Here is a 229,212-nt window from a genome sequence, read left to right as displayed (position 1 = left end):
TCGAAGCCGCGCTTCGACAAAAAGCGCGAGCGGGATTTCGATCGCGACCGGGCGGGGCGGGTGTATACGTTCGAGGGCAAGAAATCCGCGGATGATGCGGACGATGGCAATCCGTTCGCCATTTTGAAGAACCTCAAGCAATAATTTGACATAATTAAAATATTTGGACTAATCTGCCCGCATGGTTGGCGCAGACTTCCTTTCAGCATCGCAACGCTTCATGCCGCCCGAAACAGGAGCGGTGCACACGCCGCGTTTGATCATCCGTCCCTATACGCAGGCGGACGCGCCGCAGATCGCGCAGATGATTTTGGAACGCCAATACCCCTATCGCCAGCCCGGCACAGACGACGCATGGGCGCAGGAGATGGCCGACGAAACGCTTGGGCATATCGCGGCAAGCACCGACAAGGTCGTCGCGGGGCTTTTTTTAAGGCAAGACGGGCAACTGGCGGGTGAGTTCACCGCCAACGCCAAATACGGCGGGCGTCCGCGTGAATGGTCTTTGAGCTATTATACGCGCATCAATCATCGAGGACGCGGATATATGAAGGAATGCGTGCTGGCTGTTTTGCCGCAGTTTCCGGCGTGTCTGGGCGCGCGCATCGTCAGCGCCATGGTCAGTTTCAACAATCTGGCATCGCGGCATATCCTGAAAGATGCAGGTTTTCGCGAGGCGACGATGTCCGGCCACGGTTTGAGTCTTGAGTTGACGGTATAGAGGTGGGGCAGCGAATGGCGGGCGGTTTGAAAGGCATATCCGGAAACAGTGGCGTCTTTGCCGCGCTCAGTCGGTCGCGGGACGATGCGGATGCGTGGTTTCCGGACGGGGGTGCGGGGTTTGATTCCTATCTGGTCGATTTTGTCCGACACCGGAACGACGATTTACCGCCTTTGCGCGTGGCCGTGTTCGGCAGTTTTTACCGCGGGCTGAACCTGCTTCAGGCGTTGGCGTCCCTGCCGCCGGGCAAGGTCGAGATCGTGGGCGTGGCGACGGACGACCCCGATTTGCCGCATGCGGGCGGCAAGGCGCGCATCTGGCGGTACGACGAAGCCTATGCGCAAAAATCGCTGGTGCCCGATTATACGGCAAGCATCGGCATCGCGCCGTATTTCGGCAAGGTCAAAAGCGCGGAGTTCTATGACCTGTATGAAAACGTCTGGAAGCCGGACATTGCGGTGATGGGGACGTTCGGGCAGTTGATCAACCGGCGGCTGATCGATACGCCGTCCTTCAATTTCTACAATTTCCACCCGATCGGGCATCCGGGCGCGTGGAAGGACGGCATCTATGCCGGGCCGCGGCCTTTCGAGATCATGCTGGAGCGCGGCGACCGGCAGGCCAAGATGATCATGCACGAAGTCAGCGAGGAATTCGACGCCGGGGTATGGGCGTATGAAAGCAGGGCCGCCATCATCCCGTCGGGCGCGACGCCGGTTTCGCTGCATGCGCTGACCTCGCCGTTGGTTAAGGATCTGGTGCGGCTTTTGATTTTAAGCGTGCGCGCCCATGGGTTGCTGGAGCGCGATTTCGCAGGTACGGCGCTGGCGCTTCCGTTTGAACATCGCCGCCACTGCCCACGGCTTGTGTTTTCGCACGGCTTTTAAGACGAAACGTCAATCCGCGTTGATGTCGGGTCTTTGCGCGTCACGCGGGCGCATGGATTCGATGATGTGACCCTCGACCGCGCGCTGCTGGTCGACCGTATGGCGGGCCAGATCTTCCGGGATGCCCAGACGCATCATCAATTCCTGCGCGACGTGGAGCGAGCCTTCGACCACGTCAGGAATGGTGACGGTGGCGCCCAGCCGGTAAAGCGCGGCGGCATGATCGTTATCGCGCGCGCGGGCGACGATGGGCAGGCCGGGCGCCATGCGCCGGACCAGCGAGACGACTTTTTTCGCATCCTCGGCCTTGTCCATGATCACCGCAACCGCGATCGCGCGGCGCAGGCCGGCGCGTTCCATCGTCGCGGCTTCGGTCGCATCGCCCAGCAAAACGGGCGTTTTTGAATCATGAGTGTAATCGTATTTGGTGTCGATCGCGACCACCGGAATGTATTGCCGCGCCAGTACATCGCGCAGCAGGCTGCCCATGCGGCCATACCCGGCCAGAATGACATGCCCGTCTATGGAATCGATTTGGTGCGCGGCGGGGCCATAGGGGGAAAGGTCCGCACCGTCCAGCGCCTGACGGATGCCATAAGCGAAATTGGCGACCAGCGGCGTGACCATCATGCTCAGCGAGGTCAGGATCAGCATGAATTGCGCGGCATCGGGCGCGATCATCCTGTTCGCGGTCGCCATGTTAATGACCACCAATGCGAATTCGCCCGCCTGCCCCAGCAGCAGGCCGAGTTCGATGGCCCGTCCGCGCGCCATACCAAAGAAACGGGCAAGGGGATAGATCACCGCCGCCTTGAGCGCGAACAGGCCAAGCAGGGCCGCTGGAATCAAAACCGGGTAGGTAAGCAGAACGGCCAGGTCGACATCCATGCCCACCGACATGAAGAACAGGCCAAGCAGCATGCCGCGAAATGGACGGATCACGGTTTCGATGTCGTGGCGGTATTCGGTTTCGGCCAGAAGCAAGCCCGCCAGAAACGCGCCCAATCCCATGGACAGGCCCGAAGCCTCGCTGCCCGCGGCGATGGCGAAAACGGCCAGTAGCGTCGCGGCGATGAACAGTTCGGAATTATGGTCGCGGCTTTTGCCCGCGAGTTTGAGCAGCGGGCGCAGGGCCACGCGTCCCATCAGCACGATCAGGACCACCGATCCGATCGCGTAGACCAGCGACTTTCCCATGGTGGCGGCGAGGGAGAAGCTGAGGTTATGGGGCAGATCCGGCCCGACCAGCCCGACGATGAACAGCAGCAGGACGACGGAAAGATCCTGAAAAAGCAGGATGGCGAAGCTGACGCGGCCGACGCTGGAGCCCATGCGCCGGTGTTCGGCCAGAAGCTGCATGACGATAGCGGTCGAGGACAGCGCAAAGCCAAGGCCGAGCACGATGGCGACGATCGGCCGGTTGCCGGCGAGAAACGCGACCAGCCCGATGGCCAGCGCGCTGAGCGCGACCTGCGACAGGCCAAGGCCGAAGACAAGGCGGCGCATCTGGTTCAGGCGTTCGAAGGAAAGCTCCAGCCCGATCATGAACAGCAGGAAGACGATGCCAAGTTCGCCCAGAACATGGACCCCCTCGGTCCCCGTGATCACGAAGGCGCCCGCCGGTTGCCAGATTTGCGCGATCTTGCCCAGGCCGTGGGGGCCGAGCAGCAGGCCCGCGATCAAAAAACCCAGCACCGGCGAAATGCGAAATTTCTGGAACAGCGGCACCAGAATACCCGCAGCGGTCAAAAAGATCAGAATTTCGCGCAAATGCGGGATCGTGGATTCCATGTTGCGGAGGCTAACACGAAATGCCCGCAGAAATTTTGATATTTTTTAGGCGTAGGAAAATAGCGCGGACGTTTCGTAGAGGAGTCAGTAACCCATTTTCCTGATTTTTTTGCGCATGGCATCGGCACGAGCCATGGTCCATGGCCGCGCCGAGTCCTCGTCCTTTACCAGATGGCGGTTGAAGGGCGGGACAATGGCCGCATCCCAGTTCGCCGTCAGTTGAACGCGGAAATGGTCGGCGATGGTGGCGCTGCGGATGATGACCAGCCGCGGCGACGGCCCCATCATCAGAAAACTGACCGTGTCGTGATAGATGCTGTAACTGAGCTTGCCCAGCACGGCTTCGGGCAGCCATCGGTAATGGCTGGGCGGCGCGATGAAATCGGTAAACCCGTCCCTGACCAGCAGATAGTCCTTGATACCGCAGGCATGACAATCGGCATAGAATTTATCCCACAAGCGCGGGCTGTGCCGTGTCAGCGCCGCTTCGTCGGGATAGTTGCCGAAATACGCGCCGCCGCGTCCGCGCAACTGATCGATGATGTCGTTCGCCAATATCTCGACGCAGGTTTCGCCTTCGTGTTTTTCAATCTCCAACCGTTCATCCAGAAGCCGGAGTGCCTGACCGGGGCCGAAAACAACGTTTTGCGCTTCGAAAGCGGATTGGATGGCGCGCATGGTATCGAGGCGGGGCACGGTCGTTCCGAGTTCGATGCTGTTGAGTGTGCGCAGCGACAGGCCCGCTGCCCGGGCCAGTTGCCGCTGTGTCCAGTTCAGAAGGCCGCGCGCCGCGCGCAACTGTTGCAGGGAAATCATCGTCCGCGCCTCTCCCTTTCAATGCGAGGGTGTTTGCACAAAATGTGCATATTATGCATATTTTTGCATAAATAATGAAATTTTTGTTTTCAATGGGCTGGCATCACGTCTTCCTGTTCCGAAGCCAAGGAGAGATCATGGACGATCTGGAAGAACGCAATGGATTCAGGGCGCGGCTGTGCACGGTTTTTAAGGTGGCCGACGATCAAATCAGGCCGGATGCCAGCGTCCCGGAAATGCGGCGGGCGCTTTATCAATCCGGCGTCAGAAGCGGCATGAGGGACATGCTTTTGCTGTATACGGGTGCTTTGGGTCTGATGAGTATATTCTATGCGGCCGCCGCCGTTCCAAAGCATCGGGACGTTGGGGAATGGTTTGAGTATGCCGTGATACTGGCCATGAGCGGCGGAGGCGCAATCGGCTCCGCTTACGCGGCGCGTATGGCGCACTGGGATTCACGCCGTTTCCCGCATGATCTGCTTCAACGCCGGTCACCGGAAAAAGTTTCTTCCGGGCTTGCTGTCTGATGGCAAGATAAAAGGACTAACCAGCCGAAGCCTCGGCGGCTTCGGCGGCCTTGGCCATGCGCTTGCGGGTGTTCGGATCGAGGTAGCGTTTGCGCAGGCGGATGGAGCGGGGCGTGATTTCGACCAGTTCGTCGTCGTTGATATAGGCGATGGCCTTTTCCAGCGTCATGCGGATGGGCGGGGAAAGCTTGACCGCGTCGTCCTTGCCGGCGGCGCGCACGTTGGTCAGCTTTTTGCCTTCCAGAATGTTGATGTCGAGATCGTTGTATTTGGAATGTTCGCCCACGATCATGCCTTCATAGACCGGCACGCCGGGGTCGATCATCATCGGGCCGCGGTCTTCCAGCTTCCACATCGCGTAGGCCACGGCTTCGCCGCGGCCGTTGGAGATCAGCACGCCGGTATGTCGCGTCGGGATCGCGCCCTTGTACGGGGCGTAGGAATGGAACAGCCGGTTCATGATGCCGGTGCCGCGCGTGTCGGACAGGAATTCGGACTGATAGCCGATCAAACCGCGCGAGGGGGCGAGGAAGGTCAAGCGCACCTTGCCCGCGCCGGAGGGGCGCATATCGGTCATCTCGCCCTTGCGTTCGGATATCTTGTTGACCACGGTGCCGGAAAATTCCTCGTCGACGTCGACCTGCACTTCCTCGATCGGTTCGAGGCGCTGGCCCGTGGTTTCATCCGTTTTGAAGAGCACGCGCGGGCGGGAAATGGAGAGTTCGTAGCCTTCGCGGCGCATGGTTTCGATCAGCACGCCGAGTTGCAGTTCGCCGCGTCCCGCGACCTCGCAGGCATCTTTTTCGTCGGTTTCGCGCACGCGGATGGCGACGTTGCCCTCGGCCTCGGCGAACAGGCGGTCGCGGATGGCGCGGCCCGTGACCTTGGTGCCCTCGGTCCCCGCCAGCGGCGAGTCGTTGACCGAAAACGTGATCGCGATGGTCGGCGGGTCGATCGGTGTCGCAGGCAGGGGCGCTTCAACCGCCAGATCGCACAGCGTGTCGGCGACCGTCGCCTTGGTCATGCCCGCGATGCATACGATGTCGCCCGCTTCGGCTTCCTCGACCGGGACGCGATCAAGCCCCCGGAAGGTCAAAATTTTGGTGATGCGGCCCTGTTCGATCAGCTTGCCCTCGCGGGTCAGCGCCTTGAAGGGCATGTTCATCCTGACCTTGCCGGTTTCAACCCGGCCGGTGAGGATGCGGCCCAGAAAATTATTCGATTCCAGAATGGTCGCGAGCATCGAAAACGGTGCGTCGGTATCGACTGTGGGCGCGGGGACGTGGTTCGTGATCAGTTCAAACAGCGGGGTCAGATCCTTGCGCTCGTCCTCCAGATCCTTCACGGCCCAGCCGTTGCGACCCGATGCAAAAAGCATCGGGAAGTCGAGCTGTTCGTCGTTGGCGTCCATAGCGGCGAAAAGATCGAAAATCTCGTCATGCACCAGATGCGGGCGGGCATCGGGACGGTCGACCTTGTTGACGACGACGATGGGGCGCAGGCCGCGCCCAAGCGCCTTGCCCAGCACGAATTTCGTCTGCGGCAAAACGGATTCGGCGGCATCGACCAGAAGCACCACGCCGTCGACCATGCTCAGGATGCGTTCAACCTCGCCGCCGAAATCGGCGTGGCCGGGTGTATCGACAATATTAATGCGGATATCCTTCCAAAGGATCGACGTGCATTTGGCCAGAATGGTGATGCCGCGTTCCTTTTCCAGATCGTTGGAATCCATCGCGCGCTCGGCAACGTGCTGGTTGGCGTGAAAGGAGCCAGCCTGTTTAAGAAGCTGGTCGACGAGGGTGGTTTTGCCATGGTCGACGTGGGCGATGATGGCGACGTTGCGCAGGGACATTGTCAAAATACCGGGGTCAGGCGTTCAAATCGCCGCTTTTATGCCTGTTCGGACGCTTATATGCCAGTGAAATCTTGCATGACGTTAATGGGGCCTGATCCTGTGCCGCGGGTTTACGGGCAAAGCGGATTTGTTTTACACTGTCGCTTCATATCGTTTTTCTTTGCCAGCGTCATGAACCAGCACGACATATACAAGGCCGGAAAGCGCGCTTTGTCGCTTTCGCTGTGGCGCAATCGCCTGATTTTCTGGATCGGGGCGGTGATCATCGGGTTGATCGCCGCCGGATTCACCTATGTCGCGGATTACGCGCAAAAGCTGTTCTCGGGCGCGGTTTCGCACGGCGACTGGCTGCCCTTCATCATCTGTCCCGCGATCTTCGCCCTCGTCGGATGGGTTACGATACGATTCTTTCCTAGCACCGCGGGAAGCGGTATTCCGCAAGCCATTGCGGCGCGTACGGCCGAAACGCCCGAGGCGCGACGATATCTTCTGGGTCCGCGAGTCATTTTCGGCAAAATAGCCCTGACCGCGCTGGGGCTTCTGGGCGGCGCGTCGATCGGCCGCGAGGGGCCGACCGTGCAGGTGGGCGCGGCGCTTTTGTATTTAAGCGCATCCTTTACCCGCATGAGCAACGAGATGACGCGCAGCGTCATTCTGGCGGGTTCCGCGGCGGGGGTGGCGGCCGCGTTCAACACGCCTTTGGCCGGGATCGTGTTCGGGATCGAGGAAATGGCCCGTGCCTTCGAGCACCGTTATAGCAGCATCGTGCTGACCGCGATCGTGTTCGCCGGGGTCGCGTCGCTTTCGGTTTTGGGGAATTACAGTTATTTCGGCTATGCCGATGGTGATTACAGCATGTTGCGCGACCTGCCGGCGATTCTCCTTGTCGGGGTGGCTGGCGGGCTTTTGGGCGGGCTGTTCACCTGGGCGCTTGTCGATGGCGGACGTTTGATGCGCAGGTTATGCGCGCGGCAGGGGCTGAACCATCCCGTGATATTCGCCGCGCTGTGCGGGTTTGTCATCGCGTGCATCGGAATCCTAACGCACGGGGCGACTTATGGCACCGGTTACGGGCAGGCAGAGCAGATGTTGCATGGCCATACCGACGGCGCGTGGCTGTTTACCATCGGCAAATTTATCGCAACCGCGATTTCGGGCGTCAGCGGTCTGCCGGGCGGGATATTCTCGCCCAGCCTGTCGGTCGGCGCGGGTCTGGGGGCGTCTTTGGCCCCGTGGTTCCCGCATACGACGCTTGCAGGTGTCGTCATCCTGGGGATGACCGCGTATTTCGCCGGGGTCACGCAGGCGCCGATCACGGCGTTCATCATCGTGCTGGAAATCACCGGGCAGCAATCCTTACCCGTGGCGTTGATCGCGACGGCGGCAATGGCGACAGGGATCAGCCGATTGATCGCGCCCAAATCGCTGTATCACGCGCTGGCCGAAATGTTCCTGCACCGTGCGACGGAGGCAACGCAAGCAGCGCAAGTCGCACCAGATGCAGAGGCGGAAGCAGGCGCAGATATGCGCACGGATACAAAGCCCGCCGCCTGATGTTCACCATCAGAAGCGGATTTTGACTCCGGCGCTCAGGCTGGTGTCGCGGCTGTTGGTGGAATAGGTGCCGTCATATCCGAGATAGGCCGTAAGTGCCGCATCCATATACACGTTGAAGTCCAGCCCCAGCACAGCGGCATCGCGGTCGCGCGCAGGGCCAAGGTCGGAGAAGCTGACGGTACCGGTCGAAAACCGCTGGGTCGTCTTGTCGGCCAGCGCGCCGTAATTGTGCATCCAGCCCAGTTTTGCACCAATTTTATATCGCGCGGCGCCCGCGCCGCCCAGATGACCAAGACGCAGGCCCAGCGTGTGCGAGGGCGTCGTGGCGTGTGTATCCTGAACCGTCAGGTTCGCGGTGCCGCCGCCGGTTTCGGCGAATCCGGCAATGCGGTTGTGAATGACGCTGACATCGGCGAACGGGGCGAAGGCGATGTCGCCGCCCACATCGTAATCACGGCTAAGTTCCGCGAATGCCATATAGGTTTGACCGTTGGTGTCGCCGGTGGCACGCGTGTTCCAGCCGGTGAATTCGATTACGCGGCGCGAGCTGATATCGTGCCACGCGGCGGAAAGGCCCCCCGCCAGATTGAGGCCGTGCGGCAGGCTATGGGTCGCGTAGGCGCCGAGATGATAGGAATCGATGTTTGAGCTGGAGTGCAGGGCATTGGTTTTCACCCCGCCGCTTTCCCAGCCTGCGTAGATGCCGTAATAACCGTCGTCTTCAAACGGCATGTCGATACCCGCGATCGCGCCCGCGCTGTGGCGGGCGCTGCTGGGCGTGGTGCCGCGATCAGTGGTGGCACCGAAAGAACCAATACCCTGAATCCATATGTTCCTGCCGGTGGTGTCATGGCCGTCTGACGGCTCCAGATAGGCAGCGACATAGGAGCCGGGATCGGCATCGTCAGCCGCTGGTGCGGCAGAGGCAACAGATCCCGATGAACCCATGAGCGTCAAATTCGCAAGGTGATAACCCAGCACGCCGCGCAATCGCGACATGCCGGCACCAAGCGCGCCGGAAACGGCGGCGGTCTGTCCGCCTGAAAGCGCGTCGAATGCGTGGCGCGCGTCCTGAACCGGCAAGACGACGACAGCGTCATACAGGTCGTTGCCAAGGTCCAACCCTTCGACGGCGGCGGCGATTCCTGCCTGTTGTCCGTTTGTTGCGGCGGATTCAAACGGATTGTTGTTGCGCGTCAGCACCAGTTGCACGCTGTCCGGGTTGTAAACCAGCGATGGGTCCAGAAAGGCCAGGTTGTCGGTGACGTTGTCGAAGGCGCCGGTGACCGACGCGCCTTGTAAAATGGTATAAGTCGTAACGGGCCTGTATATGCCAGAAGCCGCATTTGCATTAACCGTGCCGCCGTTGATGGTGATGGCACCAGTGGCCACGGTCTTGTCGGCATTGCCGTTTTCATCAGCCTCGACATCGTACGAGGCGTTGGAATTGAAGATCAGGTTGCCTGCGACGTTGAACGTGCCGATCGAATTGCCTGGCGCAAGTGTACCGTTGTTGTCGATCGTCAGGTCGCCGGTGGTGCCGGTGCCGCCGATACTGCCCCCGCCGCCGACCGTGGTCGCGCCGGTAATGGTGGTGTTAACGCTAAGCAGCCCGTTGGTGACGTCGGTGCCGCCGGCATAGGTTTTGGTGCCTGTCAGGATCAAGTGCCCGGCACCGGCCTTCACGAATTGGCCCGCGCCGTCGATCGTGCCCGATAGTGTAACGGTGGTGCCGGAATCGATGTTGATCGTATCCTGTGTGCCCGCGATCGTAATGTCGCGGTCGAAGGTCTGGCCGTTCATCGCACTCGTGAAATCGGCGGCGGCGTTTGTAAAGGTGATATGCGACGTGCCGGTAAGCGCGTTCGTACTGTTGAGAGCCAGAATCGTCGACCCGCCGACCGTGGTCGCGCCGGTGTAGTCCGTCGTGCCTGTCAATGTAAGGGTGCCGCCGCCGCCGATAGTCACGTCGAGCGACCCGGTGCCGGTGATGTTGCCTGCAAACGTGCCACCGCCCGATATGGTGAGCGCGGCGTTGTCGGTGATGTCGCCGGAGCCAAGCGCGCCAAGGCTGGATGCCGTAAGCGTACCTGCTGAAATGGTGGTGCCGCCGGAATAATTGTTGGTGCCGGACAGGATCAGGTTGCCGGTGCCGGTTTTAATCAGCGCGCCTGCGCCGCCGATGCTGCCGGAAAGGGTCGCGGTCTGGCCGGGATCGACCAGCAGCGTGCCGTTGCCCGCGCCTAGGGTAAAGTCGCGGTCGAGCGAGAGGGTGGCGGTTGTTTGTAGTGTACCGTCGTCAAGCGTGATGCCGGAGGTGTTGGTAAGGGCGCTTGCAATCTGCAGGGTGCTGGCGTTGTTGACGGTGGTGGCGCCGGAATAGTCGTTGGTGCCGGAAAGGGCGGCGGTCGTGCCGCCGTTGATCGTTACCGCGCCGGTGCCGGTGATGTTGCCTGCAAACGTGCCACCGCCCGATATGGTGAGCGCGGCGTTGTCGGTGATGTCGCCGGAGCCAAGCGCGCCAAGGCTGGATGCCGTAAGCGTGCCCGCTGAAATGGTGGTGCCGCCGGAATAATTGTTGGTGCCGGACAGGGCCAAGTTGCCGGTGCCGGTTTTAACCAGCGACCCGGTGCCGGTGATGTTGCCTGCAAACGTGCCGCCGCCCGATATGGTGAGCGCGGCGTTGTCGGTGATGTCGCCGGAGCCAAGCGCGCCAAGGCTGGATGCCGTAAGCGTGCCTGCTGAAATGGTGGTGCCGCCGGAATAATTGTTGGTGCCGGACAGGGTCAGGTTGCCGGTGCCGGTTTTAATCAGCGCGCCTGCGCCGCCGATACTGCCGGAAAGGGTTGCGGTCTGGCCGGGATCGACCAGCAGCGTGCCGTTGCCCGCGCCCAGGGTAAAGTCGCGGTCGAGCGAGAGGGTGGCGGTTGTTTGTAGCGTGCCGTCGTCAAGCGTGATGCCGGAGGTGTTGCTGACGCTGTTTGCGCTGTTGATTTGCAGGGTGCTGGCGTTGTTGACGGTGGTGGCGCCGGAATAGTCGTTGGTGCCGGAAATCAGGACGGTGTTGCCGTTGGTGACCGAGACGTTCCCGGTGCCTGTAATTGTCTGTGCCAGATTTGCGCCGCTGGTGATGTCGAGCGTGCCGGTGCCGGTGACCGTGGTCGTGCCCGCGCTGAACTCGGCCGTGCTGCCGCGCAGGGTGCCACCGGAAATGGTCCAGACATGGCCGGAGCCGGTATTCGTCAGCGTCCATGTGCCGGTGCCGGTTTTTGAAAAACTTTCAAACCCGGAATACTGGCCCGCTACGCCAATTTCGCTTGAATCCAACGAGCCGCTGCCGGTACCGGCCAGTATGAAAGAATCGCCACCCCCGCTTCCCGCGATGACATCGCCCGTGATGCTGGCGGTGTCGTACAAGGTGAACTGGAGTGTACCGGCGCCGATATCGAGTGCGGCGGTGCCGCCGGCAAGTGTGCCCGCCACGCTGATGCCGAGAGCTGCGCTGCCGGCGGTGTAGCGGATGCCGTAGGTCGTCGCCGCGATCGACGACCCTGCCGCCATATCGACGCTGCTGGAGGCTGTGGCGTTGATTATTATGCCGCTGGAACCGCCAGAGGTGATCGAAGATCCGGCGCCAAGGTTAATGTTGCCAGATCCGATGACGATGGCATTGGCTGCGGTCGAGATGGCGGCGTTGGGATTAAGGGTTACGGTAATGTTGGTGTTGCCTGAGCCGTTAATGCCGGCGTTGTCGGTACCGCCAGTGGCCGAGCAGGTTACTGTTTGGTTGCTGCTAGGCGCGTGGTTGTTGCAAGATGCAAAAGCGGATGTGCCGCTCATAGCTATGAAAACGAATCCCGTCAGTGCGGTGCCGGCAAGAAGGCGTTTTTTCACGTCGAAATTCCCCTCGGAAAACAAACTTTGTGCAATTGGATATAAAAAACCCCCTCCCGTAAAGCAGAAATGGCCGTTTTCTGGCATTTATGCAGTGTTGTTTTTGACACTCACGAAGGCTTTTGCATGACGTGAAATTAAGAAAATTCTGTCATTGCGAGGATGATTAAAATCCTGACGCTGGATCCTTCCATTTAACATCCTATGGATTGCTTCGCGCTTGCGCGCTCGCAATGACGAGCGGGGAATGGTCGGAGCAAGAGGATTCGAACCCTTGCGGGCCTTTGGCCCGCAAACGTGACGTGGAGGAGGTTCGTATCCTCATCGGATGAAGTGCGGTGGGGGAATGGTCGGAGCAAGAGGATTCGAACCCTTGCGGGCCTTGGGCCCGCAAACGTGACGTGGAGGAGGTTCGTATCCTCGTCGGATGAAGTGCGATGGGGGAATGGTCGGAGCAAGAGGATTCGAACCCTTGCGGGCCTTTGGCCCGCAAACGTGACGTGGAGGAGGTTCGTATCCTCGTCGGATGAAGTGGTGCGGTGGGGGAATGGTCGGAGCAAGAGGATTCGAACCTCCGGCCTCTACGTCCCGAACGTAGCGCTCTACCAGGCTGAGCTATGCTCCGACATGCCTGAAAATGTGGCGGTATTAATGGTCACGGGCGACGACAAAGTCAAGAACATCCTCAAGCACGCCGCGTAATTCGCATTGCGGGCAGGGGGCAAGCGCCGCGCGGGCGCGGGCCGCGTGGTCCCGCGCGATGTCCCGCCCGCGGGATACCGCGTCGTGCTGGGCGATCAGTGCGCGGGCGGTTTCAAGGTCCGCCGGGGTCTGGTCGTGGGCCTGCATGGTGCGGGTCCAGAAGGCGCGTTCTTCGTCATCGGCGCTGCCGATCGCCAGAATGACGGGCAGGGTCATCTTGCCCTCGCGGAAATCGTCGCCCGATTCCTTGCCCATTTTCGCGGTCCGGCCCGTGTAATCCATCAGGTCGTCGATCATCTGGAACGCCATGCCCAGATGATAGCCGTAATCGCGCATCGCGGCCGCGCCCGTGTCGTCGCAACCAGCAAGCAGCGCGCCGCTTTCCGCCGCGCCGGAAAATAGGGCGGCGGTCTTGGCGTCGATGATGTCGCGGTACTGGTCGATGGTGATGTCGATGTCGCCGGTCAGGGACATTTGCAGCACCTCGCCCTCCGACATCACGCGCGCGGCGCGGGAAAGGATCGCAAGAATGCGCAAATCGTCGGTTTCGACCATCATTTCAAAAGCGCGGCCGAACAAAAAATCGCCGACCAGCACGGCTGCCTTGTTGCCGAACACCAGGTTGGCGGCGGGCTTGCCGCGGCGCTGGGCGCTTTCGTCGATGACGTCGTCGTGGAACAGGGTCGCGGTGTGGATGAATTCAACCGCGGCGGCAAGTCCCGGCGCGCCGGGCGCGCCGCCGAACAGATTTGCGGCGGCAAGGGTCAGCAGGGGGCGGATGCGTTTGCCGCCCGCAGCGATCAGATATTCCGCGACTTGCGGAATCAAGGGGATGTGGGAACGGGCGCGGGCCAGAATGGCGGCGTTGGTTGCGTCCATTTCCCCCTCCAGCAACGCGGCCAGACGGTCGAGGGGGGACGCCGCCGGGTTTGACGCGGGGCAATCCTTGTGCTTCAAGGCGGTCATCGCCATTGTTGTAGACGAAAACCAATGTCAAAGGCAAACCCCCCGACGGACACACTTGCGGCGTACACGGAAACCACCCTTCTGGGGGGGCGTGTGCGATTATTGCAATATGCGCATGGCCTGCGTGCCGGGTTAGATGCGGTGATGGTCGCGGCGGGCTGTGCCGCGCGTGCGGGCGAACGCGTGCTGGATCTGGGGTGTGGCACGGGCGCGGCCGGTCTGTGCGTGCGTGCGCGGGCGGGCGTGCATCTGTCCGGCGTGGATATCCAGCCGGAACTGGTCGCTTTGGCGCGGGAAAGCGCGGCGCTGAACGGATGGGATGCGGATTTCGGCGTTGCTGACATTCGCGATCGGTCCACGATCGCGGCGGGCGCATATCATCACGTCGTGTGCAACCCCCCTTATCTACAGGCCGGGACGTGGTCGGTTACGCCGGACACGGTGCGGGCGCGGCAATTGGGCAAACAGGTTGGGGACGCGACGCTGGCCGAATGGGTAGAAGCGGCGCATCGCGCGCTAAAGCCGGGCGGCGGGTTGAGCCTGATCCACCGTGCGGACCATATCGACAAGGTCGTCGCCGCGCTGGCGGCGCGCGGGTTCGGGGCCATCGAAATCTGGCCGCTTTATGCGCATGAGGGGGAAGATGCGTTGCGCATCGTCATCCGTGCGCGCAAGGGGCGCAAGACGCCCGCCACGATCCATCCCGGCCTTGTCCTGCACGAAACGGGAACCGAGGCCGGGGGCGCATGGCGCCCACAGGCCGAGCGGATTTTGAGCGGGGCGGAAACGCTGGACGCGCTTTCGGGCGCGTAATTCAGCGTGCGATCTGCTCGACCTTCTCGCCCATGTTTTTCATATCCTGACCCGCGCCGTGCAGGGTGTTTGTACATGCGCCCAGCGCGAGTGCGGCGATACACAGGGTCAGGGTAAAAATGGTTGTGCGTTTCATCGGGGCTATCTCCGTTGTAACGCGATTATGGCTCATCAAGGCCGATGGCGAAAGTCTGCATCCGTTCGGCCAGCGCCTGGCTATCCTGCTGGATACCTTCGCGCATGTGCGGGCCGCAGGCTGCAAGCCACAGGGTTGAAAGGAGGAGGATAAGCGTGCCGGTCTTCTTCATACCCCGGCATCTAGCAAAACCCGTGCCAGCGCGCTATGGTGGCGGCCATGCGGGACTTTCTTTCCGACTTGCCCATCGTGGGCGATTTCATGGCGCAGCGGCCAAAGGTCGCGGTCATCCGCCTTTCCGGCGTCATCGCAGATGCGCAGATGCGGCGCGGGGCGGTGTGCGCCGCGCGTTATGCCGAACTGATCGAAAAGGCATTCGCGGTGCGCGATCTGCGCGAGGTCGCGATCGTCGTCAATTCGCCGGGCGGCGCGCCCGCGCAGGCGTCGCTGATCGCCGGGTTGATCCGTCACTGCGCCGCCGACAAGAAAATGCCGGTGACCGCGTTCGTCGAGGATGTCGCGGCTTCGGGCGGATACTGGCTGGCCTGTGCCGCCGATAAAATTTATGTTCAGCCCGCGAGCATCGTCGGGTCCATCGGCGTCATCGCCGCCGGGTTCGGGTTCGAGGATTTCATCCGCCGCCACGACATCAAGCGCCGGGTGCATACGGCGGGCACGTCAAAGGCGATGCTGGACCCGTTTTTGCCGGAGAAAAAAAACGACGTTCAGCGGCTTGAATCGCTGCAAAAGGAAATCCATGCGCAATTCATCGCATGGGTGCGCGAACGCCGGGGCAACCGCCTGAAAGGCACCGAGGCCGATTTGTTCGAGGGGCAGATATGGACCGGGGCGGGCGCGGTGGCCAACGGGCTTGCGGACGCCGTCGGCGATCTGCGCGGGGTGATGCACGACAAGTACGGCGACAAGGTGCGATTGATGCCGTTCGAGCCGGAGCGCGGGTTTGTTTCCTCTTTGCTGGGTACGCGCGCAGGGCGCGGTGGGATTGCCGCCGAAGCGATGGACGCCATTGAGGCGCGCGGCGCGTGGCAGCGTTTCGGGCTGTAGAATTTTCTTTTCTTTCCGTGTGGTTTGGTGCGACCCTTGGCGTAGGCGCAAAGGGGAGGCGTTAAAATTTGACAAGCTTTAATTTTTTTCATAATATCCGTTCGAAAATTCAGGAATGGAAGATCGACACCATGAATCAAGATGAAATCCAGAAGGCCTTGTGGGACGCCGCCAAAAAGGGCGACCGCGAGAAAATCCGCATGCTGGTGGTTGCCGGCGCGGATGTGACGGCCGAAGACGCGGACGGGCGTACGGCGCTGCATATCGCCAGCCAGAACGGGCAGGGGGACGCCTATAAAACCCTGCTGGCCGCGCGTGAGATGCAGGAGTTGATGAAAGCGGGCATTACCCCGGCGGCGGCGTTGGCCGCCAAGGCAGGTTCGCTCAAATCGGGCGGCGGGCGCGAAGCCGCGTAACCCGCGACAAGCCAATGTTATTGCGAACCGGCCCCAACGGGCCGGTTTTGTTTTTGCCGGTGTTCAAGGTGATTTGTATGCGTCTTTACGATTCCATGAAAATGGGCGTATGTGTGGGGATCGCAATCAGCCGGAGGGGCCATGACGCGCGCGCAGACGCAAGAATTCGACATCGTGGTGGTGGGTGGCGGTCCCGCCGGTCTTTCCTTCGCGTGCCTGATGGAAGGGCGAGGGTTGAAGATTGCGGTCATCGAGGGACAGGCGGAATCCACGCTGGGTGCGCCGCCCTATGACGGGCGGGATATCGCGCTGACGCATAAATCCATCGGCATTATGCGTGCGGCGGGGATACTAGACCGCATTCCGGAGGCGCTGGACGCGCCGATCAAGCATGCCCGCGTTTTGAACGGCAATTCGGATTACAGTCTGCATTTCTTTCCCGATGACCGGGCGGACGGGGTTCTGGGCTGGCTGGCCAGCAACCATCTGATCCGCCGCGCATGTTACGAACAATTCAAGACTTGTCGTGACAGCATGTTGATCGCGGGCCAGCTTGTGCGTGCCGTAAACACGGATGCAAGGGGTGCGCGGGTGACGCTGGCCGACGGGCGCGTTTTGAACGCGCGGCTGGTCGTGGCGGCGGACAGCCGGTTTTCGGAGACGCGCCGCAAGATGGGCATTCCCACCCAGATGCGCGATTTCGGCCGGGTGTGCATCGTCTGCCGCATGGGTCACGCGCAGGCGCATGACGAAACCGCGTATGAATGTTTCCGTATGGACATGACTTTGGCGGTGTTGCCGGTCAGTCCGCATGAATCCTCGGTCGTTTTGACGCTTGCGTCGGATCGGGCGCAGGAAGCGATGTCGATGGACGAAGCCGCGTTCAACGCCATGGTCACCGAGCGTTTCCATGCGCGGTTCGGGCCGATGGCGTTGGCGGGCACGCGGCACGCCTATCCACTTGTCGCCACTTATGCGCGGCGTTTCCATGCCCAGCGTTTTGCCCTGCTGGGCGACGCGGCGGTGGGGATGCATCCGGTCACCGCGCACGGGTTCAATTTCGGTTTAAGCGGGGCGCAGTTTCTGGCGGATGAAATCACGCGCGCGCAGGGGTTGGGGCTGGATATCGGGTCGGGGACGCTTTTGGAGAAATATACGCGCGCACACCGGCGGGCGACGCATCCGCTTTACCTTGCGACCAATATGCTGGTCGGGCTTTACACCGATACGCGCCGCCCGGCGCGGATGGCGCGCGATGCGTTGTTACGGCTGGGCAACGCGTTTGCACCTGTGCGCAAGCTGATCACGCGCGAACTGACCAGCATTCCCGCGCAAAAGCGGGCGTAAGCTTCATCGCCCTACTTGTGCGAAGCGAAAAACGGGCTAACATCCCGTGCACGCACACAACACATCACACCGCAAGGAGACAAGGCATATGGCACGCGCGAAAATCGGACTGGTCGGGGCAGGGCAGATCGGGGGGACGCTGGCGCTGCTGGCTGGCCTTAAAGAGCTTGGCGACATCGTTCTGGTCGACGTGGCCGAGGGCGTGCCGCAGGGCAAGGGTCTGGACATCGCCGAGGCCGCGCCGGTCGAAGGGTTCGACGCGTCGGTCACGGGTTCCAACGATTACAGCGCGCTGGCGGGTGCCGACGTCGTGATCGTCACCGCAGGCGTGCCGCGTAAGCCGGGGATGAGCCGCGACGACCTGATCGGCATCAATACCGGCATCGTCAACACGGTTGGCGCAGGCATCAAACAGAATGCGCCCAACGCCTTCGTCATCGTCATCACCAACCCGCTGGACGCGATGGTCGAGGTGATGCAGCGCGCGACGGGTTTTGCCGCCAACAAGGTGGTGGGTATGGCGGGTGTGCTGGATTCCGCGCGCTTCCGTCATTTTCTGGCCGAGGAGTTCAAGGTTTCGGTCGAAGATGTCAATGCCTTCGTCCTTGGCGGGCACGGCGACACGATGGTGCCGTTGGTGCGGTATTCCACCGTCGCGGGCATTCCGTTGCCTGACATGATCAAGATGGGGTGGACGACGCAGGAGCGCCTCGATGCCATGGTCCAGCGCACGCGCGACGGCGGGGCCGAGATCGTGGCGCTTTTGAAAACGGGTTCGGCGTTTTACGCGCCGGCGTCGAGCGCGATCGCGATGGCGGAATCGTATCTGCGCGACAAGCGCCGCGTTCTGCCCTGCGCCGCCAAGCTGAACGGCGAATACGGGGTCAAGGGCCTGTATATCGGCGTGCCGTGCGTGATCGGCAAAAACGGGGTCGAGAAAATCGTCGAGATCAAGCTGAACGCGGACGAACAGAAAATGTTCGACAAATCTGTCGATGCGGTCAAAGGGCTGGTCGAGGTGATCGATAAGATGGGCAAGGCGGCCTGAAGGTGCATCCCGCACGCCAGCCGTTGATCATCGGTCTGCCCGGTTCGGGCAAGGAGGCGGTGAACCGGGAGATCGCCCGGATGCTGGGCCGCGAGGTCATCGAAACGGATCAGGCGTTCCGCCGTCTGCGCGCCGTATCATCCAGAGATCCGCATCCGGAAGGCGCGGTGATGCGCCGGTTTCTGGCGCGGGCCGAACATGAGTTTTCGGATATGTTCAACGCGCTGGCAGCGGCGGCGGAGCCGGACCCCCGTTCCGGAGGAAAATGCCGGTTATGGAACGGGAAATATTTCCGCACCGAATTCGGCGAGGCTGCGTTTCGCACCTTTGAAAGCGAGGTCGTGCGCTGGCTGGATAAAACGGGCGCGCTGGCGGGCAAGGTCGTCGATATCTCATCCTCATTGATCCTGCGCGAGGAAAATCGCCGAATACTGGACACGGACCGGTATGCCTATGTGCTGCTGGATACCGCGCATGAGGGGATCGTCGATAACCTGCTCGAAGGTTTCCGAGATTATCAACAGGATCATGTCGTGCGGCGCGGCGCCTATGAATTGGCCGCGCAAGCCGCGATTGCGGACGAAGGGCGGGACACCGACACGGTGGTACGCATGGGGTTGGAGCGGTTGTCGTTGCGGCATCGGGGCGAGCGCATGGCGCTGTTCAATGCGCTGGCCGTGCATCGTGTGCCGGTCGCGCGGGGCGAGGCGCCGGCGGTGGCGGCGTGTGCGATCATCCGTCATTTTAATCCGTGATGGCGCGTAAACGGAAAACTTGCGTGATGCAGATTCTTGTCATATTTCTGAATAAATGACCTCCGACCATACCGTTGCCGTGACCTATGCCGGACCGCCCGAAACTGTTCGCGGGCGGCCTACCTTGCGGCAGCATTTCATGAGCACCGTGGCGTTTCCTTCCGCCGATCGGCTGATCGCGCTGGGGTTCAATCCGTATGACGCGCATATGATGGAAACGTGCCTGTCCAACGAACGGCTGGCAGCATTGATGGTCAACGATTTCGGCGACCCGCCGCCGGGCGTTGCGTGGGGCGGTCTGAGCGGGGCGATCAAGGAACTGCGTGAGGGCGCATTCAATCCGGGCGGCGAATTCGTGGCGCGGTTTTGCGGTGCCCTGAACATCACGCCCGACCAGTTGGTGCATCCGGGGCGGCACGGGCCGATCGCGCACGGGATTGCCGAGGCCGGGGTTTTGGTGCTCAGCGAACTGACATTCGACGATCCGGCCTTTCATCGAGTGCGCCGCATGCTGGCGGGCGAGGTTGAAAAAGCCTGGCGGCTGGGCGAGGTGATGCAGGGGCACATGACGCTTTCAAATCGCGAGATTCTTGAGCGTATCGACCGTGCCTGGCAGCGCCGGGGGCGAGAGGGTCCCTTGCGCGGGTTTCCCTCTCATGACGCTATTTTCATGCGTTGGGAGGGTGGCCAGCGCATGATCATGCGCGCGTTTGCATACAGACTTCGGCGCAAGGAAGGCGCCGGTCAACTGTTGCAGGCGGCACAGGCGTTCAGGGCGTGGTGCCGTTCGCCCGAAACACGGATTTTTTTGGCGGCGGAAGCGAACCGGCGCGAAATCATGGCGTTTCTGGACGAGCGCGCGTTGGGGTTGCGTGGCGATGATGTGTACAGGATTCCCGATTTTGCGGGATGGTGGCCGGCATGAACCAGGGTCGGGGTGTGGCGGATACGGGCCTTGTCGCACGGCTTTTTGCCGATGCCGTCGCGACGAAAGCTATCGCGCCTTTTGGGCCTCGCGCGCAGGTGCGCGAGGCCATCGCGCGGGGTGAAAGCGCGTTCAAAAAATGGCGCGAGTTTTTCGGGGCCGATGCCTTGGATGTGGCGCAGGCTTTGGACATTCATCCGGAAGATTACCGCAGGATCGAGATCAACGCCTTTGTCAGCACGCCGGGCGATGTGCGCGCGTTCTGCCGGTATTTCAAGCTCAGTCCGCTGGATCTCGTGGATGATTACGACGTGATGCCGACCGGCGTCGCCGTGGCGCTGGCCGAGCGCGCGGGGGATAGGTTTTTGAACGCGCGCAAGCGTATGCGCGCGCAAGATGCCATTTTGGCCGAGATCGAAAAGACCGTCGCTATTTTCGGGCAGGAGCGTTTGTATCTGAACGAGGTCCGCGCGGGGCGGGTGCGCCTTACGGATATGGCGCTGCCGCGTCGCGCATTTGGCGCTTTGACGCTGGACAATCCTTTGGCGCGGCTGGTCGGCGGTTATGGCGACACGTTGAGCCTGATCGAGGATTGCGCGCAGGATGACGAGGTCTTGCTGGGCGAAGCGGAAGACACCCTTGCCCGTGCGGGTGGGCGGGAATGGAAGTCCCTGCAGGAACGATGGATGCAGCGGATGCTGGCGTTTTTCGCACGCATGGAATGCGAGGATGAAGATGTGGCCGGTCCGTTGATCGAAGATAGCATCGAAACGGTAGGGTTGGCACATACGCGGGCCACGTTTATCGACGAGCCTGGCCGTTTTGGTATCGAGCGCTGGCATGTGCCGCATGTCATCAACGGGCAGGTCTATGGATGGGAATCCGGCTGTCACGCCTTTTTCGATGCGCTTGAGCACTGGCGCGGCAACCAGTCCTTGCACACGTTGATGCAGGAACAGCGCGCGGTGGCAAATTCACGTCTGCGCGAGCTGGATGCGTGGGCCGAGCGCGCGCAGACGCAGGACCTGATTCAAGGGTTCAGCAATATTTGTGTCTTTGCGCGGTTATGTGATGACGATGCGCGGGTCGTTCGCGCGCTTGAACCTTTTTATGCACGGCCAGCCGCGCGTGTGTTCGGGCCGCAAGGTATGCGTATAACTTGAAAATCACGCCGGTTTCGGCCTAGGCTTTTTATAAAGGCAAAGGCATGGATCGAATGTCGTTTCTCAAAATGGGTTTCCAATTTGTGGTCCGCTTTGGGTTGGGCGGCAGGCTGCCTGACAGTGCCGCGCCCGCGCCGGTTTTCGTGCATAGGGGCGACACGGCGCTTGCGGCACACCGGATCGTCGCCGGGTGCAATGCGTTCATGGCGTGGCGGGAAAACCGCGGATTGAGCGAGGACGAAGCCGCCAAAGTCATGGGTGTCCAGCGGCGCAGATACCGGCACTTCGAAATGGGCGAATATCGCGGCCTGATGGAAGAGCATATACAAAAATTCTGCGATGCGTGCGGCATCCATGCCAGCGTTCTGGCACAGCCGGGCGCGCCGTTAAGCGAACCCCTGCTGCGCGTTCTGATCGCTGATTCCACGCACAAAAACCGGGGTATACGCAGGCTTGCGGAAAACGCGTTGCGAATGGAAATTCAACGCGCCTTCCGCGCCGTTCAGATACAGCGGGACGCCTGCATAAACGTCTGGAGCGACCGGATGATCGCGCCGTTTCTGGATATACTGGAAGGCCGTATTCCTCATGCCCGTCCGGGCGTCGTCGATCCCGAGGAAACGGCGGCGATGTATATGGAGGATGTCGACGAGCAAATCCGCGTTGCGCACTCGCGCACGCATCGTCCGGATTTTGTCCACGACGATATCTGGCGCACGTATTGGGATGCGGTGCTGCGTCTGTACGGGCCAAATCTTAACCTTGGTCCGAACATCGAAAATCTGCGCGCGCCGTTTCGCAAATATAAATGGGAATGGGATATGGTTTGCGGAATGGTGATGGACAACCCGGAAGTGTTGCACCCGATGCTGTGGGGCGACGACATGGGGTCGCAGATGGTCGGCGGCGAGATCATGAGCCGCGACGATGCGGTGCGGGCGATGCTGGACAATTACAAAGCCAACGAGGACCGCAACACCGCGATCAATATCGCGCACGGAACGGTAAGCAAGCTGAAGGCCGGGCTTGCGGGGTTCCGGGACTGGCTTAAACGTCCATCGACGCAGGATCTGTTTCGTTATGTGCGCAACCGCGAGGCTGCGCAGGCCGCGCTTGGGGTCGAGGCGCGGGGTAACGTGCCGATCGCGGGGGTTTTGCCGCCGCCCGCCAAAATGACGGGAATGAAGCCCGCATAAGGGGTTCCGGGCCGGTTTTTCCATGGTTTGCATTTGGTGCGCTGCGTGATAAAAAGGCGCAACCGCATCGCAACAAGGACATTCCCATGAACATCCATGAATATCAGGCCAAGGAATTGCTGACCAAATTCGGCGTGGCGACGCCCAAGGGCATCCCCGCGATGAGCGTGGCGGAGGCCGTGGCGGCGGTGAAGGATCTGCCCGGGCCGCTTTATGTCGTCAAATCGCAGATTCATGCGGGTGGACGCGGGGCCGGGAAATTCAAGAACAATCCGGAAGGCAAAGGCGGCGTGCGGCTGTGCAAATCGGCGGACGACGTCAAGGCTGCCGCCGAGGCGATGATGAATCAGGTGCTGGTCACCAAGCAGACGGGGCCCGAGGGCAAAGAGGTCAAGCGTCTGTACGTGACCGACGGGGTGGATATCGCCAAGGAATATTATTGCTCGGTCGTTCTCGACCGGGGGACCAGCTGCGTCACCTTCATGGTGTCGACCGAAGGCGGCATGGATATCGAGGAAGTGGCCGAAAAACACCCGGAAAAAATCATCAAGGTCGCGATCGATCCGGCGGCCGGGTTCCAGCCGCACCACGCGCGCGACCTCGCCTTCGGGCTTGGCCTTGCGGGGGATGCGCAGAAATCGGCGATGAAGTTCTTCGCCGCGCTTTACAAGGCGTTCGTCGATCTGGATGCCTCGATCGTCGAGATCAATCCGATGATCGTGACCGACAAGAACGAGGTCATGGCGCTGGACGCCAAGATGAATTTCGACGACAACGCCCTGTTCCGCCACAAGGACATCGCCGACATGCGCGATGAAAACGAAGAGGACCCAAGCGAAACCGAGGCGCATAAATGGGAATTGAACTATGTGCGCCTGGACGGTGAAATCGGGTGCATGGTCAATGGCGCGGGCCTTGCCATGGCGACTATGGACATCATCAAGCTGTATGGCGGCACGCCGGCCAACTTCCTTGATGTCGGCGGCGGCGCCACGACCGAGCGCGTGACGGCCGCGTTCAAGATCATTCTGGCCGACCCGAACGTCAAAGGCGTGCTGGTCAACATCTTCGGCGGGATCATGAAATGCGACATCATCGCCAACGGCATCGTCACGGCGGCGAGGGAAGTCAAACTGTCGGTTCCGCTGGTGGTCCGGCTTGAAGGCACGAACGTGGATCTGGGCAAGAAAATCCTGGCCGAATCCGGTTTGCCGATCATCGCCGCCGACAATCTGGCCGACGCCGCGGAAAAGGTCGTCAAGGCGACCAAGGACGCCAAAAAAGCGGCATAGCCGAATTGTGGATTGCCACGGCACCCTTGCGGGTGCACTTGTCACGGCACCCTTGCGGGTGCACCGCAATGACTGGAGATGGCCTCAGTGCCGCAGGCGGGCGGATGCCGAGCTGTTCCGGCAGATAGACCAGTTCCGGCGCAGTTCCGAGGCGCAAACGCTTGGCGGTGTATCCGGCAGCCGCGCGGCCGCTTCGTGCCGGATTGGCGGGGATACGTGATCGACGAAGTTCATCGCCTTGGCCTCGGACGCGGTCATATAAAAATCCTCCCGCATCATTTCGGCCAGTTCTGCGCGGGTATATCCGGTATGGCGGCTGAGGATGGTTTCTATCGCCTTTTTATTACCGTTGACCAGCGATGTCCGCCCCACCATGTCCGTAACGCGCCCTTGCGCAGACCAACTGGGTTGATGGTACATGAGGGTGCAATTCGGCATGGTGCTGCGCATTCCTGGTGTGCCCAACGTTGTCAGAAGGAAGGCACCCATCGATTGTGCCTCGCCGATGCACAGGGTCGAAATCGGGTTCGAAATCTGGGTCGTGACGAAGTCGTAAATCGCAAGGCCTTCATCCACCTCGCCCCCGCCAGAATTGATGTGAATGGCGATCGGCGCGCTTGACGACAGGCTGTTAAGCTGGCGTAGGCGTTTAATGACATAGGCCGTCATCTCGCGGTCGATCTTGCCGTAAATCAGCACGATGCGCTCATCGTCCGTACCGTATTTGGCGGTGCCCGGTTTAGGCCATGCGCCGGCGACGTTTTCCTGTGCGCGCGATGCAAGGGGCGGAGGCAGGTTCGATTCCCCAGCGGTGGCGGCGGATGCCGTCAGAAATGCGGACAGCGCGGCGCCAAGCGTCCATGTGGTGCGATTTTTCATGCGGGCTCCCGTTCAACTCTTTTTCTTTTTTTAAAAGCACAGCACGAATCCAGCATCCCACGCAAGTTTCACCTTGGCGCGTTGCGGAAATCAGGGCGATACGGGTCAGAGTCCTGGCGCGTGCGTTGGTTTTGCTGCGTCAGCGGGGGTGGGTTGTGTCGCGGGTTTGGCCATGTTGAGCGCGGCGGTCCAGTAGGTGCCGAGTTCTCCGCGCGCTTTTTGTACGCCGTTCCACACGCCAAGGCCGCGCAGGCCGATCTCGAAGGTCGAGGCCGTTTCCGGCACCGCGTCGCGCAGGGCATCGCGGGTTTTGGAATCGGCCGCGCAGATTTCGGCGGCGGTGTCACCCCGGGCCAGTTGGCGTTCGACGCCGTTGAGGGTTTTTGCGGCCCATGTGCCGACAAATTTCTGGATCGCGTCCGCGAATTCGGCGGCGGTGACGTTTGCGCCGCGGCGGAACAGGCCGTTCACTTTGGCGACCTTGACGTAGTAATGGCCGACATTTTCCTGAAAGGCCGCATTGCGGTTGCCGAAGCCGCGATACAGGCGTTCAAGCGATCTGGCATCGTTCATTTTCACGGTGGGGTGATGTTTGACCAGATAGGTCAGGAACGTGCCGCCCGCCGCGCCCAGCAAATGGTTTTCGGCGTAATAGCGTCCGACCTCTTTCGCGATCTGCGGCATGGTCAGGCCATCAAGCCGTGCGTCGTTCAGATAGGGCGCTTCGGTCTTCAGCACCTGTCCGAACAACTGGCCGCCGAAAACGGTCTGATAGGCGTAGTTCATCGCCTCGAACGCATAGGCGGGCACGCGGCCGTTTTTGACGTCCGCGACAAGTTTGCCGCTATAGTTTTTGACGGTTTCGTCGATTGCGAGGGTCAGGGCCCGGTCCTCGGCTTTCTGGGCATAGTCGCCGCCAGCGGCAAGGCGTTCTTTGGCCGATTTGTAGGCCGAGGTTTTTTGGGCGTAGCGGTGGATCCATGCCAGGGTGGTGGTGTCGATCGACTGGCGCGGGCCGCGGGCCGATGAGTTGCCGGATACCAGATCGTTGCCGGCGCCGGTTTCCTTCATCATCACCAGATAGGCGGCAAGGGGGGATGCGTTGGCGTCCCCGGCCTCCAGCGCGGAAAGGAACAGCGCCATTTTTTTGGAATCGTGGTGGTCGATCGACGTGGCCAGCGCCGCGGTGAGGGTGGAGCCGTTCAGAATACGCGGGTCGTGGCAGGCCGATTTGAAGGCGCTCATCGCCATGCCCTTTGGGGTGAAAAGAGGGGCGTATTGTTTTGCATTGACCGGCACGGCGGCTGCGCCGACGGCGAGGGCGGCGGCCCCGCCAAGGACGGCGATGCGGCGGGCTTTGCCGATGCCGAAGGCGGACATGGCGGCGGCATAGGAATCGGCGGCGAATTTGACCGTGTAATGCGGCAACAAAGCCAGTTTGAGTGCGGTGCCGAGCATACGGCCCACATTCGAAGCGGCAAGGCGGGCATAACCCCAGCCGCCGGCACGGATGGCGGCGGTATTGTCCATTTTGTCCTGGATGTCGGCGGCGTAAACGCGTTTGAATTTCAGGCCGTCGGCATCCATGTCAGTGAAGGGCACGCCGGATTTGCGTACGAATTCGCGCGCAAGACGGGTCGCGGAAAACAGGGCGGTTTTTCTGATTTTTCCGTCGCGGCTGGACAGCGCGAGATTGAGTTCGTCGAGACGTTCGCTTAATAGCTGGCGGCGGCCGCGTTTTAAAAAGGCGTCGATCGCATCGACGTTGGCGCCCAGAAACGCCTCGACCCTCAGGGCGTCGGCGGTGCCCAGCGTCTTGTGCAGCGCGGCGCGGTTCAGTTCATCTGCCTTGGCGACGGCCTTTTTCGAAATGCCTTCGATAAGAATGTCATTGGTGCTCATACGTGGGCCCTTTTATCGGCTTTGTTTCGTGCCCCTATACTAATATGTAAAGTATTAAAAATCTATTTTTTTATCTTTAAATATACGAAATCAGGGGCGAAATTAGGGGCTTAACGGGCGGGAGCGAATGGTCTAAACCTGTGGCGCAACCACCGCGAACAGCAACAGGATCGGATATGGCCGTACTCGTCGACAAGAACACCAAAGTCATCTGTCAGGGTTTTACCGGGGCGCAGGGGACGTTCCACTCGGAACAGGCCATCGCCTATGGCACCAAAATGGTCGGCGGGGTTACGCCCGGCAAGGGCGGGACCACGCATCTGGGCTTGCCGGTGTTCAACACGGTGCGCGAGGCCGTGGCCGCGACGGGGGCCAATGCCTCGGTCATCTATGTGCCGCCGCCGTTCGCGGCAGACGCGATTCTTGAGGCGATCGACGCCAAAATCCCGCTGGTCGTATGCATCACGGAAGGCATTCCGGCGCTGGACATGGTCAAGGTCAAAAAGGCGCTGTGTGGGTCGAATACGCGCCTGATCGGGCCGAACTGCCCCGGCGTCATTACGCCGGACGAATGCAAGATCGGCATCATGCCCGGCCATATCCACAAACGCGGCAAGGTGGGCATCGTTTCGCGCTCGGGCACGCTGACCTACGAAGCGGTGGCGCAAACCACGGCCGCGGGTCTGGGCCAGACCACCTGCATCGGCATCGGCGGCGACCCGGTCAACGGGACGAATTTCATCGACGCGCTCAAACTGTTCATGGACGACCCGGAAACGGAAGCCGTGATCATGATCGGCGAAATCGGCGGGCAGGCGGAAATCGACGCGGCCAAATGGTACAAGGCCTTGCCGAAGAAAAAGCCGATCGCCGGGTTCATCGCCGGGGCGACCGCGCCCAAGGGCAAGCGCATGGGCCATGCCGGGGCTATCATTTCCGGCGGCGACGACACCGCCGAGGCCAAGATCAAGGCGATGCGCGATGCCGGGTTCGTGGTGTCGGATTCTCCCGCCGGCCTGGGCGAAGCCGTCAAGAAAGCCATGGCGGCGTAAGAAAATCGTCAGAAATGAAAAAGGGCCGCTTCATGCGGCCCTTTTTCATGGTTCTTATGCTTCAGATCAAAAATCGACACCCAGACGGATGCCGCCGGTCCACGCGTTTTTGAGGTTTGGATCGGTGCCGGGGTTGACCGTGTATTGCAGGTCCGGCTGGATGGAAAGCCACGGCAGAAGCTTGTCGGCGTAGGTGAGTTCCCACTGGGTTTCCGTGCGGTCCACCGGTGCGTTGGCGGCAACGAATTTATCGGAATTGCGGACCCTCGTCACTGCCAGTCCCAGTTGTCCGTCGGCGCGGTTCGGGATGAAGCCGCTCATGACGGCACCAAAGCTCCAGTTGCTTTTGAACGATTCAACATCGCCCGCGGTAAAGCCGATGCGGGCGAATGCGCTGATGTCTTTTCCGTCCTGATTGTAGAAGGAATGATCGCCCAGAAAGTAGTACCCCTTGCTGGTTGCCGGATTTCCGGTCTGTTGGTCGGCGCGTTTGCCGGTGTATTGCCATACGCCCACAGCCAATTTGCCCAGATTTTCATCGTCCAGCCCGCCTTCAATAACATCCAGCGCGCCGTCTTTCTTTTTGAACTGGATATGCGTCCCGCGTCCGTTGTTCACGTTGCCGGGGACGCCGTCAAAGATGGCGGCCTTGATATAGGTATTGTCTGTCGGTTTGACGTTGATGCGCACACCCAAAGACGTGGTTGGAAAGATCGACGGGCCGTTGTCGCCGGTTGCCGCCATTTCCGTGCCGATGCCGTAGGTGGGGTTTAAAAACAGGCCGCTGGTATCGGTGATGTAGAATTCGGAATTCAGGTCGTGCAGACCGGCCAGAACCGATACGCGGTCGCCCCAGAAATTCTGTTCAGCCCAAAGTTCGTACAGCTTGAACGCATTGTTGCCGGTTTCAATGTTATCGATGCCGCCGTTGCTGCCCACCAGCGCTGTGTTGGGCCGACCGCCATCGTTGTTAAGAAGATAGGCGAAAAGGGTCAGGCCCTGAATGCCCAAGGCTTTTTCACCGTCCAGCGTTGCCTGAAGGTCAAGATTGTCGAGACCGCGGTTTCCTTTGCCGATACCGCCCGAGAAATTGCGCCAGAGATCGAATTTGTAATAGGCGTCGAGCGAAAGCCCGGCATCATACAGGCGCGAACGCAAACCGCCCCAGTCGCCGGTCAGTTTTTCTTCCTGAAAATTCGGCTTTTCATCCTGCGCCAGCGCGCCCGGGCACGAACACGCGATAATGGAAAACGATAGCATTAAACTCAAAAAAGAGATTTTTTTCATATTGTGAGCCCGTGTCCTTTAAGCAGTTTTATGAATATACAATTGTTTGCATAGTAATAAAGCGCAGCATTATTTGACGCTTATTACGGCCTGCGTCATAATGACACAGGCTATAGCTGCGGCATAGAGGCGGCCCTTCCTTTTTTCATAATTTTATTTGCAGAGGCGCGACCCAATGAAACCTGACAAAAGCATATTGGGTTATGCGGTTATACTTGTACTTGGCGCGCTGATCGTCTTTTTCGTCCATGGCAAGGCGGGCAAGGATTATGATGCCGCCCTAAATCAATACCGCAAGACATCGGATATGGACGCGGTGGCCGAGGCGGAGCGGATCCAGTTGGCCTTTCGTCAGATCTATCAAAACATTCGCACCATCAGCCTGTTGCCAAGCGTGCGTAATATTTCGCGCCATGGAGAAAACCTGAACGAGGACGGGCGGCATTCCATTCAGCAGATCTACAACAACATCGCTTCAAACGTGGCGGTGTCGGAGGTCTATATCGTTCCGGCTGACATTGACCCGGACAAGGTCGATCCCGCAACCGGCAAGCCGGGAGAACCAATCCTGATGTTCGACCATGTGGACATGGGGACTGCGGGGGAGGCGGCGGCCGAAGATGATGCGCCGCCCGCGCATGAGGAAGTCGAAATTCACGAATATCGTCAGTTGCGCGACCAGATGGCGTGGCTGGGTACGAAATATGCGGATATGTCGTCGATCCATAGCATGGACGATGTTCCTGTCATCAGCGGGCGCGAAATCATCACCTGTGACAACACTGACTACGATAAAACGTTGAACGATGCGGACCGCATGGGGGTTTTATTCTCGGTTCCGTTTTTTGGCCCGGATGGAAAATTCAAAGGAGCGGTATCGGCCGTGATCCGTACGGATGCCTTGCGCGAGATGCTGCCGCAGTCGGATGCGGCGCTGTTGAATCAGGCGTACGGGTATGATGTGTCGCCGGCAACGCCGGGGCAGGAAGGCGCATCGGCTGAATTTGTCGCGGAAGGAAAGCCGGATCCGTCATTGATCTTTTCGACCGTCAAAGTCATTGAAACCAAGGATCCACAAAGCCAGTGGGATCTTTGGATCGGATATCCGAACAGCCGCTTTCTGGATGGTGCCGAGGCCACGGGGATCCGCGTCTTTGCATATGTTGGCTATGCTTTCGCCGCCCTGTTTGTCCTGATCAGCATGGGGATCACGGTCCTGATCAAGCGTACCATGCGTATGATCAACGCCAACAATGCCGCGCTGGAGCGCAAGGTCGAGGAGCGCACGTCGGAAGTGCGCGCCATGGCGGATGAACAAGAAAGGCAAAGAGCCGCATCGGAAGAAGAAAAACGTCGGGCCATGAAACAGATGGCAGAAAGTTTCGATCAGCGCGTGGGCGGCATCATCCGTGGACTGGCCAAGGCAACCGAGGTGATGACACAGACATCCATGAACATGAAGGAAGCCTCGCATCAGACCACGCAGATCAGCGCCAATGTCGCCGCCGGTGCGACGCAGGCCGATGCCAACGTGCAGACGGTGGCTTCCGCCGCGGAAGAGCTGGCGGCATCCAGCGCCGAGATCGCGCGTCAGGTGGAATCCGTCGCGAAAATGGCCATGGCGACCGAGCAGAACGCGCAAATCACGCGCCAGTCGGTGCAGGAGCTTAACACGCTGGCCGATTCCATCGGCGATGTGATCGGCACCATCAAGGACATCGCGGACCAGACCAACCTTTTGGCGCTGAATGCTACGATCGAGGCGGCGCGCGCGGGCGAAGCCGGGAAGGGCTTTTCGGTCGTGGCGGACGAGGTCAAAAAACTGGCGAACGAAACCGCGGTCAAGACCGAAGAAATCGACGATCGTGTCGGGCGTATCCAGCAAGCCATTCGTAAAAGTGTGGCCGCGATGGAACAGATCATGGAAAGCGTGGCCCAGATCAATACGTCCACGACATCCGTTTCCGGCGCCGTGGAACAGCAAAACGCGGCCACATCCGAAATCGGCCGCAATATTACCGAGGCGTCTAGCGGCACGCAGCAGGTATCGGCATCCATCATGCAGGTGCGCCATAATGCCGACGAAACCGGTTCTTCCGCGGAAATGGTCTATAACGAGTCCAGCAATCTTCTGGAGCAGACGAAGGTGCTGCAAAAAGAAGTTTCCGCCTTTTTGAACGAATTGCTGGCGGCGTAATTCAGCCCGGCCTAGCGGCGGTAGGCGAGGGCGGTGTGGCTGCTGTGGCCTTTGCGGGCAAGGAATTTTGCATGCGCGGCGTTTTCCACCTGTACCGGGGCCGCATGGCGTTTGAAGATGCCGGCGATTTTTGCGACATAGTTGCGCGTTTCGCTCGGCGCGTAGGCCAGGAAGTTGTTTCCGCCCTGCGCCCGGGCGCGCAGTACACCGGCGGCGCCCCAGTTATAGCGGGCCAGCGCCTCGGCCACGTTGCCGCGCGCGGCGGTCAGATTTTCGCCCATGATGCGGGCGGCGGTGCGCACCGAGTCCACGAAGGAGAACGGGTTTTCCAGGCCGTAACCTTGCGCGGTCTTGGGCATGATCTGCATCGGGCCCATCGCGCCCGCGTTTGAAACCGCGGCGGCAAAGCGACCGGATTCCGTGCGCAGGATGCCGGGGATCAGTTTGCGAACCGTATTGTGGAAGCGGGATGGGGTTTGGCCGCTGATATCGACGGTCTGCGGGTTCAGGCCGCGTTGGCGCTCGAAGCCATGTTCTTCCAGCGCGCGCACCCAGGCGGCGCGGTGGGCCTTGTCCTCGGGCACGCGGCTGATGTCGCGGTCGGCCAGCACGTTTTTCAGGATCAGCGGTTGGCCCTTGTGGTAACCGATGACGGAGTCGGCGGTCCAGTTCTCTGCCTTCATCGCGGCGGCGGAACGTTTCAGGGCCGATGCCAGATGTTTGTTCAAATAGCGGGTCGCATGGACGGCGCGGCGGCGGCTCCAGAATTTGAATACGCGAACCTTGGTGGTGCCGGTCGCGTGGGGGCTGATCAGCGGTTTGGCCGCGGGTTCGGCGGTCGGGCGCGCATCGGCGGCGGCTTGCGCGGCGGAAGGCAGTTGGTCAAAGTCGGGCAGGGCGGCCAATTGTATCGTCTTGGGCGCGCCGGGGCCGGTGATGCCAAAGCGTGCGGCGGCGCGTTCAACCGGACCTGACAATTTGGCCAGACCACCGAAAACGGTGGTGGCCGGGGCGGCTTCCTGTTTTACCGGCACCGTATCCGCGTCCAATGTTGCGCGGGCGATTGCGCGGCCTTGCTGAAGCCTATCACGCAGATGTGCGTATGCCTGAGGGTCGCGGAAATCGGGTACGGCCAGATTAAAGGCTCCGGAAGCCGTGCGATAGGCCGAGGGCCCCCTTGCGGTTTTAGCCGCATCGTCGTTCTGGGTCAGGCCGGAGATTTGCGGTGTCCACACGCCGGTTTTGGCGGCGCTGCCGATTGCTGCAGCGCCAAGCAGAACGCCCGCAAAAATTGCGAGTCGATTCAAATAGCGACCAAGTCCGCTTTTACCGGAAAGTTTCCGTTTCATAGGTACCGCCGTAAGGTTAGAACACACACACTTAATCGACGGTCTTTGCCGTCTTCGTTAATAGAAAGTTACCAGAAAGACCGGTGAAATACAAAGTTTTGTTTTAGAATATGTAAAATAATGGCTGCGCGCCAGTGGGGATCAAAAAAAGCACCAAAAACACGACTTAATTCTTTTTATTAGAAAGTATTCACAATACTCTGTTTTTAAATAAAAAAATTATTTTATTTTGTGTTATTTATTACCTCCTTTTTTGTCCTCGAGATAGGCTCGGTTTTTTATGGCAATTTTGAATAAAGGCGCATGGAATCCCGGCCCTGCGGCAATTTTGCACAGGGGGGAGCGTGGCGCGTGCGTGGTTGCCCAAACCAGACCTGACCATGGCGTAAGGACGTTCCGGGATCGCGGTGCGCAAGTCGTGCGCGGGCTATAGGCATCGTTGCCCGGTTTGGGTAAAACCCTAGATGTCGTGTCGAGGCACGACATCTAGCCATTTAAGGAGATCGGGACCATGAGCCAGCCATACCGCATGCGGGTCGTACCGTGGTGGACGGACGGGTGCGCACGGTTTGTGACGGGTGTCTTCAAATGGTGGCCGCGGGTTTTGGGGCGCGCCTTGAAGGTGCTGGAATACGGGGCGGGGAATTCGACCCTGTATCTGCTGGCCCGTGGGGCGCGGGTGGTGAGTATCGAACATGATGCCGGTTATCGCGGATTTGTGCGCGGGGCTGCCGAACAGGCCGGGTACAAGGTGGTGGAAACGCCGCCTGAGGGGTTCGCGCCCACGATGCTGGACGCATACGATCTGGTGCTGATCGCGGCCACGGGGTTTGCCGAAACCGAGCGTATTTTATGCGTGGGGTCGTGGGACGTCGTCATTAATGACGGGATCGGTCGGCGCGAGGTGCTGGAGATCATCCGCGAAAAAGCGATCGGTGCGCTGATCATCCTTGATAATGTCGAGTATTGTGCCAATTGGGGGCGGCTGGACCGGACCAGCGCCAAGCCGGATTTGATGCGCGTCTATCGCGCGATGCTGCGTGACGCGGCATGGCGGCATTATATTTTCGAGCAGCCGGAGGGGCGCGAAGGGCATGGACAGGCCGACGCGGCGGGGTGGGAGTCGCCGCATCGCTGGGCGTCCGCCGTTTTGTGGCCGCAGGGCCATGATTTCGCGCGGTTGATGGTGACGCAGATCGGTTGGCCGCTGGTCAATCCGCAGGGCGCGGACGACGCGGATCTGGAGGATATAGGCGTGCGTTGCCCGTTCGATTGGGAGTCGATGCGCTGGCTTAAAGACCCGTTCCCGCCGGAGCTGGATCTCAAGCTGGCGCGGGATTTCGATTAATGTTGTTTCGCGGTTAACTGGCCGCGGTTTCTAGCCGCTGGCTTTGAGCGCGCCGTGGCAGTGCTTGTATTTCTTGCCCGATCCGCAGGGGCAGGCAGCGTTGCGCGGCAGGTTGACCCATGTGGCCGGGTCGTTCTGGTCGAAGGCCGCGTTGGTCGCGGGCCGTATCGGCATGGAGGCAGGCGGTGTCGCGGCAGGTTGCGCCTGCGCCGCCGGAGCAGCCGGGTCCTGCCGGGTTTCCAGCGTTTGTGCCGGTTTTGCGGGCTGCATGTTCAGTGTGCCTGACGCCGGGTCGATTTCGACATGGGCCAGCGTCTGGGTCACGGTTTCGCGCAGCGAGCCAAGCATGCTCTGAAACAGGCCAAACGCCTCGGCCTTGTATTCGTTAAGCGGGTCGCGCTGGCCGAAGGCGCGCAGATTGATGCCCTGACGCAGATGGTCGAGGGTGAGCAGGTGTTCCTTCCATGCGTGGTCGAGGCGTTGGAGCACCACCGCCTTTTCGATGCGGCGGAACATGTCGGGGCCGTTGTGCGCGGCCTTTTCGGCCATCAGGGTATCGATGGAATCGAGGATACGTTTTTCAAATTCGGTTTCGTCGATCCCTTCCTCCTTCGCCCAGTCGGCCAGCGGCAGGTCGCGGTTGAGGATGCGGTGCGTGTCGGCACTCAATCCCTCGATATTCCATTGTTCGGGGTAGGAGTGTTCGGGAATGGCGCTGGCCACCATGTCGTAAACGACGTCGGCGCGCATGTCGCGGACCAGATCCTCGATTCCGGTGGCGGACATGATTTCGCGGCGCTGTTCGTAGATCACCTTGCGCTGGTCGTTCATTACGTTGTCGAATTTGAGCAGGTTCTTGCGGATTTCGTAGTTCTGCTGTTCGACCTTGTTTTGTGCCTTTTCCAGCGTCTTGGAAATCAGCGGGTGGGACAACGCCTCGCCGTCGCGCAGGCCGATCTTGCGGTGCGCGAGCAGGGGTTCAAGCCGTTCGGCCCCGAAGATGCGCATCAGGTCGTCCTCAAGCGAGAGGAAGAACACCGTGGCGCCGGGGTCGCCCTGACGGCCCGAACGGCCGCGCAGCTGGTTGTCGATGCGGCGGGATTCGTGACGTTCGGTGCCGATGACCATCAACCCGCCCGCGGTGCGGGCCTGTTCACGCGCATGGGCGATCTGGTTGCGGATTTCGGCTTCGGCTGCTGCGCGCTGTTCGGGGGGCATGTCCGCCGGGATTTCGGCGGCCGTGCGCATTTCAAAGTTGCCGCCAAGCTGGATGTCGGTGCCGCGCCCCGCCATGTTGGTGGCGATGGTCACCGCGCCGGGCACGCCGGCCTGGGCAATGATCTGCGCTTCCTGTTCGTGGTAGCGGGCGTTGAGCACCTGATGCGGAATTTTGAGCTTTTTCAGCTCGGCCGAAAGCATTTCCGACTTTTCGATCGAGGTGGTGCCAACCAGAACCGGCTGGCTGCGCGCGTGCGCCTCGCGGATCAGGTCGAGGATCGCCGAAAGTTTGTTGGCATAGGATTTATAGATGCGGTCGTTGTGGTCGATCCGCGCCACCGCGACGTTGGTCGGAATTTCAAGGACGTCGAGGTTATAGATGTCGGCGAATTCGGTTTCCTCGGTCTTGGCCGTGCCGGTCATGCCCGCCAGTTTCGGGTACATGCGGAAATAGTTCTGGAAGGTGATCGAGGCCAGAGTCTGGTTTTCGTTTTCGACGTGCACGCCTTCCTTGGCTTCCAGCGCCTGATGCAGGCCGTCTGAATAACGGCGGCCTTCCATCATGCGGCCGGTGAATTCGTCGATGATCACGACCTTGCCGGACTTGACGATGTAATCGACGTCGCGGGCGAAAAGCTTGTGCGCCTTGAGCGCCTGATTGAGATGGTGCACCACCGCGACGTTGTGCGCGTCGTACAGCCCGCCATTGGCAAGCAGGCCGCGTTCGCGCAGCAGGTTTTCGGCGTGTTCGACCCCGGCCTCGGACAGGGCGACGGTGCGGGATTTTTCGTCCTTTTCATAGTCGGAATCCGCGAGCAGCGGAATGATTTCGTTGACCGCGACATACAGGGCCGATGAATCCTCGGCCGGGCCGGAGATGATCAAGGGGGTGCGCGCCTCGTCGATCAGGATCGAGTCCACCTCGTCCACGATCGCGAAGTTGAAGGGCCTTTGGACCATGTCCTCCAGCCTGAATTTCATGTTGTCGCGCAGATAGTCGAAGCCGAATTCGTTGTTGGTGCCGTAGGTGATGTCGGCGGCATAGGCGGCCTTGCGCTGCGCGTCCGGGATGTTCGGCAGGATCATGCCGACCGACATGCCAAGGAAATTGTAAATACGTCCCATCCATTCGGCATCGCGGCGGGCAAGGTAGTCGTTGACGGTGACGACGTGCACGCCCTTGCCGCTTAGGGCGTTGAGGTAAACCGGCAGGGTGGCGACCAGGGTTTTTCCCTCGCCGGTGCGCATTTCGGCGATGCGGCCTTGGTGCAGCGCCATGCCGCCAATCAACTGGACGTCGTAGTGGCGCTGGCCTAGGACGCGGCGGGCCGCCTCGCGCACAGTGGCGAACGCCTCGGGCAGCAGGGTGTCAAGATGCGCACCGTTCGCCAGGCGTTCCCGGAATTCGACGGTCTTGGCCTTCAGCGCCTCGTCGCTCAGGGCCGTGAATTCGGGTTCCAGCGCGTTGATGCGGGCGACCGGCTTGGAAAGGCGGCGCAGGTTGCGGTCGTTGTTGGAGCCGAAGAGTCGGGCGGCGAGGGCGAGTACCATAATATGTGCTGTCCTGAGTTATCGTAAATATGTAATCCGCACATATAGTGCGGGCAGGGCGTTCGGCCAGAAGCTATAGGGCTTATGGGGGTTATACGTCAATGCAAACCCCTTGCAAACCATATTGGACAAACCCTGTTGAAATGCCTGTGACATTGTTGGGGCAGGGCTTGCCAAGGCGGGATGCGGTCTTCAATATACCCCCCGTCATCCACCAAACCATTTCAAGGATCAGGACAGAACAATGACGCATGAACATAAAGACGGCTGCTGCGGCGGCGCTGGCAAGGAACAGGGCGCGGGCTGCTGCAGCACGTCGTCCAACTGGGTCACCTGGGTCGCCGTGATCGTGGCGATCGGCGCGCTGGTCTATGCCGGGACCCATTCGGGCGGCAAGATGGGCAGCGCGGGCGCCAAGCCCAAGGTCGACGTTTCGACCCTGATCGAAGGTCAGGACGTGACCGTCGCGACCATCAACGGCAAGCCGGTCAAGAAAAGCGACGTAGCGTTGGCCATTCGCGACATGGGCGCGAACGTGCCGCCGAAAAATATCGATCAGATCATCCCGGCGTTTCTGGAACAGTACGTTAATTTGCAGCTGATCAACGATGCCGCCGAAAAAGCGGGCACGGAAAAAGAGGCTGACGTGCAGGCACAGATCGCCAACGCGCGCGACCAGATCGTGCGCGCCGCGTATCTGAAATCGCTGTTCGACGGCAAGATCGCCGATGATCAGTTGAAAGCCGCCTACAAGGCCAAGTATGAAGACCAGCCGATGCCCGAGGAAGTCCATGCGCGGCATATTCTGGTCGACAGCGAGGACAAGGCGCGCGATCTGATCGCGCAGCTGGACCACGGTGCCAATTTCGAGAAACTGGCGTCGGACTTCTCCAAGGATCCGTCCTCGGCTCGCGGCGGCGATCTTGGGTATTTCACCAAGGGCGAAATGGTCAAGGAATTCGGCGATGCGGCCTTTGCGCTGAAACCCGGCCAGATCACGCAGCAACCGGTCAAAACGCAGTTCGGCTGGCATGTCATCGAGGTTCTGGACAAGCGTCAGCGCGCCAAGCCTTCGTTCGAGGAAGCCAAGGCGGCGCTTGAGCAAGAGGCGCGTCAAGCCATTCTGGACGGCAAAATCCAGGATCTGCGCAAGAACGCAAACATCGTGGTCGAGGATGCCGGCAAGCCGCAACAAGGCGCGGCCGGCGCACCGGTCGACGGTTCTGCCCCGGCGGATCCGACGGCCGCTCCGGCCCCGGCGCCCGCTCCGGCGCAGTAAGGTAAGACGATGGGGGCTGCCGCGGACGACCATACCGGCTGCTGCGGCAAACCCCTACCTTACGATTTACCTCCATTTCCGAATGCCCGCGTCGTCACCGTCGTCGCGGGCATTTTGATTGACGGGCAAAACCGCATCTTGCTGGCGCAGCGTCCGGCGGGCAAGGCGATGGCCGGATTGTGGGAATTTCCCGGCGGCAAGATCGAGCCGGGTGAGACGCCGGAATATGCGTTGGTGCGCGAGCTTAAGGACGAGCTGGGGATCATCACCTGCACCGATTGTTTGCAACCGTTGACCTTTGCCAGCCATGCCTATCCCGATTTCCATCTGTTGATGCCTGTATTCGCAATCCGAAAATGGCGTGGCGAGCCGCAGGGGTGCGAGGGGCAGAAACTGGTCTGGGCCACGTTGCGAGAACTGGACGGGTACGATATGCCGCCCGCCGACCGTCCGTTGATCCCGATGCTTTTCGATCTGCTGTAAGACATACGCCTTCAGACTCTCTCTCTCTCTCTCTCTCTCTCTCTCTGTTTTCGCTGCCAGGGTCCGGGCTGGCAGGCCGCACGGGTTTGTGGTTGAATGCGGCATGCTTCCCGGCGCTTACGATCTTAAGGAATATTACGCCACACCGCAGGGGCGGATGGTGGCGCGGATGCTTTTGCGCCGCTTCGCCGCATGGTGGGACGAGCCGCGTCTGCGCGGCGAGGTGGTCGTCGGCGCGGGATACGCTCTGCCTTATCTTGAATCGATGCGCGCCGCGCGCGGGGTGTTTGCGCTGATGTCCGGGCAGATGGGGGCGATGACGTGGCCAGAGGGTGCGTGGCCGGATGGCGATGGCGGGGCCGATGCGCGGCAACGCTGTGTGCTGGCCGATCGCGGGGCGTGGCCGTTGGCCGGGGCGAGCGTCGATTACGTGCTGGTCATCCATGACCTTGAATTCGCGGAAGATCCAGGCGCGGTGTTGGACGAAGTGTGGCGCGTGCTTAAACCCGAAGGGCGGGCGATCATGGTCGTGCCCAATCGCACGGGGCTGTGGGCGCGGGTCGAAAAGACCCCGTTCGGGCAAGGCCGTCCGTTTACCGCGACGCAGTTGCACGAGCTTTTGCGCGAACGGAATTTTTCGCTGGAGCGGATGACCGGCGCGCTGGTCGCGCCGCCGGTGCGTAATGTCACGTTGACCGAGCATGTCGCTCCGGCGGTGGAGGCAATCGCGCCCGCGTGTTCCGCACTATGTGGCGTGATCGTGGCCGAAGCGGGCAAACGCCTGTACCAGCCGATCAAGGGCAAGGCCAAGCCGGTGGCGAAACCCGCGCTGATCTGGGGCGCGGGGGTACCCGCCACGCCGCCGATGCGCAAATTGTGAAAGATCGTTCAATGCCCTTCAAACACGTCGTCATTATCGGTTTCGGGTTGATCGGGTCGTCGATCGCGCGCGCGCTGCGCCAACGGGATGCGTTGGCGCGCATTGTGTGCGTGGACGCTTCGCGCGCGGTGTGCGACACGGTGCTGGAACTTGGGTTGGCCGACGATGCCGGGTGCGATTGCGCGGCGGGTGTCGCGGGTGCCGATCTGGTCGTCGTGTGCGTGCCGATGGGCGCGATCGAGAGCGTCGTCAAGGAAATCGCGCCGCATCTGGCGGCGGGGGTGGTTGTGAGCGACGTAGGGTCGGTCAAGGGTTTGACCGCGCGGATTTTCGCGGCGCATTTGCCCGCGCATGTGCATGGCATTCCCGGCCATCCGATCGCGGGGACCGAACATTCCGGTCCGCGCGCGGGTTTCGCCGAACTGTTCCGGGGGCGGTGGTGCATCCTGACGCCGGGTGCAGGGGCGGACCCCGCGGCGGTGGCGCGGTTGGCCGATTTCTGGCGCGGCATGGGTTCGCAGATCGTGGAAATGGACCCCGATCATCACGACAGGACTCTCGCTATCACCTCACATCTGCCGCATCTGATCGCCTATACGATCGTCGATACCGCGACGCAGCTTGAAAGCGATCTGCAATCCGAGGTGATCAAATTTTCCGCGTCTGGCTTTCGCGATTTTACCCGCATCGCGGCCAGTGATCCGGTGATGTGGCGGGACGTGTTTTTAAACAACCGCGACGCGGTTTTAGACATTCTGGCCCGGTTCAACGAGGATTTGACACAGATGCAAAAGGCCATCCGCAAGGGCGACGGCGCGGCGCTGGAGGCTGTTTTCACCCGCACCCGCGCGGTGCGCCGCGCGATCATCGACGCAAAACAGGATATGCCGGAAGAGCTTAAGCGGGTTTAGCGACGGGCGCACGGACCCCGGGCGCACGGATCATGGTGCCGTGCCCCTTGGGAGTCAGCAATTCCATCAGGAAATTTTCATCCATGATGACCACGCCGCTGCCGGCGGGCATCTGCGCGGCGGTTGCGAACGCTTCGTTGACCTTGACCAGCATGCCGCCAGCAAGGATGCCGCGATCTTTAAGCGACCCAAAATTTTCAGAACTGATTTCGGGTATGACGTGCTGGTTTTCATCCAGTACGCCGCGAACGTCCGAGCACATCAAAAGGCGATGCGCCTTCAGGTGAATGGCCAGCGCCGAAGCCACGGAATCCGCGTTCACGTTGATCTTGGTAACGTTGCTTGTCGTATCTTGCGCGCCGCACATGTTGGTGATGATGGGGATGGCCTTTTCGTCCTTCAGGTGACGTAACAGCCGCCATGGATTCAGGGAGGTGACTTTTTCGCCGGAAAAATTGTTTGTCGCGGCGCTGATGGGTTGGGCGAACATATCCAGTTCGGAATCGTAACCGGACAGGCCGATGGGCAGAATATCACCGCGAGAAACCGTGCCGAACATGTCGCACAGGATACGGTTGGTGTTGCGCGCCACGCGGTCGATGGTTTCCATGTGTTCGGCTTGCGTCACGCGCAGGCCGTTTTCCTTTGTGGAAACAAAACCGGCGTCGTGCAGCGCCTTGTCGATCTGCTTGCCTGCACCGTGGACGACGACGACCTTGAGGCCCAGATCGCGGCGCATGGCCACGACCTGCTTGGCGAAGTTTTCACGGATGGCGGGGTTATCGACGATCTTGCCGCTGGCCTTGACGACGTGGATAAGGCCTTCGTGCTGGCGCTTGTAATTCACCACGTGATCGAGGATGCGGGCCATCAGATCGTCGGGAATCTGGTTGATGTCGCTCAATTGGGCTGGGGCGAGGTCGGCCTGGGTCATGAGGCAAAACCCTACCAATCAGATATAAATTATGTCAATTTGTTAAATCAGGAAAACGCTGGGATGCCGGTCTGGCTGCGGCCCAGGATTAGGGCATGGATGTCGTGCGTGCCTTCGTAGGTGTTCACGGCCTCAAGGTTCATCATGTGGCGGATGACGTGGTATTCATCCGAGATGCCGTTGCCGCCCAGCATGTCGCGCGCGGCCCTTGCGACGTCCAGCGCCTTGCCGCAATTGTTGCGCTTCATGAGGCTGATCGCCTCCGGCGCGGCCTTGCCCCGTTCCATCAGGCGTCCAAGGCGCAGCGCGCCGTTCAAGCCAAGCGCGATTTCGGTCTGCATGTCGGCAAGTTTTTTCTGGATCAGTTGCATGCCCGCCAGCGGCTTGTCGAAGACGCGGCGGTCGAGCGTGTAGTCGCGCGCGCGGTGCCAGCAATCCTCGGCAGCGCCCATCGCGCCCCATGCGATGCCGAAACGCGCCTTGTTCAGGCACATGAAGGGCGATTTGACGCCCAGCGCGCCGTGCAGGACGTTGTCATCGGGCACGAACACGTCGTTCATCGCGATGCCGCCGGTGACGGATATGCGCAGGGAAAACTTGCCTTCGATCTTCGGCGTTTCAAGGCCCTTCATCCCGCGTTCGAGGATAAAGCCCATTACCGCGTTTTCATCGGTGCGCGCCCAGACCACCAGCACATCGGCAATGGGGGAATTGGTGATCCACTGCTTCGCGCCGGAAAGCGACCAGCCGCCCGCCACGCGTTTCGCGCGCGTCTTCATGCCGCCGGGGTCGGAACCGCCGTCCGGCTCGGTCAACCCGAAACAACCGATCAGCGTGCCCGCGGCCAGACCGGGAAGGTATTTTTCCTTCTGCGCGTCCGACCCGAAGGTGAAAATCGGGTACATCACCAGCGAGGACTGGACGGAAAGCGCGGAGCGGTACGAGGAATCGACGCGTTCGATTTCCCGCGCGATCAGGCCATAGGCGACGTCGGACACGCCCGCGCCGTATTCGGGCAAGGTCGCGCCCAAAAGGCCAAGCGCGCCCATTTCCTGCATCAGGGTGCGGTTGAAATGCGCCTCGCGGTTGCATTCGACCACGTCGGGCAGCAGCCGGTTTCGGGCGAAATCGCGCGCGGTGCGCTGGATCATCCGCTCGTCGTCGGTAAGTTCGTCGGCAAGGTTCAGGGGGTCTTGCCAGTCGAATGCTGTTCTGTCAGCCATGTGTTTATTCTATCATGTCCGCATGTCGCAATCCAATGCCCTGGACGGGCGCGAGATCATCATCGAGTTTATCCCCATCGGCGCCTATGTGCGGGTGACGGCGATGGACGTGGCCAGCATGACGGAGATATTCGTGCAGGGGCCGAAAACCGCGGCATCCGGGGTATTGCGCGCCAACGCGCTTAAACGGCTGGAATACGTCTTGCGCAAGAACAGGGTGATCGCGTGAGGGTTTGTAGTATGTGGTATAATGATACCACATCAAAAAAGCGTTGACTTGGGGCGGTGTGGCAGGGCATAAACGCCGCAATTCAAACGCCAACAAGGTAAGAAGACATGAAAACCTATAACGCCAAGCCGGGCGAAGTGAAGGCGCAGTGGCACCTGATCGATGCCGACGGCGTCGTGCTGGGCCGACTGGCCGGCATCGTCGCCAAGATCCTGCGCGGCAAGCACCGCGCGACCTTCACCCCGCATATCGATACCGGCGACAACGTCGTGATCGTGAACGCCGAGAAGGTGAAAATCACCGGCGACAAGAAAAACCAGAGCGTGTTTTACTGGCACACCGGCCACCCGGGCGGCATCAAAGGCCGTACGCAAGGCCAGATTCTGGAAGGCGCGCACCCGGAACGCGTGCTGCTCAAGGCGATTGAGCGCATGATGCCGAAGGACAGCGCGCTGGCCGACAAGCAGATGGGCAAACTGCACGTCTATGCCGGGCCGAGCCACCCGCACGAGGCGCAACAGCCCAAGACGCTGGACGTCGCCGCAATGAACCCGAAGAACAAGCGCGCCTGAGGAGTTAGATCATGGCCAAAACCGAAACCAAAAAATCCGTGAAATCGCTTGAAGATATCAAGCAGGTCGCACAAGGCGTCGAAGCTCCGGCTCAAGCCGAGGGCACATCCGACGCCGCGGCGCAGAACAATAACGCGCCGGCCCCGAAACGCGAACCCAAGCGCGATGCGCAGGGCCGCAGCTATGGCACCGGCCGCCGCAAGGACGCGGTCGCACGCGTCTGGGTCAAACCCGGCCGCGGCCAGATCACCATCAACGGCAAGACGCAGAATGATTACTTCGCGCGGCAGACGCATCGTCTGGTGATCAACCAGCCCTTCCTGATCGGTAAATGCGTCAACCAGTTCGACGTCATCTGCACCGTCACGGGCGGTGGGTTGTCTGGGCAGGCGGGCGCCGTGCGCCACGGGATTTCCCGCGCGCTCAACGCCTATGACCCGGAAAACTACCGCGCTGCGCTGAAAAAGGCCGGGTTCCTGACCCGCGACCCGCGCGTCGTCGAGCGGAAAAAAGTGGGCCTGCACAAAGCCCGCCGCTCCAAACAGTGGGCGAAACGCTAAGACAGTTCCGGCGGGCTTTGGTCTGGCTGGTCGGTTTCGTTTGCCGAAACCTCCGGTCGGGCCGGCAAAAAGATTTGGACAGGGCGGCTTTGGCCGCCCTGTTTTTTTTTACGCGGCAAGGGGTTTTCGCTTGTGTCGCGTTCGTGGTTAAATGTCGGGCATGTCTTTGATCCTGCCTTATAACGACATCATGCCTGCGGTTGACGATGCGGCGTTCGTGGCCGTCAATGCGTGTGTCATCGGCGACGTTTCGATCGGCGCGGGCAGTTCGATCTGGTATGGCTGCGTTGTGCGCGGTGATGTCAACGTCATTCGCATCGGGCGCGGCAGCAACATACAGGACGGCACGGTCATCCATGTCGCGACGCGCGGCAAGGGTACGCATATCGGCGACAATGTGACGGTCGGGCATATGGCGTTGCTGCACGATTGCCGGATCGGCGACGGTGCGTATGTCGGAATGCAGGCCTGCGTCATGGACGGGGCGGAGGTCGAGCCGCGCGGGTTCGTCGCGGCAGGCGCCTTGGTGACGCCGGGCAAGGTGGTGCCTACGGGTCAGCTTTGGGCCGGGCGGCCCGCCAAATATCTGCGCGACCTGAACGACGAGGATTATGCGCTGATGGATTGGTCCGGGCCGCATTACGTGCGGCTGGCCGCGGCACATCAGGGGCTGGCGGCTTAATATTTTACATATTTTTATTTTCCTGATACTGTCCGCGCCATGCTGGATATTGCTGCGCCGCCGTTGCCGGATGAAACACCCCGTACCATCGCCGAACGGGAAGCCGAGCGCGTCGCGATGGATTATATCAGGGCGGCCAGCGCACGATTGTTGCAGCGTCACGGGCTGATCGTCAAAACGGGTATCGAGCTGGAATTCTATCCGGTTGCCAAAAACGGTTCCCCTTCATCCTACGTGCTGGATGTTGATGATGCGGCCGTGGATATGCATGCCGTCGGATTAACATGCGTGTTGAAACATGAATACACGACAGTGTTCAACGGGCAATTCGAGTTCGCGACAGGCGTTGCCGCGCCGTTGCAAACGGTCCATGCGGTAAATCGGGCCAGACGCTGGCTGGAAAGCAGGATGCAGGCATATGGCATATCCCGGCTGGATTTTTCCGCGCGTCCCTTCACGGATCGCAATCCTTCATCCCTTCAGGTTTCTTTCAGCCTGTGGTCGCGCGATAACAAGCCGTTGTTCAGGCGAGGAATGGACGACACGATGCCTGAGGTGGCAAGCCTTGCCGTTTCGGGCGTGCTGGATGCCCAGATCGCGTCATTTCCGGCCTATGCGCCGGCTGATGCGGATTATGAGCGTTTTGACGCGTCGATGTGGGTGCCAAGACATTTTGGTTTTAATTACTACGGGAACTCTGGTGCGAGCCTGATGCAAGCAGATGCGTATCAATCTCCGCATCAGGGCGCTGATACGTTGCGATCAAAATATTTCAGGGTCGAAAACAGGCTGGCTTCGGCTTCGGCCAATCCTGCCGTTATCATGGCGACGACCTTGGCCGGCATCGAGTGGGCACAGCATGACGCTTTTCCGGTTTATGACGCGGCGCGCGGGATCAAGGACCGCGGCAGAGTTCCGCGAATGCGGTCAGCGGCTGTGCAGGCCTTTAATGCCGCCGCGACCGGAATAAATCCATTGCAGCAGGTCGCGCCCATGCTTCATCGCGCCATCACCGCGGCCTATACGCCCTGATACGCGTTATGCCTTTTTCAGGACATAGGTGCCGGGGGCGGGGCAAAGGGGTTTGGGCTTGCCTTTGGCCGGGTCGCGCGCGGCTACTGGCGGGCCTTCGTATTGCTTCAGCCATGCGCGCCAGTGCGGCCACCACGAACCTTCGTGCTGCTTTGCATCCTTGATATAGGCGTCGGGTGTGGTCGCGTTTCCGGTCGCGTTCCGGCCGGTCCAGTAACAATATTTTTTGGCGGCGGGGTGGTTGACCACGCCCGCGATATGGCCCGATGCGGCAAGCACGAAGGTGGACGGGCCGCCGAGCAGTTGCGTGCCCGCATAGGTGGCTTTCCACGGCGCGATGTGGTCTTCGCGCGCGGAGAGAAAATAGGCCGGGGTGTCGATGCGCCCAAGGTCGATTTTCGATCCCGCGAATTCAAGTTTTCCTGGCGTGCGCAGGTCGTTGCGCAGATACATATGGCGCAGGTAGTATTCGTGCATCCGCGCGGGCAGGTTGGTGGAATCCGCATTCCAGTACAGAAGGTCGAAGGGGAACGGTTCGCGCCCCATCAGGTAGTTGTTGACCACGAAAGACCAGATCATGTCGTTCGCGCGCAGAAGCGAGAACGTGGCCTTGAGCGTTTCGGCGTCAAGGAAGCCATGGCGGTGCATCCGTTCGCGCAGCAGGCGAAGCTGTTCCTCGTCGACGAAAAGTTTGAGGTCGCCGGAATCGGCAAAATCCAGCAGGGTGGTGAAGAACGTGGCCGAGGCGACGCGCCCAGCCTTCTTTTTTTTCTTGAGGTACGAAAGCGTCATCGCCAGCAGCGTGCCGCCGATGCAATAGCCGATGACGTTTGTCTGCTTTTCGCCGGTTCTGGATTCGACGGCATCAAGCGCGGCGAGGATGCCTTCGAGCATATAATCATCGAACCCAAGGTTTCCAAGGCTTTGGTCCGGGTTGACCCATGACACCATAAATACGGTCTGGCCCTGATCGACCGCCCATTTGACGAAGGAATTATCGGGGCGCAAATCGAGGATGTAATATTTGTTGATCCAAGGCGGAACGATCAGCAGCGGGGTTTTCGCAACCTGTTTGGTCGTCGGTGCGTACTGGATCAATTCCATCAGCCGGTTGCGGAAAACAACTTGTCCCTTGGTCGTGGCCAGATTTTCACCGACTTTAAAGGCTTTTTCGTCGGTCGTGCGCAGCGCGCCGCGCTTCATGTCGTCGACAAGATTTTTTAGTCCACGCACCAGATTCTGGCCGCCGGATTCCAGCGTTTCGCGCACGACTTCCGGGTTGGTCCAGGCGAAGTTGGCGGGGCTGAGCGCGTCGATGAAATTGCGGGTAAAGAATTGCAGTTTGCGCGCGGCCTCCGGCTCCAGCGCGGCGGCGTTGACGTCGACCTGTCCCATGATCCACCGCGCGGTCAAAAGATAGGTCTGGCGGATGAAGGCAAAAATCGCGTCGCGGTGCCATGCCTCGGCCCTGAAGCGACGGTCGGTGGGGTCCGCCGCTACGATGTCGGGCGCATTGCCGCCCGAAAGCCGGGTCAGGGCCTGATTCCAGACACCGATATATTTGCGCCACAGGTCGAATTGCGCCGCGGTCATCTGATCGGGGTGGGCGAGCATATGGTCGACCATCGCCACCCATGCACCGTGCAGGTTGAACGGGTCGGCGCCGATCCGCGCCCAGTCGGTGGTTTCGGATTTTTCGGCCAGCGTGCGCGCAAGGTCGCCGCCAAGGCGCATCATTTCCGCCCATGTGCGGGCAAGGCGATCGAGGTCGTAGGGGTTTCCGGGTGGATTTTCCGAAGGTTTACGGCGGGCGGGCATGGCGTATTTTATAGGGGATACGGGGGTTTTTGTCGATTCCCGTCCTTGCCATGTTAGCGAAATTACGCAAAGCTGGCGCAAAGATCGATATCCGGAATCCGTGCATGAAACGTATTGCCTTACTTGCGCTCTGCCCTTTGATGCTGGCGGCTTGTGCCGCACAACAAAAACAGGCGCCCGAACCCGCCAAGGCCGAAACGCCGATGGAAATCACCGGCAGCGCCGGTACCAGCATGTCGCAAGTGCCGATGGTGCAGACGGACCCGGATGTCACGGTGTATCCGCTGGACGGGCCGGTGCAGAATCCGATGACCGTGGATCGCACGCATGGTGTGCTGGATAATACCACGGCGGGCGGGTACACGGTGTTCGACGACAGCGTTAAGGTCTATCCGTTGCCGGGCGAGGATACCCCCACTTACGTGCCCGATTATGCCGTGCCGCCGCTGAAGGACCAGTACAAGCCCGAGGCGCCGGCTGTAGGTACGCCGATGGGGCTTGCATCGGCGGGGACGTTGCCGCCGGTACCGAATGTCGATATCGGGGAGGCCGACCCGTTTGCAAGTCCTCCCAAACCCGGCGTTGTACGCCGTCCTTTGACGCTGACCGCGCCCGAACCGCTGACCATGCAGCCACCCGCGAGTGTGCAGGCACCGTTGCCGTCTCCGTTCTCGGATCAAGGAAACGACGGTGGCAGGCCGCGCGGGCCGATGTTGACCGGCGACGATTCCGGCGTGCCGGTGCTGGACCAGAAACCGGCCGCGCCGGTGATGGCCGGGCCTGCGGATACGACGATCCAGACAAGCGTGACAACCACGACGCCGTCCGTATCGGTGCCGTCTTCACCCCCATCTTCGGCGATGACGCCGGGGCGGCGCTCCGGCCCCGGCCTGACCGGATACTGACATGAACCGCGCGCCTTTGCGTATCGGTCTTGCGGGGCTTGGCACCGTCGGTGCGGCGGTGGCGCGCGAAATCCTTTTACATGGAAACGCCCTTGCGGCGCAGGCAGGCCGCCCGGTCGTATTGTCGGCGGCGTGCGCGCGCGATCGGTCGCGTGATCGCGGCATCGACCTTTCGGGCGTCGCGTGGGTGGACGCGCCGGTGGATCTGGCCGCGCGCGAAGATGTGGACGCGGTGGTCGAGCTGATGGGCGGGGCGGAGGGCGCGGCGCTGGCGCTGGCGCGCGCCACGCTGGGTGCGGGCAAGCCGTTGGTTACCGCGAACAAGGCGATGCTGGCCGCACACTGGGGCGAGTTGTTCGATGCGGCGGTGCGCGCGAACCTGCCGTTGAAATTCGAGGCATCGGTGTGCGGAGGCATCCCGGTCATCAAGGTGCTGCGCGAGGGGCTGTCCGGCAACCGCATCACCGCGATCGAAGGCATTTTGAACGGGACGTGCAATTACATCCTTTCGACGATGGAGCGCACAGGGCGTGCATTCGCCGACGTGCTGGCGGAAGCGCAGGCCAAGGGGTATGCCGAGGCGGACCCGACGCTGGACGTCGACGGATGGGACGCCGCGCACAAGCTGACGATTCTGGCCAAGCTGGCGTTCGACGCGGGCGTCACTACGGATATGATTTCCGTGTCCGGCATCCGCACGGCGGATGCGGCGGCGTTCGAGAAGGCGCGCGCGGCGGGCCGGACCTTGCGTCTGGTCGGGCGCGCGGCACGGATTGATGCGGGGCTGGAATTGTCCGTATCGATGATGGAATTGCCACTGGACCATCCTTTGGCCGCGATCGCAGGCGCGATGAACGCGGTGACGATTATGGCCGAGCCGGTGGGCGTGTGCACCCTGATCGGGCCAGGTGCCGGGGCAGGACCGACCGCATCGGCGGTGCTGGCGGATATCGTCGATCTGGCGCGGCAGATTTAAATATTCAGGTAATGGCGCAAGATGTTTGTCACGCGCTTGCGCGCGGTGTTTGTCACGCGCTTGCGCGCGGTGTTTGTCACGCGCTTGCGCGCAGGGGGATATCGTGATGACGCCAGAGTTCGACCAGCGCATCGACCAGCGTGTCGACATGCGCGTCGGTGTGGCAGGCGGTGGCGACCAGACGCATGCGCTCCGTGCCCTTGGGTACGGTGGGATAATTGATCGGCTGGACGTAGATGTCGTGGTCGGTCAGCAACAGATCGGTCACCGCCTTGCAGCAATGCGCGTCGCCCACGACCAGCGGAACGATATGGCTTTCACCCTGCATATAGGGGAGGCCCACGCCCGCAAGTCGGGCCTTGAGGCGGGCAACCGCGCGGCGCTGCGATTCCCTTTCGGTGTTCGAGCGGCGCAGATGTTCGATCGAGGCCGCCGCGCCCGCCAGTACGGCCGGGGGTAGGGCGGTGGTGAAAATGAAGCTGGATGCGAAGGAGCGCACGGCATCGACCACCGGCGCGGTGCCCGCGATGTAGCCGCCGTGGACGCCGTAAGCCTTGCCGAACGTGCCCTCGATCACGTCGATCAGGTCCATCACGCCTGTCGCCTCGGCCACGCCCGCGCCATGCGGCCCGTACATGCCGACGGCATGGACCTCGTCAAGGTAGGTCAGCGCCCCATAGGTTTTGGCCAGACGGACGATTTCGCGCAAGGGGGCGATGTCGCCTTCCATCGAATAGACGCTTTCGATCGCGATGATTTTCGGGCGGCCCGGTTTTTCCGCCATCAGCAGCTTTTTCAGCGCGTCCATGTCGTTATGCGGAAAAATGCGTTTTTCGCAGCCGCCGATGCGCATCCCGGAAATCATCGAGGCGTGGTTGAGCGCGTCGGAGAAGATCACGGCGTCGGGCAGCATGCGTCCGATCACGCCGAGCGCGCCTTCATTCGCGGTATAGCCGGAAGTGAAAACCAGCGCCGATTCCTTGCCATGGTGGCGGGCGAGGAGGGATTCGAGCGCCACGATCTCGGCCGTTGTGCCGGCGATGTTGCGGGTGCCGCCCGCGCCCGCGCCGTGGCGGTCGATCGCGTCCTTCATGGCGTCGCGCACGACCTTGTGCTGGCCCATGCCCAGATAATCGTTCGAGCACCAGATGGTGACGTTTTGCGTCTTTCCGTCCGGGTGGGTGATGCGGCCCGCGGGAAAGTGTCCGACCGGGCGTTCAAGCGTGCGGAAGGTGCGGTAGCGCCCATCGGCTTCAAGGTCTTTGAGAAGCGTGTTAAAATGCGCTAGAAAGTCGAAACCCATGATCATCGTCCTCGGTTCCATAAATATCGACATGCTAATGCAGGTCAAGCATTTCCCCAAGCCCGGGGAAACGGTGCTGACCCATGCCTATGAATGGATGCCGGGCGGCAAGGGCATGAATCAGGCTGTTGCCGCCGCGCGCGCCGGGGGCAAGGTGGCGATGATCGGCAAGGTGGGCGATGACGGGTTTGGCACGCGTGCGCTCAATTCCATGCGGCGGGAGGGGATTTTGACCACCGCCGTCACGGTGTCGGAGGATACACCGACGGGTTGCGCCACGATTTTCGTCGACGAAACCGGGGAAAACCAGATCGTGGTCGCGCAGGGCGCGAATTCCGAAGTGTCGCCCGAACAAGTGCCGGATGAAATCCTGACCCCCGGCAACGTGGTTTTGATGCAGATGGAGTTGCCGGAGGCGGTAAACTGGGATGTGCTGGCCCGCGCCTCGGCCAGGGGGGCGAAAACCATTCTGAACCTTGCGCCCGCGCACGCGCTGCCGCGCGAGGCGCTGGACCATCTGGATTACCTGATCGTCAATCGGATCGAGGCCGAGCAGATCGCCGCCCGATTGAAGCTGAAGATCGAAAGCGATGCGGCGAAACTGGCGCACGCGCTTTCGCGTCAGTGCGATTTGACCTGCATCATCACCCTGTCGTCCAAAGGGTCGGTCGCGGTGCATGGGAATAAGGGCTGGTACGTGCCCGCGCTTGGCGTGCAGCCGGTGGTCGACACCACCGGGGCGGGAGATGCGTATTGCGGCGTGTTCGCCGAGGCAATCCATCGCCGTCTATCGGTGCCGGAGGCCATGCGCCGCGCCAGTCTGGCCGGGTCGATGTCGGTTACGGCCAAGGGAGCGCAGACCGCGATGCCTTATGCCGACGACATTGCAAACGGTCTGCACCAGATACCGGATGCCGAGGAATTAACGATTTAAGCTGAGGTTGTTTTTATAGGCCGTTGTTATTAAACGGAAATATCAAGGTTCGTGCCGCGCATGCTGCCCGAATTCGCCGCGCTTTCAACCGCATCGGCCAGAATGGTCGCGGTCTGGCGTTCCTGACGCGCATTCTGCTTGAGCATGGATTGGCCGAGCGAAAGGTGGCTCAGGCTTTGCTGCTGGGCAAGAAGTGAGGTGTTGGTGATGTCCATGTGACGGACGCTCCTTAACAACGAACCTATCCATTCTATCCCGATTCTTTCAAAAAAGCCAGAAAATCGCGTATAAAAACCGTTCTACGCCTTTGATTGCCTATAAAATTCGCCGTGCCATCCCGCCACGTTGCGCATCCCGATTATTTTCGATATGCGTTTATTGGTCATATTTTCTTTGCGATGCAATATAGGGCAGGGATCATGCTTGATAAGCCCCATGACGGGGTTAAAGATGCCGGGAATTTTGGGGATATGGTCATCCTGCGCGACCGAAAGACGGGCGCGGTTCTGGCGCGTTTTTCAGAAATCGTGCCGCATTTCGCGCAGGGCAGCGGGCGTAAATGCATATCCGAAGCTTTTCCCGGTTTGCAGGAAAAAGGCGTCAAACGCCTGAGGGGCCTGTTCCGCGCGCGCGTGATGCAAAGGCCAGACCGCAGCGAGGGCGGGGTGCATATTCTGTGCGACGAGAACGTATCCACCGATCACATCGCCGCGTGCCAGCGTATTCTGGGTTACGCAAGCGGCATTCATTACGAGGGATTGCAGGGCCGGCCCGACCGGGATGTCTGGGACCACGCGGTCGCGTGCGGATTCAACGTGATCGTTACGCGCGATTTCCGGACGACGCATGACGGCGATTTGACCAGTATCGCCAAGGCGCATTGGCGGGATGCATTGATCCGTGCGGAGGAAACAGACGAGATACCGCACCTGCCCTTGCTGTTGCACCTGACCGGAAAGGCCGAGCGCGGCCGGTATTTCGGCAAGATCGCGGCCTGCCGCCGGGACAGTCTCGTGGGTCTGCACGCCTCGCTTGAGGGGCCGGTTATGCACCTGAACGAGGACGGGCTGCATGTGCGCGTGCGTTGGATGGACCTGCTGCGGCCCGACTGGCAGCGTCCGCGCAATCCCGGCCAAACGCTGCGCCAGCAACGGCGCGCCCTGTCCGATGCGGAAAGGCGGCGCCGGGCGGCGTTCATAGGGCCGATCCATCCACGCCATCTGCCTGCGTGAATTTTCGCGTGCGGTGGATTCCAGAATCTTGAGCATTGGCAATTATCCCTTTTTGGGCGTAGGGTCTGAATATTCAAGAGAATTAAGACCGAACGGGACAATTCCATGGCGCAGGCGCTGGAACGCCGCAGCATCATCATGAATTTCTCGACCCCGCCGGGGGTGGAGGATCTGCACGCGGTCGCGGTCGCGGTACTGGACGCGTTTCCGGACGAGCTGGCCGGGTTCATCGAGGATATGGCGCTTGCGATCGAGGAATTTGCCCCGCGCGAGGTAATGGACGAGCTTGAGGTCGAAAGTGAATATGATCTGCTGGCGCTGTACCGCGCATCGGCCGAGCGCATTCCCGGCGTCGTCGACAAGACCACGGGCGAGGCGCGGCGGTTGACACTGTACCGCAGGCCGCTTCTGGATCTGTGGTGCGACACGGGCGAGGATCTGGTCGCGCTGGTGCGCAACATCGCGATCAGCGAGATCGCGCAGGCGAACGGTTTTTCGGACGAGGAAATCGAAACGTTGTGCGCGGCGGCGGCCGAGGCGTCCGAGTTTTGATACGCGTCTGAGCCCATGCAATCGGAACAATTCGGCGATATCTATTTTTCGGCCGAGGACGGTCTGGCCGAAACCCTGCACACGTTTCTGGCGGGCAACGGCCTGCCCGCCGCGTGGATGGATCGCACGCGGTTTTGTATCTGCGAAACCGGCTTCGGCACCGGGCTGAACATGTTGGCCGCGTGGCGGGCGTTCGAGGAAAGCGCGGGGTCGGGCCAGTTTCTTGATCTGGTTTCCATCGAAAAATATCCGCTTGCGCCCGCGCAAATCCGTGAGGCGCTTGCGGCGTGGGATTTCGGCGGGCGTCTTGAACGGATGCTGGCATTGTACCCGCCGCGCATACGCGGGTTTCATCGGCTGAATCTAACCGAACGCGTGACCCTGACGCTGGTGTTCGACGACGTGAGCGCGGCGTTGCCGCAGCTTTCGGCGCGGGTCGATGCCTGGTTTCTGGACGGGTTTGCTCCCGCCAAGAATCCAGAGATGTGGGGCGATGTTCTGTACCGCGAGATGGCGCGGCTTTCGGCGCCGGGCGCCAGCGTTGCCAGTTTTACTGCTGCCGGTGCCGTGCGGCGCGGGCTGGCTGCGGCGGGTTTCGCGGTGGAAAAGCGGGGCGGGTACGGGCGCAAGCGCGACATGACCGTTGGGCATTTTACCGGCGCGGGAGCCAATCCCCCGATCAGTCCGCCCGCGCGGGTGGCGGTGATCGGTGCAGGACTGGCCGGGGCATCGGCGGCGTGGCACCTCAAACGCGCCGGGTGCGCGGTCACGGTTTACGAGCGCGCGGGGGCGGCATCAGGCGCATCGGGCAACGACGCGGGGTTGATCAACCCCAAGCTGACGGCGCGGGAATCGCCGCATTCACGGTATTACACCAGCGCATATAGTTACGCGCTGGGCATGCTGGCCGATCGAGCTGACGCCGTGGCCGCGCGTTGCGGGACCCTGCATCTGGAGATGGATGACGACAAGGCGCGGCGCTTTGCCGCCTATCGCGCGAATCTGGGATGGGAGGACGCGCATATGCGGTATCTGGACGCGGGGGCAGCGTCGGATGCGGCGGGCGTGTCTGTTGCCACGCCGGGGTTGTTTTATCCGGACGCGCTTGCGGCGCATCCGCGTGAAATCGTCCGCACGCTTTTGGACGGGGTCGATTTGCGCGCACAGGACATCGATGCGCCCGCACGGGTTGAGGCTGACGTCGTGGTACTGGCGGCGGGCGCCGATATCGCACGGTTTTGCGATCTGCCGATCGGGCGGGTGCGCGGTCAGGTCAGCCGGGTGATGCCGGGGCCAGATTCCGCGCGGGTGCGCGCGGCGCTGTGTTATGGCGGGTATTTCAGCCCGGTTTTGGCCGACGGGATGCATGTGTGCGGCGCGACGTTTCAGCCGTGGGATGACGATATCTCGGTGCGCGAGGCGGACCATGCGCGTAATATCGCGCAGGCGCTGACCGCCATTCCCGCGCTGGGGGACGGAATGCGCGTGGCGGGCGGGCGTACGGGGTTTCGCGCGGCGTCCAAGGACCGTTTTCCAGTGGTAGGCGCGCATAACGGTGTGTATTTGAGCGCGGCGCACGGGTCGCACGGCATGATTTCGGGTTTGATCGCGGGGGCGGTTCTGGCCGCGCATCTGTGCGGCGGGCCGATGCCGGTGGCGCGGGATGCGCTGGCCGCGCTGGACCCGGGGCGATTCCTCGCGTAACCTTTTCAAAGCTATTCGATTCACCCGATTTCAGGGTTTTGGCCTTATGTCCGGATTTTCCGTTTTTCGCGCTTTTACCCGGTTGTTGCTGGCGGGGGGTGCCGTTGTCGCGCTGGCCTCTTGCGGGGTGGGGCATGACAAACCCGCGACCAACAGCGCGGAACTGGTCGCGCCGCCGCCGGGCATGGCCGTGGCCGGGCCCAAGGGTTTGAGCGAGGGCGTGTATTACGATGCCGAGTTGCGCGATGCGATGACGAAGCTGGACGGGATGAAGGTACAGCTTGACGGGTTGCAGGGCGACCTTCAGGCCAGCACGCAGGCGATGCAGCGCGTGGCGGCGATGCGCGATGAGTTGGATTCGCTGGATGCACGGTTCAAGGCGTTGCAGGCGCGCATGGGCGGCCAGGATGGTTCAGGCGCATCTGCCACCGCGTCAGTCACGGAATCGACAACGGTTCCGATGACGCTTGAATCCGCGACGATGCCGTCGGCGCTTAACGTCGTGGGGTTGGACACACAGGCACCGGTGCCTGTATCCGCGTCGACGCCGATACAGGCCGGTCCACAGGATTTAGTGGGCCGCATGCCTGAATCCGTTGGTGCCAAGGCCGCGAATGCACCCGTAACCGCGGGTATGAAGCCGGTGGTCGACGAAAAAGCCAAGACGCCGGTCAATACCGCGCCAGCGAAGGCGGCGCCTGCCGCGCCCGTGAAAGGCGGCGTTTCGGGCGTGCGGATCGGTACGCATGAAAACTCGGTGCGCATCGTGCTGGATGTCGCGGGCGATGCCGCTTTTTCGAGCGAGCTTGATTCCGCCAACCACATCCTGACCATCGAATTGCCCAAGGCGAAATGGGCGGCGGTTAAGGCACAGGCGATTTCCGCCAACCCGGTCGTCGCGTCCTATTCCGCGCAGGACGCGGGCACGGGCAGCGTGGTGGCCTTCGCGCTTAAGAAGGATAGCAAGGTTTTAACCTCGTCCGCCCTCAAGTCCGTGGACAGCAAGCCCGCGCGGATCGTGATCGATCTTGCGAAATAGGCCGGAACAGTTTTTCGGCGGCCGGGTTTTTCCTGAACATATGTAACTGGATTTCCGGGTCTTCGCCGAAGAAATAATCGTGCATGGCGCGCAGGCGGTCGAAAAGCGTAAACAGTTCGTCAGGCCGGATGGAGAGCGTGATACGCGCGGTCAGGTTGTAGGGCGATGCACCCTGATGTATCGCCGGGACCATGTCGATTCCAAAGGATTCGAAAACCGCCTTGATCGACCGGCTGTTTGTAATATAGCCAAGCCTTGGTATCGGGTTTTCGTCAAAGGTGATGGCCACCAGCCGGTCGCTGAGGCTGCCCGCGTCCAGCACCATGAAAAACCCGCTTTCAAGGCTTTCCGTGACGTGGAAATTGGGCAATCCCGCGTTCAGGCGGGCGTTTGCCTGATTGTGCGTAATGTTCGCATGCGCGGCGTATGCCGAAACAAGATCGGCCTTTTCCCGGTTTGAGATTTTTTTCGTCGTGTCGATGCCGAAGAAAAAGCTTTCGACCCATCCGATATGGCGACGATGCGCGCGGCGCAGGCGGCGGTAATGCGCGTCGAATTTCTTTTGATGCGGGCCGGGTGTGTAGCGTGCGGTCAATATATCGACCGCCATGGTGCTGGCCGCGAAGTGATGCGTGATGTGGTGGTCGCTCATCGGCTCCAGCAATTCGGCATGCGCGGCCATCAGCGCGATCCGCGCGCCGGGCAGGCCGATTTTGGATATGCCCTTTAAAACCGCGGTGCGATCGGCAACGATTGGGGAAACCTGTCCGAATGAAAACGGTTTTTTGCGTGTGCTTTGTTCCAGCCCTTCATACGCCATGTCGTCGATGATGACGATGCCGTGTTGTGGGCGGTCGCTCATGCCCATGACCCGTTTGACATCGTCTTTCATGTCCGGGTTTTTCATGTTGACCTCCACCCAGGCGAGATCCGCATCCAGATAGCGGTGGGTTTGCGCCATGATGATGTCGGCGGCGGCGATGGTTTCGGCCTTGTCACGGATATGGCCCGTGGGGTTGTGCGGGTTGCAGTCGTAATAGGCGATGGCGCGGATGTTGGCGGCTTGCAGGTCGTCCAGCGTGGATTGCAGGGATTGCAGATTGACCGATCCGTCATCGTTGCGATGCACATAGCGGATATCGATGCCGGTGTTTTTGGTGAGTTCGTACATCGAATACAGGAAAAGCCCGTAAGTCGGCACGGGCACCACCAGCGCCGCGCCAAAGCCAAGGCCCATCGGACGACGTATGGCGTCGATGCGCTGATAATCCTGAGCAAGATAGTTGATGAGTTCGTAAAATGCCGCCGTGACGCCGCCGTTGAAGAACTGGATATGCGAGGGCAGATTTTCGTTGGAGAGTTTGTTGAACAGCTTGAAGCCCTTGGCCTTGAGATGACGGGCCACGGCGCGCAGCTGGGCATGGTGGGTCTTGAGCGAACCTTCGATATGGCGGGTGGGGGTATAACGATAAGACCGCTTGGCGTCGATCAGGTCCGCGAAAAAATCGAGGCCGTGCAAGGGTGCGCCGTAATCCGCCTCGACGCGCGTGTCGTCGTTTTTCGTGACCACATGAAAGATGCGGTGGCCGTTCGCCGTCAGTTCATCAACCCATTCTCTGGCTATTGAATCAAGACGAAGCCGCGCGGCGCGTTGGAATGCCTTGATGGGCAGCCTGCCGATTACGGACGTAGTATTGCCCGATGCGGACATGCCGACTTTAAACGGCAGCAGGTATTGCCCTGTATCCGCCGCCTCGCCAAAGGCCAGCCAGTCTTCGTATTCACTTTTCTCCATGATGCGAGATAACAGGGTTTTTATTGTTATGTCAAAAATTTGGGGCGTGTCGTGCGTGGCCGGGACGGAATCGAACCGCCGACCCCGCGCGCCTGCGGCGCGCTCGCGTTTACGTTTTGTGTCGGCTTGGTGAGGAAGATGGTGCCCAGGGACGGAATCGAACCGCCGACACAGGGATTTTCAATCCCTTGCTCTACCGACTGAGCTACCTGGGCCCGTGGAAACACGGATAAAGCGGCCATTCCCGTGCCGTGCGGCGCGGTAGGCCGGGTTCATCGTATAAGGGGATTTTCCGGGCTTGTCCAGACCGGTTTTAACGGGGTTGCCGTGCGCTTGGCGGCGTTTATCGGGCGGTTATTCGTCGTCGGCCTGCATCAGCTCGACGCGTTCGAGCAGGCTGGGCGTGCGGCGGTGGCGGGTCAGCTCGAACAGGCCGGTTTTGGTGATGCCGTGAAGTTCCACGGTGCAGGGGTCCTGATCGAGGGCGGCAAGCAATGTCTTGGCCAGACGGCGGCCCGCCGCCGGGTCTTTCGGCCCGGCAAAGTCGATCAGGATTACGCCGCCGATGTTGCGCAGACGGATCTGGCGGGCGATTTCGTTCGCGGCCTCGGCGTTCAGCGCGGCCAGCCCGCCCCGCGCCGCGGCGGAGTTGACGTCGATCACGGTGCCGAGGGCGGTGGATTCAAACAAAACGATGCCGCCCGAAGGCAGGACGACCAGCGGGCGGACGAATTCCTCGATCTGGCCGATCAGGTCGTGCACCTCCATCAGTCCCATGCCGTTGCGCGTGCCGACAACCGCGCGGGATTCGATTTTCTGCATCAGTTCGGGCGCGTAAAGGTCGCACCAGTTCATCGCTTCCTCGGCGCGTTCGTCGCTGGAGATCTGGATCGCCCCCACGCGCGCGGTCGCGAAATCGGCCAGAACGCGTTGGAACGCATCGGGGCCGAGCATCAACAGCGCGGGTTCGGGATCGTTGGTAAAGGCCTGAAGGGATTCCCAGATCGCGCGCTGGATCTTTGCCTCGCGCACCAGCAATTCGGTCTGGGTGTGGGCGGCTGAGGCGCGCAGGATGCAGCCCGAAACATCGGTGATCGCGCGCGACATGGCGGCAAGCTGTTTGCGCACCTCTGGTTCGCGGATGCGGCGGGAAATGCGGTTGCCGGGCGACAGGGGGGTATAGATCAAAAACCGGCCCTGCAAGGCGATGTCCATCGAAACCTTGGATGCTTTCGCAGCATCGGGGGCGGTGTTGCCGGATTCGTCGTCATCCTGCGGCTGGCGTGCGGTTTTGACCTGCACCATCACGAACTGGCCCGCACGCAGTTTTTTGCCGATCTTGGCGCCTTTTTTCAGGCCGGGGATTTCGGAAGCGGGCAACATGCCGACAATGTCGTGGCCCATATCGACGAAAGCGGCGTTGATTGTGGCGTCGACGCGCAGGACTTTCGCCCAGTAAACGGAGCCCCAGCGCACCAATTCGGCATATGGGTCGATTTCAAGCGCGGCGACACGGTTTTTACGGATGGCGGCGACCCAGAGCGAGCCCTGCAGATCCTCAACCACCACGTCCAGAGTTGCCGTTGCCATACGTCGTATCAAACCCGTTTCCGTTCAACATGTTCATTATATCATAAAGACTTAGCCCCACGATATTGCTGTGGGAGCCGTGGATATCCGCCACGAAGGCGGCTGCGCGGCCCTGAATGCCATAGGCGCCCGCCTTGTCCCGCCATTCGTTCGATGCAATATACGCGCCAATCTCGCCCTCGCTTAACCGTTTGAAGGCGACGCGCGTGCAGACAACGCGGGAAACCAGCCGTCCGCCCGGTGTGGCCAGCGCGATACCACCCCAGACACGATGCGTGCGGCCCGAAAGTTTTTGCAGGAAGGCGCGCGCCTGTTCCCCGGTTTCGGCCTTGCCGAAAATGCGCACCCCCAGCGCCACGGTGGTGTCCGCCGCGATGACATAGGCATCCGGATGTGTGTGGGCGATAACGGCGGCCTTTTCGCGCGCCAGACGTTCGACCATCGCCTTGGGCGTTTCGCCTTTCAGCGGGGTTTCGTCGATTTCAGCGGGGATGACGGCGTCAGGCGCGATGCCGATCTGGGCCAGCAGCTCGATCCGCCGCGGCGAGGCGGAAGCGAGGATGAGGCTATTTCTCACGGAAGATGATGCGGCCCTTGGTCAGGTCGTAGGGGGTCATTTCCACCACGACCGAGTCACCGGTGAGCACGCGGATGCGGTTCTTGCGCATCTTGCCGGCGGTGTGGGCCAGAACCTCGTGCCCGTTTTCAAGCGTGACGCGGAACATCGCGTTGGGCAGCACTTCGGTCACGGTGCCTTTGAATTCGATCAGATCTTCCTTGGCCAAACAGGCCTCCTTACGCAAAACGGATTTCAAGCGGCGGTTATACGCCGTTCGGGGAAAAATTCAAGTTTTGCCGCCAAAACGGTTGGCGATATGGGCACGCAGGGCGTCACGCAGGGCGCGGTAGCCCGCAAGCGTGTGTTCGCGCGGGCCTTCCGGGTCGGGGATTGCGGGCAGGTCCCAGGTTTCAAGTTCAAACCCGGTTTTCAGCCGCCATTCATGCGCGGCAGCGAAAGCAGCGGGGGACAGGGCGATCACCTGCGTGGCGGGCGCGATCGCGGCGAAGTCCACGGCGCGGGGTTCGTGCGCCGTAATGTCCACGCCGATTTCCAGCGTCACGGTGCAGGCGAACGGGTCGACGTAAGGCGCGGGGTCAAGGCCCGCCGAGTGCGCACCAGACAGCAGCGCCGCCGCCATGGGCGAGCGCACGGCGTTGCGATCGCACAGAAAAAGGACGGAGACGGGCGGGGCCAGATCTACCATGGCTGGACCCGGCCGATCTGGAGGACGCAGGCCAGTGTGAACAGGCTTCGTGCAGTGGCGTGGTCGATTTCGGCATGGGCGGAAAGACCGCGACGCAGGATGGTTGCACCTTCGTCATGCAGACCGCGGCGGGCCATGTCGATGCTTTCCAGCCGGTTGCGGTCGCCGCCCGTATGGGCCATGCCGTAACTGCTGCAGATCAGGAAATAATCGTGGATCAGGCGGCGCAGCGGCATAAGCGAGAGGGCGATTTCCGGCAATTCCACGCGCTCCGCGTTGCGCAGGCGCAGGATCAGGCGGTGGCCGTCGGTGGCGATGCGCAGGTAATAGGGGCCGTTGTCGTGGCCGGGCAAGGTAAAGGCGTTGCCGGCCAGCAGGTCGTGGATGGCGGTGGCGCGTTCGGCCTCTGCCATCGGGGTACGGCGCAGCCCTCGCGGTTCGTCGAGTTCGATTTTAACGATGCGTGCGCCAGGGTGCGGCGCGGGGGTGTCCGGTTCGGCCATCTTATCCGCGATTGTGGCGCGGCGGATGGCACAAGGGAAGGTCGTTTTATCGGATGGAAGGGGCTTGTTCAGGGCGCAGGCCGAGCGTGCGGAAATAGGCGATGACCCTTGGCGCGGCGGCGGTAATCGCGTCGGTCAGCGGTGTGGCGGGGTCAAACCGCCATTTCGCAGCGTAAAGCGCGTTGTCGAGGCAGTTGTGCATGGCCGCGGCGGGCAGGTCACGGCCCTGGCTTTGCAGGATGCCGAAGGACAGGGTCAGGCCGTCGAGCATCTGGACCAGATACAAAAAACGCGCGTCATTGTCCGCATCCGCCAAAGTTTCTGGTGCTTCGGGTGTGATTTCGTCGGCATGGCTGTGCAGTCGGCGGGCCTCGTGCAGTTCGTCGTGCTGCCACTTGCCGGGCGTATCGAAATAACCTTGGCCGATCAGGGCGCAGTATACGGATTCCGGTATTTCCGCCGGATGACCGTAATAGGGATTGTGATGGAAATGGGCCATATTCACGAGGCTGCGCATATAGGTGATGTAGCCGTAAAGAAAGTTTAAACGCTCGACTTCACCGTCGGGAAGGCTTGGAAGCAGGTAACGTTCTGCCACCAGTTCAAATGTTTCGTGCACGGCAGGGAAATTTTTTTTATTCATGTCGATGGCATTGATGCACAAATCGGCAAGATAGGTTCGCAATATCCCGCTGCTTGATTTTTTGGTCATGACGGCATGGACGGTTTGAGTGTATGCGCCAGTTCCAGCGTGCGCGCGGCGGCAACCCGAATTTCCTGCGCCAGCGGCGTCGTGGAAATCCGTGTCCACGCGGCGGCGGCGCGGGCCGTCGTATCGAATTCGTCAAGTGCGGCACGATCGAGCACATCGGGCGCCTGTTGCATCGTGCTGTGCGCGGTCAGAAGCCCGTCAAGCGTGGCCAGCATGAAGTAATAACGCGCGGGGGTTCGGGCCGTATGAAAGGTACGCGGTTGCTGCGGCGTAAAATCCCTCGTTTCGGCGATCAGGCTTTTGGCCTCGTTCGCGCCAAAATTTTCCCATGCCTCGGTCAATATGTCGGGGCCGCCCAGAAGCGCGCCAAAGACGCCTTCGGGCACGGCGCGGGGCGACGCGTAAAAGCCGGGATGGAATTCGCGCACGAGTTCGGCGTTCAGCCGCAGGCCTTCCACCATATTTCTCAATGCCGCACCGCGTGCTGGTTCGGGGCGCTCGAAATGGCCGGGCGCGATATATTTTTTGCCCATGCGATGAAGAATTTCGGCAACAGCCGGGTATTCGCGGGGCAGCAGGCTCGCCGCCTGCATGGCGCTGGCGGTGAAGTCTTCGGCAAAGCGTTCGGCGGCGGTCATTTGTTTACGTAACAAAAACCATCCAACGGATGCAAATTTTTTTAGCGTTGGGACGGCAGGGTGAGTTCATAAAGGTCGAAAGTGACGGGCTTGATTTCCCGCGATTTCCTGACGCCCAGAACCTTGATCCGATAGCCGTGTTTTTTTGCGAGCGCCAGAAAGCGCGGTATGTCGCCGAAATTGCCGGTGCCGAACAATACGCGCCCGCCCTTGCGCAGATGTTTTTTACAGCCTTTCAGGAACCGGTCAGTGATCCGGTAGCCGGGATCGAACAGGCCGCGCTCAAGGACATTCCGGTATTTGTAGCGATGGGGCGCATACATGAACGGCGTGTTCCAGTAGATGGTGTCGAAGGTTTCCGTTTTTTTCAGGGCAGAAAAGATATTGCTTTCGCGCACCGTCATGTTTTTGAGGCTGTTGCGCCGGGCATTGGTCCGCGCGTTTTTGACGGCATGAGGGTTGATGTCGAGCGCCATCACACTGCGCGCGCCATGGGCGGCCATATAAGCGGCGGTTACGCCCGTGCCGGTGCCGACCTCGAGCACATCCGTGCCTTTTGTGTCCGGCAGCAGCGCATGAAAAATTTTCCAGCCGTTGAAATGCTTGGGCGAGAAAACGTTTTTGTGGACCTCGATCGCAAGTTTTCCGACACGGATAACGTAAGGAAACGCTGTTTTCTGACTGTCGGCCAGAACTTTGAGCGAGGCGGCGTTCTGATCCATTGCTAGCGGATGCGTTCGATTTGCGCGCCGACGGCAGAAAGTTTTTCGACCACGCGTTCATAGCCGCGGTCGAGGTGATAGATGCGGTGGACCAGGGTTTCGCCCTCGGCCACCAGCCCGGCCAGCACCAGCGCGACGGAGGCGCGCAGGTCGGTCGCCATTACCGGCGCGCCGTGCAGTTTGTCGACGCCGCGCACGATCGCGGAATTGCCCTGCACGGAAATGTTCGCCCCCATGCGTGCGAGTTCCGGCACATGCATGAAGCGGTTTTCAAATATGGTTTCGGTGACCAGTCCTGCGCCCTCGCACAAGGTAAGCATGGTCATGAACTGGGCCTGCAGATCGGTCGGGAAGGCGGGATAGGGTTCGGTCATGATGTCGACGCCCTTGATGCGTTGCCCCGCGGGTTTGGAGACGATCATGTCCGCGCCGTCCTGGGCGAAGGTCACACCCGCGGTTTCAAGTAGGCCGATCAGCGCGTTGAGCGTTTCGGGACGCGCGTTTTTCAAGCGCAGTTCGCCGCCGCACAGCGCGACCGCGATCATGAAGGTGCCGGTTTCGATGCGGTCGGCGATGACGTCATGCGTGGCGCCGTTCAAGGCCTTGCGCCCACGCACGACCAGCCGCGCGGTGCCGATGCCGTCGATTTCGGCGCCCATCTTGACCAGACATTCAGCCAGATCGGTGACTTCGGGTTCCATCGCGGCGTTGGCGATGACCGTTTCGCCTTCAACCAGCGCGGCGGCCATCATGATGTTTTCGGTGCCGGTGACGGTGACCTTGGGGAACAGGATTTTCGCGGGCTTCAGACCGCCGGGGGCGGAGGCGACGATATACCCGTCCTCCAGCTTTATTGTCGCGCCCATTTCCTCCAGCGCCTTGATGTGCAGGTCGACGGGGCGGGTGCCGATGGCGCAACCGCCGGGCAGCGACACGCGCGCATGGCCGGTGCGGGCCAGCAGCGGCCCGAGCACGAGGATCGAGGCGCGCATTTTGCGCACCAGATCGTACGGCGCGATTGTGTTGTCGATGGATTCACCCTGAAGGTGCAGGGTGGCCTTGCCGTCATCGACCTCGACGCGGACGCCGAGATGTTCGAGCAGGTCGGCCATGGTCTGGATGTCGCGCAGGCCCAGCGGCATGTTGGTGAAGGTGATGGGTTCGCGCGTCAACAGGCTGGCACACATCAGCGGCAGGGCCGCGTTCTTGGCGCCCGACACCGCGATTTCGCCGTGCAGCGCGCGGCCGCCGAGGATGCGGATTTTCTCCAGCCCGTCCTGCGCCGCGGCTTCGCCGTCCGACGTGTTGTCGTTCGTGACCTTAAGCTGCTTCGCTTTCGTCGCGTTTGAGGCGGGGGAGGGTGACACCCCTTTGGCCCATGTATTTTCCAGCTCTTGCGGCATAAGTGACCTCACAGGCGCTATCGCCCTTTAGAAATAAAAACTGTGCGATGCCTTCGCCCGCGTAGACTTTCGCGGGCAGGGGCGTGGTGTTCGAGATTTCCAGCGTGACCTGGCCCTCCCATCCCGGTTCGAGCGGCGTGACGTTGACGATCAGGCCGCAGCGCGCATAGGTGGATTTGCCAAGGCAGACCACCAGCACGTCGTCGGGGATTTTGAAATATTCCTTGGTCTGCGCGAGCACGAAGGAATTGGGCGGGATGACGCAGACATCGCCCTCGAACTTCACGAAGGCCTTTTGATCGAAGGCCTTGGGATCGACGATCGAGTTATAGACGTTGGTGAAGATCATGAATTCATGATCGAGCCGCGCGTCATAGCCGTAGGAGGACAGGCCATAGGAAATAATGCCGTTGCCGTTCTGCTTTTCGGCAAACGGCGCGATCATCTGGCTTTCGGTCGCCTGCTGGCGAATCCAGTGGTCGGGCATGATGGACATAAGGTTTTCCCCTAACGTTTCGGCAAGGTCCTGATGGATAACCCGTAAGGCCTCCGAAATTCAACAAAAATGCGCCTTCGGCCCCGGATCATCCACGGGTTTTGTCGGGCGTTTCGCCGGTTTTTCGCGCCCGTTCGCGGCTTTGCGCCTTGCGCCGGGCCAGATTGGCCCGGAGCGCGTCGGCGCGAGCAAGGTCCTTCGTGTCCCGTTCGTGCGTTTCCTGACGCTCTTTGCGATCGGCGCTTTTACCATCGTTGTGATCATCGTTGTGGTTCATGGCATTTTTTATGATGACAGTGTGTCAGGAATTAGGTAGTTTCGCCCCGCTTTGGGTATACACGCTGCTGTAGCTCAGTGGTAGAGCGCGTCATTGGTAATGACGAGGTCGGGAGTTCAATCCTCCCCAGCAGCACCAGTTCTTTCTTGTGAATCAAAATCATATTTTAAGCGTCGGGCGCAGTGCGCGGGCGAGGGTTTCCAGTTGCGTGAAATCCTGAAGTTTTCCGGCAAGGCGTTGTAACTGGCCGGAAAAGCTGCCATGGGTGGCCGTGTATTGCGTGCGCCGGGCCATGGTTTCCAGAAAGGGCAGAGATTGGTAATCGTCGTTTTGCACGGCGATCCTGATTTCGTGGGCTTGCGTGCGTTCCATCACATGGGCATAGGCCTGAATCGCGGTCGCGATTGTGTCCGCGACGTCGTCCATCGCGGCGCCAAGATACGGGTCGTCCGTTTCCGGCGTCATATCCAGTGCGAAGCCGGATTGTGTGCCGGTATACGGCAGGCTGCGGACGCGCAGATGACCGTCGTCGATCATCCGTTCGAGTTTCTGCAGCGGCTCTTCCATCCGCGCCGGGGGTAGGCCGGAGCCGTGCAGCAGGTGTTCAAAGGCCTCGTTCGCCAGTTCGAGTTCGAAGGCCTTGTCCTCCATCTTTTCCTGTAACACCGCGTGCAGGCCCGCGCGCAAATGGGTTTCCGTCAAACCGGCGCGGTGCATCAGGGCGCGGTCGTAATAGGTGGATTCCCATGTCAGGCAGCGTTGGGCCAGCCGGTTTTTCGCCGTATCGGTGCGGGAAAGGGCGGTGAACAGGTTTCGCCATGTTTCCGGCACGTCCATGATGTCGAGGAAATGACCATTATCCTCGAACGCGATTGCTTCGGCGATGAGGGGAAGCTTATCCAGCGGGAACAGGTAGGGTATGTCCAGCCCCGCTTCCGGAAATTGCAGCAGGGGCGTACCCGCAAGTCTGGTCCGGGATTGCGGGGTGAGGTGCGCGCCTACCTGTGCAAGAGTCTTTGCATAATCTGAAAGGAGCCGGGTCATCAGCGCGTGAATCTTTTCCTGTGATCCCAGCGTATCCAGTTGCTTTTCGATTTGTCGGGCTGCCCCTTCGGGAGAGGCGTAATTCTGTGCGGTGGCATAGGCCAGGGTGTGGGCGCGCATCATGGCAATGATCGGTGCAAGATCGTCTTTATATTTAAGAAGATGCGCGAGTTGTCTAACCTCGCCTCTTAACGCGTGGACAGCGTCGCGATAGATGCTGCGCAGGGTTTTTTGTGTGTATTTTGGCAGGTCGTCGAGTGTGGCTTTTCCCACCGGCAGGAAGTAACGAGGTTCAAAAAAATACTCGCCGTCGAAGGGGGACATGATCCCGGATGCCGCGTATTCAAACAGGCTGAAATAATCGTCGAGATGGGCAGGGTCGAGGCGGTCGGCCAGTGTTGCCGCGACATTGTCCGAGAGGATGGCGCGCACTGCGTTGTAACGGTCAAAGACGGCGTTGGCGGCGGCCGAAGCCACCCCTTTGAGAAATCCGCGCCGGTCGGTCGTTATGTCCATAACGCGGGCAGCTTACAAAGCTGTTTTATTTATGTAAACAAAAATTCAGGATATGTTACCGCGCGGCGGGCCGGGGGTTGCGCAGGAACAGATGCTCGACCCCGTAGCGTTCGAGGATACGGTCCAGCGTGCCATCAAGCTCCAGCAACGTGAACGCACCGTCGATCATTTCCTTCAGGCGCGGTTCGTCCGGCGGCAGCAGCATGGTGGCAGGCAGGATCGAGACCGCCTGATCAGGGAACAGCACCCGCAATTTGCCCGGGTTCATCTTGTCGTAGGCCATGAAGGAGGTGATGTCATCGACCATGAAATCGACCTTGCCGCTGAGCACGCTTTCGACCAGATCACCGTGCGTCGCGCTTTCGGGCATGTTCAGCCGTCGGGTTTTGGGAAACATATTGTCGACAACGTGATTGGTGGCGCCACCGTCGACTTCGGGCGTGATCAAAGCCGGGTCGTTGAGATCGGTCAGAGTTTTAAAGGGGCGTTTTTCATCGGCACGCACCCAGACGACCAGCGGGGTATATAGTTGCGGTGCGTTGGTCGATACCAGCTTGATGCGTGTAGGGTTAAGCCAATAGCCCGCGCAGGCCATATCGACCCGGCCAGTTTGCAGACTTTCGACCACGGTGCCCCAGCCGAGTTCCTCAGTCCATTCGATTTTCAGGTCCAGACGTTTGCCCGCTTCCTCCATCAGGTCGTGGAAGATGCCCTTGATCTCGCCAGTGTTCGGCTCGACAAAGGTCAGCGGGTTCCACAGCGAATAGCCGCAGTGAATGGTGCCGCTTTTCATGATGCGGTCATAAATCGCATCGTCTTTTGCAAAGGCTGGAATGCTGAAGAACAGACAAAGCAGAAAGACAAGCGTGCGCATCGGGATGCCTTAGGGCGTTGTAATTTTTTCGGTGGCGGATGTGCCGGCTTTAGTGGCCGCGTCCTTCGCCTTTTCGATTACCTTTTCCACCGCTTCGGGTTTTTTGGACTCGGTTTTGGCGGGTTCAGCTTTTGTAGTTTCGGCTTTTGCTGGCGCTTCCTGCGTTCCCGCTTCCGTTTTGGGTGCCTGTGTTTTTACAGAGGCTTTTACGGGCGCGGGCTCGGCGGGGGCGGGTTTGGCAATGGGGGCGGGTTTGGCAATCGGCGTTTTGTCCGAAGCCGTGGGTTGTGGCGCGGCGGGCGCGGGTTTCGCGATTTTATTCAGGATCGCCGACACGTCGTCGCCGGTCCAGTCGGCGGGGCCTACGATCTTGCGGCGGATTTTGAAATCGGGGTCGACGATATAGGTTTCGGGGAAGGACACGGTCTGGAACAAATCCTTGGAAATGGCCTGTTGCGGGTCCAGCGCGATGACCACGTTGGGCAGTTTTACATCGTCTTTGGCCTGGCCTTTCAGGCCGTCGAGGAATTTGTCGACCGCGGTCTTGTCGGTGTCGGTCGATACCGCAAACAGCACCAGATCATCCGGGTGCCGCGCCGCGAGTTCGAGCAGGTCGGGGAATTCGGTGCGGCAGGGCGCACACCAGCTGGCCCAGAAATTCAGGATGATGGTCTTGCCTCGGTAATCGGCCAGCGCGCGAGGGCGCCCCGTCAGGTCGCCGACGGAAAAGCCGGGCACGTCGACCAGTTTGGTCGTGGCGTCGATGTCGGTTTCATGGTGGGTCTTGTCGTCCTTGACTGGTGCAGCCTCGGGCGCGGCGGCTTCCGTTGTTCCCGTTTCCGTTGGTTCCGTTTTTGGGGAAGCGCCTTCAGCGGCGGTGCTTTGCGTGGTGTCGGCCTGTGTGACGACAACAGGTTTGCGTGTGCGGTCATAGACCGAAAAGGCGATTGCGGCGGTGACGACCAGGGCGATCAGGATCAGTTTGAAACGCATGATGCAGACTCGCTTTCCTTTTCTTTTTCCTTTTTCGCGGCGCGCCACCACAGGGCGGCGATCAGCGCCGTGTCACCCGCAATGAACTCGACCAGCGTGCGCGCGGCGGAGTCCGTGAACCCGTATGAATGCAGGCCAACGTTCAACAGGTTAACGCCAAACCATGACAATGCAACCACGATTCCCAGCGCGGCAAGACCGGCGGTAAAGGCCCGTGTTCCCATGGTGGCGCCGATGCGTCCGTGCAGCACCCATGTCAGCCATAATACGATCAGCAACGCGCCGTTTTCCTTTGGGTCCCAGCCCCAGAACCGGCCCCATGACTGGTCGGCCCAGATGCCGCCAAGCACGGTGCCGACCGCGGAAAAGGCCAGCGCCACCAGCGCGGTGGTGTGCAGGGTGCGGAACGCGCCTTCGCGCAGTTTTATCAGGCGGGGGAGCGCTTCTGCGGCCAGCGAGACATGCGCCTGCATCGCGGTCAGCAGGCAGAACGCATAACCGCCGGTGATGCACAGGACATGGGTCGCCAGCCAGAAATGGGTGTTGAGCACGGCGGTCAGGGAAACCATGTTGTCGCCATCCTGATCGTGCGCGAAGCCGACGAGTTGCAGGAACAGGCCCAGCCCCGCGCCGAGCGCGAGCCAGCCCATGCGGCGCGTGCGCCAAAACTGGAACAACGTATAGGCGCCGGTGACGAACCCCACGAAAAGCACCGATTCGTACAGAGTGCTGACCGGCGGGCGGCCGAGGATCAGCATTCGCATCAACAGGCCCAACCCATGCAGCCCCAGAGCCGCAAGGAACGCCAGCGGCGCGGCGCGTGCGATCCATGGACGTTCCCACAGCGCGGCGAATCCAATCAGCGCGAGGGTGAGCGCGTAAAGTGCCGCGACCATGAAAAACGGGTTGAAGGTGACATAGGCGTTTTCAAGCGCAAGGGTCGCGCGGTCGATGCGCGCGGGGTCAAGGTGGCGCATTTGCGTGCGGATATCCTTGATCGTGCTGTCCCATGCCTTCGTGCCGCCCGTGCCGTAGGCCCGGACCAGCGCGCGCCAGTCGGCGAAAAGCGTAACCGTCTGCGGCCCGCCTTTGCCGTCGATCAACAGCGCCCACGGCGTGCGCCAGGCATCGTTCGCGACCGGAATGACGCGCAGGGCCGTGCTGCCGCCCGCATCGCGGCGGATGCGGTCGAGGGTGAAAATAAACCACGCGTTTTTCTGTTCGGCGTCGGTGTAGCGTTTGACGTCCTCGCCCTTTTTGCGCAGCGTCACCTTGACCTGCTTTTCCACGGGTTCGCGGAAGGGCAGGGCGTCGAGATAGGTGACCGGCCCTTTCAGGGTCACGGAATCCGGCATCGCGACCGAGATCGGCATGAACAGCGTCAGGCTGGCCAACAGATCGGCGAGATCGGCAACTTTGCCGCCCAGCGCCAGCAGTTCCGTCTGGGCGGGGGTGCGGCGTTCGGGGACGATATTTTGCGCCGCCTGATAAACGGCGCGGTGCGCGTCCATCGCGGCGGCGAGTTCGGCATAGGTGTAAAGATGGCTGGCGCGGCGTTCGAGGCCGAGCAGGGCAAGCAGGTCGGGGTTCGCGACCTTGATCGCCGGACGGGCGGATGCGCGCGCGGGATTGAAAAGCGTATCCACCAGCCATGGCAGGGCCCCGTCGCGCGTGCCGGCGAAATAGGCGCGCCAGTAATCGGCAAAGGCATCCATCGGTTTGATGCGTCCGTCGTGCATCACCGGGATTTTGCCGAAGGCGGTCAGGTCAAGCGTGGGCACGGGCGTGTCCGCCGACGCGAGTGCAGGCGCGGGCGTGTCCGCCGACGCGAGTGCAGGCGCGGGCGTGTCCGCCGACGCGAGCGCGGGTAGAACGGCGGTCAGCAGCATGGCGAGCGTGAGGAGGATTTTACGCATTCGCCGCCCCGGTTTTTTTGTTTTTGCGCGCGCGCATGATCAAATGCAACACCAGCCCGACACAGACCGTGATGCCGGAAAGGTATGGGAAGGCGCGGCCCGCATTGCGGACAACAGCCAGCACCGAAACATCGCCGTTCGGCGTTTCAAGGTATGAGGATTGGTAAAGCGTATAGCCGCGATAGCGCAGCGGCTGGTTCATGCTGATGTCGCTTTCCCATTGCGCCTTGCCGTCCGTAATGCGCACGCGCGAGCGGTAGGCGCGGGCAAGCTGGGTGCCGGGATGCAGGTCGCGTTCAAAGTCGAGCAGGGTGACGGAAAAAGGCAGCGGGTTTTCGCGGCGGCGCAGGGCAAGGCGATAGGTTTTTCCGTCAGATGCCCTGAATTCCGGTGTTTTCGGCAGGTCTTCGATTAAAATGTATTTCTGCCCCGCCGGTTCGACGTATACGGTCGTGCCGGCGATGTTTTCTTCGTCCGAGGCGCGGGGGCGGTCGGGGACCAGCCGCATCGCGGCCGCCATGCCCTCGAACCCCGCGCTGTCGCCGGTGCGTTTTTCGACCGCGCAGTTGCGGCAGGCATCAAGGATTTTCAGGCTGAAGGGCAGGTTGGACAAATTCAGCGATTCGCCGCCCTTAAGGTCGTCATGCGCGAAGGCGTATAAAACCTGCCCCTGGTCATCGGTGACCAGCAGGTCGCGTTCGTGGTAATCGGTCATCGTGGCGCGGATCTGGCCGGGGGGCAGGGTGACGTAGCCTTCGACACTGAACAGGGCGGTCATCAGCCCGCCGACCAGTAAAAGCATGACCCCGATATGGATGGTGATGACACCTGATTTTTCCAACGACCACGGGCTTTTAAACAAAAGATTGAATGTAAGGTTTAAGAAGATGATTGCCAACAATATGGGCAATCCGGGCAGCGGTAACGGACCAAGCCAGACCAGGGGCGAGGAAAAGAAAATCCGGGTCGCGTCGTAAAGCCCGATATATTTCTGGGCCACCGTGCCCGCGATCAGATAGGCCATCAGCACCGGCATGACCACATGCAGGAGGCGTGGCGAGGCGAGCAGGGTTTTCAGACGGGCCAGCGACATCGGGTGCGTTACTCAGTTATATATGCGCGGTTGTTTAGGGATGGACCTTGCGGGATGGGCACTATACCATGGCGTCGTGCGATGCAAGATGCGCGGGGGGATAATTCCTGTAGAAAACAAATTTGTTTGTTAAGTCAGGTATTTGATTTTCGTCAATTCCCTGTATGCCTTATATCGCCAAAATGAGTACGTTAAAATTTTGACCTTTTCATGTTCGGACAATGTCTCACGCAGATCACTACGCAATACGGGCTGGCAGGAAGTCTTTTCCTGGCGGGTCTGTTTGGCGGATTCACGCACTGCGTCGGGATGTGCGCGCCCTTTGTGCTGGCGCAGACGCACGATGGGCCGTCGATTCGCAAGATCGGGTCGGGGCTGCTGTTGCCGTATCATCTGGGGCGCTTGACAACCTATACGCTGATGGCTGTCGCGCTCAACGCCACACTGGGGCTGGCTTTCATTTATTCGCCGCTGCGGCTTCTGGTCACCGTGCCGATGCTGCTTGCCGCCGCCGTATTCTTTCTGGTTGCCGCCTTTCCGCAAATGGCCGCGATGTTTCCGTGGTCGGCGCGGGTGCCGCTGCAATCCCTGCTTGGGAAGGTGAGCGCGCTGGGGCAACGATTCGTGAAGCGGCAGGATGTGCCGGGGCGTTACATGCTGGGCGTGATTTTGGGGTTTATGCCGTGCGGCATGGTGACGGGCGCGCTTCTGGCCGCTGCCGCCGCGCCGACGCCGTTGGCGGCGGGCGCGGGCATGGCGGCTTTTGCCGCCGGGACCATGCCGGCCTTGATGATACTGGGGCTTGGCGGGCGCGGGCTTCAGGTGCGGTTTCCTATTGCCATGGCCCGGATCACCCGCGGGGCGATGGCGTTGAGTTCTCTTCTTCTTTTTATTCTTGCAGGCATGATGATTTTCTAACCAGGACGCAGAAATGACATCCAACACAGCAACCAACACTACTGATTACAACTACGACATCGTGCGAATGTTCACGGTCGCGACGATCTTCTGGGGGGTCATCGGCTTTACGGTCGGGGTCCTGATCGCGGCGCAGCTGGCCTTCCCGCACCTGAACTTCGAGCCTTACCTGAATTTCGGGCGGCTGCGCCCGTTGCACACCTCGGCGGTGATCTTCGCCTTCGGCGGCAACGCGCTGCTGGGGACCAGCTATTACGTCGTGCAGCGCACCTGTGGCGTGCGGCTGTGGAACGACGCGCTGGCCAAGTTCACTTTCTGGGGCTACCAGATATTCATCGTTCTGGCGGCCAGCGGCTATGTCATGGGTATCACCCAGGGCAAGGAATACGCCGAACCGGAATGGTACACCGATCTGTGGCTTACGGTCGTGTGGGTTGCCTATCTGCTTGAGTACATGATGACCATCGTGCACCGGAAGGAGCCGCATTTGTACGTGGCCAACTGGTTCTATCTGGCCTTCATCGTCACGGTCGCGGTGCTGCACCTGGGCAACAACCTGAGCATTCCGGTCAGCCTCCTCGGCACCAAGAGCTATACGGTGTTCGCGGGCGTGCAAAGCGCGATGACCCAGTGGTGGTACGGGCACAACGCTGTCGGCTTCTTCCTGACCGCCGGCTTCCTTGGCATGATGTATTATTTCGTGCCGAAACAGGCGGGGCGTCCGGTTTATTCCTACCGGCTGTCGATCGTGCACTTCTGGTCGCTGATCTTCATCTATATCTGGGCCGGTCCGCACCACCTGCATTACACGGCGTTGCCGATGTGGGCGCAGGCGCTGGGCATGACCTTCTCGATCATGCTGTGGATGCCGAGCTGGGGCGGTATGATCAACGGGATCATGACCCTGTCGGGCGCATGGAACAAGCTGCGCGAGGACCCGGTCTTGCAGTTCATGATCGTCGCGCTGGCCTTTTACGGCATGAGCACCTTTGAAGGGCCGCTGATGTCCATCCGCACGGTCAACTCGCTTTCACACTATACCGACTGGACCATCGGGCACGTGCATTCGGGCGCACTGGGCTGGGTCGGCTTCATCACCTTCGGCGCGCTGTATTATCTCGTGCCGCGGCTGTGGGGGCGTGAACGCCTGTATTCGACCAAGCTGGTCAGCGTCCACCTGTGGGTCGCGAGCATCGGCATCGTGTTCTACATCACCGCGATGTGGGTCTCCGGCATCATGCAGGGCCTGATGTGGCGGTCGTACAACGCCATGGGCTTCCTCGAATATTCTTTCGTCGAAACCGTGATGGCGATGAAACCCTTCTACATCATCCGTTTGCTGGGCGGGGTCCTGTACCTGAGCGGCGCGCTGGTGATGGTCTATAACTTCTGGCGTACCGTGCGCGGCGACGTCAGCGGCAAGGAAAACAATCTTCAAATCCAAGGGATCGCAGCATGAGCTGGTTTAATAAACACGAAAGTCTTGAACGCAATTCCCTGCTGCTTCTGGGTGCGATTCTTGTAACCGTCCTTGTCGGCGGGATCGTCGAGATCATTCCTTTGTTCCGGATGCAGACGGTGATCGAGCCGGTTGATGGGATGCGTCCCTATACGCCGCTGGAGCTTGCCGGGTACGACATCTATATCCGCGAAGGGTGCTATAACTGCCATTCGCAGCAGATCCGTCCGCTGCGGGACGAAGTCGTGCGTTACGGCCACTATTCACTGGCGGCCGAAAGCATGTACGACCATCCGTTCCAATGGGGTTCGAAACGCACCGGGCCGGATCTTGCCCGCGTCGGCGGTAAATATTCCGACGACTGGCAGGTCGCGCACCTGAAAGATCCGCGCGCCGTTGTTCCGGAATCGATCATGCCGACCTATGCCTTCCTGATGAAGCGTGCGGCAAAGCTGGACGATATCGGGGCGCACCTGAAAACGCTGCGCATAACCGGCGTGCCGTATACGGATGCGGAGATCGAAAACGCCACGAACGATGCCTATGCCCAAGCGCAAGGCAGCGGGCATGACGATGCCAGCGGTCTGCAATCGCGTTATGGCGACAAGGTCAACGTGCGTGATTTCGACGGTCAGCCTGAGTTGACCTCGGAGATGGACGCTCTTGTCGCCTATCTTCAGGTGTTGGGCACCATGGTCGATTTTAACGCGACCAAGGACGTCGAGAAGGGGGCGCAATGAGCCGCCTTTTCGCCAATGCCGACATTGGTTTATACGGACTACTTTTCTTTTTCACGATCTTTTGCGGTGTGGTGATCTGGACGTTCCGGCCCGGCGCCCGCAATGAGTACGATAAAATGGCCAAGCTGCCGCTTGAGGAGAATGAACGGTGAGCAACGACATGCACAATAAAAAAGAAATCGACCATGCCACAGGGGTCGAAACGACTGGCCACGAATGGGACGGTCTTAAGGAACTGAACAATCCGCTGCCACGTTGGTGGGTGTGGGTGTTCATCGTTTGCTGCGTATGGGCAGTCTGCTACTGGGTGGTATTCCCGTCCTGGCCGATTCCCGGCGGTGCCACCAAGGGCATCGAGGGGTATACCCAGGCCAAAGAGCTTGCGGAATCGCAACAGCAGATCACCGCGCGGCAGGAAGCCTATATGGCGGAATTCAAAAACGCATCGCTTCAGGACATCATGAAAAACCAGAAGCTGTATGAGTTCGCGATCGCCGGCGGCGGTTCGGCGTTCCGTCAGAATTGCGCGGTGTGTCACGGCACGGGTGCCGAGGGCGGGCCGGGCTTTCCCAACCTGAACGACGACGATTGGCTGTGGGGTGGTACGCTGGCCGACATCCAGCAGACGATCACCCATGGGATTCGTTCCAATGATCCGGATGCGCGCGTTTCGCAGATGCCGGCCTTCGGTAAGGATGGACTCCTGCAAAAAGAGGAAATCGAAGCCGTGGTCGGTTACGTTATGACCCTGTCCGGCGGGCCGCATGAAGCGGACTACGCCAAGGGCAAAGACGTGTTCGAGGCGAACTGCACAGCGTGCCACGGGCCGGACGGCAAGGGGATGCGCGATATGGGTTCGGCCAACCTGACCGACAAGATCTGGCTGTATGGCGGCGATCGCCAGACCATCTACCAGACCGTCTATAACGGTCGCGGCGGCGTGATGCCGGCATGGGGCGAGCGCCTTGATCCTGAAACGATCAAGGAACTGACGATCTATGTGCACCAGCTTGGCGGCGGCGAAGCCGATGCCGGGCAGGCTGCGGACGCGCCTGCAGCCCAGTAACCTTTATTCGAGTATCGAGTCTTGTTAGAGAGTTTCGCCAAGCAGCAGAAGGTCTATCCCAAAAGCATCTGGGGCCGGTTCCGGCGCCTGAAGTGGGCGGTGTTGGCTTTGCTGCTTGGTCTTTATTATCTGGCCCCTTTTGTCCGCTGGGACCGCGGGCCCAACGCCCCCGGTCAGGCGATCCTGATCGATATGCCGCATCGCCGCGCTTATTGGTTCTGGATCGAGATCTGGCCGCAGGAAGTGTATATCCTGACCGGTATCCTGATCGTTTCGGCGGTCGCGCTATTCTTCGTGACCAGCCTGTTCGGGCGGGTGTGGTGCGGTTATCTGTGCCCGCAGACCGTTTGGACCGACCTGTATATCTGGGTCGAAAAGCAGATTCAGGGCGACCGCAACGCGCGCATGCGTCTGCAGGAAGGGCCGTGGACGTTTGAGCGTATCTTCAAGACAGGGCTTACGCACCTGATCTGGCTGTTGATCGCCCTCATGACCGGCGGCGCCTTCGTGCTGTATTTTACCGACGCGCCGACGCTTGTGCAGAACATGCTGCATTTCGATGTGTCGACGACGACCCTCGGTTTTATTCTCGGTCTGACCTTCAGCACTTATCTGATGGCGGGTTTCGCGCGCGAGCAGGTGTGCACCTATATGTGCCCCTATGCCCGGTTCCAATCGGCGATGTTCGACAAGGATACGTTGATCATCGGTTACGACGCCAAGCGCGGCGAACCGCGCGGCAGCTTTAAGAAAGGCGCCAGCTGGGAAGGGCGCGGGCATTGCATCGATTGTACCCAGTGCGTGCAGGTGTGTCCGATGGGCATCGACATCCGCAACGGGTTGCAGATGGAATGTATCGCCTGCGGGCTTTGCATCGACGCGTGCGACAACATCATGGACAAAATGAATTTGCCGCGCGGGCTGATCCGGTACGACACCCAGCACAGTATGGACACGGCGGCGGCCACCGGCCAGCCGGCAAAGGGTTTCCATCTGTGGCGGATGCGCACGCTGTATTACACGCTTATTCTGGCGGTTGTGTGTGGGCTTATCCTTTCGGCGCTGGTTTTGCGCAGCCCGTTGGACCTGCATGTTCTGCATGACCGTAACCCCAGGTTTGTCCAGCTTTCTAGCGGAGAAATCCGTAACGGGTACGAGATCAAGATCCTTAATAAAACGCATGCGGACCGCGTGTACTCGATCGGCGTATCCGGGCTTGAGAATGCGCAGATTTCGGTCAACGCGACCGAGGGCGCAGGGGCCGACCACCTGAACGTTCCCGCAGACAGTGTAGGGAATTTCCGCGTTTCCGTCAGTTCGGACGTCAAGCCGGGGCCGGCACGTAAAATTACCTTCCATCTTGAGGATCAAACGCATACGCTGCAGATCGATAAAGACAGCATGTTCGTATCCGAAAGAGAATGACGTTGGCCGAAGCCGCTTCTCATAAACCTATCGATCGCTGGATTCCGTGGATGTTCGTCGCCTTCTTCGCGGTGATCATCGCGGTGAATGCGGTTTTCGCCTATTACGCGATCCACACCAATACCGGGGAAGTCGACAAACATTCCTATGAGGACGGTTTGGCCTTCAACAAGACGCTGGCCGAGGCGCGGTCGCAGCCCCGGATCGTCGAAACCGCGTCGTTCGACGGCGGTGTCCTGCGCTGGCAATTGCATGAAACCGACGGAACGCCGATCGAAAACGCCACGGTCAGCGCCCGGATCATCCGTCCGGTGGCGGAGGGTAACGATTTCATGGTCGATCTGGTGTCTGCGGGCGGCGGTGTTTACACCGCGCGGCTGACGCTGCCCCAGCAGGGGCTTTGGGAAGCGAAACTGGACGGCCGATGGAAGAACAACAAGGAATACCGCAAGAGCTTCCGCTTCGTGGCGCAGTAGGTCCGGTTTCCGGCGCGGAGGCGTTCGAGGCCGTGGCGCGCACGCATGACGGCGTGCATCACGACATGTCGCTGGGCGTTGATGGCGTGCATTGCGCCGGGTGCATCCGCACCATCGAAACGGGTCTGAGCAAGCTTCCCTACATCACCAAGGCGCGGCTGAATTTCACCACGCATCGGCTTGCCGTTTCGTGGGAGGGGCCGGCGGCGCTGGCCAATGACATCGCGGCCACGGTCACCGGGCTTGGGTATGACGTCCACCCGGCATCCGCCGCGCCGGACGACGACGCGGCGCGGGCGGAAGAACGTTTTATCCTTCTGTGCATGGGCATCGCCGGGTTCGCGGCGGGCAACATCATGCTTTTTTCGGTCAGCGTTTGGTCGAGCAGCGAGATGGTCATGGGCGTGGCGACGCAGCGATTCATGGAATTGCTGTCGGCGGCGATCGGCGTGCCCGCCGTACTGTTTTCGGGGCGGCCTTTCTTTCGTTCCGCGCTCAAGGCCCTGCGCGCCGGGCGCACCAACATGGACGTGCCGATCAGCATCGGGCTTGCGCTGGTCACGGGGATGAGTTTATTCGCCGCGCTGCGTGGCGGAACGCACACGTATTTCGATTCCGCGACCATGCTGATGTTCTTTTTGCTGATCGGGCGGTATTTCGATTTGCGCGCACGACGCCAGGCGCGGGCAAGCGCGCTTAACCTTTTGGACGCGCTCAGCGGTTTTGCGGGCGTGGTGGAGGGCGAGCGCATCCGCCGCATTCCCGCCGCCAGCGTCGTCGAAGGCATGCGCGTGCGGGTCGCGGCGGGCGAGAAATTTCCGGTCGACGGTGAAATCGAAAGCGGCGAAACCAGCATCGACACCGCGCTGATTACCGGCGAAAGCACGCCGCGCGCGGGGGGTGCCGGCGATGCGGTGTATGCGGGCACGCTCAACATATCCGCGCCCGTTACCGTGCGGGTGACGCGGCGGGCGCAGGACACGCTGCTTTCCGACATCGCGCGATTGATGGAGCAGGCGGGGCAGGGGCAGGCACGATATGTGCGGCTGGCCGACCGGGTGGCACGCGCCTATACGCCGGTGGTGCATACGCTGGCGGCGCTGGCCTTTGCCGGGTGGTTTTTCATCGGGGGCATGGCGTGGCAGGATGCGTTGATGATCGCGGTCACGGTGCTGATCATCACCTGTCCTTGCGCGCTGGGGCTGGCCGTGCCGGTGGTACAGGTGATCGCGACGGGGCAATTGTTTCGGGGCGGGATTCTGGTGAAATCGGGCGATGCGCTGGAGCGGATCGCAAGCATCGACACGTTGATGCTGGACAAGACGGGCACGCTGACGCTTGGGCGTCCGGCGCTGGCGGGGGCATATGCCGAAAACGACCTGCAAGTGGCGGCGTCGCTGGCCGCGCACAGCCGCCACCCGTTTTCACGCGCGATCGCAGCGGCCTACGCTGGCGCGCTTGTCGATGTTGCCGAGGTGCAGGAGCACCCGGGGCAAGGCGTGTCTGGTCGCGTCGGCGCACACGCGGTGCGACTGGGCAGCCGGGCGTGGTGCGGGGACGCGCAGGCACCGACGGGGGACGGTCCCGAAGTCTGGCTGGCACAAGAAGGGCGCGCGCCTGTGCGTCTTGCGCTGGAAGACCGGCTGCGCGACGATGCGGGCGCGGTTTTGGATAAATTCCGCGCAGCGGGCATCCGCATCGTCATGGCGACGGGGGATCGGGATGCCCCCGCGCAAGCGGTGGCACAGGCCTGCGGCATCACCGAGGTTTATGCCGAGATGACGCCACCCGGAAAATACGCGTTGCTGGAGCGTTTACGCGATGAAGGGCGGCGCGTGCTGATGGTCGGCGATGGGCTGAACGACGCGCCGGTGCTGGCCGGGGCGCAGGTGTCGATGGCGCCGGGCAGCGCGCTGGACATGGCGCAGAAAGCATCGGATATCGTGTTCATGGGCGATTTGTTCGCGCCGGTGTATACCGCGTACCGCACGGGTGCGCGCGCGCAACGTCTGGTGTGGGAGAATTTCATGCTGGCGGGGTTGTATAACGCGATCGCGATACCGCTGGCGTTTATGGGATTGGTGACGCCGTTCGTCGCGGCAATCGCGATGTCGGCGTCGTCTGTGGCGGTGATTGTCAATTCCTTCCGGTTGAGGTGGCGGGCATGAGTATTCTTTTATTTCTGATACCGATCGCGCTGGGGCTTGGGTTTTTGTGGCTCGGCGTTTTTGTCTGGAGTTTACGTTCCGGGCAGTACGACGATCTTGAAGGCGCGGCGCACCGCATTCTGCTGGATGATGACGGGCCGGACCCGCGCATGGCCAAGAAGAAGGATTAGCGCATTCCCGTGGGGCCGTAATAGAGGCCGGGCATGCGCTGTTGTGTTTGTCCACGCACGTGCACGATGCTGATGCCGACGGGGACAAGGGTGGAGAGTTCTACCGCGTCTTGATTAAGCATCCGGATGCAGCCATGCGACACGGATTTACCGATCGAGGACGGGTCGTTGGTGCCATGGATGCGGTAAAGGTCGTCCTTGCCGGCCAGCGTTTGCAGATACATCGCAACCGCGCCGAGCGGGTTGCCCGGTCCGCCCGCGATTTTTTCGGGCAGGTTTTGTTTTATGCGCATTTCCTCGGTCGGGTACCAGTCCGGCCAGTCGGCCTTGCGGTAGATACGGTAATCGCCCGCGGGCATCCGGTCGCCCTGCCGCCCCACGGCGATGGCATAGGCGCGCACGCGGCCGGGACCGATCACCAGATACAGGCGGTGCGCATGGGGGTCGATGATGACGTCGCCGGCCTGAGCCGCTGCGGTGTTGAAGGCAAGGTTGGCGGGCGACGGAACGCAATAGCGTCCATCCGGGCTTTGGCAGGCGGCAGATGCAGGCGCGGCGGTAAAAGTGGCGGTCAGGAAAGCAAGCGGCGCAAACGCGCGGCGCAGGGATTTAAACACAGTCATGCCCGGTTGTTTGCCGTAAAAAGTGCGGGCCTGTCCAGAAAAAACTGTGACGCGTTTAAAGGATCGTCTGGCCGGTTTTTTTCCAGTCCTCGACAAAGCCCGCCAGTCCCTTGTCGGTCAGCGGGTGTTTGTAAAGCTGGCGGATGATCGCGGGTGGAATGGTCGAAACGTCGGCACCCATTTTTGCGGCCATCAAGACATGTTGCGGATGGCGGATGGAGGCCGCGAGAATTTCTGTCCTGAAATCGGGGTAGTTGTCGTAGATCTGGCGGATGTCGGCGATCAGCAGCATCCCGTCCTGTCCGATATCGTCAAGGCGCCCGACGAAGGGCGAGATGAAGGCCGCGCCCGCCTTGGCGGCCAGCAGGGCCTGCACGCCGGAAAAGCACAAGGTGACGTTGACCATCACGCCGTCGCCGGAAAGGATTTTGCAGACTTTCAACCCGGCCTCGGTCAGCGGCACCTTGACCGCGACGTTCTTGGCGATGGCGGCGAGTTTGCGGCCTTCCTTGAGCATGGTTTCAAAGTCGGTCGATGCGACCTCGGCCGAAACGGGGCCGTCGACGACGCCGCATATCTCCTCGATCAGCGGCAGGAAGGGTTTGCCCGCCTTCATGATCAGCGAGGGATTGGTGGTAACGCCGTCGAGCATGCCGGTTGCTGCCAGCTCGCGGATTTCGGCGATATCGCCCGTATCGACAAAGAACTTCATTTCAGATGCGTTTCCTAGTGGTTGAAATTGTCGTTCTGTGTGCTGTCATAGCTTTGCTGGCTTGCGTCCCAGCCGTAAGGGTGGCCCAGAATCGTGTCGACGAAATTGGCTGCGGCGGCCTTGGCCGTCACGGGTTTCACGTAGTCGACGCGATCCCAGCCCTTGGATTTCATGCAGCCGTCGAAATCCTGAAAATCGGTGTATTCGGTATGAAGCGGGCCGTCGCGGGTGGGCGAAACCCAGCCCGCGCGCATCCCGTTCGACATGGCGATGGTCGATGGCGGTTCGGCCTTGCGGATCGAACCCAGACGCACCAGTTCACGCACTTCGGCGACGCAGGCGGCAAGGTCCATGTTCAGTTGTTGTTGCGCCTTGGGGCCGGTCAGGTACTGGGCCGAAACGGAGTCGGCACGTTGCCAGTAATCGGCGCGTTCGCGCACGGCCTTTTGTTCGGCCAGAGTGGCTTTGCTCCATCCGCCGGCGGTGCTGGTGGTGGAAGATGCCGGCGCGCAACCCGCAAGCAGGATGACGGTCAGGGCCGGAAGCAGCAGACGTTTCATGGCGCAATACTTTCAATCGCGATTGTTTTCGAGGGGTGACTGTAGCAATCCGGCGGGGTTCTGACAACTGGTGCGCTATTACTGTTTCCACCATGTTTCGAGCACCTGACCGTAAAGCGGGGTTTGGGCCGGGTGGTGCAGGTCGGGCCAATAGGCCCAATCGTCCTTGCCGATGGTGAAAAGCGGGATGAACAGGCGCGCGGCCATGACGTCGCGGTCCAGCGCGCGGGCGGATTTGACCAGATCCGCGCGTGTAAGCGCGGCGGCCACGGCGGCGGCGTCGTGGTCGATCGCGGGATCGCAGACACCGGAAAAGTTTTTCGAGCCTTCGTTTTTGGCGGCATCGCAGGACCAATAGATCATCTGTTCGCTGCCGGGGGAGAGCGTGTTGATCCAGTAATGCAGCACCACGTCATAATCGAAATTGGCCAGCGCGCCCGCGAATTGCGCGGCGTCCAGCGTGCGCACGCGGGCGTCGACGCCCAGTTTGCGCAGGCCGGAAGTCAGGGCGAGGGCGGTTTTCTCATCCTGCGCCGATGCCAGCAATATCTGGAAGGTCAAAGGTTTGCCGTCCTTTTCCCGGCGGCCCTTTTTTACCGTCCAGCCCGCAGCGTCGAGCAGCGCGTCGGCGCGTTTGAGGCGCTCGCGCCGCGATTCCGGCGGCGAAGGTTTCGCGCCCGCAAGGTCGGTGTTGGGGAAGATGCTGGTAATGCGTCTGGCCGCGCCGCGATACAGCGTTTCATTGACGAAATCGGCATCGAAGGCCAGTTGCAATGCCTCGCGCACGCGGATGTCGTCGAACGGCTTGCGGCGCAGGTTGAAAATGAAGCCGCGCACCCATTCGGGGCGGCCGTGGGGTGTTTCTTCAAGCACGATGCCTTTGGGCACGTCCTTGTATGCGGTTTGCCATCTGGCCGTGTCGAATTCGCGGCGCACGTCGACATCGTGGGCCTTGAACGCCTCAAGCGCGACGCCGTCGTCGCGGTAATAGTCATAGACCAGCCGGTCGAAATTATTGTGGCCGACGCGGGTGATGTTGCGCGCGGCCCAGTCGTCGCGCACGCGTTCGTATTCGATTTTCCGGCCCGGCACGACGTTGAGAATGCGATACGGGCCGGAGCCGACGGGGATGCGGAACGTGGTGGCGTTGAAATCGCGCCCTTTCCAGTCGTGTTCGGGAAGGACCGGCATCATCGCCAGAATCATCACGGTTTCACGGTCGCGTCCGGGGCCGAGATCGAAACGGATCTCGCGCGGGCCTTTTACGGTTACTTTATCGACCAGCCCATAGACGCGGCGCATGTTCGGGCGGCCGTATTGCTTGAGCATGTCGAAAGAGAATTTGACGTCCCCGGCCGTGATCTGGGTGCCGTCGGTGAATTTCGCGCGCGGGTCGAGGACAAAGGTGATCGCGGACCGGTCGTCGGGCACGATGATTTTTTGCGCGATCAGGCCATAGAGTGTGAAGGGTTCATCCCAGACGCGGGCGGCCAGCCGGTCATAGACGTAATCCAGCCCCTGCGCCGGTTTGCCCTTGAGGGTAAAGGGGTTGAGCGTATCGAACGTGCCCGCGACGGACTGGGTCAAGGTGCCGCCCTTGGGCGCGTCGGGATTGGCGTAATCGAGATGCGTGGCGGCGGCGGAATATTTCGGCTGGCCGTGCATGGCGATGGCGTGATTGCCTGCATTGTCGTCTGCGTGAGCCGCAAACGGCGCAAACAGCGCGACAAACAGGATAAGGGCTATCGCCCGCAGCATCAGGCCGCCTGCGGCAACATGCGCGCGGCCAGTTCGGCCAGCGGGGTTTCGGGGCGGGGACCGACATGGGCGATGACCTCGGACGCGGCAAGGCAGCCGAGCTGGCCGCAATGATACAGGTCGCGCCCGCGCGCGAGGCCGAACAAAAAGCCTGCCGCGAACTGGTCGCCCGCGCCGGTGGTGTCGATAACGCGATCGACCGGGAAGGCCGGGATCTCCAGCGTTTCGCCGCCGTTCAGGATGACGCAGCCTTTTTCTGAACGGGTTACCGCAATCACCCGGCAATGCGGACGCACGGATTCCAGCGCGTGGTCGAGCGAGGTGGATTGATACAGCGCGAGGATTTCCGCCTCGTTCGCGAATAGGATGTCGACGTCGTTTTCGATCAGACGCTGAAAATCGGCGCGGTGGCGTTCGACGCAGAAACTGTCGGACAGGGTCAGGGCGACGTCGGCGCCGCGCTCATGCGCGACGCGGCTGGCCTTGCGATAGGCGGATTTGGCGGTATCGCGGTCAAACAGATAGCCTTCGAGGTAGATGATCTTGCTGTCGGCGATGACGTTTTCGTCGACGTCGGCCTCGGAAAACTCGACGCCTGCGCCCAGATAGGTGTTCATCGAACGCTGGGCGTCCGGGGTGATGACGATCAGGCAGCGGCCGGTTTCAGGCCCGCCCTTGAGCGGATTGCAGAAAAATTCGGTGCCGCCCGCGCGCAGGTCGTGGGCGAAAATGCGCCCAAGCTGGTCGTCCGCGACCTTGCCCATGAAGGCGCCGCGCCCGCCAAGCGAGGCGAAGCCGGCCATGGTGTTGCCGGCCGACCCGCCCGAAACCTCGCGCCCCGGCGCCATGGCGGCGTACAGGGCCTTGGCGCGTTCCTCGTCGATCAGGTTCATTGCGCCTTTGACGATTCCATATTCCGATAAAAATTCATCGCTGCCATGGGCCAGCACGTCGACCAGTGCGTTGCCAAGGCCTGTGAGTTCGTATTTTTTGGTGGTCATCGGTGCAATTCCCTTGTTTTTACGGGTATGGTATAGACGCGATATGGCATCGAAAAGACAAAAAAAGACTCAAGTTCGGGGGCGCGATGCGCGCACGGACGTGATCGACGCCGCGCTGCGGCTTGCCGCCTTGCGTGCGTGGGATCGGGTGACGCTGGCCGACATCGCCGAAGAAGCGGGGATTTCGTTGGCCGCGTTGGCGCAGATGTTTACCTGCCGCGAGGATATCGTCACCGCCTATGCGCGGCGCGTCGATGCGGACGCGCTGAGTGGGATTTCGGGCGAGGGCAGCGAGCGCGATCGGCTATTCGACGCGGTGATGCAGCGGCTGGAGCGTTTGAACCGGGATCGCGCGGCGGTCGTGTCGATCCTGCACGGGGCGATGACCGATCCGCGCCTGGCGGTGGTGACATTGCCGCATATCGCGCGCTCGATGCTGTGGATGCTTGAAGCCTGCGGGATCGAAACGCAAGGCATGAAGGGTGCGGCTCGCATCGCGGGGTTGAGCGCCGTGTATCTTTGGACGCTGCGGACATGGCGCGGGGATGAGAGCGCCGACCTTGGCAAGACCATGGCGACGCTGGACGGTGCCTTGGCGCGGGCGGAGTCGTTGGCCGGGATGGTCGGGTTGTAGTCATGCTGTCCGCCTATAAGCGCATCGTTATCAAGGTCGGTTCGGCGCTGCTGGTCGATCAGCGGGCGGGGCGGCTGAAATCTGAATGGCTGGCATCGCTGGTTGCCGATATTTCGCGGCTGAAGGACGCCGGGGTCGAGGTCGCTGTCGTGTCGTCGGGCGCGATCGCGTTGGGCCGAACAATTCTGAAACTGCCTTCCGGGGTTTTGAGCCTTGAGCAAAGCCAGGCCTCGGCCGCCGTCGGGCAGATCGCGCTGGCCCGCGCATGGAGCGAGGCATTGGCCGTGCACAAGCATGTCGCGGCGCAGGTGCTGGTAACGCCGGGCGATACCGAGGCGCGGCGGCGTTACCTGAATGCACAGGCGACCATGTTTACCCTGCTGGGCATGGGTGCGGTTCCGGTGATCAACGAAAACGACACGGTGGCCACAGCCGAAATCCGGTACGGCGACAACGACCGGCTGGCCGCACGGGTGGCCAGCATGATCGAGGCGGATTGCGTGGTGCTGCTTTCGGACGTCGATGGGCTGTATACCGCAAACCCGGCGCAGGACAAGGCGGCGCGGCATATTGCCGTGGTCGAAAAAATCACGCCGCAGATCGAGGGTATGGCGGGCGGCGCGGCATCGGAATTTTCACGCGGCGGCATGAAAACCAAGGTCGAAGCCGCGAAAATCGCGACCGGGGCGGGCGCGGCGCTGATCATCGCGAACGGGCATGTGCGCCACCCGCTTTACGCCATGAATGCCGCGGGGAACGCCGCGGGCGGGCGGTATACGCTGTTCAAGCCGGCGCTGACGCCGCTTGCGGCGCGCAAGCGCTGGATCGCCGGGGCGATGGCGCCAGCGGGTGCGTTGAGCGTCGACGATGGCGCGCTGCTGGCGTTGATTTCGGGTAAAAGCCTGTTGCCCGCGGGGGTGGTCGCGGTCAGTGGCGCATTTTCACATGGCGACGTGGTTTCGGTGCTGAACGCGGCGGGGCAGGAAATCGCGCGCGGGCTGGTCGGGTACGATGCCGCCGATGCGCGGCGCGTGGCTGGTTTGAAATCGGCGGATATCGCGGCGGTCCTTGGCGGGCCTGCGCGGACCGAGATGATCCACCGCAACGATCTGGTGATGACGCATGACGCTTGAAGACGCGATGCGGACGATGGGGCGCGCGGCGCGCGATGCGGCGCGGGTGCTGGCGCATGTGCCGGGCGATCGCAAGAACGGTGCGTTGTGGGCGATGGCGGAGGCGCTGGCCGCCGACGCGCCCGCGATACTGGCCGCGAACGCCCGCGATGTCGAGGCCGCCAAAGATAAAGGCCCCGCATTCATCGACCGGTTGATGTTGAACGATGCGCGGTTGCAGGCGATGGCGGCAAGCGTGGCGGCGGTGACCGAGATTCCCGATCCGGTGGGCAGCGTCGTCAAAAGCTGGACCCGGCCCAACGGGTTGCGTATCGAACAGATACGGGTGCCGATCGGCGTGCTGGGTGTGATTTATGAAAGCCGTCCGAACGTCACCGCCGATGCTGCGGCTTTGTGTGTCAAATCCGGCAACGCGGTGATTTTGCGTTCGGGTTCCGATGCGCTGGGCAGTGCGCGGGCGATTCACAAGGCGCTGGTCAAGGGATTGGAAAAGGCAGGTCTGCCGCCCGCGTGCGTGTCGCTGGTGCCGGTTCCGGACCGTGACGCGGTGGGTTTGATGCTGGGCGGGCTGGACGGCGCGATCGACGTCATCGTGCCGCGCGGGGGAAAGTCGCTGGTGGCGCGCGTGCAGGCGGAGGCGCGGGTGCCGGTCTTCGCCCATCTGGACGGGATCGTGCATGTCTATGTCCATGCGGATTCAGACCCGGCGATGGCGCGGGACATCGTGCTGAACGCCAAGATGCGGCGCACCGGAATTTGCGGCGCAGCGGAAACGCTTTTGATCGACCGTGGATTCACGCAAGGCGCGATGCTGGTGCGGGCGCTTTTGGATGCCGGGTGCGCGGTGCGCGGCGACGATGCGGTGCGCGGCTGGGATTCACGCGTTACCCCAGCCAGCGAGGACGACTGGCGCAGCGAATATCTGGATGCGATCATCTCGGTGAAAGTCGTGGACGGGATGGAAGCGGCGATCGCGCATATCAATACATACGGTTCACACCACACCGACGCGATCGTGACGCGGGACGAGGCGGCGGCGGCGCGATTTTTGCGCGCGGTGGATTCCGCCATCGTCATGCACAATGCCTCGACCCAGTTCGCGGATGGTGGCGAGTTCGGCTTCGGCGCGGAAATCGGCATCGCCACGGGCCGTTTGCACGCGCGCGGCCCGGTCGGGGCCGAACAGTTGACCACGGTGCAAAACGTCGTCCACGGAACCGGACAAACCCGCCCTTAAGCCCGTGTGGTGGAAGGATTTATCCCCAGAGCCTGTGGATATCCAAGTGGATGGAAATGTGAAGAACTAAAGCGCATATATTTTTCATAGTGCTTTTCTAGCTGTTATTAAAATTGACCCCACGCAATGTATGGCGTTAGTCTTTCGGCGTTTAAAACTGCCGGGTGCGCCCTAGGTTTTTGCCCATGTCAGATACGTCTTCCGCGTTCTATCGGCCCCGTTTTCCGATCGCGCCACGTTTGCAGGACCGTCTTGGCGAGTTGTTCCGACGCAAGGCGGCGCAGCCGCGTGTGTTCGATCTTTTGGCGCAGGCGCAGAAACTGGCGGGCGAGGCGTATGAACACCAGACCGACAAGGGTTCGGACCGGACGCTGTGGCATCATATCGATGCGGTCGATGCATTTGTTGTCAAACAGTATCAAGGACAGGTTTCGCCGGATCGTCTGAATTATCTGCGTGCGCTGGCTATTTTGCACGAGGTGCTGGAAATCGAAAATTCGCAAGGGTTGCCGGTATGGACGCCGCGCCATCTGTTGCACCGCGGTTTTCCCGCAGCTTTCGTCGCCTCGCTTGACCGGCTTGCACGCAAGCGCTGGCAAGGATATCTGGTCTATATTCACGAACTGGCGCAGGATATAGATGCCGCGATGCTCAAGATCTGCGATCTTGGGGTCAATACAGACCCAGCGCGCGCGGCGAATGACAGCGCGTTGATCAAGGCGTCTTTGCAATTCAAGAAATATACGCTTTATCCCTGTTCGCTGGAATATCTGCGGGAAGTGGTGGCGGGACGCATTGATCCAAAAATCGTATCGCCCGCCGATTTTATCGTGAATTCCGGTGCCTTGGCTGCCAAAGTCACCGATTGGGACGCTTTCCGGCGGGAGGCGCGAGCGACTCCTCCAAAACCCGTAGGCTGGTGGTTTTGCCTATAATTTTTATAAGCCTGTGTTCGCCGCCTAGGCGGGATTTCTTGGCGCGTAACGCCTGATCTGGCGCGCGAGGCCCAGCGGGGTCATCAGTAAATGACGCTTGAGCGGCATGCCGTGCCGTTTTCCCAGGCCGGCCGCATAATGGGAACAGTTGTTGAAAAGCAGGGAATAAACGCCGCAGCGATGCCGGGTTTTTTGCAGGCGGCGCGTGATTTCGTAATGCGTTTTCGCGCTGATCGGCACCGCCATGGTAATTTTTGGCGCGGCGTTGGCGGTGCGGCGTATCCGGGCTTTGTCGAGGGCGCCCGCAAGCGGGATCATCACACAAGCGGGCAAGATAATGATTGCGGGCAAGAAATATACGGTGAACATGCCGAGCAGGCTGGAGATTACAATATTGCGATTGATGGCGGCCTTGCTGGTTTTGTCGAAGAAATAGCTGCTGGTCCGGTCCTTTTCATTCCGCAGTTGGATGTACGTATATGAATCGGAATTGCTAAAGTAATTCGTGACCGCCACCGAAAATTTTTCGTGCAGGCGCATGCCAGCGTTGACGGGCACATAATTTTTGCCCGGCTGGATGCCGACTATCAGGGCACAGGATTTTTTGGGTTCGGCCATGAATATGGGTTAAATGGCCGTATGCGCGCTTGTCAATTTTTCGCCAGTCTTGCGGCGGCGGTGGCGATGTGGGCGGCGGAAAGTCCAGCCTGTTCGTATTGTTTTTCGGGTTTGTCCTGATCCTGATAGATGTCGGGCAGATGCAGGGTGCGGATGCGGCAGCCGCGGTCGAACGCGCCCGTGCCAGCCAGATGCTGAAGCACGATCGCGCCGAAGCCCTGGGCCGATCCTTCCTCGATCGTGACCACGCCCTTGTGGTTTTTGACCAGATCGGCGACCAGCGCGGTATCAAGCGGTTTGGCAAAACGGGCATCGGCCACGGTGCATGATACGCCGCGCGCGGCCAGAATGTCGGCGGCGGCAAGGCATTCCTGAAGCCGCGCGCCGTAGGACAGGATGGCCACGTCGTCGCCCCGGCGCAGGACGCGCCCGCGCCCGATGCGCAGCGGCGCGGGATTTTCCGGCATCGCGACGCCAAAGCCGTTGCCGCGCGGATAGCGCAGGGCGCAGGGGCCGGAATCGTATGCGGCGGCGGTCGCGACCATCGCCGCAAGTTCGGCTTCGTCGGCGGCCGCCATCAGCATCATGTTGGGCAAGCAGCCCAGATAGGCGATGTCGAACGACCCCGCATGCGTCGCGCCGTCGGCGCCGACCAAACCTGCGCGGTCGAGCGCGAAGCGCACCGGCAGGTTTTGTATCGCCACATCATGCACCAGCTGGTCATAGGCGCGTTGCAGGAAGGTGGAATAAATCGCGCAAAAGGGCTTTAACCCCTCGGCGGCCAACCCGGCCGCGAAGGTCACCGCGTGCTGTTCGGCAATGCCGACGTCGAACATGCGGTCGGGGAAGGCGTCGGCGAAGATATCCATGCCGGTGCCCGCGGGCATGGCGGCGGTGATGCCGACGATGCTTTCGTCGCGGCGCGCGTGGCGGACCAGTTCGCGCCCGAAGACGCTGGTGAAGCTGGGCGCGTCAGCGCGCGATTTTTCCTGCGCGCCGGTGACAACGTTGAAGCGCGTGACGCCGTGCATTTTGTCCGCCGCGTCCTCGGCGGGGGGGTAGCCCTTGCCTTTTTTGGTGATGGCGTGCAGCAGGATCGGCCCGTCATGCGGCGTGTCGCGCAGATTGCGCAGGATGGGCAAAAGCGCGTCAAGGTCGTGCCCGTCGACCGGGCCGATATAATAAAAGCCCATTTCCTCGAACAGCGTGCCGGAACCAAGGGCGGCGCGGGCGGTTTCCTCGGCCCGGCGGGCGGCCTTCTGGAACGGCTCGGGCAGGATCTTGGCGATGCGTTTGGCGGTGTCGCGCGCGCCCATATACGGTTTGGATGAGACGAGGCGGGCCAGATAGCGGCTCATCGCGCCGACGGGCGGGGCGATGGACATATCGTTGTCGTTGAGGATGACGATCAGGTTCGAATGCAGGGCGCCCGCGTTGTTCATCGCTTCATAGGCCATGCCCGCCGACATGGCGCCGTCGCCGATGACGCAGATCACCGCGTTGTCGTCGCCGCGCAGGTCGCGCGCGACCGCCATGCCCAGCCCCGCGGAAATCGAGGTCGATGAATGAGCCGCGCCGAACGGGTCGTATTCGGATTCCGAGCGCTTGGTAAAACCGGACAGGCCGCCGCCCTGACGCAGGGTGCGGATGCGGTCGCGCCGCCCGGTCAGGATTTTATGCGGATAGGCCTGATGTCCGACATCCCAGATCAGTTTGTCGCGCGGGGTATCGAAAACGGCGTGGATGGCGACGGTCAGTTCGACCACGCCCAGACCCGCGCCCAGATGCCCGCCGGTCTGGGCCACTGCGTCGATCATCTCGGCCCGGACCTCGTCGGCGACGCGCTTAAGCTGGGTGTCGTTCAACGCGCGCAGATCGGCGGGGGTGTGCACGCGGTCAAGCAGACGGACGGAAGCACCGGTTTCGGCCGGGGTGTCCTGCGCGTGCTTGTGGGCGGCGTGAGGTGCGGGGGTCATGACCGCACAGGTATAATGGCCTGTCGCGCCCGCGCCAAGACAATCTTGACCGGCGGTGCAGCAAGGGGCGTAACCGGGCCGCAAAAAGGCTTGCCTTTTGGCGCGGGCGCGGGTAAAGATCGCCCGTCTTAAAGACGCCTTTGCACGTCCCCTTCGTCTAGAGGCCTAGGACACCTCCCTTTCACGGAGGCGACACGGGTTCGAATCCCGTAGGGGACGCCATTTCCTGCCTATCGTTTTGTTTTGCCTCTGTCGCCGCCTTTGGCGAGGGCTGTCTACATTCCCAGAAAATCGGCCTTGCCCAGATTGACGCCGTTGTGACGCAGGATGGCGTAGGCGGTGGTGATGTGGAAAAGCAGGTTGGGCGTGACGTAATGCATCAGATAGTCCGCGCCGCTAAACCGCCATTCGCGCCCGCCGCGACGCGGGAAGACGACGCTTGCGCCCTCGCGCCCGTCGATCTGTGCCGGGGTGAAGGTTTTTAGATGCGCGATGGTTTTTGCAATGCGCGCCTGCAATTCGTCGAAGCCGGTTTCGGTGTCGGGGTAACTTGGCGGTTCGGCCCCGGTCAAGCGACAGGGGAAAGCCTTGCACATATCGGTCGCGATCTGGACCTGTCGCGTCAGTGCAAACATGTCCGGCGCAAGCCGCGCATTGAGAAAAACGGCGGGGTCGATGTTGCGCGCGGCCGCATCGTCCGCGCCCTTTTTGAGGAAGACGGCCAGATTTTCAAGGTGGCGGACGAATACCGGGATCGAGGCTTCGTACATGCCCAGGGGTTTCGCGTCTGTCATGGTTTTTCTTTCGTTGGGGGTGTCAGGTCAGGGTGCGGACGACGACGGCAAGGCATTCGTCCTGTACCGCGTGCAGGCCGCCCGCGCGGGCGATGTCCATGGCGTCGTCGTTGACGATGCCCATTTGCAGCCACAGGCATTTCGCGCCGCGCGCCACGGCCTCGCGCGCGATGGCGGGCGCGTATTCGGCGCGGCGAAACACGTCGACGATGTCGATTGTGATATCCGCCGGGATGTCGGAAAGGGATTTGTAGCAGCGTTCGCCGAGAATTTCCGTTTCCTTCGGGTTGACCGGGATGCAGCGATAGCCCGCGCCCTGAAGCGCGCGCATCACGCCGTGGCTTGAGCGCATGGGGTCGGGCGAGGCGCCGACCACCGCGATGGTGCGGGCGGCGCGTAAAAAGGCGTTAATGCCGGGTGGACCGGGTGGGTGGCTCATGCGGAATGAGGATGGACCGCGCGCGGGGGGTGTCAAGTGTGGCGCCCTAAATCACGCGAAACTTGCGGTTTCGCGCAAAAAGGCTAATATCGCGCGCGATGAGTGAAAACACCTTTGAAAACCTTGGTTTGTCCGACACGCTTTTGCGTGCCGTGACAGAAGCCGGTTATGTCACGCCCACGGAAATCCAGACCAGGGCCATCCCGTGGATTTTGCAGGCCCGCGACGTCATCGGCATTGCGCGCACCGGCACCGGCAAGACGGCTTCCTTTACCCTGCCGATGATCGAGATTTTGGCGGGCGGCATTTCCAAGGCGCGGATGCCGCGCGCGCTGATTTTGACGCCGACGCGCGAGCTTGCGGCGCAGATCGCCGAGAATTTCGACAAGTACGGGAAATATTCCAGCCTGTCCAAATGCCTGATCGTGGGCGGCGTCGGCATGGACCAGCAGATCAGCCTGCTGCAACGCGGGGTGGACGTTCTGATCGCCACGCCGGGGCGGCTGCTTGATCTGTTCGAGCGTGGGAACGTGTTGCTCAACGATATCAAGGTGCTGGTCGTCGACGAGGCTGACCGGATGCTGGACATGGGGTTCATTCCGGATATCGAACGCATCCTGAAACTGATCCCGCCGATCCGCCAGACGCTTTTGTTCTCCGCGACCATGCCGGGGCCGATCCAGAAGCTGGCCGAACAATTCATGCAAAATCCGCGCACCGTGGCCGTCGCGGCGCAGGCAAGCCCCGCGGAAACCGTGTCGCAGAACCTGATTGCCCTGAAGGGCGGACGGGACAAGGACCGTACGCTTTTGCGCCTGATCGAGGATCCGGCCACGGGCGTCGTCAACGCCTTCGTGTTCTGCAACCGCAAGCGCGACGTCAGCACGCTGGCGCGATTCCTTGCGGGGCAGGGGATTTCCGCCGCGCCGCTGCACGGCGACATGCCGCAAGCCAAGCGCACGGAAACGCTTCAGGCGTTCAAGGACGGGCAGGTGGCGGTGATGATCTGTTCCGATGTCGCGGCGCGCGGCCTTGATATCACGGGCGTCAGTCACGTGTTCAATTACGACGTGCCGTTCAATGCCGAGGATTACGTCCATCGCATCGGGCGCACGGGCCGCGCCGGACGGACCGGGGTTTCATACACGCTGGCCACGCCGGACGACGGTAAACTGGTGGACGCGATCGAAAAGTTGATCGGCCGAGCCATCCCGCGGGCCGATGCGCCTGCGCGTAGCGGGGGCGATGGGCAGCGCGAGGAAAAAGCCGAAAAACAGGAAAAACACGAACGTTCGCGCGGGGATCGTAAAAAGAGCGCGGAAGCGCCCGCGAAGGGCGAGGGGCGTAACGTCCATGGCGAACGCCGACCCGGCGCGGGCAACCGCGCGCAGGCGTTTGATGCCGACGACAAATCGGGGCCGGGATTCGGTGACCATCTGCCCGCTTTCATGGGCGGCGGCAAGCGCTAATATCCTTAATTTTTACGGTATTTTTCCGGGAAAACCGGGCTGGCGCGCATTGACGCGCGGCAACGGTATTGCGACACTTATCCGTTAGTCTTTTGCAAGACCATATGAGGGGTAATGGGGTCTCGCTTTGCACGTTTGATGATGGGGGTTCTGTTGGCCGGTGCCGGCGCGGCGGCTTTGGCTGCGCCCGCGCGCGCCGCCGGGATTACTTTGCATGAAGTCGATACGCAAAGTTACGATGCGGAAACCGTGCTGCGCGGGGGGGCGGATTTCACCGCCGGGGTTCAGGTTGCGCAGGCCGCGCCGGATTCTCCGGTCAACTTTGAAAACCAGATGGCACCCGCCGCGATCCCCAGCGCGCCGCCCTATACCAAGACAACCGAACGCAAGCCCGTGGCGCCGCCCCAACCTGCCGGCAAGCCTGTGCAGCCGAAGTCCAGCCCGGTCGATTACGTGGCCGATACGGCGGATTACAATCAGGCGGACAAGATCGTTACGTTGTCCGGGCGGGTGGAACTGACGCAAGACGGGCGCACGCTCAAGGCGGACAAGGTCGTCTATAACCTCAAGGACGATATCGCGACGGCGGAGGGGAACGTCGTCGTCACCAATCCCAACGGCGACGTATATCACGCCCAATCGGTCGAGCTTTCGGATCATATGCGCGAGGGGCTGGTCGACCGGATGTTCGTCACCATGGCCGATGGAAGTCGTGTGTGGGCCGCCACCGGCATCAAGGAAAGCGAGCTGCGTTATAAGCTTAAAAGTGCCAGCTATACCGCTTGCAAGGTGTGCGCGACCGATCCGGACAAGCGTCCGCCATGGCGCGTGCACGCGAAGAAGGTCGAGCTGCTGCGCGACGAACACCGCATCGTGTATCGCAACGCATGGCTCGATCTGGGCGGGGTGCCGGTTTTCTATACGCCGTATTTTTCGCATCCCGACGGCAGCATAGACCAGAAAAGCGGCCTGCTTACGCCCAGTTTCGGTCTGAACAGCCAGTTGGGCGCGTTTTACAGCCAGCCGTATTACTGGGGCATTTCGCCGTCGATGGATACGACGTTCTGGGTGATGCCGACGACCAAGCAGAACGTGCTGTTGCGCAACCAGTTCCGCAAGCGTTTTTCCACCGCGTATCTTCAGACCGATACGTCATTGACCGATTCCGCACGCACCGATTCCGTCAACGGGGTCGAGGTGAAGAAAAAGGACGATATACGCGGGCATATTTTCGCGCACGGGGGATGGGACATTAACCAGAACTGGCGCGGGCGCATGGATGTCGCGCTTGCCTCGGACCCCCAATATCTGCGGCAATACGGGTTTTCTGACGACAGCATCCTGACCAACCAGGTTTTGGCCGAACGTTTTCAAGACCGCGATTACGTATTGATCAAGGGCATGGCGTTCCAGGACCTGCGTGCCGTCAAGACCGACCAGCCGGACGTCCTTCCTTATGCCGAGGCGCAATGGCTGGGCGATCCCAATGGTCTTTTCGGCGGACGATGGAAGGTCGATTCCTCGTTTCTTTCGCTTCTTCGCAACGGCAACGGGCAGGACGTGTGGCGCGGGTCGACGCGCGGGTCATGGGCACGGGAAGATATTTTGCCGGTGGGACTGGTTGTGAAATCGCAGGCCGGGGCGCGCGTCGATGCCTATGCCACCACCAACCGCGAGGCGCATGCGCTTAACCCTGCTGTATCATCGAGCAACCAGCAAGGCCGTTTCTTCCCGAACGCGCAATTTAGCGCCGGTTATCCGCTTAAGTCCGATTTCAAGTCGTTCCAGCTTCTGGTCGAGCCGGTCGCCACGCTGTACCTGTCGCCGAACATCAACAACAACTCCACGATCCCGAACGAGGATTCGCAGGATGTGCAGTTGAACGTCGATAACCTGATGGACGGAAACCGTTTCCCCGGCCTTGATCGGATCGAGGATAACAGCCACGTCGCCTATGGTCTGAAGGCCGGGATGTATAATTACAGCGGCGGGCAGTTGAGCGGCTTTTTGGGGCAAAGCTATAATTTACGGCCCGGGGACAATCCGTTTCCTGTCGGGTCGGGTCTTGAAAACAGGTCATCCGATTATGTCGGCTCGCTCAATGCCAGTTTCAGTGGCGGCAAGCATACGCTGTCCTATCAATTTCAGGTCAATTCGCACACGCTGCGCTCGGAATTGCACGAGCTGTACGGCGTTACGCGCTGGGGGCCGATGGAAGTCGACGGCAATTACCTGTTCGACGCGGGTGCGCCGGGTACGATCTATCCCAATTCGCGCGAGCAAATCAGGCTTGGGTCCTCGGTCAATCTGAACGACCAGTGGACGGTGCGCGGCGACGCGATTTACGATTTGTCCAGCGACCAGAGCCAGCGCGGGCTGCGCCGATCGATCTTCACGTTGAACTATACGCATGAATGTTATGATTTCGCGGTGACCGCCGACCGCTATCTGGCCAACGCGTCGTCGGGCGTGCAGGACACGACCATCATGTTCCGTATCGGCCTAAAAAATCTGGGCGAATACAAGACGGACGCGTTCAAGCTGAACGGCCAGAGGAATTAACCCCCTATTTTTAAACCGTTGCCGGCTCACGGGGTGTTGTACCAGCCGCCGCCGGGGCATTGCGTGCGGACTTGCCGGTTGCCGATTTGTTTTGGGGACAGGGCACGACCGGTCACGGGGTCGAAGGTGACGGGGCCCATGACCGGAATGTTGGTATAGCAGACCTGAACTTCACGCGGGCGCGGACCGATCAGAAGAACCTGGCCTTCCGGCTTGTCGCTATAGGTGCCGCTGCCGGGGTCGAAGGTGCGCCTGACCAGCGGCACCGCCCCGATGCCACCGCCCGATGGCAGGCTGGCGCCTTGCTGGATGCTTTGGCTGGAGCGCGGATACGTGGCTTCGTCGTATCTGCTGCAGCCGGTCAAGACCGGCGCGATGAGGGCGGCGGCGAAGGCAATGCGCAGGGGGGTGCGGATGGCGGTCATGGGCCCTCCTAGTTATTGTTACTGATGGTGGGAACGTTGTTATAGAGGCCGTTTGCGCCCGAACCTTTGGGTACGGTGCTGTATGTCGCATGAACGGCGCCGCTCATGCCGTTGATGAAGCCGCAGCTGATCGGGTCGACCTTGGCATTAAAACCCGTCGTCATGGACACGGGCGTTTCGACTGTGTCGATCTGGCCATTCAGGTTGATGACTTTTGACAGTTCGACCTCGTAGACCTGCCCATTCGCGGGGTTGCAGCGCTGGAAACGGCCGGGTACGCGGTCGACCACGCTACCGGCAAAGGGCGAGGCCTGACGGCGACCGTCTTGCGCGTTTCGGGGCGCGGGGCGCTCGACTTCGGCGCGGACGATGCTGGAATCCGGATTGGCGAAGCGGCTGGGGCCGGTGCCGCAACCAGCAAGTGCGAGTGTGCTGAAGGCCGCGGCGATGGGGGCTATTCTTGTTTTCATTTTTCACATCCTCGTTTTTATATTTTTGTCGTTTTTAATCCGCCGTTTTTATTGGGTGGACGGTTTTGGCGGCGCGCCGGCGGTTACGCAGGGGACGCCGGTAATACAGCGGACGTGCCTTGCGGCGCGGGCCGGGTCATCGCGCACCGCGCCGATGCCCGGTGCCGGAGCGCGCGGCGCTACGGGTGGAAGCAGTTGCGATTCGCCGGCTTTGGCGGCGGGTTTTTGTGCGTGGCCAAGGCGTTCTTGCAACGCGCGCTGATAATCCTGATGCCAGCTGCCGGGCTGGCGTGGCTGTGTCTGTGCCGGCGGTTGCGGCAAAGGCGGCGGGGTGCGCGGGATATTCCGTTGCGGGTACAGGTCGCCGCGCCGGGTGGGGGCGCCATAACCGCCGGGATTGCGCCAGTCATAGCTGGGGCGGCTGCCGTAAATGTAAGGCGGCTCGGGTAGAGTGGAGGGGGGATATGTGTATTCCCAATCGTCCCCGTCAATATCGCCGCCACGGGTTGAGCCGGGCGGGTAATCCATCGGGTCGCGCTGAAGCACGGGGACTTCGGGCGGCAGGGCCCAGCGGTTGGCGGGCAGCTGGCGCGCATCGCTGACGCCGGTGCCATAGGCGGCCTCGCCGTAAGGTGTGCGGGGGGCGCAGCCGGACATGCCAAGCGCGGCAGCAAGCGCGAAAGCGCTGCAAAGCGAACGGGAAACAGATTTGGGCAATCGTGATATCGTCATGGTCATGCACCGCAGATTATAACGCGGGCAGCCTACAGGCAAATTTTAATTATGTCAAATATCGAGTTCCTCGATATGGCCGGTTAATATATCGAGTTCCTCGATATGCGTGGCTAATTTAAATATCGAGTTCCTCGATATTCAGGGCATTCGCCTGAATGAAATTGAACCGTGCCTCGGCGTTGCGCCCCATCAGATCGTCGATCAGGGCGTCGACCTGATCGCGCGGGTTTTGGGCAGGCTCCGCGGCGGTATCCGGTTCGCCCATCGCATCCGCGATTGCGGCGGCGTGCGGCAGGGTCACGCGCAAAAGGGTGCGCGTGTTGGGGCTCATCGTGGTTTCCTTAAGCTGCTGCGCGGGCATTTCACCCAGACCCTTGAAGCGGCTGACGTCGATTTTGGTGCGGCCCTTGAAAGTGGTCTTTTCCAGTTGCGCCTTGTGCGCGTCGTCGCGGGCATAGGCGGTCACTCCGCCCGCCGAAAGGCGGTAAAGCGGCGGCTGGGCCAGATAAAGCGCGCCCGCATCGATCAGGCCCGGCATCTGGGTATAGAAGAACGAGATCAGCAGCGAGGAGATGTGCGCGCCGTCGACGTCGGCATCGGTCATGATGATGACGCGCTCGTAACGCAGATCGTCAACGCGGAAAGCCGCGCCGGTGGCGACGCCGAGCGCCTGAATCAAGTCCTGAATTTCCTGATTGTCGCGGATCTTGTCGCGGCTGGCGGAAACGACGTTGAGGATTTTTCCGCGCAAGGGAAGAATCGCCTGCGTTTCGCGGTTGCGGCCCTGTTTGGCTGAGCCGCCGGCGGAATCACCCTCGACGATAAAAATCTCGGTCCCCGTCGCGGCCTGACGCGAACAGTCGGAAAGTTTGCCGGGCAGACGCAGTTTGCGCGTCGCGGTCTTGCGGAAGGTTTCCTTGTCTTCCTTGCGGCGCAGGCGTTCCTCGGCCCGCGTGACGATGGATTCCAAAAGCTGTTTCGCCGCCGCCGGGTCGCCAACCAGAAAATGGTCAAAGCGGTCCTTGACGATCGACTCCACCAGACGTTGGGCCTGCGGTGTCGCCAGTTTGTCCTTGGTCTGGCCCTGAAACTGCGGGTCGGGGATAAAGACGGAAAGCAGGCAGCACGCCCCTTCCATCACGTCGTCGGGCGTAACCAGCCCGACTTGCTTGGCGTTCAGGTTGATGCGCGCGGCGTAATCCTTGAGCGATTTGGAGAGCGCGGCGCGCAGGCCGAGTTCGTGCGTCCCGCCCTGCGGCGTCGGGATGGTGTTGCAGTAGGAGTTGATGAACCCGTCGCCGTAATCGCCGGGCCATGCGACGGCAAATTCGACGCGCGCGTCCTTCGTTTCGACGAAGTCGGCAAAGACGTTCGGAGTGACCAGCGGGCGGCCTTCGAGTTCGGATTTGAGAAAATCCTCAAGCCCGCCGGGAAATTTGAAGGTGTCGTCCGTGGGGATGCCTTCGGCAGGGATGTCGGTGTGAAACCTGATCTCGACGCCGCGAAACAGATACGCCTTGGATCGGCACATGCGGTATAGCGTGGCCGGGCGCAGCGCCGCCTTTTCGCCGAATATCTCCGGATCCGGGTGAAAGGTGACAATGGTGCCGCGCTTGGTGGTGGCGCCCATGGGGGTCAGTTTCGAGGTGGCGTGGCCACGCGCATAGTCCTGACGGTACAGTTTCCTGTCGCGCGCGACTTCCACGCTCATGCGATCGGAAAGCGCGTTGACCACGGAAATGCCGACGCCGTGCAGACCGCCGGAGGTTTTATAGGCGCCGGCGTTGAACTTGCCGCCGGAGTGCAGGGTGGTCAGAATCACTTCAAGCGCCGATTTTCCGGGGTATTTGGGATGGTTGTCGATGGGGATGCCGCGTCCGTTGTCGGAGATGACGCACGATCCATCGGCGATCAGCGATACTTCGATGCGCGCCGCGTGGCCGGCCACGGCTTCGTCCATCGCATTGTCCAGCACCTCTGCCACCAGATGGTGCAGGGCGCGGTCGTCAGTGCCGCCGATATACATGCCCGGGCGCTTGCGCACGGGTTCAAGGCCTTCTAGGACCTCGATCGATTTCGCGGTGTAGGAATCGTCCTGCGCGCCATTCTGCGCACTGGCGCCTTTTTTCAAAAGCTCGCCCGCCGTGGGGCCAGATTTCTTTTTGGCGGGTGCTTTTTTCGCGGGGAGGGCGGAGAAGAGGTCTTTGCTCATAGTCTTGCCATAGTCCTGTGACACACTCATACTCAGTTTCGGACAGGAAAGGCAAGGGAAACCTCGTGTTTTTACGTGTGACAGGATTATGGGTGATGATGGCGCTGGCGCTGGCCGTTGCGGTGCCGCGCGCGCGCGCGCAGGCTTTGTTGCCCATGCCCGAGCTGGATAAAAGTTTCAACCTGACCACTTATGCCGCGTCGACCGACACGGCAACCAAGGAATTCCCAACCATTCCGGATGCCGGTTTTCAGGTGGCGTTGCCGCGCACCTGGATGGAACGCATGTCGTTGGGGCAGGATTTCGGTGAGATCGCGCGTTTCGACGGTCCGGCGATGGGCGATGTACGGCCCTATTTTTCGTACAAGCGCATCGCCATGCCGCGCGAGAATTCGGCGCGCATGGAACTGGTCGCCTATGCGCTTAAAAAGGGATATCTGCTGCGTTCGATCCGCGAGATCGACGATCGCAACGTCGAGGCGCTGTACACCGTGCTGAACGACAAGGGTGACAGTTACACCGTGCGTGCCCTGATGCGCGTGATGGGGACCTATTACCTGCTTGCCGAATATGCCCTTCCGACTGCGGCATGGGATGCGTATAAGGATGCGCAAACTTTTGCGATCGGCAGTTTTAGATTTTTGAAAAATTCGGACACGCAGATCGAAAAGCGTACCGAGCGCGTGTATTTTGAATCGCTGAAATTCTTTTATCCCGCGTCGTGGCGTTTTGTCGGCGAACAGGCGCAGGGCGACAACAGGGTATCGGTTCAGCTTCAATCCCGTGATGACACAGGCGTCGAATCTGGGCGCATCACATTGAACGTCATTTCGTCGCGTTCGCTCAAGGATGAAAGCGACCCCAACCGGTTTTCGGTTGATGTGCCGGCGATGTTGCGCGACATCCGCCAGTCATACGAGGCGCAGGGGTACGATCTTGGTAGTGCGGTGGAAAATCTGAAGCCGGATCTGAACATTCCTGTCGATTTCGCGGTCATGGATGTCTATAACCTGCGCCGCAAACTGACCGACTATCAGACCGACGCCAAGGCCCCGGTGACGCAAGAATTATGGATCGCAGTGTTCCGCAGCGCGGGTGCGAACCCGAAGACATATGTCGCTGAATTGCTGACGCCGTCGCGGACGCTGGACCTGTATCAATGGTCGGTGAATACGCGCGCCTTTGCGATGGTCCTGAAATCGATCCAGTGACGTTAAATCGATCCTGACGTTGCGGGCGGCGATAAAAAAGGCGGCCCGGTAAGGGGCCGCCCAGTTGGCTGAGGGGATGGGCCTCAGGAGGAGTAATACATTTCAAACTCGATCGGGTGCGGCGTGGTTTCGAAACGCAGCACTTCCTCCATCTTGAGTTCGATGTAGCCGTCGATCATGTCCTCGGTGAACACGCCGCCTTCAAGCAGGAATTTGTGATCGGCCTTGAGCGCCATCAGCGCCTCGCGCAGCGAACCGCACACGGTCGGTATCTTCGCGAGTTCCTTTTCCGGCAGGTGGTAAAGGTTTTTATCCATCGGGTCGCCCGGATGGATTTTATTTTTAATGCCGTCCAGACCCGCCATCAGCATCGCGGCAAAGCCGAGATACGGGTTGGCGGTGGGGTCGGGAAAGCGGACTTCGACGCGTTTCGCCTTGGGGCCTTCCGAGTATGGAATACGGCACGACGCCGAACGGTTGCGGCCGGAATAGGCAAGCAGCACCGGCGCCTCGTACCCCGGCACAAGACGCTTGTACGAGTTGGTGGTGGGGTTGGTGAAGGCGTTGATGGCTTTTGCGTGCTTGATGATGCCGCCGATGTAATACAGGGCAGTGTCGGAAAGCCCGGCATAGCCCTTGCCCGCGAACAGCGGATCCTTGCCCTTGAACAGCGACTGGTGGCAGTGCATGCCCGAACCATTGTCACCAAAGACCGGCTTGGGCATGAAGGTCGCCGTCTGGCCATAGGCATGGGCGGTGTTGAGCACGCCGAATTTATACAGCTGCATGTTGTCGGCGCAGTCGACCAGAGTTGAAAACTTGATGCCGAGTTCGTGCTGGGCCGAGGCGACCTCGTGGTGGTGCTTTTCGACCGGTACGCCCATCGCCTTGAGGGCCGCGAGCATGTCGGAGCGCAGATCCTGACAAGAATCGACCGGCGCAGTCGGGAAATAGCCGCCTTTAATGCGCGGACGGTGGCCAAGATTGCCGTCGGCGAAGCTGGCATTCGAGTTTGTCGGCAGTTCGGTGTGGTTAAGGGCGTAGGATTGTTCGTAGGGCGATGAGTTGAATTTTACGTCCTCGAACACGAAGAATTCCGCCTCGGGCCCGAAATAGGCCGTATCGGCCTTGCCGGATTTTTTCAGATAAGCCTCGGCCGCCTTGGCGATCGAGCGCGGGTCGCGGTTGTAGGGTTTTTTGGAATCCGGCTCCAGCACGTCGCAAAATATGATCGCGGTTTTCTGGGCCGTGAACGGGTCGAGCGTAACCTTGGCCATATCGGGTTTAAGCAGCATGTCGGATTGATGAATCTCCTTCCAACCGGCGATGGACGACCCGTCCATGAAAATGCCGTTGGCCAGCATGTCTTCGTCCACTGTCACAATGTCCTGAGTGATGTGGTGGGTCTTGCCGCGCGGATCGGTCAGCCAGAAATCGACGAACTGCACATCGTTGTCGCGCAGCACCTTGGCCACGGCGGACGGGGTTTTGGCCTTGGAAAAAATATCAGACATTTAGGACGGTCCCTCTTTTACGGACTTTGGTTGGATGGAAGAAGACAGCAGGCATTGTTCGCAAAAAATGCACTTTGGGCCAGCGTGACGGGTTGTCGCAAGCGGCAAATGCGCAAACCGATCTATGCGCTAAACGCATAGCACCTATTTAAATTTGGGTGGATTTGAATGTTTGCTAAGTAATCTTGACGATTTAGAGGCTTAGCGCGTATAGCATCGACGTCCGTTCTTCTGGATATGTGGCGACCGTAGCTCAGTTGGTAGAGCACCGGTTTGTGGTACCGGTTGTCGCGGGTTCAAGCCCCGTCGGTCGCCCCATTTTTTGTTTCCAACCATATGTTTTCATATATTTTTGTCGCTACTCGCGCGGCAAAAAAATTCATGCTGTCAGGATCGCAAAATCGCGGTAATTATTTGCGCATGATGCAGATGAACGCCCCTGATTTGTGGAAGGATCTACTCCCACGGCCGCGGGTCGACGGGCATAAATACGATCGCGGGCACTGCATCGTCGTGGGCGGCGCCAAACTGACAGGCGCGGCACGGCTGGCCGGTGTCTGTGCCGCGCGCGCGGGGGCCGGGCTGGTCACCATCGTCGCGCCGCAAGGCGTTGGGGATGTTTACCGTACCGCCGCGCCCGCGCATATCATGGTCGAGGATGAAATCGCGCATGACCGGCGTTCGCATCTGGCGGATGCGCGGCGACGCGCTTTGGTGCTAGGGCCCGGTTTCGGCGCGGATGCCGATGCGGTCATCGACTGGCTTAAGGCGCGGGGGGATCAGCGTCTGGTGCTGGATGCCGACGGGTTGATCGCGCTGAACGCACGGGCGGAGGGGCTGGCGCTGTTGCGCCCCGACGATGTCCTGACGCCCCATGCGGGAGAATTTGCGCGGCTGTTCGGCGATTGCACGGCACAGGAGGCCGCGCGCCGCGTCGGTTGCGTCGTCGTGCTGAAGGGGGCCGACACCATCATCGCCGATGGCGAGGACGGCGTGGAAAATCGCCATGCCAGCCCGTATCTGGCCAGCGCCGGTACGGGTGACGCGCTGGCGGGAATCATTGCCGGGCTGATGGCGCAGGGGATGCCCAGTTTCAAGGCCGCGTGCGCCGGCGTGTGGATGCACGGCGAGGCTGGTTTGCAATTCGGCCCCGGTCTTGTTGCCAGCGATATTCCGGATATGTTGCCGCATGTATTGAAAAGCCTGTTTGTGTAGTCAGGTTTTTTTGTTGCCGTTGTGGCGTGTCGTCTGTATTTTATGAAAAATTTTGACAGTGGAAAGTTTGTAAATGGTTGCCGTTGATGTTCGTAGTGTCGTGGATTCCGAACCCAAAAAGCTGGGTTTTTTCGCCAGGCGCCGCGCGCGCAAATTCTGGGGCGTCAATTACGCGGTCAGCGCTGCCGCCAGTGCGATCACCAGCCAGCATCTGGATGGTGCGGTCACACTTTCCGGCAGTGGCATCGAATTGCATTATGAGCGGATGCCGCGCGAATCGATGGGTTCGCGCCAGAAACTCTTGCTGAGCGTTGCGTCCGCCTTTGGGTTGGGCAAAAGATATCGGGCGGGAATGGTTTCCCGGAGATTCAACGCGCGGATGCGTGCGGTCGCCATGTGTGGCGCAACCCTGAGCGCCGGACCGTTAAAGGATGCGGTCATTGAATTTCAACGTGCGGCGCGGGCATATTATCAGCTCGATTTGGCAAGGGATTCTGTTGCCAAGCTGATGGCGGGGGCGACGACGCGGACGGAATGGCATGTCCGCAAGGCCGAAGGACTGATCACCGCCGGTTGGTCGCGTTTTCCCGTTCCGCAGGGCGCGGAAATCGTACTCGACGCGGATGGGTTGTCCCGTTTGCTGGACCATCTTCATAAAGGCGATTACAGGACGGTCCACGAGGTACTTGCGTATCTGACCGGCCAGGACACTTCCAAGGAGCGGGGGCGGAGCGTCATCGATCACCACGCCGACTGCGTACATAAAATCGTGTCGGCGGCTTACCCGAAGGTTCTTTATAGTTAAGTCTATAGCCGGGCTTGCGGAAAGCCCTTGCGTCCGGGGCCAATTTCTGGTCTTTTCGCGGGCGAAAAACGCGGGCAGCCGGGCGGGTGTGGCGAAACTGGTAGACGCGCAGGATTTAGGTTCCTGTGACTTTGTCGTGGGGGTTCAAGTCCCTCCACCCGCACCATAAACAGTTTATAAACAGGATTAAGAAAGTCATGCAAGCAGTTGAAGTTAAAAAAGAAGGTTTGAAACGCGAATACAAGGTCACGGTCCCCGCGACCGAGCTTGCGCAGATGTCCAAGACGCGTCTGGCCGAAGTCGGCAAGACCGTTCGGGTGCCCGGTTTTCGTCCCGGCAAGACCCCGCAAAACATTCTTGAGCAGCGTTACGGCGAGGCCGTAATGGGTGAAGTGGTGGAAAAGGCCGTCAACGACGGGACCACGAACGCGCTGCGCGACAACAAGGTGCGTCCCGCCTCGCAGCCCGCGGTCAATATCGACTCTTTCGCCAAGGGCAAGGATCTGGAATTCACCGTGTCGATCGAAGTGCTGCCGGATTTCACGGTCATGGACGTCAAGTCGATCAAGCTGGAGCGCCCGGTCGCCAAGGTGTCCGACGAGTCGATCGAAGACGCGCTCAGCCGCATCGCGAAAAACAACCGCCAGACCAAAAAGGTCGAAACGCCGCGCGCCGCCAAAAACGGCGACATCGTGGTCATCGATTATTCCGGCAAGCTGGAAGACGGTACGACCAAGCCCGGCATGTCGTCGGTCGGGTATCATCTTGAGCTTGGGTCCAATTCGTTCATCGCCGGGTTCGAGGACCAGCTGGCCGGTGCGAAGCCGGGCGACGAAGTCACCGTGAACGTTACGTTCCCCGCCGATTACGGCGCGGCGGACCTGGCGGGCAAGAAGGCGCAGTTCGCGGTCAAGCTGCACGAGATCCGCGAGCCGGAGGCGCCGGAGATCAACGACGATTTCGCCAAGACGCTGGGCATCGAGGACCTGAACGCCCTGAAAAAGGCCGTGCGCGACCAGATGGAATCCGAATACGTCCAGTACAGCCGCCAAAAAGTGAAGCGCGCGCTGTTCGACCTTTTGGACGAAAGCCACGATTTCCCGCTGCCGGAAGGCATGGTGGAGGCGGAGTACAAGGTGTGCCTCGACCAGATCGAGCAAGAGAAAAAATACAAGGGCGAGGGCGAGCCGCTGAACGACGACGAGACGTCCGAGCTGAAGGACATCGCCGCGCGCCGCGTGCGTCTGGGGTTGATCCTGTCCGAGGTCGGGCAGGCCAACAACATCCAGGTGTCGGATCAAGACCTGCACCGCGCGGTGATGGATCAGGCCCGCCGTTTCCCCGGTCAGGAAGCGCAGGTGTTCGAGATGTTCCGCAAGAACCAGCAGATGGTCGATTCCCTGCGCGCGCCGATCTTCGAGGACAAGGTCGTGGATTTCATCCTCGAACTGGCCGAGATCAAGGACAAGGAAGTCGCGCTGGACGAACTGACCCGCGACGACGACGCGGATGAAGGCGACGCCAAGACGGAAAAGAAAAAACCGGCGAAAAAAGCGAAAAAATAGGGAATCTGGCGATATTTCAAGAACGGCCCGGGAAGCGGGCCGTTTTTCTTACCCGGAATATTTTACAGAACAATATTTTCCGTTTATACCCTTTGCATGCGGCTCAGCCAGGTCACGCAAGATTCCTTTCGTCCCCAAGCGTTCGTCGGGGCGATCCCCGCGCGGCCCTTGGTGAATTACGTCTGGATCTCCGAGCTTCCGGCACAGGATTCGGAAACGCGGGAAAATATGTGCACGGTTCCGTTGCAGCATGTCCATCGCGCCATCGAAAATGCAAACCGGTATCCGGATGCGGATTTCATCCTGTGGCTGGATAACAGGTTGCTCGACGATCTCAGCCGGTTCTGGGTCGCATCCTATATCTATCAATGCAGCGATCACCGAAACGTCATCTTGTGCGACCTCAATGCCATTCCGGCTTATAGCGGCGAGGATTTGTTCAAAAATACAGACCACAAGGGAAAAAACCGTTCCGGTGCGGGCAGCGTTTATGTGCGCGCCGACTGCGCGCGCATATTGGTGCTTGATCACTGTCTTAAGCAGAACAGGGACAGACCGTTTATCCTTTATTCCGATATAGATTGCCCGGATTTGAAGCTTGCTGAAGCCGGGCGGGTCGTGCAGCAGCACGGAGTCGCGATCAATAGTCTGGGGCGCTTTTTCTGGATTACGTCGCACGGCTATATTGCGCTTTCGCCTTCGCGGCGGGATGTCGGTATGCTTTTTCCGTTGCTGTGCGATGAAACTATCAAGGCGGCCCAAAAAGGTGATTTGGGTGACCGTGCGTTCAGCCGATTTTTGAACCGTTTGGGGCACTACGCCATTATCAACCGCAGGGGCATACAATTACGCGCGCTTCCGCCGATGCGCCAAAATATTGAGGCTCTTCCGTATCTGCAATTGCTTGGCATCAGTTAGTCTTTAATTTATTTACATAAATATTAGTGCCGTGCTAGTGTCGCTGCATGTCGCAAAAGCCGGAAACCTGTGTGTGTTTTGCCGCTGCCGCCGATCCGTTGTCCGGCGCCGGTGGGCGGGGGCTGGTCAATGCCCTGTGGCTGACGGAAGTGTCGTTGTCGCGCGATGTAGCAGTTGGCGGGGCGGGGGTTTGCGGCGTACCGCTTGAGAATGTCGATCTGTTCGTCAAAAACGCCAATCGCTATCCCAGTGCCGATTTCATCCTGTGGCTGGATTATAAAAGGATCAACGACAACACCCGGTTCTGGGTCGGGTCGTTCGTGTATGACCGCAGTTTGCACGGCAATATCCGAATATGCGATCTGAATTCCATCCCGGCGTATGAAAACGAGGATACTTTTTCACTGGAAAAACCTGCGTCCAGTGCCAGAGCTAGTATCGGAAGCGTCTATGTGCGTGCGGATTACGCGCGTATTCTTGTGCTGGATCATTGTCTGTGCCACACGAAGGACAGGGCCTTCATCATTTATGCCGACATGGACTGCATGGACGTCGATCTGAACTGGGCCAAGGAAACAATCGCTATGCATGGCATCGCCGCGCACGATTTCGGGCACGGTCGGGTTTCGCACGCTTATATCGGGCTAGACCCCAGAGATAGGCTGGTGCGGAAGTGGTTTCCTGATCTGGCTGTGTGCGCGCTGAAAGATGCACGCAGCGGATATCTGGGTGGCGACGTTTTTAATATGTTTGTAGAGGCGCTCAGGGCAGACGGTCGCTTTGACGGGTTAATTCAGGTTAGAAAAAAATTGTTGCCGCCTCTCGGTCATCGGCTTGATCCGTTACCCAGGTTGATGGAACTGGGGATTAGTTGATGCACGGGGATTCTTTATCCAAGACATTTGGGAACTCAAATGCCGGCGCGGGCGTTGCTGTGCATTATCTGTGGATCACGCCATTTAGTGTGCGCAAGAACAAGGACGGGCTTTGCGCCATTCCGCTTGAGGCCGTGGATATGGCTGTGATCAACGCCAATCTCTACAAAAGCGCGGATTTCACGTTGTGGTATGACCGTGATTTCGTGAACGATGCGACGTTGTTTTGGCTGGGTTCGTTCGTGCATGCGATGTCCGTGCACGACAATTTGCGTTTGCGCAATTTGCGTGAAATTCCAACCTATGCGGGCAACGGGCTGTTCAATAAAGAAGACAGAAGTATACCGGGCGGCAGGGCGGGGAATCTTTATTCGCGCGCGGATCTGGCGCGTGTTCTGGTGTTACAGCATCACATGAACACGCAAGAAGCGGATCGGCAACCGCGCTTCGTCGTGTATTCCGATATCGATTGCCCTGACCTGCAACTGGGCTGGGCCGTGCGTGCGATGTCCATGGGCGGGTTGGTTGCCAATGACATGGGCGATGCTGTTTCGCATGGCTATATCGGGCTGGATACGCATCATTGCGGGTTACGCAAAATTTTCGATGAATGTGTTTCCGCGACTGAAATCCGCGCGCAGGAATGGGGGGTGGGATCCTTGCCTTTTGAAACTTTTTGGGAGCGCGCCCCCGTCTTTAACAAGGAAACCGGAGAGCGGGGCCAGTCACGAAGGCTTTTGCCGCCGATCGGTTACAGGATTTCCCGGCCGGAATGGATCGAAAATCTGGGGGTGTGTCCCAATCCAAGGGGGTTGCACGGAATCGGCGGGGGGGGTAATTTGATCGGGCTTTGAATCTAGCCACCCCAGCCGAAGGTTTTCCATGGCCCGCTTGCCCCGTTCCGAATTCTACGAAGACGTCCTGATGGATCTTGTCCCGATGGTGGTGGAAGTCACCAATCGCGGCGAGCGCGCCTATGACATCTTTTCCCGCTTGCTCAAGGAGCGCATCATCTTCCTGACCGGCGGCGTGCACGACCATGTGGCCAGCTTGATCTGCGCCCAGCTTCTGTTTCTGGAATCGGAAAACCCGACCAAGGACATCGCGTTTTACATCAACTCGCCGGGCGGGGTTGTGACCTCGGCCTTCGCGATGATGGACACGATGAACTACGTCAAGTGCAACGTCGCCACGCTGTGTATCGGGCAGGCGGCATCGGCCGGCTCGCTTCTGCTGACTTGCGGAGAGAAGGGCAAACGCTACTGTCTGCCCAATTCCCGCGTCATGGTGCACCAGCCGTCCGGCGGGGCGCAGGGCATGGCCTCGGATATCGAGATTCAGGCGCGCGAGATTCTCAAGCTGCGCGAAAAGCTCAACGGCATTTACGTCCAGCAGACGGGGCAGAAGCTTTCGGCCATTGAAAAGGCGATGGACCGCGATACCTTCATGTCCGCCGAAGAATCCAAGAATTTCGGCCTGATCGACCATGTCATCGCGTCGCGTTCCGACATGCCGAAGGCAGAAGAAAAGAAATAGGGCGTATTTCTGCCTGTTTTTCGTTCGATCTTGATTTTTAGGCATACAGTCCTAAATTAAGGAATCGTTCACCTTTGGCATGCTGAAGTCGAAGGTGTGCGGGGATAATGTGCCGTTTAAACGCGGCGGCCAAGTTCGGCGTTCAGGGTACAAGTCAGGGGAAATTTCATGAGCCACGATCAAGACAAGGCGGGCGAAGCCGCCGGGACAGCGTCCGCATCCAATGCGCCGGTGATGGCGATTCTGCCTTTGCGCGACATCGTCGTGTTTCCGCACATGATCGTGCCTCTGTTCGTCGGGCGCGAGCGTTCGGTCAAGGCGCTTGAACATGTCATGCAGGGCGACAAGCAGGTTTTGCTGTTGACCCAGAAAACCCCGTCCGAGGACGACCCACGTGCGGATGATGTGTACCGCATGGGGACGACCGGAACGATCCTGCAGCTGCTCAAGCTGCCGGACGGCACGGTCAAGGTGTTGGTGGAGGGCGTGCGGCGCGCGCGCGTGGTCGAATTTACCCCGCGCACCGAATTTCTTGAGGCGCATGTCGAGCCGGTGATCGTGGAAACAGGCGATACCGAGGAACTGCGCGTGCTGGCGCGTACGGCCGCCGAGCAGTTCGAGGAATACGTCAAGCTGAACAAAAAAATTCCGCCGGAAGTCATCGTTTCGGTCAACCAGATTACCGAGCCGGACCGGATGGCGGATACCATCGCGTCGCATCTGGCGCTGAAGATCGACGACAAGCAGAAGCTGCTGGAGACGATGTCGGCGGGGGCGCGATTCGATTCGATCCTTGGCCATATCGAGGACGAGATCGGCGTCATGCAGGTGGAAAAACGCATCCGCGGCCGCGTCAAGCGCCAGATGGAGAAATCGCAGCGCGAGTATTATCTGAACGAGCAACTCAAGGCGATTCAGAAGGAATTGAACGACGGCGAAGACGGCGTCGACGAGGTCGGCGAGATCGAGAAGAAGATCGTCGAGCTGCGCCTGTCGAAAGAGGCCAAAGCCAAGGCGCAGAACGAGCTTAAAAAGCTCAAGCAAATGTCGCCGATGTCGGCCGAGGCGACGGTGGTGCGCAATTATCTGGACTGGCTTCTGGGCGTGCCGTGGGGCAAGAAATCGAAGGTCCTTAAAGACCTTCGCAAGGCCAAGCAGATTTTGGACAAGGACCATTACGGGCTTGAAAAGGTCAAGGAGCGCATCCTTGAATACCTTGCCGTGCAACAACGCAAGGGCAAGGTGAAGGGGCCGATTTTGTGCCTTGTCGGCCCGCCGGGCGTGGGCAAGACCTCGCTGGGGCAGTCCATCGCCAAGGCGACGGGGCGTAATTTCGTGCGCATGTCGCTGGGCGGCGTGCGGGACGAATCGGAAATTCGTGGGCACCGGCGCACCTATATCGGCGCGCTGCCGGGCAAGGTCGTGCAGGGCATGAAAAAGGCCAAGACGATCAACCCGCTGTTCCTTCTGGACGAAATCGACAAGCTTGGCTCCGACTGGCGCGGGGACCCGTCCTCGGCGTTGCTCGAAGTTCTGGACCCTGAACAGAACCACAATTTCAACGATCATTACCTTGAAATCGACTACGACCTTTCGGACGTGATGTTCATCTGCACCGCGAACTCGTTGCGGATGCCGCAACCCTTGCTGGATCGGATGGAGATCATCCGTCTGTCGGGATACACCGAGGATGAAAAACTCGGCATCGTGCGTCAGCATTTGCTGGACAAGCAGATGAAGGCGGCGGGGCTTTCAAAAAGCGAGTTTTCGATCACCGACGACGCTGTGCGCGACCTGATCCGCTATTACACGCGCGAGGCGGGCGTGCGCTCGCTGGAGCGCGAGTTGGCCAACCTTGCGCGCAAGGCGATCAAGGATATCCTGATGGCGCGGCGCACCAGCCTGCGCGTGACTGCCGCGAATCTGGGCAAATATGCCGGGGTGCGCAAATACCGCTACGGCGAGGTGGAGGAGCAGGACCGCGTCGGCGTCGTTACCGGTCTGGCCTGGACCGAAACCGGCGGCGATCTGCTGTCGATCGAGGCGGTCACCATGCCCGGCAAGGACGGCAAGGTCACCATGACCGGCAGTCTGCAGGACGTGATGAAGGAATCGATCGTGGTTGCCGAGATGTTGATCAAATCGCGTTCGGATCAGTTCGGCGTGGATTACGCGAAGTTGCAAAAACAGCAGATCCACGTCCACGTTCCGGATGGCGCAACGCCAAAGGATGGGCCGTCCGCAGGGGCGGCGATGGTCACCGCGATCGTGTCGTCGTTGACCGGAATCCCGGTGCGGCGCGACATTGCGATGACAGGCGAAATCAACCTGCGCGGGTATGTCACCGCGATCGGCGGGTTGAAGGAAAAGCTTCTGGCCGCGCTGCGCGGGGGCATCAAAAAGGTCCTGATTCCCGAGGAAAACGAGAAGGATCTGCAGGACATCCCCGCCAACGTCAAAAAAGGTTTGGAAATCGTGCCGGTCACCAGCATCGATCAGGTTCTCGCCCATGCGTTGACGTCGATTCCGACGCCTATTGCGCGCAAGCCCGAATCGGATATAGCGCAGGATGCCCCACAGGCCGCAGAAAACGGGGCTTCAGACGTGATTCATCATTGACGGCCCTGAAAAATAGGCCTATTAGTTTACCCCGGTGCCGCTAGAACCGCCTAAAACCTAGTGTTGCGGGTTGTTTTCGGCACCGGTTTCACACCCAAGGAAGATGCGTGATGTTCACGCACGGGGTATGAAGCTTCTCAACAACAAACTGGGGGTTCCTCCATGAACAAGACTGACCTCGTGGCCGCTGTTGCCAAATCGACCGACCTGTCGAAAACCAAAGCCGAAGAGTGCCTGAACGCCGTTCTCGACGCGATCACCGCGTCCCTGAAAAAAGGCAACGAAGTGAAACTGATCGGTTTCGGCACCTTCAAAGTCACGAACCGCAAGGCGCAAACCGGCCGCAACCCGCGTACCGGCGCCCCGATCAAAATCGCCGCCTCCAAGCAGCCGAAATTCGCTGCCGGCAAGGCGCTGAAAGACGCTGTCAACAAGCGCTAATTTCCAATACGCCGCCGGATTTTCCAGCGGCTTTTTTATCAGGCGGCCGGGTTTCGATCCGGCCGCTTTTTTATCGGGCGCTTGCTTTTGTTTGTGGATTTTGGTTTCCTCGCGCCGGGTGATTAGCTCAGCGGAAGAGCATCTCGTTTACACCGAGAGGGTCGGGGGTTCGAACCCCTCATCACCCACCACTTTTCAATCAATGTTTTGCTGTGCAGGATGATGAGGGTTTTGAACCCCCATAGCGTATCTTCATGCGGGTAAGCCGCGTGGGCCCTCAAAGGGCCATGTAAATTCCCTATAGTCTTTGACTTTTGCGGGCCGAACGACTAAAAAGCCCGGACCTTTGAAATTACCCTTTCATCAGGGGGCACTTAGCTCAGCGGGAGAGCACATCCTTCACACGGATGGGGTCGCAGGTTCAATCCCTGCAGTGCCCACCATCGATTTCTTTCCGACCTTATAAGGCAGGGTTGAACCTGCGAACGTAAAAGCTTAGCGCGCCAAAGGCGCGCGGAGGTTCAATCCCTGCAGTGCCCACCATTTCAGGGATTGAGCAGGCTTTTGTGTTTGCCGTGCTGCGCACGGTTGGCCCTGCAGTGCCCACCATTTCAGGGATTGAGCAGGCTTTTGTGTTTGCCGTGCTGCGCACGGTTGGCCCTGCAGTGCGCACTATTTTATGTACGTTTTATGTATTGAAGGGGATTTTCCTTTGTGCTGCACTGTACATGTAGGTGATGCTTAAAAAGTGATGTTCAACTTAAAGTAGAAATCATATATCCTGAATCGCATTGTGCTATCGCTGTTCTCTGGGGCCTGAGGCATTGCATGAAGCAAAATCAAGAAAGCCAGCATTCGCAGGTGCAGGAAACCCTGGCCGAGCAGATGCGGATCACCGAGCGCGACATTGCCTACCGGAAATACCTGCTTGATTTCACCGACGATGACGTTGGCTTCCTTTTGCAGATGAAAGAGCCGATGAGCGCCGCGGCTGAGGAACTTGTCGAAGAGTATTACACATCCCTGACCGCCAATCCCGAAGTGAAGCTGGTCATTGGCGACAGCGAAACGCTTGAACGGCTGAAGCAGGCCATGCGCCGCTATGTTGTGGAGCTGTTCAGCGGGTTTTACGATCTGGAATACGTCAACAAACGGCTTCGGATCGGCAGGGTGCACAAGCGCATCGGGGTCGCCGCCAGATTATATCTTTCCGCGGTCAACCTGCTGGAATCCCTGATCTGCCAGCAGATTGCTACGTTTCCGGAAAGTCCGGCCGGTTCCAAGCTTTGTCAGGATCGCACGCATGCCTTGCACAAGCTGATGTTGTTCGACATGCAGCTGGTCTTCGATACCTATATTTCGTCGCTGGAGGCTGAGGTCGTCAGCGCGCGTCAGGATCTGGAGCGCCATGCCCGCGCGGCGGAGGAGAATTTCAACGCGCGCACCCAACGTCTGCAGCAATTGTCGACGCATGACAGCCTGACCGGGCTTTTGAACCAGCAGGCGTTTTTTGAAGCCCTGCACCGGGAGATTCTGGTGGCGGAGCGCAATGCCTGGCCGATGGCGCTGATCTTCCTTGATCTCAATGGTTTCAAGGCCGTCAACGATACGCATGGCCACCTCGAGGGCGACCGGATTTTAAAGCAGGTAGGGAACGCCATATGCGAAACGTTCCGCGAGGTCGATTACTGCGTGCGCTATGGCGGCGACGAATTCGCCATCGTCATGCCCAAAGCCCTTTGCGAGCAGGCCTGCGAGGCGTGCCGACGCCTGATCATGCGTTTCGAGGACGCGGGCAATACCAGGGGAATCAGTTTTTCAATCGGCATCATGCAGACCGGTCCTGCCGAATTCCACGATTCGGAAACGCTGGTGAGAAACGCCGACGCCCTGATGTACCGCGCCAAGGAAAAGGCGCATGCCACACCCGATCATTACGTCGAGTGTTGATTCTAGTATAATTTTTAACCCTTTATAAATCGGGCTTGCATAATCTTGCTCTATGCGTCTTCAGGACATTTGGCAGCGGGCTATGGAGTGGGCAGGCGATTACTTTGGGGTCATCGGTCCCCATGGTGCTCAGGATGCATTTTTGCTGGCCAATGGATCAAAGCCAATGGGGTTTATATTCCGCACCCTGGGGGATGAAAATTCTGTAGCGCAAAGATTGTTACAGGATGCTGTCGATGACGGGCGGTTGGTCCGGCAATGCGTGGATTTTGGCGATAGCGTCAAGATCAATGAATTTGTATCAGTCTATTATCGACAAGAGTATGAAGCCGAAGGGCTGGCTTATATCGCAGCCTTGGAACGCTTTATTAATGGTGGCCGTAAAGAAGAAGACCTTGATGCGGGCAACCGCATCAGGATGCAGACATTTCGATCCACAGAGAAAATCGATGCCCGCCATGTGGCCGCAAGACTGTTTCGCAGGCTTGGTTATAATTCAGTCACACAGTCCTGCATTTTTGAAAAATCTGTCGAAAATATTTTGTCTGGAAAAATAGGTATTGAGGAATTTCCTTTGTGTGAGCTTTCGCTTGCATCGCAAGACAAGTTAAAGCGGGCCGTTAAATCGGGGGCGTTGGGATGTTACGATTTACACATCGTGGAGGCAAAGAAAGTTGATCTGTATGCCCGGTTGGATATGGCGCATCAACTGCCTGAAATGGAAGCGCAGCTGCGCGCTCATTTGGCACCTTCTGTGGTGTTCTATGCTTTAAACCAAACGTTGGAAAACGCGGGTATAAAACCGTTAGGGAATTTGTTGGGTTATACGTCTAACGATGTCGCTTTTTTTGAGCGACGTTCCTATACATCGGGATGGCAAAGGCGGATATTAGCCTGTTTTCAAGGTTCTTTCCGTCGGGCCAGAATTGCTAAAATGAAGCGTGAGGGGGTTTCTTACGATCCCGGTGGGTGACTAGCTCCGCTTTCCGCACTGCATGGTGAAATGCGCCGTGGTCGGGGTATAGTGTTCGTTCCCGGCAGAAAGGTAAAACCATGCTTATCGGCGTACCCAAGGAAATCAAGGCACAGGAAAACCGCGTGGGGTTGAACCCCGCAAGCGTGGCCGAATGCGTGCATCACGGGCATAAAGTGCTGGTTGAGGCCGGCGCGGGGCAGGGGATCGGCGCGCGGGACGACGATTACCGCACGGCGGGGGCCGAGATCGCGGCGGACACGGCAGACGTGTTCGCGCGCGCCGAAATGATCGTCAAGGTCAAGGAGCCGCAGGAAGCGGAATGGAAGCGTCTGCGCGCGGGGCAGGTTCTGTTTACCTATCTGCACCTTGCGCCGGACCCGAAACAGGCGCGCGGGCTGATGGAATCCGGCTGCACCGCCATCGCATACGAAACCGTGACGGGCGCACGGGGCGGTTTGCCCCTGTTGGCGCCGATGTCGGAAATCGCGGGGCGCATGGCACCGGTGATGGGGGCGTTCTTTTTGCAAAAGCACAAGAGCGGGTTGGGGCGGCTGATCTCCGGCGTGCCGGGGGTGGAGCCGGCCAAGGTGCTGGTGCTGGGCGGTGGGGTGGCGGGGTTCAACGCCGCGCGCGTCGCCGTGGGCATGGGGGCGCGGGTCAGCATTTTTGAAAAGAACCCCGACCGCATCCGGTTTTTGGACGAATATTTCGGCACATCCGCCAACGTGGTCGCGGCCAGCACCGCCAAAATTCAGCATTACGCCCCGATCATGGATATCGTCATCGGCGCGGTGCTGGTGCCCGGCGGGGCGGCGCCCAAGCTGATCACAAACGAGATGCTGAAAGCCATGAAGGCGGGCGCGGTGCTGGTGGATATCGCCATCGACCAGGGCGGATGTTTTGAAAGTAGCCGTATCACCACGCATGACGACCCGGTCTATACAGTGGAGGGCGTGTCGCATTACTGCGTCGCCAACATGCCGGGGGCGTACCCGCAATCCTCCACGCAGGCGCTGAACAACGCGACGCTGCCTTATGTGCTGGCACTGGCGGACAAGGGGTGGGAACGCGCCTGTGCCGAGGATCCGGGCCTGAAAGGCGGGGTCAACGTCCATGCCGGGAAGATCGTGCATCCCGCCGTGGCCGAAGCCCTTGGGTTTGCCTGAGATGGTTCAGGGTCTGGATGGTGCGGGCTGTCTGGACATACCGGCCGGTATGGTGCTGTATTGCAGCCCGCCTCGTGATGTCTTCCAGTAAACAACGGTGTATTGCGGCGTGCCTTGATTGGCATGGAGTGAAAAGCCGCTCACATAATCGTGGAGCGCTTTTGCCAGAGCAGCGATTTCCTGCTGGGTAAACAGCGATTTCTTAAGGTTTATGCCGGTTTGTTTTATCGTGCGCAGAAATTCGTCATGGCGTTGCGGGCCGCGATCTCGTTTGACGATCAGGCCATAGCGGTCGATCTGTTCCCAGATGGTAACGGGGCCCTTGTCGAATTCATAAGCGGCCAGTCGTTCGCGTTCGCTGGCGTCGAGTTTGCCCCCGATTTTCAGGTCGTTGATAAAATGGGCACGTTCAATGCGGTTTTTATTTCTGAGCATGGGTCTATTTATACATAATAATAAAAATTATGCCAATTACTTTGTCTTTGTGCTTTTCCCTTTTCATATTTGACGACCACCCCCCTTTGATTTATGAAAACATTTATGAAGCAGCCCTATACCTGTTATGCGATTGATCTGTCCACGCGCCGTACGCTGGAGGGCGTGACCGGCGGCTATGAATTTCCGCGCAGGCATGCCACGCATATCACCGAGTTGCACGACGTCGAGGATGCGCGCAGCCTAAGACCCGTGCGCGAGGCGGAGATTTACGGCTTTGTCAGCGATAACAAAGGTATCGAGGCGTTCGTGGCCCGCATCGGCGGTGAGGCGGTGTCGCGGGACGGGCGGTATTACCACCTGACCTGGTCGTCAAACCCAAATGTTGAAATTCCGCCCATTTACCGGCAATTCGAGATGGCCCCCGACGCCGCGCCGGGCGGGCGGATTTTTTACAATGCCCGGCATGCCAACGCGATGTTGTGCGCGCTTTTCGACCAACGCGCAGGTTTTGTAAGCATGCATGAATTCTCCCAACCGATCGTGGTTGCGGTGAAACCGCTTCTGTTCAGGCCGACCCCGGAGCAGCCCCGCCTGACGATCTGATTTTTCCGCTTTTCGGGCTTAACAAGATATTGCGCCGGGGCATGATTTCCCCTATACACCGTGCAACGCTGAATTGACCGAAGCGCGCAGGCTTTCTAAACTGCCTGAACGTATAGGTTACGCGGGTGTAGCTCAGTTGGTTAGAGCGCCTGCCTGTCACGCAGGAGGCCGCGGGTTCAAGTCCCGTCACTCGCGCCATTCAGCGTTTTTTTATTTTCCGGGGTTTCCATGTCCGAGTCCCAATCGCCAATCCAAGCCGCCTCGACCTTGTTCGCATCGTCTTCCTTTCTGGCCGATTATTTTCCCATACTGGTGTTTCTGGCGATTGCCGCCGGTCTGGGCGTCGCCATGCTGATCGGTTCGTGGCTGGCGGGCAAGCAACGTCCGGACGCCAACAAGCTGGCCGCCTATGAATGCGGGTTCGACGCGTTCGACGACGCGCGGCACAAATTCGACGTGCGGTTTTATCTGGTGTCGATTTTGTTCATCATTTTCGATCTTGAAATCGCGTTCCTGTTCCCGTGGGCGGTGACGCTCAAGGATATCGGGATGCCGGGTTTCTGGTCGATGGTGGTGTTTCTGGGCGTTCTGACCGTCGGATTCGTCTATGAATGGAAAAAAGGCGCGCTGGACTGGGAATAGGACGAGGATCGAGCCATGAGCCATGAACGCGACGTCATCATTGCCCCGCATACGGCCCTGAAGCAGCCGAACGTTCCGGTGCCCGCGATACAGCAGGACGAATTCGCCGCGCGCGTGGCGCAGGAAGTGACCGACAAGGGATTCGTGCTGACGCAGGTGGACAAGCTGTTCGACTGGGCGCGCACGGGTTCGATGTGGCCGATGACCTTCGGGCTTGCATGCTGTGCTGTCGAAATGATCCATGCCTATATGTCGCGTTACGACCTTGACCGTTTCGGGGTCATCCCGCGTCCCAGCCCGCGCCAGTCTGACGTGATGATCGTGGCGGGCACGCTGACCAACAAGATGGCCCCCGCGCTGCGCCGCGTCTATGACCAGATGCCGGAGCCGCGCTGGGTGATCTCCATGGGGTCGTGCGCCAACGGGGGCGGGTATTACCATTATTCCTATTCCGTGGTGCGCGGGTGCGACCGCATCGTACCGGTGGATATTTACGTGCCCGGCTGCCCGCCGACGGCCGAAGCGCTGGTCTATGGCATTTTGCAATTGCAGAAGAAAATCCAGCGCGAAGATACGAGGATCGTAAGATGAGCGCGCGGAAATCCCCGTCTGAGGCGATGGTTGCGCTGGCCGCGGCGCTGGCGGGCCGGTACGCGGCCATGATATCGGGCCATGAATTCGCGCAGGACGAACTGATCCTCCACGCGCGGCGCGACCAGATCGCGGCGTTGCTCAAATCCCTGCGCGACGATGCGGAGGCCGCGTTCACGCAGCTGATCGACATTACCGCCGTCGATCGTCCTGCCCGGCCCGACCGGTTCGAGGTGGTGTACAGCCTGCTGTCGATGCGGCACAACCGCCGCGTGCTGGTGAAGGTCGCCACCGACGAGGACACGCCGGTGCCAAGCGCGGCCAAAGTCTTTTCCTCGTCCGGGTGGCTGGAGCGCGAAGTCTGGGACATGTATGGCATCGTGTTCGAAGGCAACGACGATCTGCGCCGCATCCTGACGGATTACGGGTTCGAAGGGCATCCGCTGCGCAAGGATTTTCCGCTGACCGGGTTTGTCGAGCTGCGCTATGACACGGCCCTGCAGCGCGTGGTGTACGAACCCGTGACCCTGCAACAGGATTTCCGCGTGTTCGACAATCTTAGTCCGTGGGAGGCGATGACCACCATGCAGCTTCCGGGCGACGAGAAGGCGACCAAACAGAAAATCGGCCCGGTCAATTACCGTGGACAGAATGCGGACGAAGACGGGGGTGCGATATGAGCGCGGCACGCGAGGTCGTGATGCTGGACGACGCCACCGGCAAGATGCGCGCGGTGGGCGACGAAACGCAGATCAAGCCCTATACCATCAATTTCGGGCCGCAGCATCCGGCGGCGCACGGGGTGTTGCGCCTGATTCTTGAGATGGACGGCGAGGTGGTGGAACGGGCGGACCCGCATATCGGGTTGTTGCACCGGGGCACCGAAAAGCTGATCGAATACAAGACGTATCTTCAGGCCCTGCCGTATTTCGACCGGCTGGATTACGTCAGCCCGATGAATCAGGAACATTGCTTCGCGCTGGCGGTGGAAAAGCTTCTGGGCATCGCGCCGCCTGCGCGCGGGCAGTATATCCGCGTGCTGTTCCTTGAACTGACGCGGATTCTCAACCACATCCTTAACATCACCACATACGCGCTGGACGTCGGCGCGATCACGCCCGCGCTGTGGGGGTTCGAGGAGCGCGAAAAGGGCATGGAATTCTATGACCGCGTATGCGGCGCGCGACTTCATTCCAATTACATCCGCCCGGGCGGCGTGAATTACGACATGCCCAAGGGATTGGCCGAGGATATCTGGGCGTGGACCGAGACGTTCGGCAAGGTGATCGACGATCTGGAAGGACTTTTGAGCGAAAACCGGGTGTTCAAGCAGCGCACGGTGGGCATCGGCGTGGTCAGCCGCGAACAGGCGCAGGACTGGGGCTTTACCGGGCCGATGCTGCGTGCGTCTGGCGTGGCGTGGGATCTGCGTAAAAGCCAGCCTTACGACGTGTATGAGAAAATGGATTTCGACCTTCCGGTCGGTAAGACGGGCGATTGCTATGCCCGCTATATCGTGCGGATGGAGGAAATGCGCCAGTCGCTGAAAATCATGCGGCAATGCCTGAACGAAATGCCGGGCGGCCCGGTCAAAAGCGACGATTACAAGGTAACCGCGCCGCCGCGCGGTGAAATGAAGATGTCGATGGAGGCGCTGATCCATCATTTCAAATTCTATACCGAAGGCTACCACGTGCCCGCGGGCGAAACTTATACCGCCGTGGAAGCGCCGAAGGGCGAATTCGGCGTGTATCTGGTGTCGGACGGGACCAACCGGCCGTATAAATGCCATATCCGCGCGCCGGGTTTCGCGCATCTTGCGGGCCTCGACTTCATGTCGCGGGGGCATATGCTGGCCGATACGGTCGCGATCATCGGGTCGATGGACATCGTGTTCGGAGAAATTGACCGTTAAGCGCGTACTGCGCTAGTTTTCGGTTTATGGCCAATCGGCAATCATTCAATCGAGGCCGGACCTGCAGGCTGGTATTCTGCGGGCAGGTGTATTTCATGCGTATGGCGTTTAATGACGCCGGCGGTTTGCAGGGTGTGGAAATGGACGTGCAGCCGCCTATCCTCAAACCCGCGCGAGAGGGATTTCAGGCATTGGGCAAGAAGATCACGAGCGATTTGGAAGCCGGGGATACTCTGTCGGACATCAAGTCGCGGTTCGTGAGGTTTGGCGCGCGTGTTTACCCGGTTGCAGGATTTGACAGCGTGATCGGTGCGGCGAGTGTTCATGACATGGTTTTTCAGGTATTGGAACGCGCATCCAGTCCGGGCGGGGACGATCCATCCCGCCCCGTGTTAAGGCTTGTGCTCGGCGGGCGCGGCTAGCGCGGCTTGTGGTCCGGGCGGAGGGTCCGGTACACTGGTGTGGCATGAAGCCAGACGCCGTTCCGCATTCCAGCGCCCAGCGCCAGATCCAGAGCATTCAGGTAATGCGCGCGCTTGGCATCTTCGTGATCTTAAGCGCGCATATCGGGCTTGCCGCCGCGTTCGGCGATCCGTTCCTTGCGCCGGACGTGCCGCGCTGGCTGGTGCTTTTGATCGGCAACGCGTCGGACGGGATGCTGGATATTTTCTTCGTCGGGTCGGGGTTCGTGATGGTCTATATCACGCAAGGGCAGACCGGCACCCTCGCGGCGGCGCGCAAATTCGCCTGGGCGCGGATCACCAAGCTGGTGCCGACTTATTGGGTGTATACGACGCTGGCCGTTCTTGCGGGTGCGCTCCTTGGCAACAATGCGGGGTTTCAGGCGCCGGATTTCGTCCACGCGATCAAGTCGTACCTGTTCATTCCCTATGGCACCGAGGTGATGGGCGATGTGTTCGGCGGCAGTCATTTATGGGTGCGGCCCGTTTTGCCCGCCGGATGGACGCTGAATTTCGAGATGTATTTTTACGCGGTGTTCATGCTGGGGCTGATGATGCCGGGGCGGCGCGGCATTGCGTTCATGGCGGCCTGGGCGTTGGCCATGGCCGCGATACGCCCCTTCGTGCCTGAAGCGTGGGCGGCGCTGCATTTCTGGACGTCGTCGACCATTCTGAAATTTCTGGCCGGGAACGTGCTGGGTTATGCCTATGCGCGGGGGGTGCGGTTCGACGTATCACGCGCGGCGGCGCTGGGCGTGGGGTGCGTCGCCTTTGTCCTGCACTGGTGCACCTATGCGCTGTTTCTGGATCGTCCGGATACGTTCGTCTTCCATCTGCTGACGGCCGCATTTTCCGGGACCATGGTCGGGTGCGCGGTGCTGACGCCGTTCGTCGAGGCGCGCAATAAGCCGCGCTGGCTGGTCGAGCTGGGGGACAGCACCTATTCGATCTATCTAAGCCATATCTTCGTCTATGTACCGGCCTATGCGGTTTTGCAATCGCTGTTCGTGATGACGATGCCGCAACGCGTGGTCGTGGCTGTTGCGTGTTTCGTGTTTTCGCTGTTGTTGGGGTGGGCGAGTTACCGGCGCATCGAATTGCCGCTGATCGCGTGGGCGCGCGGCGTCAGGCGGCGGTCATCGGCAGGGGCCTGATACGCGGCACGTAATCGCCGGGGCGCAGCGTCATCGCCAGATGCATGAAGGTAAAGACGTTGAAGGCGATGGCCTGAAACACGCCGAAATAGACCAGCGCGGCGATGCCGCCCGCCATGCCGTCAAAGCCGACGCCCCACGCGCACAGCATGAACAGGCTTACGAAAAACGCATTGCTGCCGATGGCCTGGCGCAGATAGGCGCGCAGCTCCTGCGGTCGGTCGGTGCGCGCGCGTTTCTTTTTATAGATATACACATACCAATTGAGGTAGTGGCACAGGACCAGAAAACAAAAGACGTTTTCGACCGCAAGCCCGCCCGGCACCAGCCATGCCAGCGCCAGCAGGCCCAGCGCGTGGGCGGCGATATAGACCAGAAACGGAAATTGCGGGGTTTTCGACTGGCCCAGCATCACCCCCGCGCATAGAGCGACGCCGCCTATGGCCAACGGCCCGATATGTCCGGGCAACAGGCCGGTGTTGTATGTGGAATCGACGTTGATCAGTTCAAAGACGATGAAGGCGAAGGCGGTCAATGTCTGTGTGCGCCATGTCGGGGTGGTGTTGAACAGCACGATGTCGTCAAGGAAGTTGTGCAGGACGAAGAAGGTGCTGACGAAAAACACGAAACTCAGGGGGCTGAGCACGCCCGCCGCGATGGCGAGGGCGAACAGCGCCAGAAAAAACACGATCTTGCCCGGCGCGTGGCGGTAGACGCCCGCCCGCGTCTGGGCCAGCAGGGCCAGCAGGGCGTGGCTTGGGCCCATGATCTGGGTGACCATGAAAACGTCCTGTGCATTAAGCAAAAACGCCGGTGCCAGCGCCAGTACGGCGTTGCCAAGGCGCCAAAGGCTGATGTCGGCGGGGTTCGCGGGGGCGGCGGGTTGTGTCGTCACCCCTTTAAATTACCGGAATTCGGCGCTTCGGGCAACGCGCGCGGGGTGGACACGGGGTGGACAAGCGGGCGCGGTTTGGATACAAAGACGCGGAATATCCTTCATATTCCAATAGATCGCCCAAAGGCCGCCCATGAAGCCGCGCATCGCCCCGCCAGACCAGCAACCCGAACATTTCGCCTTTGCGGATATGGCGAAGGTAAAGGCGATCATCGCCCGCTATCCGGAAGGGCGCCAGCAATCGGCGGTGATGCCGCTTCTCGATCTTGTGATGCGCCAGACGGCGGGTGAGGCGAAATCGGGCGGCGGCTGGATCCCCGAAGTCGCGATGGACGAAATCGCGCGGATTCTGGAGATGCCTAAAATCAAGGTTTACGAGGTCGCGACGTTTTATTCGATGTATATCCTCGCGCCCGTGGGCAAGCATCATATCCAGTGCTGCACCACCACGCCGTGCTGGCTGCGCGGCAGCGCGGATATCGTCAAGGCGTGCGAGGAAAAGCTGGGCATCCACATGGGCGAAACCACGCCGGACATGAATTTCACGCTGTCCGAGGTCGAATGCCTTGGCGCGTGCGTCAACGCGCCGATGGTGCAGATCAACGACGAATATTACGAAGACCTGACGCCCGCGCGGATGAAGGAGATCATCGACGCGCTTGCCGCCGGCAAAGACGTGCCCAAGGGGCCGCAGAACGGGCGCCGGGCATCGATGTCGGCGGCCGGGCCCACGACGTTGGTCGCCGAGGCCAAAAAGGCGGGGGTGGCGTAATGCTTGCCGACAGCGACCGGATTTTCAAAAACATCTATGGCTGGGAAAGTTTCTCGCTCGACGCGGCGCGGGCGCGTGGCGATTGGGACGGCACCGGGGCGATCGTCGCCAAGGGCAAGGACTGGATCATCGAGGAGATGAAAAAATCCGGCCTGCGCGGGCGCGGCGGCGCGGGATTCCCCACGGGCATGAAATGGTCGTTCATGCCCAAGCCGTCGGACAAGCCGCATTATCTGGTCATCAACGCCGACGAATCCGAACCCGGCACCTGCAAGGACCGGGACATTCTGCGGCACGAGCCGCACAAGCTTCTGGAAGGCGCCCTGATCGCCGGGCACGCGATCGGCGCGCACAAGGCGTATATCTATATCCGGGGTGAGTTTTACGACGAGAGTTCCAACGTCTGGAAGGCGATCCACGAGGCGCGCGAGGCGGGATTGCTGGGCAAGAACGCCGCCGGTTCGGGCTGGGATTTCGACGTCGAACTGCATCGCGGTGGCGGGGCGTATATCTGCGGGGAAGAATCCGCGCTGCTGGAATCGCTGGAAGGCAAAAAGGGGCAACCGCGCAACAAGCCGCCGTTTCCGGCCATGGCGGGGCTTTATTCCTGTCCGACCACGGTCAACAACGTCGAAACCATCGCGTCTGTGCCGACCATCCTGCGCCGGGGCGGGGAATGGTTCGCCGGTATCGGTCGCGATGCCAAGAACACGGGTACCAAGCTGTTCTGCATTTCCGGGCACGTCAACAATCCGTGCAACGTCGAAGAAGCCATGGGCATCCCGATGAAGGATTTGATCGAACAGCACGCGGGCGGCGTGCGCGGCGGGTGGGACAATCTGCTGGCGGTCATTCCCGGCGGGTCGTCGACACCGCTTTTGCCCAAGGATATCTGCGACAGCGTGGTGATGGATTTCGATTCCCTGCGCGCGGCGCAATCCGGGCTTGGCACCGCAAGTCTGATCGTCATGGATAAATCGACGGACATCGTCTATGCGATCGCGCGGCTGGCGAAATTCTACATGCACGAATCTTGCGGGCAGTGCACGCCGTGCCGCGAGGGGACCGGGTGGATGTACCGGATCATGCGGCGCATGGTCACCGGGAACGCGACGATCGAGGAGATAGACGTATTGCTGGAGCTGACCAAGCAGATAGAGGGGCATACGATCTGCGCGCTGGGCGATGCCGCGGCATGGCCGATTCAAGGCCTGTTCCGGCATTTCCGGCCCGTGGTCGAGCAGCGGATCATGGATTACCGCAAGCAGGCGAGGGCGGCGTGAAAAGGCTTAGCCGCGAAGGCGCTAAGGCGCGAAGAAAATGAATGTAAAAGACAAACTATCCGGGTCGAGTATCAGAAACGCTCTTATAGCGGCGGTGGTTTTTCTTTTGTTGTTTATTATTGTTTCTCAAGCTTTTAACGGAAGGTACCAAATAGCAGGCGGTGATCAAACCTATGCTGTGCTTGATACAAAAAGTGGAGAGGTTGTTACTTGTCTCTGGCCTTGGTTTATAGGGCGGGGCGAAAAAGATATCTGTGCAAGGAGAAATCCCATGAAACAAATAAATAATTAATGACTAACTTCACGACATGCCCGACTTTGCGTTTAAAAAGCAGAATAATATCATGACAGCCCTAATGAAACATAATGATATGCCAGCCGAATTGGAAATTCTTTCCAAAGAGGTGATCGACAGTGCGTTTTGCGTTCATAAGGAATTAGGGCCAGGATTACTTGAAAAGCTGTATGAAGAGGCTTTGGTTTTTGAATTTGAGGATAGAAAAATCCCTTATGTCAGGCAGAAATCTGTTCGGGTTCCCTATAGAGGCAAGATACTTTCATGCGAGTGCCGGATTGATTTATTGGTCGCTGATCAGATTGTTGTTGAACTCAAAACAATTGACAGAATAGCGCCGGTTCACGAGGCGCAAATCATGACATATATGAGATTGTGCAATGCTCCCATGGGTTTTATCGTGAATTTTAATCAGGCGCTAATCAAAGAGGGGATCAAACGTATCGTTATGAGTAACAATCTTCGCAATTTCGCGCCTTCGCGGTAAAAAATGCCCAAGCTTAAGATCAACGATATCGAAATCGAAGTCGCGCCGGGGACCAGCATCCTGCAGGCGGCGGAGCAACTGGGAATTGAAATCCCGCGCTTTTGCTATCACGACAGGCTGTCCGTGCCGGGCAATTGCCGGATGTGCCTGGTCGAGGTCAAGGGCGGCCCGCCCAAGCCGCAGGCGAGCTGTGCGCTGGCCTGCGCCGACAATATGGAGGTGTTCACCGATTCCGAAATGGTGCACAAGGCGCGCAAGGGCGTGATGGAATTCCTGCTTATCAACCATCCTTTGGATTGCCCCATCTGCGATCAGGGCGGGGAGTGCGATTTGCAGGATCAGGCAGTGGCCTATGGGTTCGACCGCTCGCGCTATTTCGAATCCAAGCGCGCGGTCAAGGACAAGGATTTCGGGCCGTTGATCGAAACCAACATGACGCGCTGCATCCAGTGCACGCGCTGCGTGCGTTTTGCGACCGAGATCGCGGGGGTGGACGATCTGGGGTTGCTCAACCGCGGCGAGGACGTGGAAATCGGCACCTATGTCGGCAAGGCGATCGAAAGCGAGCTTTCGGGCAATCTGGCCGATGTGTGTCCGGTGGGCGCGCTTTTGAACAAGCCGAATTCGTTCCGCGCGCGGGCGTGGGAACTGGCGCGGACAGATTCGATCGACGTGCTGGACGCGGTGGGGTCGAACATCCGCGTCGATACGCGCGGCAACGAGGTCATGCGCATCCTGCCGCGCCTGAACGAGGCAGTGAACGAGGAATGGCTGGGCGATAAGTCGCGCTATGCCTGCGACGGGCTGAAATACCAGCGTCTGGACCGGCCCTATATCCGCGAGCAGGGAAAGATGCGCGCGGCGACATGGGACGAGGCGTTCTTGAAGGCGGCGGAGGCGATCAAGGCCGTTTCCGGCGGCCAGATCGCGGCGCTGGCCGGCGATTTGGCGGATGTCGAGGCTGTATACGCGTTGCGCGACCTGATGCGCGGCATGGGTGCCGGGATGATGGATTGCCGCGTCGACGGAGCGCGGATCGATGTCGCGGGCGCGGCGGCCGGGTGGCGGTTCAACACCACCATCGCGGGGCTGGAGCAGGCGGACGCGATCGTGCTGGTCGGGACCGACCCACGCAAGGAAGCGCCGATCGTCAACGCGCGCATCCGCAAGGTCTGGATGACCAAGCGCATCCCGGTCTACGTGATCGGGCAGGCGCTGGATTTGAATTATCCCTATACGCATCTGGGCACGGGGGCGGAGGCGCTGGCGGCGCTGGACATCAAGGCGGAGAAACCCGCGCTGATCCTCGGCATGGGGGCGCTGATGGGCGAGGACGCGGGCGCGGTGCTGGCGCTTGCGCGGGCCAAGGCGAAAATCGCGGACGGCTGGAACGGCTTCAACCTGCTGCATACCGCCGCCGGGCGCATGGGCGCGCTAAGCATCGGGTTCGTGCCGCCGGGCGGGCAGTTCAGCAAAAAGGGTATCAAGCTCTGGTATCTGATGGGCGTGGACAATCCGGACGTGTTTTCGCACATGATCGGCAAGGATGATTTTGTAATTTATCAAGGACATCACGGCGACGCGGGCGCGGCACGGGCGGACGTGATTTTGCCGGGCGCCGCCTATACCGAAAAAACGGCGCTGTATATGAACACCGAAGGCCGCGTACAGACCACGCGCGCGGCGGTGACGCCGCCGGGCATGGCCAAGGAAGACTGGAAAATCGTGCGCGCGTTTTCGGAAGTGCTGGGCCAGACGCTTGTGTACAACACGCATGCCGAGCTGCGCGCGCGCATCGCGGGCGAGTTTCCGGCCTTTGCCGCGGTGGGCGAGATTACGCCCGTCGCATGGGGCGATTTCGGCGCGGCGGGGGCGGCCAAAACGGCCATATTCGCAAGCCCGGTCGGGAATTATTACCAGACCGACCCGGTTTCGCGGGCCAGCCCGACCATGGCGCAGTGCGTCGCCGCCTTTACGGCGCAAACCAAAGCCAGGGCCGCATAGGAAAAAGAAAACCGTCCCGCTGCGGACCCGCATCCTGCTATACTGTGCGGGATGAACATTCTTTACATCGACCATTACGCCGGGTCGCCGGTGCTGGGCATGGAATACCGGCCCTATTATCTGGCGCGGCAATGGGTGCGCATGGGGCACCGGGTGCGGATCGTTTCCGCGTCCTATGCACATACAAGGTTGCGCCAGCCCCGGATGCGCGGGGTGATCGACCGGCAGGGCTATGACGGGATCGAGTACATCTTTTTGCGCACGCCCGCCTATCAGGGCCATGGGTGGCGGCGCGTCCTGAACATTCTGGCGTTCGTGGGCCAGTTATATCTGCGCCTGCGCCACGTGGTGCGCAATTTCCGGCCCGATATCGTCATCGCGTCGTCGGCCTATCCGTTCGACATGGGGCCGGCGCAGTTGATCGCGCGCGCGGCGGGGGCAAGGCTGGTTTACGAGGTCAGCGAGCTGTGGCCGGATTCGCCGATGGAAATATGGGGCATCAAGCCCACGCATCCCTTCATGCGGCTTGTGCGTTGGGGCCAGCGGCGGGCGTGCCGTGCGGCCGATGTTGTGATTTCGCCGCTGCCGGGGGCGGAGGCTTACCTGAAGGATTACGGACTTGCGCCCGGTAAATTCACGGTCATCCCCAACGGCATCGAGCCGGAGGAATGGGAAGATCCGGCGCAGGACGGGCACGGCATAGACGGGCTGGTGCAGGCGGTGATCGACCGGTTCCGCGCGCAGGGGCGAATGATCGTCGGGTATGCGGGCGCGCATGGCGAAACCGGCGCGCTTGAAGTCCTGGTCGAGGCGGCGGCGTTTTTGCGCGACCGCAAGATCGCATTCATCTGTATCGGCGACGGGCCTTACCGCGCGCCGCTTGCGGATTTCGCCGAGGAAACCAATGTCGCCGACGTGTTCGTTTTCGCGGGGCCGCTGCCCAAGCGGCAGGTGCCGCGTTTCCTGCGGCAGATGGACGTTCTGTACATGGGGGCGAGGTCGCTGGCCGTGTATAAATACGGCGTTTCGTTCCACAAGATTTACGATTACATGATGGCGGGCAAACCCATCGTCATGGCGGTGGATACCGGGAACGACATGCTGGCGGATTCCGCGTGCGGTATTTGCGTGCCCACGGGTGACCCCAAAGACGTGGCGTCGGCGCTGGTCAAATTGCTGGAAATGGATCCGCAGGAACGCAACCTGAAAGGGCTGGAGGCGCAGACGCATGTCCTGCTGCACAACGCCTATCCCGTCCTTGCCCGCAATTTCCTTGAAGCGGTTGGGAACGTAGCGATTTAGGGTCAGGACTCATTATTAATGTCATGGATTACGCGCTTTGGCTTCGCGCGCTTGCGGGTGACATGGTTTGGCGCACCCTTGCGGGTGACATGGTTTGGCGCACCCTTGCGGGTGACATGGTTTGGCGCACCCTTGCGGGTGACATGGTTTGGCGCACCCTTGCGGGTGACATGGGAAAAGGGTGTCTGCCGCGTCAAAGGGCCTTGCCGGGGAAACCACCCCGCCTTCGGCTCTTTTCCTTGCATCCATCCCTTTCCCATGTCACGCAATCTCATGAGGTTAATGGCTCCTGACCCTAATCCTGCGGGTTGATACCGTAGTTTTTAAAAATTTCCGCTTCGATGCCGAAGTTCTTGACGTTCTCGATCCCCTGATCGAGCAGGGTTTTCAGGGGCAGACCGTCCGGGCCCTGCAGCACGCTGAACGCGTTGGGAATGTCGGCGACGGGAATATCCGGCTCAACCCGTTGCAGCGCATCCGGATTGGATTTCAAATATGCCGCCATCGTGAAATCGTCGTTGATCAAGGCGTCCGCCTTGCGCGTGACGACATCCATCATCATCTGCGACGGGTCGGCGTTCATGGCCAGTGAAAGCCGCTTTGCCTTCGGGAAGCGCATCCCGATCACCGAGCCGGAAAGGTCGCCATCGACGATAGTAAAACGGATATTGTCCGCGTTCAGTTTGTCCATGCCTTCTTTCAGGCGCGGGTCGCCCTTGCGCATATAAATGCGGAAAGGGAAGCGCGCGATGGGCCGGGTATAGAAAACATACCGCGCCATGGCCGGGACCAGAGGCCCGTCGGCGGAGCAAATCGCGTCGATGGTCCCGGTGCGCAGTTCCTCGACCTGCTGGCCGGGCGGGACCTCGCGCACCCAATCGATTTTAAGCCCCAGCGTCTTTGCGACGGCCTCCATATATTCGTAATTCATTCCGGAGAGAGCCCCTGTGTTCGGATCGACCTGCATCATCGGCGTCCAGACCAGATAGCCGCAGCGTATGGTGCCGGTACGCTGGACGCGCTGATAGGCGCTCTCGGCATTGGCCGGTGTGCAGAAACCCCATAAAACAGGGGCCAGAAGCAGGATCAGGAAAAATCTTTTCATGGGGGCAGTGTTTGCCGGACGGGGCGCTGGCCGCCATAAAAAAGTATAAAATCGTACAAAAATTGAATATAATTCAATTATGAGCCTTAAGCCTGAGATTTTATCCATCCGGCAAATCCGTGCCGCACGTGCCCTTTTGGGCTGGAGCCAGCGCGATCTGGCGCGGACATGCGCTCTTTCGGTGACCGCAATGAACAATATCGACCGCGGGTTGGTGACGCCGCGGGCGGGCACGCTGAAGAAGATCGCGGCGGTGCTGGAGGGCGAGGGCGTCGAATTCACCGAAGGCGAAGGCGTGCGCATGGCCGGGGAGGTTTTGCGCACCGAGGTGTTCGAGGGGCGCGACGCGTTCGAGCGGTATTGCCGTCGTCTGGTTGATACGATGCGGCGCGAGGGAGTGGGCAGCATCAACATACTGGCGGACGAGGGGGTGTTGATCGATTCCGCGCGGCGGCTGCATTACTGGCTGTATGCGACCACGCGCAAATACGGGCTGTTCGAGAAGATCATGGTGCCGGAGGGCACGAAGGATCATTACGGCCCGCCGGAATGTTCGGAATACCGCGCCATTCCCAAGGCGCTGACAAGCGGCGTGCCGATTTCGGTGTTCGGCGACAACGTGGCGTTCGTGTTGTTGAAAAAGGTCATTCTGGTCGAAAGTCCGACGCTGGCCGAAGCCTATCGCAACCAGCTTGCGCAGTTCTGGGCAATGGGCAAGGCGATCAAAGGCGGCAAATGTCTGTTTTATGAGGATGAAAAACGCTTTGGTGCGTTGAAAAGCTGAAAAACCCCCTTAAGCGCGGGCGGGCTTCATGCTAGAAAGTCACGCTATGAGCTTTATGGATTTCTGGGCCGGCTACGGCCAGCCGCTTTTGTTCATCGTGTTGCAGATACTGGCTTTTGTCGTGCCGCTGCTGGTCGGCGTGGCCTATCTGGTCTATGCCGAGCGCAAGGTGATGGGCGCGATGCAGTTACGGCAAGGGCCGATGACGGTCGGGCCGTTCGGCCTTTTGCAGACCTTCGCCGACGCGATCAAGCTGTTTTCCAAGGAGCTGGTGCTGCCGACGCAGGCCAGCAAGGGTGTGTTCCTTTTGGCGCCTTTGCTGACGCTTTCGCTTTCGCTGGTGGCGTGGTCGGTCATTCCGGTTTCTTTCGGTTGGGTGATCGCGGACATCAATGTCGGCGTCCTTTACCTGTTCGCGGTTTCGTCGATGGGGGTTTACGGCGTGCTGATGGCGGGCTGGGCGTCCAATTCCAAATACGCGTTTCTGGGCGGGATGCGTTCCGCCGCGCAGATGGTCAGTTATGAAGTGTCGATGGGTTTGGTCATCGTGTGCGTGCTTTTATGCACGGGGTCCTTGAACCTGACCGACATCGTGATGACGCCGCGTCCGTGGTGGATGAATCTGATGCTGTTCCCGATGTTCGTGGTGTTCGTGGTGTCGATTTTGGCCGAGTGCAACCGCGCGCCGTTCGACCTGCCGGAGGGCGAGTCCGAGCTTTCGGGCGGGTTTCTGGTCGAATATTCCGCCGCCGCCTTCATGCTGTTCTTTCTGGCCGAATACGCCAACATGATTTTAATGTCGGCGATCGCCACCATCCTGTTTCTGGGCGGGTGGCTGCCGCCCTTCGGCATCGCGGCGCTGGGCTTTGTGCCGGGCATCGTGTGGTTCGTGCTCAAGGTCGCGTTCATCCTGTTCATTTACATCTGGGTGCGGGCGACGTTGCCGCGTTACCGCTACGACCAGTTGATGCGTCTTGGGTGGAAGGTGTTCTTGCCGTTCACGCTGGTCTGGGTGCTGGCGATGGCCGGGGCGCTGATCTATATGGATGCCTTGCCGAACGTGCAGTAACTTCTTGCCATAACGGAAAAACCGCTCTTAGATTGTTCAAAAGCTGCGCCGGGCCATCGTGCCGGCGAAAGATTTATAAATTTTTGAACAGGGGTTTTTAAGTTTTATGCCTTCACCGTTTTTCACGGCGTGCAATCCTTTGCCGGCCATCGTCGATGCTGCATGTTCGGTGTCGCTGCATTTTCAGATGGCCGTGCGGCGCAATGTGCAAGGAACGTTGCCGCAAGCGCTCAGGTTCATGCAGGATGTTTTCGAGCGCGCAGGCGGCATCGTGATGGGGGAAACCCATGGTATGTATAGCCACGCTGAATTCATCGAGGCTTTCATTCCACATGCGGCATCGGTGGGCGCGGACAGGCTGTATGTCGAGATGTTTACCCGTGGGCAGCAGCAATATCTCGATCAGTGGCAGGATGGCGGCGATCGGGGCGCGTTGGCCTGGCTTTTGAATCACCTGCCTGCACATTCCGAGCGTATGCGGCTTTATTACCAGCGCATCATGCATGCGGCGCATGAAAATGGGTTGCGCGTCGTGGGGGTGGAGCCTGATAGCAAGCCCGTTTTTTATCCCGGCACCAATCTGTTCATGCGCAATATGATGTGGGAGAACGCGATTCTGGCCGATCAGAATGGTAAGTCTTGCCTACGGCCGTTCATGCTGGTTTGCGGGGCTTTTCATCTTGATCCGTATCGTTGCGCGCACGGGCGCCCCATCCATGACATGCTGAGGATTGCCGGGGTGCGTCTGGGAACGGGGCGCCCCTGTCTGGTGCCGCCGTTGAAGTCGGGGAATGCCGCCTATATGAGCGTGCCTCGCCATCCAGAGCAACCGCCTTTGATGCCGGTTCCTCGATGCGATGCCGGACTTCGTGTCGGAATTTGATTTCCTGTTGGTGCCTGTTGATTTGAGGCTGCAATTCACATAGGTTTTGCACGCATGGCTTTTCTTGATCGCACCGCCCGTTCGTTTTCCCTGTACGAAATCGTGCGCGGGATGGCGTTGACGTTTTCATACATGTTCCGGCAACGGGTGACGCTGAACTATCCGTTTGAAAAGGCCCCCCTTTCCCCCCGGTTTCGCGGCGAGCATGCATTGCGCCGCTATCCCAACGGGGAGGAACGCTGCATCGCGTGCAAGCTGTGCGAGGCGGTGTGCCCGGCGCTGGCCATCACCATCGAGGCCGAACCGCGCGAGGACGGCAGCCGCCGTACCACGCGTTACGACATCGACATGACCAAGTGCATTTATTGCGGGCTGTGTCAGGAAGCCTGCCCGGTCGATGCGATCGTCGAGGGGCCGAATTTCGAATACGCCACCGAAACCCACGAGGAGCTGCTGTATACCAAGGAACGGCTGCTGGCCAATGGCGACCGGTGGGAGGCGCAGATCGCGCGCAATCTGGAGGCGGAAGCGCCGTACCGGTAAAAATTTACATAAGCTTTGAAATCTGATTATAGTCCCTTCATGCATTCAATAAAGTTATCCGGGTATCTGCGCGCGGCGGCGGGCAATCAGGTGGCGAAAGCCCCAAAAGGGGTGGAAATCATTGATCGGGCGCTGTTGGTCGGCGCGCTGCGCGATCCGGCGGATCCTAAGCAACTCGGCCTTAACGATTATACCTATATGGGTGATATCCAGCGGCAATTGCCAGAGGCGGGGGCGGTGCTTTCGCCGGATGCAGAATTGTTGCTGTGCACAGGGCCGCGTCAGGATTTTACCGCAGTTACCGCGCCGGTGGCGCCTTTGGTCGTGTTTTGCAGATTGTGTTTCGATCCTGCCCGCAGACATCGGCGGCGCGTGCTTGATCCGCTTGCGTGCTGGCAAAGCCCGTGCGCGCAAGACCCGGCGGCGTGGCGCGGTGCGCTGGAGCGCAGCGGGGCGCGCTGGGCGTTCAACGTGCACCGCGATGAAATCGAGCTTCCGACAGATTTTCTGGCTGCTGCGCCGTTCGCGTTAAAGGGGCGCTATCGCGCGGGCGAGAACCGCTACGACCTGCTTATCCGCCAGCCGGCTTAAGCGGCTGGGCCGTACGGCCCGAAAAACCGTCGAACGGGATGTGGAAGTTGACGGTCAGGCTGTTCTTGCCGGGGTTTTGTTTTGCGCCTATGCCCGCATTGGACATGTGGCTGAGGGCGATGCCCATGCGGTTGCCGGCCGGGAATTTGATTCCGATTTCAATCTGGTGCCGGAATTCCAGCCCCGTGGGCGGGTTCATATTGCGCCACGAATATTCATAAACACCATCGTCGAAATAGCCCGCCCCGGTCTGGAGCGCCATGTAGACCAGATCGCGGTAAAGGTTGAAATCAGTTTGCAGGCCACCGCCGAACCAGCCCACCGCGCCGGAGATGAATTCGGCCCCGACCCACGGGTAAAACCGCCACAGGACCGGGTGCGCGGCCATATGCCATTCGGCGCGGAATTCTGTCATGCGCTGAAAGTCGTCGGCATCGTCCACATTGTGCAGTCCACCGCCGAAGACGATGCGGTCGCTTGCCGTATTGTCCGCAAACACAGGCGCGGCATGGCAAAAACAGGCAAACAGGGCGAAGAACAGGCAAATATGCAGGCGCGGCATCGGAAGGTACCCTAATCATGGGTTTAGGCCCTTGTCTATCCACGTTTTTTTCGCGGGCGGCGCTTGCATGGGGGCGGCGCACGGGGTAAACAGAAGGCGTCTTTTTCACGGACGCTCTGGGATTCAATGATCGCGGCAATTTCCTTTTATCTGTTCGCCTTTGTGCTGATATTAAGCGCGCTTTTGGTGATTTCCGCCAAAAACCCGGTGCATTCGGTGCTGTTCCTGATACTGGCGTTTTTCAACGCAGCGGGGCTTTTCGTCCTGCTTGGGGCGGAATTCGTGGCCTTTATCCTTGCCATCGTCTATGTCGGCGCGGTCGCAGTGCTGTTTTTGTTCGTGGTCATGATGCTTGATATTTCGTTCGTCGAGCTGCGGCGCGGGGCGATGCAGTATGTGCCTCTCGGCATCGCGATCGGCGCGGTCCTGCTGGGCGAGATGGGGTACATGATGTACGCGTGGGAGGTCACGCCCGCCGCCATCGGCAATATTCAGGCGGCGGTGCCGCACGACGTTTCCAACACCCACGCGCTGGGGCGCATCCTGTATACGCAATATGCGCTGCCGTTCCAGATCGCGGGGCTGGTGCTTTTGGTCGCGATGATCGGGGCGATCGTCCTGACCTTGCGTGTGCGCGGGGGCGTGCGGCGCCAGAAAGTGGCGGATCAGGTTGGCGTGCGGCGTTCCGACGTCGTGGAGTTGCGCAAGGTGCAAAGCGGGCAGGGGGTTAATCTGTGATGGCCATCGGGATCACGCATTATCTGATGCTGGCGGCGATTTTGTTCGTGATCGGCGTGTTCGGCATATTCCTCAACCGTAAGAACGTCATCGTCATTTTGATGTCGATCGAATTGATGCTTCTGGCCGTGAATATCAACTTCGTGGCGTTTTCCGCCTATCTGGGCGATCTGGCCGGGCAGGTGTTCACCATGTTCGTCCTGACCGTCGCGGCGGCCGAGGCCGCCATCGGCCTTGCCATTCTGGTCACGTTCTTCCGCAACAAAGGCTCGATCGCGGTCGAGGACCTTTCAAAACTGAAGGGATAGCGCCGTGGACGATACTTCCATGCTGCTCGACATTGCTCCGGTCTTTCTGCCGCTGATCGGTTTTTTGATCGCGTTCCTGTTCGGCAAGCGCATCGGGGATGGCGGCGCGCAGCTTGTGACCTGCGCCGGGTTGATCGCCGCTGCGGCGATTTCGGTCTGGCTGTTCATCGACGTCGCGATGCTGGGGCATGTGCGCACGCACGAGGTCATGCCATGGATTTCGTCGGGTGACGTCAATGTTTCGTGGGGCGTCCGGCTTGATACATTATCGGTGGTGATGATGTGCGTGGTGACCGTCGTTTCGGCCTGCGTGCATGTCTATTCGGTCGGGTACATGCATCACGATCCGCATCAGGCCCGGTTCATGAGCTATCTGTCGCTGTTTACCTTTGCGATGCTGATGCTGGTTACGGCGGACAATCTGGTCCAGCTGTTCTTCGGCTGGGAGGGTGTGGGTTTGGCGTCCTATCTGCTGATCGGGTTCTGGAACCATAAACATTCCGCCAACGCGGCGGCGATGAAGGCGTTCATCGTCAACCGGGTTGGCGACCTTGGCCTTGCGCTGGGTATTTTCGCGTCCCTTGTGCTGTTCGGGTCGTTGCAATACGACGCGATTTTCGTGCAGGTGCCGGCGATGAAGGGCGTGACGCTGCACTTTTTGGGCATGGATGTATCGGCGCTGACGCTGATCGGATTGCTTTTGTTCGTCGGGGCGTGCGGGAAATCGGCGCAACTGGGTCTGCATACATGGCTGCCGGACGCGATGGAGGGGCCGACCCCCGTTTCCGCCCTGATCCACGCCGCGACCATGGTGACGGCGGGGGTGTTCCTGATCTGCCGGATGAGCCCGATATTCGCCTATGCGCCGGAGGCGTCGATGGTCGTGACCTATGTCGGGGCCGCGACCGCGATCGTGGCCGCGACCATCGGCATGACGCAATTCGACATTAAGCGCGTCATCGCCTATTCGACGATGAGCCAGCTTGGATACATGTTCTTCGCCGCAGGCGTCGGCGCCTATGGCGCGGCGATGTTCCACCTGATGACGCACGCCTTCTTCAAGGCGCTGTTGTTCCTGGGTGCCGGGTCGGTGATCCATGCCATGTCGGACGAACAGGACATGCGCCGGATGGGCGGTATCTGGCGGCTTATTCCGGTGACTTACATCCTGATGTGGGTCGGGTCGCTGGCGTTGGCCGGGATTCCGTTCTTCGCTGGGTATTACTCCAAGGACATGATTCTGGAATCCGACTTCGCGGTGCATACGCGCGCGGGTTTGTTTGCCTTTGAAATGGGTGTGGCGGCGGCGTTTTTGACCGCGTTCTATTCATGGCGGTTGTTGCTGATGACATTCCACGGCGCGCCGCGCGCCGATCATGACACGATGCACCATGTGCACGAATCGCCGCGGATCATGCTGATCCCGCTATACGTGCTGGGCTTCGGCGCGGTGTTCGCGGGGGCGATCTTTTTCCCGCTGTTCGTGGGCGAATATCACGTCAATTTCTGGGGTGCATCGATTTTGACGCGCGGGGAAGACGTGCTTGAGGCGGCGCATCACGTGCCGCACTGGGTGCCGTTGCTGCCGCTTGTGCTGGCCGTGTCGGGTATCGGGCTTGGGTATCTGTGCTATTTGTGGAAGACGGATCTGCCGGGCGTGTTCGTGCGCATGTTCCGCCCGGTCTACAAGCTGTTTTACAACAAATGGTATTTCGACGAGCTGTATGACGCCTTGTTCGTGCGTCCGGCATGGGCGCTGGGGCGCGGCTTCTTCAAGGGCGGCGACCAGGCGGTGATCAACGGGCTTGGGCCGGACGGGCTGGCGGCGCTTTCGCGGCGCGGCGCGGGCGCTCTTTCGGCGCTGCAAAGCGGGTATGTCTATCAATACGCCTTCGTCATGATCGTCGCGGTCGTGGCGTTGATGGCGTGGCTGCTTTTGAAAATCATGGGGACGATGTAATGGCACCGAGCGGTTTGCCCCTGTTGTCGTTGATGACGTTCCTGCCGTTGGCGGGGGCGGTGGCCGCGCTGCTTGTACGCGGGGAAAATGCCGGGCGCGGCGCGCGGGCCATCGGGCTTGCGGTGTCGTTGGCGGTTTTGGCGCTGGCCTGCGTGATGATGGCGGGGTTCGACCCGGCGCGTGGCGGGTTTCAGTTCGTCGAAAAGGTCATGTGGCTGCCCGCTTTGGGGTTGACCTATCACGTCGGGGTGGACGGGATTTCGGTGTTCTTCGTGCTGCTTTCGGCGTTGTTGACGCCGGTGTGCCTGCTTGCCTCGGCGCAGTCGGTCGGAAGCCGGGTGCGGGAATACGTGGCGGCATTTCTGGTCCTTGAAACATTCATGATCGGCACGTTCGCGGCGCTGGATACGATTTTGTTTTATGTGTTCTTCGAAGGCGTCCTGATCCCGATGTTCCTGATCATCGGGGTGTGGGGCGGGCCGCGCCGGATCTATGCGGCGTTCAAGTTCTTTTTGTTCACGCTTTTCGGTTCGGTCCTGATGCTGGTGGCGCTTTTGGTGCTGTATGCGAAGGTGGGAACCACGGACATTCCGTTGCTGATGGCCAATCCGGTGGGCGACCTTGCGTTGCAGAAATGGCTGTGGCTGGCGATGTTCGCGTCGTTCGCGGTCAAGATGCCGATGTGGCCGGTGCATACATGGCTGCCCGATGCGCACGTCGAGGCGCCGACGGGCGGTTCGGTCATTCTGGCGGGCGTGCTTTTGAAAATGGGCGGGTACGGGTTCCTGCGTTTTTCCCTGCCGATGTTCCCGGAGGCGTCGCAATATTTCGCGCCGATGATGTGGGCGCTGTCGATCATCGCGATCATCTATACCTCGCTGGTCGCGTTGGTGCAGACCGACATGAAAAAGATGATCGCGTATTCCTCGGTCGCGCATATGGGTTTCGTGACTTTGGGGATTTTCACCTTCACGCGGCAGGGCATGGACGGGGCGATCTTCCAGATGATTTCGCACGGCATCGTGTCGGGGGCGTTGTTCCTGATCGTGGGTGTCGTTTATGACCGGCTGCACAGCCGCGACATCAACCGTTACGGCGGCATCGTCAAGAACATGCCGGTTTACGCAACGCTGTTCATGGTGTTCACGCTGGGTTCGGTCGGTCTGCCCGGTACGTCGGGTTTCGTGGGTGAATTCCTGAGTCTGGCGGGAGCGTATCAGGCGTCGAGCTGGGTCGCGCTATTGGCCGGGACCGGGGTCGTGCTTGGCGCGACCTATATGCTGTGGCTGTACCGCAAGGTGGTGTTCGGTCCGGCGGACAACGCCGACGCCGCGTCGATGAGCGATGTCAGCGCGATCGAGAAAATCAACCTGATACCGCTGGCGATCATGGTCATCGCGTTGGGCGTCATGCCGCGTCTGGTGCTGGAGCCGATCGGTGCGTCGGTCGAGGCTTTGATGGACCATGCCGGGGTGCATATGCCGATGCCAGGCGCGGATCCGTTCGCGGCTTCCGGTACCGATGCCGGCGGCACGGGTAGCGAGGGGGTACAGCCATGAACAGTTTTATGACCGATCTCTCCGTTCTTGCGCCAGAGCTTGCCCTGGCCGCCGGCACCATGTTCCTGATGATCGTGGGTGCGTTCGGGCGCGGCGGGGCGTTTAGGTCCGTCAGCGTCCTTAGCGTCCTGTTGTGGTTTGGCGTGCTGGCCGCGCTGTGGGCCGCCGGGGGCGAGGAAACGCGCCTGTTCAACGACACGCTGATTCAGGACAATTTCGCGCGCATGGTCAAAAGCCTGACCGTTCTGGGCGGAATTGCGGTGCTGTTTTCGGCCTATGCCGACCTGAAGGGAACGGCCATGGCGCGGTTCGAGTTTCCGGTGCTGATGGGTTTTTCGCTGCTTGGCCTGTTTTTGATGGCGTCGGCCAACGACCTGCTGATCATGTATATGGGGCTGGAGCTTTCGTCGCTGTCCTTGTACGTGCTGGCGGCGTTCAACCGCAACGACGCGGCATCGTCGGAGGCGGGGCTGAAATATTTCGTGCTGGGGGCCATATCTTCGGGGTTGCTGCTGTTCGGCGCGTCGCTTTTGTACGGGTATACGGGCGCGACGCAGTTCGACGTGATCGGGGCAACGCTGGGCGCTTCCGCCGTGCCGGGGCCGACGCCGGTGATCGTGGTGTTCGGCATGGTGCTGGTGCTGGCGGCCTTGACCTTCAAGATCGCGGCGGCGCCGTTTCACATGTGGACGCCCGACGTGTACGAAGGCGCGCCGACATCGGTAACCGCGTTTTTCGCGGTGGTGCCCAAGCTGGGCGCGTTGGCGCTGGTTATCCGCTTCCTTTCCGGTCCGTTCGAGCAATTGACCGGCGACTGGCAGCCGGTGATTTCTTTCATCGCCATCCTTTCGATGCTGGTGGGCGCGTTCGCCGCGCTGGTGCAACGGAACATCAAGCGCCTGCTGGCCTATTCCTCGATCGGGAATATCGGTTACGCGTTGGTGGGCGTGGCGGTGGCGACGCATTTCGGCCTTGCCTCAAGCCTGACCTATATGGCGATCTACATGGTAACCAGCGCCGGGATGTTCGGCCTGATCCTGCTGTTACGGCGGCGGGGCGTTGCGGTTACCGAGATTTCGGACCTTGCCGGGCTTTCGCGCACGCATCCGGTCATTGCCTATGGCATCGCGGCGATGATGTTTTCGATGGCAGGCATTCCGCCGCTGGCGGGTTTCCTTGGCAAGCTGGTGGTGTTCCAGGCGGCGGTGGCGGCGCAGGCCTATACGCTGGCCGTAATCGGGGTTCTGAGTTCCGTCGTCGCCGCGTGGTATTACATCAACATCATCCGGGTCATGTTCTTCGAGGCCCCGCAGGATGGCGCGCAGGAAATTGAAATCGGGCTTAGCTTGCCCGGCATGGTGGTGGTGGCGTTGAGCCTGATCTTCCTTGTCGGGTTCATCGTCATGCCGGGGCCGCTTAACGTCTGGGCGGCGGTGGCAAGCGCCCATCTGTTGCCCTGAACCGCGTTTTGATCCCGCATCTGCATTTTTTTGAAAGTCTGCCAAGCACCATGGATACGGTGCGCGCCCTTGCCGAGGCGGGTGCGCCCGAGGGCACGATGGTGCAGGCGGGCATCCAGACGGCCGGGCGCGGGCGGATGGGCAATACATGGACATCCCCGCCCGGCAATCTGTACCTGACGACCCTGTTGCGGCCGCAGGCGCCGTTGCGCGCGGTGGCCCAGCTGTCGTTCGTTGCGGCGCTGGCGCTGGCCGATGCCATCGACGGGTGCGGCGCGGCGCATCTGACGCTGAAATGGCCGAACGACGTGTTGGTAGGCGGACGCAAGATCGCCGGCATATTGCTGGAGGTGCAAGGCGGACGCGGCGAGCTGCCGCCTGATTTCCTGTTGATCGGTACCGGGGTGAATATCGATGTCGCGCCGCCCGAAGGCGCGCAGGTCAATGACGGAAACACGATGCGGCGGGACGCGGCCTTTGTCCGCGATTCCTATTTCGAGCGGCTTTCACACTGGTATGCGGCGTGGCAAGAACAGGGCTTCGCGCCGGTGCGCGCGGCGTGGATGGCGCGGGCGCACGGACTGGGCGGGCCGATCACCGCCCGGCTGGGCGAAGGTTCGGTGCAAGGGGTGTTCGATGGAATCGACGGGCAAGGCGGCCTGATCCTGCGCCGGGGGGACGGGGTCGCGCAAATCGTCAGCGGCGGGGCGGTCCATTTCGGCAATGCTTGAAAATCCGCCGCGTCTGGGGTAGTGACATCACATGCTTCTTGCCATTGATGCCGGGAATACCAACACCGTGTGCGCGTTGATCGCGCCGGGCGCGGAAAACCCGGCTGCGTTGTGGCGCATCCGGACCGAGGCCGCGCGCACCGCCGACGAATACGCGGCGTGGATGCTGCCGCTGGCGCAGGCGGCGGGACTTGACCTGCGGTCGGTGGACGGGGTGATCGTGGCGTCGGTCGTGCCGGAGGCGAATTTCGCGCTGCGCCGGTTTTGTGAAACCTATATCGGGATAAGCCCCGCCTTTGTCGGCGAGGCGGGGGTGGAGGCGGGCATTCCCGTGCATCTGCCCCGACCCGAGGAGGTGGGGGCGGACCGCCTGGTCAACGCGCTTGCGGCGCGGGCGAAATACCGGTTGCCCTGCGTCATCATCGATTTCGGCACGGCAACGACCTTTGACGTTGTGGACGCCGGCGGGGCCTATGTCGGCGGGGTGATCGCGCCGGGGGTCAATCTTTCGCTGGACGCTTTGCACCGCGCGGCGGCAAAGTTGCCGCGCATCGCGGTGGCGCGGCCAGACCGGGTTATCGGCACGGACACGGTTTCGGCGATGCGTTCTGGGGTATACTGGGGGTATGTCGGGATGATGGAGGGGGTGCTTTCCCGCATCACGACGGAACTGGGCACGACGCCCAGCGTGGTGGCGACGGGCGGGCTTGCGCCTCTGTTCGCCGGTGCGTTAAAGGGTATCGACGCGGTCGACGACGCGCTGACGTTGCGCGGGCTGGAAATCATATATGCGGGGCGTAAGGCCCGGAAAGCGGCGGCATGAAAGCCAAGATCAAACACGACGAACGCCTGCCGGTACCGGGGCGCGACGGGGTGACGTTCCTGCCCTTGGGCGGGTGCGGGCAATTCGGCGCGAATTTTACGCTGTACGGGTATGACGGAAACTGGATCGCAGTGGATTGCGGCATGTCATTTGCCGATGAACGTCTGCCGGGTGTGGACGTGGTTCTGCCGGACCCGACGCTGATCGCCGAGCAGCGGGATCGGCTCAAGGCCCTGTTCGTCACGCACGCGCACGAGGACCATATCGGCGCGATCGCATGGCTATGGCCGCGGTTGCGCTGCCCCGTGTATGCCACGCCTTTCACCGCCGCGCTTTTGCGCCGCAAGCTGGAAGAGCACGTCTTTCCCGACGGCGGGCCCAAAATCCATGTGATCAAGCCGGGTGAAAGCGTGACGCCGGAAAACGGTTGGTCGGTGACCTTCGTGCCGGTGGCGCATTCGATTCCCGAAGGCAACGCGCTTGCCATCGTTACACCGGCGGGGCGAATCGTGCATACGGGGGATTGGTGTCTGGATCCCGACCCCATTCTGGGCACGCATACCAGCCCTGAAACGTTCCGCGCCCTGGGCGCGGCGGGGGTGATGGCCTATGTCGGGGATTCCACCAATGCCGACGTGCGCACGCAGCCGCCGACCGAACTGGAGGTCGAGGCGGGGCTGGCCGAGGTGTTCAAAGGCGCGCCGCGCCGGATCGCGGTCACGCTGTTTGCATCGAACGTCGCGCGGATCATTTCGATTTACCGCGCTGCGCAAAAGGTCGGGCGGCAGGTGGCTTTGGTCGGGCGGTCGCTGGACACCATGGTCGAATGCGCGCGCGAGGTCGGGATCATGCCCGCGCATATGCGCTTTTTAACCGGCGACGACGCGGCGGACATGGCGGACGACAAGGTCGTGCTGGTGGTCACCGGCAGCCAGGGCGAGGCGCGCGCCGCGCTTTCGCGCATTGCGCGGGGGGTGCACCCTTCGGTCAAACTGAAACCTGACGACGTGATGGTGTTTTCATCGCGCGCCATTCCCGGCAACGAGGTCGCGATCAACGAGATCAAGAACGAGCTTTTGGCGATGGGCGTGAAAATCGTCACCGACCGCGATGCGCGGGTCCATGTATCCGGACACCCGGTGCGGGCCGATCTGGCGCAGATGATCGACTGGCTGAAGCCCGCCGCCGCCATCGCGGTGCATGGCGAGCGTGTGCAGATGGAAAGCCACGCGGCGCTGGCGCGCGAAAAACAGGTACGCAGCGTGCGGGTGGGGGCAAACGGCGAAATGCTGTTAATCAAGCCAGACGGGGTTTACCCGCAAAAAGTGTTTCCGGTGGTGTTCAACGCGGTGGATTTCGACCGTATCGTGCCTGCGGACGACATCGCGATTCTGGAGCGCCGGAAGATGAGCTTCAACGGCGCGGTGTTCGTTTCGATCGTCGCGGACGGCAAAAGCGGCGACGTTCTGGACGTGCAGGCCAGCACCGTGGGGCTGTTCGACCCCGCGCGGGACGAGGACGCGCAGCATCTGGCCGATCTTGAGGATGCGGCGGCGGACCGGTTCGAGCGCCTGCCGCGCAAGGAGCGCCTGTCGCAGGATGCGGGCGAGGAAGCCGTGCGCGCGAGCGTCAAACGGTTTTTCCGCGACCTGCACGACATCAAGCCTTTGGTCAACGTGCATGTATCGCTTGTATAAAGAAGGATTGGTCATGGGTCGTTTGCTGTTTTTGGTCGTGTTGCTGTCTTCCGGGGTCGTGTGCGCGATGGACAAGGTGGAGCGCGAGGCGCTGCCGTCGCCAGGGCAAGGGCAGCATAGCGAAACATCGCCGGCGCGACAGGTTGACATGGCGGCATCGCCGGAGGACGAGGCGCTGATGTTATGCCAGACCGTGCAGATGATGAGTGCGCAGGACGGCGGCGGCAAGGCGGGCGCGGCCGGGCCGGATTACCAGCCGGGCGTCGATGCCTATGGCCGTCCGGTGGTTCCGGCGGAAGGCATCGCGCAGCCTGTGTTCGACCTGCCCGATCGGATCGACATTCCGCTGAACATCGACCTTTTGAAAAAGGTGGGGATCATCAACGCGCCGACGCCGGATCTTGGGACCAATGTTGGAACCGTGTCGATCAGCAAGGGCGGACAGGTCACATTCAACGGGCAAGATACAACCGCGTCGCTGCAATCCTATTGCGCGGCGCATTACGACCCTAAAAAGGCAGAGCAAAAATGAGCCAGAGCGCCGCAAAGCAGCAACCCCAGCCGCAGGGCAAGAAACCGCAAACCGCGATTACGCCGACCCGGGCCGAGGATTTTCCCGGTTGGTATCAGGCCGTCATCAAGGCCGCGGATCTGGCCGAAAACTCGCCCGTGCGCGGGTGCATGACCATCAAGCCCTATGGCTATGCGCTGTGGGAAAACATGGTGCGGATTTTCGATGGCTGGCTGAAGGATTACGGGATTCAGAACTGCGCGTTTCCGCTTTTGATTCCTGTGTCGTTTCTGGCCAAGGAAGCCGAGCATGTCGAAGGTTTCGCCAAGGAATGCGCGGTGGTGACCCATCACAGGCTTGAGGCCGATCCGTCGGGCAAGGGCCTGCGCCCCGCGCCGAGCGCGGAGCTGGAGGAGCCGTATGTCGTGCGTCCGACATCGGAGACGATCATCGGGGATTCGATGTCGCGCTGGGTGCAGTCGTATCGCGACCTGCCGTTGAAGTTGAACCAGTGGTGCAGCGTCATGCGCTGGGAGATGCGCACGCGGATGTTCCTGCGCACGTCGGAATTTTTCTGGCACGAAGGGCATTGCGCGTTTGCCGACCACGAAGGGGCGGAAAAAGATTGCCTGACCATTCAGGGCATGTACGAAAAATTCTTTCTTGAATATCTGGCCATTCCGGGCATCAAGGGCGTCAAGACGCCGGAGGAGCGTTTTCCCGGCGCGAACGAAACCTATACGATCGAAACGCTGATGCAGGACGGCAAGGCGTTGCAGGCGGCGACGTCGCACGATCTGGGCCAGAATTTCGCGAAAAGCTGCAACATCAAGTATCAGGACAAGGACGGCAAGGAGGCGTTCGCGCATACGACGTCGTGGGCGTTTACCTCGCGCATGATCGGAGCGATGCTGATGATTCACGGCGACGACGACGGCATGATCACGCCGCCGCATATCGCGCCGCAGCAGGTGGTGGTCATACCCGTGCTGAAGGGCGAAGGGGACGCGGCGGTTTTGGCCGCGTGCGACGATCTGGCGGCGCAGGTCAAAGCGGCGGGGTACCGCATCCATGTCGATGCGCGCGATATGCGCACGCCGGACAAAATGTGGGACTCGATCAAGAAAGGCGTGCCCATTCGGGTCGAGATGGGCGCGCGCGAGATCGCGGAAGGCAAGCTTACGCATGTGCGGCGCGACCTTGGCCGCGAAAGCAAGAAGACCGAGGCGGCGGCGGATTTCGTCAAGAACCTGCCGGGTCTGGTTCAGGCGATGCACGACGACATGCTGGCGCGGGCGCGCAAGTTCCTTGAATCCAATCTGGTCGAGGTGTCCTCGCTGGCCGAGATGCGCGCGCATTTCGCGGATGAAAGCAAGGGTGGGTTCGTGCGTATCGACACCGCGTTGACCAAGGACAACCCGGAATTCGACGCGATCAAAAAGGATTTCGCGGTGACCGCGCGTTGCCTGCCTTTTGCCGACAAGGGCGCCAAGGTGATCGTGGGCCGGGCGTATTAGGGCTTTGGATTGATGCGAATTTTCGCTCGTCATGATCCGGCTTGCCCGGGGCATCCATCGTGTGTAATGGCGGATATACCTCATTCTTTGCCGTGGATTTACCGCATGCGCGGGTAATGACTGACGATTTTATCGTGACTTAATCTGACCCTATGGCATTGCGGTGCCGGGTACGGCGCAGGTACCATTAAAGGATGGGCTGGCGCACGCGGGTTCTGAATGTCGATTCCCGTTTCCTTCTCGGGCTGTATGCGATCATACCGTTGACGCTGCTGTTGCAGCTTGCCGACCATTTCATGCTGGGCGGGCGCGTGCGCGCGATGCTGCCCGCACAGCCGGAATCGTATCTTTGGTATATCTTCCTGTTCAACCTGCCGCATATCATGGCCAGTCTGGTCACTTATGCCGATCGCGAATATCTGCGCGCCTATCGCTGGCCGCTTTTGCGCGCGGGGCTGGTCGCCGTGTTTGCGCCCGCGCTGATGGCGGCTGTGATCGGCATCAACGCCTTTTTTATCTTTATCGCTTTTTACACGGTCTACCACGTGTTGATGCAGCAATACGGCGTGTCGCTGATGCTGATGGGGCGGCGGCCCGATCTGCTTTTTCGGATCTGGCGCTGGGTTTCGATTCTGGCGGCGGGGATGCTGTATCTTGATGTCTATCGCCCGTATGCCTTTCAGGCCTATACCCATGTCACGCCTCAGGTTCTGGGCGGGATTCTGACGCTGCTGGCTTTGCCGTTCGGCCTTGGATTTTATGTGATGGCACGGCGGGCGGGTGCGATCAGCGTATGGTCGCAGGCCTATTATCTGGCCAGTGTCGCGATCGTTCCTGTTTCATGTTTCGACAGTTTCTGGGGGTATCCGTTCATGCTGGTGTTGATTCCGCGCTTCGTGCACGACGCGACTGCTTTTGCGGTTTACGCCGTGCACGACCACAACCGGAATCTGGCTGCGCGGCATAATTGGCTTTACCGGGTTCTTGCGCCTTTGGGCGTTTCGCCGGCCATCTTGTGTCTGCCTTTGGGGGTTGCACTGGCGTGGGGTTTGACCGCGTATCAGGACCAATCGATGACGGTGATGTACGCGCTGGTGGTGTTGATGCTGATGCATTACGGGCTGGAGGGGGTGATGTGGAAGCGGGGCAGCCCGCACCGCCGAAACACGCCCTTTCACATCGCCTGAGCGCGGGGTAGACTTTCAGGTATGGATTGGGCGAAGCGCAGGCTTTCGATCGATACGCGGGTGTTGCTGTCCTATTACGGCATCATGCCCGTGCTGGTTGCCGTGGCGCTGGCGGATCATTATTTTCTTGGCGGGCGCCTCCGCGCCGTGCTGCCGATGCGTCCGGAAATCTATGTCTGGTGGACCATCGTATTCAACCTGCCGCATATCATGGCCAGTCTGGTCACCTATGCCGAACCCGAATATCTGGGCGCCTATCGCCGCCCGCTGACGCGCGGGGTGTTGATCGCGGCGGCGTTGACGCTGGGCGTGCCGTTCGTGCTGGGGCAGGCGTGGCTGTTCGTCAGTGTCGCGTTTTACACCATGTATCATGTGTTGATGCAGCAATACGGCATTTCCCTGATGCTGGTGCGACGCGGGCCGGACCGGGTGTTTCAGGTTTGGCGCTGGCTGTCCATCGCCGGGGCGGGGATGATTTACCTGAAGGTGTATTATCCGCCGCTTGATTACGCGCTGCACGACGACTGGGGGATCGCGCTGGACACATCCGGCATCGCGCTGATCGCGGCATCGCTGCCCTTCGGGCTGTGGTCGCTGGCGCGCGTGGTGCGCGATCCCGCGCCAAGCCTGTATTCAAAGGCGTATTACGCCGGAACGTTCTGCATGACCGCGCTGTCGGCGGCGTTCTATCAGGCGGGGTATGTGTTCTTCCTGTTCCTGATCCCGCGTTTCGTGCACGACGTCACCGCGTTCACCGTCTATGCCGTGCACGACCATAACCGGAATCTGGAGGTCAGGCACAACCGCATCTATCGTGCGCTGGCGTGGACGCGTGTGCCGCCCGCCCTGTTATGCGTGCCGCTGGGGATCGGGATCGCGTGGCTGTTTTCCAACCGCGACGGCGGCAGCACGGCGCTGGCCGCGTTCGCGACCATGTTCAGTTTTCTGCATTATTACATGGAAGGGTATATGTGGAAGCGCGGGACGCCGCACCGCCAGAACGCGCCATTCCGCATTGCCTGACGTTTAGCGGATGCTGCTTTTGGCGGGGGCGCCTTGCTTGCGAGCGTGCAACGCCTTTAATCCGCTGTCGAGCAATCGCGTGTCGAGCCCTTCGATACGTGCTCGCCCAATTTCGTGCAGTAACGCGCGTTCGGTATAGTCGTCATGCGTGACGCGGACACGCTTGCCCGTGCCATCCGCGCGTTGAACGGGGGTTGCCAGTGCGAACAGGATGGTCAGATTGCCTTTTCCGTCCGGTTCTATTTTAAAGCCTGTGTATAGCGGTTTGCCCTTAAGATCGAATGCCATCCAAAACTCCTTTTGTTACGTAAATAGTAAATCCCGATTGAATCCGTCAAATTATTTCTTCATGGTCTGGCGCATGTTTTCCGTGTTTGAACGCATGATGGCGTGGCGATACCTGCGCGCGCGCAAGGCCGAGGGGTTTGTTTCGGTCATTGCCGGTTTTTCCTTCATGGGCATTTTGCTGGGGGTGGCGACGCTGATCATCGTGATGTCGGTGATGAACGGCTTTCGCGCCGAGCTGATGGGCCGGCTTTTGGGCCTGAACGGCCATTTGAACGTGGTCGCGCCCAAGGCCGAGGTGGTGGATTACGACGCGCTGGCGGCGCGGCTGGGGCAGGTGCCGGGGGTCACGGGCGTATTTCCGATGATCGAGCGGCAGGCGCTGTTGACCTCCGGCGGCCGGTCGAGCGGGGTGATGGTGCGGGGCCTTTCGGCGGAAAGTTTTGCCAAAAAGCCGGTGTTGGCCGACGGCATCCGTGAAGGGTCGTTGGCCGAATTTGGCGAGGACGGGGCCGCGATCGGCGTCGAAATGGCCAGAAAGCTGGGCTTGAAGATCGGGGATTCGATTTTGCTGATCAGCCCGCAGGGCAAGGCCACGCCCTTTGGCACCATGCCGCGCTCGCGCACATTTACCATCAGCGTGATCTTCGATGTCGAGATGTACGAATACAACGCCAATTTCGTGTTCATACCGCTGGCGGCGGCGCAATCCTTCTTCGGTACCGGGGACGGGGTGGACGCGCTGGAAATCTTTACCACCGATCCGGCGCGCAGCGACGCGGTGGCCCGCAAGCTGGCAGAACAGATACCGCCGGACATGGAGGTCATCGACTGGAAGGACAGCAATAAAAGCTTTTTCGGCGCGTTGCAGGTCGAACGCAACGTCATGTTCCTGATTTTGACGCTGATCATCCTGGTCGCGGCGTTCAACATCATTTCGTCGATGATCATGCTGGTCAAGGACAAGGGGCGCGACATCGCGATCTTGCGCACGATGGGCGCAACGCGGGGGTCGATGCTAAAAATCTTCATTCTGACAGGCGCGACCATCGGCGTGGTCGGCACGCTGGCGGGCGCGGGGGTGGGGATCGCCTTTGCCCTGAACATCGAGTCGATACGCGAATTCCTGCAAGGCCTGACCGGCACGCAACTATTTTCGCCGGAGGTATATTTCCTGTCCAAACTGCCGGCCAAGCTGGACTGGTCGGAGGTCGGCGCGGTGCTGGCGATGGCGTTCGGCCTGTCGTTTCTGGCCACGCTTTATCCCGCGTGGCGGGCCGCGCGCCTCGATCCCGTGGAGGCGCTGCGGTATGAGTGAGCCGGTCCTTAAAATCGAGAATCTGCGCCGGACCTATCGTCAGGCGGATTCGGATCTGCATGTTTTGAACGGGGTTTCATTCGCCGTCGGCGCTGGGGAAATGGTGGCCCTGATGGGCCAGTCCGGGTCGGGCAAATCGACCCTGCTGCAATGTGCGGGTCTGCTGGACACGCCAAGCGCGGGCTCTGTCGCCATTGCCGGGCGCGCGGCGGAAAAGCTGAACGAGGGCGCGCGCACGGCGCTCAGGCGCGAAACCATCGGGTTCGTGTATCAGGCGCATCATCTGTTGCCGGAATTCAGCGCGCTGGAAAACATCATGCTGCCGATGATGATCGCGGGCCAGACAAAGGGCGATGCGCGTGCGCGGGCCGCCAAGATGCTCGACGCGCTGGGGCTTGCGGCGCGGGCCGACCATCGCCCCGCGCGCCTGTCGGGCGGGGAACAGCAGCGCGTGGCCATCGCCCGCGCGCTGGCCAACCGCCCCAAGCTGCTTTTGGCCGACGAGCCCACGGGCAATCTGGACCCCGATACCGCGGAATCCGTGTTTAAAATGCTGGAAACCCTTGTCCGCAAGACCGGCGTCGCCATGTTGATGGCAACCCACAATCCCGATCTTGCCGCGCGCATGGATCGTGTGCTGCGCCTAGATAAGGGTGTCATTTTATAAATTTGACATATTGTTATAAATCCAGAATGTGGATGGCAATGGACGTGCAAGCTGTCGGGCGAATATGGCCGCATCGTGTGCTGAAAGCAGAATGAAATGAGGAGCGTCTTCGTCGATTGCGCGGTGTATCGGGCCAGCCGGGGCGTCAAGCTGCCCAAACCGTGAGAGCGTTGCGCTGCCACTGGGGACAGTGCGCAATAATGCTTTGAAACCGCAGGTGCGGATTGCGTAAAGTCGGGGGCATGGCCCCCGGTTTCGTTCATTTGCATGTCCATACCGCCTATTCGCTGGCGGAGGGAGCGATTCCGGTCAAATCGCTGGTTAAAATGTGCGCGGGCGCGGACATGCCCGCAGTCGCGATCGCGGATACCAACAACCTGTTCGGCGCGCTGGAATTCGCCAAGGAGGCCGCGGGCGCCGGGGTGCAGCCGATCATCGGCGTGCAGATGGCGATCGGGTTCGAGCGGCATGAGCTGACGCTGCTGGCGCAGACGCCGGAAGGGTACAAAAACCTCTGCCGTCTGGTGTCGCGCGCCTATCTTGAAAGCGAGGCCACGCACGGCGTGAACGCAAGCTGGGACGAGCTTGCGGCCTGCGCCGGGGGGGTGATCTGCCTGAGCGGCGGGGTGCGTGGGCCGGTGGCGCAGTATCTGCTGCACAACCAGCCCCGGGACGCCGAGCGCATGGTCAAAAAACTGGCCGGGTTGTTCGACGGGCGGTTTTACATCGAAATCCAGCGCCACGGCGTACGCGAGGAGCAGGCGTGCGAGGCCGGGCTGGTTGATCTTGCGTACAAGCACGACATCCCGCTGGTGGCGACCAACGACGTGTATTTCGCCGATTCCGACATGCATGAGGCGCACGACGCCCTGCTGTGCATCGCCGGGGGGCGCTATGTGACCGAGGAAGACCGGCGCAGGGTTTCGCCCGAATGTTATTTCAAATCGGCGGCGGAAATGCGCGCATTGTTCGCCGATTTACCCGAAGCGGTGGACAATACGCTGGTCATCGCGCGGCGGTGTTCGCACTTGCTTAAACCTATCGACCCGATTTTGCCGCCCTTCAGCCTTGGGGATGGGCGCAGCGAAATCGAAATTCTTGAGGACGAGGCGCGGACGGGGCTGGACTGGCGGCTGGAAAATTATGTTCTAAAACCTGATATGTCGGATGAAGAACGTAGCCTAACTATCAGTAAGTACAAAGAAAGATTGCAATTTGAAATCGATACGATCAAACCCATGGGGTTTGCAGGCTATTTCCTGATCGTTTCCGATTTCATCCGTTGGGCCAAGGCGCACGGCATCCCGGTGGGGCCGGGGCGGGGGTCTGGCGCGGGGTCGGTCGTGGCATGGGCGCTGCGCATCACCGACCTTGACCCGCTTGTGTTCAACTTGCTGTTCGAGCGGTTTTTGAACCCGGAACGCGTGTCGATGCCCGATTTCGACGTCGATTTCTGTCAGGACCGGCGGGACGAGGTCATCCGTTACGTGCAAGACCGATATGGCCATGACCGGGTGGCGCAGATCATCACCTTTGGTAAATTGCAGGCGCGCGCGGTGGTGCGCGACGTGGGCCGGGTGCTGCAGATGCCTTACGGGCAGGTGGACCGGCTGGCCAAGATGATCCCGCAAAATCCGGCCAATCCGATCTCGCTTGAGGAGGCGCTGGAGGCCGATGCCGATTTGCGGGTCGAGTTGCGGCGCGAGGAAACGACGGCGAAGCTGATCGACATCGCGCTGAAGCTGGAGGGGTTGTACCGTCACGCCTCGACCCACGCGGCGGGCGTGGTGATCGGCGACCGGGCGCTGGAGGAGCTGGTGCCGCTGTACCGCGACCCCGGCGGCACCATGCCGGCGACGCAGTTCAACATGAAATTCGTCGAAAGCGCGGGGTTGGTGAAGTTCGACTTCCTCGGCCTCAAGACCATGACGGTCATCCAGAAGGCGGCGGAACTGATCGGGGCGCGGCGCGGCACGCCTTTGGACATCCTGTCCATTCCGCTGGACGACGAAAAGACCCTGTCTTTGATCGCACGCGGGGAAACGGTGGGCGTGTTCCAGCTTGAAAGCGCGGGGATGCGCGATCTGGGCATCAAGATGAAGGTGTCCAATTTCGAGCAGATCATCGCGCTTGTCGCGCTGTTCCGGCCTGGACCGATGGAGAATATCCCCAAATACCTGGCCTGCCTGCACGGGCAGGAGGAAAAGGATTACATGCATCCCAAGCTTGAGCCGGTGCTCAAGGACACTTACGGGGTGATGATCTATCAAGAGCAGGTGATGCAGGCGGCGCAGGTGCTGGCCGGGTACAGTCTGGGCGGCGCCGACCTGTTGCGCCGCGCGATGGGCAAAAAAATCCAGTCCGAAATGGACGCCCAGCGTGAACAATTCGTCAAGGGCGCGGCGGCGCACAGCGACGTGGGCCCCATTCAGGCCAATGCGATTTTCGATCGGATCGACAAATTCGCGGGGTACGGGTTCAACAAGGCGCACTCGGCAGGGTATGCGCTGATCTCGTACTGGACGGCTTGGCTCAAGGCCAATCATCCGCTGGAATTCATGGCGGCGTCGATGACGCTGGATCAGGGCAATACCGACAAGCTAAGCGTTTTTCGGCAGGAATGCGCGCGCATGGGCATCCCGGTCCTGCCGCCTGACGTCAACGCGTCGTCCTATGAATTTTCGGTGGAGGGGCGGTCCATCCGCTATTCGCTGGCCGCGCTCAAGGGCGTGGGGATGCAGGCGATGATGGATATGACCGCCGAGCGCGCGCAGAACGGGGTTTACAAGGATATTTTCGATTTCGCGGAACGCTGCGACCCCAAAATCCTGAACAAAAAGACCATGGAGGCGCTGGCCGTTGCGGGCGCGTTCGACGGGTTCGGGTTAAGCCGCGCGGCGGCGTTCGAGGCGGCGGAGGTCGTCTTGCGTTACTGCCAGAACATGCACGCGGACCGCGATGCGGGGCAGATCGGCCTGTTCGGCGCGGGGGCTGGCGGGGTGTCGGCCAACCGGCCCCCTTTGCCCGATCGCGGAGAATGGGATCATCTGGAAAAGCTGCGTCATGAATTCGAGGCGGTGGGGTTTTATCTGTCCGCCCACCCGCTGGACGCGCAGCGCGCCTTGCTGGCGCGCATGGGTGTGGTGTTGTCGAGCAATCTGCCCGCGCGGCTGCAATCCGTGCCGCATATCAAGGGAACGATGGCGGGCGTGCTGCTCAAGAAAAACGAGAAAGTATCGGCCAAGACCGGCAATAAATACGCGTTTTTGCAGATGTCGGATTCGGGCGGGGTGTTCGAGGGCATGATGTTTTCCGAGGAGCTGGCGCGCACGCGTTCCTTGCTGAATGCCGGGGAAAGCCTGCTGTTGCAGGTGGATGCGGAAATGCGCGAGGATAGGATGCGCATCACCGTGACGGGGGTGCGACCGCTGGCCGACGCGCTGGCCGGGATGCCGCGCAAATGCATGGCAACCATGACCGACACGGCGGGGCTGGAGCAGCTTAAATCCATTCTGACGGGGGACGGGAACGGCGTGTCGTCGCTGATGCTGAATGTTCCCGCGAATGACGGGCGGCGCGCGGAAATGGTGCTGCCGGGGCGGTGGAAGCTTTCGCAGGGCGCGATGGCCGCCATCCGCCGCGTCGCGGGAGTCAGCGATCTGAGCGAGGGGTAGACGGAGTGAAAGCCTGTGGAGCGCCGTGTCCCGCGCTTGGCGCTGTGCCGTTGCGTCGAGCGAGAACATCATCGGCCTTTTGAAAAATATCATGAAAATAATTTTTCCGGACGTTGTCGGGTATTCCGGTTTGTCCTGTCGGTGCCGGTGTTGATCCAGGCGGCGGTGGCGGTGACGGGCAGGCGTAAATCATGCAGTCAATTGAATCCGGTGCATCCGGATTAACCGCCGCATGTACCGGTGTACGTAAATTTTCGCGGAGGCTGGCGCGAATGTGGCGTGAATTCATTGCCGAACAGATTGCGGCGAAGGCGCGATCATGTTTTGGTGCAAAGGAATCCAGTATCAGACGACCCGTTTGCGGGCTGTATTCCGCACCGTGGATATGCCCGGTTTCACCAACGATGAATACATCATGCGCGCTTCCCCCAGCGTATGAAAATGGGTTGAGGGTTTCATCCAGTTTGCACAGATAGCTCCGGACGCCTTTCCGGGCTTCAGTGGATACATACAGGCCTTTGCCCAAATTATGCATGTTCAGCAGATTGGTCAGGACTGGTTTTGTATTCAGACTTGCTGACGCGTTCGGTTCTCTTGGCGCGTACGGTATTTCAGGTGTGGGATTGTAATATTGAGACGATCTGTCTCCGTCCGGGAAGGCGCGGGTTAAGATTTTCGGCGCAGCATCGTCTCGAAACAATGTGATTGTTTCCTGTGGTTGCTTCTCTAGTCCGAGCGCGCGCTTGCTGTGCGCGATGGTCTTTTCGCATTGTTGATTGACCGCCCGCTTTACATCGTCGGCAATCAAAAAAGCGTTTTCGATCTGCTCGTCCCGATAAAGGCCGCTTTCTTTCATAGCCTTTGTCAGGATTTTCGCAGACGGTTCGTCCGTGACAATTTTAAATGGCGTTTCGGTCAGTGATATGCGACAGCCACGTTCATCAGCCGGACCTTGATAGTCGGGCGGCAGGATATGCAGACCATCCTGATCCATAACCCTGTATCCGGCTTGTGCAAGCTGTCTGGCAGGCAAAACCAGATAGGCAGGGCACTGCGTTATGCTGGAGATGCCGTAAAATGTGTCCTTGGCGACACATACGTTATGGGCTTCTGTTCGGCTGTTGGCTGTGGCATCGTTTCCATGCGTTACGTCGCCGGGAAAATTGAATGTGCGTGCATCGGCATAATTTAACCGCTGCAGTTCGTTGTTGGATAAAAGCATCCCGCTGACAATGATATCGATCATGCGTCCGAGATCGGCGCCATGTGTAAAAACCGTATCAGAATGAATTTCAATGACGTCCGCATGCGGGGCGCCACTGCGCGATTCTGTCATCACGACATGGTAACGGCAGTTTTTTAAATTATGGTAAATATCTTGTTGTGGAAACTAGATAAGTTTGTTAAGTTTTGGAAATGAGTAACATCATCGTATTCACTCGCGCGGGTGCAAACCGGCCTGCGGCGGCTAAGTTTAGCATGAAAGAGGCAATCATCGGGCGCCTTTCCGTAAGGCCAGACGCCCTGCGCGCGGAAATCCGCGCGGCGTTCGGCGTGGAGGTCGGTATAACCGAGGTCGAGCCGGGCAAGATGGTGGCGGCGCTGGAAGCTGTAATGGTGTGGTCCCCGCAATTCCAATATCCGCTGAATTTTGCCGGAAAGGATGCGGCCGAGGCTGTTGCGCGGCTGTATTACCGCATGACCCATGATTTGCGGCGTGGCGAATTGTTGCGGGTTTCAGGGGCGAACGGGATGGCCGAATGGGGTTACGACCGGGCGGCGGGATGTTTTCGCCCGCATCGGGAAATCTCCGCCCAGGTTTGCGCTTTCAGCAAAACATGACCGATGGATAGGCAGGGGGCGGCGGCGCGTCGTTGAATGTCCTTTGCGTGCTGACCAGCCCGCGCGCGGCTTCGCGCAAGGTATCAAGCGCGACGGCACGGCCATAGAGGTCACAATCCCCGGGAGAGCGCAGATAAATCCGGCTGTGCAGGCCTTGCCGTGCGCGGGCGCTGAGCGTCGGGAACAACAGCGCGTCGTACATTTCGCCGTCGGCTGCGCGGGCGTAAAGCGCGAGATGGAAGATCAGCCCCAATGCGCGGCCGTCGCTGCGGTCCATGTCCGGCGAGCCGGGGATGTCGGCGGCGCGGGCGAACAGGGCGCCGACCCGGGCGAGGCTTTGAAGATCAGGCGGGGTTTTGACACGGGGCAGATGCGAAAGGTCGCAGACGTCAGAATGCCCGATCACCGGACGGATCACGGTTTTAGCCATATTCTCGGCAATAGCCGTGAAATCCGGCGCGGCGTACCCTTTGTGCGGGCGTGTGTGCGCGCCATAGCCGTATTGCGGCAGAGTGGCCAGATCGGCCCGTTTCACGCCGCGTGCATGCAGGTCCATGGCTATTTTCGCGCCCGCTTCGGGCATCAGAAGGGGGGTGGCGAAAGGGGAAAGCAGGATCAGCGTGTTTTGCATCGGGGCGATTTCAGCATGTCGGGTGCGGTTATGTCACCTTTTTTGTGACGATTTTCCTTGCTTTCGGCGCGGTAAAACGTCATAACCGCGCCATCACACATGCGGGATTCCTTAAACAGTGGGCTTGTTGCCCCAAGGCCCGCAGCGGAAACAACTGTTTAACAAAAGGACCATACCAAATGGCAATGCCGACCTATTCCATGCGCCAGCTGCTTGAAGCGGGCGTTCACTTTGGACACAACACCCGCCGCTGGAACCCCAAGATGAAGCCTTTCATCTTCGGCGTGCGCAACAACATCCATATCATCGACCTGCAACAAACCGTGCCGATGCTGGACGCCGCGCTGAAGGCGATCCGCGACACGGCGGCACGCGGTGGCCGCGTCCTGTTCGTCGGCACCAAGCGTCAGGCGCAGGCGAAAGTCGCCGAATCCGCCAAGAAGTGCGGCCAGTACTACGTCAACCACCGCTGGCTGGGCGGCATGCTGACCAACTGGAAAACGATTTCGCAATCCATCGCGCGTCTGCGCGAGCTTGAGAATTCCGATTCCGCCGGCTTCACCAAAAAAGAATTGCTGGACCGCAGCCGCGAAAAGCTGCGCCTTGAACTGGTCATCGGCGGCATCAAGGACATGGGCGGCCAGCCGGACATCATCTTCGTGGTCGATACGATCAAGGAAGACATCGCGATCAAGGAAGCCAACGTGCTGGGCATTCCGGTCGTCGCGATCGTCGATTCCAATTCCAGCCCCGACGGCATCACCTATCCGGTGCCGGGCAATGACGACGCGCTGCGCGCGATCGAGCTGTATTGCGATCTGGTGTGCGATTCCGTGCTGGACGGCATTGCCGCGGACCTTGCCAAATCGGGCACGGATCTGGGTGCCGCCGTCGACGTGAAGGTCGACCTGCCCAAGCCGACCGCCAAGGTCGAGGCCGAAGCGGAAGAAGCCAAGCCCGCCAAGAAAGCGGCGAGCGCGTAATTTGTTTGTTTTGCCCGTTGCCTGACGGCCTGCGGCTTTGCCGCGTCGCGGCAACGGGCGTTTTCACCCAACAAGGAAATCAAAATGACCCAAATCACTGCATCGATGATTAAAGACCTGCGCGAAAGCACCGGCGCGGGGATGCTGGACTGCAAAAAGGCGCTTGAAGAAAACGCCGGAAACCTTGAAGCCGCAATCGACTGGCTGCGCACGAAGGGGTTGTCCAAGGCGGCGAAGAAATCGGGCCGCACGACATCGGAAGGTTTGGTCGTGGTCGCGACCAGCGCGGACGAAAAACGCGCAGTGGTGGTCGAGGTCAACTCCGAAACCGATTTCGTCGGCCGTAACGAACAATTCCAGGCTTTCGTGCGCGACATCGCGCAACTGGCCGCGCGCGAAAAGCACGATCTTGAAAGCCTTCTGGCCGCGCCGCTTTCGGGCAAGCCGGTTTCCGAGGCGCTGACCGAGCTGATCGCCACGATCGGCGAAAACATGGCGGTGCGTCGTATGGCATCGCTGGAAGTCGGGCAAGGCGTGGTCGCCAGCTATGTCCACAACGCGGTGTTGCCGGGTCTGGGCAAGATCGGCGTTCTGGTTGCGCTGGAATCCGCCGCGCCTGCCGAAAAGCTGCATGAGCTTGGCAAAAAACTGGCGATGCATGTCGCCGCCGCCAACCCGGAATTCCTTGAGGTTTCCGCGGTCGACCCCGCCGCGCTGGAGCGCGAGCGCAGCGTGCTGAGCGAACAGGCCCGCGCCTCCGGCAAGCCGGAGGAGGTCATCGCCAAGATGGTCGATGGCCGCATCCGCAAATATTACGAGGAAGTGGTGCTGATGGAGCAGGTCTTCATCATGGACGGCGAAAACAAGATCGCCAAGGTGGTCGAGGCCGCCGCGAAAGAGGCCAGCGCGCCGATCAAGGTGGCTGGATTCGCGCGCATGGCGCTGGGCGAGGGCATCCAGAAGGAAGAAACCGACTTTGCCGCCGAAGTGGCTCGCGCCGTTAACGGGTAAAGTTTTTAAACCATCCTTGATGATCCGTCATTGCCCGCGGATGCGGGCAATCCATGGCAAGGAATGCTGAATATCCGCTATTTGGCGTGATGGATCACCCGGATAGGCCGGGTGATGACGGCATAAAGGGCAGGGCCAATATATTTTAGGATCACAGTAAAATGACAAAGGGCGGATGGTGTATCCGCCCTTTTTTGTGAGTGTTTCGGTCCGGGGAAAGATGAATTTGCCCAAGTGTGCGCGGGCTGATACATCTGCGTCACGATGAAAGAGGCGTTATTGAGCAAATCGAAAGGGCGCGAAACCACCCGTATCGTCATTCGCGATTTGCGGATGATGGCGGAGATCGGCGTCTATCCGGCCGAGCGCGGGGTGAAGCAGCCGGTGGTGGTGAACGTGGTCGCGGATATCGCCGCGCCACAGGACGCGCCTGTGGATTTTTACGTATGTTATCATACGCTTGCGAAAAATGTGCAGGCGTTGGCCGGGGCCGGGCATATCAATCTGGTCGAGGATCTGGCGGAAGGGATCGCGCGCATCGCGCTGGCGACCACGGGCGTCATCGGTGTGCATGTGCGGGTGGAGAAAACGGCCGCGCTGCCCGATGCGGCAGGCGTGGGCGTCGAGATTTACCGGACACTTTAAGGGTCAGGCCGTACCCAGCCACTTTTTCAGGATCAGCGCGATTTGTTCGGCGGTGAACGGCTTGTTCAGATAGTCGTTCATGCCGGCCGTCAGGCATTTTTCTCGGTCGCCGCTCATCGCGTCGGCGGTGATGGCCACGATCACGGGTTTGAGCGCGCGGTTCGGATTTTCGGCGCGGATGGTGCGGGTGGCCTGAAACCCGTCCATTTCGGGCATCTGGCAGTCCATGAAAATCAGGTCGTAGGTGTTCGCGCGCACGGCGTTGAGCGCCTCCAGCCCGTTGGGGGCGAAATCAACGGCGCAGCCGAACGGCTCCAGCACCTTGGCCAAAATCAGCTGGTTCACCTTCATGTCATCGACAACAAGGATGCGGCGGTCGGCATAGCGTTTGTCGGCGGCGTTTTCGTCGTCCTGCCTGTCACCGTACAGCACGCGATTGACGATGTTGCGGGTGATGAAGGTCTCCATGCCCGCAGGTGCGCTATCGTCAAGCAGGAGTTTGAGCATTACCTCCACCTGTTCGGGCGTGTAGGGACGCGTCAGGTAGCCCGAGGCGCCGGTCGTATACGGTCCGATCACCGATGTGATCGCGCCGATATTGGCAACGACAATGACATGACCAAGGCGTCCGCCCGCCTGTGAATACTGGGTCAGGCGGTCGATGGCAGCGGCGTTGCTTGCATTGCCGTCAAGGAAGATGAAGTCGTATGGGGTGAAATCCTCGACTTCCGCGGTCGCGACGCCATCGCAGGCAATGCCAAGGTTGGACAGCGTCTGGGTCATGTTTTCGCGCGCGGGTTTATAAGCCTTGATCACCAGCGCGTTATGTCCCTGAAGCCGGATGTCGGGCCGGTACGTGCCTGTATGCGCCATGGGGCCGCGCAGGCCGGCTGGGATGACAAGGCTAAAGGTCGAGCCCTTGCCCACCTCGCTGATTACATCGATGTGTCCGCCCATCAGTTCGGCCAGGCGACGGCAGATGGCAAGGCCAAGGCCCGTGCCGCCAAAGCGGCGGGTCGTCGATTCCTCGACTTGCGAGAATTGTTCAAAAATGTATTCAATTTTTTCAGGCGGGATGCCAAGCCCGGTGTCCTCAATCGCGATTTTGAGCGTGACTGAATCCGGTTCCTGTCCTGGCTCCGCGCCAAGATGGATGTGGACGTGTCCGCTTTCGGTGAATTTGATCGCGTTGCTTAGGAAGTTTGTGAGGATCTGCCTGATGCGCACAGGGTCGCCGCATATGGATTTTGGGAAATTCGGCTCGGCAGAAATCAGCACTGATACCTGTTTTTCGGCGCAGCGCAGGGCGAACAGATCGGTGACGTCACCCAACATGCGGAAGATGTCGAAGGTGACGCGCTCGATTTCAAGCTTGCCCGCCTCGATCTTCGAGAAATCGAGTACGTCGTTGATGATGCCAAGCAGGTTTTCGCCGGATTTGTAGACAATGTTGGCCCAGATGCGCTGTTCCCCCGTCAACTTGGTTTTCAGCATCAGTTCCGACATGCCCATGATCGCGTTCATGGGCGAGCGGATCTCGTGGCTCATATTCGCCAGAAAGTCGCTTTTTGCGGCGTTGGCAGCCTCGGCAATGGATTTGGCCTGTATGAGCGCTTGCGATTGTTCGGCCTCGCGCTCCTGTTCGCGCAGCAAGCGGAATGTATAAAGCGCAACCACAAGCGCGATAAGCATGATACCCAGCGGGATGACGATTTCGATCGCGTCGCCGAAATACAACATCGCGTTTTGTTTGTAAGCGATCGTCCACGGTGTTCCGCCGGCAACGAAATCGGTGGCAATGGTGTAGTTGCGGTTTAAACCCATCCTTGCAGAGACATGGATGTCATCATCCGCCGTGTCCATTTCCGGCATGTGGTCGGGACTGAGTTCAGCCTTGATTTCCGGTGTCAGGCGGTGCGGCAGGGCGAGATCGTAAAAATGCTTTTTCAGGCGGCCAAGATTATAAAGTCCGATGATATGTCCGTGTTGTCGCGGTTCGTCCGCGCTGCCATGCGATTGGGTGGGATAATCGAAAATAACGTAATCGGTGTCGGGTACGCGGGCGATGCGCAGATTGCGGGTTTGCGCCCCGGTCCTGAGCGTTTCGACCAAGCGGGCCAGCGCATCTGTGTCCAGCATCCGGACGCCTGGTTTGGCGTAGGCCATGATTCCGATTGCCCAGTCTTCGTCGTCGGGGATGAAATAGGCGCCATCCTGATAGGGTGAGCGGTCGAGATAGGCGGCGGTAAAAGTTTCGAATTCCTTTGGTTCCACGCTGTTCGAGGATTCAAAGAAAGCGTCGATGGCCAAAGCGTTGCGCTGGCCTTGCTGGATGTAATGTTGAAAATCGCGCGAAAGCAGAGTCGTTTCGCTTTCCAGGTTCTGGCGGTGCCGGTGTTCGAGGGAGGAAGCCGTATAAATCGCAAGGCACCCGCCCAGGATGATCGAAAGGGCGGGGGGGAAATAGACCTGAAACAGGCGCTGGATTCGGGTTTCCCTTTGTTCGGCATGGCCGGGCAGGAGAAGGAAAATGCCTGAGCCGAACACCGTTACGGTGGCGCCCACGATCCATAATGTCAGGCCAAGAAAGCTCTGGTGTGAAGCCAGCGCGCAATTGGCATAGGGATGAATGATCGCGGCTTTCATACCCGTGTAGTGCATGCCGCAAATAGCAAAAGCCATTAACAGCGATGCGATAATCCGACCGGCGATCAGACGACAGCGGCCGCACCATGCGCGGACGTTGAAAAACAACCACAGCGCCGCGCCTGCGGCCAGAATGGCAATCAGTACGGATAGCAGGAATATCGGCTGGTCGTAGGTCAGTACCGCGTCCATCTGCATGGCGGCCATGCCCGTATAATGCATGGCGGCGATGCCAATGCCGATCAGGACGGCGCTTTCAATCAGTACATAGGTGGAATATGTGCCCCGCCTGACGACGTTCAGCGCGCCGAAGGCGCAGACAACCGCGATGACCATCGAAATAAAGGTGGTCATCGGCTCGTAACTCAGGCGCATGTTGGTCTGAAAGGCCAACATGCCGATAAAGTGCATACTCCAGATTGCGGTGCCCAGAACCAGCGATCCGATCAGGTGCATGCGGTGGGTATATGGGGTGTCGGGTGCCCCCGCGATGCGCTCCGCGTAAAGCAGGGTGATCAGGGATCCCGTGAAAGCCACGGCATAGGACAGCGCCAGCAAGGTTGCATCGTAATGGCTGGAAATGGCCGTCGCCGGCGCATCGTTTGAAAGCAGTATCGTGGGATCAAAGGGGAACATTCGGTAAAACCGCTAAAATTTGATACAATTTTTATTAGAAAGAATATACATCTCTATCTATATCCGGTTTATAATTATCATGCAGTCATATGTAAGAACCTGTTAACGGGATTTTTTTACAACTCATCCGTCAACGTGAGGGGCATGTATACGGAAATGCGTTCTGACAACACGGCAAAGGCAGGGCGCTCGCAGCTTCCAGAAATGACATCGCAACAGACCTTCGTTTTTGAAAGTCTGGCGCGGACCAAGCATTCGCGCAAGCGTCTGGTCGTTCTGGTGGCCGAGGACCAGTTGTTCACCCGCAAGCTTCTGTTCACCGCGCTGATGGGTCTGTGTGAGGTGCATGTCGCCGCCAGCGGGCGCGAAGCGTGGCAGACCTTCATCGAAATCTATCCCGATCTCGCGCTGCTGGACATCGACCTGCAGGATATCAGTGGTCACGATCTGGCCAGACGCATCAAGCGCGCCGCCCCGGAAACCTTTGTCGCCATGGTCACCGCCAATAATTCGGTCGATGACGTGGAGCAGGCGCGGGGCAACCGTGTGGACGGCTTCATCGTCAAGCCTTTCAACAAGGCCAAAATCATGCAATGCCTTGAAAAATGCGCCCAGAACAAGGAAATCACGCGATGACGCAATCCACGTCCAAAGCTGTGTCCGCCGATGCGCCGCATGTCGATCTATCCCCGTTACGGGAAATGACCGGTACGGATGCAGCATTGGAAACCGAACTGTTCGAGGCTTTTTACGAAGGGGCGATAGCCTGCATCGCGGGGCTGGAGGGGGCGACGGCCCCCGAGGACGCGCAAACTTGGCGCAAACATGCGCATGCGCTTAAGGGGATAAGCCGGAATCTTGGGGCCATGCCGTTGGGCGAACTGGCTTTCGAGGCGCAGGAAAAATGCGAGGCCGGGGCGGACGAAAAAGTCCGGATGCTGGCCGGAATCAAGGCCGAATACGCACTGGTCGAGGCGTATCTGCGCGGCGTTCATCCGTAAACGCTTATAAACCTTCGTAAGCCTTCGGGCATGTGTTGCATCGTGCGGCGCGCGCTGCTAAACCTTTGCCAAACCAGACAAAGGCCGAATTTATGACCGCGAGCGCCGCCATGAAAACACCTTCCGCCAAAGCTCAACCCCTGCCTTACAAGCGCGTGCTTCTGAAAATGTCGGGCGAGGTGCTGATGGGCGGCAAGGAATTCGGTATCGACCCCGCCGTCGTTACGCGTGTGGCGCGGGACATCAAGGAAGTCATCGATACAGGCATTGAAGTCTGCGTCGTTGTCGGCGCGGGTAATATTTTTCGCGGCGTGTCGGGCGCATCGCAGGGTATGGACCGTACCACCGCCGATTACATGGGCATGCTGGGCATCTGCATCAACGCGCTGGCGCTGCAAAACGCGCTGGAGCAGCAGGGCGTGCCGACGCGGGTGCAATCGGCCATTCACATGAACGCGATCTGCGAGCCGTATATCCGCCGCAAGGCGATGCGCCACATGGAAAAAGGGCGGGTCGTCATTTTTGCCGCAGGCACCGGCAACCCGTATTTCACCACCGATACCACGGGCGCGCTGCGCGCTTCGGAAATGGATTGCGACGCAATCTTCAAGGGCACCAAGGTGGACGGCGTATATACCGCCGATCCGTTCAAGGACCCAACTGCCACGCGGTTCGAGCGCATTACGTACATGGATGTGCTGACCAAAGATTTGCGCGTCATGGACGCGACGGCGATCAGCCTTGCACGGGAAAACGACGTGCCGATCGTCATCTTCAATATCCGCGAGGAAGGCAATTTCGCACGCGTCCTGAAAGGCGAGGCCAAGTGCACCATCGTATCGGGCGACAAACAATAACCGCAATCCGGTAGCAAACCATCCAAGACGGACCATCCAGAAGGAGATGACATCCATGGCTTTCGACATCAACGACCTCAAGCGCCGCATGGGCACATCGATCGACGCTTTGAAAAAAGAATTCGCCGGTCTGCGTACGGGGCGGGCCAGCGCGAACCTGCTGGACGCAGTGACGGTGGAGGCATACGGGTCGCGCATGCCGTTGGCGCAATGCGGGTCGGTCGGGGTGCCCGAGCCGCGGCTTTTGACCGTGTCGGTGTGGGATTCCGGGCTGATAAAATCGGTCGAAAAGGCAATCCGTGACGCAGGGCTGGGCCTCAACCCACAGACGGACGGAAGCCTGGTGCGGGTGCCGATTCCGCAGTTGAACGAGGAGCGGCGCAAGGAATTGCAGAAAGTCGCCGGTAAATACGCAGAAGGCGCGCGGGTTGCCGTGCGCAACATCCGCCGCGACGGGATGGACGAAATCAAGAAGTTGGAAAAGGACAAGGCCATTTCCGAGGACGAGGCCAAACGCGATTCCGACCTTGTGCAAAAAGCGACAGACGAACTGATCGGCCAGATCGACAAGCTTCTGGCGGAAAAAGAAAAAGACATCATGGTGGTGTAAGCCGCATGAATGCCATATCCCCCGATACGCTGCCCGCGCATGTCGCCGTCATCATGGACGGCAACGGCCGTTGGGCACGGATGCGCGGACTGCCGCGCACGGCGGGGCACAAGGCGGGCGTGGATGCGACGCGGCGCACGGTGCGCGCGGCTTCGGAAATGGGAATCCGTTATCTGACGTTGTTCGGGTTTTCGACCGAAAACTGGTCGCGTCCGAAGGGCGAGATTTTTGACTTGATGGGGCTTTTGCGCCTGTATCTGCGGGCCGAGGCGGCCGATCTGCACCGCGCGGGCGTGCGGCTGCGCGTTATCGGACGGCGCGATCGGCTGGATGCGGACATCGTGGAAATGATCATGCGGGTCGAGGAGCTGACCCGTGAAAACACCGGGCTGAACCTGACTATCGCGCTGGATTACGGCGGGCGGCAGGAAATCGTGGCGGCGGTGCAGGCGTTGATGCGCCTTGGCTATGGTCCGGAAATGGTGGATGAAGACGCGCTCTCGCGCCAGATGATGACCGCCGCGCTTCCCGACCCGGACCTCTTGATCCGTACCAGCGGCGAAGAGCGGATCAGCAATTTCCTGCTATGGCAGTGCGCTTATACGGAATTCCATTTCACGGATGTATTGTGGCCTGATTTTTCCAAAGAAAATCTTGAGGCGGCGGTTGCCGCCTATGCCGGGCGTCAGCGCCGCTTTGGCGGCGTCGAGACCGACGATCCATCCCGCAAGCGGACGGTGTGATTCATGTCGTCGCTGGTCAAACGCATCCTGTCGGCGGCCGTGCTTGCGCCCGTGGTGATCGGGGCGGTCTGGTACGGCGGTTGGCCGTTTTATACGCTGATGGCGATCGGGTACGGCATTTCGGTGCAGGAATGGTCGCGGCTTTCGATCCGCGAGGGACGGGTGCGCTGGGGCATCCTTGGCGCCGGGATCGTTTATGTCGGGGCCGCGTTCTTATCGTGCATCTGGCTGCGGACGTTCGAGGATTGGGGTTTTTTCCTGCTGCTATATGTGTTTTTCGCGGTATGGGCGTGCGATATCGGGGCCTATACGTTCGGCAAGCTGATCGGCGGCCCGAAAATGGCGCCGAAGGTCAGCCCGAACAAAACATGGGCTGGCTTGATCGGTGGGTGCATTTCAGCGGTGGCCGCGGTGATGCTGTATCATCACTGGCTGGGTGCGCGGCTGGGCGAACCCATCATCCAGCGGTTCAGCTATCTGTTTCAGTTCGCGCTGGGCCTGTTTCTGGCAGTGGCCGGGCAGCTTGGGGATCTTCTGGTTTCGGTGCTCAAGCGGCGGGCGGGGCTTAAGGATACGGGCGCGATCATTCCCGGCCATGGCGGTTTGCTGGACCGGATCGACGCGCTGTTGCTGACGTTGCCGATCTATTCGGTCGTGATCGTGTATCTCGATTATCTGGTGCGGCGATGACGCGCTCCGTCACCGTGCTGGGCTCTACCGGCTCGGTCGGTCGTCAGACGCTGGATGTCGTCGCGCATCATGGCGCGGAGCGGTTTCGCGTGGCCGCGCTGGCGGCAGGGTCGGATGTCGATACGCTGGCCGCGCAGGCGCGCCATTTCAGGCCGCGCTTCGTGGCGGTCGCCGATGAAAGCCGCCTTGACGCCCTGCGCGCGTCGCTGTCGGACCTGCCGGATATTGAAGTCGCGGGCGGGCGCGAGGCGGTGATGGACGTCGCGCGGATGGATGCCGATACCACCATGTGTGCGATTGTGGGTACGGCAGGGCTTTTGCCGACCATGGCGGCGATCAAGCGCGGGGGGTGTGTGGCTTTCGCCAGCAAGGAATGCCTTGTCGCGGCGGGGCCGTTGATGATGGAAGCGGTCGCGCGGCACGGCGCGAGATTTCTGCCAGTAGACAGCGAACACAACGCGATCTTTCAGGTTTTGCAAAAAGGGCCGGGCGTGCGGCGTATCGTGCTGACCGCGTCGGGCGGGCCGTTTAGAACGTGGGGCGCGGCGCAGATCGCGGCGGCGACACCGGCGCAGGCGGTCAACCATCCGACATGGTCGATGGGTAAAAAGATTTCTGTCGATTCCGCGACGCTGATGAACAAGGCGCTGGAGGTGATCGAGGCGCACCACCTGTTCGCGCTGCCATCGGCGCAGATCGATGTCGTCCTGCATCCGCAATCGACGGTGCATGGCATGGTCGAATACGCGGACGGGTCGTTTCTGGCGCAGCTTGGACCCGCCGACATGCGCACACCGATCGCCGTGTGCCTTGGCTGGCCTGAACGGATCGAAAGCGCGGGCGCACGCATGGATTTGGCCACGCTTGCGAAGCTGGAATTCGAGGCTGTTGATACGGCGCGATTTCCGGCGATGCGGCTGGTGCGCGAGGTATTGGCCGGGTCGCCCGCCGATTCCATCGTCTTCAACGCGGCCAACGAGGTGGCGGTGGCTGCGTTTCTGGCCGGGCGTATATCGTTTCCGGCAATCGTGTCGTGCGTCGCGCGGATGTTGGAATCGTGCGACAAGCCCGCGATTAAAACACTGGACGATGTGGCCGCGTACGACGACAATGTCCGCCGCGCAACCCATGACGCATTGAAGAAAGCCGCTTAAAACATGTTCGAAACGATTCACGACATCATGAACTGGGTGGGAGGCAACACCACCATGTATCTGCTGCCGTTTCTGGCGGTCATCGGGGTTCTGGTGTTCGTGCATGAATGGGGGCATTACATCGTCGCGCGGCTTTGCGGGGTGCGGGTGGAAACGTTTTCCATCGGGTTCGGTAAAAAAATATGGTCGCGCACCGATAAATCAGGCTGCGAATGGCGGGTTTCGCTGATCCCCCTTGGCGGGTACGTCAAGATGTTCGGGGATACCGATCCCGCGTCATCGACGCATACCGAAGTCGTGACCGAGGGCGACGGCCACATGCGCGCGATGACGGATGCCGAGCGCGGGCAGGCGTTTTTCTCCAAACCTGTGTGGAAGCGCGCGGCCATCGTTTTCGCGGGGCCGGGGATCAATTATCTGTTCGCGATATTGGTGCTGGCGGCGGTGTTCGCGACCGTCGGACGGCCGGTCACGCCGCCGATCGCGGCGGCGGTGATCGTCGGGTCCGCCGCGGACGAGGCAGGATTCAAGCCGCATGACCGGATCGTCGCGATCGACGGCAAACCGGTGCGCCGTTTCGCCGATATCCAGCGTCAGGTCGCGGTATCGCTGAACACGCCCTTGAACATCACGGTGGAACGCGACGGCAAGGACATGACGCTGGAACACGTCACTCCGCATCTGGACAGTGTCAGCGACCGGTTCGGGTTTTTGCATCAGCGTGGCCTTCTGGGCATTATCGGGCCGGGCATCGGCATTGATGCCGCCAGCGTCGAGGCTGTGGACGGGCAGGACGGCAGCGATATCGCCGCGCTTTTGCGCGCGCATATGAACGACGCGCCCGTAACGCTACGAATGGCGGCGATGGGCGATTTGCCGCCGCAAAGCATCCGGGTGTTGCTCGACCCTGCGATCAATCAGGATTTTCTGGACGGGAAAAAGGAGGCGCAGGGGATTCAGCTTGCGCCGCGCATGGAAACCGAAACCGCGACTTATGGCATCGCAGGCGCGGCTGTGGAAGCGTTGAACGAAACATGGTTCGTGACCACGGGTACGCTGCAATCGCTGTGGCAGATGGTAATCGGCACCCGATCGGCGCAGGAACTGGGCGGCATTATCCGCATCGGCGCGGTGACGGGCGATGCGGCACAGGCGGGCTGGATCGCGATTTTGATGCTGGGCGCGCTTTTGTCGATCAACCTTGGGTTGATCAATTTGATGCCCATTCCGATGCTGGACGGCGGACATTTGCTGTTTTACGCGATCGAGGCCATCAGCGGTCGTCCGGTGCCGGAACGCATGCAGGACGCGGCGCTGCGCTTCGGATTCGTGCTGCTGATCGCGCTGATGGTGTTCGCCAATCTCAACGACCTGATCCAGCTGGCGAAATAGGTCATAAAATCCGTGTATAAAGGCCGGAATTCCGGCTTTTGCCCCATTGTGTTTTTGCGGGTTCCTGCATAGCCTTGATGGGATTGATTCCAATGGCTAGTGTGGCCGTATCGACGAAAGTGCTGAATATGAAAAAAGGCTTCCGGTATACCCTGTCCGCCCTTGCGCTGGTGCTGACGGTCACCGTTTCTCCGATTTCCCTGATGGCGCAGGAGGCGCATGTCGCCCGCATCCAGATCGAGGGGGCGGAGCGCATCGATCCGCAAACCATCCTGTCCTACATGACCGTCAAGCCTGGCGACACCTACAGTCAAGAGGCGCTGTCCGATTCCGCCAAAGCGCTGTATGGCACCGGTTTGTTCGCCGACGTCAACATCCAGCCCCGGAACGGCGTACTGGTCGTTTCAGTGGTCGAAAATCCGCTGATCAACCAGATCGCGTTCGAGGGGAATGAAAAGCTCAAGGATGAGGAATTGATGTCGGAAATCGCGTCGCGCTCGCGCAATGTGCTGGCGCGCACGACCGTCCAGTCCGACGTTGACCGCATCCGTGAATTGTATCGCCGTCAGGGGCGTTATTCGGTCGCGGTGGAACCCAAGGTCATCCGTCTGGACCAGAACCGCGTCAATCTGGTGTTCGAGATCAACGAAGGCCCTGTTTCGGAAATCCGCGGGATTAAATTCGTCGGCAATCAGGCTTATTCCGACGATGCGCTGCGCGAGGCCGTTGCCTCCAAGGAAAGCCGCTGGTACCGCTTCCTTTCGACCAGCGACCGTTATGACGCCGACCGCATGGCGTATGACGAGGAATTGTTGCGCCGGTTTTATCTCAAACACGGTTATATCGATTTTCGCGTGGTGTCGGCGGTGGCCGAACTGACCCCGGATAAAAGCGCGTTCTTCCTGACCTTCACGGTCGACGAGGGCCCGCGTTACAAGATCGGGAAAGTCAATGTCGATACTTCGGGGCTGACGGGCGTCGATCCCAAAGTCCTCGACAAGGATATCGAGATCAAGTCGGGACAATGGTACGACGCGCAGGCGATGGACGACACCATCAGCGCGATGACCACCCGGTTGGGCGATATGCAGTACGCCTTTGTCGGAGTTGATCCGGACGTTGCGCGGCATCCCGAAAACGATACGGTCGACGTGACCTTCCGCGTCGGGCGCACGCCCAAGGTGTATGTCGAACGCATCGACATCAAGGGCAATGTGCGCACACAGGACAAGGTGGTCCGTCGCGCCTTCCCATTAGCCGAAGGTGACCCGTTTAACGGCGACAAGATTGCGAAGGCGGAGCAGAATCTCAAAGATCTGGATTTCTTCGACACCGTAAAGGTGCGCCCGGTGCCGGGGTCTGCGCCAGATCAGACCGTCGTCGACGTCGACGTGCAGGAAAAATCAACCGGCGAGATTTCGCTGGGCGGCGGGTTCTCGACCTCGGAAGGGCCTTTGGCCGACTTCCAGATTCGCGAACGCAACTTTTTGGGCCGCGGGCAGGACGTGGCCCTGTCGGCTTCGGTTTCAGCCAAGCATACGGAATTCGACACCTCGTTCACCGAGCCGTATTTCCTCGACCGCGACTTATCCGCGGGCGTGGATGCGTTCCACACCACCAGCAATTTGAAATCGGAAAGTTCGTTCGATCAGGTGCGCACGGGTGGCGCGCTGCGTCTTGGCTATCCGCTTTCGGAGCATTTGCGCCAGACGCTCAAATACCGGCTGGAAAACAACGATATCAAAAACGTGCAATCCGACGCGTCGGCTTACATCAAGCAGCAGGAAGGCACGTGGCTGACATCGGCGGTTTCGCAACGCTTGACCTATGACACGCGCGACAGCACGCTTTGGCCGACCAAGGGACAGGTCAGCTGGCTGGAAACCGAGGGTGCCGGGCTTGGCGGGGACGCCAAGTTCATATCCGGAAAAATCGGCGCCGAGGTGTTTTTCCCGGTCACGCATAGCAGCGTGCTCAGCATTTTGGGCGAGGGCGGCGCGATCCATGGTTGGAGCGGCAGCGGCGTGCGCATCAACGAACGTTATTTCATCGGCGGCGACACGTTACGCGGGTTCCAGGCATCGGGGATCGGTCCGCGCGATTTGACCACGGGTGACGCTTTGGGCGGTAATTTGTTCTATCGCGGTTCGGTCGAGGCAGCGTTCCCGATCGGCCTGCCCGAAGAGATGGGCGTGCAAGGTCACGCTTTTTCGGATTTCGGGTCGTTGTGGTCGCTTGACCAAAGCGGAGCCGGCATTGTTGACAGCAAGTCTGTCAGGGTATCGACCGGTGTCGGCGTATCCTGGCGTTCGCCCTTTGGGTTGATCCGCCTTGATTTTGCCAACCCGGTGGTCAAAGAAAATTACGATAAGAATGAAAAGTTCCGGTTTAGCTTCGGCACCCGGTTCTAAAACATACAAACCAAAGGAAATCGAGGTTAGTCATGCGTAGTTTTGCCAAGGTTCTGGCGCTGTTGATGTTTGCCCTGTGCGTGACGGCGATTCCCGCCCGCGCCCAGGACGCGGGGGCCGGCAAGCCCGCCAAGATCGCCGTCGTGGACATCCAGTCGCTTTTGCGCGACTCCAAGGCCGCGAAAAGCATCGAAAGCCAGCTTGATGGCGTCCGCAAATCCTTCCAGTCCGAGGTCGGGGCAGAGGAAAAAGCCCTGCGCGTCAAGGAAAAGGCCATCATGGACAAAAAAGCGTCGATGAGCGAAGACGAATTCAAATCCAAGGCCGAGGCGTTCCAGAAGGATGTCGCCGCCAGCCAGAAGAAAGTCCAGGATAAAAAAGCCGAGTTGGACAAGGCTGTGGGCACCGCCATTGGCAAGCTGCGGGCCGAGATCGTCAAGGTCGTGGCTGAAATCGGGGACAAGCAGAATCTCGACCTCGTGCTTTCACGCACCGACGTGGTGATTGTGTCCAAAACCATGGATATCACGGCGGATGTGCTTAAGCGCATCGACGAGGAATTGCCTTCCGTCAGCGTCGACGTCGGCAAGTAATAAGGGAAGGGTTCCCAATGCCGGATACACGGTTTCACGACCGTACAGGCCCTTATTCGCTGGCCCGGATCGCCGAGGCCAGCGAATGCGTTTTGGCCGATCCCGCCGCGGGCGGGCAAATGATTGCGGATGTCGCGCCGCTGATCGAGGCCGGGGCAGAGCAGCTTTCGTTTCTGGATAATCCAAAATATCGCAACGATTTCAGAGCCAGCCGCGCCGGGGCGTGCATTGTCAGTGCCGAAGTAGCGGCCGAGGCGCCCGAAGGGATGCGGGTGCTGATCAGCAAAAACCCGTACCGGTCCTATGCGTTGGCGGCGGCGCTGTTTTATCCGTGGCCCGTCGCGGCCAGCATTTCGCCGCAGGCGGCTATCGACCCAAGCGCGGAAATCGGTCCAGGCTGCATCGTCGAGCCGTGCGCGGTCATCGGGCGGGGTGTGCAACTGGGGCGCGGGTGCTGGATCGGCGCCGGGGCGAGTTTGAGTCATTGTATTCTGGGGGAACGGGTGCGGGTGCACGCGGGCGCGCGGATCGGGCAGGATGGTTTCGGCTTCGCGCTGGGCGCACAGGGGCATTTGCCCGTGCCGCAGCTTGGGCGCGTGATCATCGGTGATTTCGTCAATATCGGCGCCAATACCACCATCGACCGCGGGGCCGGTCCCGACACCGTGATCGGCGCGGGCACGGTAATCGACAATCTGGTGCAAATCGGCCACAACGTCCGCATCGGGCGCGGCTGCGTGATCGTATCGCAAACCGGCATTTCCGGCAGTTCGGTGTTGGAGGATTTCGTGGTCATGGGCGGGCAGTCGGGCATGGCCGGGCATTTGCGGGTGGGGCAGGGCGCACGGGTGGCGGCGCAGGCCGGTGTGACCAAGGATGTGCCGGCGGGCGAGGAATGGGTCGGTTTTCCCGCGATGCCGCGCCGCGCCTATTGGAAGATGCAGGCGGGCTTGAAAAAACTCTTGTCAAAGGGCTGATGCCGGGGGTACCGAGAACGGATGAGCGAAGTTCAGAAAAATCCAGTCATCGACGTCCATGAAGTCATGGGCATGATCCCGCACCGATACCCCATCCTTCTGGTGGACCGGATCCTTGATTATGCCGCCAACGAATGGGCGATCGGCCTTAAGAACGTCACCTATAACGAGCCGCATTTTCAGGGCCATTTCCCCAGCCGGGCGATCATGCCCGGCGTGCTGATCGTCGAGGCGATGGCCCAGACCGCCGCATGTCTGGTGGTCAGGACGCTGGGCGAGGCGGCGCGCGGCAAGCTGGTCTATTTCATGTCGATCGAGGATGCGCGGTTCCGCCGCCCCGTCGTGCCGGGCGATGCGTTGCACATCCACGTCAAGGTGGCGCAATCGCGGCGCAATGTCTGGAAATTCACCGGCGAGGCCAAGGTAGAGGGTGTCGTGTGCGCCGAGGCGACGTTCAGCGCGATGATCATGGAAAGTAACGGCGAAAAGGCCGCGGTTTAGACCCTTCGTAATATCCTGAAACCCGCCGTGAATGGCGCTTTGCGCCCAAACCCCTAGAGTCGAACCATGAACAACGCTTCCATCCACCCACTTGCCGCCGTCGATCCCAAGGCCCGGATCGGCGCGGATGTTTCCATCGGTCCTTTTTGCGTGGTCGGGCCCGACGTCACCATCGGCGACGGGTGCGTACTGCATTCCCATGTCGTGGTGGACGGGCATACGACGATGGGGGCCAAGAACCACGTTTATCCCTTTGCGGTGATCGGCACGCGTCCGCAGGACCTGAAATACCACGGCGAGGATTCACGCCTTGAAATCGGCGATTCCAACACGATCCGCGAGCATGTGACCATGAATCCCGGCACCGAGGGCGGGGGCATGGCCACCCGCGTCGGCAGTCATTGCCTGTTCATGGTGGGCAGCCACGTCGCGCATGACTGCATCATCGGGGATTACGTCATTCTGGCCAACAACGCGACGCTGGCGGGGCATGTCAGCGTGGGCGAACACGCCATTCTGGGCGGGCTTTCGGCGGTGCACCAGTTCGTGCGCATCGGCGCGCATGCGATGGTCGGCGGCATGTCAGGCGTCGAATACGACGTTATTCCCTATGGGCTGGTGATGGGAGAACGGGCGCGTCTGGCGGGGCTAAACCTTGTCGGGCTTGAGCGCCGGGGTTTCCCGCGCGAGGAAATCAACGTGCTGATGAAGGCGTTTCGCGAGCTGTTTTACGGTGACGGCACCTTCCACGAAAGGCTGGAAAAGGTGCGCGCGGATTATCACGGCCAGCCGCTGATCACCGACGTGCTTTTGTTCGCGCTTGAGAAAAACAGCCGTCCCCTTTCCCAACCCCGGCAGAAATGACCGATACCGCGCCCGCCCCGCGCAAGGCGGCTTTGTGCGTGGTGGCGGGGGGCGGTACCTTGCCCGCCACGATCGCGCGGCATGTTGTGGCGAACGGGGGCGAGGTATTTGTGGCGCGTCTGCGCGGGCATGCGGACGACCCCGTGCTTGAAGGTTTTTCCCATATCGACGTGCGTCCCGGCCAGATGGGACGGGTGTTTTCGGTGCTGCGCGCGCGCGGCATCCGCGATCTGGTGCTGATCGGGCGGATGACGCGGCCCCGGTGGTGGCAGATATACCCGGATTTCACCACGCTCAGGCTTTTACCACGGCTGATCGGGCCGTTGTTGCGCGGCGGGGACGATGCGCTATTGCGTGCGTTGCGCCGCGTCCTTGAGGATCAAGGCTTTCGCCTTGTCGCGGCGCAGGATCTGATGGCGGAGTTGCTGGCGCCATCGGGCGTTCTTGGACGCCATGCGCCGGATGCGCGCGCGATGGCGGATATCGCGCTGGGCATGCAGGCGGCGCGCGCCCTTGGCGTCGCGGATGCGGGGCAGGGCGTGGTCGTGGCGGACGGATACGTGATCGCGCGCGAGGATGCGCGCGGGACGGATGCGATGATTACGGCACACCCACAAGCGGGAGCGGTGCTGGTCAAGGCGGCCAAGCCGCAACAGGACCGGGCGCTGGACCTGCCGGGTATCGGCCCCGCGACGGTCAGGGCCGCGTGGGACGCCGGGTATGCGGGCATCGCGATCGAGGCCGGAGGTACGCTGATTGCCGAGCGTGCGGAAACCATCGCCCTTGCCGATGACGCCAGGTTGTTTTTAATAGGCGTGCAATGAACGACGACGCGTTGATCTATCTGGTGGCGGGTGAAATGTCGGGCGACCTTTTGGGCGCGCGGCTGGTGCAGGCGATACGCCATATCAGCGGCAGGAATTTGCGCTTTGCTGGGGTGGGCGGCGCGGCGATGGCGGCGGCGGGTGTGCCCTCGCTGTTTCCGATCCGCGATCTTTCGGTAATGGGGCTGGCCGAGGTATTGCCGCGCCTGCCGCGCATATTGGGGCGGCTTTCCCAATGCGCGCGGGACATTGTCGCGCGCCAGCCCGCGATCGTCGTGACCATCGACAGTCCCGGATTCTGTTTCCGATTGGTGCGCAAGCTGCGGGACAAATGCCCGAACACCAAATTCATCCATTATGTCGCACCGCAGGTCTGGGCTTGGAAGCCCGAGCGCGCGGCCAAGGTCGCGCAGTTGTTCGACGGGCTGATGTGCCTGTTGCCGTTCGAGCCGCCGTATTTCACCGCGCACGGGCTGCGTGCCGCGTTCGTCGGGCACCCGGCGGTCAATCTGCATGAAACGCTTTTGCCGGAAGGTCGCGAGGCGTTTTTCGAGAAATACGATTTGTCGTTGACCAATCCGCCCGCGATTTTGTCGCTGCTGTTCGGCAGCCGGGAGGGGGAGATCAATCGCCTTGGCCCGCCGATTTACGAAGCCGCGTACCGCATCCTACGCGAATGGCCCAATCTGGCCGTGCTGGTGCCGACCGTGCCGCATCTTTGGGCGCGGCTTAAAGCCATTATCGGTTCGGACCAACGTTTCATCCCGGTGGATTCCGAGGACAGGTTTCAGGCCTTTGCGCTTTCGCAGGCGGCGATCGCCACTTCGGGTACGGTGGGGCTGGAGCTGGCGATGCTGGGTGTGCCGCATGTCGTGGCCTACAGGTTTTCGGCGCCGACATTCTGGCTGGCGAAGCGCATGGTCAAGGTGCCGCACATGCATCTGGTCAATCTGCTGCTGAACGAGCGTGTGGTGCCGGAATTTCTGCAGAATGACGCGAATGGCCGCAATCTGGCCGGGGCCGCGCTGGATTTGCTGATCAACCGCAACGGCGTGGCAGAGCGCGAGCGCGAAGGTTTCGCGCGCGCCTACCGGATGCTGCTTGGCGAGGGCGGCGGCACGCCCGCCGAACAGGCGGCCAGTTTCGTGATGGGGTATTTATGAGCGTCCTCGTCTTTCACGGCACCATGGGATCGCCCGAAGGCAACTGGTTTCCATGGCTGAAGGCGCAGTTGCCGGATGTGGTCGTTCCGCGTCTGCCGACGCCAGAGGGGCAAGACCCGCGTAACTGGCTGGCGGCGATACCAGCTATTGGGCCTGACGACATTTTGATCGGGCATAGCTGCGGGGCGACGTTTCTTTTGCACGTGCTGGAGGGGCTGGCCGCGCCGGTGCGTCAATCGGTGTTCGTTTCGCCGGTCATGGGGGTTTTGGGCTTGCCGGAATACGACCGTCTTAACCGCGCGTTTTTCGATTATCCGTTCGATTGGACCAAGATCCGCGCCAATATGGAGCGCAGCGCGATTTTTCATGGCGATAACGACCCGTATGTGCCGATGATGCAGGCGTTCGAGCTGCATAACGCGCTGGGCGGGCATATTGAAATTATTCCCGGTGGCGGGCATCTGAACGGCGAAAGCGGGTTTTCCGCGTTTCCAAGGTTGCTGGAATGGGTCGTGGGCGCGGCGGCATGATATATTGTCTAATTTTGGAAAATTTTGACTTTGGCTTTAGTTTTTAAATAATCTTGTTTCATGACGCTATTGAAACCACGCGCTTCCGGCGCTGTCGCTTTGGGGTTGGTATTTGGGTTGGCAGCCGGCGGCGCGGGCAACGCGCTGGCGCAGAGCGGCCCGCATCCGGGCGCTGCCGTGCCGCAAAACCAGATCACGCAAAGCCATGTTCAGGCCAAGGAAGGTTGTGACGAAACCTGCGTGCGTCTGATTGCCGAGGGCGTCAAGCTGGCGGTTCGTCTGGCCGAGATAAAGTACAAGCACGACGTGGCGCAATGCGAGCAAAGCTTTGCGCCTGAAACGCCGGAAATCAAGGCCTGTTTCAATCAGGCGGGCTGGCGCACCGCAAAGTTGCTGGGCGTGGGCGTCATTGGCGTGCCGCTGGCCGTGCTGGCGCATTTCGGCGCGCTGAATTTCGGCGCGTTCGACCGCACCGTCAACCGCATCATGGGCGGGACCAAGACCGACCCGATCGAAAGCGTGGAAAATCCGCCTGTGCCCGATATGCGTTATACCACGCCATCGGGCCGCATCGCGCGGGCGCATATCCCGGATGTGCGGCGCGGCGCGCAACGTGGCCTGCGGGTCTGATCCGCGTTATTTCCGGGCGTCGATATCGGTATAGGGCTGGGGCGCGGCGCCGACATAAAGCTGGCGCGGGCGGCCGATGCGCATTTCCGGGTCCTCGATCATTTCCTTCCATTGGGCGAGCCAGCCTACGGTGCGGGCCAGCGCGAACAGCACGGTGAACATGCTGGTCGGGAAGCCCATCGCCTTGAGGATGATGCCGGAATAGAAATCGACGTTGGGGAAAAGTTTGCGTTCGACGAAATACGGGTCGGAAAGGGCGATTTTTTCCAGCTCCATCGCCAGATCCAGCATCGGTTCGTCCTTGACGCCCAGTTCTTCCAGCACGGCGTGGCAGTCGTGTTTGAGCACCGCCGCGCGCGGGTCGTAGTTTTTGTAGATGCGGTGGCCAAAGCCCATCAGCTTGAACGGGTCGTTTTTGTCCTTGGCGCGGGCGAGGAATTCCGGAATGCGGTCGCGAGTCTTGATCTCGGCCAGCATCTCCAGCACTTCCTGATTGGCGCCGCCATGCGCCGGCCCCCAGAGCGAGGTGATGCCCGATGCGATGCAGGCAAACGGGTTCGCGCCGGTCGAACCGGCCAGGCGGACGGTGGATGTCGATGCGTTCTGTTCGTGATCGGCGTGCAGGATGAATATCTTTTCCAGCGCCTTGGCAACCACGGGGTTGACCTTGTACGGCTCGGCCGGGACGGAGAAGCACATGTACAGGAAGTTCTCGACAAAGCTCAGATCGTTGCGCGGATAGATGAAGGGCTGGCCGATCGCGTATTTGTAGGTCATCGCCGCCAGCGTCGGGATCTTGGCGATCAGGCGGTGGATGGAAATTTCGCGATGCTGTGGATCGTTGATGTTGAGGGAGTCGTGGTAAAAGGCCGAAAGACCGCCGACGACGCCGCACATCACGGCCATCGGGTGCGCATCGCGGCGGAAGCCGCGGAAGAAGAAATGCACCTGTTCATGGACCATGGTGTGATAGGTGATGAGGTGCCGGAATTCGGCGTATTGCGCCTTGGTCGGCAGCTCGCCGTATAGCAACAGGTAGGCGACCTCGATGAAATTCGATTTGGTAGTCAGGTCCTCGATCGAATAGCCGCGGTGCATCAGCTTGCCCGCATCGCCGTCAATGAAGGTGATTTTGGATTTGCACGAGCCGGTGGAGTTGTAGCTGGGGTCGAAGGTGATATGTCCGCTTTCGGCCAGAAGCTTGCGCACGTCGATGCCGTCGGGCCCGACCGTCGCCTCCGCCACGGGCAGTTTGTATTGCTTGCCGGTCTGATCGTCGGTCAGGGTGAAGGTCTTGGTCATGTCGGTCCCGGTTTTCAAGGTTGGCGCGCCGTTGACGGCGAATCGCGGAATAAAAAGTTTACGCCGCGCGGGCGGGCAGGGCAATCGCGCAGGGGGTATTTTGACATAGTGCGTACGAGGTTATTTCTGCTGTTGCAGCATCCGGATCAGTTCATCCCGCGTGGGAGTCTTGATGTTTTGCGGTGGCGTGTAGGTCGGCACGCTTGCGCTCAACCCCTTTGAGATGTCGATACCGCAGGTTGCCGCCACGCCGTTGGCGCCAAGGCTACCATAGGGGGCGTTGATCGACGCCAGAAACAGCGCGCCGGACGGGTTTTCGCCATAGGAAAGGATCGTGGCCTCCGGTGCCGCGTCGCGTGGCACTTCCGCCATCATGCGCCAGTCGCGCACCACGTAGATCACTTTTTTTCCGCCACTACGCGCGCTCAGGCAGTATAGCTGGCGGAATTTGTCGGGATTGTTGGTCGCAAATTCCAGCACGCCGCGCGCGACGTCCTGCCGGGCCTTGGTGGCGGATTGCGCATCGGTGGCATTGTCGATGAAGCCGACGCTGCGCATGATGAAATCGACGATCTGGCCGCTTTGCAGTTTTGCGCCAAGGCCCGATTTCTGGTCTGCGGAGATGGCGTTGCTTAGCAGGGCGCGATCGCTGCGCGCGTCGCCTGCGCGCAAGGGTTCATATTTATCGGCGCCGACGCGGACATAGGCCGGGCGGCTGAGTGGGGTGTCGGCCGTAGCCTGCTGGGCCCGCGCGGCCATTGCCGGAAGGCAGAGAAAGGCAAGGACAAACAGGGTCAGGCGGGGGGTGCGATGCATCCGCTTATTTTAACCGGTTTGGGTAAAAAAGTCGAATGGATGCGCGTTTACTTGTATGCGCGCATTTACTGGGCCATGCAGTTTTTGATCTGGGTGGCCGCGGCGGGCGTGATTTTATAATCGACACTGTTCTGGGCGGTCTGCGCTATCAAGAACGCGGCGCTGTAATCCGTGTTCATCTGCCAAAGTAGGGCATAAGGCGTGTTTTTCCCGCCTTTGAGGTTATCGATGCTTTTGTCGTAAACATAGGCCGATACGATGTCTTTGGGTGCGGCTTCCAGTTTGCATTCAAGAGCACGAAATCCGGCTGGTGAACGTACCGCGTAGTGGGCGACGTCGTGCGCAGCCTTTTTCCATGCGGCTTCTTGCATCTGCGGGGTCAGGTCGGTTTTTGCGAAGCTAAAGAAGCCATTCACTACGGTCGCGACGCTTTTGGGGTTCGGCAGTTTCACTGCGTTATAGGCCAGTGCCCCCGCATAGGTGTTTTTCATCCCGGGTTCGAGGCTTTTTATGTATTCAATCTGCGCCACTTTGTCGTCTAGAAGCGATGCGGCGGGTGCTGCCGTAGCGGCAGGCGCGGCGGCAGCGGTAAAGATGGCAGTCAGGGCCCGAGCAAGGAATTTTGGCGATTGCATGCACGAAATTTAACGTATTGTTTATATTATGTCAATTGATTAATGGTGGCTGTGCCCTTGGTCGTGCATCCAGTGCAGCGCGGCCTTGAGGCGGTTCATGGTTTCGCTTTGGCCCAGCACCTCGGCTGCCTTGGCGATCGGGGGCGAGGTCATGGTTCCGGCCAGCGCGGCGCGGAAGGGCATCATCACCTTGCCCAGCTTGCCGCCGTATTGGGCATCGGCGATTTTGCGCAAGGCGGATTCGATCTCCGTGTCCCGGAAATCCGCGCCAAGGCGGGCGAGGGCGTCGTATATGGCGTGCATCGCATGGTGCGCGTCGTGGTCGTTCAGCGTGGCGGCGGCCTTTTCGTCGTAATCGAAGGGTGCGTCCTTGAGGTAAAGCGACGCGTCGGCGGCAAGGCCGACCAGCGTCGTCGCGCGCGCCTTGAGGTCGTGCATCCCCCCGATCAGCCGTGCGCGGTGCGTGGCATCGACGTTTCCGCCCCGTAAAGCAAGGGTTTCATCGGCAAGGCGCGTGTCGTCGGCCAGCTTCATGTGGTGGGCGTTGACGTGTTCGAGCTTTTTGAAATCAAGGCGCGAGGGGCCGGCATTGATGTCGTTGATGTCGAACCACCGGGCCGCCTGTTCCTTGGTAAAAATCTCGTCGTCGCCGTGGCTCCAGCCCAGACGCAGCAAGTAGTTGTCCAATGCCTCGGGCAGGATGCCCATGTCGCGGAATTCCTGCGCGCCCTGTGCGCCGTGGCGTTTGGAAAGTTTTGCGCCGTCCTCGCCGTGAATCAGCGGCACATGTCCGAAAACTGGCACGTTCCAGCCCATGGCGTCGAAAATCAGCTTTTGGCGGAAGGCGTTGTTCAGATGGTCGTCGCCGCGCACGACGTGGGTCACGCCCATGTCGTGGTCGTCCACCACCACGGCCAGCATATAGGTGGGCGACTCATCGGAGCGCAGCAGGATCATGTCGTCGAGCTGGCTGTTTTGTACCGTCACGTTGCCCTGAACCGCGTCGGCGATCGTGGTTTCGCCGTCAAGCGGGGCCTTGATGCGGATGACCGGCTTTGCCCCCGCCGGGGCGGTGGCCGGGTCGCGGTCGCGCCACATGCGGTTATAGCGGGGCTGTTCGCCGCGGGCCTTGGCCTCGTCCTTCATCGCCTCCAGTTCTTCGGGTGTGCAGTAACAGAAATAGGCCCGGCCGCGTTCGACCAGTTCGTGCGCGATTTCGGCGTGGCGCGCGGCACGCTGCGATTGATAAAGCGGCGCATCGTCCCAATCGATGCCCAGCCATGCAAGGTCGCGCAGGATGGCGTCGATCGCTTCGGGCGTCGAGCGGGCCTTGTCCGTATCCTCGATGCGCAGCAGGAATTTGCCGCCCGTATGCCGGGCATAGCACCAGTTGAACAGAGCGGTGCGCGCGCCGCCGATATGGAGCATGCCGGTGGGCGAGGGGGCGAAGCGGGTGATTACGCTGGTTGCGGCGGACATGTCTTGGCCTTGGCTTGGTGAAACGGTATCAGTGGTTATAGATGCGTGCCGTAATCAGTTCAATCGTCGAGCAGTGGCAGCCCGTGCGCGACCGCGTGTTATGGGCGCCGGTGTGGCTGGCCTGCGGCATCGCCTTGTATTTCGCCCTGCGGGTCGAACCGCCCTATGCCCTTGGCGCCGGGGCGTTGGTGTGCGCGGCGGGCTTGCTGATCGCGGCACGGGTCTGGGCGCGGGCCTATCTTTACTGGGCGGTCATCCTGTTTTTGGGGGCGCTGGGTTTCGTGCTGGCGCAGGGGCGGGCGATGGTGGCGGCCGCGCCGATGCTGGAGCGAAGCATCAAATTCACGCGGATCGAAGGCCGGGTGCTGGACATTACGGTGGCGGACCCGGATTCCGGCCATGCGCGCCGCAAGGTCACGCTGGACCGTCTTTCGATCGAGAAGCTGCCGAAAGAGGCGACACCACGCATGGTGCGGCTTTCCAGCGCGCATATCCCCGCGGATGTTCGCCCCGGCGCGCGGGTTGCATTGCTGGCGCAATTGACACCGCCGGGTGGTCCGGTGTCGCCGGGCGGGTTCGATTACCGGCGGCAAGCCTATTTCGAGGGGATCGGCGCACTCGGTTTCACCATGGGGCATTTCGCGGAAATCGCGCCTGCGCCGCCGCCGCGTTCGGTGGATTTGTGGTTCAACCGGCTGCGCCAGCGCATCGCCACGCGGGTTTCGGCGCAGATGCCGTATCCGCAAAGCGCGGTGGCGACCGCGCTGCTGGCAGGCGAACGTTCGAGCATTCCCGAGGTTATCAACGCGGATTTGCGCGATTCCGGGCTTTATCACCTTTTGTCCATTTCGGGGCTGCATGTCGCCATCGTGTGCGGGGCGGTGTTTTTTCTGGTGCGGTTCGTGCTGGCGCTGTCGCCGTATATCGCCTTGCGTTGGCCGATCAAGAAAATCGCGGCATTGGCGGCGATCGCGGCGGGGCTTTTTTACAGCCTGCTGGCCGGGATGCCGGTGCCGACGCAGCGGTCGATGCTGATGACGGGGCTTGCTCTTCTGGCCGTGATGCTGGACCGCAGCGCGATTTCCCTGCGTGTCGTCGCGATCAGCGCCTTTGCGGTACTGGTGTTGCGGCCCGAAAGTCTGGTCGGGGCATCGTTCCAGCTTTCCTTCGCGGCGGTGCTGGCGATGGTGGCGTTTTACGAGGCGGCGGGCGACCTGATGCTTGCACGCGGGCGGCGCACGGGGTGGTTCATGCGCGTGTTTTTGTATTTTGGGGGGATTTTCGCGACCACCATCGTTGTGTCGTTGGCGACGTTGCCGCCGGTATTGCATCATTTCGGGCGGTTGCAGATTTACGGCGTGATCGCCAACGCCGCGGCGATACCGCTGACCAGTTTTGTGGTCATGCCTGCGGGGATGGCGGCGCTGGCGTTGATGCCGGTGCATCTGGACGGGGTGTTTTTAAAGCTCGTCGCGCTGGGTGTGGACGGGACGCTGGATGTCGCGCGCTGGGTTGCGCACCTGCCTCATGCGGCGAACGCGCTGCCGGCGATTGTCGGCGGATGGTACGCCGTTGCGATGGGCGGGTTTTTGCTGTTGTGCCTGTGGCGCGGGTGGTGGCGGCTGGTGGGGCTTGTCGTGATGGCGGGGGCGTGCGTGGCCGGGGTTTTGGCCCCGCGCGCGGCGGTTATGCTAGACGGTGCCGGACAGGCCTTGGCCGTCCACGATGGGGACCAGACGCTTTATGTCTGGCGCGCGCCGCCGCGTTTCGCGCGTCGGAACTGGAACGCATTATGGGGCGGAACGGAGGCGCTGGCTGGCAAGCCGATGCGCAAGGGCGGCACATGGACGGGCGGGGGGATCAATGTTGCGTGCGACGATTACGCGTGCCGCATCGTGCGCGGTCAGGCCCGGTTGAGCGTGGTGCGCAATGTCATGGCGCTGCGCGAGGAATGCGCGTGGGCGCCGCTGGTGGTGGGGGTGAACAAGGCGGTGTCGTACGGCGCCGCGCGCGCGGCCGGATGCGGGTCGTCGTCGGTCATTCCGTACTGGGATGTGCGCGACGCAGGCGGCATGGCGTTTTCGGATGACGGTGCCGCATGGCGTGCGGCGGGCATGACGCCGGATGATGTGCGCAGGCCGTGGACGCTGTTGTCCCCATATGACGGCCGCATAAAAAAGACAGGTCAGTGATACTGCCGGTAAAGGCCGGAAAGGACGCCCTGCACCTGCACGCGCCCGCCCTCGAATGTGCGGATGTCGTAGGCCGGGTTTTCGGGGATCAGGTCGATATGGCTGCCGCGGCGGCGCAGGCGCTTGAGCGTCACTTCCTGTTCGTCAACCAATGCGACCACGATGTCGCCGTCATGCGCGTGGTCGGATTTTTTGATCAGCGCGACATCCTGATCCATGATGCCCGCGTCCTTCATCGAGTCGCCATCGACCACCAATGCGTAATATTCGCCCTTGCCGATCATGCTGGCGGGCATGTCGATGGTCTGGCCGTCGTGGCGGATCGCCTCGATCGGTGTGCCGGCGGCGATTTTGCCGAGCAGGGGGATGGAGGCGATGGCCGCGCGCTCCTGCGCGCGGGCGCGGTAGGATGAGAGGTCCTGCACCATGCGGGCCTTTTGCGCGACTTCGGAATGGTCGGCGGGTTTGGGGGCATAGCCCTCGGGCAGTTTTCTGACCTGCAGCGCGCGGGCGCGGTTGGGCAGGCGTTCGAGAAAGCCGCGTTCGACCAGCGCCTCGATCAGGCGGTGGATGCCGGATTTGGATTTGAGGTCGAGTGCGTCCTTCATTTCGTCGAAGGACGGCGCCAGATCGCCATCCGCCATGCGTTCATGGATGAAGATCAGCAAATCGCGTTGCTTTTTGGTCAGCATGTCTTGCCCCTTGATGCCAAAATATTCTTGTTTCGTTCTACGCCTGTTCGCCTAGAAGGTCAACAGGGCCTGACCGGGGTCGGGTTGGGTCATCAACGCCTCGCCGATCAGGAAGCCCCGGAATCCGGCCTCGGTCAGGGATTTCATTTCGGCGCGGGAGGCGATGCCGCTTTCGGATATGGCAATGCGGTCAGCGGGGATTTTGCGAATCAGGTCGAAAGAGGTGTCGAGTGCGACCTTCAGAGTCTTGAGGTTGCGATTGTTAACGCCGATCATCGCGTCGGGCGCGTTCAGGGCCAGCGCGCGGTCGCGTTCGCGCGCGTCGTGCACCTCGATCAGCACGTCCATGTCGTATTTGCGCGCTTCGTCGTACAGGGCCTGCGCCGTGGCATCGCCGAGCGCGGCCATGATGACGAGGATGCAATCGGCGCCAAGGGTTCGCGCCTCGGCCACCTGCCACGGGTCGAGCATGAAATCCTTGCGCAGGACCGGCAGGGCGCAGGCTTCGCGCGCGGCGCGCAAATCGTCGTCGGTGCCCTGAAACCAGGGTTCGTCGGTTAACACCGAAAGGCAGGCCGCGCCCGCCGATTCATATTGGCGGGCGTGTCTGGCCGGGTCGAAATCGGCGCGCAACAAACCCTTGCTGGGCGACGCCTTTTTGATTTCCGCAATCACCGGCAGGCGGGCGGCGAGCAGCGCGGCCTTGAATCCGCGCACCGGGGAAAGGTTCGACATATCGAGCCTGTGGCGGACGCGGTCGATATGGCGGCGCTTGTCGTCGCAGATTTTGGCAAGGATGTCGTTCATGCGGTCAATATCTCGCGATAACGATCAAGAACGCCCATGGCGTCGCCGTCGTCAAGCGCGGCGGCGGCGCGCCGGACGCCGTCTTTCAGATCGCGTGCGTTGCCGGTCATCACCAAAGCGGCGGCAGCGTTGGCCAGCACGGTGTCGCGGTAGGCGGATTGCTCGCCCGTCAGAAGGTCCTTGAGCGCGCGGGCGTTGAAGGCAGCGTCGCCGCCGCGCAATGCTTGCGGATCGATTTGGGGCAGGCCGAAATCCGCATGTGTCAGCGTGGTTTCGGTGATCGCGCCATGGGCCAGCATCGCCACCTGCGTGGGACCGGAAAGACTGATTTCGTCCATGCCGTCGCCGTGGACGACCCAGGCAGCCTCGCTTCTCAGTTCCTTGAGCGCCTCGGCCATCGGGCGGACCCAGCGCGGGGCGTAGACGCCGACCATCTGGCGGCGGACGGCGGCAGGGTTCGCCAGCGGACCAAGCAGGTTGAAGATCGTGCGGCGTGCCAGCGCCTTGCGCACCGGCGCGACATGGGCCATGGCGCGATGGTGCAGCGGGGCCATCAGAAAGCAGAAGCCGATATTATCCAGCGCGTCCTCCAGCACGTCGAAGGATACGTCCAGCGGGATGTTGAGTTTTTCCAGCACGTCCGCCGCGCCAGAGCGGGAGGACGCGGCGCGGTTGCCGTGTTTGGCGACCGGCACGCCGCAGGCCGCAAGCACGAAGGCGACGGCGGTGGATACGTTCAGGGTGTTCAATCCGTCGCCGCCGGTGCCACAGCAATCAATGGCGTCGGCGGGGGCGTACAGGCCGGTGACATGGCGGCGCAGGGCGCGCGCGGCACCGACGATATCGGCGACGCTTTCGCCGCGGTCGGCCAAAGCGGTCAGGAAGGCCGCCATTTCGGGTTCGGACATCCGGCCCGCGAGCATCGCGTCGATGGTCGATTCCGTGGCGGATTCCATCGCCGTCATGCGGGCAGGCGGGAGAGGAAGTTGCGCAGCATCGCATGGCCGTGCGTGGTCATGATGCTTTCGGGATGGAACTGGACGCCATGGATCGGCAGATCGGCGTGCTGAAGGCCCATGATCAGCCCATCTTCGGTTTCGGCTGTGACGTGCAGGGCGGGCGGCAGGGTGGCGCGTTCGACCACCAGTGAATGATAGCGCGTGACGTCGATGGGATTGGGCAGGTTTGCGAATACCGAAGCGCCGCGATGATGGATGGCCGAGATTTTGCCGTGCATCGGCACGGGCGCGCGCACCACTCGCCCGCCAAAAGCCTGCCCGATCGCCTGATGGCCCAGACACACGCCAAGCAGGGGGATTTTCGCGTCGGCGGCCGCACGGATCGCGTCAAGGCAGACGCCCGCATGGTCCGGGTCGCCCGGCCCCGGCGAGATGACGAGCGCATCCGGGCGCATGGCCAGAATTTCCGGCACCGTGACCCGGTCGTTGCGGCGCACGTCGATCTGCGCGCCAAGGTCGCCCAGATACTGGACAAGGTTGAAGGTGAAGCTGTCGTAATTGTCGATCAGCAGGATCATGACGATTGCCCCCTGGAGAGGGCGAGCGCGTCCTCGGCGGCGCGCAGCAGGGCGCGGGCCTTGTTGACGCATTCAAGGTGTTCGGATTGCGGGACGCTGTCGGCGACGATGCCCGCGCCGGACTGGACGTAGAGCGTTCCGTCCTTCAGCAGGGCGGTGCGCAGGGCGATGCAGGTATCGACGTCGCCATTGCCATCAAGATAGCCAATGCAACCCGCGTAAAAACCGCGGCGTTCGGCCTCCAGCGCGTCGATGATCTGCATCGCGCGGATTTTGGGTGCACCCGAAACAGTGCCCGCGGGAAAGCCCGCGAACAGGGCGTCGAGCGGATGGACGCCATCGCGCAAGCGGCCCTCCACATTCGAGACGATGTGTTGAACGTGCGAGTATTTTTCGACCAAAAAACGTTCGGTGACCCGTACGCTGCCGATGGCCGCGACGCGGCCGACGTCGTTGCGGCCAAGGTCGAGAAGCATCAGATGCTCGGCGCGCTCCTTGGGGTCGGCCAGAAGCTCGGCGGCCAGCGCCGTGTCCTCGTCCGGGTCGGCGCCGCGGCGCCTTGTGCCCGCGATGGGGCGGATGGTGACGTCGCCCTTGCGCACGCGGACCATGATTTCGGGGCTGGATGCGATCAGCGAAAACCCGTCCAGCGTCATCAACACCAGAAAGGGCGATGGGTTAAGACGACGCAGCGAACGGTAAAGTTCGGAGGCGGGTAGATCGAAGGGCGCGGAAAAACGTTGGGACAGGACGACTTGAAAAATCTCGCCCGCCGCGATGTCCTCTTTGGCGGTTTCGACCATCGCGCGGTAGGCGGGTTCGTCAGTGTGGGCGCGCACGGGCAAGGGCATCGGTACGTTCGAGCCTTTTTCGGGCAAGGGCATCTCGCCACGCAGCAGGGTGTCGCGCGCGGCGTGCAGGCGGCGGACCGCGTCGTCATAGGCGGCCTGATCCGCGCCCGCGCGCAGCGGCACGGCCAGATGCGCGATCTGGCGGATATTGTCGAACACCACCATCAGGGTTGGGCGGATCATGACCGAGTCGGGAATGGCAATCGGGTCCGGGCGCGTATCGGGCACGGTCGGTTCGACCAGATGGATCATGCCGTAACCCAGATAGCCAAACCAGCCAGAGGCCAGCATCGGCGGCGCGTCGGCGGGCAGGACGTCGATTTTCGCGGCGGCGACCTGCGCCTTGAGGTGGGTGATGGGATCGGCGGATTGTTCCAGCACCGTGCCGTGCGTATCGCAAAGCGTCGCGGATGTGCCGTCGGTGCGCCAGATCAGATCGGGATCAAGGCCGATGGCCGAATAACGGCCCAGCACCTCGCCGCCCGTTACGGATTCCAGCAGCAGGGCGTGGTCGGGTTTATGCGCGGTCAGGCGCAGATAGGCGGCGACGGGGGTTGTCGTGTCGGCGATCAGCGACAGGCAGACCAGTTGCGCGCGCCCGGCGGCTGCATGTGCGGCAAAGCCCGCCCGGTCGGGCCAGATCGTGCCGAGTGTGTGCGTGTCCGCGCTCATTGCCCCTGATCTGTGGAATCCGCGCCGTACATGCGTTCAAGGTTCTTTTCGTTGATGTTAACGCCGTTACGCTTGCGCAGATCGGCCATGAACAGGCCGATCACCGCCTGCTGCATGCGGGTGCGCAGTTGTTTGACTTCGTCCTGGGTCAGGGTGCCGGTTCCCGCTTCGGGGATGCGGGCGGAAAGAACCTTGGCCAAAATCACATCGCCGCCCGTGGGCACGCGCACCACCGCGTTGAAATCGGTTTCGTCGAACAGGCGTGAAAGCGCGACAGGATCGTTCAACCCCGCCACTTTCGATTTGCGCGACACGTCGCGCGCGGTCTTGACCACCACGCCCGCCTGTTTGGCGGCCTGGGCGAAATCGATTTCGCCGCGAGAAACCGCACCCGCCAGTTTTTCGACCTGTGCGTTCAGTGCTTGGGTGCGTTGGTCGGCCAGCCATTTTTTGGCGATTTCGTCGCGCACTTCGGCAAAATCGCGGTCACGGGTCGGGCGCACGGATTCAAGGCTGAAGGCGGCGTAAGTGTTGTCGTCGACTTCGGAAAGGTCGCCGGTTTCGCCTTCCATCAGCTCGAACAGGCCCGCAAGCACGTCGCGGTTACCGGCAAGCGCCGTAAGAAGGGGATCGGACGCGGCGGATTTGGATACCGTGCCTTTCTGGTTGATCGGCCCCACGGTGCGGACGGGCAGGTCCATTTCCTTGGCCACGTCGTCGAGCGATTCGCCTGAGCCGAGCAATTCGTCGGCGCGGCTGACCCTGGTTTCCATCTCGCTGCGGACAGCGTCGGATTCCAGTTCCTTGCGCAGGGTGCCTTGAACCTCGGCAAAGGATTCTCCACGCGGTTGGGTAATGCCCAGCACTTTGATGACGTGCCAGCCCAAAGGCGATTTTACCGGGTTGAGGACGTCGCCCTTCTTGGCGGCGAATACGGGTGCGCCCAGTTCCGGGGGCAGGGCACCCTGGTCGGTTTCCATCGCCGGGCGGTATGCGGCGGTGTCGATGGATTTAAGCGGCTTGCCCTTGCGTGCGGCTTCGACTGCTGCCTTGGCCTTCGCTTCGTCGGGCAGGACAAGTTGTTCGATCTTGCGGCGCTCGCCCTGCTGGAACTGGTCCTTGCGTTCGGCATAGGCCTTTTTCAGGTCGTCGTCGTTGACCGATACGGTTTTGCGGATGTCGTCGGCGCTGATGACAATGGCCTTGAAGCTGCGCTCCTCAGGGATTTGATATTGGTCCTTCAGTGTTTCGTAATAGGCCTTGAGGGCTGCGTCGTCTGGTTTGATGTCCGCACCCGCGTTTTCCGGCGTCAGGGTAAAGAATTCAATATCACGGCGCTCGTTCTGGTAACGCCCCATCGCTTCGGCGGCGAGGGCCGGCAGATAATAACCGGCGGCGGCCAGCGGGGATTGCATCAGGCGAGAAGTCGTGTCCTGACGTAGCGATGCGACAAGGTCGGCCTCGCTCAAACCCTGTGCCTGCAGTATCCGGCGCAAGGTGGTTTCCGGGGTTTCGCCGGGTTGGACCTGCGGGCGGATCAGTTCGGCCACGCGTTTGGCGATTTCCTTGCGGCTGACGATCAGGCCTTCACGCGCGGCTTCCTGACGCAACGCCTCGCGCGTCACCATTTCCTCCAGCAGGTTGCCAAGCAGACCAAAGCGATAGGCTTCCTGCAGTGTCATGTTCTGGGCGCGCAGGGCCTCGCGGGCGTTGCGCTCGAAGGCCGCTTGATCGATCTTGGTGCGTCCGACGCGGGCCAAAGTCGTGTCGGCGATGATGCCGTTGCGGAAAAACCCGCCGACATCCATGAACACCATGCCAAGCGATGCCAAAAGCACAAAGCCAAGGGCAACGTATTTGATGATCGCGGCGCTTTGGCCTTCGCGGAAGGAATTCAGCATTCTGGACGCTCTCTTGTAAAAAACGAATGACTTGTCAAAAAGACCGATTGTCAAAAAAGACGGGGGCACTATAACGGCGGCCTATGGCTATGAAAAGACGCCCTTTGATCGCAGGGAACTGGAAAATGCATGGCACGCGCACGCAGGCGGCGGCGCTGGCCGCGGCGATCGCGCCTTCGGCCCGGGCGGATGTCGTCCTGTGCCCGCCTTTCGTGCATCTGGCGGTGACAGGGGGCGGCGCGTGCGCGCTGGGCGCGCAGGATGTCAGCGCGCAACGTGATGGCGCCTATACGGGCGAGGTTTCGGCGGAAATGCTGGCCGATATGGGGTGCGGTTACGCGATCGTCGGACATTCCGAGCGCCGCCAGTATCACGGCGAGGGGGATGCGCTGGTGGCAGCCAAGGCCAAACGGGCGATCGAGGCTGGATTAATACCCATTATCTGCGTCGGGGAAACCCGCGCCGAGCGTGAGGGCGGTCAAACCGAAAGCGTCATCGCGGGCCAGATCGCCGGTTCCGTGCCGGAAGGTGCAGGGCCCGCAAACTGCGTCGTCGCCTATGAACCGGTCTGGGCCATCGGCACCGGGCTTGTCGCGACGCTGGAGCAAATCGCGGCCGTGCACGCACAAATCCGTGGATTGCTTGAAAAGCGGCTTGCGGACGGGGCGCAAACCCGTATTTTATACGGCGGTTCCGTCAAACCCGAAAATGCGCGGGAAATCCTTGCGCTTGAGGACGTGGACGGGGCGCTGGTCGGCGGCGCGAGCCTGAAGGCCGAAAGTTTTGTTGAGATTATCGAGGCGGTCGGGTAAGCATCCCCCATGCAGGAAGTCGTTCTGGTTATTCACCTTATTCTGGCGGTCACGATTATCGGGCTGGTTTTGATCCAGCGGTCATCGGGCGGCGGGCTTGGAATCGGCGGCGGTTCGGGCGGGCTTGGCGATTTCGCCACCGCGCGCGGCACCGCAAATGCGTTGACCAAGGCCACCACGATCGCCGCGTTCGCGTTTTTTCTGACGTCCCTGACTCTGGCCTACATGGGCAAGGGTAGCGCCGGGTCCAGCCTGCTTTCGGGTTATGACACGCCTCCCGCGGCTGCCGCACAGGATGCGCCCGCGACCACGGACGGTGCCGCCGCTCCGGCCACCACTGAGGCGCCTGCGCCCGTTACACCTGAGCCACCGGTTCCATCGCAATGACGCATTTCATCTTTGTCACGGGCGGGGTTGTTTCTTCCTTGGGGAAGGGCCTCGCCGCCTCCGCTATTGGCGCGCTTTTGCAGGCGCGCGGCTATTCGGTGCGGCTGGCCAAGATGGACCCGTATCTGAACGTCGACCCCGGCACGATGAGCCCCTTCCAGCACGGCGAAGTGTTCGTCACCGATGACGGCGCGGAAACGGATCTGGATCTTGGCCATTACGAACGTTTCACCGGACGATCGGCCAACAAGGACGATTCGATCTCCGCCGGGCGTATCTATATGAACGTGCTGCAGCGCGAACGCCGGGGTGATTATCTGGGCGCGACGATTCAGGTCATTCCGCATGTGACGGACGAGATCAAAAATTTCATCCGCGAGAAGGACGGGTCGGCCGATTTCGTGCTGATCGAGATCGGCGGCACGGTCGGCGACATCGAATCCCTGCCGTTCCTTGAGGCCATCCGCCAGTTCGGCAACGAGGTGGGCGAGCATCGCGCCCTGTTCATCCACGCCACGTTGGTGCCTTATATTGCGGCGGCGGGTGAACTTAAGACCAAACCGACGCAGCATTCGGTCAAAGAACTGCTTTCGGTCGGGATTAGGCCGCGCATCCTTTTGTGCCGGGCCGATCGTGAAATTCCCGACGATGAGCGGCGGAAAATCGCGTTGTTTTGCAATATCGAGCCGCAATGCGTCATTCAGGCGCTCGACGTCAAATCGATCTATGAGGTGCCTTTGACCTATGGGCGCGAGGGGCTGGACGTCCAGATTTTGCGCTGTCTGGGCATGGACGATACCAAAGCCCCGGATTTGCGCGTGTGGGAGGAAATCAACCACCGCATTCGCAACCCCGAGGGGCGCGTGCGCATCGGCATCGTAGGCAAGTACACCGAGCTTACGGACAGTTATAAATCCCTGAACGAGGCGCTGACGCATGGCGGCATCGCCAACAACGTTTCTGTCGATCTGGTGTTCATCGAAGGCGAAACCTTTGAAACCGAGCAGAGCGCGATTAACGCTCTGGAAAACGTACACGGCATTCTGGTGCCCGGCGGATTCGGGGTGCGTGGCACGGAAGGTATGATCAAGGCCGCCGAATTCGCGCGCACGCGCAGGATTCCGTATTTCGGCATTTGCTTTGGGATGCAGATGGCGGTGATCGAAGGGGTGCGTGATTTGTGCCATATCGCGGCGGCCAGTTCGACCGAATTCGGGGAAACGCCGGAACCTGTCGTGGGTTTGATGACCGAATGGATGAAGGGCAACGAGCTGGAAGAACGGCGCGCACAGGGCGATCTTGGCGGTACGATGCGGCTGGGTGCGTTTCCCGCGAAGCTGAAACCGGGCAGCCGCGTAAGTGATGTATATGGCGGCAAGAGCGATATTTCCGAACGCCACCGCCACCGTTACGAGGTCAACACCAATTATCGCGCCGGATTGGAAGAGAAGGGGATGGTCTTTTCAGGCATGAGCCCCGACGGGAAATTGCCGGAAATCATCGAATATCCGGATCATCCGTGGTTCATCGGCGTGCAGTTCCACCCGGAGCTGAAATCGCGCCCCGCTGATCCGCATCCTTTGTTCGTGTCGTTCATCAAGGCCGCGCTGGCGCAATCGCGTCTAGTGTAGCTCGTTTCTGCGCAATATGAAAATTAAATTGACGGTTCTGTGATCTGGATGCTCAGATAAACGAGCAACTGGCGATAGCCCAGAAATATCAAGGCAAACAGCACACCGTAAACAACGATATCGTGCAGAACGCGGCGCAGCGTGGTGTGGTTTCCCGCGTCGCGGCGGTGGTCGTGCGCGTCGAACAGCCGGTCGCCGAAATGCACGGATGCGAACGTGCCGATGCCGGAAATCACGATAATCGACCATAACGGCCACGGCGTTTCGATGATGCGTTCCAAAAGCGCGCTAAGCGTGGTTTTGGCGTAAGCCGCGCGCGCAAAGGTCATGGCATAGGCGTTGATCGCGATCGCCATGCCCCAGACGGCGATTTCGGATACGAACATGCGGATTCCAAACAGTAAGCGCAGCGGAAAATCGACCAGAAACCCGGCATCGGCAACCGGCGTGCACAGGACGAAAAAGCTCCAGGTCAGTGCGGAAACAAGGCCGCCGGTGGCCAGACCGAATTTCCAGCCAAGGTATGCGAAATATCCGGCCAGCACGGCCAGCAATAGCAGGAATTTAATGACGGTATGGCGGTCCGGTTTATGTATGGCGACGGTGCGGGCAATCATAAGAATCCGATTATACTGGATTAGCCCGTCGGTCAGGATAATCCATTTGTTTCCATAATATATATTATCACTCTTTTGTGGGCCATATTCCCGGTGGTTCGGCATGGTGGGTCGGCATGGGTCCGGCGGCGCGTGCCGATGCCGTTATCAATGCCCGCCCTTATCCTGCTCTTATCCTGCTCTTTTCCTTCCTTTGTGCTTCCCTTTTTACTTCGGCGTGTTTGCCATGGCGTGGGCGCGGGTCTATATAGCTTTATCTTTTCTCCCAACCCTTGTTCCAAGGATAATCCCATGTTCAAACGTTTTTGCCTGACGCTCGCTCTTGCCCTGATCGCCGGAAGCGCCAGCGCGCAGGAATACACCGCCGGTTCGATGACCGTTACCGACCCGGCTGCGCGCGCGACGGCTCCCAGCGCCGAGGTCGGCGTCGGCTTCCTGACCCTGAAGAACGCCGGCGATACCCCGGATACACTGGTTTCCGTGACCTCGCCCGAGATCGCACAAAAAATCGAGCTGCATAAAATGACCATGGATGCCGGGGTGATGCGGATGCGTCCGCTGGAAGACGGGATTACGGTTCCGGCGGGCCAGAGCGTTGCGCTTTCGCCCATGGGGTTGCATGTCATGTTCATGCAGCTGAAAAAACCGCTGGTCGAGGGCGAGAAATTCCCCGCCATGCTGCATTTCGCCAAAACTGGCGACATGGCGGTGACCTTTACGGTCGGCGGCGCGGCGGCGATGCCGGGGGCCGACAACAAGGCGCAAAAGGCCATGCCCGACATGCATGATATGCACGATATGTCGGGGCACGCGGAATGAGCACGGATCCGGAAACATCCGGAATCGACGCGTTGCTGGAGGTGATGGCGCGGCTGCGCGATCCGGACGGCGGATGCCCATGGGATCTGGAGCAGACGTTTGAAACCATTACCCCCTATACGATCGAGGAAGCCTATGAGGTTGCGGACGCGGTCGAGCGCGGGGACATGAACGATTTCAAGGAGGAGCTGGGCGACCTGCTGCTTCAGGTTGTATTCCAGTCGCAGATCGCACGTGAAGCCGGGCTGTTCGATTTCGACGCCGTGGCGGGGGCCGAGGCGCAAAAGCTGATCAGCCGCCATCCCCACGTTTTCGGGGACGCGGTCGCGGCGGACGCCGCCGCGGTCACGGAAATCTGGAACGCCCAGAAGGACAAGGAAAAGGCCAGCGCGCGCCAACACCTGCTGGATGGGGTTACGCGCGGCCTCCCTGCCCTGATGCGGGCGCAGAAAATCCACCGCAAGGTGGCCAAGGTCGGGTTCGACTGGCCGGAAACGGATCAGGTTTTTGCCAAGCTGGACGAGGAAATCGTCGAACTGAAGCAGGCGCGGCGCAATAACGATGCAAAGAACCTTGAGGAAGAGCTTGGGGATATCCTGTTCGTAACCTGTGTGCTGGCCGAACATCTGGGCGTGGACGCGGAATTGGCTCTGCGCGCAGCGAATAATAAATTTATAAATAGATTCAACTCATTAGAGGATTTAATGAAAGTAAATTCTCAAGAATTCGGTTCGACCAGCCTTGAACAGATGGATGCGCACTGGAATACGGTCAAGGCTGCGGAAAAATCCGGCGCATGATGCGCCATGCGTCGATGGCTATTCTGGGATATACCCTTTTGCGCGTAGATGCCCGTAAATCAGGGGTTGCAGCAGACGGGCATGCTGCGCGCTTTCGTGCGGTATGTTTGCATTGGCGTATGACTGGCCCAGTTTAAATTCCGCGATCATGTCCTCCACACTTTGTGGCGGATAATAGGGGTCGTAAAAATCCATATGAATCGCGAGTGCGAGCGCGGGCGGAAGTCTTAAATTTTGGCGGTATTCCGCAGGACGGCTTCCTTTGCCCGCCCGTTCTATAAATTCCGGGAGCAATTCAGCGAAGATTTCAGACAGCCATCCTTTTTGGTGAATGGTGTCGATATCAAGGTCGGGTTTGAAGAACATCGCCGGCAAGTGGGTGGGTTATGTGTGTCGCCCGGTCGCTATAACATTCAGGCGCCCCTGTCCGCAATTTTCGTGGTTTCGTCCGCCGCGCGGCGGGCCTGATTGAAGCGGGCGTAATCGGCTTCGCCCAGAAGAACCTTGAGGTATCGGGTTTCGCCGCGCAGGCGTTCGCCCGTCACTTCGCCGTGGCGATGCAGCCAGGCCAGCCATTTGCCATCGGACGCTGGCAGTTTGATCGCGTATTCGTCGCGGTCGCGATCAAGGAACGCCTTGACGCGGGCAAGCAGGTCATCGAGCCCCTGCCCCGTGGCGGCCGAAACCGCCACCCCGCGCCCGCCTTGCCGCCATTCCTTTGCCTCGGCGGGTGGCAGTCGGTCGATTTTGTTGTATACGTCCAGGATGTGCCCGGCATCGTGCGGAACGCCAAGCTGTTCAAGGATTTCGAGCACGTCGCGGCGGCGGGACGCGTGTTCCGGGTCGCTGACGTCCTGAACGTGCAGGATCAGCCGCGCCTGCGTCACCTGTTCGAGCGTGGCGCGAAAAGCCGCGACAAGCTGGGTCGGCAGGTCGGTGATGAACCCGACGGTGTCGGAAAGCACGATCTTGCGCCCGCCCGGCAGGGTAATCGCCCGCGTCGTGGTGTCCAGCGTCGCGAACAGCATGTCCTTCACCAGCACGTCGGCTTGGGTCAGGCGGTTGAACAGGGTCGATTTGCCCGCGTTGGTGTAGCCGACAATCGCGACCAGCGGGAACGGCACCTTGTCGCGGGCCTTGCGTTGCAGGTCGCGGGTGTTGCGAACATGTTCCAGTTCGCGTTTGATCTGGGCGATTTTGTCCGCGATCAGGCGGCGGTCGAGTTCGATCTGGGTTTCGCCGGGGCCGCCGGTCTTGCCGGTCGCGCGCTGGCGTTCAAGGTGCGTCCACGACCGCACCAGCCGCGAACGCTGATAGGTCAGGGCCGCGAGTTCGACCTGAAGCTTGCCTTCCCGTGTGCGGGCGCGGGCGGAGAATATTTCCAAAATCAGGCCTGTGCGGTCCACCACCTTGGTTTTCCATACCTTTTCAAGGTTGCGCTGTTGCACCGGGCTTAGGGTGGCGTTGACAATGACAACGGCGGGCGCGGATTCTTCAATCGCCTCGCCCGCTTTTTCGACACCGCCACTGGGGATCAGGGTCGCGGGGCTGGGGCGTGACACGTTGACGATCATCGCGTTCGCAATGTGCAAGTCGATGGCGGCGGCAAGGCCGCAGGCTTCCTCCAACTGGTGGGCGGGGTCGCGGGTTTGCGCGCCCGGTCCTTTAAAAACCGGGTGAATGACGATGGTGGTGGCGGGTTTGTTCACGGGCGGCCGGGGCGCTGGCGGATGGGGCGTTCAAGACGGATACGGCCCGCGCGATGCCCCGCATCACCCGTGCTGATAAAGCCGTTTTTTTCCAAGACCCGCCAGGAACCCACGTTATCGGGCAGGCATTCGGCGAAAATGCGGGCGTCGGGGTTGGTGTGTTCGATGGCCCCGGTCAACAGGGCGACCATGCCGCTGGCGATGCCTTGCCCCGCATAGGCGGTGCCGACCCAGTAGCCGATTTCAATGCCTTGCGAGCCTTCGTCGTGCAGGCCGATATATCCGACCATGACGCCGTCGCGGTATGCGCCGTAAACGCGTTCCTGCGCGCCTTCGTTTTTGGCGATCCATTCATCGGCAAATGCGCGCGGCACAGGATAGATCAGAAAAGATATGATGTCTGCGATCACCGGGTCGTTGGTCAGGTCGTAAAAAGCCTGTGCGTCGGCAGGCCTAAGCAGCCTCAACTCAAGGCCGGGGCCGCGTATGGTCGAAGGAAACGAAACGCGCAAGGCCGTGCCGGATTACGCGTCGGCTTCGGGGTTCGTGCCGCCGTCCTCGTGCAGCTTGATCGGGCCACCGGGCATGATCGTAGAAATCGCGTGCTTGTACACCAGTTGCGGGCTGGCATCGCGCCGCAGCAGCATCGAGAAATTATCGAACCATGTCACCACGCCTTGCAGCTTGACGCCGTTGACGAGGAAAATCGTCACGGGAACCTTTTGTTTGCGCAGGGCATTGAGAAATACATCCTGAACGTTTTGGCCTTTTTCGCTCATTTTCTTATCCTTATGGCTTGGCTTTTGGTTTTTTTGTTTAAAGGCTATTGGGATTGTTAACTTAGGGTTTGCAGATAGGCAAGACATTCCCGTGGCGATGAAAAGGCCTTGTGCGGGTTGAGTGTCGGAAGATGTTCAGGCGCGATCATCGGGTTGTTTTCTATAAACACGGGCTTGACGCCCGCTGCCGCCGCCGCCTGAAGGTCGGCTTCGGTGTCGCCGCAAAACCATGCGGCCGCGCGCGCATCGCCGATCAGTTTCAGGCGGTCGAGTGCCATCAGCACACCCGCGGGGTCGGGTTTGGCCGGGCCGTCAATATCATCCGCGCCGATCACGACACCGAAATAGGACGACCAGCCGAGCGCGTCGAGTTCGGCGCGTAAAAATTCGCCGCGTTTATTGGAAACAATGCCGGCGGGGATTCCGGTTTCATGCAAATAACGCAGAAGGTCGCGCGATCCGTCGAACACCGTCAACGTATCCAGATGCCGCGCGCGAACGTAATCGACGTACACCTGCTCCGCCTCGCGCGCGCGGTCCTTGTACCAAAGGGGAAAGGCGTCCTTGGCGGCAAGGCGGATGATGCCGCGCGCCTGATCGGCGGTCCATTCGGGTTCGCCCAGCGCGCGGCGCACGGTGTTGTGTCCGGCGAAGATCACCGGAAAGGTGTCGATCAGGGTGTTGTCCCAATCGAACAGCAAGGCGGGCGGCACAAGGGTCATGACGCGATACGGGCCGGTCCCTCGCCGCCGCCTTCGTCGTTTTCGCCTTCGCGCAGGGCTTTGAGCTTGCGGTGCAGGGCCGTGCGCTCCATACCCGAAAAGGCAGCGACCTGCGAGACGTTGCCGTCAAAACGGTCCATCAGATGGTCGAAATACCAGCGTTCAAACGCCTCGCGCGCGGTGCGCAGGTCACTTGCAAGCCATTGCGCGGCGGTGCCGGATTGGTCGTCCTTGCCGCTTTCCTGCATGGCGGGTTCCGCTTCAAGGTGGGCGGCGCGCAGTTCGCGCGCACCGGCCAGATTCATGCGCAACTGGGCCATGGTGATCACCGCGCGCAGTTCCGCGACCTGTCCGGTCCATGGGTGATGGCGCAGCCATGCGGCCGCGTCGTCGTGGACGGTATGCCCGTCGCCCAGAAACGCCATGGCCATGGCGACGATCTCGCCGCGCCGGTCGTCAAGCGCAGGCAGCGCGATGGTGGCGACCGACAGGCGTTCGGCCAGATCGGGCGAAAAATCAGCCGCGGATTTCAACGGGGCGGCGGCAGTGGCCATAACGCGCGCCTCGGTCCGCGCGCCCAGCGCGGCCAGCACGGCGGCCTGGGTGTCGCGCGGCAGGTTTTGGACGTCCTTGATCAGCAGCGTCCCCTGCCCCGCGCGAGAAAGCGCGTCTGCAAACGCATCCGGGGCGGCGTCGTGGGCGGGCAGGACGACGAAAGGTTTGCCCGCACGCGGGGATTCTTGATGGATCCAGCGGGCAAGATGCGTGCGTCCCGCACCCCACGGCGCGGTGATCAGTACGCGCGCATCGGTGGATGCGGCCTTGATGGCGGCTTTTTGCACGGCCTGCATTTCCGGGGTTTCGGCGCTTAGCGAAACCGTGCCCGCCGTGGCTTCGCGGCGCAGGCGGCCGGATTCAATCGCGCGGCCCACCAGATTGAGGAGCCGATCGGTGTTGAACGGTTTTTCGATAAAGTCGTATGCGCCAAGCTTGATCGCCTTGACCGCCATTTCGATATTGCCGTGCCCGGAAATCATCAGCACCGGCAGGGTGCGCGATTTTTTCTTGAGGTCGGCGAGGATTTCCATGCCGTCGCGGTCGGAGTTTTCAAGCCATATGTCGAGGATGACGAGATCGGGCATCCCCTTTGCCAGTTCGGCGTAGGCGGCCTCGGAATGGGCGGCCTCGGCCACGGTATACCCCTCGTCCTCCAGGATTTCCGAGAGCAGGAAGCGGATGTCCTTTTCATCGTCGATAATCAGGATGTTGCCGCGCGCGGTCATGCGGATCGTTCCATGGAAGGGGGTTCCCCGTGGGCTGCGTGTTCCTTTGGAATATACAGCCAGAAATGGGCGCCGGTATAGGCTTCAGGCATCAAGGCGGGGTCATCCATCGCGATTCTGCCGCCGTGGTCCTCGGCGATTTTCTTGACGATGGCAAGGCCAAGGCCGGTGCCCTTGGCCTTGGTCGTGACATAGGGTTCGAGCACGGCGGCGCGGCGTGCGGGCGGAATACCGGGGCCGTTGTCCAGTACGCCCATCCAGACGCCGCGCCGGTCTTCCGTGAAAAACAGGCCGATTTTGGGTTCGGCTTGGTCGGCGGTGGCGTCCACGGCGTTCTGGACCAGATTGGTCAAAGCCTGCCGGACGAGCTGCTGGTCGGCCAGCACGCGCAGGGAAAAATCGGGGCGTCGCAAGTCGAAGGCGACCTTGCTATTGGCGGCGGATTGCAAGGCCAAGACCTCCTGCACCAGCGGCAGCAGGTCGATAGGCGCGAGCACCGGGTCGGGCATTTTGGCAAAGCCCGCGAAGGCGTTGACCATGGTCTTGATGTCCTCGACATGGCGGACGATGGTGTCGGTGCATTTCTCCAGCACGTCGCGGTCTTTGGCATCGGAAAGATGGCCAAGGTATTTGCGCTTGATGCGTTCCGCCGAAAGCTGGATCGGGGTGAGCGGATTTTTGATTTCGTGCGCGATGCGCCGTGCGACGTCGGCCCATGCCGCCGATTTCTGGGCGGCCAGCCGGTCGGTGATGTCGTCGAAGGCCAATATGGTGCCGCGCCCCGCCTCGCCCACCAGTTCGGTCGAGGCGCGGACCAGGAATTTGCGCGACGCGCCGTCGCGGCGCATGACCGCGATTTCCTGTTCGCCTTCCACCCCCGCGGCATCAGGTATTACGGCGGCAAGTTTCTGTCCGACCAGCCGGTCGTGGGATGTGCCCAGAAGGTCCCCCGCGGCCGGGTTGGCCAGCGTGATCGTGCCGTCGGCGTCGATGCCCATGATGCCGGTGGACACCCCGCCCAGCACGGTTTCGGTAAAACGGCGGCGGTAATCCAGGCGCTGGTTCGCCTCGATCAGTTCGTTGCGCTGGCGTTCGATTTCCTGGGTCATGCGGTTGAAGGCACGGCCAAGGTTGACGAATTCCTCAAGTCCCCGCGTTTCGCCGACGCGGGCCGACATGTCGCCCGCACGCAGGCGTTCCGAGGCCATGATCACCGCGCCGATGGGGTCGACCATGCGCCGCGCCAGCACCAGACCGAACCAGACCGCCACCGCCATCAACAGCAGGACGACCGCGACGTATAACAGCGTGATGCTGAGCTGGATGCGGGTGGATTTGGCCGCGAGTTCCTGATACTGGCTGACCGCCGCGCGGGTCATGTCGAGATGCGAAAGCACCTGAGGATCGACGCTGCGTCCGACATAAAGATAGGTCCCGTCGCCAAAGCCATTCAGGCGCACCAGCGCGCGGATCTGATCGTCGTTTTCACCGGTTTCCATGGCGACGTCGCCGGCGCGGGCGCGGTCCAGCATTTCGTCCGGGACGGGGTTGAAAATCATCGACAGGGCGATTCCGCTTTGGCCCAGAACGCGCCGGTTGGAATCGAAAACGATGGCTTCGGAAAAATTGCGCAGGTAGCTTTGCGCCGCCAGCATTTTTTCAAGCGCCTGCGAGTTACCGGCCAGAAGCAGGTTGTCGCGGTTGAGGTCGGCGGCCATCGCCTCGACGTCCGCGCGCAGGACCTGCTGATGTTCGTTCAGATAGGCGCGCGCGACTTCCAGCGATTCATTGACCGCCGCGCGCACGCGGGTGTCGAACCAGCCGTGAACCCCGTAATAAAACAGGCCGACCGAAAACACGGCGGTGATGATCGCGGGGAATGCGACAAGGGCGGAAAACAGGCCGACCAGCCGCGCCTGAAGCGCCGAACCCGCCACGCCCTGACGTCGAACGGCCCACAGGCGCACCACGCGCCGGGCGATGCCGACGATCAACAGCAACAGGACCACAAGGTCGATGTTGAGCAACAGGATCAGGCGATTGACGTTGCCGGCCAGCCCCGAATGCGCGGTCATCGCGCGATAGGTCACCACCCCCATCACCAGAGTGAGTATCAACAGCAGCAGGTTGATGGTGTTGCCTAGCGCGTGGCGTTCAAACCATGCCGCATACAGCGCGGCGCGGCGCAGGAAATTGCGGCGCGGGTCGCTGGCGGATGAGGTTGCGGCAGTGAGCATTTCGCACTGGTTTTCAGGTTGGCAGATGGTTATTGTCTAACTGCTTTTAGACAAAAAAACAAAGGATTGGATGCAGGACGCGGCAAAAAACCGGGATAGCGCCAAATGGGGTGCGGTGATCGTCGCGGCCGGGGGCGGCGCGCGTTTCGGCGGCGCGTTACCCAAGCAATACACCACTCTGGCCGGGTGCAGCGTGCTGGCACGCGCGATCGAGGCCGTGGGCCATGTCGCGCGATGCGCGGTCGTGGTCGATCCGGCGCATGCGGCGCATTACCAGCCCATTCTGGCACAGTATCCCCATATACGGGTGGTGCCGGGCGGCAGCACGCGCAGTCAGAGCGTGGCGAACGGCGTGGCCGCACTGGATACGCCCTATGTGCTGGTGCACGACGCCGCGCGCCCCTTGCTGGACCCGGCGGCGCTTGCGCGTATCAAGGCCGTAATAGAAGGCGGTGCGCAGGCCGCGACGCTGGCGGTGCCGGTTTCGGACACGCTGCTGCGCGGGCAGGAGATCATCGACCGGGTTGGCGTCGTCGCCATCCAAACGCCACAGGCGTTCGTGCGCGATCTGTTGCTGCGTGCCCATGGAACGGCGGATGCGCAGGCCTATACCGACGACGCCTCGCTGGTTTACGGGGAAACGAGGGTCGAGGCCGTGCAGGTGCCGGGTAATCCCGACAATTTCAAAATCACGACCGCGGACGACCTTGCGCGCGCCCATCGGATATTGCTGGCGCGCGCGGACCAGATACGAAGCGGTTTTGCGCTTGATTTTCACCGTTTCGGGCCGGGTTCCGGGGTGCGCCTGTTCGGGGTGGATTTGCCGTGCGATCACGCTTTGATCGGACATTCGGACGCCGATGCGGGCCTACACGCCATTGCCGATGCGATTTTGGGGACCATTGGCGCCGGTGATATCGGGATGTTGTTTTCGCCCAACGATCCGCAGTGGAAGGGTATGGATTCCGCGCGCATCGTTGCAAGGGCGCTCGACCTTCTGCGCGCGCGGGGGGGGATTCTGGTGAACGCGGACATCATGCTGATGAGCGAATTTCCACGCATCGGGCCGCACCGGGCGGCCATCGTCGCGCGGCTTTCGGAAATACTGGGCCTTGCGCCGGACGCGATCGGGTTGAAGGCGACGACCACCGAGGGCATGGGCGCGATCGGCCGGGGCGAAGGTGTGGCGGTGCAGGCGCTGGTCAGCGTGCGTGTGCCGTCATGATCCGCATTACGCCCCTGCCCGCGCCGTTGACGATGCGCGATCCGGCGACTTTGATCGCCACCGGGTTCGGATCGGGGCGCATAGCCCCCGCACCCGGTACTTGGGGCACGGCGGCGGCGCTGATCCCCGCCTTGGCGCTGGTGCCGCTTGGTCCCGCCGGGTATGCGTTGGCCGCCGCTTTGGCTTTGATCTTGGGATTATGGGCGGTCGGGCGGTTCGAGGCGGCGAGTGGCAGTCACGATCTGGGCATGGTGGTCATCGACGAATGGGCGGGGTTGTGGCTTGCGCTTGCCTTTGCCGCGCCGCGGGTGGAGGAATATGCGCTGGCCTTCCTGCTGTTCCGTTTGTTCGACGCGTGGAAGCCGGGGCCGATCGGCTGGCTGGACCGCAAGGTCGCGGGCGCGTGGGGCGTGATGGTGGACGATCTGGCGGCCGGGTTGACGGCGGGTGTTCTTGTATTCGGGTATGAGCGATGGATGTACTGGTATTAGAAATTTTCGAGCGGCTGAAGCAGCGGGGCTGGATGATCGCGGTCGCGGAATCATGCACCGCCGGGCTGGTCGCGGCGCGGATCGCGGACGTACCCGGGGCTTCGGATTTTCTGGATCGCGGGTTCGTGACCTATTCCAATCAGGCGAAGATGGAGATGCTGGAGGTGCCCCCCGTCCTGATCGAAACGCGCGGGGCGGTATCGGCCGAGGTGGCCGAGGCGATGGCTGGCGGCGCCCTGCGGGCAAGCCGGGCCAAGATCGCGGTATCGGTCACCGGCATCGCCGGTCCGGGCGGCGGCAGCGATGAGAAACCGGTCGGGCTGGTGCATATCGGTGTCGCGACATGGGACGGGGCGCAGGGTTTCGTGTACCGGTTTGACGGGGACCGGGCCGCGATACGCCGGCAAAGCGTCGAGGCCGCGCTGGAATGCGTGCGGGCGGTATTGGCATGAGCGGGTTGCACGTCACCGCCGCGCCCCCCGCGCCGCCGCGTATCGTCATCGTGTCTTCGGCGGACGCGAAATATTATCCGCTGCTGCGCGAGTTGCTGGCGTCGATCCGCAAGCATCCACAGGTTCGGCATATCCACGGATTTCGGATCATCGACGCCGGACTGACACCGGAGCAGCGGCAAACCCTTGAAAACGAAGGCTGCGTCGTCGAGGATGGGATCTGGCCGATCGACCTTTCGGCGCGGCGGGTCAAGGGACGGGAATTTTTGAAGGCCTGCGTTTCCCGCCCGTTTATCCCCACGCTTTTCCCCAACGCAGACGTTTACATATGGCTTGACGCCGATACATGGGTGCAAGATTGGGGTGCCATCGAGCTTTTGGTTGCCGGAGCGCTTAAATCAGGGCTTGCGGTCGTGCCGCAGGTGGATCGCGCTTATGGCAAGACCATGCGTCTTGGTTGGCTTGGCGCGATGCCGTTCCGTCCGCGCAGCTTTTATTATTCCAACGCGCGCAAGGCATTCGGCGGGCGCATCGCGCGGGCACTGTTCCCCTTCCCCACCATCAATGCCGGGGTGTTCGCGATGCGGGCCGACGCGCCGCACTGGGCGCGGTGGCAGGTGTTGATCCGGCAGGCGCTTAAACGCGGCAACATCTTTACCGCCGAGCAACTGACCATGGGTATGATGATCTATCTAGAGGATGCGGCGGCGGAGTTTTTGCCGTCCCTGTGCAACTGGCTGTGCGATACCAAGCCGCTGTACGACCCGGCGCAAAGACGGTTCATTGAACCTTATCTGCCGCATCTGCCGATCGGCATCCTGCACCTGACGGGTTACGATTCGATGCGCGCTGACAAAGGCGTCGTGACCGACATAAAATTTCCCGACGGGTCGGTGCATCCCATGTCGTTGCGTTTCCCTGACGCGGCGTAGGGCTTAACCGTATAGCTGGTTCGCCCGCGCCTCGAAGGCCGCGACCATGCGGCGGACGATTTCGTTGAAAAACACCCCCATCACTTTTTGAAAGATCGGGTTGCGAAATTCAAAATCGACGAAAAAATCGACGACGCAGGCATCAAGGTCGGCAGCCATGAAGCGCCAGTGGTTGTTAAGGTATTTAAGCGGGCCTTTGAGGTATTCGACCCGGATATGCCCCGGCCGTTCCAGCGTCACGCGCGAGGTAAAACGTTCCTGAAACAGTTTATAGCCGATGACCAGGTCGGCGTGGATGACATTGCCTTCGCGCTTCCAGATTCTGGCATCCCGGCACCAGGGCAGGAATTCCGGATAGCGTTCGACATCCGCCACCAGATCGAACATCTGTTCGGGCGTGTGCGGCAGGGTCCGGGTTTCGGCGTGGGTCGGCATAAACCGTGAAACTGTAACGGGAATGCGCGCATGAAAAAAGCCTTCCGGTTTGGCGGAAGGCTTTTATGCGCAGTTATTCGTGCTTATCGCGGGGCGCCCAGTTGCAGGGGGGCCACGCTATAATCGGCAGACAGTCCGCCGATCCGTGCCATCACGGACGGTTTGCGCGCGCCGGTGATGATAGAGGAATAGACCGTGGTTTCGGTGTCGCCGCACACGCGTTTTGCTTTTTCTCCAAACAGGCTTGCAACCGCGCCGGGCTGCTCGTTACGGCAGGTCTGACGGGTTACGGTTTCAACCTTTCCCGACTGGCTTTCGCCGAGTTTGTCGCCGCTGATGGCCTGATTGGTTACCGTCGCGGCGATTTGCTGGGGGTCGACATAGTCCGGGTTACCGGCACAGCCGGCCAGCGACAAGGCTGCTACGCTTAAAAAAGCCGCCGCCGATGGGTTAAGTTTCAATCTCATAGCACACACTCCGTTGTTTTTTTGTCATAACGCTATGTTGTTTTTATAAGGGGAGGCTTAATATTATGTCCAGTTTCCGAGGTGCGGCGGAGTGTCGCTGTGGGATCGTCGTGGCTCAAACATATAAGTGGCTACCAGCAATATCGAGCCGGTCCATCACGCCGAATAACGGATATTCAGCGTTTCTTACGATGGATTACCCGCCTGCGCGGGTAATGACGAAGCAGAAAAGAAACGCCAGAAGCTTGGGAACGGTTATGGAATTGCGTCCGGCCCTGGACGGGCGACGATGCTTTTTAGAAACACGTTGCGTTTAAGCGGCTAACCGGCCATGCGTGCGGCACGGGCGGCCTTAAGGCGTTCAAAATCCGCCCCGGCGTGGTGGCTGGAGCGGGTCAACGGACTGGCCGACACCATCAAGAACCCCTTGGCGCGGGCCATGCGCTCGTAATCCGCGAATTGTTCGGGCGTGACGAAATCCATTACGGGATGGTGCTTGGGGGTGGGCTGAAGATACTGGCCGATGGTGATGAAGTCGACGTCCGCCGCGCGCAGATCGTCCATCACCTGCCCTACTTCCTCAATCGTTTCGCCCAACCCCACCATAATGCCTGATTTGGTGAAAATCGCGGGATCAACCTGTTTGGCCGCACGCAAAAGGTCGAGCGAGACGGGATAGCGCGCGCCGGGCCGGACGGACGGGTACAGGCGCAATACGGTTTCAAGGTTGTGGTTGAACACATCGGGGCGCGCGCGGGCGACGGTTTCGACCGCGCCGGATTTGTTCTTGAAATCGGGGGTCAGGATTTCGATGGTCGTGCCAGGGGCAAGGCGACGAATTTCCTCGATCGTCCTGACGAAATGCGCGGCGCCGCCGTCGTCCAGATCGTCGCGATCGACCGAGGTGATGACGACATGGTTCAACCCCATTTTCTGGACCGCCACCGCGACCTTGGTCGGCTCCATGTCGTTCAGCGCATCTGGCTTGCCGGTCGCGACGTTGCAAAAGGCGCAGGCGCGGGTGCAGATCTCGCCCATGATCATGAAGGTGGCGTGGCGCTTTTGCCAGCATTCGCCGATATTGGGGCAGCCCGCTTCCTCACACACCGTGGTCAAATGCAGTTTTTTGACGATGTCGCGGGTTTCGTCATACACGGCGCCGCCGGGGGCGCGCACGCGGATCCAGTCCGGTTTTTTGCCGGCGGGGCGGTCCGGGTTTTTCTGCTTTTCCGGGTGGCGGCGCGCGGGGTTGAGAAGGTCCGGGTTATAGGTCATGCGGGATATTTAACTTAGGGCGCGGGGGAAAACCACGTATTTCACCGTTGCGATTTTGGCATTACCATAAATTTAGAATCTGGTATAATGCACGCATCCGATATTTCTATTCGGGGGAAAATCATGAAGTTGTGTTCTTTGCGTCCTCTGGCGGCCGTGGTTTTTGGCGTGGGCGTTCTGACAGGGTGTGCGCGGGATGTCAGCGGTCCCGATATGACCGCAGGTTCGACGGCACGCGATTCTGCCGTAAAGGCGGATGAGGATTTACCGGATTGCGACCTGCCGCGTGATCAATGGAAGCGCACGGCGGACGGTGGCTGGGCCTGCGCGTGCCGGAACCCGGACACAGCCCAAGCGATTATGGCCATTACCCGTTTGGCTGGATTTAGGTGACTGGATACCGGTTCGGAGCGCGCGCGTGCGCAGGCCAGTGCGTAATCTTTTAATTCCAGCTCCGCCGCGCTGGTAAAGCTGGCCAGACATCCTTTTACCCGTTCGTGGTACCTGCCCTGCCCCAGCGGCGCGTGCAGGTCGTCTTGCCCGTCGTGCAGCGCCTTGCTGATTTCCGCCGGGGTTTGCAGCACGTCCTGAAAATGCCTTTTCGAAGGGCCTGCGTAATAAACGCGCGTGACGTCGATTTCGGTATGGGCGCCAAGATCGATCCATGGATTCGTCCGCTGTGGCAGCGGCGCGGCCGCCGTATCGCGGATTTCGATGCCCTGCCTGCGCAGCGTCATGTCATTGCGCCACCCGAACACCCTTTCGCCAGCGACGATTTGCAGGGAACGGGCGTTGAAGGCAGCCTTCACCCCTTCCAGATGCGCGGCCGCGATTTTCAGGCCGAATGCGATTTCCGTCAGGTCTGGCTGTAACTCCGCCTTGCGGGAAACCGCATCGAAGTTATCCCCCAGCACCACGGACACGGCATGTCCGGATGGATCGGTTAATTTGAGTGTGCGCATCGTTTTTGGCTTTGTCCGGTTCACTCAGTGCCCGCGCAGCGCGGTGTTTGTTTCGCGTTATCCCAGTATCTTATTTGACATAAATAGTCAAGTTTCTATTAGAAATGGATGGCGCGGCCATAGGCCGAAAGCACCGCCTCGTGCATCATTTCCGACAGGGTCGGGTGGGCGAAGACGGTGTGCATGAATTCGGCCTCGGTCAGCTCGTTGGTCTTGCCGATCACATAGCCTTGAATCATTTCGGTCACTTCCGCGCCGACCATGTGAGCGCCCAAAAGTTCGCCGGTCTTGGCATCGAACACGGTTTTGACCAGACCCTCGGGCTCGCCAAGCGCAATCGCCTTGCCGTTGCCGATAAAGGGAAAACGCCCGACCTTTACGCTGTACCCTTTTTCCTTCGCGGCCTTTTCGGTCAGGCCGACCGAGGCGACTTGCGGCGTGCAATAGGTGCAGCCCGGAATGTTCTCCTTTTTCATCGGGTGAACGCCCGGAACCCCGGCGATTTTTTCGACGCAGATGACGCCTTCGTGGCTGGCCTTGTGGGCCAGCATTGGCGGGCCCGCCACGTCGCCGATGGCGTATATGCCCGGCTCGGCGGTCTGGAGGTAGCCGTCGGTGACGATGAAGCCGCGGTCGATTTTGACCTTCGTATTCTCAAGCCCAAGGTTTTCGGTGTTGGCGACAACGCCCACGGCCATGATGATTTTTTCGGCCGACATTTTTTCAACCTTGCCGCCGGTTTCGACATGGACGGTGACACCGTTTTTATCCTTGTCCAGTTTCTGCACCTTGGCCGAGGTGATGATCTTCATGCCGGATTTTTCAAGGCTTTTACGCGCCAGCGTGGAAATCTCCTCGTCCTCCACCGGCATGATGCGATCGACGGTTTCCAGCACCGTGACTTGCGCGCCCATGTTTTTATAAAAAGACGCGAATTCGATGCCGATCGCGCCCGAGCCGACAACGATCAGCGATTTCGGCATGGCGTCGGGGGTCATCGCCTCGCGGTAGGTCCAGACCAGCTTGCCGTCCGGTTCAAACCCCGGCAGAACACGCGCGCGCGCGCCGGTGGCGATGATGATGTGTTTGGCCGCAACGGTGGCGACCTCCTTGCCGTCCTTCGAGATGCCGATGCGCCCGCGGCCCAGCAATTTACCGGTGCCGTCAATGACGGCAACCTTGTTCTTTTTGAGCAGGTGGCCGATGCCGCCCGAAAGCTGCTTGGCCACGCCGCGCGAGCGCTCGACGATTTTTTTGAAATCAAAGCTGACTTTTTCGGCCTTGAATCCGAACTGGTCGAGATTGTGCAGCAGGTGGTTGATTTCGGCGCAGCGCAACAGCGCCTTGGTTGGGATGCAGCCCCAGTTAAGGCAGATGCCGCCCAGATGGTTCGCCTCGATCACGCAGGCCTTGAGGCCCAGTTGCGCGGCACGGATGGCGGCGACGTAGCCGCCGGGGCCGGCGCCGATCACCGCAATGTCGAAATTCTGGTCGGTCATGATTTTTTCTTTTCTTCCGGTTTTTTATCCCAGCCGGGCGGGACGGACGCCAGCCCACCGCCTGGTGAAATTTTCTGGAGCAAGTCGATGATGTATTCGGTCGGGTAATCTGGCATGTCGTGGGCCATAAGCTCATGGGCCGGACGGGCATGGTCGATGGTGTCCAGAACAACCTCGCCCCGGCCGCCGATGGCGGCTTGAAAGCGTTCGGTGTCCGAAGGACGCAGGATTTCGTCGTTCTGCACCACCAGATAGCGCAGAGGAATGTGTTCCGGCAGGGATGCTTTTACCCGTTCGGGCAGTTGCGCGTACACGTCCGCAAGGGTCTGATACGCGCGGGCGGGCGATTCCAGCGACACCTTGTCGGTCACGGTGGGCAGCATCATGAATTGCGGTTGCCAGATACGCATGATGTCCAGCGGCGTGCCGTCACTGATGCCTTGCGCCCCCGCCAGCAGGATCAGCGTGGCAACGCGATTGAGCGGCGCGCTCGGCGTGGTCAGCGACCACAGGGCCGATAAAGCGCCGAAGGAATTGCCGATGACGTGAATGCGGCTATAACGTTCACTCAGGGCATGAAGCGCGGGCAACGGTTCGCGCAGCCAGCCTTCGATCGTGCCCGGTGCATCACCCAGAAGCGTCTGGTTTTTTTGCCGCGCGACCATCAGCCGGTGGGCGTTGTTGATCATGAAGGGCGCGGTGGGTGAATCGAAGCGGGTTCCGGCATGGCGCAGCACCGCAAGGGCATAGCCTTCGTGCACGATGGTCGCGGCATGGCGCTGTTCAAAACGGGATGCGCCCGCGCCAGGGAAACCGGGGCACAGCAGCACGACCTCGCTTGTGTCCACGGCGGGAGAAAAGATCTGCGCCTCGACGGACAGGCCGTCGTGCTCAAGCGTTTGCCAGCTGACCCGCATCATTTCTTCGTCACACCAGCATCATCACGGGATTTTCGATGCATTCCCTGAAGGCTTTGAGGAATTCCGCGCCGACCGCGCCGTCGACGACGCGGTGATCGACCGAAAGCGTCACCGACATCACGGTGCCGATCACGATTTTTCCATCCTCAACCACGGGCTGTTCCACCCCTGCGCCGACCGCGAGGATACAGGCCTGCGGCGGGTTGATGATGGCCGCGAAATCTTTGATCCCGTACATGCCCAGATTGGAGACCGAGAACGTACCGCCCTGATATTCGACGGGCTTGAGCTTGCCGTCGCGCGCGCGCGCGGCCAAATCTTTCATTTCTGCCGAAATCTGCGCCAGTCCCTTGCTTTCCGCCGCCTTGACGATGGGCGTAATCAGGCCCGCGGGTGTCGCGACCGCGACCGAAATATCGGCGTTTTTATATTGCAAAACCTCGGTATCCGACCACGCCATGTTCGCGGCGGGCACGCGCATCAACGCGGCGGCCACAGCCTTGATCACGAAGTCGTTGACCGAGAGTTTGATTTTGTCCTTGGCGTTATCGTTGATCTGCTTGCGGGCAGCCAGCAGCGCGTCGATGCGGCAATCGGCGGTCAGGTAAAAATGCGGGATGGTCTGTTTGGATTCCGACAGGCGCGCGGCGATGGTTTTGCGCATGCCGCTGATCGCCTGCGCTTCGTACCCCATGCCCAGCGCATCGGCCAGTTGACGAGCCGAACCGGCTGATGCCGGACGCTGGACGGCCGCTTGCGGCACGGCTGATGCCGGGGCGGAGGGCCCCTTCTCCACATCCGCGCGGGTGATGCGACCGTTGGGGCCGGTGCCGCGGACGGTTGCAATATCGATGCCGCTGTCCTTGGCGATGCGGCGGGCCAGCGGGGTGGCGAAGACGCGGGAAGTTGATGCGGTGCCCATATTAGACGTCGGTACGGTTGCCGGGTTGGCGGTGGCGGGCGCAGCCGGTGTCGCGGCCGGTGTTGCGGCAGGTGTTTTGGCGGCCCCTTTTGTATTGTCATTGGCAAGAAAGGCGTCGATCGCGCCCTTGTCCTCCCCGTCCTCCAGCAGCACGGCGATCAGCTTGTTGACCGGGACTCCGTCCGTGCCGGCGGGGACCAGGATTTTGCCGATCACGCCCGAATCCACGGCCTCGACCTCCATCGTCGCCTTGTCGGTTTCGATTTCGGCGATGACCTCGCCGGGTTTGATTTTGTCGCCTTCCTTCTTGGTCCACTTGGCCAGTTTGCCTTCGGTCATGGTCGGGGACAGGGCGGGCATCAGGATGGAAATGGGCATGATAAACCTTGCAATATGTAAATCTTGAGGCTAGGCTGGTAGCTGGTGCGGATATTTAAACAATCCGCGCGAAAGTCACAATTAGAAAGCGTGTTGCAATGGCTAAGAAAAATCAGAAAAAACCACCTTCCCCAATAGCGAGGCTTCTTGAAACGCGGCCTCAGGCGGTTGATGTGCGTGAAGTCGATCCTAGCATCCTTTTTAACGCGTTGGGACAACAAGGCGCGGATTTGAAGGATATTGGTGCGGCCGCCATTGCAAGCGGGCTTTATCCGGATGCGGAGACACTGGCCGAGGCCCTGAACGGTGCCGTGACCGGCGTCAAGAAAACACATCTGTTTCTTGGCCTGACAGGTCGTGGCCTTGTAAATGACGGCGTCCACGCGGGCGTTATCGCGGCGTTGCAAGCCCGGCATTTCGCGCCTAAATCCGCATAAGGAGCCTGCGTGCCGTTATTGGTACAGCCAGTTAAATCCATAGCCCACGATTATAAAAGCCAGCGCCAGATAAATCACGAAAAAGGCCAGCATTTGCGCCTTGAGCACCTTTCTTAAAATCACAAGCTCAGGCAGGGAAATGGCAACGGTGCTCATGATAAAGGCCAGCGTCGTACCGACGGGAAGCCCCTTGGCGATCAGCACTTGCGCGACAGGCACAATACCGGTTGCATTTGAATAAAGCGGTATGGCTGCAATGACTGCCACCGGCACTGCAAGCAGATTGTCTGCGCCTGCGTGTTCGATAAACCATTCCTGCGGCACGAAGCCGTGAATAAACGCCCCAATCCCGACACCGACAAGGACATAGCGCCAGACACGTTTGAGAATATCGGCCGTTTCATCCCATGCGTGGCGAAAGCGTTTTTGAAGGGTCGGTTTTAGCGCGTTCAGGCCGTCTTGCGTTTTTTGAGCGGCGTAAACAAACGGCTCAACCCATTTTTCCAGCTTCAGGGCGTCAATCAACACCCCGCCGATCATGCCGGTCATCATGCCGACTCCGACATAAGCCAGCGTAAAGCGCCAGCCGATCATTTCGCCAAACAAGGCGGCCGCGACCTCATTGACCATCGGGGATGTAATCAAAAACGCCATCGTCACGCCAAGCGGGATGCCGGAACTTAAGAACGCAATGAACAGGGGTATGGACGAACAGGAGCAAAACGGCGTAACCGCACCCAGAATAAGCGCCAGCAGGTAAGCGATCATTCTTGGCTTTCCCTCCAACCAGCGGCGGATTTTTTCCGGCGAAACCCAGGACCGCAAAAATCCGACGATCAGCATCAAAGACGTCAGCAGGAAGAATATCTTTGTCGTATCCTCAACGAAAAAATGCACCGCTTCAGCCAAGGGTGTTTCGCGGTCAGCCTGCAAAAGATCGTAGGTGACGGCGTTGGCAAAGGTGGTAAAAATCTCGATCACGAACCAAGCAAAGTTTTGTTTTTATAATGTTGGCGATAATCCTGCGCGAAAAAGCGAAAAAATTCCAAGATTAAATTTTGACTTCAAAAGCTTGATCGTTTTACTGTGGCCCTCTTTCATTTTTCGTAACCTTAGAAAGATTGCAGATATGGCCGGCAGGCTTAAGCAGCAACAGCGCAAAGGCGCGGATGCGCGCGCAAATCGTATTTGAGCATTTTTTGTGCTGTGATTTTAAAAGCCCCGGACATACCGGGGCTTTTTATTTGGTGCCTGCGCTTACCGGTTACACAGGGCGCGGGCGCTTTCGACGATATCCTCGATTTGCGGCAGGGCCAGTTTTTCAAGGTTGGCGGCGTAAGGCAGCGGCACGTCCTTTGCGCCAACGCGAGCGACCGGCGCGTCGAGGTAATCGAAGGCGTGTTCGTTGACCAGCGCGGCGATTTCGGCGCCGATGCCGGCATAAAGCCAGCCTTCCTCAAGTGACAGGACACGGCTGGTTTTTTTGACGCTTTCAAGAATGGTCCAGCGGTCCAGCGGGCGGATGGTGCGCAAATTCACCACCTCGGCGGAAATGCCCATTTCGGCCAGTTTCTCGGCGGCGGCCAGCGCCTTGCCGACCATGATCGAAAAAGCGGTGATGGTGATGTCGGTTCCTTCACGCTCGATCCGGGCGCGGCCGATCGGAACGATGAAATCGTCGTTGGCCGGACATTCAAAAGACTGGCCATACATGATTTCATTTTCCAGCACGATCACCGGGTTGGGGTCGCGGATCGCGGCCTTCATCAGGCCCTTGGCATCGGCGGCCGACCACGGGGCCACGACCTTGAGGCCGGGAATGTGGCCGTACCAGCTGGCATAGCATTGGGAGTGCTGGGCCGCGACGCGCGAAGCGGCACCGTTCGGCCCGCGGAAAACGATGGGGCAGCCAAGCTGGCCACCCGCCATGTACAGCGTCTTGGCGGCGGAGTTGATGATGTGGTCGATGGCCTGCATCGCGAAGTTCATGGTCATGAATTCGACGATGGGCTTGAGGCCGCGAAAGGCCGAACCGACCGCTAGGCCGGCAAAGCCGTGTTCGGTGATCGGCGTGTCGATCACGCGTTTCGCCCCGAATTCATCAAGCATGCCTTGCGAGATTTTATAGGCGCCGTTGTACTGGGCCACTTCCTCGCCCATCAGATAGACGCCTTCGTCGCGGCGCATTTCTTCGGACATGCCGGCGCGCAGCGCCTCGCGCACGGTCATGGCGGTTGCGTTCCGGCCATAGCTGGATTCATCGAAAACGGGCGGTTCGATGATGGCGCCTTGCGCGTACAGGATATCGCGGTCGGCGACGTGCGCGCCCGCGCCTTGTGCGACCTGCTGCGTGGGGGATGCAATGGCGGGGGCGTCGGCCGGCATGGGGCGCCCGCACGCGCTTAACGCCGCGGGAATGGCCACGCTTTCAACGTTCTCGCCCGCTTCGACCAGAATGGCGATGGGCGTGTTCACGGCCACGTTCTCGGTGCCCGCGGGCACCAGGATTTTACCCAGAACGCCGGCGTCCACGGCCTCGACCTCCATCGTCGCCTTGTCGGTTTCGATTTCGGCGATCACCTCGCCCGGTTTGATTTTATCACCCTCGGCCTTGGTCCATTTGGCGAGCTTCCCTTCCGTCATCGTCGGAGAAAGCGCGGGCATCAGAATCTGCGTAGCCATTTAATACCTCATTTTTTTACCGCTAAGGGCGCGAAGAACCGCTGAGTAACGCTAAGACGAGCGCACGTAACGTTTCAGGCCATCCTTGATAAGCGGGACATTAAAATTAACCAGAAAACCCGTCTGAATGCCCGACAACCTTAAATAAGTGAGAATTTGGGATTCATGAACCGGAAGTATTTTTTCGATGGATTTCAATTCAACGACAATCGAATTTTCTATGACCATGTCCAGTCTTAGACCCGTGTCGATAACGGTATCATCAAACCGTAGGGGGTATGTTTTCTGAAGGTCGCAAACCAGCCCTCTTTTTCTGAGCGTATGGGCAAGGCACTGCTCGTAAACGGATTCCAAAAGTCCGGGCCCCAAATTTCTATGAACGTGAAAAATACAATCAACCACCTGCCTTGAGAGCAGGTCGTTCGCGACCTCGGCGTTGATTGTTTTTTCCATCATTTTTTTAGCGTGCCTTAGCGGTACTTAGCGCCCTTAGCGGTGAAAAGAGGTTACGCCGCGACCGGTTTGAGGACATCCGTCCAGAGTTCGTCGGGGTGCGGTTCGGGCGATTGCTGGGCGAATTCCGCGGATTCGTTCACGATGCGTTTGATGTCCTTTTCAAACGGGTCGAAATCGTCCTCTTTCATGCCCAGTTCGCGCATCATCACACCGCGCAGGCGTTCGATCGGGTCGCGCTCGGCCTTGGCCTTGTCCAGTTCCTCCTTGGAGCGGTACTTGCCCGGATCGGACATGGAGTGGCCGCGAAAGCGGTAGGTGTTCATTTCCATTACATACGGCCCCTTGCCCGATCGCACATGATCCAGCACCTGCCGTGCGACCGCCTGGACCTCCAGCACGTCGGCGCCGTCGATTTTTTCGCCGGGAATGCCGAAAGCCTCGCCGCGCTTGTACAGCTCGCCCGCCGCGTGACGCGCGGCGCTGGTGCCCATGCCGTACTGGTTGTTTTCGATGACATAGACAACCGGCAGTTTCCAAAGCGCGGCCATGTTCATGCATTCAAAGGTCTGGCCCTGATTGGCCGCGCCGTCGCCCATGTAAACCAGCGCGACGCCTTTATCGCCCTGATACTGGTGTGCGAAGGCAAGCCCGGTGCCAAGCGCGCCGGACGCGCCTACGATGCCGTGGCCGCCGTAGAATTTCGTCTCGCTTGAAAACATGTGCATCGAGCCGCCCTTGCCCCGGGAATAGCCCCCTTCCCGGCCCGTCAGTTCGGCCATCACGCCGCGCGCATCCATGCCGCAGGCCAGCATGTGGCCGTGGTCGCGATAGGTGGTGATGACGGTGTCCTGCGGTTCCTGGACCGACTGGATGCCGGTGACGATCGCCTCTTGCCCGATATAGAGGTGGCAAAATCCGCCGATCAGCCCCATGCCGTACAACTGCCCCGCCTTTTCCTCGAAGCGGCGGATCAGCAGCATGTCGCGGTACAGCTTTTTCAGTGTCGCGGCGTCGGGCAGCTTGCGGGCGTTGGATAGGGTCTTGGCGGATTCGGATTTGGCTTTTTTCGCGGCGGCCACGGGTTTGGATCTCCGTTTTTGTCTGGACGTAACCCGCGGAGGTATACGGAATTTGGCGCAGGCAATCCAGCGAAAAAAGCGGCATTGTGCGGCGCAATATTTTGATTTTATTTTGAAAATGCGTAAGGGGCATGCTTAAAGCGCAAAGTTGCTTTTTCATAATTTTATATGTATTATTCTGCGACATTTGCTTTGTTAGGGGATGACGATGACACTCAACCTTAAAGACGCCAAATACGCGAAAATGCGTGCCGGGCTTTTTGCCATGGATTTGTTCGCAACCGATGCCGAGCGCATAGCGGAATCCGGCGCAGAAGATCAGGCCATGGTCGTCCAGGCCGAGCAAGTCGCCGAAAAACTTGGCATTTCCGCCGAGGACGCGCTGGCCAAAATCGGCAAGGAACGTCTGCCCGATGGTGTCCAGCCCTTCATGACGATCAAAAAGGGGCTGCTGCCCAAAGGATTCATGGCGCAGGAAAACGACAGCGCGCTGCGGATTCAGGCGGCTTTGCGCATCATCCACACACTGGATGGCACGCTGGAGCCGGATGCATCCTACGATCCCAAAATTTTTCCGGATACGCCGGATGCCGTGGCGATGGTCCAGAACGCCTTTAAGTCCGTTCTGGCACGCAAAATGCCGGGTGTCGTCGCGCCGCCCAAAAGCATGACCAAGCATAACGAGAACGATATTGCCGACGATCTGGCGCGTGACATCGCGTGGGATTGCCTTCGCGCCGAGCATGAGGCCTATAAAAACAAGCCAGGGCGGGAAAAGGCAGCTGTCGCATTGAGTGCGTTTTTGAATGACACGCCAGCCTCGCGCGGGAAACTGGATTTAGGCCATAAGCTGTAATGCCCAAGCGTACGACCCCTGCCCAGCCTCTTGAGCTTTCGCTGTCCGCTTTCGTCAAGGCTGCGGGGCTGAATACGCTTGGGTATTCGGTTGCCGAAGGGCGTTACGAATTACCGATCATCCCTGCCGTAGCGGGGGCCAGCCGTAGCGGGTTCGTCATCGACACAGGCCGCCCCCAGTCCGGCGAGGCTTTTCATTTCATGTGGCGAAATGCGCCTTCGGGCCAGCGCCGCATTGCGATGCTGTTTTCCGGCAGCGCGTTTCCGCGCCTTGGCAGCATGCTGAAAAACGGGTTTGACCCAACCATCGAGGGCGGGGCGGTGGACGAATATTTCGACGAGCGCAGCGGCCGGCATATCGCCGGCCAGATCCAATTGGGTGGGTACATCTTTAAAAACGGTACGTTCGGTTATCGCGAGGCGTTGAAGGCCATCGGCCAGTGTGTCGCGCAATACCATGCCAACAGGCCGGCGTATGGCGGATTGCCCGCTGTATTTGTGCGCGCGGCGTTGGCGGACATTCCTACGGGCGTGCTGCAACAAAAATGGGATACGCGCCGGGGCGTTTTGTTGTCCGTATCCCCGCGCAGGAACCCGGATGCCGGGCCGATTTTCGGGACGGTCAATCCCGACCTTCCAGTGTGGCGGTCGCTTCGCCCGGTCGCGGCCTGATCAGTTTTTCTGATTACATTTTCATGGATGTGACGGGCGCGTCGGGGCGGCCCATGCGGCTGCCCAGTTGGGCGCGCGCCTCCTGCTCCACCAGATCCCAGTCAAGAGAGCCGGGACGCATGCGCACGACACGATCCTCGATGTCGGCGCGCTGCGCGTGCACCGCGTTCAGATGGGTTTGAAGCTCCGCCTCCTGCACTTTCAGCGCACGCAGATTGAAAATGCTGTTCGCCCCGAAGAGCAGGTAAAACCCGCACCACGCGATGACGAAAGCTGAAACGAGGACCGGCAGGATCGACAAAACATCGTTACGGAACTTCATAAACCGCTTCATACAGAGGATTGAATCACGACCGATTCGTGCGCGTCAAAAGCTTTTTTGCGCGAAAAAACCAAGTGATTCAAATGATTCACTTTTTACAGTTTACCAGATTCCGTTAACCCGAAAACGGGATGTTTCGTTCTCGTTATGGGCCTGGTTTTGACTCTGTTTTTGCCGTGCCCGGCGCTCTTTATGCGCGCAGGATGGATGCGCCCGCGTATTCGGCGGTGTCGTCCAGTTCCTGTTCGATACGCATCAACTGGTTGTATTTCGCGATACGGTCGGAGCGCGAGAGCGAGCCGGTCTTGATCTGCCCTGCGTTGGTGGCGACCGCAAGATCGGCGATGGTGCTGTCTTCCGTTTCGCCGGAGCGGTGGGACAGAACGATCCCGAAGCCAGCGCGCTTGGCCAGTTCGATGGTCGCCAGCGTTTCGGACAGCGTGCCGATCTGGTTGACCTTGACCAGCACGGCGTTGGCCGCGCCCGACTTGATGCCGACGCGCACGCGCTTGACGTTGGTGACGAACAGATCGTCGCCGACAAGCTGCGTCGATGCGCCAAGATCCTTGGTCAGCGCGACCCAGCCGTCCCAGTCGTCCTCGGCCAATCCATCCTCGATCGACACGATGGGGTAGGATTCCACCAGCTTGCGGTAATAGGCGACCATGCCCGCGCTATCGAGCGTCTTGCCTTCGCCTTCCAGATGGTATTTGCCGTTCTTGAAGAATTCGGTCGAAGCGACGTCGAGGGCGAGCGCGATGTCTTCGCCGGGTTTGTAACCCGCCTTTTCGATCGCCTTCATGATGAAGGACAGCGCCTCGGTCGAGGATTTGAGGTTGGGGGCGAACCCGCCCTCGTCCCCGACATTGGTGGAATGCCCGGCATCGCCCAGCAGTTTTTTCAGCGCGTGGAAGGTTTCGGCGCCCATGCGGATCGCCTCGGCCATCGTCGGGGCTCCGATCGGCATGATCATGAATTCCTGAAAGTCGATGCCGTTGTCGGCGTGCGCGCCGCCGTTGATGATGTTCATCATCGGCACAGGCATGACATGGGCGTTGACCCCGCCGATATACTGGTAAAGCGGCAGACCCTGTTCGTCCGCCGCTGCGCGGGCGACGGCCAGTGAAACGCCCAAGATCGCGTTGGCGCCGAATTTGGATTTGTTTTCGGTGCCGTCCATTTCGATCATCGTCTTGTCGATGCCAAGCTGATCGAGCGCCTCGTACCCCTCTAGCGCCGGGGCGATGGTGGCGTTGACCGCCTTGAGCGCCTTGAGCACGCCCTTGCCGCCATAACGTTTCTTGTCGCCGTCGCGCAGTTCCACCGCCTCGTGCGCGCCGGTGGATGCGCCGGAAGGCACGGCGGCGCGCCCCTGCGCCCCGGATTCCAGCATGACGTCGACCTCGACGGTCGGGTTGCCGCGGCTGTCGAGGATTTCACGGGCATGGATCGCGGTAATCGCACTCATAAATCGGACTCCTGTCTTGGATCGATGGGGGTGGGTTCGGATGAATTGTCGGGCGCGCAGTAACGTTCGACGCTGTCACGCACGTCATTGCCGTCCAGCGTGACACGACCATCCTTGTACATGGTCAGCGTCGCCTTTTTGTCGAGCGGCAAGCCGATAAGGTAGGCAGCAGAAGGTTCGAGCGGCAGGGCCAGATATTCGGGCATGGCGTCGTGGTTTTCCTCCTGCCCGTTGACGCCGGCCATCATGTCGTGAAAGCCGCACACCGCGTCGGCGGTGGCGCCCGCCGCGCTGTCATCCTGCGCGCGTGCGGGCAGCGCAAAGAACAAAAAGGTCAGAAGAAAGATGGACGCGGTCAGTTTCATGCGGCCCTTGCCAGACGCGGCTTGACCAGCCGGTCGATTTCCAAAAGTGTTTCGATCACGCCTTCAAAATCGGCGAGCTTGACCATGTTCGGCCCGTCCGACGGGGCCTTGTCCGGGTCCTGATGGGTTTCCATGAAGACGCCCGCGACGCCCACGGCCACCGCCGCGCGCGCCAGCACAGGCACCATGCGCCGGTCGCCGCCGGATGTCGTGCCAAGGCCGCCCGGCTGTTGCACCGAATGGGTGGCGTCGAAAATCACCGGATAGCCGGTTTCGGCCATGACCGGCAGCGCACGCATGTCGGAGACCAGAGTGTTATAGCCAAAGGATGCGCCGCGTTCGCACAGCAGGATATTTTCATTGCCGGTCGAGGCGATTTTGGCCGCGACGTTCTTCATGTCCCAAGGGGCCAAAAACTGGCCTTTCTTGACGTTGATCGCCTTGCCGGTCTTGCCCGCCGCGATCAAAAGGTCCGTCTGGCGGCACAGAAAGGCCGGGATTTGCAGGATATCGACCGCCTTCGCGGCTTCGGCGCATTGCCAGGGTTCGTGCACGTCGGTCATCACCGGCATGCCCAGTTGCTGTTTGATGTCGGCGAATATGGTCAGTGCCTCGTCCAGTCCGATGCCGCGGGCGGAGGAAATGGACGAGCGGTTGGCCTTGTCGAACGAGGTCTTGTAGACCACGCCGATGCCAAGTTTTCCGCAAATTTCCTTGATCTTTCCGGCCATGTCAAAGGCGTGGGCGCGCGATTCCAGCGCGCAGGGGCCGGCCAGCAGGCTGAAGGGTTTGTCGTTGGCGAAATCGACATCGCCGACGCTGACTTTTTTAACGGGTTTTTCCATGGCCCGCAGCATAGGCGAGCGCCGGGGAAAAGCAAAGGCTGCTGATTTACCGGCTTTCCGCGCGCGGATGCGCCTTTTTGAACGTTTCCAGCAATTGTTTGTAATCGACCTCGGTATAACGCTGGGTGGTGGACAGGCTGGCATGGCCCAGAAGTTCCTGAATTTCGCGCAAATTCATCCCTTCCCCCAGCAGATGGGTGGCATAGGAATGGCGCAGGGCGTGGGGCGTCACGGCCTCGCCAAGGCCAAGGCCGGCGCGCAGGACGCGCATATGTTTTTGCGCCATGCCGGGGTTCAGGCATCGGCCGCGCGTGCCGACGAATAGCGGCCTTTCCGGCGTTTCCGGCATCGGGCAGGCGGCGCGGTAACGTTCGATCAGGCGGCGGGAGGGGACGATCAACGGCACCTCGCGCTGTTTTCTGCCCTTGCCGGTGATGCGCAGCGTATCGCCGCAGGTGTCGATGTCGTGAAGGCTTAGCGACAGCCCCTCGCCGATGCGCAGGCCGGAACCGTAAAGCAGACCGAACAAGGCGCGGTCGCGCAAATCAGTCCATTCGCCGTCGTCCAGCGCGTCGAGCATTTCGAATATCCGCGCGACCTCCATCGGGCGGGGAATCTTGTGCGGGGTTTTGGGGGCGGACATCAGGCGCAGCGCGGGGTTGTGCAGGATGCCGCCTTTATCGAGCCATTTGAAGAACGTGCGCAGGGACGAAAGCGCGCGCGCGCGGGAAGTATTGCCCGCGCCGTCCATCGCGCGGCGCGAAAGATAGCCGCGAAAATCACGCAAGGGCGCGTCGGCGATATGGCGCAGGGCGACGGGCTCGCCCAGATGGGCGGCAAGGTAGGTCAGAAAGCGGTGAATGTCGCCTTGATAGGCGCGCAGGGTATGGCGCGAAAGGTGGCGTTCGGTTTCAAGCGCGGAAAGCCACGCGGCGACCGCATCCTGAAGGTCCGGGGCGGCAAACCCCTCTAGGCCGGGATATCCAGCCACAGCCGAAACATGCGTTCGACAACGCGCGCGAGGAAGGACACAAGCTCCGTCCCCTGTCCGTCGCGGAACATTTCCGGATCGCGGGAACCGAAGCAAAGTACCGCCGGGGGCGTCTGCATCGAAATATCGACGCGCAAAACGGACTGTGAACGGACAAGACGCGCGGCGCCGCCGTATATCGCTTCCGTTCCTTCAATGTCGCCTTGCAAAAGCGCGGTTTTGCCCTGCATCCACTGGGCGATGGTGCCGGCGGGCACCACCCGGATGCCGGAGGCGTGGATGTTTGGAATGTCGTTCCCGTTGCTTTCGACCACCAATACCGCCACGTCGACATCCAAAATCGTCGCAAGATCCATGGTGATGGCCTGAATGAACTGGATGAAATTGCGGGCTTCCAGCAGTTTCAGGGTCGCCTGCTGGATGCGGGTGACGCTGTTCATGTTGACGCGGCTGACCTCGATCAGGTCGCGGGTCGTTTCGGTGATGGCATCGCGGTCGCGCTTCAGGCGTTCGACCATGTAATGCTGAAAATCGGCGACGCCCTTGCCCATGTCCTCCTTGGGCGGGTGCATGTGTTCAAGCACGTCGGGGTGGCGCTGGAGAAAATGGGGGTTGGCCTTGAGCCAGGCGAGGATGTCTTTTTCCTTGAGGCTATCGGCGGGTGTTTTTGTTTCGGTCATCATGGCGCTGGAAGGCTTGCTGGAGTCAACAAATCACAGGGTATCATGATTTGCGCCGTCACAAGACCAAGAAACAACCATACGCGGAGCCTCAGGCTATTCGTCGCGTGGCTCAAGCCGATGGCGGCTTTATGCCTACGGTTTTACGAGAGATTGCGGCGATCTGTTCTTCAAAATACCTAGCCGTGGGCGTATCTGAAATTTGATTAAGCCGGCCGGCGTAAAATTTGAGCGCCCTAGGCAGGCGGGAAATCACCTTCGGGTCCGCGTGGGCGTTATGGAGGACGGCAACCACCGTCCCGGCGATATGGCAGGCGTCGCGCCGCGCTTCGGCGGCTGGCGTTTTAGCCCTGGCATAGGGTGCCGTGCGCCGTATGCGCGTAAGGATGTTTCGCATTTCAGGTTCGGTCGCCTGCGCGAAGGCTACGCAGAGCGGATCGCGTGGTCTGGCTGTGATGTCGTCCATGAACCTCTGAAATTGGGATAACGCTTTGAATAACTGGCTCTGCGCGCCGTATGCGCCGGGGATCGGCTCGTTCGTGATCCAAAAAATAGCGTCGTCGACAGTTTTCCAAAGGGCGTAGATGTCACGACTTTTGCCTGCGGAAGCTGCCTGCTCTGTAATCTTACCAACATGGGTGATGATGAGAGGAATATCTGCCGCTTTTTTGGCGATCTCGCGCAATTTTTTCAGGTGCGGCCCGGAGCCGTTGTGAAATTGCGCGACGAGGTTTTTAGCTGGCGTAGGCATTGCGCGCCGACACTATCACAGTGTTTTCATAATCTCAATTTTTCGTTGTCGGTCGCGTGGTTTCCGGCAGACAGTCATATGATTCAACGCCTTTCATTCTGGCACAAAAACTGGACTTCTAGACTGAAAGCACAGCGGCGTTACTGAGAAAATCGGCTAGCTTGCTTTTCAGCGCACGCAGATGTGGGCCGGGGCGCAGTGCTGGCTCGACTTGGGTTTCAGCCCCCTCGATACGCATCAGATAGCTTTCGGTCGAGGATTCGGTCAGACGCAGGCCTTCGATGTTCTGGGCAATCTGGACGTTGCCCAGCGCCCCGTTCAGGCAGTGTGCAAGCCTGCCGTGGACCGAGTTATTCCAGCCTGTCCCCGGCGGCACTTTGTCCTGCAAGGCACGGGACAGGGCCAGAAGCGCGTTATATTCAGGCGCGACGGATGCGCGAAAGGCGTCGGCCGCGCTGGGCTGTTTCACAGGCATGGGCTATTGTCATAAAGCAACCGGTGCGGGAAAGCAAATTCCTGCCGGTGGAAGGAGCGCGCGCCCTCGCCCCTAGATATGCAGCGGGCGGCCGTCGACGGCCAGCGCAGCTTCCTTGACCACTTCGTTCAGCGTGGGGTGCGCGTGGCAGGTGCGGGCGATATCCTCGGCCGAGGCGCCGAATTCCATGGCCAGCACGCATTCGGCGATCATCGTTCCGGCCTCCGGCCCCAGAATGTGGACGCCAAGCACGCGGTCGGTTTTGGCGTCGGCCAGAATCTTGACGAAGCCGTCGGTCGCGGCCATGGCGCGCGCGCGGCCATTGGCCATGAAGGGAAATTTGCCGGATTTATAGGCGATGCCCGCCTCTTTAAGCTGTTCCTCGGTTTTACCGACGCTGGCGATTTCGGGCCATGTATAGACCACGCCCGGAATGGCGTCGTAATCGATATGGCCGCTTTGCCCCGCCAGAATTTCGGCCAGAACCACGCCCTCGTCCTCGGCCTTGTGGGCCAGCATCGCGCCGCGGATGACGTCGCCGATGGCGTAGATGCCCGGCACGCTGGTTTGAAAATGCGCATCGACATCCACCCGGCCGCGATCGTCCAGTTTCACGCCCGCTTGTTCAAGACCAAGGCTGTCGGTATGCGGTCTGCGCCCCACGGCGACCAGAACGACGTCGCCGGTAATGGTTTCGGCCTTGCCGCCCGCGGCGGGTTCGACGCTTAAAATAACACCCTTTTTGCCGTTTTCGGCGCCCGTGACCTTGCTGGCCAGTTTGAAGGTCATGCCCTGTTTTTCAAGGATGCGCTGGGCGGCCTTGGCCGTTTCAAGGTCCATGCCGGGCAGGATGCGGTCGAGATATTCGATCACCGTCACCTTCGCGCCCAGCCTGCGCCAGACGGTCCCAAGCTCAAGCCCGATCACACCCGCGCCGATCACCACCAGATGCTCCGGCACTTTTTCCAATACCAGCGCGCCGGTCGAGGACACGATGCGTTTTTCGTCGATCTCGATCCCGCGCAAGGGCGCAACGTCGGAGCCGGTGGCGATGACGATATGTTTCGCGGCATAGGTTTCGCCGCCGACCTTGACCTGCCCTGCGGCGGGGATGGTCCCTTCCCCTTTCAGCCAGTCGATCTTGTTCTTTTTGAACAGGAATTCGATGCCCTTGGTGTTGTCGGAAACGACGCCGGATTTAAAAGCCATCATTTTTGGCAGATCGATTTTCACACCCGCGACGTTGATGCCCATGTCGGCGAAATGATGCCCTGCCGCCTCGTATTTCTCGGACGCGGAAAGCAGCGCCTTGGATGGAATGCAGCCCACGTTCAGGCAGGTGCCGCCCAAAGTCGCGCGTTTTTCGACGACGGCGACCTTCATGCCCAACTGGGCCGCGCGAATGGCGCAGACATAACCGCCGGGGCCGGCGCCGATGACGATGACATCGTAGGATTTTTCAGACATGGGACGATACCTATGGGGTTGGACGCCCAAAGATTTAACCGATGCGGCCATTTACGGCAAGGGCGTCAGGCCGCTTTCGGGCGACGGTGCGCCGCGTGTTGCGGCGGGGGCAGGTTTTCACTGGCGGGTATGTATATCTTGCCCGGTTCCTGCGTCCGGGCCATGGCCGCGCGGGAATCCGCCAATACCTGCATCGCCTGTTCGATATTGTCGACGACATGCACGTTGAGGCGTTTACGTTCATCCGTACCCATCATGGCGATCAAAGCATTGAACACAGGGATACCGTCTATGACCTGATTGACGATGACCAGCGGCCTGTTCACCGTGGGCACCAGCCCCCATTCGCGCATCAGCAGCGAGGCCGAGATTTCCTGAATCGACCCGCCACCACCGGCCATCAGGATTTCGGCATCGGTATTCATCAAATTCGCCATCCGTTCCTCGATGGTCGGGAAAATGCGGGCGAAATCGTTATCCTCATGCCAGCCGCCCTCGCGTTCATAGGTGTCGTGGCACTGATAGGATGTCACGTGGTTGCGCGGCATCGGCGCATGCGGGTGATTGTGCTGCCACCAGCGCCGGAAATCGTGCGCGCCTTCGGACGTCGCGACCATCAGACCTTCCCGTCCTCCGCCATTGATAATGGCAAAACCGTTCCGGGCCAGATCAAAGCTGAAACGGCGGGCTTCCTTACACGCTGCGGTCTGTTCACCCAGCGTCGCCGAGCAGTAGATGGTGACCCGGTACAAATCCGGATCGGCCATAATCTGGTCCGGTTTATTGACGGTCCTTTTGTCCAGAATTTCAGGGCGCACGTAATTGCTCCGAAAGCCCACAAGCGATTCCCTGAAATTCGACTTGGTTGTGCATTTGTCGATCAAATCGGCATGACGATTGCCCAAAAGCGGCGTACGGGCCAGATGATCGAAAATCGCCTCCTGTTCCGTCCAAGACCGTGTGCCATCCAGAACGCCCAGATATTTGGTTTTGATCGCGCGGTCGTCGACCTGTTTGCCCACCAGTAGCGAGTAATACAGCAGGGTTTTGAGCCATTTCAGACCGGCAACACCTTTCAGGCTGTGGTGATCGTCGGTCAGCAGGAAGCCATCGGCGTCCTGATAAAAGTCGCGCAATCGGCCCAATGCATCGCCGATCTGAGCCGTATGGCCACGGTCGGCGCGTTCATAGGGTGAGCGTGTACGCTGTTCGGCGTATTGCGCCATGTCATAGCGCCCGTCCTGTCCAGTCATTAGATAGAAGGAGCCGTTGAGCGGCCCACGCAGACTTCTTTGCAGATGCGGCGTGCCGTGGCCTTTAATGTGCGGGAACAGCGTATGCAGGGTGCCGATGGCGTATTCGTCATGATGCGCGGCGACATTGAAGGCCATGCGGTGGTCGGAAATGTATTTCGCATGCTCATCCACACCTGTCAGGGCGCAGAGCATGCGCAGCGAACCCGCAACTTCGCTATTGACCGGGATGTAGTTGGGTATCTGGGCCTTGGTGCGGATATTGCCCGGCGATGTGTTGTTCCGGTTGAATGCCACCGGTGCGAGGAAATGATCGGTCTGCAAGGCTTGGATGGGGCGGCCATGATGGTCGTGCGACGGTTGGGGGGCCGTCAACGCGCGCGAACGCACCTTGGCGAATGTCGCGATATAGGCCGGGTTGGGGTCGAGGATTTGATCAAGCCGCACGGTAATATGGCAGCCCGTGTCGATAATCGTCGTATCGGGGGTTTCGCCGAATTTTTCCTCGATCTCGCGTATCGCTTTGGCAAGTATCTCCGTAAAAAACCGTTTTTTCGCGATTGTTTTCAGCAAAATTGCCAGTTCGGAGCCCGGGCCGGATTTAGCCAGATAGGGGTTCATCAGGTTTCTGACATCCGCAAAGGCATCGGTTTCCAGGATGCGCCGATCGACGAATTCAAAACCGCGATCATCGAAGGTCAGCCAGACATTCTCCGGTCCCTTGCCGGCCGGACACAGGTCACGGCAGACCTTGTCGTAGCCTATTTCCTGTATCCGACTGATCACCGAACGCATTTTTTCGATATTGTTGCCTTCGTAGCTGAAGCTGACTTCCTCCGCTTCCTGCGGCTTGGTGCCCAGATGCGCATTCAAGGACTGAACCCATATGCTTGCGTGCAGGGCCCTTAAAACTTCTTTCGTTTCGAGGGCTTTGTGTGGACTGCCAGATGCGACATAAAGCGTATCGCCAGGTGCGATCCGCAGCGCGCCTTCGCGCGTTTGCGGCGGCAGGGCCATTCGCTGGCCTAGGCTTTTGAGGACATGCAGGGTGGTTTCATCGGTTTCGGCGTCGATGTCGTTGCCGCCGGGATAGCGGGTTACGCGCACGCCGTGGTCGCGCAACATCGAGTCATCCGCCGCAACGCCAAGATATTCGAACAAGGGGTTCCAGAAGCCGTTGACCGAATTCTGGATAATCAGCGGCGTGTGGACGACGCGGCCGTCGCGGGTCAGCTTGGCATACAGCATATGCAGCCCCTGACGCAGGACGTGCAGATCACCGCGTGTCCAGATCAGGGCACCCACGTTTTCCGCCTGTTCGGCGGGATCGATGAAATCGTATGAGCGACCGGCCCC

Annotated in this window: 224 protein-coding genes and 9 tRNA genes (2 of these 233 running past the window's edge); 137 read left to right on the top strand and 96 right to left on the bottom strand. The window is 60.5% G+C overall.

Annotated features, from left to right (window positions below; all coding sequences use genetic code 11):
• The 3 genes in view from H6866_01485 to H6866_01475 are tightly spaced (at most 37 nt apart) and all read left to right on the top strand, a layout consistent with a single transcriptional unit that may run on beyond the window.
• Positions 1-144, top strand: the end of a protein-coding gene (locus H6866_01485; GenBank protein ID USO07922.1) for a hypothetical protein. It extends 1,200 nt beyond the left edge of the window; 144 of the gene's 1,344 nt are visible here — the last part of the coding sequence; its start codon lies off the left edge, out of view; its stop codon occupies positions 142-144.
• Positions 145-181: 37 nt separating this feature from the next.
• Complete coding sequence (locus H6866_01480) at positions 182-721, top strand: GNAT family N-acetyltransferase (GenBank protein ID USO07921.1); 540 nt, start codon at positions 182-184, stop codon at positions 719-721.
• Between the two features lie 14 nt (positions 722-735).
• Positions 736-1,608 carry a hypothetical protein gene (locus H6866_01475; GenBank protein USO07920.1) on the top strand — a complete coding sequence of 291 codons (873 nt, stop codon included), beginning with the start codon at positions 736-738 and terminating at the stop codon, positions 1,606-1,608.
• Between the two features lie 9 nt (positions 1,609-1,617).
• On the opposite strand, the gene H6866_01470 is transcribed toward H6866_01475, so the two are convergent.
• Together H6866_01470 and H6866_01465 are read right to left on the bottom strand one after the other, a co-directional pair.
• On the bottom strand, positions 1,618-3,399 hold the full coding sequence (locus H6866_01470; protein ID USO07919.1) for a cation:proton antiporter: 1,782 nt from the start codon (positions 3,397-3,399) through the stop codon (positions 1,618-1,620).
• 84 nt (positions 3,400-3,483) lie between these two features.
• Positions 3,484-4,215, bottom strand: a complete 732-nt coding sequence (locus H6866_01465; protein USO07918.1) for a helix-turn-helix transcriptional regulator — start codon at positions 4,213-4,215, stop codon at positions 3,484-3,486.
• 137 nt (positions 4,216-4,352) lie between these two features.
• Between H6866_01465 and H6866_01460 the strand changes: the two genes are divergently transcribed.
• Entirely contained in the window at positions 4,353-4,742 is a 390-nt protein-coding gene (locus H6866_01460; protein USO07917.1) for a hypothetical protein, read from the top strand.
• 16 nt (positions 4,743-4,758) lie between these two features.
• Here the strand turns inward: H6866_01460 and typA are convergent, their stop codons facing one another.
• Entirely contained in the window at positions 4,759-6,597 is a 1,839-nt protein-coding gene (gene typA / locus H6866_01455; protein ID USO07916.1) for a translational GTPase TypA, read from the bottom strand.
• A 174-nt stretch (positions 6,598-6,771) separates the two neighbouring features.
• Here typA and H6866_01450 point away from each other — a divergent pair, with 174 nt between their 5' ends.
• On the top strand, positions 6,772-8,154 hold the full coding sequence (locus H6866_01450; protein ID USO07915.1) for a chloride channel protein: 1,383 nt from the start codon (positions 6,772-6,774) through the stop codon (positions 8,152-8,154).
• Between the two features lie 9 nt (positions 8,155-8,163).
• On the opposite strand, the gene H6866_01445 is transcribed toward H6866_01450, so the two are convergent.
• The 3 genes from H6866_01445 to H6866_01435 form a co-directional block, all read right to left on the bottom strand.
• Positions 8,164-11,997 (bottom strand): autotransporter domain-containing protein, encoded by a 3,834-nt coding sequence (locus H6866_01445; GenBank protein USO07914.1) that lies wholly within the window; start codon positions 11,995-11,997, stop codon positions 8,164-8,166.
• Positions 11,998-12,599: 602 nt separating this feature from the next.
• Positions 12,600-12,676: transfer RNA gene (locus tag H6866_01440), tRNA-Pro, on the bottom strand.
• A gap of 23 nt (positions 12,677-12,699) precedes the next feature.
• Positions 12,700-13,719, bottom strand: coding sequence for a polyprenyl synthetase family protein (locus H6866_01435; GenBank protein ID USO08547.1), 1,020 nt, complete (start codon positions 13,717-13,719; stop codon positions 12,700-12,702).
• Positions 13,720-13,743: 24 nt separating this feature from the next.
• Between H6866_01435 and H6866_01430 the strand changes: the two genes are divergently transcribed.
• Entirely contained in the window at positions 13,744-14,532 is a 789-nt protein-coding gene (locus H6866_01430; protein ID USO07913.1) for a methyltransferase domain-containing protein, read from the top strand.
• Between the two features lie 161 nt (positions 14,533-14,693).
• Here H6866_01430 and H6866_01425 read toward each other — a convergent pair whose 3' ends face one another.
• Entirely contained in the window at positions 14,694-14,840 is a 147-nt protein-coding gene (locus tag H6866_01425; GenBank protein ID USO07912.1) for a hypothetical protein, read from the bottom strand.
• Between the two features lie 47 nt (positions 14,841-14,887).
• Here H6866_01425 and H6866_01420 point away from each other — a divergent pair, with 47 nt between their 5' ends.
• The 9 genes from H6866_01420 (at position 14,888) to sucC (ending at position 23,875) form a co-directional block, all read left to right on the top strand.
• On the top strand, positions 14,888-15,733 hold the full coding sequence (locus H6866_01420; GenBank protein ID USO07911.1) for a S49 family peptidase: 846 nt from the start codon (positions 14,888-14,890) through the stop codon (positions 15,731-15,733).
• Between the two features lie 131 nt (positions 15,734-15,864).
• A complete protein-coding gene (locus tag H6866_01415) occupies positions 15,865-16,149 on the top strand; it encodes an ankyrin repeat domain-containing protein (protein USO07910.1) in 285 nt (94 codons plus the stop codon).
• A 141-nt stretch (positions 16,150-16,290) separates the two neighbouring features.
• The gene (gene ubiM, locus H6866_01410; GenBank protein ID USO07909.1) at positions 16,291-17,496 is read left to right on the top strand and encodes a 5-demethoxyubiquinol-8 5-hydroxylase UbiM; all 1,206 of its coding nucleotides are present in this window, start codon (positions 16,291-16,293) and stop codon (positions 17,494-17,496) included.
• Between the two features lie 88 nt (positions 17,497-17,584).
• On the top strand, positions 17,585-18,544 hold the full coding sequence (gene mdh, locus H6866_01405) for a malate dehydrogenase (protein USO07908.1): 960 nt from the start codon (positions 17,585-17,587) through the stop codon (positions 18,542-18,544).
• Positions 18,545-18,546: 2 nt separating this feature from the next.
• Complete coding sequence (locus tag H6866_01400) at positions 18,547-19,299, top strand: hypothetical protein (GenBank protein ID USO07907.1); 753 nt, start codon at positions 18,547-18,549, stop codon at positions 19,297-19,299.
• 55 nt (positions 19,300-19,354) lie between these two features.
• Positions 19,355-20,224 (top strand): hypothetical protein, encoded by an 870-nt coding sequence (locus H6866_01395; GenBank protein ID USO07906.1) that lies wholly within the window; start codon positions 19,355-19,357, stop codon positions 20,222-20,224.
• A complete protein-coding gene (locus tag H6866_01390; protein ID USO07905.1) occupies positions 20,221-21,387 on the top strand; it encodes a helix-turn-helix transcriptional regulator in 1,167 nt (388 codons plus the stop codon). The genes H6866_01395 and H6866_01390 overlap by 4 nt, the downstream gene beginning before the upstream one ends.
• A gap of 53 nt (positions 21,388-21,440) precedes the next feature.
• Entirely contained in the window at positions 21,441-22,583 is a 1,143-nt protein-coding gene (locus tag H6866_01385) for a helix-turn-helix transcriptional regulator (protein ID USO07904.1), read from the top strand.
• Positions 22,584-22,669: 86 nt separating this feature from the next.
• Complete coding sequence (gene sucC, locus H6866_01380) at positions 22,670-23,875, top strand: ADP-forming succinate--CoA ligase subunit beta (protein ID USO07903.1); 1,206 nt, start codon at positions 22,670-22,672, stop codon at positions 23,873-23,875.
• Positions 23,876-23,959: 84 nt separating this feature from the next.
• Here the strand turns inward: sucC and H6866_01375 are convergent, their stop codons facing one another.
• Both H6866_01375 and H6866_01370 read right to left on the bottom strand, forming a co-directional pair.
• Entirely contained in the window at positions 23,960-24,754 is a 795-nt protein-coding gene (locus H6866_01375) for an ATP-dependent Clp protease proteolytic subunit (GenBank protein USO07902.1), read from the bottom strand.
• 105 nt (positions 24,755-24,859) lie between these two features.
• Entirely contained in the window at positions 24,860-26,656 is a 1,797-nt protein-coding gene (locus tag H6866_01370; GenBank protein USO07901.1) for a hypothetical protein, read from the bottom strand.
• Between the two features lie 176 nt (positions 26,657-26,832).
• Here H6866_01370 and sucD point away from each other — a divergent pair, with 176 nt between their 5' ends.
• On the top strand, positions 26,833-27,708 hold the full coding sequence (sucD, locus tag H6866_01365; protein USO07900.1) for a succinate--CoA ligase subunit alpha: 876 nt from the start codon (positions 26,833-26,835) through the stop codon (positions 27,706-27,708).
• A gap of 66 nt (positions 27,709-27,774) precedes the next feature.
• On the opposite strand, the gene H6866_01360 is transcribed toward sucD, so the two are convergent.
• Positions 27,775-28,968, bottom strand: a complete 1,194-nt coding sequence (locus H6866_01360) for a carbohydrate porin (GenBank protein USO07899.1) — start codon at positions 28,966-28,968, stop codon at positions 27,775-27,777.
• A 202-nt stretch (positions 28,969-29,170) separates the two neighbouring features.
• Here H6866_01360 and H6866_01355 point away from each other — a divergent pair, with 202 nt between their 5' ends.
• Positions 29,171-31,192 (top strand): hypothetical protein, encoded by a 2,022-nt coding sequence (locus H6866_01355; GenBank protein ID USO07898.1) that lies wholly within the window; start codon positions 29,171-29,173, stop codon positions 31,190-31,192.
• 11 nt (positions 31,193-31,203) lie between these two features.
• Here H6866_01355 and H6866_01350 read toward each other — a convergent pair whose 3' ends face one another.
• Positions 31,204-32,541 carry a lytic transglycosylase domain-containing protein gene (locus tag H6866_01350; protein ID USO07897.1) on the bottom strand — a complete coding sequence of 446 codons (1,338 nt, stop codon included), beginning with the start codon at positions 32,539-32,541 and terminating at the stop codon, positions 31,204-31,206.
• A 511-nt stretch (positions 32,542-33,052) separates the two neighbouring features.
• Between H6866_01350 and H6866_01345 the strand changes: the two genes are divergently transcribed.
• The gene (locus H6866_01345; GenBank protein USO07896.1) at positions 33,053-33,889 is read left to right on the top strand and encodes a hypothetical protein; all 837 of its coding nucleotides are present in this window, start codon (positions 33,053-33,055) and stop codon (positions 33,887-33,889) included.
• Positions 33,890-33,919: 30 nt separating this feature from the next.
• On the opposite strand, the gene secA is transcribed toward H6866_01345, so the two are convergent.
• Positions 33,920-36,658, bottom strand: a complete 2,739-nt coding sequence (gene secA / locus H6866_01340; GenBank protein USO07895.1) for a preprotein translocase subunit SecA — start codon at positions 36,656-36,658, stop codon at positions 33,920-33,922.
• Between the two features lie 244 nt (positions 36,659-36,902).
• Between secA and H6866_01335 the strand changes: the two genes are divergently transcribed.
• From H6866_01335 to H6866_01320, 4 genes are all read left to right on the top strand, one after another.
• The gene (locus H6866_01335; GenBank protein ID USO07894.1) at positions 36,903-37,937 is read left to right on the top strand and encodes a peptidylprolyl isomerase; all 1,035 of its coding nucleotides are present in this window, start codon (positions 36,903-36,905) and stop codon (positions 37,935-37,937) included.
• A 9-nt stretch (positions 37,938-37,946) separates the two neighbouring features.
• On the top strand, positions 37,947-38,420 hold the full coding sequence (gene mutT / locus H6866_01330) for an 8-oxo-dGTP diphosphatase MutT (GenBank protein USO07893.1): 474 nt from the start codon (positions 37,947-37,949) through the stop codon (positions 38,418-38,420).
• Between the two features lie 103 nt (positions 38,421-38,523).
• Entirely contained in the window at positions 38,524-39,300 is a 777-nt protein-coding gene (locus tag H6866_01325) for a methyltransferase domain-containing protein (protein ID USO07892.1), read from the top strand.
• Between the two features lie 11 nt (positions 39,301-39,311).
• Positions 39,312-40,211, top strand: coding sequence for a prephenate/arogenate dehydrogenase family protein (locus H6866_01320; GenBank protein USO07891.1), 900 nt, complete (start codon positions 39,312-39,314; stop codon positions 40,209-40,211).
• Here H6866_01320 and H6866_01315 read toward each other — a convergent pair.
• Both H6866_01315 and H6866_01310 read right to left on the bottom strand, forming a co-directional pair.
• On the bottom strand, positions 40,198-41,145 hold the full coding sequence (locus tag H6866_01315) for an acetylglutamate kinase (GenBank protein ID USO07890.1): 948 nt from the start codon (positions 41,143-41,145) through the stop codon (positions 40,198-40,200). The two genes, H6866_01320 and H6866_01315, sit on opposite strands and share 14 nt — an antisense overlap.
• A 47-nt stretch (positions 41,146-41,192) precedes the next feature.
• Positions 41,193-42,368, bottom strand: coding sequence for an acyl-CoA dehydrogenase (locus H6866_01310; protein USO07889.1), 1,176 nt, complete (start codon positions 42,366-42,368; stop codon positions 41,193-41,195).
• Positions 42,369-42,390: 22 nt separating this feature from the next.
• On the opposite strand from H6866_01310, the gene H6866_01305 reads away from it, so the two are divergent.
• The 5 genes from H6866_01305 to H6866_01285 all read left to right on the top strand — a co-directional run bounded on the left by H6866_01305 (position 42,391) and on the right by H6866_01285 (position 45,443).
• Positions 42,391-42,597 carry a hypothetical protein gene (locus H6866_01305; GenBank protein USO07888.1) on the top strand — a complete coding sequence of 69 codons (207 nt, stop codon included), beginning with the start codon at positions 42,391-42,393 and terminating at the stop codon, positions 42,595-42,597.
• Between the two features lie 107 nt (positions 42,598-42,704).
• On the top strand, positions 42,705-43,169 hold the full coding sequence (gene rplM, locus H6866_01300) for a 50S ribosomal protein L13 (GenBank protein USO07887.1): 465 nt from the start codon (positions 42,705-42,707) through the stop codon (positions 43,167-43,169).
• An 11-nt stretch (positions 43,170-43,180) separates the two neighbouring features.
• Positions 43,181-43,729: a 30S ribosomal protein S9 gene (gene rpsI, locus H6866_01295; GenBank protein USO07886.1), complete on the top strand. Its 549-nt coding sequence runs from the start codon at positions 43,181-43,183 to the stop codon at positions 43,727-43,729.
• 151 nt (positions 43,730-43,880) lie between these two features.
• The gene (locus H6866_01290; protein ID USO07885.1) at positions 43,881-44,411 is read left to right on the top strand and encodes a gamma carbonic anhydrase family protein; all 531 of its coding nucleotides are present in this window, start codon (positions 43,881-43,883) and stop codon (positions 44,409-44,411) included.
• 39 nt (positions 44,412-44,450) lie between these two features.
• Positions 44,451-45,443 carry a hypothetical protein gene (locus H6866_01285; GenBank protein ID USO07884.1) on the top strand — a complete coding sequence of 331 codons (993 nt, stop codon included), beginning with the start codon at positions 44,451-44,453 and terminating at the stop codon, positions 45,441-45,443.
• A 6-nt stretch (positions 45,444-45,449) separates the two neighbouring features.
• Here the strand turns inward: H6866_01285 and phaC are convergent, their stop codons facing one another.
• Complete coding sequence (phaC, locus tag H6866_01280; protein ID USO08546.1) at positions 45,450-47,180, bottom strand: class I poly(R)-hydroxyalkanoic acid synthase; 1,731 nt, start codon at positions 47,178-47,180, stop codon at positions 45,450-45,452.
• 185 nt (positions 47,181-47,365) lie between these two features.
• On the opposite strand from phaC, the gene H6866_01275 reads away from it, so the two are divergent.
• Together H6866_01275 and H6866_01270 are read left to right on the top strand one after the other, a co-directional pair.
• A complete protein-coding gene (locus H6866_01275; protein ID USO07883.1) occupies positions 47,366-48,166 on the top strand; it encodes a hypothetical protein in 801 nt (266 codons plus the stop codon).
• A gap of 1 nt (position 48,167) precedes the next feature.
• On the top strand, positions 48,168-49,142 hold the full coding sequence (locus H6866_01270) for a homoserine dehydrogenase (protein USO07882.1): 975 nt from the start codon (positions 48,168-48,170) through the stop codon (positions 49,140-49,142).
• 76 nt (positions 49,143-49,218) lie between these two features.
• Here H6866_01270 and hemA read toward each other — a convergent pair whose 3' ends face one another.
• Positions 49,219-50,445 carry a 5-aminolevulinate synthase gene (gene hemA, locus H6866_01265; GenBank protein USO08545.1) on the bottom strand — a complete coding sequence of 409 codons (1,227 nt, stop codon included), beginning with the start codon at positions 50,443-50,445 and terminating at the stop codon, positions 49,219-49,221.
• Here hemA and H6866_01260 point away from each other — a divergent pair.
• Positions 50,444-51,379: a ribokinase gene (locus H6866_01260; protein ID USO07881.1), complete on the top strand. Its 936-nt coding sequence runs from the start codon at positions 50,444-50,446 to the stop codon at positions 51,377-51,379. The genes hemA and H6866_01260 overlap by 2 nt on opposite strands.
• Positions 51,380-51,408: 29 nt before the next feature.
• Here the strand turns inward: H6866_01260 and H6866_01255 are convergent, their stop codons facing one another.
• On the bottom strand, positions 51,409-51,594 hold the full coding sequence (locus H6866_01255; protein ID USO07880.1) for a hypothetical protein: 186 nt from the start codon (positions 51,592-51,594) through the stop codon (positions 51,409-51,411).
• 204 nt (positions 51,595-51,798) lie between these two features.
• On the opposite strand from H6866_01255, the gene H6866_01250 reads away from it, so the two are divergent.
• The 4 genes from H6866_01250 (at position 51,799) to H6866_01235 (ending at position 55,906) form a co-directional block, all read left to right on the top strand.
• Entirely contained in the window at positions 51,799-52,611 is an 813-nt protein-coding gene (locus H6866_01250; GenBank protein ID USO07879.1) for a hypothetical protein, read from the top strand.
• A gap of 117 nt (positions 52,612-52,728) precedes the next feature.
• Positions 52,729-53,163: a metallopeptidase family protein gene (locus H6866_01245; GenBank protein ID USO08544.1), complete on the top strand. Its 435-nt coding sequence runs from the start codon at positions 52,729-52,731 to the stop codon at positions 53,161-53,163.
• Between the two features lie 15 nt (positions 53,164-53,178).
• Entirely contained in the window at positions 53,179-54,867 is a 1,689-nt protein-coding gene (gene mnmC, locus H6866_01240) for an FAD-dependent 5-carboxymethylaminomethyl-2-thiouridine(34) oxidoreductase MnmC (protein USO07878.1), read from the top strand.
• Between the two features lie 46 nt (positions 54,868-54,913).
• Positions 54,914-55,906: a hypothetical protein gene (locus H6866_01235; protein USO07877.1), complete on the top strand. Its 993-nt coding sequence runs from the start codon at positions 54,914-54,916 to the stop codon at positions 55,904-55,906.
• On the opposite strand, the gene H6866_01230 is transcribed toward H6866_01235, so the two are convergent.
• The 13 genes from H6866_01230 to H6866_01170 form a co-directional block, all read right to left on the bottom strand.
• Complete coding sequence (locus tag H6866_01230; GenBank protein ID USO07876.1) at positions 55,854-57,701, bottom strand: aminotransferase class I/II-fold pyridoxal phosphate-dependent enzyme; 1,848 nt, start codon at positions 57,699-57,701, stop codon at positions 55,854-55,856. The two genes, H6866_01235 and H6866_01230, sit on opposite strands and share 53 nt — an antisense overlap.
• A 139-nt stretch (positions 57,702-57,840) precedes the next feature.
• Positions 57,841-57,916 (bottom strand) — tRNA-Phe (locus tag H6866_01225).
• Between the two features lie 139 nt (positions 57,917-58,055).
• Positions 58,056-59,291, bottom strand: a complete 1,236-nt coding sequence (locus H6866_01220) for a ribonuclease E/G (protein USO07875.1) — start codon at positions 59,289-59,291, stop codon at positions 58,056-58,058.
• Entirely contained in the window at positions 59,260-59,853 is a 594-nt protein-coding gene (gene maf, locus H6866_01215) for a septum formation protein Maf (GenBank protein ID USO08543.1), read from the bottom strand. The genes H6866_01220 and maf overlap by 32 nt, the downstream gene beginning before the upstream one ends.
• Positions 59,854-59,857: 4 nt before the next feature.
• Complete coding sequence (gene infA / locus H6866_01210) at positions 59,858-60,076, bottom strand: translation initiation factor IF-1 (GenBank protein USO07874.1); 219 nt, start codon at positions 60,074-60,076, stop codon at positions 59,858-59,860.
• A 60-nt stretch (positions 60,077-60,136) separates the two neighbouring features.
• Positions 60,137-60,556, bottom strand: a complete 420-nt coding sequence (locus H6866_01205; GenBank protein ID USO07873.1) for a low molecular weight phosphatase family protein — start codon at positions 60,554-60,556, stop codon at positions 60,137-60,139.
• On the bottom strand, positions 60,550-61,059 hold the full coding sequence (locus H6866_01200; GenBank protein USO07872.1) for a UPF0262 family protein: 510 nt from the start codon (positions 61,057-61,059) through the stop codon (positions 60,550-60,552). The genes H6866_01205 and H6866_01200 overlap by 7 nt, the downstream gene beginning before the upstream one ends.
• 46 nt (positions 61,060-61,105) lie before the next feature.
• Complete coding sequence (locus H6866_01195) at positions 61,106-61,771, bottom strand: hypothetical protein (protein ID USO07871.1); 666 nt, start codon at positions 61,769-61,771, stop codon at positions 61,106-61,108.
• Entirely contained in the window at positions 61,768-62,409 is a 642-nt protein-coding gene (locus tag H6866_01190) for a hypothetical protein (GenBank protein ID USO07870.1), read from the bottom strand. Before H6866_01190 ends, H6866_01195 begins: the two co-directional genes overlap by 4 nt.
• A 41-nt stretch (positions 62,410-62,450) precedes the next feature.
• Positions 62,451-63,131 carry a methyltransferase gene (locus tag H6866_01185; protein ID USO07869.1) on the bottom strand — a complete coding sequence of 227 codons (681 nt, stop codon included), beginning with the start codon at positions 63,129-63,131 and terminating at the stop codon, positions 62,451-62,453.
• Positions 63,132-63,133: 2 nt separating this feature from the next.
• Positions 63,134-64,534, bottom strand: coding sequence for a UDP-N-acetylglucosamine 1-carboxyvinyltransferase (gene murA, locus H6866_01180; protein USO07868.1), 1,401 nt, complete (start codon positions 64,532-64,534; stop codon positions 63,134-63,136).
• On the bottom strand, positions 64,452-65,030 hold the full coding sequence (locus H6866_01175; protein USO07867.1) for a dCTP deaminase: 579 nt from the start codon (positions 65,028-65,030) through the stop codon (positions 64,452-64,454). The genes murA and H6866_01175 overlap by 83 nt, the downstream gene beginning before the upstream one ends.
• Before the next feature lie 88 nt (positions 65,031-65,118).
• A complete protein-coding gene (locus tag H6866_01170) occupies positions 65,119-65,307 on the bottom strand; it encodes a hypothetical protein (GenBank protein USO07866.1) in 189 nt (62 codons plus the stop codon).
• A gap of 63 nt (positions 65,308-65,370) precedes the next feature.
• On the opposite strand from H6866_01170, the gene H6866_01165 reads away from it, so the two are divergent.
• A tRNA-Thr gene (locus tag H6866_01165) sits at positions 65,371-65,445 on the top strand.
• Between the two features lie 21 nt (positions 65,446-65,466).
• Here the strand turns inward: H6866_01165 and H6866_01160 are convergent.
• The 5 genes from H6866_01160 to H6866_01140 are packed head-to-tail and all read right to left on the bottom strand — an operon-like array spanning position 65,467 to position 71,743.
• On the bottom strand, positions 65,467-66,867 hold the full coding sequence (locus H6866_01160; protein USO07865.1) for a hypothetical protein: 1,401 nt from the start codon (positions 66,865-66,867) through the stop codon (positions 65,467-65,469).
• A 55-nt stretch (positions 66,868-66,922) separates the two neighbouring features.
• A complete protein-coding gene (locus H6866_01155; protein USO07864.1) occupies positions 66,923-67,741 on the bottom strand; it encodes an amino acid ABC transporter substrate-binding protein in 819 nt (272 codons plus the stop codon).
• A 9-nt stretch (positions 67,742-67,750) separates the two neighbouring features.
• Positions 67,751-68,734, bottom strand: coding sequence for a TlpA family protein disulfide reductase (locus H6866_01150; GenBank protein USO07863.1), 984 nt, complete (start codon positions 68,732-68,734; stop codon positions 67,751-67,753).
• A complete protein-coding gene (gene ccsA, locus H6866_01145) occupies positions 68,719-70,650 on the bottom strand; it encodes a cytochrome c biogenesis protein CcsA (protein ID USO07862.1) in 1,932 nt (643 codons plus the stop codon). The genes H6866_01150 and ccsA overlap by 16 nt, the downstream gene beginning before the upstream one ends.
• Entirely contained in the window at positions 70,643-71,743 is a 1,101-nt protein-coding gene (locus H6866_01140) for a cytochrome c biogenesis protein ResB (protein ID USO07861.1), read from the bottom strand. Before H6866_01140 ends, ccsA begins: the two co-directional genes overlap by 8 nt.
• A gap of 210 nt (positions 71,744-71,953) precedes the next feature.
• Between H6866_01140 and H6866_01135 the strand changes: the two genes are divergently transcribed.
• The 9 genes from H6866_01135 to ccoS are packed head-to-tail and all read left to right on the top strand — an operon-like array spanning position 71,954 to position 80,165.
• The gene (locus H6866_01135) at positions 71,954-72,661 is read left to right on the top strand and encodes a sulfite exporter TauE/SafE family protein (GenBank protein USO07860.1); all 708 of its coding nucleotides are present in this window, start codon (positions 71,954-71,956) and stop codon (positions 72,659-72,661) included.
• 13 nt (positions 72,662-72,674) lie between these two features.
• Positions 72,675-74,120, top strand: a complete 1,446-nt coding sequence (ccoN, locus tag H6866_01130; GenBank protein USO07859.1) for a cytochrome-c oxidase, cbb3-type subunit I — start codon at positions 72,675-72,677, stop codon at positions 74,118-74,120.
• Positions 74,117-74,860 carry a cytochrome-c oxidase, cbb3-type subunit II gene (gene ccoO, locus H6866_01125; protein USO07858.1) on the top strand — a complete coding sequence of 248 codons (744 nt, stop codon included), beginning with the start codon at positions 74,117-74,119 and terminating at the stop codon, positions 74,858-74,860. Before ccoN ends, ccoO begins: the two co-directional genes overlap by 4 nt.
• The gene (locus H6866_01120; protein ID USO07857.1) at positions 74,857-75,012 is read left to right on the top strand and encodes a cbb3-type cytochrome c oxidase subunit 3; all 156 of its coding nucleotides are present in this window, start codon (positions 74,857-74,859) and stop codon (positions 75,010-75,012) included. Before ccoO ends, H6866_01120 begins: the two co-directional genes overlap by 4 nt.
• A gap of 8 nt (positions 75,013-75,020) precedes the next feature.
• Positions 75,021-75,926: a cytochrome-c oxidase, cbb3-type subunit III gene (gene ccoP / locus H6866_01115; protein ID USO07856.1), complete on the top strand. Its 906-nt coding sequence runs from the start codon at positions 75,021-75,023 to the stop codon at positions 75,924-75,926.
• Between the two features lie 21 nt (positions 75,927-75,947).
• Entirely contained in the window at positions 75,948-77,351 is a 1,404-nt protein-coding gene (gene ccoG / locus H6866_01110; GenBank protein ID USO07855.1) for a cytochrome c oxidase accessory protein CcoG, read from the top strand.
• The gene (locus tag H6866_01105; GenBank protein ID USO07854.1) at positions 77,348-77,827 is read left to right on the top strand and encodes a FixH family protein; all 480 of its coding nucleotides are present in this window, start codon (positions 77,348-77,350) and stop codon (positions 77,825-77,827) included. The genes ccoG and H6866_01105 overlap by 4 nt, the downstream gene beginning before the upstream one ends.
• Positions 77,776-79,995: a cadmium-translocating P-type ATPase gene (gene cadA, locus H6866_01100; protein ID USO07853.1), complete on the top strand. Its 2,220-nt coding sequence runs from the start codon at positions 77,776-77,778 to the stop codon at positions 79,993-79,995. Before H6866_01105 ends, cadA begins: the two co-directional genes overlap by 52 nt.
• Positions 79,992-80,165, top strand: coding sequence for a cbb3-type cytochrome oxidase assembly protein CcoS (gene ccoS, locus H6866_01095; GenBank protein ID USO07852.1), 174 nt, complete (start codon positions 79,992-79,994; stop codon positions 80,163-80,165). The genes cadA and ccoS overlap by 4 nt, the downstream gene beginning before the upstream one ends.
• Here the strand turns inward: ccoS and H6866_01090 are convergent.
• The 5 genes from H6866_01090 to H6866_01070 all read right to left on the bottom strand — a co-directional run bounded on the left by H6866_01090 (position 80,162) and on the right by H6866_01070 (position 84,819).
• Entirely contained in the window at positions 80,162-80,788 is a 627-nt protein-coding gene (locus tag H6866_01090) for a L,D-transpeptidase (GenBank protein USO07851.1), read from the bottom strand. The two genes, ccoS and H6866_01090, sit on opposite strands and share 4 nt — an antisense overlap.
• A 55-nt stretch (positions 80,789-80,843) precedes the next feature.
• On the bottom strand, positions 80,844-81,500 hold the full coding sequence (fsa, locus tag H6866_01085) for a fructose-6-phosphate aldolase (protein ID USO07850.1): 657 nt from the start codon (positions 81,498-81,500) through the stop codon (positions 80,844-80,846).
• Between the two features lie 14 nt (positions 81,501-81,514).
• Positions 81,515-82,060 (bottom strand): hypothetical protein, encoded by a 546-nt coding sequence (locus tag H6866_01080; GenBank protein ID USO07849.1) that lies wholly within the window; start codon positions 82,058-82,060, stop codon positions 81,515-81,517.
• 78 nt (positions 82,061-82,138) lie between these two features.
• The gene (locus tag H6866_01075; GenBank protein ID USO07848.1) at positions 82,139-83,818 is read right to left on the bottom strand and encodes an ABC transporter substrate-binding protein; all 1,680 of its coding nucleotides are present in this window, start codon (positions 83,816-83,818) and stop codon (positions 82,139-82,141) included.
• Positions 83,818-84,819 carry an adenosine kinase gene (locus H6866_01070; GenBank protein USO07847.1) on the bottom strand — a complete coding sequence of 334 codons (1,002 nt, stop codon included), beginning with the start codon at positions 84,817-84,819 and terminating at the stop codon, positions 83,818-83,820. The genes H6866_01075 and H6866_01070 overlap by 1 nt, the downstream gene beginning before the upstream one ends.
• Positions 84,820-84,862: 43 nt before the next feature.
• Between H6866_01070 and H6866_01065 the strand changes: the two genes are divergently transcribed.
• The 4 genes from H6866_01065 to H6866_01050 all read left to right on the top strand — a co-directional run bounded on the left by H6866_01065 (position 84,863) and on the right by H6866_01050 (position 88,758).
• Complete coding sequence (locus H6866_01065; GenBank protein ID USO07846.1) at positions 84,863-85,453, top strand: TetR family transcriptional regulator; 591 nt, start codon at positions 84,863-84,865, stop codon at positions 85,451-85,453.
• Between the two features lie 2 nt (positions 85,454-85,455).
• Positions 85,456-86,586: a glutamate 5-kinase gene (locus H6866_01060; GenBank protein USO07845.1), complete on the top strand. Its 1,131-nt coding sequence runs from the start codon at positions 85,456-85,458 to the stop codon at positions 86,584-86,586.
• A gap of 7 nt (positions 86,587-86,593) precedes the next feature.
• Positions 86,594-87,823, top strand: a complete 1,230-nt coding sequence (locus H6866_01055) for a glutamate-5-semialdehyde dehydrogenase (GenBank protein USO08542.1) — start codon at positions 86,594-86,596, stop codon at positions 87,821-87,823.
• A 185-nt stretch (positions 87,824-88,008) separates the two neighbouring features.
• Entirely contained in the window at positions 88,009-88,758 is a 750-nt protein-coding gene (locus H6866_01050) for a hypothetical protein (GenBank protein ID USO07844.1), read from the top strand.
• Between the two features lie 24 nt (positions 88,759-88,782).
• Here H6866_01050 and H6866_01045 read toward each other — a convergent pair whose 3' ends face one another.
• Positions 88,783-89,376 carry a hypothetical protein gene (locus tag H6866_01045; GenBank protein ID USO07843.1) on the bottom strand — a complete coding sequence of 198 codons (594 nt, stop codon included), beginning with the start codon at positions 89,374-89,376 and terminating at the stop codon, positions 88,783-88,785.
• Between the two features lie 32 nt (positions 89,377-89,408).
• Positions 89,409-91,352: a 1-deoxy-D-xylulose-5-phosphate synthase gene (locus H6866_01040; GenBank protein ID USO07842.1), complete on the bottom strand. Its 1,944-nt coding sequence runs from the start codon at positions 91,350-91,352 to the stop codon at positions 89,409-89,411.
• Positions 91,353-91,498: 146 nt separating this feature from the next.
• Between H6866_01040 and H6866_01035 the strand changes: the two genes are divergently transcribed.
• Positions 91,499-91,574, top strand: a tRNA-Glu gene (locus H6866_01035).
• Between the two features lie 53 nt (positions 91,575-91,627).
• Here H6866_01035 and H6866_01030 read toward each other — a convergent pair.
• Positions 91,628-92,146, bottom strand: a complete 519-nt coding sequence (locus H6866_01030; protein ID USO07841.1) for a DUF1993 domain-containing protein — start codon at positions 92,144-92,146, stop codon at positions 91,628-91,630.
• A 22-nt stretch (positions 92,147-92,168) separates the two neighbouring features.
• Positions 92,169-92,585 carry a CoA-binding protein gene (locus tag H6866_01025; protein USO07840.1) on the bottom strand — a complete coding sequence of 139 codons (417 nt, stop codon included), beginning with the start codon at positions 92,583-92,585 and terminating at the stop codon, positions 92,169-92,171.
• A 98-nt stretch (positions 92,586-92,683) separates the two neighbouring features.
• Between H6866_01025 and H6866_01020 the strand changes: the two genes are divergently transcribed.
• Positions 92,684-94,054 carry a DEAD/DEAH box helicase gene (locus H6866_01020; protein USO07839.1) on the top strand — a complete coding sequence of 457 codons (1,371 nt, stop codon included), beginning with the start codon at positions 92,684-92,686 and terminating at the stop codon, positions 94,052-94,054.
• A 138-nt stretch (positions 94,055-94,192) separates the two neighbouring features.
• Positions 94,193-96,616, top strand: a complete 2,424-nt coding sequence (locus H6866_01015; protein ID USO07838.1) for an LPS-assembly protein LptD — start codon at positions 94,193-94,195, stop codon at positions 96,614-96,616.
• A gap of 26 nt (positions 96,617-96,642) precedes the next feature.
• Here the strand turns inward: H6866_01015 and H6866_01010 are convergent, their stop codons facing one another.
• The 4 genes from H6866_01010 to parE all read right to left on the bottom strand — a co-directional run bounded on the left by H6866_01010 (position 96,643) and on the right by parE (position 100,488).
• Positions 96,643-97,041: a hypothetical protein gene (locus H6866_01010; GenBank protein ID USO07837.1), complete on the bottom strand. Its 399-nt coding sequence runs from the start codon at positions 97,039-97,041 to the stop codon at positions 96,643-96,645.
• 8 nt (positions 97,042-97,049) lie between these two features.
• Entirely contained in the window at positions 97,050-97,511 is a 462-nt protein-coding gene (locus H6866_01005; protein ID USO07836.1) for a hypothetical protein, read from the bottom strand.
• Positions 97,512-97,559: 48 nt separating this feature from the next.
• Entirely contained in the window at positions 97,560-98,249 is a 690-nt protein-coding gene (locus H6866_01000; GenBank protein ID USO07835.1) for a hypothetical protein, read from the bottom strand.
• A gap of 112 nt (positions 98,250-98,361) precedes the next feature.
• On the bottom strand, positions 98,362-100,488 hold the full coding sequence (gene parE, locus H6866_00995; GenBank protein USO07834.1) for a DNA topoisomerase IV subunit B: 2,127 nt from the start codon (positions 100,486-100,488) through the stop codon (positions 98,362-98,364).
• Between the two features lie 35 nt (positions 100,489-100,523).
• On the opposite strand from parE, the gene H6866_00990 reads away from it, so the two are divergent.
• On the top strand, positions 100,524-101,669 hold the full coding sequence (locus tag H6866_00990; protein ID USO07833.1) for a hypothetical protein: 1,146 nt from the start codon (positions 100,524-100,526) through the stop codon (positions 101,667-101,669).
• 83 nt (positions 101,670-101,752) lie between these two features.
• Here H6866_00990 and glnA read toward each other — a convergent pair whose 3' ends face one another.
• Complete coding sequence (gene glnA / locus H6866_00985) at positions 101,753-103,183, bottom strand: type I glutamate--ammonia ligase (GenBank protein ID USO07832.1); 1,431 nt, start codon at positions 103,181-103,183, stop codon at positions 101,753-101,755.
• A gap of 242 nt (positions 103,184-103,425) precedes the next feature.
• Here glnA and H6866_00980 point away from each other — a divergent pair.
• The 17 genes from H6866_00980 to ald all read left to right on the top strand — a co-directional run bounded on the left by H6866_00980 (position 103,426) and on the right by ald (position 117,249).
• Positions 103,426-103,501, top strand: a tRNA-His gene (locus tag H6866_00980).
• Positions 103,502-103,603: 102 nt separating this feature from the next.
• Positions 103,604-104,398, top strand: a complete 795-nt coding sequence (locus H6866_00975) for an NAD(P)H-hydrate dehydratase (GenBank protein ID USO07831.1) — start codon at positions 103,604-103,606, stop codon at positions 104,396-104,398.
• Between the two features lie 73 nt (positions 104,399-104,471).
• Positions 104,472-105,203, top strand: coding sequence for a hypothetical protein (locus tag H6866_00970; protein USO07830.1), 732 nt, complete (start codon positions 104,472-104,474; stop codon positions 105,201-105,203).
• An 82-nt stretch (positions 105,204-105,285) separates the two neighbouring features.
• A tRNA-Leu gene (locus tag H6866_00965) sits at positions 105,286-105,369 on the top strand.
• 31 nt (positions 105,370-105,400) lie between these two features.
• Complete coding sequence (locus tag H6866_00960) at positions 105,401-106,768, top strand: trigger factor (protein USO07829.1); 1,368 nt, start codon at positions 105,401-105,403, stop codon at positions 106,766-106,768.
• A 321-nt stretch (positions 106,769-107,089) separates the two neighbouring features.
• Positions 107,090-107,686 carry a hypothetical protein gene (locus H6866_00955; protein ID USO07828.1) on the top strand — a complete coding sequence of 199 codons (597 nt, stop codon included), beginning with the start codon at positions 107,090-107,092 and terminating at the stop codon, positions 107,684-107,686.
• A gap of 47 nt (positions 107,687-107,733) precedes the next feature.
• Entirely contained in the window at positions 107,734-108,561 is an 828-nt protein-coding gene (locus H6866_00950) for a hypothetical protein (protein ID USO07827.1), read from the top strand.
• 89 nt (positions 108,562-108,650) lie between these two features.
• The gene (locus tag H6866_00945; protein USO07826.1) at positions 108,651-109,415 is read left to right on the top strand and encodes a hypothetical protein; all 765 of its coding nucleotides are present in this window, start codon (positions 108,651-108,653) and stop codon (positions 109,413-109,415) included.
• Between the two features lie 70 nt (positions 109,416-109,485).
• The gene (locus H6866_00940; protein ID USO08541.1) at positions 109,486-110,097 is read left to right on the top strand and encodes an ATP-dependent Clp protease proteolytic subunit; all 612 of its coding nucleotides are present in this window, start codon (positions 109,486-109,488) and stop codon (positions 110,095-110,097) included.
• A gap of 168 nt (positions 110,098-110,265) precedes the next feature.
• The gene (gene lon, locus H6866_00935) at positions 110,266-112,716 is read left to right on the top strand and encodes an endopeptidase La (GenBank protein ID USO07825.1); all 2,451 of its coding nucleotides are present in this window, start codon (positions 110,266-110,268) and stop codon (positions 112,714-112,716) included.
• Positions 112,717-112,878: 162 nt separating this feature from the next.
• Positions 112,879-113,157 carry an HU family DNA-binding protein gene (locus H6866_00930; protein ID USO07824.1) on the top strand — a complete coding sequence of 93 codons (279 nt, stop codon included), beginning with the start codon at positions 112,879-112,881 and terminating at the stop codon, positions 113,155-113,157.
• 116 nt (positions 113,158-113,273) lie between these two features.
• Positions 113,274-113,348 (top strand) — tRNA-Val (locus tag H6866_00925).
• 177 nt (positions 113,349-113,525) lie between these two features.
• A tRNA-Val gene (locus H6866_00920) sits at positions 113,526-113,600 on the top strand.
• Positions 113,601-113,690: 90 nt separating this feature from the next.
• Complete coding sequence (locus H6866_00915) at positions 113,691-113,891, top strand: hypothetical protein (GenBank protein ID USO07823.1); 201 nt, start codon at positions 113,691-113,693, stop codon at positions 113,889-113,891.
• A 94-nt stretch (positions 113,892-113,985) separates the two neighbouring features.
• Positions 113,986-115,107, top strand: a complete 1,122-nt coding sequence (locus H6866_00910) for a GGDEF domain-containing protein (protein USO07822.1) — start codon at positions 113,986-113,988, stop codon at positions 115,105-115,107.
• A gap of 52 nt (positions 115,108-115,159) precedes the next feature.
• Complete coding sequence (locus H6866_00905) at positions 115,160-116,080, top strand: hypothetical protein (protein ID USO07821.1); 921 nt, start codon at positions 115,160-115,162, stop codon at positions 116,078-116,080.
• An 80-nt stretch (positions 116,081-116,160) separates the two neighbouring features.
• Positions 116,161-117,249, top strand: a complete 1,089-nt coding sequence (gene ald, locus H6866_00900; GenBank protein ID USO07820.1) for an alanine dehydrogenase — start codon at positions 116,161-116,163, stop codon at positions 117,247-117,249.
• 6 nt (positions 117,250-117,255) lie between these two features.
• Here the strand turns inward: ald and H6866_00895 are convergent, their stop codons facing one another.
• The gene (locus tag H6866_00895) at positions 117,256-117,684 is read right to left on the bottom strand and encodes a hypothetical protein (GenBank protein ID USO07819.1); all 429 of its coding nucleotides are present in this window, start codon (positions 117,682-117,684) and stop codon (positions 117,256-117,258) included.
• A gap of 105 nt (positions 117,685-117,789) precedes the next feature.
• Between H6866_00895 and H6866_00890 the strand changes: the two genes are divergently transcribed.
• The 8 genes from H6866_00890 (at position 117,790) to H6866_00855 (ending at position 123,053) form a co-directional block, all read left to right on the top strand.
• Positions 117,790-118,290: a hypothetical protein gene (locus tag H6866_00890; GenBank protein USO07818.1), complete on the top strand. Its 501-nt coding sequence runs from the start codon at positions 117,790-117,792 to the stop codon at positions 118,288-118,290.
• A 121-nt stretch (positions 118,291-118,411) separates the two neighbouring features.
• A tRNA-Asp gene (locus H6866_00885) sits at positions 118,412-118,488 on the top strand.
• 30 nt (positions 118,489-118,518) lie between these two features.
• Positions 118,519-118,932, top strand: coding sequence for an NADH-quinone oxidoreductase subunit A (locus H6866_00880; protein USO07817.1), 414 nt, complete (start codon positions 118,519-118,521; stop codon positions 118,930-118,932).
• 15 nt (positions 118,933-118,947) lie between these two features.
• Positions 118,948-119,523, top strand: coding sequence for an NADH-quinone oxidoreductase subunit B (locus tag H6866_00875; GenBank protein USO07816.1), 576 nt, complete (start codon positions 118,948-118,950; stop codon positions 119,521-119,523).
• A gap of 26 nt (positions 119,524-119,549) precedes the next feature.
• Positions 119,550-120,203 carry an NADH-quinone oxidoreductase subunit C gene (locus H6866_00870; GenBank protein ID USO08540.1) on the top strand — a complete coding sequence of 218 codons (654 nt, stop codon included), beginning with the start codon at positions 119,550-119,552 and terminating at the stop codon, positions 120,201-120,203.
• Between the two features lie 20 nt (positions 120,204-120,223).
• Positions 120,224-121,438 carry an NADH-quinone oxidoreductase subunit D gene (locus H6866_00865; GenBank protein ID USO08539.1) on the top strand — a complete coding sequence of 405 codons (1,215 nt, stop codon included), beginning with the start codon at positions 120,224-120,226 and terminating at the stop codon, positions 121,436-121,438.
• 95 nt (positions 121,439-121,533) lie between these two features.
• On the top strand, positions 121,534-121,860 hold the full coding sequence (locus H6866_00860; protein ID USO07815.1) for a hypothetical protein: 327 nt from the start codon (positions 121,534-121,536) through the stop codon (positions 121,858-121,860).
• Between the two features lie 44 nt (positions 121,861-121,904).
• Positions 121,905-123,053, top strand: a complete 1,149-nt coding sequence (locus H6866_00855) for an acyltransferase (protein USO07814.1) — start codon at positions 121,905-121,907, stop codon at positions 123,051-123,053.
• Here the strand turns inward: H6866_00855 and H6866_00850 are convergent.
• Positions 123,025-123,948, bottom strand: coding sequence for a hypothetical protein (locus H6866_00850; GenBank protein USO07813.1), 924 nt, complete (start codon positions 123,946-123,948; stop codon positions 123,025-123,027). The genes H6866_00855 and H6866_00850 overlap by 29 nt on opposite strands.
• A 133-nt stretch (positions 123,949-124,081) precedes the next feature.
• Here H6866_00850 and nuoE point away from each other — a divergent pair, with 133 nt between their 5' ends.
• The 6 genes from nuoE to H6866_00820 all read left to right on the top strand — a co-directional run bounded on the left by nuoE (position 124,082) and on the right by H6866_00820 (position 130,091).
• Positions 124,082-124,720, top strand: a complete 639-nt coding sequence (gene nuoE, locus H6866_00845) for an NADH-quinone oxidoreductase subunit NuoE (protein USO07812.1) — start codon at positions 124,082-124,084, stop codon at positions 124,718-124,720.
• Complete coding sequence (gene nuoF / locus H6866_00840) at positions 124,720-126,003, top strand: NADH-quinone oxidoreductase subunit NuoF (GenBank protein USO07811.1); 1,284 nt, start codon at positions 124,720-124,722, stop codon at positions 126,001-126,003. The genes nuoE and nuoF overlap by 1 nt, the downstream gene beginning before the upstream one ends.
• 37 nt (positions 126,004-126,040) lie before the next feature.
• Positions 126,041-126,295: a hypothetical protein gene (locus H6866_00835; GenBank protein ID USO07810.1), complete on the top strand. Its 255-nt coding sequence runs from the start codon at positions 126,041-126,043 to the stop codon at positions 126,293-126,295.
• A gap of 79 nt (positions 126,296-126,374) precedes the next feature.
• Complete coding sequence (locus tag H6866_00830; protein USO08538.1) at positions 126,375-126,785, top strand: GxxExxY protein; 411 nt, start codon at positions 126,375-126,377, stop codon at positions 126,783-126,785.
• 3 nt (positions 126,786-126,788) lie between these two features.
• On the top strand, positions 126,789-128,789 hold the full coding sequence (locus H6866_00825) for an NADH-quinone oxidoreductase subunit G (GenBank protein ID USO07809.1): 2,001 nt from the start codon (positions 126,789-126,791) through the stop codon (positions 128,787-128,789).
• Positions 128,790-128,840: 51 nt separating this feature from the next.
• Positions 128,841-130,091: a glycosyltransferase family 4 protein gene (locus tag H6866_00820; protein ID USO07808.1), complete on the top strand. Its 1,251-nt coding sequence runs from the start codon at positions 128,841-128,843 to the stop codon at positions 130,089-130,091.
• A 295-nt stretch (positions 130,092-130,386) separates the two neighbouring features.
• Here H6866_00820 and H6866_00815 read toward each other — a convergent pair whose 3' ends face one another.
• Positions 130,387-131,196, bottom strand: coding sequence for a transporter substrate-binding domain-containing protein (locus H6866_00815; protein ID USO07807.1), 810 nt, complete (start codon positions 131,194-131,196; stop codon positions 130,387-130,389).
• Positions 131,197-131,293: 97 nt separating this feature from the next.
• Here H6866_00815 and H6866_00810 point away from each other — a divergent pair, with 97 nt between their 5' ends.
• The 5 genes from H6866_00810 (at position 131,294) to H6866_00790 (ending at position 135,066) form a co-directional block, all read left to right on the top strand.
• Positions 131,294-131,980 (top strand): helix-turn-helix domain-containing protein, encoded by a 687-nt coding sequence (locus H6866_00810; protein ID USO08537.1) that lies wholly within the window; start codon positions 131,294-131,296, stop codon positions 131,978-131,980.
• 46 nt (positions 131,981-132,026) lie between these two features.
• Positions 132,027-133,049: an NADH-quinone oxidoreductase subunit NuoH gene (gene nuoH, locus H6866_00805; GenBank protein USO07806.1), complete on the top strand. Its 1,023-nt coding sequence runs from the start codon at positions 132,027-132,029 to the stop codon at positions 133,047-133,049.
• Between the two features lie 106 nt (positions 133,050-133,155).
• Positions 133,156-133,932 (top strand): ChaN family lipoprotein, encoded by a 777-nt coding sequence (locus H6866_00800; protein USO07805.1) that lies wholly within the window; start codon positions 133,156-133,158, stop codon positions 133,930-133,932.
• Between the two features lie 54 nt (positions 133,933-133,986).
• Positions 133,987-134,475, top strand: a complete 489-nt coding sequence (nuoI, locus tag H6866_00795; GenBank protein ID USO07804.1) for an NADH-quinone oxidoreductase subunit NuoI — start codon at positions 133,987-133,989, stop codon at positions 134,473-134,475.
• A gap of 39 nt (positions 134,476-134,514) precedes the next feature.
• Positions 134,515-135,066 carry a hypothetical protein gene (locus H6866_00790; protein ID USO07803.1) on the top strand — a complete coding sequence of 184 codons (552 nt, stop codon included), beginning with the start codon at positions 134,515-134,517 and terminating at the stop codon, positions 135,064-135,066.
• Here the strand turns inward: H6866_00790 and H6866_00785 are convergent.
• The gene (locus H6866_00785) at positions 135,047-135,628 is read right to left on the bottom strand and encodes an acyloxyacyl hydrolase (protein USO07802.1); all 582 of its coding nucleotides are present in this window, start codon (positions 135,626-135,628) and stop codon (positions 135,047-135,049) included. The two genes, H6866_00790 and H6866_00785, sit on opposite strands and share 20 nt — an antisense overlap.
• A 126-nt stretch (positions 135,629-135,754) precedes the next feature.
• Between H6866_00785 and H6866_00780 the strand changes: the two genes are divergently transcribed.
• The 12 genes from H6866_00780 to H6866_00725 all read left to right on the top strand — a co-directional run bounded on the left by H6866_00780 (position 135,755) and on the right by H6866_00725 (position 149,142).
• Entirely contained in the window at positions 135,755-136,366 is a 612-nt protein-coding gene (locus H6866_00780) for an NADH-quinone oxidoreductase subunit J (GenBank protein ID USO07801.1), read from the top strand.
• Positions 136,366-136,674: an NADH-quinone oxidoreductase subunit NuoK gene (gene nuoK, locus H6866_00775; GenBank protein USO07800.1), complete on the top strand. Its 309-nt coding sequence runs from the start codon at positions 136,366-136,368 to the stop codon at positions 136,672-136,674. The genes H6866_00780 and nuoK overlap by 1 nt, the downstream gene beginning before the upstream one ends.
• A gap of 19 nt (positions 136,675-136,693) precedes the next feature.
• Entirely contained in the window at positions 136,694-138,634 is a 1,941-nt protein-coding gene (gene nuoL / locus H6866_00770; GenBank protein USO08536.1) for an NADH-quinone oxidoreductase subunit L, read from the top strand.
• Positions 138,634-140,193 carry an NADH-quinone oxidoreductase subunit M gene (locus tag H6866_00765; GenBank protein USO07799.1) on the top strand — a complete coding sequence of 520 codons (1,560 nt, stop codon included), beginning with the start codon at positions 138,634-138,636 and terminating at the stop codon, positions 140,191-140,193. Before nuoL ends, H6866_00765 begins: the two co-directional genes overlap by 1 nt.
• A complete protein-coding gene (gene nuoN, locus H6866_00760) occupies positions 140,190-141,653 on the top strand; it encodes an NADH-quinone oxidoreductase subunit NuoN (protein ID USO07798.1) in 1,464 nt (487 codons plus the stop codon). The genes H6866_00765 and nuoN overlap by 4 nt, the downstream gene beginning before the upstream one ends.
• Positions 141,654-141,703: 50 nt before the next feature.
• Positions 141,704-142,384: a biotin--[acetyl-CoA-carboxylase] ligase gene (locus H6866_00755; protein ID USO07797.1), complete on the top strand. Its 681-nt coding sequence runs from the start codon at positions 141,704-141,706 to the stop codon at positions 142,382-142,384.
• 31 nt (positions 142,385-142,415) lie between these two features.
• A complete protein-coding gene (locus H6866_00750; GenBank protein ID USO07796.1) occupies positions 142,416-143,207 on the top strand; it encodes a type III pantothenate kinase in 792 nt (263 codons plus the stop codon).
• Positions 143,204-144,904, top strand: a complete 1,701-nt coding sequence (locus H6866_00745; GenBank protein ID USO07795.1) for a ribonuclease J — start codon at positions 143,204-143,206, stop codon at positions 144,902-144,904. The genes H6866_00750 and H6866_00745 overlap by 4 nt, the downstream gene beginning before the upstream one ends.
• A 13-nt stretch (positions 144,905-144,917) precedes the next feature.
• Complete coding sequence (locus H6866_00740; GenBank protein USO07794.1) at positions 144,918-145,436, top strand: hypothetical protein; 519 nt, start codon at positions 144,918-144,920, stop codon at positions 145,434-145,436.
• On the top strand, positions 145,433-146,932 hold the full coding sequence (locus H6866_00735; protein ID USO07793.1) for a proline--tRNA ligase: 1,500 nt from the start codon (positions 145,433-145,435) through the stop codon (positions 146,930-146,932). The genes H6866_00740 and H6866_00735 overlap by 4 nt, the downstream gene beginning before the upstream one ends.
• Before the next feature lie 194 nt (positions 146,933-147,126).
• Positions 147,127-148,119: a hypothetical protein gene (locus H6866_00730; GenBank protein USO07792.1), complete on the top strand. Its 993-nt coding sequence runs from the start codon at positions 147,127-147,129 to the stop codon at positions 148,117-148,119.
• 21 nt (positions 148,120-148,140) lie between these two features.
• Positions 148,141-149,142 (top strand): hypothetical protein, encoded by a 1,002-nt coding sequence (locus tag H6866_00725; protein USO07791.1) that lies wholly within the window; start codon positions 148,141-148,143, stop codon positions 149,140-149,142.
• Positions 149,143-149,145: 3 nt separating this feature from the next.
• On the opposite strand, the gene H6866_00720 is transcribed toward H6866_00725, so the two are convergent.
• The gene (locus H6866_00720; GenBank protein USO07790.1) at positions 149,146-149,430 is read right to left on the bottom strand and encodes a hypothetical protein; all 285 of its coding nucleotides are present in this window, start codon (positions 149,428-149,430) and stop codon (positions 149,146-149,148) included.
• A 73-nt stretch (positions 149,431-149,503) separates the two neighbouring features.
• Here H6866_00720 and H6866_00715 point away from each other — a divergent pair, with 73 nt between their 5' ends.
• The 3 genes from H6866_00715 (at position 149,504) to dnaE (ending at position 155,086) form a co-directional block, all read left to right on the top strand.
• Positions 149,504-150,745 carry a lipoprotein-releasing ABC transporter permease subunit gene (locus H6866_00715; protein USO08535.1) on the top strand — a complete coding sequence of 414 codons (1,242 nt, stop codon included), beginning with the start codon at positions 149,504-149,506 and terminating at the stop codon, positions 150,743-150,745.
• Positions 150,738-151,412 carry an ABC transporter ATP-binding protein gene (locus H6866_00710; protein ID USO07789.1) on the top strand — a complete coding sequence of 225 codons (675 nt, stop codon included), beginning with the start codon at positions 150,738-150,740 and terminating at the stop codon, positions 151,410-151,412. Before H6866_00715 ends, H6866_00710 begins: the two co-directional genes overlap by 8 nt.
• Before the next feature lie 242 nt (positions 151,413-151,654).
• A complete protein-coding gene (gene dnaE, locus H6866_00705) occupies positions 151,655-155,086 on the top strand; it encodes a DNA polymerase III subunit alpha (GenBank protein USO07788.1) in 3,432 nt (1,143 codons plus the stop codon).
• Here the strand turns inward: dnaE and H6866_00700 are convergent.
• Entirely contained in the window at positions 155,064-156,422 is a 1,359-nt protein-coding gene (locus H6866_00700) for a hypothetical protein (GenBank protein USO07787.1), read from the bottom strand. The two genes, dnaE and H6866_00700, sit on opposite strands and share 23 nt — an antisense overlap.
• Before the next feature lie 143 nt (positions 156,423-156,565).
• On the opposite strand from H6866_00700, the gene H6866_00695 reads away from it, so the two are divergent.
• Positions 156,566-156,928: a hypothetical protein gene (locus H6866_00695; protein ID USO07786.1), complete on the top strand. Its 363-nt coding sequence runs from the start codon at positions 156,566-156,568 to the stop codon at positions 156,926-156,928.
• On the opposite strand, the gene H6866_00690 is transcribed toward H6866_00695, so the two are convergent.
• A complete protein-coding gene (locus H6866_00690; GenBank protein ID USO07785.1) occupies positions 156,915-157,559 on the bottom strand; it encodes a hypothetical protein in 645 nt (214 codons plus the stop codon). The genes H6866_00695 and H6866_00690 overlap by 14 nt on opposite strands.
• A 179-nt stretch (positions 157,560-157,738) precedes the next feature.
• Here H6866_00690 and rpsB point away from each other — a divergent pair, with 179 nt between their 5' ends.
• The 3 genes from rpsB to H6866_00675 all read left to right on the top strand — a co-directional run bounded on the left by rpsB (position 157,739) and on the right by H6866_00675 (position 160,198).
• Complete coding sequence (gene rpsB, locus H6866_00685; protein USO07784.1) at positions 157,739-158,542, top strand: 30S ribosomal protein S2; 804 nt, start codon at positions 157,739-157,741, stop codon at positions 158,540-158,542.
• 84 nt (positions 158,543-158,626) lie between these two features.
• Positions 158,627-159,553 carry an elongation factor Ts gene (locus H6866_00680; GenBank protein USO07783.1) on the top strand — a complete coding sequence of 309 codons (927 nt, stop codon included), beginning with the start codon at positions 158,627-158,629 and terminating at the stop codon, positions 159,551-159,553.
• 279 nt (positions 159,554-159,832) lie between these two features.
• Entirely contained in the window at positions 159,833-160,198 is a 366-nt protein-coding gene (locus H6866_00675) for a dihydroneopterin aldolase (protein USO07782.1), read from the top strand.
• A 3-nt stretch (positions 160,199-160,201) separates the two neighbouring features.
• Here H6866_00675 and H6866_00670 read toward each other — a convergent pair whose 3' ends face one another.
• Entirely contained in the window at positions 160,202-163,480 is a 3,279-nt protein-coding gene (locus H6866_00670) for a response regulator (GenBank protein USO07781.1), read from the bottom strand.
• 156 nt (positions 163,481-163,636) lie between these two features.
• Between H6866_00670 and H6866_00665 the strand changes: the two genes are divergently transcribed.
• The 17 genes from H6866_00665 to H6866_00585 all read left to right on the top strand — a co-directional run bounded on the left by H6866_00665 (position 163,637) and on the right by H6866_00585 (position 178,420).
• Positions 163,637-164,116 carry a response regulator gene (locus tag H6866_00665; protein ID USO07780.1) on the top strand — a complete coding sequence of 160 codons (480 nt, stop codon included), beginning with the start codon at positions 163,637-163,639 and terminating at the stop codon, positions 164,114-164,116.
• Complete coding sequence (locus H6866_00660; protein USO07779.1) at positions 164,113-164,481, top strand: Hpt domain-containing protein; 369 nt, start codon at positions 164,113-164,115, stop codon at positions 164,479-164,481. The genes H6866_00665 and H6866_00660 overlap by 4 nt, the downstream gene beginning before the upstream one ends.
• A gap of 110 nt (positions 164,482-164,591) precedes the next feature.
• On the top strand, positions 164,592-165,338 hold the full coding sequence (locus H6866_00655; GenBank protein ID USO08534.1) for a UMP kinase: 747 nt from the start codon (positions 164,592-164,594) through the stop codon (positions 165,336-165,338).
• Between the two features lie 55 nt (positions 165,339-165,393).
• Positions 165,394-165,948, top strand: a complete 555-nt coding sequence (gene frr, locus H6866_00650; GenBank protein ID USO07778.1) for a ribosome recycling factor — start codon at positions 165,394-165,396, stop codon at positions 165,946-165,948.
• 5 nt (positions 165,949-165,953) lie between these two features.
• Positions 165,954-166,691: an isoprenyl transferase gene (locus tag H6866_00645; protein ID USO07777.1), complete on the top strand. Its 738-nt coding sequence runs from the start codon at positions 165,954-165,956 to the stop codon at positions 166,689-166,691.
• A gap of 3 nt (positions 166,692-166,694) precedes the next feature.
• Positions 166,695-167,381 carry a CDP-archaeol synthase gene (locus tag H6866_00640; protein USO07776.1) on the top strand — a complete coding sequence of 229 codons (687 nt, stop codon included), beginning with the start codon at positions 166,695-166,697 and terminating at the stop codon, positions 167,379-167,381.
• Positions 167,378-168,535 carry a 1-deoxy-D-xylulose-5-phosphate reductoisomerase gene (locus H6866_00635; protein USO07775.1) on the top strand — a complete coding sequence of 386 codons (1,158 nt, stop codon included), beginning with the start codon at positions 167,378-167,380 and terminating at the stop codon, positions 168,533-168,535. Before H6866_00640 ends, H6866_00635 begins: the two co-directional genes overlap by 4 nt.
• A gap of 3 nt (positions 168,536-168,538) precedes the next feature.
• Positions 168,539-169,927: a site-2 protease family protein gene (locus H6866_00630; GenBank protein ID USO07774.1), complete on the top strand. Its 1,389-nt coding sequence runs from the start codon at positions 168,539-168,541 to the stop codon at positions 169,925-169,927.
• A gap of 128 nt (positions 169,928-170,055) precedes the next feature.
• The gene (gene bamA, locus H6866_00625; protein USO07773.1) at positions 170,056-172,338 is read left to right on the top strand and encodes an outer membrane protein assembly factor BamA; all 2,283 of its coding nucleotides are present in this window, start codon (positions 170,056-170,058) and stop codon (positions 172,336-172,338) included.
• A 32-nt stretch (positions 172,339-172,370) separates the two neighbouring features.
• Positions 172,371-172,931 carry an OmpH family outer membrane protein gene (locus tag H6866_00620; GenBank protein ID USO07772.1) on the top strand — a complete coding sequence of 187 codons (561 nt, stop codon included), beginning with the start codon at positions 172,371-172,373 and terminating at the stop codon, positions 172,929-172,931.
• Positions 172,932-172,948: 17 nt separating this feature from the next.
• Entirely contained in the window at positions 172,949-173,908 is a 960-nt protein-coding gene (gene lpxD, locus H6866_00615) for a UDP-3-O-(3-hydroxymyristoyl)glucosamine N-acyltransferase (GenBank protein USO07771.1), read from the top strand.
• A 21-nt stretch (positions 173,909-173,929) separates the two neighbouring features.
• Positions 173,930-174,409, top strand: a complete 480-nt coding sequence (gene fabZ, locus H6866_00610; GenBank protein ID USO07770.1) for a 3-hydroxyacyl-ACP dehydratase FabZ — start codon at positions 173,930-173,932, stop codon at positions 174,407-174,409.
• 66 nt (positions 174,410-174,475) lie between these two features.
• The gene (gene lpxA, locus H6866_00605; GenBank protein ID USO07769.1) at positions 174,476-175,273 is read left to right on the top strand and encodes an acyl-ACP--UDP-N-acetylglucosamine O-acyltransferase; all 798 of its coding nucleotides are present in this window, start codon (positions 174,476-174,478) and stop codon (positions 175,271-175,273) included.
• A complete protein-coding gene (gene lpxI / locus H6866_00600) occupies positions 175,270-176,097 on the top strand; it encodes a UDP-2,3-diacylglucosamine diphosphatase LpxI (GenBank protein USO07768.1) in 828 nt (275 codons plus the stop codon). Before lpxA ends, lpxI begins: the two co-directional genes overlap by 4 nt.
• On the top strand, positions 176,094-177,260 hold the full coding sequence (gene lpxB, locus H6866_00595) for a lipid-A-disaccharide synthase (protein ID USO07767.1): 1,167 nt from the start codon (positions 176,094-176,096) through the stop codon (positions 177,258-177,260). Before lpxI ends, lpxB begins: the two co-directional genes overlap by 4 nt.
• Complete coding sequence (locus tag H6866_00590) at positions 177,257-177,790, top strand: alpha/beta hydrolase (protein ID USO07766.1); 534 nt, start codon at positions 177,257-177,259, stop codon at positions 177,788-177,790. Before lpxB ends, H6866_00590 begins: the two co-directional genes overlap by 4 nt.
• Before the next feature lie 60 nt (positions 177,791-177,850).
• Positions 177,851-178,420 (top strand): hypothetical protein, encoded by a 570-nt coding sequence (locus H6866_00585; GenBank protein USO07765.1) that lies wholly within the window; start codon positions 177,851-177,853, stop codon positions 178,418-178,420.
• Between the two features lie 6 nt (positions 178,421-178,426).
• On the opposite strand, the gene gltA is transcribed toward H6866_00585, so the two are convergent.
• The 4 genes from gltA to H6866_00565 all read right to left on the bottom strand — a co-directional run bounded on the left by gltA (position 178,427) and on the right by H6866_00565 (position 182,652).
• Positions 178,427-179,722, bottom strand: coding sequence for a citrate (Si)-synthase (gltA, locus tag H6866_00580; GenBank protein ID USO08533.1), 1,296 nt, complete (start codon positions 179,720-179,722; stop codon positions 178,427-178,429).
• Positions 179,723-179,842: 120 nt separating this feature from the next.
• The gene (locus H6866_00575; protein ID USO07764.1) at positions 179,843-180,538 is read right to left on the bottom strand and encodes a hypothetical protein; all 696 of its coding nucleotides are present in this window, start codon (positions 180,536-180,538) and stop codon (positions 179,843-179,845) included.
• Positions 180,539-180,603: 65 nt separating this feature from the next.
• Complete coding sequence (locus H6866_00570; protein USO07763.1) at positions 180,604-181,173, bottom strand: hypothetical protein; 570 nt, start codon at positions 181,171-181,173, stop codon at positions 180,604-180,606.
• A gap of 39 nt (positions 181,174-181,212) precedes the next feature.
• On the bottom strand, positions 181,213-182,652 hold the full coding sequence (locus H6866_00565; GenBank protein USO07762.1) for a glutamate--tRNA ligase: 1,440 nt from the start codon (positions 182,650-182,652) through the stop codon (positions 181,213-181,215).
• 41 nt (positions 182,653-182,693) lie between these two features.
• Between H6866_00565 and H6866_00560 the strand changes: the two genes are divergently transcribed.
• Positions 182,694-184,844: a ComEC/Rec2 family competence protein gene (locus H6866_00560; protein ID USO07761.1), complete on the top strand. Its 2,151-nt coding sequence runs from the start codon at positions 182,694-182,696 to the stop codon at positions 184,842-184,844.
• Here the strand turns inward: H6866_00560 and lexA are convergent.
• The 6 genes from lexA to H6866_00530 are packed head-to-tail and all read right to left on the bottom strand — an operon-like array spanning position 184,838 to position 191,304.
• Complete coding sequence (gene lexA, locus H6866_00555) at positions 184,838-185,536, bottom strand: transcriptional repressor LexA (protein ID USO07760.1); 699 nt, start codon at positions 185,534-185,536, stop codon at positions 184,838-184,840. The genes H6866_00560 and lexA overlap by 7 nt on opposite strands.
• Before the next feature lie 51 nt (positions 185,537-185,587).
• Positions 185,588-186,343, bottom strand: coding sequence for an indole-3-glycerol phosphate synthase TrpC (gene trpC, locus H6866_00550; GenBank protein ID USO07759.1), 756 nt, complete (start codon positions 186,341-186,343; stop codon positions 185,588-185,590).
• Positions 186,340-187,308 carry an anthranilate phosphoribosyltransferase gene (gene trpD, locus H6866_00545; GenBank protein USO07758.1) on the bottom strand — a complete coding sequence of 323 codons (969 nt, stop codon included), beginning with the start codon at positions 187,306-187,308 and terminating at the stop codon, positions 186,340-186,342. The genes trpC and trpD overlap by 4 nt, the downstream gene beginning before the upstream one ends.
• A complete protein-coding gene (locus H6866_00540; protein USO07757.1) occupies positions 187,305-187,880 on the bottom strand; it encodes an aminodeoxychorismate/anthranilate synthase component II in 576 nt (191 codons plus the stop codon). Before H6866_00540 ends, trpD begins: the two co-directional genes overlap by 4 nt.
• Positions 187,877-189,403, bottom strand: coding sequence for an anthranilate synthase component I (gene trpE / locus H6866_00535; protein ID USO07756.1), 1,527 nt, complete (start codon positions 189,401-189,403; stop codon positions 187,877-187,879). Before trpE ends, H6866_00540 begins: the two co-directional genes overlap by 4 nt.
• The gene (locus H6866_00530; protein ID USO07755.1) at positions 189,400-191,304 is read right to left on the bottom strand and encodes a peptidyl-prolyl cis-trans isomerase; all 1,905 of its coding nucleotides are present in this window, start codon (positions 191,302-191,304) and stop codon (positions 189,400-189,402) included. The genes trpE and H6866_00530 overlap by 4 nt, the downstream gene beginning before the upstream one ends.
• A gap of 83 nt (positions 191,305-191,387) precedes the next feature.
• Between H6866_00530 and H6866_00525 the strand changes: the two genes are divergently transcribed.
• Genes H6866_00525 through H6866_00515 form a run of 3 tightly spaced genes read left to right on the top strand, consistent with a single transcriptional unit; the run spans position 191,388 to position 194,134 of the window.
• Complete coding sequence (locus H6866_00525) at positions 191,388-192,116, top strand: triose-phosphate isomerase (protein ID USO07754.1); 729 nt, start codon at positions 191,388-191,390, stop codon at positions 192,114-192,116.
• Positions 192,117-192,125: 9 nt separating this feature from the next.
• Positions 192,126-192,503, top strand: coding sequence for a preprotein translocase subunit SecG (gene secG / locus H6866_00520; GenBank protein ID USO07753.1), 378 nt, complete (start codon positions 192,126-192,128; stop codon positions 192,501-192,503).
• Positions 192,500-194,134: a CTP synthase gene (locus tag H6866_00515; GenBank protein USO07752.1), complete on the top strand. Its 1,635-nt coding sequence runs from the start codon at positions 192,500-192,502 to the stop codon at positions 194,132-194,134. The genes secG and H6866_00515 overlap by 4 nt, the downstream gene beginning before the upstream one ends.
• Positions 194,135-194,157: 23 nt before the next feature.
• Here H6866_00515 and H6866_00510 read toward each other — a convergent pair whose 3' ends face one another.
• Positions 194,158-194,751 (bottom strand): hypothetical protein, encoded by a 594-nt coding sequence (locus tag H6866_00510; GenBank protein ID USO07751.1) that lies wholly within the window; start codon positions 194,749-194,751, stop codon positions 194,158-194,160.
• 291 nt (positions 194,752-195,042) lie between these two features.
• Between H6866_00510 and H6866_00505 the strand changes: the two genes are divergently transcribed.
• Both H6866_00505 and mazG read left to right on the top strand, forming a co-directional pair.
• Complete coding sequence (locus H6866_00505; protein USO07750.1) at positions 195,043-195,570, top strand: copper chaperone PCu(A)C; 528 nt, start codon at positions 195,043-195,045, stop codon at positions 195,568-195,570.
• On the top strand, positions 195,567-196,370 hold the full coding sequence (gene mazG, locus H6866_00500; GenBank protein USO07749.1) for a nucleoside triphosphate pyrophosphohydrolase: 804 nt from the start codon (positions 195,567-195,569) through the stop codon (positions 196,368-196,370). Before H6866_00505 ends, mazG begins: the two co-directional genes overlap by 4 nt.
• A gap of 18 nt (positions 196,371-196,388) precedes the next feature.
• Here mazG and H6866_00495 read toward each other — a convergent pair whose 3' ends face one another.
• The 7 genes from H6866_00495 to H6866_00465 are packed head-to-tail and all read right to left on the bottom strand — an operon-like array spanning position 196,389 to position 203,100.
• Positions 196,389-196,745, bottom strand: a complete 357-nt coding sequence (locus H6866_00495) for a hypothetical protein (protein USO07748.1) — start codon at positions 196,743-196,745, stop codon at positions 196,389-196,391.
• Between the two features lie 38 nt (positions 196,746-196,783).
• A complete protein-coding gene (hflX, locus tag H6866_00490) occupies positions 196,784-198,079 on the bottom strand; it encodes a GTPase HflX (protein ID USO07747.1) in 1,296 nt (431 codons plus the stop codon).
• Entirely contained in the window at positions 198,076-198,591 is a 516-nt protein-coding gene (locus H6866_00485; protein USO07746.1) for a GNAT family N-acetyltransferase, read from the bottom strand. The genes hflX and H6866_00485 overlap by 4 nt, the downstream gene beginning before the upstream one ends.
• A gap of 12 nt (positions 198,592-198,603) precedes the next feature.
• Complete coding sequence (gene hfq / locus H6866_00480; protein ID USO07745.1) at positions 198,604-198,858, bottom strand: RNA chaperone Hfq; 255 nt, start codon at positions 198,856-198,858, stop codon at positions 198,604-198,606.
• 56 nt (positions 198,859-198,914) lie between these two features.
• Positions 198,915-199,580 (bottom strand): HAD hydrolase-like protein, encoded by a 666-nt coding sequence (locus H6866_00475; protein USO07744.1) that lies wholly within the window; start codon positions 199,578-199,580, stop codon positions 198,915-198,917.
• A complete protein-coding gene (locus H6866_00470; GenBank protein USO07743.1) occupies positions 199,577-200,863 on the bottom strand; it encodes a sigma-54-dependent Fis family transcriptional regulator in 1,287 nt (428 codons plus the stop codon). The genes H6866_00475 and H6866_00470 overlap by 4 nt, the downstream gene beginning before the upstream one ends.
• Positions 200,860-203,100 carry a PAS domain-containing protein gene (locus H6866_00465; protein USO07742.1) on the bottom strand — a complete coding sequence of 747 codons (2,241 nt, stop codon included), beginning with the start codon at positions 203,098-203,100 and terminating at the stop codon, positions 200,860-200,862. Before H6866_00465 ends, H6866_00470 begins: the two co-directional genes overlap by 4 nt.
• Positions 203,101-203,170: 70 nt before the next feature.
• Between H6866_00465 and ispF the strand changes: the two genes are divergently transcribed.
• The 4 genes from ispF (at position 203,171) to H6866_00445 (ending at position 206,200) form a co-directional block, all read left to right on the top strand.
• The gene (ispF, locus tag H6866_00460) at positions 203,171-204,325 is read left to right on the top strand and encodes a 2-C-methyl-D-erythritol 2,4-cyclodiphosphate synthase (protein ID USO07741.1); all 1,155 of its coding nucleotides are present in this window, start codon (positions 203,171-203,173) and stop codon (positions 204,323-204,325) included.
• Entirely contained in the window at positions 204,322-204,816 is a 495-nt protein-coding gene (locus H6866_00455; GenBank protein USO07740.1) for a phosphatidylglycerophosphatase A, read from the top strand. The genes ispF and H6866_00455 overlap by 4 nt, the downstream gene beginning before the upstream one ends.
• The gene (locus H6866_00450; protein ID USO07739.1) at positions 204,798-205,268 is read left to right on the top strand and encodes a CinA family protein; all 471 of its coding nucleotides are present in this window, start codon (positions 204,798-204,800) and stop codon (positions 205,266-205,268) included. The genes H6866_00455 and H6866_00450 overlap by 19 nt, the downstream gene beginning before the upstream one ends.
• An 80-nt stretch (positions 205,269-205,348) precedes the next feature.
• Positions 205,349-206,200, top strand: coding sequence for a glycosyl transferase family 8 (locus tag H6866_00445; GenBank protein ID USO08532.1), 852 nt, complete (start codon positions 205,349-205,351; stop codon positions 206,198-206,200).
• A gap of 3 nt (positions 206,201-206,203) precedes the next feature.
• Here the strand turns inward: H6866_00445 and H6866_00440 are convergent, their stop codons facing one another.
• The 7 genes from H6866_00440 to H6866_00410 all read right to left on the bottom strand — a co-directional run bounded on the left by H6866_00440 (position 206,204) and on the right by H6866_00410 (position 213,058).
• Complete coding sequence (locus H6866_00440; GenBank protein USO07738.1) at positions 206,204-206,635, bottom strand: type II toxin-antitoxin system RatA family toxin; 432 nt, start codon at positions 206,633-206,635, stop codon at positions 206,204-206,206.
• An 83-nt stretch (positions 206,636-206,718) separates the two neighbouring features.
• Positions 206,719-207,102, bottom strand: coding sequence for a hypothetical protein (locus H6866_00435; protein USO07737.1), 384 nt, complete (start codon positions 207,100-207,102; stop codon positions 206,719-206,721).
• 321 nt (positions 207,103-207,423) lie between these two features.
• On the bottom strand, positions 207,424-208,377 hold the full coding sequence (gene lipA, locus H6866_00430; protein USO07736.1) for a lipoyl synthase: 954 nt from the start codon (positions 208,375-208,377) through the stop codon (positions 207,424-207,426).
• 290 nt (positions 208,378-208,667) lie between these two features.
• Positions 208,668-209,339: a hypothetical protein gene (locus H6866_00425; GenBank protein ID USO07735.1), complete on the bottom strand. Its 672-nt coding sequence runs from the start codon at positions 209,337-209,339 to the stop codon at positions 208,668-208,670.
• 98 nt (positions 209,340-209,437) lie between these two features.
• A complete protein-coding gene (gene lpdA, locus H6866_00420; protein USO07734.1) occupies positions 209,438-210,838 on the bottom strand; it encodes a dihydrolipoyl dehydrogenase in 1,401 nt (466 codons plus the stop codon).
• Entirely contained in the window at positions 210,835-211,758 is a 924-nt protein-coding gene (locus H6866_00415) for a hypothetical protein (GenBank protein USO07733.1), read from the bottom strand. The genes lpdA and H6866_00415 overlap by 4 nt, the downstream gene beginning before the upstream one ends.
• Before the next feature lie 7 nt (positions 211,759-211,765).
• A complete protein-coding gene (locus H6866_00410) occupies positions 211,766-213,058 on the bottom strand; it encodes a pyruvate dehydrogenase complex dihydrolipoamide acetyltransferase (protein ID USO07732.1) in 1,293 nt (430 codons plus the stop codon).
• Positions 213,059-213,288: 230 nt separating this feature from the next.
• On the opposite strand from H6866_00410, the gene H6866_00405 reads away from it, so the two are divergent.
• Positions 213,289-213,495 carry a hypothetical protein gene (locus H6866_00405; protein USO07731.1) on the top strand — a complete coding sequence of 69 codons (207 nt, stop codon included), beginning with the start codon at positions 213,289-213,291 and terminating at the stop codon, positions 213,493-213,495.
• Between the two features lie 15 nt (positions 213,496-213,510).
• On the opposite strand, the gene H6866_00400 is transcribed toward H6866_00405, so the two are convergent.
• The 4 genes from H6866_00400 to pdhA form a co-directional block, all read right to left on the bottom strand.
• Complete coding sequence (locus tag H6866_00400; GenBank protein USO07730.1) at positions 213,511-214,476, bottom strand: permease; 966 nt, start codon at positions 214,474-214,476, stop codon at positions 213,511-213,513.
• 276 nt (positions 214,477-214,752) lie between these two features.
• A complete protein-coding gene (locus H6866_00395; protein USO07729.1) occupies positions 214,753-216,177 on the bottom strand; it encodes a pyruvate dehydrogenase complex E1 component subunit beta in 1,425 nt (474 codons plus the stop codon).
• A 51-nt stretch (positions 216,178-216,228) separates the two neighbouring features.
• Positions 216,229-216,630 carry a GxxExxY protein gene (locus H6866_00390; GenBank protein ID USO08531.1) on the bottom strand — a complete coding sequence of 134 codons (402 nt, stop codon included), beginning with the start codon at positions 216,628-216,630 and terminating at the stop codon, positions 216,229-216,231.
• Between the two features lie 53 nt (positions 216,631-216,683).
• The gene (gene pdhA, locus H6866_00385) at positions 216,684-217,712 is read right to left on the bottom strand and encodes a pyruvate dehydrogenase (acetyl-transferring) E1 component subunit alpha (protein ID USO07728.1); all 1,029 of its coding nucleotides are present in this window, start codon (positions 217,710-217,712) and stop codon (positions 216,684-216,686) included.
• A 208-nt stretch (positions 217,713-217,920) separates the two neighbouring features.
• Between pdhA and H6866_00380 the strand changes: the two genes are divergently transcribed.
• Positions 217,921-218,568 carry a hypothetical protein gene (locus tag H6866_00380; protein USO07727.1) on the top strand — a complete coding sequence of 216 codons (648 nt, stop codon included), beginning with the start codon at positions 217,921-217,923 and terminating at the stop codon, positions 218,566-218,568.
• Positions 218,568-219,239: a hypothetical protein gene (locus H6866_00375; GenBank protein USO07726.1), complete on the top strand. Its 672-nt coding sequence runs from the start codon at positions 218,568-218,570 to the stop codon at positions 219,237-219,239. The genes H6866_00380 and H6866_00375 overlap by 1 nt, the downstream gene beginning before the upstream one ends.
• Positions 219,240-219,252: 13 nt before the next feature.
• Here H6866_00375 and H6866_00370 read toward each other — a convergent pair whose 3' ends face one another.
• The 10 genes from H6866_00370 to H6866_00325 form a co-directional block, all read right to left on the bottom strand.
• A complete protein-coding gene (locus tag H6866_00370) occupies positions 219,253-219,561 on the bottom strand; it encodes a septum formation initiator family protein (protein ID USO07725.1) in 309 nt (102 codons plus the stop codon).
• 190 nt (positions 219,562-219,751) lie between these two features.
• Complete coding sequence (gene eno, locus H6866_00365; GenBank protein USO07724.1) at positions 219,752-221,029, bottom strand: phosphopyruvate hydratase; 1,278 nt, start codon at positions 221,027-221,029, stop codon at positions 219,752-219,754.
• The gene (locus tag H6866_00360) at positions 221,026-221,394 is read right to left on the bottom strand and encodes a hypothetical protein (GenBank protein ID USO07723.1); all 369 of its coding nucleotides are present in this window, start codon (positions 221,392-221,394) and stop codon (positions 221,026-221,028) included. The genes eno and H6866_00360 overlap by 4 nt, the downstream gene beginning before the upstream one ends.
• On the bottom strand, positions 221,391-222,239 hold the full coding sequence (gene kdsA, locus H6866_00355; protein USO07722.1) for a 3-deoxy-8-phosphooctulonate synthase: 849 nt from the start codon (positions 222,237-222,239) through the stop codon (positions 221,391-221,393). Before kdsA ends, H6866_00360 begins: the two co-directional genes overlap by 4 nt.
• A 46-nt stretch (positions 222,240-222,285) precedes the next feature.
• Positions 222,286-223,230 carry a tyrosine recombinase XerC gene (locus tag H6866_00350; GenBank protein USO07721.1) on the bottom strand — a complete coding sequence of 315 codons (945 nt, stop codon included), beginning with the start codon at positions 223,228-223,230 and terminating at the stop codon, positions 222,286-222,288.
• The gene (locus tag H6866_00345; protein USO07720.1) at positions 223,209-223,913 is read right to left on the bottom strand and encodes a DUF484 family protein; all 705 of its coding nucleotides are present in this window, start codon (positions 223,911-223,913) and stop codon (positions 223,209-223,211) included. The genes H6866_00350 and H6866_00345 overlap by 22 nt, the downstream gene beginning before the upstream one ends.
• Before the next feature lie 109 nt (positions 223,914-224,022).
• Complete coding sequence (locus H6866_00340) at positions 224,023-224,661, bottom strand: hypothetical protein (GenBank protein USO07719.1); 639 nt, start codon at positions 224,659-224,661, stop codon at positions 224,023-224,025.
• 118 nt (positions 224,662-224,779) lie between these two features.
• Positions 224,780-225,136 (bottom strand): hypothetical protein, encoded by a 357-nt coding sequence (locus tag H6866_00335; protein USO07718.1) that lies wholly within the window; start codon positions 225,134-225,136, stop codon positions 224,780-224,782.
• 72 nt (positions 225,137-225,208) lie between these two features.
• Positions 225,209-226,603 (bottom strand): dihydrolipoyl dehydrogenase, encoded by a 1,395-nt coding sequence (locus H6866_00330; GenBank protein ID USO07717.1) that lies wholly within the window; start codon positions 226,601-226,603, stop codon positions 225,209-225,211.
• A gap of 65 nt (positions 226,604-226,668) precedes the next feature.
• Positions 226,669-229,212, bottom strand: partial view of a hypothetical protein gene (locus H6866_00325; protein ID USO07716.1) — the 3' portion only. Its footprint extends 384 nt past the window's final position; the window shows 2,544 of its 2,928 coding nt (coding positions 385-2,928); its start codon lies off the right edge, out of view; its stop codon occupies positions 226,669-226,671.

The sequence above is a fragment of the Rhodospirillales bacterium genome, assembly GCA_023898805.1.
Classification (GTDB): domain Bacteria; phylum Pseudomonadota; class Alphaproteobacteria; order Micavibrionales; family UBA1664; genus UBA6145.
Note: the sequence above shows the minus strand (reverse complement) of the source record. Positions and strands in the feature narration are given on the sequence as shown.

Coding starts and splice junctions, on each gene's coding strand:
- H6866_01480 (USO07921.1), top strand. CDS start 182: ATGGTTGGCGCAGACTTCCTTTCAGCATCGCAACGCTTCATGCCGCCC.
- H6866_01475 (USO07920.1), top strand. CDS start 736: ATGGCGGGCGGTTTGAAAGGCATATCCGGAAACAGTGGCGTCTTTGCC.
- H6866_01470 (USO07919.1), bottom strand. CDS start 3,399: ATGGAATCCACGATCCCGCATTTGCGCGAAATTCTGATCTTTTTGACC.
- H6866_01465 (USO07918.1), bottom strand. CDS start 4,215: ATGATTTCCCTGCAACAGTTGCGCGCGGCGCGCGGCCTTCTGAACTGG.
- H6866_01460 (USO07917.1), top strand. CDS start 4,353: ATGGACGATCTGGAAGAACGCAATGGATTCAGGGCGCGGCTGTGCACG.
- typA (USO07916.1), bottom strand. CDS start 6,597: ATGTCCCTGCGCAACGTCGCCATCATCGCCCACGTCGACCATGGCAAA.
- H6866_01450 (USO07915.1), top strand. CDS start 6,772: ATGAACCAGCACGACATATACAAGGCCGGAAAGCGCGCTTTGTCGCTT.
- H6866_01445 (USO07914.1), bottom strand. CDS start 11,997: ATGAGCGGCACATCCGCTTTTGCATCTTGCAACAACCACGCGCCTAGC.
- H6866_01435 (USO08547.1), bottom strand. CDS start 13,719: ATGACCGCCTTGAAGCACAAGGATTGCCCCGCGTCAAACCCGGCGGCG.
- H6866_01430 (USO07913.1), top strand. CDS start 13,744: ATGTCAAAGGCAAACCCCCCGACGGACACACTTGCGGCGTACACGGAA.
- H6866_01425 (USO07912.1), bottom strand. CDS start 14,840: ATGAAGAAGACCGGCACGCTTATCCTCCTCCTTTCAACCCTGTGGCTT.
- H6866_01420 (USO07911.1), top strand. CDS start 14,888: ATGCGGGACTTTCTTTCCGACTTGCCCATCGTGGGCGATTTCATGGCG.
- H6866_01415 (USO07910.1), top strand. CDS start 15,865: ATGAATCAAGATGAAATCCAGAAGGCCTTGTGGGACGCCGCCAAAAAG.
- ubiM (USO07909.1), top strand. CDS start 16,291: ATGACGCGCGCGCAGACGCAAGAATTCGACATCGTGGTGGTGGGTGGC.
- mdh (USO07908.1), top strand. CDS start 17,585: ATGGCACGCGCGAAAATCGGACTGGTCGGGGCAGGGCAGATCGGGGGG.
- H6866_01395 (USO07906.1), top strand. CDS start 19,355: ATGACCTCCGACCATACCGTTGCCGTGACCTATGCCGGACCGCCCGAA.
- H6866_01390 (USO07905.1), top strand. CDS start 20,221: ATGAACCAGGGTCGGGGTGTGGCGGATACGGGCCTTGTCGCACGGCTT.
- H6866_01385 (USO07904.1), top strand. CDS start 21,441: ATGTCGTTTCTCAAAATGGGTTTCCAATTTGTGGTCCGCTTTGGGTTG.
- sucC (USO07903.1), top strand. CDS start 22,670: ATGAACATCCATGAATATCAGGCCAAGGAATTGCTGACCAAATTCGGC.
- H6866_01375 (USO07902.1), bottom strand. CDS start 24,754: ATGAAAAATCGCACCACATGGACGCTTGGCGCCGCGCTGTCCGCATTT.
- H6866_01370 (USO07901.1), bottom strand. CDS start 26,656: ATGAGCACCAATGACATTCTTATCGAAGGCATTTCGAAAAAGGCCGTC.
- sucD (USO07900.1), top strand. CDS start 26,833: ATGGCCGTACTCGTCGACAAGAACACCAAAGTCATCTGTCAGGGTTTT.
- H6866_01360 (USO07899.1), bottom strand. CDS start 28,968: ATGCTATCGTTTTCCATTATCGCGTGTTCGTGCCCGGGCGCGCTGGCG.
- H6866_01355 (USO07898.1), top strand. CDS start 29,171: ATGAAACCTGACAAAAGCATATTGGGTTATGCGGTTATACTTGTACTT.
- H6866_01350 (USO07897.1), bottom strand. CDS start 32,541: ATGAAACGGAAACTTTCCGGTAAAAGCGGACTTGGTCGCTATTTGAAT.
- H6866_01345 (USO07896.1), top strand. CDS start 33,053: ATGAGCCAGCCATACCGCATGCGGGTCGTACCGTGGTGGACGGACGGG.
- secA (USO07895.1), bottom strand. CDS start 36,658: ATGGTACTCGCCCTCGCCGCCCGACTCTTCGGCTCCAACAACGACCGC.
- H6866_01335 (USO07894.1), top strand. CDS start 36,903: ATGACGCATGAACATAAAGACGGCTGCTGCGGCGGCGCTGGCAAGGAA.
- mutT (USO07893.1), top strand. CDS start 37,947: ATGGGGGCTGCCGCGGACGACCATACCGGCTGCTGCGGCAAACCCCTA.
- H6866_01325 (USO07892.1), top strand. CDS start 38,524: ATGCTTCCCGGCGCTTACGATCTTAAGGAATATTACGCCACACCGCAG.
- H6866_01320 (USO07891.1), top strand. CDS start 39,312: ATGCCCTTCAAACACGTCGTCATTATCGGTTTCGGGTTGATCGGGTCG.
- H6866_01315 (USO07890.1), bottom strand. CDS start 41,145: ATGACCCAGGCCGACCTCGCCCCAGCCCAATTGAGCGACATCAACCAG.
- H6866_01310 (USO07889.1), bottom strand. CDS start 42,368: ATGGCTGACAGAACAGCATTCGACTGGCAAGACCCCCTGAACCTTGCC.
- H6866_01305 (USO07888.1), top strand. CDS start 42,391: ATGTCGCAATCCAATGCCCTGGACGGGCGCGAGATCATCATCGAGTTT.
- rplM (USO07887.1), top strand. CDS start 42,705: ATGAAAACCTATAACGCCAAGCCGGGCGAAGTGAAGGCGCAGTGGCAC.
- rpsI (USO07886.1), top strand. CDS start 43,181: ATGGCCAAAACCGAAACCAAAAAATCCGTGAAATCGCTTGAAGATATC.
- H6866_01290 (USO07885.1), top strand. CDS start 43,881: ATGTCGGGCATGTCTTTGATCCTGCCTTATAACGACATCATGCCTGCG.
- H6866_01285 (USO07884.1), top strand. CDS start 44,451: ATGCTGGATATTGCTGCGCCGCCGTTGCCGGATGAAACACCCCGTACC.
- phaC (USO08546.1), bottom strand. CDS start 47,180: ATGATGCGCCTTGGCGGCGACCTTGCGCGCACGCTGGCCGAAAAATCC.
- H6866_01275 (USO07883.1), top strand. CDS start 47,366: ATGAAACGTATTGCCTTACTTGCGCTCTGCCCTTTGATGCTGGCGGCT.
- H6866_01270 (USO07882.1), top strand. CDS start 48,168: ATGAACCGCGCGCCTTTGCGTATCGGTCTTGCGGGGCTTGGCACCGTC.
- H6866_01260 (USO07881.1), top strand. CDS start 50,444: ATGATCATCGTCCTCGGTTCCATAAATATCGACATGCTAATGCAGGTC.
- hemA (USO08545.1), bottom strand. CDS start 50,445: ATGGGTTTCGACTTTCTAGCGCATTTTAACACGCTTCTCAAAGACCTT.
- H6866_01255 (USO07880.1), bottom strand. CDS start 51,594: ATGGACATCACCAACACCTCACTTCTTGCCCAGCAGCAAAGCCTGAGC.
- H6866_01250 (USO07879.1), top strand. CDS start 51,799: ATGCTTGATAAGCCCCATGACGGGGTTAAAGATGCCGGGAATTTTGGG.
- mnmC (USO07878.1), top strand. CDS start 53,179: ATGCAATCGGAACAATTCGGCGATATCTATTTTTCGGCCGAGGACGGT.
- H6866_01235 (USO07877.1), top strand. CDS start 54,914: ATGTCCGGATTTTCCGTTTTTCGCGCTTTTACCCGGTTGTTGCTGGCG.
- H6866_01230 (USO07876.1), bottom strand. CDS start 57,701: ATGGAGAAAAGTGAATACGAAGACTGGCTGGCCTTTGGCGAGGCGGCG.
- H6866_01220 (USO07875.1), bottom strand. CDS start 59,291: ATGGCAACGGCAACTCTGGACGTGGTGGTTGAGGATCTGCAGGGCTCG.
- H6866_01205 (USO07873.1), bottom strand. CDS start 60,556: ATGGTAGATCTGGCCCCGCCCGTCTCCGTCCTTTTTCTGTGCGATCGC.
- H6866_01200 (USO07872.1), bottom strand. CDS start 61,059: ATGGCCGAACCGGACACCCCCGCGCCGCACCCTGGCGCACGCATCGTT.
- H6866_01195 (USO07871.1), bottom strand. CDS start 61,771: ATGACCAAAAAATCAAGCAGCGGGATATTGCGAACCTATCTTGCCGAT.
- H6866_01190 (USO07870.1), bottom strand. CDS start 62,409: ATGACCGCCGCCGAACGCTTTGCCGAAGACTTCACCGCCAGCGCCATG.
- H6866_01185 (USO07869.1), bottom strand. CDS start 63,131: ATGGATCAGAACGCCGCCTCGCTCAAAGTTCTGGCCGACAGTCAGAAA.
- murA (USO07868.1), bottom strand. CDS start 64,534: ATGCCGCAAGAGCTGGAAAATACATGGGCCAAAGGGGTGTCACCCTCC.
- H6866_01175 (USO07867.1), bottom strand. CDS start 65,030: ATGTCCATCATGCCCGACCACTGGATTCGCCAGCAGGCGACCGAAAGC.
- H6866_01170 (USO07866.1), bottom strand. CDS start 65,307: ATGAACCACAACGATGATCACAACGATGGTAAAAGCGCCGATCGCAAA.
- H6866_01160 (USO07865.1), bottom strand. CDS start 66,867: ATGGACATAACGACCGACCGGCGCGGATTTCTCAAAGGGGTGGCTTCG.
- H6866_01155 (USO07864.1), bottom strand. CDS start 67,741: ATGCGCACGCTTGTCTTTCTGCTTTGTCTGTTCTTCAGCATTCCAGCC.
- H6866_01150 (USO07863.1), bottom strand. CDS start 68,734: ATGCGTTTCAAACTGATCCTGATCGCCCTGGTCGTCACCGCCGCAATC.
- ccsA (USO07862.1), bottom strand. CDS start 70,650: ATGCGTAAAATCCTCCTCACGCTCGCCATGCTGCTGACCGCCGTTCTA.
- H6866_01140 (USO07861.1), bottom strand. CDS start 71,743: ATGTCGCTGGCCCGTCTGAAAACCCTGCTCGCCTCGCCACGCCTCCTG.
- H6866_01135 (USO07860.1), top strand. CDS start 71,954: ATGTTCGGACAATGTCTCACGCAGATCACTACGCAATACGGGCTGGCA.
- ccoN (USO07859.1), top strand. CDS start 72,675: ATGACATCCAACACAGCAACCAACACTACTGATTACAACTACGACATC.
- ccoO (USO07858.1), top strand. CDS start 74,117: ATGAGCTGGTTTAATAAACACGAAAGTCTTGAACGCAATTCCCTGCTG.
- H6866_01120 (USO07857.1), top strand. CDS start 74,857: ATGAGCCGCCTTTTCGCCAATGCCGACATTGGTTTATACGGACTACTT.
- ccoP (USO07856.1), top strand. CDS start 75,021: ATGCACAATAAAAAAGAAATCGACCATGCCACAGGGGTCGAAACGACT.
- H6866_01105 (USO07854.1), top strand. CDS start 77,348: ATGACGTTGGCCGAAGCCGCTTCTCATAAACCTATCGATCGCTGGATT.
- cadA (USO07853.1), top strand. CDS start 77,776: ATGGAAGAACAACAAGGAATACCGCAAGAGCTTCCGCTTCGTGGCGCA.
- ccoS (USO07852.1), top strand. CDS start 79,992: ATGAGTATTCTTTTATTTCTGATACCGATCGCGCTGGGGCTTGGGTTT.
- H6866_01090 (USO07851.1), bottom strand. CDS start 80,788: ATGACTGTGTTTAAATCCCTGCGCCGCGCGTTTGCGCCGCTTGCTTTC.
- fsa (USO07850.1), bottom strand. CDS start 81,500: ATGAAGTTCTTTGTCGATACGGGCGATATCGCCGAAATCCGCGAGCTG.
- H6866_01080 (USO07849.1), bottom strand. CDS start 82,060: ATGAAACGTCTGCTGCTTCCGGCCCTGACCGTCATCCTGCTTGCGGGT.
- H6866_01075 (USO07848.1), bottom strand. CDS start 83,818: ATGCTGCGGGCGATAGCCCTTATCCTGTTTGTCGCGCTGTTTGCGCCG.
- H6866_01070 (USO07847.1), bottom strand. CDS start 84,819: ATGACCACCAAAAAATACGAACTCACAGGCCTTGGCAACGCACTGGTC.
- H6866_01065 (USO07846.1), top strand. CDS start 84,863: ATGGCATCGAAAAGACAAAAAAAGACTCAAGTTCGGGGGCGCGATGCG.
- H6866_01060 (USO07845.1), top strand. CDS start 85,456: ATGCTGTCCGCCTATAAGCGCATCGTTATCAAGGTCGGTTCGGCGCTG.
- H6866_01055 (USO08542.1), top strand. CDS start 86,594: ATGCGGACGATGGGGCGCGCGGCGCGCGATGCGGCGCGGGTGCTGGCG.
- H6866_01050 (USO07844.1), top strand. CDS start 88,009: ATGTCAGATACGTCTTCCGCGTTCTATCGGCCCCGTTTTCCGATCGCG.
- H6866_01045 (USO07843.1), bottom strand. CDS start 89,376: ATGGCCGAACCCAAAAAATCCTGTGCCCTGATAGTCGGCATCCAGCCG.
- H6866_01040 (USO07842.1), bottom strand. CDS start 91,352: ATGACCCCCGCACCTCACGCCGCCCACAAGCACGCGCAGGACACCCCG.
- H6866_01030 (USO07841.1), bottom strand. CDS start 92,146: ATGACAGACGCGAAACCCCTGGGCATGTACGAAGCCTCGATCCCGGTA.
- H6866_01025 (USO07840.1), bottom strand. CDS start 92,585: ATGAGCCACCCACCCGGTCCACCCGGCATTAACGCCTTTTTACGCGCC.
- H6866_01020 (USO07839.1), top strand. CDS start 92,684: ATGAGTGAAAACACCTTTGAAAACCTTGGTTTGTCCGACACGCTTTTG.
- H6866_01015 (USO07838.1), top strand. CDS start 94,193: ATGATGGGGGTTCTGTTGGCCGGTGCCGGCGCGGCGGCTTTGGCTGCG.
- H6866_01010 (USO07837.1), bottom strand. CDS start 97,041: ATGACCGCCATCCGCACCCCCCTGCGCATTGCCTTCGCCGCCGCCCTC.
- H6866_01005 (USO07836.1), bottom strand. CDS start 97,511: ATGAAAACAAGAATAGCCCCCATCGCCGCGGCCTTCAGCACACTCGCA.
- H6866_01000 (USO07835.1), bottom strand. CDS start 98,249: ATGACCATGACGATATCACGATTGCCCAAATCTGTTTCCCGTTCGCTT.
- parE (USO07834.1), bottom strand. CDS start 100,488: ATGAGTGTGTCACAGGACTATGGCAAGACTATGAGCAAAGACCTCTTC.
- glnA (USO07832.1), bottom strand. CDS start 103,183: ATGTCTGATATTTTTTCCAAGGCCAAAACCCCGTCCGCCGTGGCCAAG.
- H6866_00975 (USO07831.1), top strand. CDS start 103,604: ATGATGCAGATGAACGCCCCTGATTTGTGGAAGGATCTACTCCCACGG.
- H6866_00970 (USO07830.1), top strand. CDS start 104,472: ATGGTTGCCGTTGATGTTCGTAGTGTCGTGGATTCCGAACCCAAAAAG.
- H6866_00960 (USO07829.1), top strand. CDS start 105,401: ATGCAAGCAGTTGAAGTTAAAAAAGAAGGTTTGAAACGCGAATACAAG.
- H6866_00950 (USO07827.1), top strand. CDS start 107,734: ATGTCGCAAAAGCCGGAAACCTGTGTGTGTTTTGCCGCTGCCGCCGAT.
- H6866_00940 (USO08541.1), top strand. CDS start 109,486: ATGGATCTTGTCCCGATGGTGGTGGAAGTCACCAATCGCGGCGAGCGC.
- lon (USO07825.1), top strand. CDS start 110,266: ATGAGCCACGATCAAGACAAGGCGGGCGAAGCCGCCGGGACAGCGTCC.
- H6866_00930 (USO07824.1), top strand. CDS start 112,879: ATGAACAAGACTGACCTCGTGGCCGCTGTTGCCAAATCGACCGACCTG.
- H6866_00910 (USO07822.1), top strand. CDS start 113,986: ATGAAGCAAAATCAAGAAAGCCAGCATTCGCAGGTGCAGGAAACCCTG.
- H6866_00905 (USO07821.1), top strand. CDS start 115,160: ATGCGTCTTCAGGACATTTGGCAGCGGGCTATGGAGTGGGCAGGCGAT.
- ald (USO07820.1), top strand. CDS start 116,161: ATGCTTATCGGCGTACCCAAGGAAATCAAGGCACAGGAAAACCGCGTG.
- H6866_00895 (USO07819.1), bottom strand. CDS start 117,684: ATGCTCAGAAATAAAAACCGCATTGAACGTGCCCATTTTATCAACGAC.
- H6866_00890 (USO07818.1), top strand. CDS start 117,790: ATGAAGCAGCCCTATACCTGTTATGCGATTGATCTGTCCACGCGCCGT.
- H6866_00880 (USO07817.1), top strand. CDS start 118,519: ATGTCCGAGTCCCAATCGCCAATCCAAGCCGCCTCGACCTTGTTCGCA.
- H6866_00875 (USO07816.1), top strand. CDS start 118,948: ATGAGCCATGAACGCGACGTCATCATTGCCCCGCATACGGCCCTGAAG.
- H6866_00870 (USO08540.1), top strand. CDS start 119,550: ATGGTTGCGCTGGCCGCGGCGCTGGCGGGCCGGTACGCGGCCATGATA.
- H6866_00865 (USO08539.1), top strand. CDS start 120,224: ATGCTGGACGACGCCACCGGCAAGATGCGCGCGGTGGGCGACGAAACG.
- H6866_00860 (USO07815.1), top strand. CDS start 121,534: ATGCGTATGGCGTTTAATGACGCCGGCGGTTTGCAGGGTGTGGAAATG.
- H6866_00855 (USO07814.1), top strand. CDS start 121,905: ATGAAGCCAGACGCCGTTCCGCATTCCAGCGCCCAGCGCCAGATCCAG.
- nuoE (USO07812.1), top strand. CDS start 124,082: ATGAAGCCGCGCATCGCCCCGCCAGACCAGCAACCCGAACATTTCGCC.
- nuoF (USO07811.1), top strand. CDS start 124,720: ATGCTTGCCGACAGCGACCGGATTTTCAAAAACATCTATGGCTGGGAA.
- H6866_00835 (USO07810.1), top strand. CDS start 126,041: ATGAATGTAAAAGACAAACTATCCGGGTCGAGTATCAGAAACGCTCTT.
- H6866_00830 (USO08538.1), top strand. CDS start 126,375: ATGCCAGCCGAATTGGAAATTCTTTCCAAAGAGGTGATCGACAGTGCG.
- H6866_00825 (USO07809.1), top strand. CDS start 126,789: ATGCCCAAGCTTAAGATCAACGATATCGAAATCGAAGTCGCGCCGGGG.
- H6866_00820 (USO07808.1), top strand. CDS start 128,841: ATGAACATTCTTTACATCGACCATTACGCCGGGTCGCCGGTGCTGGGC.
- H6866_00815 (USO07807.1), bottom strand. CDS start 131,196: ATGAAAAGATTTTTCCTGATCCTGCTTCTGGCCCCTGTTTTATGGGGT.
- nuoH (USO07806.1), top strand. CDS start 132,027: ATGAGCTTTATGGATTTCTGGGCCGGCTACGGCCAGCCGCTTTTGTTC.
- H6866_00800 (USO07805.1), top strand. CDS start 133,156: ATGCCTTCACCGTTTTTCACGGCGTGCAATCCTTTGCCGGCCATCGTC.
- nuoI (USO07804.1), top strand. CDS start 133,987: ATGGCTTTTCTTGATCGCACCGCCCGTTCGTTTTCCCTGTACGAAATC.
- H6866_00790 (USO07803.1), top strand. CDS start 134,515: ATGCATTCAATAAAGTTATCCGGGTATCTGCGCGCGGCGGCGGGCAAT.
- H6866_00785 (USO07802.1), bottom strand. CDS start 135,628: ATGCCGCGCCTGCATATTTGCCTGTTCTTCGCCCTGTTTGCCTGTTTT.
- H6866_00780 (USO07801.1), top strand. CDS start 135,755: ATGATCGCGGCAATTTCCTTTTATCTGTTCGCCTTTGTGCTGATATTA.
- nuoK (USO07800.1), top strand. CDS start 136,366: ATGGCCATCGGGATCACGCATTATCTGATGCTGGCGGCGATTTTGTTC.
- nuoL (USO08536.1), top strand. CDS start 136,694: ATGCTGCTCGACATTGCTCCGGTCTTTCTGCCGCTGATCGGTTTTTTG.
- H6866_00765 (USO07799.1), top strand. CDS start 138,634: ATGGCACCGAGCGGTTTGCCCCTGTTGTCGTTGATGACGTTCCTGCCG.
- nuoN (USO07798.1), top strand. CDS start 140,190: ATGAACAGTTTTATGACCGATCTCTCCGTTCTTGCGCCAGAGCTTGCC.
- H6866_00755 (USO07797.1), top strand. CDS start 141,704: ATGGATACGGTGCGCGCCCTTGCCGAGGCGGGTGCGCCCGAGGGCACG.
- H6866_00750 (USO07796.1), top strand. CDS start 142,416: ATGCTTCTTGCCATTGATGCCGGGAATACCAACACCGTGTGCGCGTTG.
- H6866_00745 (USO07795.1), top strand. CDS start 143,204: ATGAAAGCCAAGATCAAACACGACGAACGCCTGCCGGTACCGGGGCGC.
- H6866_00740 (USO07794.1), top strand. CDS start 144,918: ATGGGTCGTTTGCTGTTTTTGGTCGTGTTGCTGTCTTCCGGGGTCGTG.
- H6866_00735 (USO07793.1), top strand. CDS start 145,433: ATGAGCCAGAGCGCCGCAAAGCAGCAACCCCAGCCGCAGGGCAAGAAA.
- H6866_00730 (USO07792.1), top strand. CDS start 147,127: ATGGGCTGGCGCACGCGGGTTCTGAATGTCGATTCCCGTTTCCTTCTC.
- H6866_00725 (USO07791.1), top strand. CDS start 148,141: ATGGATTGGGCGAAGCGCAGGCTTTCGATCGATACGCGGGTGTTGCTG.
- H6866_00720 (USO07790.1), bottom strand. CDS start 149,430: ATGGCATTCGATCTTAAGGGCAAACCGCTATACACAGGCTTTAAAATA.
- H6866_00715 (USO08535.1), top strand. CDS start 149,504: ATGTTTTCCGTGTTTGAACGCATGATGGCGTGGCGATACCTGCGCGCG.
- H6866_00710 (USO07789.1), top strand. CDS start 150,738: ATGAGTGAGCCGGTCCTTAAAATCGAGAATCTGCGCCGGACCTATCGT.
- dnaE (USO07788.1), top strand. CDS start 151,655: ATGGCCCCCGGTTTCGTTCATTTGCATGTCCATACCGCCTATTCGCTG.
- H6866_00700 (USO07787.1), bottom strand. CDS start 156,422: ATGACAGAATCGCGCAGTGGCGCCCCGCATGCGGACGTCATTGAAATT.
- H6866_00695 (USO07786.1), top strand. CDS start 156,566: ATGAAAGAGGCAATCATCGGGCGCCTTTCCGTAAGGCCAGACGCCCTG.
- H6866_00690 (USO07785.1), bottom strand. CDS start 157,559: ATGCAAAACACGCTGATCCTGCTTTCCCCTTTCGCCACCCCCCTTCTG.
- rpsB (USO07784.1), top strand. CDS start 157,739: ATGGCAATGCCGACCTATTCCATGCGCCAGCTGCTTGAAGCGGGCGTT.
- H6866_00680 (USO07783.1), top strand. CDS start 158,627: ATGACCCAAATCACTGCATCGATGATTAAAGACCTGCGCGAAAGCACC.
- H6866_00670 (USO07781.1), bottom strand. CDS start 163,480: ATGTTCCCCTTTGATCCCACGATACTGCTTTCAAACGATGCGCCGGCG.
- H6866_00665 (USO07780.1), top strand. CDS start 163,637: ATGCGTTCTGACAACACGGCAAAGGCAGGGCGCTCGCAGCTTCCAGAA.
- H6866_00660 (USO07779.1), top strand. CDS start 164,113: ATGACGCAATCCACGTCCAAAGCTGTGTCCGCCGATGCGCCGCATGTC.
- H6866_00655 (USO08534.1), top strand. CDS start 164,592: ATGAAAACACCTTCCGCCAAAGCTCAACCCCTGCCTTACAAGCGCGTG.
- frr (USO07778.1), top strand. CDS start 165,394: ATGGCTTTCGACATCAACGACCTCAAGCGCCGCATGGGCACATCGATC.
- H6866_00645 (USO07777.1), top strand. CDS start 165,954: ATGAATGCCATATCCCCCGATACGCTGCCCGCGCATGTCGCCGTCATC.
- H6866_00640 (USO07776.1), top strand. CDS start 166,695: ATGTCGTCGCTGGTCAAACGCATCCTGTCGGCGGCCGTGCTTGCGCCC.
- H6866_00635 (USO07775.1), top strand. CDS start 167,378: ATGACGCGCTCCGTCACCGTGCTGGGCTCTACCGGCTCGGTCGGTCGT.
- H6866_00630 (USO07774.1), top strand. CDS start 168,539: ATGTTCGAAACGATTCACGACATCATGAACTGGGTGGGAGGCAACACC.
- bamA (USO07773.1), top strand. CDS start 170,056: ATGAAAAAAGGCTTCCGGTATACCCTGTCCGCCCTTGCGCTGGTGCTG.
- H6866_00620 (USO07772.1), top strand. CDS start 172,371: ATGCGTAGTTTTGCCAAGGTTCTGGCGCTGTTGATGTTTGCCCTGTGC.
- lpxD (USO07771.1), top strand. CDS start 172,949: ATGCCGGATACACGGTTTCACGACCGTACAGGCCCTTATTCGCTGGCC.
- fabZ (USO07770.1), top strand. CDS start 173,930: ATGAGCGAAGTTCAGAAAAATCCAGTCATCGACGTCCATGAAGTCATG.
- lpxA (USO07769.1), top strand. CDS start 174,476: ATGAACAACGCTTCCATCCACCCACTTGCCGCCGTCGATCCCAAGGCC.
- lpxI (USO07768.1), top strand. CDS start 175,270: ATGACCGATACCGCGCCCGCCCCGCGCAAGGCGGCTTTGTGCGTGGTG.
- lpxB (USO07767.1), top strand. CDS start 176,094: ATGAACGACGACGCGTTGATCTATCTGGTGGCGGGTGAAATGTCGGGC.
- H6866_00590 (USO07766.1), top strand. CDS start 177,257: ATGAGCGTCCTCGTCTTTCACGGCACCATGGGATCGCCCGAAGGCAAC.
- H6866_00585 (USO07765.1), top strand. CDS start 177,851: ATGACGCTATTGAAACCACGCGCTTCCGGCGCTGTCGCTTTGGGGTTG.
- gltA (USO08533.1), bottom strand. CDS start 179,722: ATGACCAAGACCTTCACCCTGACCGACGATCAGACCGGCAAGCAATAC.
- H6866_00575 (USO07764.1), bottom strand. CDS start 180,538: ATGCATCGCACCCCCCGCCTGACCCTGTTTGTCCTTGCCTTTCTCTGC.
- H6866_00570 (USO07763.1), bottom strand. CDS start 181,173: ATGCAATCGCCAAAATTCCTTGCTCGGGCCCTGACTGCCATCTTTACC.
- H6866_00565 (USO07762.1), bottom strand. CDS start 182,652: ATGTCCGCCGCAACCAGCGTAATCACCCGCTTCGCCCCCTCGCCCACC.
- H6866_00560 (USO07761.1), top strand. CDS start 182,694: ATGCGTGCCGTAATCAGTTCAATCGTCGAGCAGTGGCAGCCCGTGCGC.
- lexA (USO07760.1), bottom strand. CDS start 185,536: ATGCTGACCAAAAAGCAACGCGATTTGCTGATCTTCATCCATGAACGC.
- trpC (USO07759.1), bottom strand. CDS start 186,343: ATGAACGACATCCTTGCCAAAATCTGCGACGACAAGCGCCGCCATATC.
- trpD (USO07758.1), bottom strand. CDS start 187,308: ATGACGGCGATGGAATCCGCCACGGAATCGACCATCGACGCGATGCTC.
- H6866_00540 (USO07757.1), bottom strand. CDS start 187,880: ATGATCCTGCTGATCGACAATTACGACAGCTTCACCTTCAACCTTGTC.
- trpE (USO07756.1), bottom strand. CDS start 189,403: ATGAGCGCGGACACGCACACACTCGGCACGATCTGGCCCGACCGGGCG.
- H6866_00530 (USO07755.1), bottom strand. CDS start 191,304: ATGCTGAATTCCTTCCGCGAAGGCCAAAGCGCCGCGATCATCAAATAC.
- H6866_00525 (USO07754.1), top strand. CDS start 191,388: ATGGCTATGAAAAGACGCCCTTTGATCGCAGGGAACTGGAAAATGCAT.
- secG (USO07753.1), top strand. CDS start 192,126: ATGCAGGAAGTCGTTCTGGTTATTCACCTTATTCTGGCGGTCACGATT.
- H6866_00515 (USO07752.1), top strand. CDS start 192,500: ATGACGCATTTCATCTTTGTCACGGGCGGGGTTGTTTCTTCCTTGGGG.
- H6866_00510 (USO07751.1), bottom strand. CDS start 194,751: ATGATTGCCCGCACCGTCGCCATACATAAACCGGACCGCCATACCGTC.
- H6866_00505 (USO07750.1), top strand. CDS start 195,043: ATGTTCAAACGTTTTTGCCTGACGCTCGCTCTTGCCCTGATCGCCGGA.
- mazG (USO07749.1), top strand. CDS start 195,567: ATGAGCACGGATCCGGAAACATCCGGAATCGACGCGTTGCTGGAGGTG.
- hfq (USO07745.1), bottom strand. CDS start 198,858: ATGAGCGAAAAAGGCCAAAACGTTCAGGATGTATTTCTCAATGCCCTG.
- H6866_00475 (USO07744.1), bottom strand. CDS start 199,580: ATGACCCTTGTGCCGCCCGCCTTGCTGTTCGATTGGGACAACACCCTG.
- H6866_00470 (USO07743.1), bottom strand. CDS start 200,863: ATGACCGCGCGCGGCAACATCCTGATTATCGACGATGAAAAGGACATC.
- H6866_00465 (USO07742.1), bottom strand. CDS start 203,100: ATGCTCACTGCCGCAACCTCATCCGCCAGCGACCCGCGCCGCAATTTC.
- ispF (USO07741.1), top strand. CDS start 203,171: ATGCAGGACGCGGCAAAAAACCGGGATAGCGCCAAATGGGGTGCGGTG.
- H6866_00455 (USO07740.1), top strand. CDS start 204,322: ATGATCCGCATTACGCCCCTGCCCGCGCCGTTGACGATGCGCGATCCG.
- H6866_00450 (USO07739.1), top strand. CDS start 204,798: ATGGATGTACTGGTATTAGAAATTTTCGAGCGGCTGAAGCAGCGGGGC.
- H6866_00440 (USO07738.1), bottom strand. CDS start 206,635: ATGCCGACCCACGCCGAAACCCGGACCCTGCCGCACACGCCCGAACAG.
- H6866_00435 (USO07737.1), bottom strand. CDS start 207,102: ATGAGATTGAAACTTAACCCATCGGCGGCGGCTTTTTTAAGCGTAGCA.
- lipA (USO07736.1), bottom strand. CDS start 208,377: ATGACCTATAACCCGGACCTTCTCAACCCCGCGCGCCGCCACCCGGAA.
- H6866_00425 (USO07735.1), bottom strand. CDS start 209,339: ATGCGCACACTCAAATTAACCGATCCATCCGGACATGCCGTGTCCGTG.
- lpdA (USO07734.1), bottom strand. CDS start 210,838: ATGACCGACCAGAATTTCGACATTGCGGTGATCGGCGCCGGCCCCGGC.
- H6866_00415 (USO07733.1), bottom strand. CDS start 211,758: ATGATGCGGGTCAGCTGGCAAACGCTTGAGCACGACGGCCTGTCCGTC.
- H6866_00410 (USO07732.1), bottom strand. CDS start 213,058: ATGCCCATTTCCATCCTGATGCCCGCCCTGTCCCCGACCATGACCGAA.
- H6866_00395 (USO07729.1), bottom strand. CDS start 216,177: ATGGCTACGCAGATTCTGATGCCCGCGCTTTCTCCGACGATGACGGAA.
- H6866_00390 (USO08531.1), bottom strand. CDS start 216,630: ATGGAAAAAACAATCAACGCCGAGGTCGCGAACGACCTGCTCTCAAGG.
- H6866_00380 (USO07727.1), top strand. CDS start 217,921: ATGACACTCAACCTTAAAGACGCCAAATACGCGAAAATGCGTGCCGGG.
- H6866_00375 (USO07726.1), top strand. CDS start 218,568: ATGCCCAAGCGTACGACCCCTGCCCAGCCTCTTGAGCTTTCGCTGTCC.
- H6866_00370 (USO07725.1), bottom strand. CDS start 219,561: ATGAAGTTCCGTAACGATGTTTTGTCGATCCTGCCGGTCCTCGTTTCA.
- eno (USO07724.1), bottom strand. CDS start 221,029: ATGAGTGCGATTACCGCGATCCATGCCCGTGAAATCCTCGACAGCCGC.
- H6866_00360 (USO07723.1), bottom strand. CDS start 221,394: ATGAAACTGACCGCGTCCATCTTTCTTCTGACCTTTTTGTTCTTTGCG.
- kdsA (USO07722.1), bottom strand. CDS start 222,239: ATGGAAAAACCCGTTAAAAAAGTCAGCGTCGGCGATGTCGATTTCGCC.
- H6866_00345 (USO07720.1), bottom strand. CDS start 223,913: ATGATGACCGAAACAAAAACACCCGCCGATAGCCTCAAGGAAAAAGAC.
- H6866_00340 (USO07719.1), bottom strand. CDS start 224,661: ATGCCTACGCCAGCTAAAAACCTCGTCGCGCAATTTCACAACGGCTCC.
- H6866_00335 (USO07718.1), bottom strand. CDS start 225,136: ATGCCTGTGAAACAGCCCAGCGCGGCCGACGCCTTTCGCGCATCCGTC.
- H6866_00330 (USO07717.1), bottom strand. CDS start 226,603: ATGTCTGAAAAATCCTACGATGTCATCGTCATCGGCGCCGGCCCCGGC.